This is a genomic window from Roseibium salinum, from assembly GCF_026240905.1.
GTDB lineage: Bacteria > Pseudomonadota > Alphaproteobacteria > Rhizobiales > Stappiaceae > Roseibium > Roseibium salinum.
Genome location: NZ_JAPEVI010000002.1, coordinates 57,672 through 288,357, shown reverse-complemented (window position 1 = coordinate 288,357; position 230,686 = coordinate 57,672). Strand labels below are relative to the sequence as shown.

Sequence of the window (230,686 nt, the reverse complement as noted above, 5' to 3'; positions counted from 1 at the left end):
TCGACCATAGGTCCGGATACATAGTCCAGTTGGAAGAAATAGCGCGCGTCGCGTTCGGCGAGATCGTCGAAGAAGATCATGATCTCGTTCGCGCCGGCTGCCAGCTCGACCTTGAACTCCTGCTTGGCTTCCAGGTTGCGGACATAATCCGCCATCCAGCCGATCTCCCGGCCGTTGATGAAGATGACTGCGCCGCCGCAAGTGCCGAGGCGGAGCACCGCCTCGCCCGCGCTTTTTGCCGAAACCACGGTGCGGGCCCAGGTGTCGATCACCGTCGGGCGGAACCAGAAGCCGGAGAGGTCGACCCGGGGCGAGCCGAAGGGCAGCCAGAAGCGCGATAGAGCGAAGCTCCCCTTGACCTGCGGGCGCTTGCCGCGCCGCTCTTTGGCAAAGGCCGTGCGGCACGGATATTCGTGCGGAATGAAGTTCTTGTGCTTGGTCAGGAAGAAGAAGGGATCCATTTCCCCCTTCATCGGCTGATCCGGCACGTCGTAGCGCTCTTCACCGGTTGTGCCGAGCTGCCAGTAGGTAATCTGCCCGCCGGCTTTGAGCGGACGATGGAGATAATCGCGATCTGATATCGGTGTCACGGTCATGTTCATTTCAGGTCAGCCACGGGAACCGGGTCGACGTCGGTATAGGCCTGGTTCTCGCCGGTCATGCCCCAGACAAAGGCATAAGGTCCGGTGCCTGCGCCCATATGGATGGACCAGGCGGGAGACAGCACCACGTCGCCATTCGCCACGATGAGATTGCGCGTCTCGTCCGGCCGACCCATCAGGTGGATCACCCGATCGTCGTCGGCCAGGTCAAAATAGCAATAGGCCTCCATGCGCCGCTCATGCAGATGAGGAGGCATGGTGTTCCAGATGCTGCCCGGAGCCAGATCGGTGATCCCCATGAGGAGCAGGCACGATGGCGCAACCTCGGGATGGATGTACATCTTCAGCCGCCGCTTGTTGGACCGGCTGTCTTCGCCGAGATCCAGCGGCTTGGCCTCGTCAGAGGTGATCAGGCGGTGCGGGATGTCCCGTCCCGCCGGAACGGAATTCATGTAGAAGCGCGCCGGATTGGAGGCGTCGTCGCTCGTCAGCGACACGCTTTCGGCGCCGCGCCCGACATAGAGGATATCCCGGTTGGCGAGGGCGAATCCCTGGCCGTCCACGGTGATCCTTCCCGCGCCGCCAAGATTGGCGATGCCCATTTCGCGGGCGGTGAAGAAAAGCGGCGTTCCGACATCGGTGCCATCGCCGAAGGTGAGCGGCGTTTTCGCGGGGCAAGCCGCGCCGACGACCATACGGTCGACATGCGTATAGGCAAGTTCCAGGGCTCCCGGTGTGAACAGTCCTTCGACCAGGAACTCCGCCCGAAGGCGCTTTGTGTCAAAGCCCGGAATGTCGTTCGGCGAGACGCCGTAGAGAACGCGCATGGTCATCGTGCCTCCGCTTCCCCGCCGGTGTGATGAAGGCCTTCCGTCAGGCACAGGATTGCAAGCGCCTGGCCGTAGCCGGTCGGCTGGATCGGGATGTCCTTGTAGAATTGCAGGTCGTGCCCCATGCGCGTGCCGTAGGAGACATTCGCGACGGTGCCCGTATCGTCGATATTGTCCAGGACCACTTTCAGCGCGCGCAGGCCCGCCTCGCGGCAGCCTTCCGGGCCCAGGCCCAGTCTTGCCGCCTTGAGCAGACCGTAACCGAACCCGGCGGTCGCGGAGATTTCCTCGTAGGAGGTCGGATCGTCCAGGAGCGTGTGCCAGGCGCCGGACGGCGCCTGCAGCTTCAGGAGCGTGTTGATCTGGGTCTCCAGGACACCGAGCAGGAATGTGCGGACCGGCGCCGGGATCTCGGCCAGTTCGATCAGATCGAGAATGCCGAGCGTGATCCAGGCATTGCCCCGTCCCCAGAGCGCCCGGGCGAAATTGTGCCGTCCGTCGAAGGTCCATCCGTGGAACCACAGGCCGGTCTCCGGATCGGCCAGATAACGGGTATGGAGCAGGAACTGGTGGCAGGCCTCGTCTACCAGTTCGCGGCGGCCGCTCGCCTCACCGTAGGAGGCCAGGAACAGGCCGACCATCACCAGCGTGTCGTCCCAGAGTTCGCGGTCGTTGATCTTGTCGGAGACGATATGCGGCAGACCGCGCTCCTCTGTCCGCGGCATCTCGGTGAGGATCCGGTCCGCCCATTTGTCCATCACCGCCGCCCACCGCGGATCGCGGGTTTCGCGCCACAGCAGCGACAGGGCAAGCATGGGGGCAGTCGTGTTGATGTTGAGAGTCGGCAGTCCTTCGGCGGTGCGGTCTTCGTACCAGGTCTCCAGAAGGGTTTTCAGCGCCTCGTCGCCAGTCTGCTGCCACAGGCGCAAGAGACCGTAGAGGCCGATGCCTTGCGGCCATTCCCAGGACGTGAAGCTGATGTAGTCGCCGGGGGTTCCGTCGAGGTTCGGTTCGTCGAACTGCCCGTCGTGACGCAGGTTGGTCATGCCCGCGACCAGCGATATCAGGCGTTTGCGAACGACACGTCCGTCAGGAACCATGCAGCTTTTCCTCCCGTCATTGCCGCCTCGTTGCAGTGTGAAAGTGAAGGGCGGCTTTCAAAAACGGTGCCACAAGGATTTTTCTTGCGCAATATGAAAATTTTTTGCAGTCTCCCGGCAGAAGAATTCGGAGAGAACGGCAATGCCCACGCGCACCGGCAAGAAAGGCAAGCCGAGCCGCAAGGTTCGCCTGGAGGATATTGCGGAGCGCTGCGGTGTCTCACTGAGCACGGTCTCGCGCGCGCTTGCGGGGGAAAAGGGCGTACGCCCGGACATTCGCTCCCGGATTGCCGAGACGGCGAAATCGCTGAACTATTCCGTTCCTTCGTCCCTTGCCGGCAGACGGGTGATTCTGGTCGCCAGCAGCGTCGCGATGATCGACTATGTCCGCAATCAGTTCACCGCCCAGGTTCTTGAGGGATTGCACAAGCGGGCGGAGTTGCTGGGGGTCGAGATCGTTACCCAGCCTGTCTCCAGTGCGGTTCAGGAAATGCGCGTCCTGCAGGAAGCCGCCGGTGACGACGGAGTGGCCGGGTTCCTGTTTCTGACGCTTGACGACGAAGAGGCGCTGGCAATGACCCGCGATTTCGGCAAGCCCGTCGTGCTGGTCAATGGCGACGATCCGCTGATGCGCCTCTCCAGTGTCACGCCCTGCAACCGTTCCGCCGCCCGGATGGGGGCCGACTACCTGCAGGGGCTCGGTCACGAGCGGATCCTGTTCCTGATGCGGCGCGGCCGCCGCACCATCGAGCGGCGCTTCGAGGGCTGGCGCGATGCCCTGACGCTGAAGGGCAATGCCGACCCCGGCGATCTTTTCCTCGAGGTGGAGGACTGGCTGCCCGAACTGGCGGCAGACGCGATCGAGCGGCGGATATCGGAACGGTCCCTCGATTTCTCCGCGGTGCTGGCGGCAGGAGAAAGCCTGGCCGTCGGCGCCATGATGGGACTTCAGAGGGCCGGGTACCGCGTGCCGGAAGACGTCTCGGTCATGGGCATGGACGACCTGCCGCAGGCCGCCTTCTACAATCCGCCGCTGACATCGGTTCACATCCCGATGCGGGAGATCGGCGCGGCGGCCCTCGATCTTCTGCTCGACAGCGCCGGGCCTCTTGCCGGCCCGGCAAGGCGGATCGAGCTCGCCTGCCATATCGTGGAACGCCAGTCCACCGCGCCCGCGCCGGAAGAACGCGAGACGGCCTAAACACTATTTCTCGAAGACCGGGACAGAGCGCCCGGTCGATGCAAACAGCTCCCGCAGGTCATCGATCTCGGGAAATTCCGGCTGCGGGGGAGGAACCTCGCCCGCTTGCGCCGGCTGCGCCAGGACGGCACAGGCGAGCCGCGTGGTGCCGGCCTCAAGCGTGTCGCGAAGCTGGGGCACCAGCGTTCTTGCCGCCATCACATTGGTGTTGGAAAGCGGGCTGAGCACGCAAGGCGTGCGGCTGTCGTTGCCGATTATGACGCTGATGTCCGCGGCCGTGGCGACTTGCGCGCACGCTCCGGACACCTCTTCCGTCCAGGCCCGGAACTCGGGCTTGGCGATGGCGAACCCTCCCTCGGCCACGTCCAGCCGGTACGGCGTCGTCACCTCATGCAGGCGGATGTGCCAGTCGCCGGCCGGCACCAGCCAGGTTTCGACGCTGACATCCTCGAACACCCGCCATTTCGCGTAGAGCCTGTCGCCGGCGATCAGCACCGCTTCATTGTCTTCGCGCATGCGGAAGTGGAGGCCGTCCCTGGAAAAGACCAGCGCATTGTCGCAAGCCGCGCTCGGGAAGTGCCGGTCATTGGCCTCGATCGAAAAGCCGTAGCGGGTCGAATAGGCGAATTTGCCGTATTTTTCCGCCGTTCCGCGCCAGCGGGCGTAGTGCTGGCCGGACGACAGCGCGACCGTGTGGGCGGGAAGCTTCTGCATCACCATGCCGGCTTCGCGCAGCGGGACCGGTGTCTCGCCGTCGTCCGGTGCCTCCTCCTCGGCGCTCCAGAAGGGGTGATCCTGCGGCAGCGCCAGGGGCAGGAACGCCTTCATCGCCCAGTAGGGCGAGCCGGCGGAATTATAGCCTTCGCTGACGAGAAGATTTGGATAGCAGTAGCCGACCGAAAGCACGCCGTCGCGCTCGAACATCGGCTGCCGGGCCCACCAGCGCAGATTGCGCAGGTAGTACCCCTTGATCTGCCCCCAGGGCAGGGCCTCGACCCCGGCAAAGGCGAGCGCGCCCCAGAAGCCGGCGTGGGCAAAGCGGTAGGTGAGGCTGCGGCCGAAGGGCAGGGCGGAGCCGTCCGCTGCATACCAGTGCCTGATCGCCCCCGCGAACTCGGCCGCGCGCTCGCGGTAGCGCGCGGCCCGGGCGGCATCGCCGGAAAGCGCCGCATGGATCAGCCCGTAATAGTGAAATGCGAAGGGGATATAGTGATCGGCACTGCGGATCGGGCCGTCGCGGTACCAGCCGTTTTCCATGACGAAACCGTCGATGTCGTCGAGATAGATCTCGCGCTTTTCGGCCCCGGGCTCGATGCCGCAATGGATGAGACCTATGTCGACCAGAATGCGGAAGAATTTCCAGTTGCTGTTGACGTAATCCCGCTCACGTCCGGCGAGAAGATAGGCCGCAACCTGCTTCTTCTGCACATCGTCCAGCGGGTCCCAGATATGTTCGCGCGCGATGCGCAACGTGAAGCCGATGGCGGCAAGTTCAACCTGGCGCTGGTCGATATCTGTGATATCGCCCCAATAGTCCGGGTGCTCCGGGTCGGTTCCGCACACGAGCCCCCTGCGGTAAAGATCCCAATGCTCGAACCGGCCGCCTCCGGCGACCAAAGGTGCAATCCCCCACAAGGGCCGGGCGAAGCCTTCAAGCTCGGCCGCCGCCTGATCGAAATGAGCCGCCATGGCACTGAGGCGCACGCGGGCTCCCGAGGGCGAAAAATACGGCAGCAGCGGCTTGAAAAGATCGCCGGCGGCGCGCTGCACATCGGCGCGGGTCTGGAGCGGATTTCCCGACAGGGGATGGGTGCCGATTGTCATTCAAGGCTCCGGATTTCGGGCGTTTTCAGCAGGTTTGTTTGCTTACCGGAAACAAACCCGGATGAACCTGGACACACACCGCAAGGCCTCATCCTGAGTAGGACCGTCAGGTCCGTCTCGAAGGATGAGGCCGTGTGAATTGGCCCGAGCTGTCTGGCATGCACTACCTGCTGGAAGTCAACATCAAAAGGCGGAGCCGGCTGGAACCGGCTCCGCTTTCGCCTACTTTATGTCCGCGACGCCGGCGTTCATTTCGGCAATCGCGTCGTCGATGGAAATGTTGTTGGTCATCAGCTCGTCGTGGACACGGTTGAGAACCAGCTCATACTGGGCGGCCTGCAGGTCCACCGGCATTTCCAGGTAGGCGGCGGACGTCACCAATGCCTGGGCGCTTTCCGGATCGCTCGGAAAGCCTTCCTTGGCGGTGATCGTCTTGATCACGTTTTCATCGCGAAGCGCGGGAATCGTACCCGTTTCGGAGACGATGGCGGCTCCTTCCGGTCCTGAAACCCATTCGATGAAGTCCTTGGCGGCATCGGCCTTCTTCGAATTCACATTGATGCCGAGAGAGGTGACCTGACCTGCCGTTGCTCCGGCCTCGACGCCTTCCGGATGGGGATATTTCACCATGCCCCAGTTGGTCGCCGTGGATTCGCCGGATTTCACCTTGTCGATCTGGGTCCCGATGAACCAGCTTCCCATGGGCAGCATGGCGATCTGGCTGGAGAACCACGGACCGGAATAGTGGGTCTGCGAGGTCTTCAGGGATGCGTAGGAGCGGATGACCCCGTCCTCCTGCAGCTTCAGGGCGCGCTCGTACCAGGGTTTCAGGAAGCTGTAATCCTTGGAGACAAGCGTCGTTTCCCCGCTCTGGATGGCGGGCAGCTGGACCGTCGAGCGCCAGGTATGAAGGTGCGCCCCATAGACCTTGTCCGCACCGAAGCCGGACGTGACCGCACGCGCCTTTTCGTCAAACTCGGCCCAGGTCATGTCGTTGGTCGGATACTCGACCCCGGCGGCGTCGAACAGGTCCTTGTTGTAATAGACGATCCAGAAGTCGGTCCGGAACGGCAGGCCGTAGAGGTTGCCATCGACCGTCAGGGCCTCGATCAGGCCACCATAGCCGGACGTGTCCTCGGGAACCGCGCCGAGTTCGGTCAGGTTCATCAGGCGGCCGGTATTCACCATCTGGGCATAGCCCGGGATGTCCTTGATGGAGATGATGTCGAGGTTGTCCCCGCCGCCGGTCAGCTGTGTCATGACCATCTGGTTGTAGTCGCTGGAGCCCAGGTCCGTGTGCTCGATCTTCACGCCCGGATGGGACGCCTCGTAGGCCTCGATCAGCGGCTTGTAATAGGCCACCTTGTCCCAGTCCCACAGGGCCCAGTTGAGCGTGACGTCTTCTGCGTTGGCCGCCCCTTGCATGAGGGCCAGTCCCGTTGCGGCCAGGGCCGCCGATTTCAAGAACTTCAGTTTGGTCATTTCATCCTCCGTATGGGAAATTCCGCCGACTGTTTTCGGTCTTCTTGTTGTTTTGGGTTAAGGGCCGGCCCTGTTACCGAGAGGCCGTGGCGAACTCCCTCGAGCACTGCGAAACTGGTCACCAGGGCACCGAGGGAGAAGTTGACGAGCACCGGCAGAAGCGCCGAGGCCGGGTAGAAGAGAATGTGCGCGAGCCAGAGCAGGGCCACGAAGCCGAGCGCCGCGATGCCCGGCAGCGGCCGCGCCAGCAGGCCGATGGCGGCTGCCTTTGCGAGCCCCGAAAACGAACGGTCCTCCCCGAGCGCGCGGGCGACGAAGAGATGGGCCGCGTAGAGGGGCAGGAGAACGGCGACGGTCACCGAGACGGCAAGGGGCGCGGAGAAGGCGATCTGGTCCAGGGAGGCTTGCGCATAGGTCCGGGCCGCCAGCAGGGCCAGGGCCTCGCCGCCGGCGAACAGGATCCCGAGAGCGGTCGTCATCCAGAAGCGGGACCGGAAGGCGGACCAGAAATCGCGCCACAGATAGACGTTGCGGTCCTCGATCATCGTCAGGCTGATGCGCACCATGGCGTAATAGGCGGCGGGCAGGGTGACGACGGGCAGGCAGAAGGCCAGGAACAGCAGGTTGAGCTTCAACAGCTCCCACCATTCGCGGCCGAAGGTGCTTGCCAGGAGGCGCAGCCCCTCCGGTCTCGGCGCATCCTTGGGAATGCCCGGGCCTTCGTCGAAATAGTGGTTCAGGAACCAGTTCATATCCTGCCTTTGCGGGTCAATGTGCCAGAGCGGCTTCCGTGTGGTTGTCGAAGAGGTGAGCGGAGGAAAGATCCGCAGTCAGCGTGATTCGCTCGCCGCTGCGCGCCCGGCAGCGCGGGTTCACGCGGGCGATGACCGGATGGCTGGCGAGATGTCCGTTGAGGTGGACTTCCGATCCCATGGGTTCGGCCAGTTCCACATCCATGTCGAGGGACGCGGTCATTGCCGGGTCGACATCGACGGGCGGCTTTTCGTGGAAACTCTCGGGCCGGATCCCCAGCGTGCATTGCCGGTCTTCGTAAGGAGACAGCGTCTCCGGCGCCAGCCGATCCGGCAACGGAAGCGATTGTCCTTCGAAATCGGCAACGTAACCGGTCTCGGCCTTGCGGATCGTGACCGGCAGGAAATTCATCTGCGGGGCGCCGATGAAACCGGCGACGAACATGTTGGCCGGGCGGTCATAGAGAACCTGCGGGGTATCCACCTGCTGGATGTGGCCGTCCTTCATGACGACGATCCGGTCGGCCATGGTCATGGCCTCCACCTGGTCATGCGTCACGTAGATGAAGGTCGCGTCCAGCTTGCGGTGGAGCTTGGTGATTTCCGCGCGCATGGTGGTGCGCAGTTTGGCGTCGAGGTTCGACAGCGGCTCATCGAGCAGAAACACTTCCGGCGAGCGCACCATGGCCCGGCCGAGCGCCACGCGTTGACGCTGACCGCCGGAAAGGGCCTTGGGCTTGCGGTTGAGCAGGTGCCTTATGTCGAGGATTTCGGCGGCTTCGTTTACCTTCCGGTCGATGACGTCGCGCGGCGAACGGCGCAGCTCCAGCCCGAAGGCCATGTTCTTGTATACCGTCATGTGGGGATAGAGCGCGTAGTTCTGGAACACCATGGCGATGTCGCGGTCTTTCGACGGGACGTCATTGACGATCGTATCGCCGATGACCAGGTCGCCGCCGGTGACCTCTTCCAATCCGGCGATCATGCGCAGCGTGGTCGACTTGCCGCAGCCCGACGGACCCACGAGGATGATGAACTCCTTGTCGTCGATCTCCAGATCGATGTCGTGAACCACGGTTATGGCTCCGAAGGTCTTTCTCAGTTTTCTCAGTGAAATACCGGCCATTCTTTTTGTTTCCTTATTGCTCTTTGCGCCCGTGGCCGAGCCTCACCAGTAAGGTGTCCATTTGCGTGAAAGACGGGTCAGTCCCTCGAAATAGTAGTAGTCGCCCCATGCGACGCACTCATCGACACCCTCGCCGCGGCAGGTGTTGTAGGGCGATTTCTTGGAATAGGTGCCGTGAAGCAGGAAGCCGTTGGAGATGGCGGGATCGCGCACCGCGTAGTTCCGCCAGAGGCTGCCGAGCATGCGCCGCGCCAGATCCCGGAACTGTTCCGCGCGGGTTCCTCCGATCAGGTCGGCCATATCCATGAGGCCGCAGGCGACGATGGCGGCAGAGGAGGAATCCCGCGGCTCGTCGCCTTCGGTGAAGGTCAGGTCCCAGTAGGGGATCAGATCCTCCGGCAGCCGGTCGAGATAATAGGCCAGCAGGTTCTCGAAGGTTTGCAGATAGACCTCGCTCGGCTCGTAGCGGTAACAGGCCGCCATCCCGGCGATGCCCCAGACCTGCCCGCGCGTCCAGGCGCTCTCGTCGCGATAGCCCTGCTTGGTCGCACCGCGCACCGGCGCGCCCGTTTCGGGATCCATGTAGAAGGTGTGATAGGTCGAGTGATCGGGCCGGATGGAATGCGCAAGGGTCGTATGCGCGTGGGCAAGAGCCTTGTCCCGGTAGACGGGATTGCCGGTTTCTTCGCTCGCCCAGTAGAGAAGCGGCAGGTTCAGCAGACAGTCGATGATGAACCTGTAGTTCTCCGGCTGGCCCATGGCGCCCCAAGCCTGGATGAACTGACCCTTTTCATGGAACCGGTCAAGGAGCTGGTCCGCCGCAAGCAGGGCCGCCCGCCGTCCGTCTTCGTCCCCCACCAGCTTCCAGGCCGCCACGCAGGTCGGCGAATAGAGAAAACCCATGTCGTGGTGATCGGTGGCGATCCGGTTTTCGATCCGGTGCAGGAAGCTCTGCACGTGGATCTGCGCCGCATAGCGGAAGATCTTGTCCCCGCTTGCCTCGTAGGCCAGCCAGATCGATCCCGGCCAGAATCCGCAAGTCCACTGGTCGTTGGCAATCGGCGGATAGAAGTTGCCGACGCTGGAATGGTTCTGCGCTGAATAAGTGAACTGCGGAAGGTTGCGCCGGACCTGGGCGACGACGGTGTCGATCGCCTCGGTGATTTCGTCGCCGGAAATGGCGGCAGGGGCCTGGCGGGTGAAGGCGTCAAGCATGGCTCACCCCTTCACGCCGGTCGAGGCGATGCCTTCGACGAAGAAGCGCTGCAGCGCCAGGAAGACGAGGAGCACCGGGACAAGGGCGACCACCGATGCAGCCATGATGAGCCCGTACTCCTGCGAGTACTGCGTGATGAACATGCGTATTCCAATCTGAATGGTCTTGAGCTCGGTCTTGGTGAGATAGATCAGCGGACCGAGGAAGTCGTTCCAGGTGGTGACGAAGGTAAAGATGGTCAGCGTCGACAGCGCCGGCATGGACAGCGGCAGCATGATGCGCCACCAGATGCCATACTCGCTCATGCCGTCGATGCGGGCCGCCTCGCACAGCTCGTTCGGGATCGACATGTAGAACTGGCGCATCAGAAAGACGCCGAAGGCGGTGAAGGCCTGCAGGCAGATCAGTGCCAGGTGTGTGTTGCTCAGCCCGAGCTCGCGCATCAATAGGAACTGCGGCACCATATAGACCTGCCAGGGCATGGCGATGGTGGCGATATAGGCCAGGAACAACGTGTTGCGGTAGGGAAAGCGCAGCTTCGCGAAGGCATAGGCCGCAAAGCTCGAGGTCAGCAGCTGCAACACCGTCACGATGATCGTCAGCTTCGCCGTGTTGTAGACGAAAAGCCCCAGCGGGATCTTGGTCCAGATGTCGATGTAGTTCCGCCAGCGGGGCTCGGAGGGGATCCACTCGATCGGAAAGGCAAAGACGTCCCTGTCCAGCTTGAGCGAGGCGGAAAGCATCCACACGAACGGTGCCAGCATGGTGACCGTCACCACGATGGCCGCGACATAGGTGAGGATCAGGCCCCATTTGATGCGGCGCTTCGGGCGTTTGAAGGCTGTTGCGGTCATGCGGTATCCCCGTCTTTGCCCTCGACCCAGCGGAACTGGACGATGGTGATGGTGAGAACGAGGAGGAACAGGACCAGAGCGACCATGCTCGAATAGCCCAGGTCCCAGGAAATGAAGGCTTCGTTGTAGATGTGATAGACCAGCACCAGCGTGGAGGTTCCCGGACCGCCCTGCGTGATCATGTAGATCTGGTCGAAGACCTTGAAGGACTGGATGGTCAGCATGACCGAGACGAAGAACGTCGTCGGGCCGAGCTGGGGCAGGGTGATGCGCCAGAATTTCTGCCAGGCATTCGCCCCATCTATCTCGGCCGCTTCATAGAGCTCGCCGCTGATGCCCTGGAGGCCGGCAAGGTAGATCACCATGAAATAGCCCATCATCTTCCAGACCGAGAACATGATGATCGTGACCATCGCCCAATCGCTGTCCGCCGCCCAGCCGGGCAGGTTCTTGGGATCGATGCCCAGCTCGTAGAGGATCATGTTCACCGGCCCGAATTCGGGGTTGAAGATCATGTTCCAGACCACGGCCACGGCGACGAGCGAGGCGACATAGGGGAAGAAGGCGACGGTGCGGAAGAAATTGCGGCCGAAGATCTTCTGGTTGAGCAGAACGGCCAGCCCAAGGGAGCAGGCCAGCGTCAGCGGCACGGTGAACCCGGTATAGATGATCGTGTTCCAGAAGGCGTCCTTGAAGGCCCTGTCGGAGAAAAGCTTCCAGAAATTGTCCAGCCCGGCGAATTCGATCGGATTGTTGCCGTCCCAATGCATGAAGGCCAGCAGGAAGGCGCAGACGATCGGCAGGAGCGTGAACACCGCAAAGCCGATGAAATTGGGCGCGATGAAGGAATAGGCGATCAGGAGCCGTTGCACCTTCCGCCAGCGCTTGCTGACCGGCGCCCGGGGGCGCGCTTTCATCGTCATGTCCTCGACTATCGTTTCCGTTACCAAAGTTGTACTCCGCAAAGGCCCGTCGCCGTCAGGTGATCCGAAGCCGCAGGACGCGGCCGTTGAAGGGAATGAGGACGCGGTAGATCTGCTCCGGCCACGCCAGCCGCAGCCGAGGGTCGCCGATGGGAATTTCCTCGATGACCGGTTCGTCCATTCCGGTGATGTCGATATCGGCCAGATCGCCGATCCGCAGTCCCGCATCGGTCAGGACCGGTGTTTCCTGGGTCATCAGCGACAGGACGGGTGGCCGCTCGCCGTCGAATTCATCGACGATCTCGACCGCGCTCCCCTTGATCAGGCGCAAGGTTCGCCGATAGGAGACAAGCCGTGCATCGGCAGGATAGGCGCCGGCAATGTCCATGCTGATGACCGATGCGCTCTCGCCCATGTCGACGCTGACATCGCTTGCGGCATGGGCGGCGCCTGCCTGCTGCTGGATGCCGCCGAAGCTCGGCAGGTTGTGATAGGCGGACTGCATCGTCCAGATACCGTAGCGCTCCGGCGAAAACGTCCTGGCGGTATAGGTCTCGACCCCGACATCGATCAGAACCGGCCGGCCGGACTTGTAGACGGTCACGCTTCCGACGTCGTTGTGGTTGTGTCCGTCGTCGTTGTCGCCCGCCTTGGCGGCGACAACGAAACGTTCGTCACGCGCGATGAACAGGCCGCAGCTCGGGTAGTAGATATCGCCCTTCAGAGACCGGCCGGTCGCCGAACGCCCTGATTTCCGGCTGGGTGGAGATCGCCAGCAGCCGTTGGAAAAGGTTGATTTCCTGCGGCAGTTCGGGTTCCGGATCGTGCAGCACATCTCTTGCCGCAAGCGCGCAGAGCGCGTCGGACCCGACCGCCTTGCCGAACAGGAACTCCTGTGCCCCGCATGGATCGAGCACCGCCGACGCGTCAGCGAAATTGATGTAGTAATGGCCGTCCACGTGCATGTTGAGAATGAATTCCGCCATGTTGCGGATTTTCGGCTGGCTCCAGATCGGGGAAAATACGCCAGGCGCGGCCTCTTCCAGAACCTTGAGCGCCCCGAACAGGCAGAGCGCGGCACGGCGGTAGTAGAGCGCACCTTCCTCGCAGGCGCCGTCTTCGCCGTAATCCTTCAGGAAGGCATCCAGGCTATGCGCCGCCCTGGTGATCACCGCGCGGCGCGTTTCCTGATCGGTGGGGCGGGCAAAGGTGCTGATGAGGACGTTCTGGGTGCACCAGGCGGTCCAGTTGTTCATCGGCTCGTCGCCCCTGCCCATCCACCAGAAATGCCGGTCCAGGTAGGGGCGGGTGATGCGCCGGGTGACCTCGCGGTCGATGCGCTCGACGATCAGCGGCGAAACGGATTCGAGCGTGTCGCCCAGGACCGAGGAAATCACCGCCAGTTGAGCGCCGGTTTCGGCGGCAAAGAGGTCTATGACGGGACGGTTCGGGTCGGGCAGGGGCGCGCGCGTCCCGCCGCGCTCATGGGCATTGTGGGCCGGCAGCTGCCAGCCGCTTTCCTCCAGGACGAGAAAGAGCCCGTCGACCAGACCATCGACAAAACGGCCCTTTCCTTCGGCCAGCTCGGCAAGGGCAAGGGCATTGAGACGGCGGCGGCGGGCGAAATAGTCGGTTTCGAAAAGGACGCGGTTTCCGGTTTCGGTATAAGCCCGGTAGGCTTTTGCCGTCAGGACCGGCCAATCGGTCGCCAGCACCGCCTCGCCTCCCGCGATCAGCCGTGCCCTGACCTCTCCCGAAAGGCCATCCCACCACGCACGGTCGGAATGCGGCCGCCCCGGCACGAAGCGAGACAGGATGTCGCCGAGATCCGGAAGACATGCTGCAAACAATGCCCCGTCACTCACGCTGCCGTCCTTTTTCTCCAGGCCGGTCACTTCCCCTCCTCCGGATCGATCTCAGCTTTTTCTTTCCGGTAATCAGACAGAGCGACCTTGCAAAGTCAACACAAATTTCCCTTGCAATGCAATTTTGCATAGTTTGCGCGAAATTTGTGTTGTAAGTTGTCTTGTGAACGGACTATGAGAAAAGAACCGAACGCAATCGGATTGCGGATGTGGCGAGCGGGGGAGTTGATGGCCGGATTAGACGGGCCTTCTGGCAAAAAGGTAAATGCGGCAACGCCCGCCGGGCGGGTAACCTTGCGGGACGTGGCGGAGGCGGTTGGCGTCTCGATCAGCACAGCCTCGCGTGCCCTGGCCGGGGCGCCGGGGATTTCCGGAGATGTGCGGTCGCGGATCCAGTCGGCGGCCGAACGCTTGAATTATCTGGGTGCCGTCCCCGGCATCGCGCAGATCACTCTGCTCTCGGACCTGCATCTGGCCGAGAGCACAACGGGGGAGTTCATGCTTGCGGTTCAACGCGGCATGGAGAAGCGAGCCCGCGAACTGGGCTTGGCCCTGTCCATGAAACTCGTCGCTCCGTCAGCCAGGACCCGGCTGGAACCGGACGACGAGACGTCGGGCTATCTGCTTTTTTCCATGCAGGACGAGGATCTGATCCAGGGTCTTCACGAGCGCGGCATTCCCGCGGTCATCGTGAACGGCCGCGAACCGCTGATGCGCCTCGACGCCGTAGCCCCGGCCAACCGCACGGGAGGGTATCTCGGCGCCCATCATCTGGTGGAACTCGGTCACAGGCGCATTCTGACGCTGAGCCATTCACGGCGCCCGACCATCCGCGACCGGATTGCCGGCAGCCGCAAGGCGATGCGCGAAACCGGTATCGGCGAGGCTGACGACCTGACGATCGACCTGGAGGCCATGCGGTCGAATCTTGCATTCAAGGCTGTCAAGGAGCGCCTGGAGACCAAAGGGCACGACGACTTCACCGCCATCCTGTGCTGCAACGACGACTGCGCGTTCGGCGCAATCGCGGCCCTGACGGAAGCCGGGTTGAGCGTTCCGGGCGATGTCTCCGTAGTCGGCTTTGACGATATTCCGACCGCCGCCCTGAATTCCGTGCCGCTGACGACGATCCGGGTCGAGGCCGAGGATATCGGGGCGCGCAGCATCAACCGCCTTGTCGAGCGGATCAGGGGCCAGGACAAGCTGGCGACCTATACGGAAACGGCCGTCAGTCTGGTCGTTCGAAGTTCCACGGGGCCTGTTCGAACGACCTGACGTTTTCCTTGTCGTCCGCTTCGGCGCTAAACCATTGTGACGGCGGAGGCAAAGGGGCCCTTTTCGCCGTCGTGCTCGGTAAAGCGGACTTCACTTCCCGGTACCAGGGCCTCCCAGAGTTCGGGAGAGGTCAGGCTTTCGCGCCGGAAGAAGTATTCACGCTCGTCCGCGGTCTTGATGAAACCGAAGCCTTCTTCGGGCACAAGCCGGTCTACGGTCCCGTGCAGCTTCATGGGCTCCGGCTTGACCATATGGCCGCTCATCTTGCGGGACGCGTCCTCCAATTGCCGCTCGGCGGCATTGAAACTGTCCCTGATCGCCAGATGAACGTCCTCGTGGGCGTGATTTCTCTTGCGATCGCGGGCGGAATAGATCTCGCCGCCCGGATAGGTGATGTCGACATGAACCTCGTAGATCCGGGCATTTTTGCCGAACTTGTTGGGCATCTCGACCGTGACCCGGCACGAGGTGATCCGGTTGTGGAACTGTTCCAGCCGCTCGATGCGCTTGAGAATGACCTCTTTGATGGCGTCCGAGGAATCCAGGCCCTTGAAGGCGATGACCGGTTCTATCTGCATGACGTTTCGAGCTCCTGAAGAGTTGGGGTTTGCGTTGGGAAGAGCGGATTTCTGCTACTCTTCCGAGCCGGCGCCCGTCGCGGAGCGCGGGACCGGGTGTGTGGCAAGGATACCGATGACTTCATCGTCGCTGAGCTGGTCAAACTGGCGGTAAAACTGTCCGATCGCGCGGAAACCCGCCGGCGCGTGGAGGCAGACGACGTCGTCGACTTCCTGCGCCAGAGCCTCGGCGGCGTCGGGGGCGGCGACGGGCACCGCGAGCACGATCTTTGCCGGCTCTCTTTTCCTGAGGCCACGAATGGCGGCCCGCACCGTCGCTCCGGTGGCAACCCCGTCGTCGACGACAATCGCGGTGCGGCCGGCAACGTCGACGGAGGCGCGGCCACCGATATAGCGCTGTTTGCGCCGTTCGATCTCCTTGAGTTCGCTGCGTGCGGTGGCCTCGAAATCGTCCTCCGATACCCTGGCGATCCGGATGACGTCCTCGTTGCGGACGATCACCGGCTTGCTTCCGTCGATCACCGCGCCCATCGCGAGTTCGGGCTGCCAGGGGACGCCGATCTTGCGCACGAGCAACAGATCGAGCGGCGCTCCGAGCCGGTCGGCAACCTGCTCGGCCACCGGTACGCCGCCGCGCGGAAGCGCGAGGACAACAACATCCTTTCCTTGATATTCGGAGAGTTTCGCCGCCAATTGTCTGCCGGCATCGATCCGGTCGTCGAACAACATGGGAACACCTATCTCGCTGCATGGCTTCAGCCATCGCATGGTTCTTCCGGGTAACCCTGCCGACCGCCGCCTTGTTCCGTGAAATGGGCGCCGCGGCCAGTCCGATTCTCCCTATTTCACCTTCACATAGGTTCCGGGGGCATCGCACAAAGGCGGGTAGCCGCGTTCTGCGCTGCCGATGTCCCGCGCCGGAACGGACCCGGACGAATTCTGCTTAAGCCAGCGGCTCCATTCCGGCCACCAGGACCCCTTCAACTCCGGCTCCTGTTCCTGCCAGTCTGAAGCATTGGGATGCGGATCGCCATAGCTGTAGGCAAGCTTGCGGTAGGTGCGGCGGGGATGGCCCGGCTCCGACACGATGCCGGCGTTGTGGCCACCGGAGGTCAGGACGAATTCGACATCCGTGTCGAAGAGGTTCACGAGTTTGAATACGGATTTCCACGGTGCGACGTGATCGCCGGTCGTGCCCACGGCGAAGACCGGCGCGCGAATGTCCTCAAGGTGGACTTCCCGGCCGTCGATCCTGAACTGCCCCCGGGCGAGTTCATTGTTGAGATAGAGCTGGCGCAGATAGTCCGCGTGCATGCGGTAAGGCATGCGGGTGGCGTCGGTATTCCAGGCCATCAAGTCATTGTCGTCTCTGCGCTGGCCGAGCAGATAGTCGCGCACCAACCGCGACCAGATGAGGTCCTGCGAGCGGAGCATCTGAAATGCACCGGCCATCTGCCATTGATCGAGATAGCCCTTCTGCCACATCACGTCTTCCAGGAAGGCGAGCTGGCTTTCGTCGATAAACAGGCCGAGTTCGCCCGGCTCGTTGAAATCCACCATCGCGGCAAGCATGGACTGCGTCGCGATCCGGTCGTCGCCGTCCCGCGCCATGGCGGCCGCGGCCATCGCCAGCAGCGTGCCGCCGAGGCAATAGCCCGCGGTATGAATGCGTTTGGAGCCGCTGATCGCCTCCACTGCGTCGAGTGCGGCCATCACGCCGAGCTTCACGTAGTCCTCAAGCCCGATGTCCCGATACCGCTCGTCCGGGTTCACCCAGGAAATGCAGAACACCGTGAAGCCTTGAGCGACCAGGTAGCGGACAAGGGAATTCTCTGGCGACAGGTCGAGGATGTAGTATTTCATAATCCAGGCGGGAACGAGCAGCAGCGGTTCGGCATGGACGGAATCCGTCGCGGGGGCATACTGGATGAGTTCCATGAGCTGGTTGCGATAGACCACCTTGCCCGGGCTGACCGCGACGTTCCGGCCGGGCGCGTACGCTGGCGGCTCGTCCGGCGACAGGCGCGCTGCCTTCATCGCGTCGTCGAGCATATAGCTGAAGCCGCGGACGAAGTTGGCGCCGCCTTCCCGGACGGCTGTTTCCAGCACCTCCGGGTTGGTGAGGGCAAAATTACCGGGCGACCAGACGTCCAGGAACTGGCGGGCATAGAATTCGACCAGCCTTTCATGCCGGCCGGTAACGCCGCTCACATCCGTCGTGATGTTGTGCCACCATTGCTGCGAGAGCAGAAAGGACTGGGCATAGAAGTTGAATGGAAATTTCTCCCAGCCCTTCGCGCTGAAACGGCGGTCTTGGGGAAGCGGCTCGATGCAGCATCCCGCAGCCTGGCCGCGACAGGCATAGTCGGCGGTGTATTTGGCCAGCCGGACTTGCTTGCGAAACAGCTTCCTGAGGATCTGCTGCTGTTTGCCGGGTGATATCGACAGATGCAGCGCCCAGTCCTGCCAGGCCTGCAGAAGGCTGATCGGCGAGATCCCCAGCGTTGCGGACGCGATTGCCGAATGGTGGAGCCGGTCCACGACCCGGAAGAGCTGGTCGTCCGGCTCACATCGGTTTTCGGGCGGCATGTCGTGCACCGGCTTTCCTGCGGGGCCCGGCAGTTGTGCCGGCTGCTCGTGGACACGCGGTTTCACATCGATCTCCTGCAGACTTTTCATGACTGCTCCTGGGTATCTAGGGTCCGGATCGAAAGGCAGCTACCGCGCCGCGGTCACAGGCGGGGACGCGCCGTGTCGAGGCCGGCGATGGCGGTGTAGAGTTCAGCTGCCGGAAGGTTTGATAGATCTTTTGCGATCTCCGCGTTGACGACGGATTTGAGTGGCGCCGGCAACGCGTCGCGGAGCAGGCCCAGCATGCGGGGTTCTGCAATGATGACAAGCCTGTCGAAGTCGGCGGCTGCGCGATGCTTTTCAAGTTGTTCGGCCAGCATTTCGGCGAACCGGGTCTTTTGCTCGCGAACGGGGTCGGAGTGATATTCCATTGCCGAGCGCCGTGCGTCACTCGAAGCGAAGCTGCGGCCCGGTCTGTCAGCCATGATCTTGCGAAGCGGCTTGTGTTCGGCATCAAAGACGATGTCATCCAGTCGCGATCCGGTCTCCTGATTACGCTCCAGCTGACGGACGATACGTGCCTGTGCCCCGTCTGCGATCAGAAACCATTGGGTCGGCCTCTTCATGTGCGTTTCTCCTGAATTGGAACGGTGACTTTGCATTCACCACGGTGAATTCTAGACTTTCCGCGCGGAAAGCCATTGATCGGAGTCAATACGGGAGCTGTCATCGCTCTCGCGGGGCGCAGATTCGCCCTTTAGTTGCCGCGCATACACCTTAAAGGCGTCAAATTGGACCCGTAAGGTCCGGTTGGTATTGAAGGATCGCGCCATGAAGACACTTGGTTTGATGACCGTTGCCGGCATGGCCCTCGTATCGGCAACGGGGGGCGTTGCCGCCGATCCGTGGAAGGATGAAAGCGGCCACGGGGGTTGGGGCGGCGGATACGACACGCACAGCCCTTACCAGCCGAAGGTCTATTATCGCGAACGCGGTCGTCGCAGCTACAAGCAGGAATTCCGGCGCGGCGGCTGCAAGATCGAGCGCGAATGGGACGACGGCAAGTACAAGGAAGAGGTCGAATGCGATCGCGCCTACAGGCCCCCCGCCTACGGCTATTTCTACGTCTACCCCAACTAGTTCTCTTCCAGCTGAGCACGCGAGAACCATACGAGAACCGACCGGCGCATCCTGACGTCCGACACAGTTTCGCGCCGGTAACAGGCGATGGACCGTCATGCTGACCGCGAAACCCTCAGGGCATGTCTGCGATGCCAATCCGGCTCGGGATCCGGCCAACGGCCCGGATCGCCCCGACGCGGAGCAACGGCCGCACCGCAGGGCGAAACGCGGCGTTGCCCCCGTCCTTTCCCGGCTGCGCGGCTACTGGAACACACGATCCCTGGCCGTCCAGTTCCTGATGGCCGGAGGCGTCGTTTCAATTGCCGCGATGATCCTCATCGGGGCCTTCGTGACCAGCCTGATCCAGGACAGCGTGATCCGCAATTCCGCCGCCGCGACGGCACGCTATGTGGATAGCGTGATCGCTCCGCTCCTGCCGGACATGCAAAGAAGTGCGGTGATCGGCGATCCGGTGAGACGCGCCCTCGATGAAACGCTCGGGCAGGGAGCCCTCGGGGACCGTCTCGCATCGTTCATCCTGTGGTCCCCCGATGGAAAGGTCCTTTATTCAAACGACCGGCGCCTCATCGGCCAGCGTTACGAACTCAGCAATGAAATCCGGGCGGCGTTCAGGGGCAGACTGGTCGCGGATTTCCGCCGGCCCGCCGGCCTCACGGGAAACGAAGCGCAGGCCGCCGGCAGCAGCCCGACACTGGAGATCTACAATCCGGTGCTGCAGCCATGGTCCGGCGAGGTGGTCGCGGTCTCCGAGTTCCAGGAGATTGCCAGCGATTTCGAGTACGATCTGCGCCAGGCACGCGCCTGGAGCTGGCTCGCCGTCGCTTCCGTCATCGCCGGGTTCTTTCTCGTGCTCTCGGCGATCGTCTTCCGGGGCAGCCGCCTTATCGATCGTCAGAGCCATGCCCTCAGGGAGCGGGTTTCCGAGCTGTTGAACCTGCTGGCCCAGAACAGGGCATTGCGCGTGCGGGTGCAGCGCGCCTCCCAGCGGACAGCGGCACTCAACGAGCGCTATTTGAGGCGCATCGGCGCCGATCTGCATGACGGGCCTGCGCAGCTCCTGGCGCTCGCGGCCCTGAAGCTGGACAGCGCGGCCCTTTCCGAAGCCTCCGCGTCAAGCCAGGCGAGCGAGCGCGAGGTATCGGCGATCAAATCCGCTCTTCAGGACGCGATGCACGAAATCAGAACCATCTGCCAGGGCCTCGTCCTGCCGCAGGTCGAGGCGGCCGAACTGAAGGAGATCCTGCGTCTGGCCGTGCGTACCCACGAGCAGCGCACCGGCAGGACGGTCAGACTTTCCATGTCCGGGACATCCCCCGCCCTGACGCCTTCGGAGAAGATCTGCATCTACCGGTTTCTGCAGGAAACGCTCAACAACAGTTACCGCCACGCCGGCGGCATCGGCCAGGCCGTCACCCAGACGGCGGATGGCGGCCGCATCACCGTTGAGGTTTCCGACCGCGGTCCCGGATTCGATCCGGCCGATATGCGTTCGGACGGGCTCGGCCTTACCGGCCTGCACGAGCGGGTGGAAAGCCTTGGCGGGCGCTTTGAAGTGTCCTCGTCGGACAAGGGCACGACCGTTCGGATGTCTCTCGCAATTGAGGAAATGGAGTCGCTGTGATGAGTGGAATCCGGGTTGCGATCATCGATGACCATCCGCTGTTCAGAGAAGGCGTGGCGCGCAGCCTGTCTGAAAGCGGCGGCTTTGAGATCGTTGGCGTGGGGGCGGCCAAGGAGGACGCCTTGCGCATAACGCAGGCCAAGCAGCCCGATATCGTCCTGCTAGACATTTCGATGCCCGGTGGCGGCCTCAATGCGATCGAGCCGATCCTTGCCCGCCACCCGACGCAGAAAATCCTTGTGCTTACGGTGTCCGAGAGAACCGAGGATGTCACGCAGGCGTTGAACGCCGGAGCCAAGGGATATGTGCTGAAAGGCGTCGGATCGCGGGAGCTGGCCGAGATCCTCCGCTCTGTCGCGGCCGGAGAAAACTACGTTTCGCCCACCTTGTCGGCGCAGCTCCTTTCCAGTCTCTCCGGACGGTCGGGCCTGCCCGCCATGTCCAATCCGCTGGCGACGCTCACCGAAAGGGAAAGGGAGATCCTGACCCTGGTGGCCGGCGGCTTGAGCAACAAGCATGTCGCGTTGCGGCTCGATCTTCAGGAAAAGACGGTAAAACACCACATGACGCGCATTCTGGCAAAGCTCGAGGTCTCCAACCGCACCCAGGCAGCCATGGTGCTGCGCGACGCCATGGAAGACGGCGGCTATCCTGCGGCGTGACAGGGGCCGAAGCAGCGGTCCGCCGATGGGGCGGGACGGGTCCAGATCACCGCCCGACGACCTCCGCTGCGATTGACCCGACACGCGGCGTCACTGCTGACTTATCAGACCATGCAGCCGCTTGCGGTCGGATTCCGTGACCGGACGGCTCACGATGACCCGGCCGTAGGCATCGGTCATCTGGTAGAGCTGCCCGCGGATTTCCTCCCGCATGCCGTTTGAATACTGCACTTCGACATCTTCCTCGACGGCCAGTGCTTCAGGGGCGGTCTCTTCCGGGGTTTCCGGCTCAACGGCGAGGTTGGCTTCCCCCGGGGCAGCCTCGTCGGTCATGTCCGGAACGGCGGTAGGGGCCGCGTTGTCCGCATCCGTTTCGCCAGGGTTGGTAACGTCGCTGGAACCGTCTTCCAAGGGGGCGGCGGTGGGATCCGTCGCCGCATCGACACCGGTGCTCTCCGCGCTCGTATCATCGGAGCCCGCCGAATCTTCGCTGCCGGACGTTTCGCCGCCCTGGTCAGTTCCGCCCAGACCGGTATCTCCCAGATCGGTATCCGCCGGAGCAGTCGCTCCCGCGTTGTCGGAATCGCTGTCCGTCTCGCCGCCTTCCGAGACTTCCTCGGCAGCGGCCGCTTGCGGCTGCAGGGTTATCGACGAGCCGGTGATTGTGAAACGGCAAGGGGCCACGGCGAGCGCGACTGCAAGGGACATCCCGAGAAGCATGGAAATGAATTTTCGAGCTGAGAACATGGATCCATTCTCCTTCAGTCACCTGACCCTCACTCCATTTGAGGCAATTCGAAGACCTGCCGGCGACATGCCCTGGCCCTCGGCCCGGAAGTGGTTCGGATCAGTGAACCAAGATATAGCCTCTCGCTGTTGCGATCCTGCACCCACCCGCATTCAAGCGAACCTGCAGGAAAGCATGGAATCTGAACGACTTTAAGACCAACCGGCATCCCACAGGAACGCCGGCTGGCCTCTGATTGCGGCCTCGTGAGGCCTTGCTTCAGATGGTGGCGTTAGCTGCACCGTGCCATCGGGTTCGCATCGTCACATTCGTTGAGGTAAAGGAACATCTGGTCTCCCTCAGCCCTTGCGCCGACGACCGAGGAGAGGTCCACATTGTTGGCCTCCAGCGTTGCACTAAGCTCCGCATTGTTCGCAATGGCGTTCTGGAGATTGGCGATCTGGTCAGCGTTGACATTGATGGTGTTCTCAATGTTGGTTTCGTTGTTGATGACCGTGCCGATATTCACGACATTGACCGTTGCACCTTCTCCGATGTCACCGATCTGGGTGATGAAGACGTTGCTGTCCTGTATCGAGTCGATGACGACCTCCTGAGAAGTCACGTCTTCTTCGAGTGCCGCAACTTCTTCTTCGACTTCTTCCTCCGTGGCTGCGGTGTCTTCTTCAGCTTCGACGCTTACATCGGCGTTCGCAGCAGCGTCGGCTTCGGCCTCGGCGGATGCGTCGAATTCACCGTCCAGGCCGTCCACGTTGACGTCGGAGTTGGCGCTGGAAGTGGTCGATGAGTCGGTGGTTGCCGAGACGTTGCCATCGTCGACGGAAACGTCGCTGGAAGCGTCGGACGTTGACGAACTGTCGGCGGACGCGTCGAACGAACCCGCATCGCTGTCGCCAGAGACACTGCTCGAGGCGTCAGACGTGGCCGAGCCGTCGGCGGATGCATCGACGGAACCGCCGTCGGTGGATACGCTGGTCGAAGAATCGGATGTGGTGGAGCTGTCACTGGATGCGTCGACCGATCCGCTATCTGCAGATACGCTGCTGGTTGCATCAGAGGTGGAGGAACTGCTGCTCGAAGCTTCAGTCGTACCGTCGTCAGCCAGGGCCGGATATGCGAACATCGAAGTTGCCATCATGGCTGCGGTCGTCAGTGCGAGTATGCGTTTCATCGGTTTCTCCTTCAGTTGAGCGCCAACGGTCGTCGCTGCCGGTTGATGGGGCTGTGCGATCGCCGTTGATGCTGCCACTAGAACGATCTGTTCCTGACGTTATTTCGGGAATAGGACTTCTACGGCCGCCAGATCGGACCTTGGGCCCTATAGGGCCGGACCGAAGTTGTCGGCGGACCTCGACCAAGGCCCCGTTTTCAGGCGGATGAGGCGGGGCGGCAGCGTTTGGCCGCAGAGCGGTCGACGGTCAGATCAGGCCGGTTTCAGGGGGCAGGAGCTGCGAGCGCCGGACGCATGCCCCATTTCAGCGTCACACCCAGGCTCGCAACGATGATGAAGGCGAGGCCCGCGAACTGCCTGGGGCCAAGGATGTGACCATAGGCAACGGCATCCACGATCACCGCGCTGGCCGGATAGAGAAACAGAAGCACTGCAATCAGCGGCGTGGTGAGCTTCGGCAAGGCACCGTAAAGCAGCATATAGACGCCGCCGGTGTGAACCATTCCGATGAGGGCGAGCCAGCCCCACTGGCTTGATGTGAGATCCTGCGGCGCGAGTGGTGTAACACCGGCCAGGAGCAGCGTGCCGCAGAGGCACTGAACGAGGGTGAGTTGGGGCGCGTTGATGCCGCTCAGGCCCTTGGCGATGATCGTGACCAGTGCGTAGAGAAATGCGGCGGCGAGCGTAAACAGGATGCCTGTAAGATAGAAGCCGTCGGCGGTCAGGTCGGCGCCGGTGAGACCCGTGGCGAGCACAAGACCCGCAAGTGCCAGGGCGATCCAGACGAAAGTGGCCGCGTGCAGGCGCTCACGGAAGACCACGGCTCCGAGAACCACGACAAAAAACGGCTGTACGTGAAAGAGGATGGTGGCAACTGCGATGCCGGTGCGGTGGATGCCTTCGAAAAACAGCACCCAGTTGGCGATCATCAGGAACCCGCTGGCCACGGCGTAGGTCAGCGTGCGCGCAGGCAGCCGCAGCAAGCCGGCAAGGTCCCTCCGCCAGAGGCAGTAGAAAGCCAGCATGAGGCCGCCGATGGCGCAGCGATAGAAGGCCGCGGAGACCGAGTCCGCTCCGCTTTCCAGCACGCACAGTCCGATTGATCCGAGAAGGGTCTGCGCGGCGGCTACGCCCAGAATGCCCTGCGTTCGCGTTTTCATGCCACGTCGTCCTGTCCGAGATTGCCGGAAGCAGGATGTGCGGATTGTCATTATCTTATCAAACGATATAATCTGAAGAGACTATTCAGATATATTGAAAGATCATGGAACTCGATCACGTTTTGCTCAAAACCTTTGTCGCCTGCATTGACGCGATGAGCTTCACGCGTGCGGCCTCCCTCGTGCATCGGTCGCCAGCGGCCGTCTCCATGCAGATCGCCCGCCTTGAAGAGCAGATCGGGGCGCGGCTGTTCGTGCGCGACACGCGCAATCTGGCGCTGACGCGGACGGGAGAGGAGCTTGAGGGTTACGCGCGGCGGATCCTGCGGCTGCATGACGAAGCAGTTGAAGCGTTCCGCCGGCCGGACATGGCCGGTTCGGTCACGATCGGTGCTCCCGATGACTATATCTCCTTCGTGCTGCCGCCGGTGCTTCGCCATTTCGGCGCATTGTTTCCGCGTGTGGAAATCGAGTTGGTGTGCGCCCAGTCAACGGCGCTGGTACCTCGGGTCGAGAAAGGCGAAATCGATCTCGCGATCGTCACGCGCTCCGCCGGCATGGAGGGTGAGTTGATCCGGCGCGAGCCGATGGTCTGGATCGCTTCGCGGGACCGCGTGGCACTGGAGCGTACGCCCTTGCCGGTGGCGCTGTTCGAACCCGGCAGCCAGGCCCGGGCCGTGGTTCTGGCGGCGCTCGGCCGCGGCAACGTCAGATACCGTTCCGCCTATGCGAGTTTCAGCTATTCGGCTTTACTGACCATCGTGGAGGCCGGGCTGGCGGTTGCCGCCGTCACCCAAATCTCGGCTCCGTCAAGCGTTGCCTGTCTGACAGAGGAGGACGGCCTGCCGGCCGTCGAGCCGCTCGATGTCATCCTGATACGCCGCCCTGGGTCGGCCAGCATTGCTTCCAACGCACTGGCGGAGGCAATTCTGGACAGGTCCGCATAGGACGGCAGCCTTCGGATCCTCCCAAACTGTCACAAATGGTGCGCAATGCATAAATTCCCGCAGGCGAGTTCACGCAAGATTCAGGTTTAGGTTGTTTGATCCGATGTTCCATGTCTCGGGATCGTCGGGAAATTCGGGGTGTCCAGCAGTATCAATCTTCTTCTTCGGTCTATGCGTCAGTTGGTTCCCAACCCTGAGACAAGCGCTATTCTTGCGTCGGTCGGGGTCTCGTACTGGGCTTACGACCCGATTGCGGAAGAGATTTGCTGGCAGCAGCTCGATGCGGACAGTTTCCGCGGCTACCGCGTGGCGAAGCTGGCAATAAAACGGGCGTTGGATCATTACGCCCCGGCGGATCGCAGACGGTTCCTGCAGGTCATATCCGACGCTGTCGAACACGGATTTTCGACCCCGGCACGCGTGACCATGACGACCGAACTTGGCCAGCGATCCTACGATCTGGCCGCCGCGCGGATCATCGGGAAGACCTCGCCGCTGGTGATCGGCCTGATGAAGGAGTGTCAGCCCGAAGCGTCGGCCAGTAACGAGCTGCCCAACATACTGCAGACCCTGTCCAATGCGTTTGCCGTCACGTCCAGTGCGGTTCTCGTGGCCGACCGCAACGGCGTGGTCCGCTCGGCCAACCGCCAGTTTCTGAAACTGTTCTCCATTTCCGACAGCAAGCAGATCGTCGGCAGGGACGTGCGCACCATTCCCAACCATCTCGGCAAAAAGCTGGTCGCCGCCATTGGGAACCTGCTGGCTGGACATGCCGTCGCGGCCGGGTCGTTGAAACACGTGCGAAAAGACGGAACGACCGCCGAAATCGTCTTTCAGATCAACCCGTTCGCCATCGACCTTCCCTTTGGAGGGGTCATATTCGTCGGAGAACTGAGCAGCGATTCACTGGAGATCGACGCCGCGGAGGTTCTGGATGCGGTTCCAACGCCGATCCTTGTGGCCGATCTGAATTCGCGCCGGATCAAATACGCCAACAAGGTCGGGAGAGGTGAACTCGGGCTGTCCGCAACGCAGATCGGCACCGAGCGCCTGACGGACAAACTGATGAGCGCTGCCGACGTCCGTGACCTGTCGCTCGTGCTCGACAATGTCGGCTGGGATGCCGGCCGGGTCTGGCAGATCGAAAGCTATGTCGGCCTCAAGCGCCATTACAGGATCCGGTCCTGTTTCATCGGCGAGGCGGCCTCGCGGCAGGTCATCCTGGAATTCCTTCCCGCCCGGGCGGGCAAGGACACGCCCGCCAACGAGAAGGCGCAGAATTTCTTTTCCCGCCTGCTTGAAATGAGCTTCAGGTAGAATGCTTCAGGCTCCCGCGATCGCCGGCCGTGTCCCCCATCCAGACTTCGTGTACCGGAGGTCCGCTGGCCGACGCTGACCACTTAACGTGACATCCTGCTTGCCGATCACCTGCCTGATCTCGATTCGAGGGAATCGGTCCCGTCCGCGAGTCGGCCTTTGACCTCCCGAAACCGTGCGGAAACCATACACGCAGGGCCACTTTTCGACACCGGACCGTGCTTTCGGCGGAAGTCCTGAAACGGGGTTTGCGCCTGTTTGGAGAGAAGACCCGGATAGGCGTCAAACGGAACCGGGTGCGTAATGGGAAAGGCCTAATTACTTGAAATCCCTACGGTAATTGGCGCATTCGCAATTCTTTGCAGTGATATTGCCGTTTCGACGATTAACCTTCCCGGTTCGCTTCGCCCCGCGGTTTTGCCAGCTTTTTCCTGCGTTCACAGAGGCTTGTTAAGTACTGGTTAACTTAAAATTCCTTGCGTGCCCGATCGGATTTCGGCATCTATGACGGAGTGTCCGGGTTACTCGGGTGCGAAACCGTCAGAGGGCATCAATGGCCGTAAACGAAATTATTGTCGGCGAACGCGATACAACGGCAAAGATTGAAACCTTTACGCAAAGGCTGTCGGACCGTTTGCAGACGATGCGTGAAATGGCCTATCCCCCGGAAGCGCGCAAGATGTTCGGCCGAACGTTCTCGACAACGGACCTGGTGCGCCTGCTCGGCGTTCCCGAAAGCACTCTGCGTACCCTGACGCTCGAAGGCAAGGGCCCCCAGCCGCACCGGGCGGAAAACAATCGCCGGATCTATACGGTCGACCAGGTTTGGGAATTGCGGTCCTTTCTTGCCGAGATGCGTCCCGACGATGCGCTCCGGCTGACGCCGCATCGGCGGCCCGGTGAAAAGCTGCAGGTGATTGCGGCGGCGAACTTCAAGGGCGGCAGTTCGAAGACCACGACCTCGGTGCACCTGGCGCATTATCTCGCCCTGCAGGGCTACCGGGTGCTGTGCGTCGATCTGGACCCGCAGGCCTCCATGACCACCACTTTCGGCATTCAGCCGGACCGGGATCTTCGCTCGGGCGAGGGGGACGACGAGCGCACCGACACGACCTATGACGCGCTGCGCTACGACAATTTCCGCATTCCCTTCTCCGAAGTCATCCGGGAAACCTATTTCCCCGGCATCCATCTGGCTTGCGGAAACCTGCGGCTGATGGATTTCGAGTATGACACGCCGACGGCGCTTGCCGAGCGCTACAGCGACGAGCTGGGGCTGTTCTTCCAGCGGCTCGACGCGGTGATCCAGTCCGTTGCAGACAATTACGACGTGGTGGTTCTCGATACGCCGCCGTCACTGGGCTACACGACGATGGCTGCGCTTTATGCCGCGACGGGGCTGATCATCACCGTGCATCCGGCCATGCTCGACGTCTCGTCCTGCTCCCAGTTCCTGAAGATGATTTCCGACGTCACCCATACGCTTTCAGAAGGCGGAGCGGTGTTCGAGCATGACTTCACCAAGTTTCTGCTGACCCGTGTGAACCCCAATGACGGTCCGCAAAAGATCATGTCCGGCACCATGCGCGATCTCTTCGGAACCGATGTGCTGGTTGCCGAAGCGATTGAATCGACGGCGATCGCCTCTGCCGGCGTCGCCAAGAAGACCCTTTATGAAATCGAACCCGGGGAGATCGGCCGGGAGACGCTGAAGCGCGCGCTGGAAAGCGCCGACCGCGTCAATGCCGAGATTCTCGACCTGATCAAGAACGTCTGGGGCAGGGAGACACGATGATGAAAAAATCGATCGTAAAAATGATGTCCGATGCCACGGCGGCGGCTGCGGAAAACAAGAGCGCGCAGAAGCCGGCTCCAGAACAGAAGGTGACGGCTCCGGTGGTCAATTCCATGGGCCGGGCCCTGTCGCATATGCGCGAAGACAGCATCGTTTCGCTCGATCCATCGAAGATCGATCCCAGCCCCTATGCCGATCGCTTTGAAACGGATGAGGAGGCTGCCGAGGCTCTGGAAGAGCTGAAGCTGTCGATCCAGGATGAGGGCCAGAAGATCCCGGTGCTGGTACGCCCGCATCCGAGCGAAACCGGCCGCTATCAGCTGGCCTATGGGCATCGGCGGCTGTTTGCCATTCAGGCCCTGATGTCGGCTTCCTCGAAACCGGAAACGGTCAAGGTGAAAGCCTATGTGCGCAAGCTGAGCGACACCGAACTGATCAAGGAGCAGTCGCTCGAGAACGGTGTGCGCGAGAACCTGACCTTCGCCGAAATGGCGCTCTGGGCGGTCCAGCTTCGCCAGGCGGGCCTCAAGCAGCGGGAAATGCAGCCGGTTCTTGGACAAGTGCCGACGGTGATTTCCAACATGCTGAAGGTCGCCGACAGCATTCCGCCGGACATCATTCGCGCGATCGGCCGGGCCAGGAATGTCGGCCGGCCGGCTTGGATGGATTTTGCAAGGCTGTTCGACGATCCGAACGCGGAACACCGCATTCGCGATGCCATGGAAACGCCGGTGTTCAGAGCCGCTTCCGCGCAGGAGCGGATGGCGATGGCCACCAGGGCCGCGCGCGGCACGGACAGAAAGCCGGCGGCGAAAACAAGAACCGCCGAGATCGCCCTGAACGGAAGCACCGTTGCCAAGATGAAGACGACCGCATCGGCAACGACCATTTCCATTCCAACGGCCGAGACGGAGTTCGCAAGCTGGCTGGCGGAAAACCTGGCTGATCTGCACGACGACTTCCAGCGGCAACGGAACACGTCCGCAGGCGGCGATCAACAGGGTTAGGCCGCTGCCAGGCAGGGGCATCAGCCCTGCGGGAAACCGGCGGCATTAAAACCGGAACGTGGAGGGATAAGGGACAAGAAAGCGAAGAGCAGAAATGAAAAGAGACTGAAACGGCGGCAACCGTTCAGCCTCTAGTTCACGGTTCAACTTGGAAAGCCCAAACAGGAACCTCAACACGATCCTGTTTTAAGCTAATTCCGAATCACACGCAAGAACCATCTCGCGTGAACGGTGGATTTCCGCCGAATACCTCCAGTTGGACCTCCCGAAATATATAGCGCCGCGCCTTGTTCTGGCCGGCGAACGGAGGTTTTTATGCCTACTGTTTCGAACGTCTCTTCCTTTCGGAAGGTGACGCCGGGGATGCTTGCATCTCAACGCCTGGCGATGTCCAACGACATCCCGGACCACGGGAAGTCCGAGGTTGCGATCGCGCTCAAGAGAGCCGCACAGCCCATGGGGCTGACGTCCACCGCCTATCATGTTCTCGATATCCTTTTGGGATTGTCGAAGCCTGAGGACTGGAAAGGCACGAACCGTCCTGTCGTCGCCATCAGCAACGAAAAACTGGCATCTTATGTCGGCCGCAGCGAACGGACCGTCATTCGCGCCATCAAACAGCTCGTCGAGGCCCGCATCCTGGCCTATCGCGACAGTTCTACCGGCCGCCGCTGGGTCCACCGCAACGACACGGGCGACATTACCTACGCCTACGGCCTGGATTTCACGCCGGCACGTGTCCGCTACCGCGAGATCAAGCGGCTTGCCGATGAGTGGCAGGCGGAGCTCAACGCGGAGCGCGAAGCCAGGCGGGCCGTGACGAAGCTCTCCAGGGCCATCATCGATATCATCGAGGCAACCACGGATCTGGACCTCTCCGACTTCCACGACCGGATGATGTCCATCATGGCGTGCGGAAAAGGAGCCCAGGAGAAGATGGTGCTCCTACAGGATCTTTATGACCTGTTGATCGAGGCGCTGACCGAAGGCCAGAAACAGGCCCATAATGTGGATAATTATCAATATACGACAGGCGAGCATGACACGAATGTCACCCAATTATTTAATACAAACTCTCAAGACTCTTGCCTAAATAATCGGACATCCGCTCACGCGGATGAAATCAATACTCAACCTGACGACGCCTACGGCGCCGAAATAGCTCCTGAAAGGGAGCAAGCGGCGGGGCAGTGTGGCAAAATCAGCCGCAATACCGGGCGGAAAGGTCAGAGAGAGGCGGATTTCACCCGGTCCGCGGCGCTGGACGCCGTTTCGATATCTCTGCTGGAAAGCGCGTGTACGACCGTCCAGAGCGATTTCGGTCTGTCACTCAAAAGCTGGGCGGAGCTGCTGTCTGCCGCCGAGGTGATAAGGCTGGGGATCGGCCTCAGCCAGAGCGCCTATTCCGAGGCATGCGGACGGCTGGGACGGCAGGCGGCCGCGGCGATCCTTGCGGTCGTTGCCGAAAAGGCGCTGCGGGATCCCGAAAGGATCAGCTCGCCGGGTGGGTACTTCCGCGCTTGCTGCGACCGTGCCGCTGAGGGCAAACTCGCCCTGGCACGATCGCTGTTTGGCCTGGCGGCGGGATGATTTCCGCCGGTGGGGGCTTTCGTTCGGTGCGGAATTAGGACATTATAGCGATGCTTGGTTTTCCAATCGGTACAAAGTGCCGGGAAACGAAGAGGGAATTCGGACAGGGCGGACCCAAGCAGGGCGCTCGGAGCCGAAGCCGCCCCCGCGACTGTATGCGGAGAGCGCACGCCGGATAAACCACTTGCAGATGTTGCAGGGAAGGACAGGCGATGTGCTGAGACCCGCGAGCCAGGAGACCTGCCAGGCATTGCTTAAAACCGGCTGTCGGGTGTGACGGCAAGAGGACAATATGACGACACAAACCAACACTGCATCACTTTCGCTTTCCAGCATTCTGCCGCTTGCTTTTGCGGCCGTCCTGGGCTTCGCAATCATCACGATCACCGGACACGTGCAAGCGCAAGGCCTGCATGACGCAGCGCATGACGTGCGTCACGCGACCGGATTCCCGTGCCACTGAGATGTTTTCCCGTTTATTGATCAGCGGCTTGTTCGCTGGCGCTGCAGCAGGGCTTATTGCGGCCCTGCTGCAGCTTTACTTCGTGCAGCCGGTCCTGCTCCACGCCGAGCTTTATGAAACCGGCGAACTGGTTCATTTCGGTACCGCAGCGGTCAGCGCTCACCAGGATGTCGGTGGTTTCGACCTGATGCGTGACGGCCTCAGCGTCGTTTTCGCGATGCTCACCTACACCGGATATGCCTTCATCCTGCTGGTCGGCATGGCGATTGCGGAAATGCGCGGAGCGAAAATCACCGCGCGCAACGGCTTGATCTGGGGTCTTGCGGGTTTCGTGACCTTCCACTTCGCACCGGGCTTTACGCTGGCACCCGAAGTGCCGGGCGTTGCGGCCGCCGATGTCGGCGCCCGGCAGATCTGGTGGTGGGCGACGGTCGTGGCGGCCGGCGCAGGCCTCTGGTTACTCGCCTTCGGCAGAAACTGGCTGGCATGGGGCGCAGCCGCGGTGCTGCTGCTGGCGCCGCATGTCATCGGGGCACCTGAGCCGGATGCATTCAGCGGCCCGGTGCCGACCGAGATCGGCGCTCTCTTTGCCAGCCGTGCCTTCGGCGTCGGCATGGCGGCCTGGATGCTGCTGGGATGTTTTGCCGGGTTTTTCTGGCAACGCGAGGGCGGCCGGATCGGAGCGGTTCAACCCGCCTGATACGGCTACGACCGGGACAGAACGGTCAAGCGGGCGGAGCATCCTGTTCCGCCTGTTTTTCTTGATACCTGCAGATTTGGTACTTCTATGGAACGTTCCCTCGCGCTCTTTGCGATCGGACTGATCTTTGGCGGCGGCATCGGTTTTGTCGTTGCGGCCGGCAACGGCATTACCCTTGACGGACATGATCACGGCGATCCCGCGGCTCATCATTCGCCAGCGATTTCGGCGAATGCTGTAGCAGGACAGAACACCGGCCATGCCGGGCACGATCATGAAGAACTCTTGTCCGTCGCTGAAGGACCAGGCGCGCCCACGCTGGACATATCCCTCACGCCGGATCCCTCAAGCGGCTGGAACCTCCACATCGAAACCGGAAACTTCCGCTTTGCCCCCGAACACGCCAGTACGGCCCATGTGGCGGGCGAGGGCCACGCGCATGTTTATGTGAATGGCGAGAAGATTGCCCGGCAATACGGCTCGTGGCTTCACCTGCCGTCGCTTCCCGAAGGAGAGGCCGTGGTGGAAGTGATCCTGAACAGCAACGATCACCGGACGCTGGCGGTGGCCGGCAAGCCGCTCAGGGCCAGCGTTACCGTCGATCCCCGGTAACATCGGGTTTGGCGGCCATCAGCGCGGGTACGCGGGCGCGCAGGCAGAACCTGAGACGCCCGCAGGGGCGGGCATCTTCGATCCAGCCGTTTTCCGCATCGAGATATGTACGGCCGGTCGCCACGATATCCTCAATGTCGTCGGGAATGGACAGTCCCGCAAACAGATAGGTAGCCCGGCCTTCTCCCTGCAGGGCGAGCGAGATCGGTTGCTCGCACGCACCCATGCAGTCCGCCGTTTCAATGGAAAACGCGTGGTCAAGGTGATTGTCGCGCAAGGCCTGCGCCAGGTCTGCAACTCTGCTTTCGGCGCCGGACGGGCCATTCTTGCACGTCCGGCAGATCACGATGCGGTTCATCTGACAGGTCATAGCCAATGAGTATCGGTGTTGGCAATCCTCGAGCGACGACCGCGCCACTCTGATTGTCCACCGTCATGTCCGGCCAGCTTCCAGAAACCCTGTGAATTCAAACGCGCGCGACTCGGCGCGACGTTGAATTCGTTGCATTGAGTATCCGTAAATCTATGCACACTCATTCTTGAGTGAAATCTACCGCTTTATCCACCTTACGTATTCACTATCCGGATAACGAATGAAACTAGACTTACCCAGTGCGAGTTAACTACCACTTATACTCAATGCAGCTTAGGTGATGATACAGATAAATTTGGTATCATCAAGTGAGAGCATTGTGATTACTCGCATGGACGATTCAGGCTCCGGCAAACGGAAATCCCACGCAGATCAGGTCATCAGCCGGTTTCGCTCGTTTCGGTCGTCGACTGAAGGGAGCGTCTTGCCATTGTTCGCAATCACGCTCTTGGTGCTGATCGTCGCTGGAGGAGCCGGCGTCGATTACACCAATGCCGTCAGGACAAGACATGTCTTGCAAAATGCACTCGATGCAGCGGTGCTTGCCGGAGCGGCGGCCACCGAGGACCAGATTGCAGTCGCGGAGCAGTATTTTGCCTCTAACGTCGCCGGCCATGAAGGCTTGAAACCCTCTGTGGAATTCACAGTGGGGAACGATGAGGTGACCGGAGTCGCTTCGGCGGCGGTGGGCGCCTGGTTCGTGCACCTGCTGGGTATCGAGGCAATTCCGGTAACGGTGTCGGCGGCTGCCGGGGCGGAAACCTCCGCCGTGGTGTGCATTTACGCCGTGAACCAGCTGGAGAGCGAAGGCTTCAAGGCGAACGGCAGCGGCAAGATCGACATGCCGGACTGTGAAATGCACGTCCATTCGAAGACCTCTTCCGCAACCTGGATCGATTCCCGTCATATAGACACGAAGCGTCTTTGCGTCGCCGGATCGCTCGGCGGCAACGCACGTCCGTGGCCGGATGAGTTCGAGGGCCACTGCGATGTGGAGGACGATCCGATCGCTGGAACTCTGCCGGCGCTGTCTGACGAGCTTGTGGCAGAAGAAAGCTGCGTTCCCTGGTCGGCCATGCCCGACGAGAACGCCACGGATATGGTGTTCAAGCCGGGGACCTACTGCTACTACCCCAACATCAACGGGCACGTTCAAACCGTCACGTTCGAGCCGGGCGACTACGTCTTCAAGAGCGGCCTGACCTTCAGCGGTAAGCATGTCGTTTTCGGCGCCGGTAATTATGTCTTCAAGGGCGCCAATTTCCAGTTCAACGGATCTGTCCAAACGGTGGAAATGGGTGCCGGCGTTTACGTCTTTTCAGGCGGTTCCCAGTTGCGGTTCGATGATCAGAAAATAACCGGGACAGGGATTACGATTTATCTCGCAGATGCGGAGTCCGCTGTGCGCACCGTGCAGGGCAGCTCGAAAGCCACGCTCAGCGCGCCCGAAACGGGCCCCTATGCGGGCATTCTGTACTACGAAGCGCCCGACATTTCCAAAAGCAGTTCCTTCATTCTGGACGGCGAGCTGAACCTTGCGGGCATCGTCCATTTGCCGAGCCGGAACCTGCATCTCAATGGCAGCGGCAAGATAACCGGCAACGACATGATCCTGGTGATCAACAAGCTGAGCCTTGACGGCTGGATTTCCCTCACCAACAGCGCCGCGGGCTCTACACCCGGCTCCGGCAAGACCCGCCTGCTGAACTAGCCGGCCCCACGACTTCCAAAGGAAGCGAGTCTGTAACTGAAGTTTCTGAGTTGAGCCGCGTAAACAAAAACCAGAACGGATTTCTTTGCGCAAAGATGCGCGAAGAAAGCTTCGACTAAAGAAGGCGAAAGAAGTTGACAGCAAACAGCAAAAGAAAACCTAATACGGTGGACGCTCACGTCGGGTCGCGCATTCGGTTGCGCCGGGTATTGATGGATATCAGCCAGGTCAAGCTCGCCGAGGAACTTGGGGTGTCGTTTCAGCAGATCCAGAAATACGAGCGGGGCGTCAATCGCGTGGGTGCCAGCCGGCTGCAGGAAATTGCGGATGTTCTCGGTGCGCCCATCACATTTTTCTTTGACGATATGCCTGGCAGACCGTCGAGCAATGGAACTGCACAGTTTCGCGAGGCCGAGACAGAGCAGATGGCCGAGTTTCTTTCCTCTGCAGATGGTCTGAGATTCGTGCGCACGTTCCTGAGCATAAGCGACGGCAGGGTCCGTCGCCGGATCACGGACCTGGTGAAGTCATTGGCAGACCAGGATGTCGCCGGTGAAACGGATGAAGACGAGCAACCCGCCCCGGTGGCGATGACCGTGGTGAAATAACAGGAGGGGAGGAGGCCGCTATCCGCGCCTCTTTCCTCCCGCATAATGCCCTATCCCCGATTGACGGTGGTGGAGGGCGAGGCGCCGAAGGCTGCTTTGTACTGCGCGGAAAAGCGGCCCATGTGGCTGAATCCCCATTTGAGCGCAACGTCCCTGATGGAGAGGGTGTTTTCCGCCGATGACAGTTCCCGGTGGACCGCTTGCAGCCTGATCTGCTGGAGGTAGATCAACGGTGTCGTTTCGCGGAATTGCTTGAATCCGATCTGCAACGTGCGGGCGCTTACGCCGGCCGCGGAAGCGATATCCGCCAGCCTGATGGGCCGGTGCATGTTCTCATGCATGAAATCGATGGCCTTCTTGACATGCCGCGGCACGACGTGAATGAGACGCTTGCGCAAATCTCCGCTGAAGCGGTGCTGGCCGTGCTCCAGAACAAGCCTTACGACAGCCTCCGCCATGAGCGTCATGGCCTTCGGCGAGTGCTGCAGGACGCGTTCGGCCGCCAATCCCTGCGCCATGGATCTGCATACGGTAATCAGGGTCCGTCCGATCGGCGTGCTCAGATCGATGAGCGGCCTGATCCCGAGCTGACCAAGCGTGGTGAGCTCGAACATGTCGTAGAGACAGGTGTTCACCAGCGCAGCGTTGAAAATGAATGTGGCGGACGTGGCCAGGTTCATCCGCGTGTCGGTACGGACCGTGGTTCGTCCCACTTCCGCGGATGACGTGACGATCGCCGTGCCGGGGACGTGGATAATCTCCTCACCCCTGATGGAGGTCTCTGAGGCTCCGGTCGTGCAAAAGCGCAGACCCAGCATTTCATGGTCTGTCTGCGGCGTGTAGACCCAAGGTGCGTTGTAGCGTGCGCGCAGCAGCGTGACCGAGTCATTCACTGCCAATTCGGCCTTCCATTTGAACGCGCCCTCTTGCTCCCTCCGTTCGGCCCGGAACTGCGGAAAACCCGGCATGATGGCCGCGAGCATGTCCTCAAAGTCGGTTCCGGCGGTTCCCGGTTGCCTGAAGAGCGGGTCTTCAAATTGTGATGTCGACAACATAATTTCCTAAATCCGGCGGCAGATGACGCCAAAAAAGAGGTGCGCACCTCAAAAATACCTGCGAGCAATCCGGCAGCTCTCCGCAAGAGGAAATACCCGGACGTTTTAGGGTCCTTCAGGACAAGGCCTGAGAGCCCGAACGCGAACGTCTGGGCTGCTCCCGGTCAGCCTTGAGCGATCACGTCGTAGAGCCGGCGTTGCGCTTCTTCCGGAGTGATTTCCCGGTTGTTGAAGAAATCGGAGAGTACGCCGATCCAGCCTTCGGACATTTGTGAGGGCATGGCCATGGACTGCGCGCTGATTTCCCTGTTCTCTTCCTGGAGCATTTGCACGCCGAGCTTGCCGCAGCGGTCGAGCTTGTCCATGTCCACATCCAGGCGGACGGGCAACGAGCCCTTGATACGGCTGAACTTTACCTGGTTGTCGCGATCGAGGACCATTCGCGCGAATGCAAGCTGCGCTTCGTCCGATCCTTCCCGGGGAATAACCGGAAAGGCGAAAGCATCTATCACCATGAAATAGGCGATTTCCGTTCCGGGCACGAAGCTGCACTCGAAGTCCTTGCCGATTTCATAGCCGCGGGCGATGAGTTCCCCCTTTGCCCAGTCTCCCATGAACTGCATTCCGGCCGCGCCCCGGCCGACGGTCGCCGTTGCATCCGCCCAGCTCTTTTCCCGCCTTGCGTCGAAAGGTTCCGCATACAGGGAGAGCCTGCGCAGCGTCTGCAGGGCTTCCAGGAAACGCGGATCGTTTACCGCCTCGGCATTGCCTGAGATGGCGCGCGCATAGCCTTCTGCCCCCAGCCTTTCATAGACAATGCCGTTGAAAATAAGCGAGACTTCCCAGGGACCTCCGCCCAGAGCGATGGGCAGGGTGCCGGCAGCCTGAAGTTTTTCCGCCGCATCGAAGATGTCCTGCCACGTTTCAGGGAGCTTGAGGCCGAGTTCGTCGAAGACGGTCTGGCTTGTCCAGAGCCAGTTCTCGGCGTGGATATTGGTCGGCGCGAAATACACCTTGTCATGATAGGTGATGCGGTCGAGGACGGCAGCCGGCAGGATGTCGCGCCAGTTGTCCTCCCGAGCAACGCTGTCGATGTCGCGAACGATCCCCATTTCCGGCAGCTCGCGCGAGCCTTCGTTGGCGTTCCACTGCATGACGGCCGGAGCGTATCCGTTGGCAACCCGTTCACTGACGGCGCGCTGCACTTCCACCTTGTTCTTGGCAGGCAGATCGATCCAGCGGTTTCCATTCTCGGCCCAGGCCTGCCGGAACACGTCAAGTGCCTGTGTTTCGCTCTTTGAAATCCAGAAGTGGACGACGTCGACCGTGTGTGGTTGCTCTGCCAGGGCCTCTCGAACCTGCGCCGTTCCGGTCAGCGCGAGACAGACAATCAAAAGAACCTGCCTGCTGTTTATCATGTTGTTCCCTCTTCTTTTTCTGGAGATTTGATCGTGTTCGGCCAGATCAGCCTGCATTCGCACGCCTCAATGCAGGCAGGATTGCTTAGCTGGTCAGTAGGATCGGTGCGGTTTCTTCGTTTTCCGCCTGGCTGAAATGCAGTCTCCCGCCATTACATGCGCGGCCCGTCAGATAGGCCCGCGCCTGGGTGGCGGGTTGCGGTTTGGAGATGAGGTAGCCCTGGCCGGCGTCACAACCGATGCTCAGGAGGAACCGGCGCTGCTCGTCGGTTTCGATCCCCTCGGCGACACATCGCTTGCCCAGGTTCCGCGACAGATCTATGACCGCGCGAATGATCTGTTCGCATCGGGTGTCGATGCCGAGATTGAGGACGAAGCTCCGGTCGATTTTCAGCTCGTCAAAGGGAAAGTCCCGCAGGTGCACGAGGGACGCGAAACCGGTTCCGAAATCGTCAAGGGATATGCGTGCCCCGGCTTCCCGGAACCTGGTGGCCGAGGCGTGTATCTGTTCTGCCTGCCGGTTCAGGAAAACGTCTTCGGTGACTTCTATGACGAAATCCCGCCAATCGAGGTTGTTCTCCTCGATTGCCTCGCCAAGCAGTTCGTATCCGCTTGGCCCGGCAAGGGATGTCTCCGACAGATTGATCGCCATCGACCCGGGCGACAGACCGGCGTCCTTCCATATTCTCAGATCCCGCGCTGCGATCTGGACAACGGCCCGGGTCATATCCAGGAACTGGCGCGAGTCATTCATGAGGGGCAGGAAACGTCCGGGCATAAGCAGGCCCAGTTCCGGGTGGCGCCAGCGCACCAGCGCTTCGAAACCCAGATGTTGCTGCGTTCGCAGGTCTATCTTCGGCTGGTAATGGACGATGAATTCATCGCGGTCTGCCGCAATGGCCAGGCCGGCCGTCAGCTTGTCCTGCTCGAGATGAAGAGCCAGGGAGGGCTCATCGAAGACGACCGCGGAATTGCGCTGCTTCTTGGCGGTGTAGAGCGCATGATCCGCCACCCTGATGAGTTCTGCTTCGTCTGAACCATGGGTCGGCGCAATGGCGCCGCCGATACTTGCCGTCAGTTGCAAGGGGCGGTTCTCGAAAACCACCGGCCTTGAGATAGCATCGGCGGCACGTCCCGCCAGCGCCGTCAGCGTGCTTGCGTCGCCAAGGCCGGGAAGCAGCACGGCAAACTCGTCACCGCCAAGGCGGGTGACCACGTCGCCGCTGCGGAAACTTGTCTTCAGTGCACCTGCAACGTGACGCAGAATGTAGTCGCCGGCCGGGTGACCATTGCTGTCGTTGATGCTCTTGAAGTGGTCCAGATCCACCAGAAGAATTGCAAACTCGGTGCCGTGCTGATCCGTTCTGTTGAGCATTTCGGCGACGCACAGGTTGAAGAAGGATCGGTTGCCGAGCCCGGTCAGCGTGTCGGTGTGAGCGAGCTTTGCGAGCTGGTCTTCGTATTCCTTCGTGCGTTTATGCTCACCGCGAAGCTTGCGCAGCAACGGGTTGAAGATCAGCAGGTCGGCGAGCACGAAGAGCAGCGTGATCAACGCCAGAAGGATGGTGATGATCAGTTTTGCGTTGTCGATGCTGACATGGCTGCGTGTGTTCGTGCTTTCGATGAGGTCCTTGAACAGCCCGGTCAGCATGCTGTCCGACGACACGGCGAAGTCTATCGCCCCCCAGAAGGAATAGCGCTGGCGGCGTTCTTTCGTGGTTGCACCGACAACGCGTTCGGCACGTTTCAAAAACGCGTTCAGCATTTCGTTCAGCCTGGTGCGTAGCTCCCGTTCCTGCTTGTTTCCCGGACCAACCAGCGCCAGAAGATTTCCATCCATCTGCGCATAGACGCTGTCGATCCGGACGCCGGAGGCCCTGACGTCGTCAATGGCTTCACGAATGTCCGCCACGATCGGCTCGATAATATATTCGTTCAGGTTGGGATCGGCGGAAGCGCGCATCAGCGCGCGGGTCTGGTTGGCCAGTTGCTGAAAGCGAATATACTGATTGCTCGTCTGGAAGCTGATGCTCTGTTGCAGAAAGTGGCGTTCCAGGGCCGCGCTGACGGTAAAATAGGTAGCGGCGATGAGCACGCACATTGCGACCGCGACGTTCCTGCTGTGACGGCCGATTGACGAGATATAGGCTTCGACGGAGCGCCGGGGATTGTCCGGAATCCCGGTTGCCCTCCTACACTTCAGGGGATGTTCCCGGGACAGAGGACAAATGGCGTCGGGACGGCTCAGAAGTGGGCACTTCTGCCTGTGAGTGCCGTCGGCTGCCGGACGGAGCCCGCAATACAGAGCGCTTCCGGCAGGGTGCTGACGGCGCCTCTCGGTCTCCAGTCCTTCCCTGAAAGGTTTCATGGTCCTAAGCGATGATGCAGCACTTGTTGCGGGACGGTTCTTTACGAAGAAGGCCCTGCACTGGTCGGCGGGCCCTTCCGGCATTCCATACTGACTTCAACGGTTTTCTCCCGATTGGACGATCCTGTTTCGACCCGCCTTGGTTGAAACACTAATGTAGGAATATCCCTAATCGGCAAGGTTAATACCGTACAGTGCAAGTACAATTTATGCGCTAACTGGATAAAGCGGCGCAATTCGGATATGCGAAAAGTTTAGGAGACTGGAATTTGAGAGCACTTCCGCCGCCAGGCGTCTTATCTACTTTGAATAATTGCCGGAGGATTGGTCATTTGCCCGAGGATGGGCTGAAAAACGATAAGCGATTTAACCGCGTGGAAGACCCGTTGAGCTTGAATTGGAGGCCGAGCAATGTGGTTCCGGAGTGACGCTTCAGTGAAACTGCAGGGTCTTTATTGTATTCGATGGGGCTTCGCCGTAGGCCGCCTTGTATTGCGCCGCAAAACGGCCCATGTGGTTGAATCCCCATTTGAGGGCGACTTCGTTCACCGGAAGTTTGTTCTCCGGCGAGGAAAGCTCGTCCCGCACCGCCTGCAGCCGGATCTTGCGAAGGTAGAGCAGGGGCGTTGTCTGGCGGAATTCCCTAAAGCCGATCTGCAATGTGCGCGCACTCACCCCCGCCGCGGCGGCTATTTCCGTAAGCGTGATCGGTGTGTGCATGTTTGCCTGCATGTAATCGATGGCCCTTTTGACGTGTCGGGGCACGGCGCACAGGTGTTGTGGGCGGGGCGAGCAGTTTAGCCGATGGGGCGTGTGTTCCAGTATGAGCCGGACGGCGGCTTCAACCAGCAGTGCCATGGCCTTTGGGGATCTTTCCAGAAACCGATCTGCGCTCATGCCCTGGGACAGGCTCCTGCACAGGCAGGCCAGGGTCTGGCCGGTGCTGCTGCCAAGATCCAGGAGAGGTGCGAGCTCAAGCTGGCTCAGAGACATGCCGTCGTAAAGATCCTGCATGCAGCCGCGAACCACCGACGGATCGAAAACCAGGAAGGCCGAGCTTGCGCACGACTCCGCTTCGGGGCCGGCCATTACGGCTGTTCGACCCATGTCGCACCAGGAGGTCACGACGGCGGTTCCCGGCACGTTGGTGACCTCGGCTTTCCTGATGCGGGTTTTCGCAGCGCCTTCGCCGCAGAACCGGAGAATTAGCGACTCGTCCGGCTTTTGCGGTGTGTAGGTGAAAGACGCGCCGTAGCTTGCGTGCAGAATGCTGACACCGCTGCCTTGCAAGAGCCCCATGTTCCATTTGAACGGGCCGCGCTTCGCCGGGCCTTCGACCAGAAAGTCCCTGAATGTCGGTCTGATATGTCCCAGCATTTCATCGAAGCAGGAACCCGCCGCGGTCGCGCTCTCGAAAACCAGGGCGCTGGTTTCATCGGCGGGATCCGGCAAATCGATGTCCTTCTTATTGTCGTTGTTGCCGAGAACTCTTTGCAATTGCTGCATGCTGCGCTGAACCATGGGCTCGCCTCCGGTTAGACTCCGGTTCTTATTTTCGATTGCGCAAGGGGATCGCCATTGCGCCCGTTCGATTGGCTGATTTGTGCTTGTCGTATTTCGGCGGCTTTGCCTGCATCCGCTCACGAGACATATCTGGCGGCGATTTGTTGATGCAGACGGGGGTTCAAGAGAGCCTGGATGGCTTCATCGATCCGTTCGACGATCGTTTTGGCGTCGGGGAAGGTCTTGCGCAGGCCAAAACGCACCTGTGTTTCCTGTGCATCGGTCAGATATTCGCCGGGGATGCTCATCACCTTGCCCAGCAGGCCCAGTTCCTGCAGCTTGAACTGCATGACGATGGGTTCGGCAAGCACGAAATCGGCATGGCCTGTGGCCAGCATTCGGGAAATCGCTCCGGTGTCGGACACCAGCATGCGCTGCGGGTGATGGCGCCAGATAGCATCGTCGCGGCTGTCGCCAATCAGGCCCGCAGTCTTGAACCGGAAGAGATCCTCCTGGATCTTGCGGCGCGGATCGCGTCCGCATTCGGATTGCCCTCGGCAAAGAAGATGCGGGCCGGGGCGAGAGAGCAGATCGGCGTGGGAGCAAAATAGGCAAAGGCCTCCCGCTCAGCGGTGGCCTGACAGCAGAATGCGTCTGCGGAGCCGGCAGCAACCATGCTTTGTGCCCGGGCCCAGGGAAAGCCGTTATGGGTGATCGTGTAAGGCCCTGTACCGTCAAGTACATTCACCAGGTCGACCAGTATGCCGCGCATGGTGCCTGTGGTTTCATCGAAATAGGCGTAGGGAGCAATGTCATGGCGATGTGCACCCCGCAGAACGACACTCTCCGAGATCCCCGCGAAAACGGGACCTGCGGCCAAAGCGGGAATGGCGGATGCGAGTGTGGTCAGGAAAGACCGCCGGGTGAACATATGACTGCTCCTCTTTCTGGAAGAGAAAACCCGGGGAACAGCATCGTCTGGTTTTTTGATCCGTTACCGGCTGCCGGAACGGGTGACGATTACTGCGGCCCCGGGAAGGTGTAATCGATGGGGACACACGTTATTCAACTGGATCACTTTATTCTCACTGTCGACGGAGGGGTTCTTAGGGACCTTTGCCGCCGTCAATCTTTTCTACACACGGAGTGTAACATGGCAGGCGGTGAATTGGAAGAGCTTTTCATACGCTGCGTCAACTCCCTCATCAAACGGTTGTTTCCGCGTGGCAATTCCCGGCAAAATGTGCTACCTAGCACCTTAGAAGCCAGAATTGTTACGCCTTCTCTGTAATTAAGCGCCCAGACAGAACTTATGGACTACACACCGGACTCACTGGTATCGAGCCGTTTCCTGCGCAAGGGAGAAAGCGTCGTCGTATCCTCGAACGAGCGCAGCCTGCTGCGGCTCCTCTGGCAGAACCCCGGCATCCAGCGATCCGCGCTCACTGGTCGTCTCGACCTGACGCAGCAATCCATCTACCGGATTGTCGACACGCTGGTGGATCGCGGCATGATCGTTCTGGGCGCGCCCGTACCCGGGCAAGGCCGCGGTCAGCCGAGCCCGACCCTGCGTCTGAACGGCGAGTATGCCTACACCTGCGGGATCTCGATCAATCCCGATATCATCCATCTCTACTTCATGGACATGGCCGGGAAGATTGTCGGGCATGACTTCGTCGCCCTGACCGGGCAGCCCATGGCCAAGGCCCTGGATCAGATCCGCACCTGCATGTCGAAGCTACGGACGCGGTGCGGCCTTTCGGAGGAGGCGAACCTTGGCATCGGGGTCGGCATGATGGGCTATAATGTCGGCGGCACGCGCTTCAACGGGCCGTTGCCTTTGCACGAGTGGTCCCTGATAGAGCTGGGGCCGCTGCTGATGAGCGAGTTCGGCAAACCCGTCTGGATCTATATCGGCGGCCAAACCGCCGCCGTTGGCGAGGCCATGTTCGGTATCGGTCGCCATATCCGCCATTTCGCCTATCTGTTTATCGGCTACGGCTTCGGGGGAGGCCTGATCAGTGACGGGGAACTGCTGCTCGGCGGCAATGGAAATGCGGGTGAGTTCGCCTGCATTCTCGAACCTTCCGAGATCAACAAGCGGCCAGCGTTGAAATACCTGATCAACAGGCTGCAAACGAACGGTATCGAAATTTCGTCCATCGACCACCTGCGCCGGAGCTTCAGGCCCGACTGGCCCGGTGTTGCGGAATGGGTGGACGACATCACGCCGACCTACAACCGTCTGATCAACGCCATCTGGGCGGTCTTCGGCCCCCAGGCCATCGTGTTCGGAGGACAGGTGCCGCCGGCCCTGGCGCAAATGCTGATCGAGCGTACGGAATCGTTCGAACTGCCGCGGTACGGAGTGCCGCATCCGCCGGCAAAGCTGGTGATCAGCGAACTGGAAGGTGACGCCACCGCGATCGGTGCTGCCGCCCTGCCATTGAAATCATTGATGTTCTAGGGACGCAGACTGGTTGTCCGGCATTTTCTCTTCAAGACGGGTCTACTTGTTGGGGCCATACCTAAGCCGTCTTCACGTCCTTGAGGAACTTGCTGACCGCGGCCTGAAGACGCTGTGACTGCCCGGAGAGCTGCTCGCTTGCGGACACGACGCGGGTGGCCGCTGTGCCGGTCTCGACCGCAGCTTCCCTTACGCCGTCGACATTGCGGTTGGTTTCGATGGTTCCGGCCGAGACATCCTGGATGGAGCGGGAGATTTCCTGGGTCGCCGATCCTTGCTGCTCGACCGCCGTGGAAATCGAAACAGCGATGCCTTCGAGCTCCGTGATGATCTTCGCCACGTCATCCACACCGATGGCGGCGCCGTCGATTTCCGACTGAACATGGGCGATATAGGAGGAGATCTCTTCCGCGGCTTTGGCCGACTGTCCCGCCAGCTCCTTCACCTCGGCCGCCACAACCGCGAAGCCCCTGCCGGCATCTCCGGCGCGCGCCGCTTCGATGGTGGCATTGAGGGCGAGCAGATTGGTCTGTTCGGCAACGTCCTGGATCAGCGAGATGACTTCGCCGATCCGGCTGGCGGCATCCTTGAGGCCGCGCACCTGTTCATTGACCTTGGTCGCCCGCTCACGGCCACTGGTGGTCTGGCCCGACGACCTGACCGCCTGTCCGCCGATATCGGTGATGGACGCGGAGACTTCTTCAATCGCCGAGGCGATGGTCTGGACGCTGGCGGCCGATTGCTCCGAGGCTGCCGAAACCGCCGAGGCCTGGTTGGTGGTTTCTTCGGCGATCGCGCTCATGGAACTCGCGGTCTCATTCAGTTCCCCGCAGGCCTCCCCGACAAAACGCAGAAGCTCGGCCACGTCGGCGTCGAATTCGGAAGTGCTGCGGGCGATTGCATCGGCGCGGCGCAATTGGGCGGCCTGTGCCTCCTTCTCGCGTTCGGCCGCTGCCATGGCTTCGATCGTCCGCTCCCGGAAGACCTCATAGGCCTCGGTGAGCTGTGCGGCTTCGTCGCTTCCGACGCTGTGGAGGCTGACGGTGGTATCGCCGTCGCCCAACCGGTTGAGGGCCGTCACGACCTGTTTGATCGGACCGGAGATGGCCCTGGTCAGAATAAAGGCCATGCCGGCGGCCAGGACGGTGGACAGGACACCTATGATCAGAATTAGCCGGGCCGACTGGCGTTCATGCTGTTCGGCGGTCTGGGCAGCCTTGAGCGTGAAATTCATCAGTTCCCCGGCCAGGGCCGCGAGTTCACCGTTGAGCGCATCTTCCTCCTGCGCGACCTTGTCGATCAGCGCCTGTTCCTCGCTGATATTGTCGCTACCGGTCGCCTGAGCCTCTTTTGCCCTATGGGCGATTGTTTCTATCGCGTTCTCGGCGTCGATTTCGAAAATGCGATGAGCCTGGTCGATGTGACCGAGGGCCTCGATGACATGCTCCCATTCCGCAAGTTCGTCCTCGCCGTTGGTTTCCGCCTTGATTGTCCGGACCTTTTCGAGCGCGCGTGCCAGCTCTTCGTCGGCCGCGTGGGCAAGTTCCACGAACTTTTCGCGGACAGCGGTAAAGGTCTCATAGGCATGCCGGTTGCCGTTTGCCGCTTCCTGGCCGAGCCGTATGGCGCGCTCGAAGAGGATTGCCTGTTCGAGCTGCATCTCGGTCAGGTGAGAAACCGAGTTGGTGAGCACCAGATCGTGTTCGGCAACCCCTGTAAGCTCGTGCCCGATTGTAGACATCGCCCGTATCCCGATGACGGCCGAGACGGCGAGGAGCAGGATCATCAGGAAACTGAACGATCCCAGTTTGACGGCGAGCGGGAAACGGGAGAGGGCACGGACGAGCATGGAGAGCTCCCTTCGTTGTTGTTTCTTGGACATATGTGTCGGCGGCCAGTATGAATGTTAAGAAGAATGCGCCTGTTCTGGATAATCAATAATTAATTTGATAAAAAAACTAAATAATAGTTACAAGTGTCATAGTATAAGAGAAAAATGCATACGTTGAAATGAAGATAATACGCAACTTGAGATAACTTTTATTCTTCAATTTTAATCTTAGGTTCCACATTGTCAGGGCAGCCTATCGCGATAAGGAGTGGGCCGTCGCTGCCGCCGGGTGGCATATTGGATGCCGGGCATACTCCGCGGCGGCACCGTGCTGGAGTGCGTCCATAACGTTTTAAGCCTACCAGATCCAGAACATGACGATCCAGGGGAGGGTCCCGGCGCCGGCTGTCACAGCGCCGCACCCTGAAGCGATCGTGCGTGGCAGTCCGGAACGGTACCGGCCCGATATTCTCCAGAAAAAGTCAAGTGGGGGAGAAATGCCGCAGGCGGCCGCGGCGCCGGTTTTCACTCCGGCGCATCGACGGACTCTGGTGACCTTTCCCGCTGAGATTGCATGGGAATCGGGCCGGGATCTGTCGGGCAGTCGCAAGCAGGGGTTACATTGGCGATCCTGCAGAACGGCACGCGCTGCATTGGCCATTGTGCCGTGCCTCCGTCATCGAAAGGAGGTCTCAAGCCCTCCGTAATTTTACCATAACCGATGGGAATATATACGTAGTTCCCTGAAACTCACGCCGCGTTAACTCGCCGTTATTTCTGGTCGTGCTTTTTTATATTGGACCTACCAAAGGTCATTCGGGTCGAAGTGGGATTTTCAAATTGCCTGTTAGGGTTGTGGTCGGCGGGCGGGGACGGGAACGTGCAGTTCATTCGCGGAAGTTGTAATCCTCTGGACCTGTTGAATTGCCTCGCCTCGTCGGTCCACAAGGGCATTTGCGTTGTCGATGGCGAACTCGATCTGGTCATGATCAACCGGACGGCCCTCGACCTTCTTGACGTACCGGGCGACGTCATCGAGGCGGACCGGAGTCTTGCAGCCATCATCCGCTTCAAGGCCGCGCGAGGGGACTACGGCGCCGGCGATCCCGACAAGCTGGTGCGGGAGCAGCTGGAAACGGCCAGAGCGTTCGTCCCGCATGATTTCGTGCAAACGCGCGCCGACGGCACCGTTCTCCGTGTTCAGGGGTCGCCGACGGACAACGGCAGGTTCGTTACGATCTATACCGATATCACCGCCGAGCAGCGGCAGGAACGGGCTTTGCTCGAGGCGCGCGAGCGTCTGCAGAATTCGCTGGAGGAGCGCACGGGCGAGCTCAAGGCCAATCGCGACATGCTGCTGAATGCAATGAGCGCCATTTCCGACGGACTGGCAATCGCGGCTCCGGACGGGCGAGTGCTGCTCACAAACGAGAAGATGCGCCAGATTTACCCCGAAACGGCGGAGCTCATCGAAAAGGGTGCCCGCGTGAGCGACGTGATCCGCTCCGTCTTTCCCGACGAACCGGTTCGCGATCTCAGCGAATATTGCCAGGATGGCATGTGGAACGAGCGGCAGTTCCCGGATGGCCGCTGGTACAAGGTGACCCGCTCCCGCACGGAAGACGGCGGGATGATGTCCGTCTACACGGATGTAACCTCCTACAAGGAGCAGCATTCGGTCCTTCAGCGGCACACGGACGAACTCGTGCGCCATCTCAGGAAGGAGAAGGAACTGAATGAGATGCAGCGGGAGTTCGTTTCCATGGCCTCCCATGAATTCAGGACGCCGCTGGCCATCATCGACAGCACCGCGCAAAGGCTGAAGCGCAAGGTCGCCGAACTGAAGCCGGACGCGATTGTCGAGCGGGTCGATACCATTCGCGAAGCCGTGGAGCGGATGCAATATCTCATCAATCGCTTCCTGAATTTCTCGCAGACACAGTCGGTTGGCATGGATATCGAGCTGGAGGAGGCGTCCGTCCGCGAACTGGTGATACTGGTATGCGGTCGCCAGCAAGGCGTCTCGAGGCACCACAGGTTCCATGTCGACGTTGAGCGCTTGCCGGAGAAAGCGGAGATCGACCGGCGGCTCGTCGAGCAAAGCGTGACAAATATCATCTCGAATGCGGTGAAATACTCTCCCGAGACGTCGAATATCCACATCACCGGTGAGTCGGATGACGGGTATCTGGTCATCTCGGTGCGGGACGAGGGAGTTGGAATCCCCGACGACGAAATTCCAAAGATCTTCAAGCGATACTACCGCGCCTCCACGTCAAGCGGCATTGCCGGCACCGGGATCGGTCTCAACCTGACCGAAACGATCGCCAAAAAGCATGGCGGTGCGGTCGAGATCGAAAGTGAAGTCGGCACGGGCACCACGGTCAGGCTGCGGTTGCCGATCAGGCAGGAGCAGCGTGGCAAACGGCGGAGCATGCCGCGGCAGGACGCCTTGAAAGCGGGTTGAATTCCGGAGGGAAAGATGAGCGAAAAGGCCAAAATTCTGTGTGTTGAAGATGAACGCATGCTGCTTCAGGATCTCAAGGAGGAACTTGAAGACGCGAATTACGACGTGATTACCGCGGAAAACGGTCACGCGGCCCTCGACCTGCTATTGACGGAAAAGCCAGATCTCATCATTTGCGATATGATGATGCCCAAGATGGACGGTCCGGCTCTACTGGAACATCTGCGGTCCAGCCGGGCGAACTTCGACGATGTACCGTTCATCTTCCTCACGGCAAAGGCGACCCGGGACGACCTGGTGAAGGGCAAGCGGCTCGGTGTTGACGATTACCTGACCAAGCCGGTCGACTACGATCTGCTTCTGGCAACAGTCGAGGCGAGCCTCGGCCAGATCCGCAGAATCCGGCACCAGGGCCAGTTGAAGCTCCGCCAGCTCTACAGGTCCATGCAGAAACAGCGCGCAACCACCGAAGATCTGCGCGTCACCTTTGTCGCCAGCCAGGCCAACGCAATCCAGCCGATTTCCAAGGCACTCACCGAGCTCGGCTGCATCGTGTCGATCGTTACGGACGACCAGCTTGCCAAACGCAGCTTCTCGCTGGAGAAGACGGACATTCTCTTTCTCGTCTACAGCAAGGTCGTCCACTACTATCTCAAATACCTGATGGAAGACCTGCCCAAGGACTGGAAAGGCTTTCCCGTGCTTCTGGCGCCGCCGAAACTGTCGGAAGAGCAACGCGAGATCATCAAGGACGCCGGTATCGGTGAGACGATCGAGTATCCCTATCCACCTGTCGAGGTTTTCAAGCTGCTCATGAAGCGGATCAAGACGCCGGCGTGAACGATCCGCTACAGGGGAACGTACAGCGCCAGCCGCCGACAGGCTCCACGGGCCGGATTATCGCCGGGGCTGCTGCGGATCGCAGGGCCGTGGATTGATCGGCTGTGCGTTGTCCTTTTGCAGGCAACGCCGGATCTTTCAAGGCTTTCGTCCTCCGGATCCGCGTCACCATGCAGAAGATTTCTCAGGACGGCTTCGATCCTGGGGACGAGATGCGCATGTTTTTCGTGCAGGTAGTGATAGTATCGGACCTCGCTCAACGTAGGCTGCAGGGCAAAAATGCCTGCCTGACCGGATTGTTTGATCATCTGCTCGCCGGTCTGCTCGCTGACGATCACGATGTCGACACGGCCGTATTGCAGCATGTCGAACAATTGCTCAGGTGTCCGGGCGGTCCAGACCTCTGAGAATTTCTCCGCCAGCTTGACGGCGTAGCGTGCGCCGTCGACATGACCAACGCGCAGCCGATAAAGCTCCTCCGGCAGTTTGCCGCGCAACTCGGCCTTGTTGGTATAGGCGAAGGTCCGGGAGGTGACGATCGGCACTTCAACGCGCAGCAGTGTGGGAAACCGGTCGCCGACACTTCTGACGCGAACAAGTTCGCCGTCAGTCCTGCCGGACGAGGAGCGGATCAGCGCTCTGCGCGGATGGGCCTCAACGACTTCGATCCTTATTCCAAGCTGGGCATAGGCATTGGACAGGATGTGTGTGGCCATCGGCGTGAGATTGGGGGCGTCGAAAGCCGACAGCCGCAAGACCTGCTGCGCATGGGCGGTGCCTTGCGAGGATATGAGAAGGGCCACAAGTACGACAGCAATATGCTTCATCCCATACCTCCAAGGGTCAAAACGATGGCAATCCAGGGTGACGAAAAGGTACTTGCGCACGCCGAAAATACAGCTTCTGGTGGGCGAGACTATACACGATCACGAATGGCAGAGGAGCAGGTAAAATTACTTATGAGAGAAGTATTGCCTCAATGACGCGAAAGACCGATCTGCGAAGGTGATAGTGTGATTATCCGACTTCGAAACAGGAACACCGGCAAACCCAGCCGGGAACCGGTCAAAAGCAAGCGCAAGACTGAAATATTGGAAAATCATCTGTTCGAGCGGGGCGCTCAGCGGTCCGCGTCGTCCTCCTTCCGCCCGCGGCGATTGATCGGATAGTGGTTGGCGCGGCCGACCAGCGGCTGGACAAGCATTCGGTCAAGCCACAGGTCCCGCCTGGTGCGGAATTCTTCGATGCCGATGGTCATGGTTTCGTGGCCCTCTCGCGGCTGCGGCCGGTAGGTGCCGAGCAGCCGGTCCCACCAGGGCAGATTGAAGCCGAAATTGCTGTTCGTCTCGTTTGGGTGGATCGAGTGATGAACCCGGTGCATGTCCGGCGTCACCACGAAGAGCCGCAGGACGCGGTCGATCGCCGCCGGGATGCGGACATTGGAGTGGTTGAACATGGAGGTGCCGTTCAAAAGCACCTCGAAGACCAGCACGGCAACGGCCGGCGGTCCCAGAGCCATGACCACGCCGAGCTTGATGCCCATCGACAGCAGGATCTCGACGGGATGAAACCTCAGGCCCGTCGTGACGTCGAACTCCAGATCCGCATGATGCATGCGGTGCAGACGCCAGAGAGCCGGCACCGCGTGAAACATCACGTGCTGCAGATAGATCGCAAGGTCGAGCGCCAGCACCGAGATGATGAAGGCGATCCAGGCGGGTATTTCGAAGACGTTGAACAGCCCCCAGCCGCGCTCTTCGGCGATGACGGCAAGGGCGACCGCCACGATGGGAAAGGTGAGGCGCACCAGCAGCGTATCGATGACCACGACGCCAAGATTGTTGCTCCAGCGGATCAGTCGGGGGATCTCCCGCCGCCGGCGCGGCGCCGCAACCTCCCAGATCGCCATGGCCAGCAGAATACCGAGAAACAGTCCCAGGCGGATCAGCGGTTCGTTTGCCAGCAGAAAGTCGTCCATCAGGTTCCTTGCTCCACGCCGCCGAAGTGGCGGCATGATAGCCAGCTGTCGATTGATTGTGAATGCATGGCCCGTGTCAAACCTACGTTACCCGGGAGCAGGGGACAGCGGAACGTTGACGAGGGGCATTGCCTTGGGCGTCGTGATTTTCCTATTCTCAGCCCCTGGGTCGCAGGTGGAGCTGCCGCTCCAGAGGAGGTCTCATGGTCGGGCTGACTGTTCTTGGATCTCGCACTCGTAGCGTTTGTCGGCATCGCCACGCCTGGTCCGACCGTGCTGCTGGCCCTGACGAACGGGTCGCGGTTCGGTGTGCGGCGCGCGTGTTTCGGTATGATCGGCGCCGTGATGTCCGATTTCGTCCTGATCGGTGCCGTTGCGCTTGGGCTGGGCGCGCTGCTGGCGGCATCCGAATTCTGGTTCAGCGTCGTAAAATGGGTCGGCGTCTGCTATCTCGCCTATCTCGGGCTGACGCTGCTGCGCTCCGGCGGGGCGCTTGACGAAACGCTGCACTCGGTAAGCGGGGAGAGATCCGGTTCGGTCCGGTCGATCTTCCTCAAGAGCTTCATGGTGGCGGTGACCAATCCCAAGGGTTACCTGTTCTTCTCGGCCTTTCTGCCGCAATTCATCGATCCGATGGCTCCTCAGGTGCAGCAATATGCCGTCCTTGCCCTGGTCTTTGCCGGCATCGATTTCCTGGTGATGCTCGGTTATGCGCTTCTGGGCTCCCAGGCGGTCCGGATACTGCGCGGCTCCGGAGCGCTCTGGCTTGACCGGATTTGCGGCGGAGCGCTGCTGACGCTTGCCGGGTCTCTGGCATTCTACCGGCGGGCGAGCGTGTAACACCTCGGATCCACCGGTCGCACATTGTAACGTTGCGTCATCAAGTCGACGTGCTGTAATCTGAGGCGATTGCGGACTGTCATACCGGTGAGGGCTCCGGACGGCCGCACGGGGGGAACTGCGATGAAGACCTGGCTCAAGGTGCTGCTCGGTATCGCTGCAGCGATCGTGCTGGCAATCGCTGCGGTCTTCTACCTCACATCAGGTGTCACAAGGGCGGGCGACGACCTGTTCGCCGCAATCGCCGACGGCGACATGGACAAGGCCTATGGCACATTGTCCACGGCTTTCAGGGCAAACACGAGCGAAAGCGAATTCTCGGAATACATTGCCGCCAGCCGCATGGACAAGGTGAGCGAGACCAGTTGGAGCAGCCGGTCCATGAACGGCGGCAGCGGCAACCTGGTCGGCACGCTCACCACCGTGGAAGGGGAGAGCATTCCTGTCGAACTCGACCTGATCAAGGAAGACGGCGAGTGGAAGATCTACGCCATCCGCAAGACCGCCGGCGAGGCGGGTGTTGGCCATGAGACAGCGGGGATCCCGGACGAGGCGGAGCAGGTGACGCTTGTGATCGGGTCGATGAACACTTTCGCTGACGCCGTCGCCGCGCAGGACATGACGGTGTTTCACGAGCACATCTCACGCTTGTGGGCCGGCAACATCGACGCCGCCGAACTGGAGGAGGTATTCAAGCCGTTCTACCGGATCGGCGCTGATCTGCAGGTCATCAAGACGATGTCGCCCGTCTTCGACAGCCCGGGGATGCTCTCTGAAGAGGGAACGATGAAGATCAAGGGCCATTACCCGACCAGCCCCAATTTCCACTTCGCCCTGAACTACAAATACGAAGGAACGCAATGGAAGGTGTGGGGCCTTTCGGTGGAGCTTGAGGACCGGGCTGACGAAGAGTAGGTGCCGGATCCATGATCGCCATCAGCGCTCGACATTGCCACCGCACAAAACGGTCGCGACCGTTTTGCCGGCGAACAGGTCCGGATGCTGAAGCAGGGCGGCAATGCCGGCTGCGCCGGCCGGTTCCACGACCAGTCCATAGTGGTCCCGGCAGAACGCCATGGCCGCATGGATCGCTTCTTCATCTACAGTATGCACCGCGTCTACCGAGTGGCGCATGCATTCGAGTGCATAGGGTACCGGGTCACGAACCGCAATGCCGTCGGCGCAGGTCGCGGCCGCGGCCGTTGTTTCCAGTCGGCCCGTTTCCCACGACAGCTTCATGGCCCGCGCACCGGCAGCCACGACGCCGACAACACGGCAGCCTGGCAAGGCCGCTCTCAACCAGGCGCCCAGCCCGGTCAGCAAGGCGCCATTGCCGAGCGGCGCTATCACCGCGTCCGGCGCAATGCCCCGGCCTTTCAGCGTTTCGGTGATTTCCAGAGCGATCGTTCCGGCACCCTCCGCTATTGCCGGATGGGCCCCGTCTTCGATGAAGGATAGATCTTGGGTGGCAGCGAATTCGCGGGCAGCCGCCTTGGCCATGTCGAAATCATCTCCTTCGAGAATGACTTCGGCGCCGAGCCGGCGCATGGCGTCGATCTTGCGGCGGTTAGCGGACCGGGCGGCGAAAATCACCGTCCTGTGGCCTCTGGAGGCGGCCGCATAAGCAAGGGCCTGACCGAAATTTCCGGCCGAGGCGGCGACAAAGGTTCTGCCGGTGCCTTGCTGAGCGGACATCCAGGCATCGGCGCCGCGGCCCTTGAAGCAGCGGATCGGGTTCAGGGTTTCAACCTTGGCGAACAGGCGCAGGTCAAGGGCATCATCGGCGCTTGTCTGAGAAATCAGAGGTGAACCTGTGAAGACCGGATCGATGCTCTTGGCAGCCGCGGCGATAAGGTCTGCGGAAGGGAGTGGTAACGTCGTCATTCCGCAAGATTACGGCGTCTCGATTGGGAATTTTCCCCATTTTTCTCCGAAAATGATATTTTCACCCGGATTTATACAGAATTTCGGGTGAAAGATGGAACTCTCCAATTCAGATCGCGCCGTGCTTCGCCTCGTCCAGCGAGATGCTGATATCACAATCGCTGAACTTGCCGAACAGATCGGCGTTTCGCCGTCCGCGGCACAGCGCAAATTGCAGCGTCTCAAGGAAACGAGAGTGATCCAGCGCACCGTCGCGCTGGTGGACACCAAACGGGTCGGCGGCTCTGTCACATTGCTGGTGGAACTCGAACTGGAGCGGGACCGACCGGAGCTTCTGCCCGGATTGCACGACTGGATTTCCCGGACACCGGAGGTCCAGCAGGCCTGGTGCCTGACCGGGCGGGGTGACTACACACTGGTCGTCGTCGCCGGGTCCGTCGAGCATTTTGACGAACTGGCATCGGACATGATGACGTCCAATCCCAACATTCGCAAGTTCACCACCAGCGTGGTGCTCAAGCATATCAAACGCAGCCTCGAAATACCCGTGTGAAGCCGCCGGTCTTGCTGCGTATCAGTTGGCGCAGCCTACCACCGGCGGGAAAACCGTGCCTGGAATCGTGACGTGGGGTCCTGTGTTTCCAGTCCCGTTACGGCGGCGCTCAGGCGGATGGCCTTGCCGAGGGGTTGTTCGACGGAGAACCTGGCGCGCCAGTTGTCGGCATGCTTGGAGGTGTTCATGGCAGCCGCGAACCGTGTGCGCGTCCGGGTGGTGGACAGTTCCAGGGATTTGGTCGTATTCCAGCCGACCTCCTGAGCGTCGAAACGTCCGGAGGCGAGCGACCTGGAGTGGAATGTATAGGCGTCGCGGACGGAAAGTTTGAGCGCTTCCGTCAGGCGGATCACCTTTCGGGCCGACATATCCATGGAGGAAAACTCGTGCGCCGGGTCGTAACGCATCGTGACGCCGGTCGTGTCGAGCCCGAGCAGCTTTTCTTCGCCCGAGAATTCCACGCTAGACCAAAACGTTCCGGACGGAATGTAGGTCCTGGGCGGGTTCATCGGATGGTCGGGTAGCGCCGAGGGCAGGTTGAGGTCTGAGCCGAAGGCCGGGCGGCCGAGCACAGGCAGCCGCGCACCGATCTTTGCGCGGTATTTGGCGGGCGACGGCTTGGAAAACGACCAGACATAATAGGGCTTGAAGTCCCCGGCATGTGCCATGCCAGGTTGCAGCAGCCAAACGGCGGCCCACGCCAAAAAAACCTGTCGCATCCGTCCTGTCCGAAAGGGAATCAAACTCTGCTTCACGTACACACGGCCCCAGAATCATGTTTACGATGTTGCCGATGGTCTCTTACAGGAGTTAACAGGATCTGCATATTGTGAGCATCGACAGCAGGGTTACTACGGACCACCCGGCACAACCCTGCGTGGGTCACCCGCCACGGGTTACGAATCCGGTTTGCGGACACTGAAAAATGCCCGACAGATCCGGACGAAACAGGGTTCAGCGGGCTGGTACAGCCACTGTCAGGCTCCAGAAATTAAGTTCCATAAGATAGATTATGCGAATTGTGTGTGCAGCCTCTTCTCGAATTGCCCGGCCAGAGGTTCCCGCCGGTTGGACAGGTACTCGCCCTCATCTGTCTTCTTCCCTAGTCGGCCCACGCCTTGCGGCGGGTTCTGGAGCCTCGCGTTTGATCCGATCGGTGTGACCGGCTGGCGGTGTGGCCAGGCGTTCTTATGCTTGAAGATTTGCCGGGTTTTTTGATCCAAGCCTGAGAAGTCGCTCAGAGAGCAGGAACTTTCTTCTGCGGCCATGGTTCATGGTCCACCTGCAGCTTCAACCGTGAGGGCCCTATGGTTCAAAGAATTCTCATAACCGGAGGCGGCGGCTTCATTGGCCGCTATGTTGCAAGCGAACTTCTTGCCCATGAGTACGACGTGCGAGATCCTGGATTCGCTGATCGACCAGGTGCACAGCGACGGATACGACGCCATTCCGGACGGTGCGGAGTTCATTGAGGGCGATGTGCGCGACGCCGACACGGTCAAGCGCGCGCTTCAGGACGTGGACGGCGTCGTGCACCTGGCCGCGGAGGTCGGCGTCGGCCAATCGATGTACGAGATTGCCCGCTATGTCGGAAGCAACGATCTGGGAACCGCTGTGCTTCTTGAAGCCATGATCGGGCAACCGGTGAAAAAGATCGTCGTCGCGTCCTCGATGAGCATCTACGGCGAAGGGCTTTATGAGAACGAGGCAGGCGAACGCTTCGAAAGAGTTCGCCGAAGCACCGACGACCTGAAGCAAAGAATTTGGGACCCGGCCAGCGCGGAAGGCGCAGCCCTCCGGCCCGTTCCGACCGATGAAGAGAAAACCGTCGACCTGTCGTCCATCTACGCCCTGACAAAATATGCCCAGGAAAAGCAGACGTTGATCTTCGGCAGCGCATATGGCGTTGATGCCGTTGCCCTGCGGCTCTTCAACGTGTTTGGCGCCGGGCAGGCGCTTTCCAATCCCTATACGGGCGTTCTGGCCAACTTCGCCTGCCGTCTGGCCAACCACGAGCCGCCCACGATTTTCGAAGACGGCCGGCAGAAAAGGGATTTCGTCCATGTGAAGGACGTGGCCCGCGCGTTCCGCTCCGCGCTCGAGAGCACGCAGGCGGCGGGACAGGCGATCAATATCGGCAGCGGCCGCTCCTATGACATCGCGACGGTCGCCAGCCTGCTCGCTGAGGCGATGGGCCTTTCCCGGATCGAGCCGGCAATCCTCCAAAAGTACCGGGCCGGAGACATCAGAAACTGCTTCGCCGACATTTCCAAGGCCCGCGAGCTCCTCGGATACGAGCCTCGCCACTGGTTGGAGGATTCCCTGGAAGAATTCGCTGACTGGGTCCGGCAGAACGGTGCCGTCGATCTTGGCGGCGAAATGAAAAAGCAACTTGAGACACGGGGATTGATCACATGAGCCGGGACCTTCTCCAATCAGAGAAATCTCCAGGCGACCAGCAATTTGGTTTTGTCGAGTGGTTCAGACCTGGCGACTACGAACGGACCGAGCAGATCATTTCGGAACTGGAGCGTTCGTCGGCCGCGTATCTGCGCACGCATTTATCCTGGGCGGAGTACTTGGCCCCGGGTGGCGAGGAATGGTTCGACTGGCTGATCCCGAAGTTGTGTCCGCATTTGGATCTCTTGCTTTGCGTTCACTATACGCCGCCTTCCATGTCGCGAACGGGACGCACATCGGGAGCGCCCCACGTTCTCAAGTCCTATGCCGACTTCGTCGACCATGTCCTCACGCGCTACGGGAAGCACTTCAGACATCTGGAACTCTGGAATGAGCCCAACAACCTTCTCGACTGGGACTGGCGCGAAGATCCCGATTTCCAGCTCTTTTCCGAAATGGTCGGCGGCGCAGCCTATTGGGCAAAGCAACGGGGCTACAAGCCGGTGCTCGGCGGCCCTAGCCCGCTCGATCCCTATTGGCTGAACCTTATGGGCGAACGCGGCGTGCTCAACGTCGTGGACGCGGTCGGACTTCATGGCTTTCCCGGAACCTGGGACAGCGAGCAAGGATCGTGGGGTGGCTGGGACATGCATCTCGGCGAGATGCGCAGGATCATCGACAACTACAATCCTGAGGCTGAGATCTGGATAACCGAGACCGGTTACTCAACGTGGCGGAACGACGAGATGGAACAGGTCCGGAAGTTCGCCAAGACGCTGGATCTGCCGGCTGACCGTCTCTACTGGTACTCCTGGCGGGACATTCCACCAGACATCGCGGTTCAGGAAGGGCTGTGGTTCGATCCCCGCCATTACCACCTCGGCGCGGTCCGGCACGAAGGACAGCCGAAGCTGCTGGCCCGGCTGCTGTCAGAAGGTGGGGTCGGCCGCATTCGGGAAATCGCACAATTGGCGGCACCGAAAGTTGCTTCGGCCAACGCTCCGATCGTCATTACCGGCGGCTGCGGGTTCATCGGCTCCAATCTGGCGGAAAGCTTTCTGTTGGAGGGTGAAGACGTCATCGTCGTGGACAATCTGGCCCGGTCCGGCGTGGATGACAACCTGTCCTGGCTCAAGGCGAAACACGGCGACCGGGTCCATCCGGTCTTTGCCGATGTGCGGGACCGGCAGACGGTCGAAGACGCGCTCAAGGATGCCAGGGCGGTCTTCCATCTCGCGGCACAAACCGCCGTTACGACCAGCCTTGACGACCCCGTCGATGACTTCGAAACGAATGCCCGTGGATCGCTCAATATCCTGGAAGCGGTCCGCAGGACAGGCAAGCGAATGCCGGTCATTCTGGCCAGTACCAACAAGGTCTACGGTCAACTCGAAAAGGTCGAATTGTTCGAGGCGGACGGCCGCTATCTTCCCGTCGACGAGGCGATCAGAGACCTGGGCATTGCAGAAGAATACCCGCTTGATTTCTGCACGCCCTATGGCTGCTCGAAAGGCGTGGCCGACCAGTATTTCCTGGACTACGCGAAGTCCTTCCAGATCCCGACGGCCGTCCTGAGAATGAGCTGCATCTACGGTCCCCGGCAGCATGGCACGGAAGACCAGGGATGGGTGGCGCACTTCCTGCTTCGGGCCCTGGCCGGACTTCCGGTCTCTCTTTATGGAGACGGCAAGCAGGTTCGCGACATCCTGTATGTCGACGACGCTGTGCGCGCTTATCGCCGTGTCCATGATGAGATCGGGACCGTGAGTGGACAAGCCTACAACCTGGGAGGCGGTCCCGAGAACGCGGTCAGCTTGCTCACCGTCCTTGACGAGATCGAAGCGATTACCGGCCGCCCGGTCAACGTTACCTTCAACGATTGGCGTGCCGGCGATCAACGGTACTTCGTTGCCGACACGGGCAAGCTCCGTCGACACACAAACTGGGCGGCCAGCGTCCACTGGCGCATGGGACTGAGGAGCCTGACCCGCTGGCTTGCCGACCACAGGTTTGAAGAAGGGGGCCTCGCTGTCGAGCGCCAGCGTGCTTTTGCATGAACCCTGCAAACGGTGAGACGGAAAAAATGCGCGTCCTGATGACGATAGATGCCGTGGGTGGCGTGTGGCGTTACGCCGTCGACCTTGCGCGTGCTTTGAAGGATGTCGGTATCGACTGGGTCTTCCTCGGCCTGGGACCGGCGCCGTCAAAACAGCAACGACAAGAAGCCGAACGGATCGGCAAGCTGGTCTGGCATGAGGCGCCGCTCGACTGGATGGCGGGCAGTGAAGATGGACTGTCGTCGATTGCAGATGTGATCATGCAGCTGGCAGCCCGCGAAGGCATTGATCTGCTGCACCTCAACCTGCCCTCGCAGGCGGCGGCTCTCGATGCAGACCTGCCCGTCGTAGCCGTCTCCCATTCCTGCGTTCCGACCTGGTTTGCCGCCGTGCGCGGCAGTGCTCCGCCTGACGGGTGGGCATGGCACCACGCCGCCAATCGTCGCGGATTTGACCGAGCGAGCGTTGTGGTTGCGCCCAGCAGGAGCCATGCGGCGGCTCTTGAACGGACTTATGGGCCGATTGCAGATCTCAATGTCGTCTATAACGCCAGCGGACAAGCCAAGCGGACACTCGAAAAGAAGCAGATTGCCCTCGCGATCGGACGGTGGTGGGACGAAGGCAAGAACGGCGCGGTTCTCGACGCGGCTGCCGGCCTGACGCGTACCCCGATCACCATGATCGGCCCGGATACGGGGCCGGGCGGAGAAAATCTGCAGATCAGGCACGCCTGGCACCTGGGCTCGCTACAGCACCGGAAAGCGATGATGTGGCTCCACCAGGCGTCCATCCTCGTGTCGCCTTCCATTTACGAGCCCTTCGGCCTGGCCGCGCTTGAAGGCGCCTGCAGAGGAGCCGCCCTGGTGCTGTCCGATATCGACACGTATCGCGAACTCTGGGACGGCGCGGCGCTTTTCGTGCCGCCGACGGATGCTGAAGCCATTGCCCGAGCGATCGAGCAGCTTGCGGCCGATCATGACCAAAGAGCGTTGCTTGCCGCAAACGCGCTGGCCCGCGCCTCTGAGTTCACGTCAGCCAGGCAGGCCGGGGCCATGCAACGGCTATACCGGCATGCGCTCGCCTCGGACGATCAACTGAGTATTGCGGGGTGAGCGATGCGGTTTCTGTTCTACACCCACTCTCTCGTCTCTGACTGGAACCACGGCAACGCCCATTTCCTGCGCGGAGTGCTGCGCAACCTGATCAGGCGCGGGCACGAGGCCGTTGCGCTTGAGCCGGAGGATGCCTGGAGCTGCCGGAACCTGCTGCAGGACCAGGGTCCTGGCGCTCAGCGCAATTTCACGGCCGCCTTCCCGGACCTTCGGTCGGTTAGCTACGATGGCGATTTCGTTCACGACGAACTGCTCAGCGATGCCGACGTCGTTATCGTGCACGAATGGACCGAACCGTCGCTGGTTGCACGGATCGGACGCACCCGCAGGCAGGGCGGCGCCTTCACCCTGCTCTTTCACGACACCCATCACCGCGCCGTTTCCGCCGAAAGCGAGATCTCGAGCCTCGATCTTGATGGCTACGACGGTGTGCTGGCGTTCGGCGAAACGCTCAGGCAGCGCTATCAGGACGCCGGCTGGGGCAAACAGGTCTTCACCTGGCATGAAGCGGCGGATGACAGCGTTTTTTATCCGCGTCCGGAGGTCAGCAAGACCGGAGACCTCATCTGGATCGGCAATTGGGGCGATGACGAACGTTCGGCGGAGATTTTCGAGTTCTTCATGAGGCCGGCGCGCGATCTCGCGCTCAAGGCGACTGTTCGGGGCGTTCGGTATCCGGACTACGCCGTGAATGCGCTCAGTGAGGCGGGAATTTCCTATCAGGGCTGGATTGCGAACTTCGAAGTTCCGCTCGCCTTAGCCGAGAACCGGGCAACGGTCCACATTCCGCGCCGGCCTTACGTCGAAAGCCTGCCCGGGATACCGACAATCAGGGTTTTCGAAGCGCTTGCCTGCGGCATCCCGCTGATCTGCGCGCCCTGGGACGATGCGGAGAACCTGTTCCGGACAGGTGAGGACTATCTGGTTGCGCGCAACGGCAGCGAAATGACGGCCCGCCTGTGCGACGTGCTCAACGACCCCGACTATGCCGCCGCGGTGGCCCGATCCGGCCTCGAGACGATCCGCGCACGACATACCTGCAGCCACCGCGTCGACGAGCTTCTGGAGATCGTAGCCGAGCTGGGCTCGGCCCAAGCATCACAAACAATAAATCCAACGGAGGCTGTGCAATGAAAATCGCCTTTTACGGTTCGAGCATCCTGTCAACCTACTGGAACGGAGCGGCGACCTATTATCGCGGGCTGATCCGTGCCCTTTCGGAACTGGGGCACGACATCACCTTCTTCGAACCTGACGTCTATGACAGGCAGAAGCATCGGGACCTGGAGTCCTTCGACTGGTGCAAGGTCGTGATTTATGACGGAAACGTTCACGCCCTGCGTTCCGTCGCTGCAATGGCGGCACGGGCAGACGTGGTGATCAAGGCAAGCGGTGTCGGCTACGAGGATGATCTGCTGCTTAGTGAGATCATGAAAGCCGCCAGACCTGATGCGCTGAAGATCTTCTGGGACGTCGATGCGCCGGCAACCCTTGCGGAGATGCAATCCGATGCGGATCATCCGTTGCGGCGTACTCTGCCCCGTCTCGACCTGGTCCTGACCTATGGCGGCGGAGATCCTGTCGTCGGGGCCTATCGGGCCCTGGGCGCTTCTGCCTGCATTCCCATCTACAATGCGCTCGATCCCATCGACCACCATCCGGTCCTGCCCGAACCCAGGTTTGAAGCCGACCTTGCATTTCTGGGCAACCGCCTGCCGGACAGGGAAGAGCGGGTCGACCGGTTCTTCCTCTATCCGGCAGCGCAAAACCAGGACTTGAAGTTCCTGCTTGGCGGAGCCGGCTGGGAAGACAAGGCAATGTCATCGAACGTCCGCTATATCGGTCATGTGCCGGCCACTGACCACAACGCGTTCAACGCGACACCGAAGGCGGTCCTCAACATCTCCCGCTCAGATATGGCTCGCACAGGATTTTCTCCGGCAACGCGCGTCTTTGAGGCCGCCGGCGCCCGTGCCTGCCTGATCACGGACTATTGGGAAGGCATCGAACGCTTTCTGAAGCCGGGCGAGGAAGTGCTGGTCGCGCGGGACGGCAAGGATGTCGCCGACCTGATCGGCGAACTGACCCCGGAAAGGGCGGAACAAATCGGTAAACGCGCTCTGGCCCGGGTGATCGCCGAACACACCTATGCGCATCGCGCCGTTCTGGTGGACAGCATTTTCCGCAACTATTTTGATGCTTTCAAGGGAGCGATGGCCTGATGAAACCGCTCAACATCGTCATTGTCGGATTGTCGCTCTCCTCGTCCTGGGGCAACGGGCATGCGACGACGTACCGTGCGCTGATCAAGGGGCTGACCGCGCTCGGCCACTCGGTGCTGTTTCTCGAAAGAGACGTTCCCTGGTACGCCAAGGAACGGGACCTTCCGTCACCCGATTTTTGCGAGCTGGCGTTTTACTCGAATGTGAGCCGACTGGTCACCGATTATGCGAGCCGTATCAGCTCCGCCGACGCGGTGATCATCGGATCCTACGTGCCGGAGGGTAGAAGGGTCATCGAGGAAGTGGCAGGCCTTCGTCCCAGATGCCTGTGCTATTACGACATCGATACGCCCGTCACCGTGGGAATGCTGGATCGCGGCGAGGAGGAGTATCTGGAGCGCACTCAGATACCTCTCTTTGATGCCTACTTTTCGTTTTCAGGCGGTGCGATCCTGAACCGGCTGAAAACCGGCTACGGCGCGCGCGAGGCAATTGCCCTGCATTGTTCGGTGGACGATGATCTTTACCGGAACACCCGTGAAACCTGTTGCTGGGATCTCGGCTATCTCGGCACCTATAGCCCCGACCGGCAGCCGACCCTGGAGAAGCTGCTCATCGAACCGGCACGCCGTTTGCCGGACAAACGTTTCGTCGTCGCCGGCTCTCAATATCCCGATGATCTTGCCTGGCCGCAAAACGTCGAAAGGATCCAGCACCTTCCACCTTCCGCCCATGCGTCGTTCTACAGCCGGCAGCGTTTCACTCTGAATGTGACACGGGCGGACATGATCGCCTTCGGCTGGTCCCCGAGCGTGCGTTTGTTCGAAGCCGCCGCTTGCGCGGTGCCGGTCATCACCGACTACTGGCGCGGACTGGAGGAATTCTTCCCCGACGGTGAGGCGATCATGATCGCTCACAGCAGCGATGATGTCGTGAATACCCTGGTCAACCTGCAAGAGGATCGGCGCCGCGCCATCGGGCTTTCAGCCAGGCAGCGGGTCCTGCAAGGCCATACCGGACTGGCACGCGCCCGGGAACTGACTGCTGCCCTGTCGGCCGTCGCCCCGGGGCGGGAAGAACCTCTCTTCGAGCCCTGGACAGCACCTGCTCAGGAAAGGATTTACCCATGAAGCGTCGCGCAGGAAGTTTTAACGGGAATGGCTCCGGCAAGCGGATCCTGGTAGCGGGAGGTGCGGGTTTCATCGGCTCTCATCTTTGCGACCGGCTGCTTGAATCCGGGCACAAGGTCATCTGCGTCGACAACCTTCTGACAGGTAACGAGCAGAACATCCGCCCGCTCGTCAACCATCCGCACTTTCGTTTCCTCAAGCAGGACGTGTGCGAACTCGGTCCCGTCGACGAGCCGCTCGACCAGGTCTACAACCTTGCCTGTGCCGCATCGCCGAGCAAGTACCAGGCCGATCCCGTCCATACGATGATGACCTGCATCCGCGGCACTTCCAATCTTCTGGCACTGGCCGAAAACAAGAAAGCGGCTTTCGTTCAGGCGTCTACCAGCGAGGTTTATGGAGACCCGACCGAACATCCACAGCGCGAGAGCTACCTGGGCAACGTCAACTGCACGGGACCGCGGGCATGTTACGACGAGGGCAAGAGAGCCGCGGAAACGCTTTGTTTCGACATGCGGCGACTGGGCCGGGTCGACGCCCGCGTCGCAAGGATATTCAACACCTACGGCCCGAGAATGCAGCCGGACGACGGACGCATCGTGTCCAATCTCATCGTCCAGGCACTTACCGGCGAGCCACTGACGATCTACGGCAGCGGCGAGCAGACGCGTTCGTTTTGCCATGTTGCTGATCTGATCAGAGGCCTTACGGCGCTTATGAACGTCTTGTCCGCACCAAGCGGACCGGTCAACCTCGGAAATCCCGGCGAGTTCACCATCAACGAGCTGGCGCAGATGGTTCTGGAGCTGGTCATCACGGACAGCACCATCAAGCATATGCCGCTGCCGATCGATGATCCTCGCCGCCGCCGTCCCGACATCACGCTGGCCAGGAGACTGCTCAACTGGCAACCGCAAAAACCCCTGAAGGAGGGACTTGCCGAAACCGTGGACTGGTTCGCCGCATTTCTTCACCGTTCGGACACCCCGCGTTCCGCCCTTCCCCGCCGGAGGGCGGATCAGAAACTGATCGGACCACCTCAACGACTTTCGGCAGGAGCCTGAACTCATGAGGTCTTTCACGCGTTCATCCAATACCGCGCTCCAGGAGCAGATCGAGGCACTGGGACCGTGGTTTCACAACCTGGACATTCATGGAGTGAGCACGGCTCCTGATCATTTCCTAGGAAATTTCCCCGCGCAAATGTGGGAGGGCTTCAAGCATGTTCTGCCTGACGATCTGGAAGGGCGCAGTGTGCTCGACATCGGCTGCAATGCCGGCTTCTACAGTCTGGAGATGAAGCGCCGCAACGCCGGCCGGGTCGTCGGCATCGACAGCGACGCCCGGTATCTGAGGCAGGCACGGTTCGCAGCCGAACAAGCCGGCGCCGACATCGAATATCGCCAGATGTCGGTCTATGACGTTGCCGGTTTCGGCCAGAAGTTCGACCTCGTGATTTTCATGGGCGTTCTCTACCACCTGCGCCATCCGCTGCTCGCCCTTGATCTGCTTCATGAACACGTCGTGGGCGATCAGATGTTGTTCCAGTGCCTACAACGCGGCGACGAACGCATTCCGGATCTGCAGGAAAACTATGACTTTTCCGAGTGGAATATCTTCGACCGCCCGGACTATCCGAAGCTGTTCTTTGTGGAAGAAAGCTACGCGTCGGATCCCACCAACTGGTTCATTCCGAACAAGGCTGCGGTTGAGGCCATGTTGCGGAGTTCCGGCTTTTCGATTGACGCCAATCCGGAACGGGAAGTCTATTTGTGCACCAGGTCGCAACGAAATCACGCCGCGGAACCGCCGCCGGGGGTTGATCAGTCGGTTCCGGGTGCGCCAGCGCCGGAAAGTTGAACCCGGCGAAAGGCGACGAGCGCGCTTCATGGACGCCATTGGCGTTCCGGCTGCCAAGGCCGAAGTCTTCAAAGCGCCTCGCGTCGGGTGTCAGACAGACCTGACTGCGGCGCGTGTAAAAAAATCGTCGCGCTGGAATTTTGCCGCCGAGGTTTTCAACTTTCGGGATAGAATGTACAAATTGCTCATTGGGTGCTCGAGGGATCGGTTCCGGGCGGATGCTTCTGCTGAGTGTCCTTGTACCCGTGATATCCGGGTGCGAGCGGGAGCAGATTATGGCAAAGGACAACACACACTTTCCGATCGTCGGAATCGGCGCCTCCGCAGGTGGGATCCAGGCGATGGAGGGCTTTTTCAACGGCGTGCCCGAGAATCCGCAGGCCGCGTTTGTCATCGTGACACATCTCAATCCGGAGCGGGAAAGTGTGTTGCACGAAGTGGTTGGCCGTTATACCGAGCTGCCCGTCCTTGTTGCCGACGATGGAATGCAGGTTGAAAACAACCACATCTACGTCATGCCGTCCAATGCGATCCTGACGATCAAGAACCGTGTTCTGCAGATGCGGCGACCAGACGCGACCGAACGGCCGCGCAGGCCGATTGACATTTTCCTGAGTTCACTGGCCGAAGATCAGGGGGCATATGCCGTTGCCGTCATCCTTTCCGGTGGCGACGGCGACGGAACACTTGGTGCCAAGGTTATCAAGCTGCACGGCGGCCTAACCATGGCACAGACAGCTGACGGATCCAGGCCGCAAAACCCCAGCATGCCGGAGAGCGCGATTTCCAGCGGGGTGGTCGATCTCCCAATCCCTGTTGAACAGATGGGCGCGAGAGTCGCCGATTTGTCGTGCAGCTTCGACAGGTTTTCCCAACTGGTCGAGGAAGGCGAGACGGAAGAAACAGACCGTCAAGGGGCGCGGCAGGAAATATGCAGCATTCTGCAAAGCCATACCGGACATGATTTCTCAGGCTACAAGACCAAGACATTCATGCGCCGGTCGGCACGCCGCATGCAGGTCCTGCAGCTTGAGTCCCTGGCGGGCTATGTTGAACTTCTCGGGCGGGACGCAGCGGAAGTCATGAACCTGTTCAGGGACCTCCTTATCAACGTAACCAACTTCTTTCGCGACGACGATGCCTTTGCTGCCCTGGAACAACAGGTAATTCCCCGGCTTTTCGAAGGTCATGACGGCCACAACACAATACGCGTCTGGGTGCCCGGCTGTGCCACCGGGGAAGAGGTCTATTCTCTCGCTATTCTCATTCGCGAACACCTCGATACGCTTTCCATCGATCCGCAAGTTCAAGTGTTTGCAATCGATATCGATGATCAGGCGTTGACGGTTGCGCGCGCCGGCCGCTATCCGGTCCAACTGATGGCGGGGGTGACACCTGAAAGACGAGAGAGGTTTTTCAAACGGGACGGCGAGACGTATGTCATCGGAACCGAGATCCGCGAGTGGTGCGTTTTTTCTCCGCATAATCTCATCGGGGATCCCCCGTTTTCGCGCATGGACCTCGTGTCGTGCCGCAACCTGCTGATCTACTTGGGCTCCGAGGCACAGCACCGCGTCATTCCAACGTTCCACTACGCCTTGAGGCCGGGAGGCTTTCTGTTTCTCGGAACCTCGGAATCGCTCGGCCAGCACGGCGAGTTGTTTTTCACGGTCGACAAGAAGAACCGTATCTTTCAGGCACGGGAGACTGCCAGCAATCGCCGGCTACCGGTGATCATGGGGAACCGCGTCAATGCGTCCGTGTCCGGCAGGGCCCCCTGCCAAGGCGTAAGGCATCCCTGCCTCTGCGCCAGGCCGTGGAAGCACAGGTCCTCGACCGCTTTTCGCCGGCTCATGTTGTTGTTAACGGCGAGGGTGACGTCGTTTATTATTCGGCCAAGACAGGAAAATACCTCGAGCCGCCACAGGGTGTCCCGAACCGTCAGATATTGACGATGGCCAAAAAGGGGTTGCGGCTGGATCTGCGCGCGGCGTTGCGGGATGCCCACGCATCGCGGTCAAGGGTCGTACGAGAAAACGTGGTGGCCGACGAAAATGACGGCCGTCTTCGGCCGGTCACGCTGACGATTGAGCCATTGACCGAGCGTGGCGCCGAAGAGCCGCTTTACCTGGTGGTTTTCAGCCCTGCCCTCCCAGCAGAGAGGCAAGCTGAAGCCGTGAACAGCGATTGGGACACTGATGGCTCGGCTCAGCAGGATCGGGATCTTCGCGACACGCGGGAACGGCTTCAATCCACGATCGAGGAATATGAAACCGTACTGGAGGAGCTCAAATCCTCCAACGAGGAACTCGTCTCCAGCAACGAAGAGGCGCAGTCAACAAATGAGGAACTCGAAGCTTCAAAGGAGGAGATGCAGTCGCTCAACGAGGAGCTGAACACCGTCAACACGGAGCTCAACAGCAAGGTTGAAGAGCTTCATCGCGCCAACAGCGATCTGAAAAACCTGTTCGAGAGCACGCAACTGGCGACTGTCTTTCTCGACCGAAGCCTTGCAATCCGCACCTTCACGCCAGCGGCGTCATCGTTTTTCAATCTTCGCGAGGCAGACATAGGAAGACCTCTGACGGACCTCGCCAGCCGGGTCGACTATCCGGAACTCGAGGATCATATCGCTTCGGTCTTCGACACGGGCCAATTGCTGGAGCATCAGCTGCCGCGGGACGACAACGGCAAACATCACCTGGTGCGCATGGTTCCCTACCGCAGCGAACGTGGAGATACCGATGGGGTCGTGGTCACGCTCGTGGACGTGACCTCGCTGGCGGAGGCCGAAGAGCATCAGCATCTGCTGATCGCCGAGCTCAACCACCGGGTCAAGAACATGCTGTCAGTCGTGATCAGCATCGCCAACAATACCCTGAAAAATTCGGCAAGCCCCGAGGACTTCACCGCTGCATTGTCCGGACGCCTGCATGCCATGTCGCGCGCCTACGGGCTGCTGTCGGCAACCAACTGGAAAGAGACTTCGGTGCGCGACCTGGTGCGGCTGGAAGCAGAAGCGTTTGATCCCCAGCGTTTCGACATGTCGGGACCTGATGTGCGCATCAAACCGCAGCAGGGCCTGTCGCTTGCGATGGTCATCCACGAACTGGCGACCAACGCTTCCAAATATGGCTCTCTCAGCGCACCTGAAGGGAGTGTCACTATCCAGTGGAGCGTCGCCGGCGGGCGGCTTTCGCTCGTCTGGACAGAAAAAGGCGGTCCCAGGGTGGACAAGCCGGACGGCGATGGTTTCGGCATCACACTGGTCAAAGGCGAGATCGTTTACCGACTGAACGGCAACATCGAAACGTTCTTCGACCCGAATGGTTTGAAAGCCGAAATGTCCTTTGAACTGGGTACCTAGACTTGCCCACCGGACGGTGCATGGGAACCATCCGGCCGCACAGGCCGAAGCCTCCTTCATTTAAGCGAATCCGCAGCACAGCTTTGCATCTTCCGGCAGGACAGCAATCCTCTCTGCGTGGCGGAACCAACAGATGAACAAGCAGTTAGCATTGCGTTCCAGCAATGAGATATGAAGGAGGATTGCATGCAACATGTTCAACTCGAGGCGGTCCGGAACATGAAGGCCGCCCGCGTGACGGGACCAGGCAAGATGCGGCTCGATGAGGTTCCTCTGCCCGGCCCGGGAGTTGGCGAAGTTCGCATCCGGCTGCAAGGGTGCGGTGTGTGCGCCTCCAATCTTGGCCCATGGTCTGGTCCGGAATGGATGGAGTTCCCCACCGAAGCAGGCAGTCTGGGACACGAGGGCTGGGGGATTGTCGACGCCGTAGGTGCCGGCGTGGCCGGGGTCGACATCGGCGACCGGGTTGCTGCGGTTTCCTTCAATGCCTATGCCGAATACGACGTCGCACCCGCCGATGCGGTGGTGAAGCTGCCCGCCAGCTTGGAGAACCAGCCCTTTCCCGGCGAACCCCTCGGCTGCGCCATCAACATCTTCAATCGCAGCAACGTCAGGCTCGGGGATACGGTCGCCATCGTCGGCACTGGATTCATCGGCCTCCTCCTCACCCAGTTGTGCAGCCAGGCAGGAGCGCGCGTCATTGCCATTTCCCGGCGTCTCTTTCCTCTTACGCTGGCGCGGCAAGCCGGCGCGGCGCATACGATCCCGATGCACGATCATGGCCAGATCATCGAGCACGTTCGCGAGATCACCGGCGATCGGTTTTGCGACGTGGTTATCGAAGCTACAGGCTATCAGTGGCCGCTCGACCTTGCTGCCGAGATCACGCGCGTGCGCGGCCGGCTCGTGATAGCGGGCTATCACCAGGACGGAGCGCGGCAGGTCAACATGCAGCTCTGGAACTGGAGAGGACTGGACGTCGTCAACGCTCACGAACGCGACCCCGCGCAATATGTCAGCGGGATCAGCCAGGCGGTCGAGGCCTGCGAGAAAGGTTATCTGGACCCCTCCCCTCTCGTGACCCACACCTTTACGCTCGACAAGCTTGGAGACGCACTCGATGCCACGCGCGATCGGCCCGATGGATTTCTGAAAGCGGTCATCGGGTTCGAGTGAGCCCAAGCGTTCCGGGCGAAGGTGTAAGCAGAGCGCCCGCTGCGAATGCGTTCCGCAGCGGGCGCTGATTGTCGTTGCGGCAAGACCCGTTAGAGCGACGCCGCGGTTTCCTCCATCCACTGCTTGTGGCGACGTTCGTCGGCAAGACCTTTCTCGAAAACGGCGGGCTCGCCGCATGGGACGCCGGGCGGCCTGTGAAAAGCCCGGAGGCATGAAGACGGCCGGGAGCGAGATATGCGGTGAACCCTACGCAAGATGCCCCAAATCGTTTGGCTTGGCATCCCGGTTTAAGCGCTCACGCGGTTTCGGCCATTTGGCTGCTCGTCTTCCGACAGCCGGCAAAACACTGCGAACAATTTGGAAATATCACCGGAACAAACGGCTCCTCAACGACGTTTGAAGGCAGATGACAGGAGGCAATCATGCATAGCATTTTCTACACGATAGGGCTCGTTGTGGTGGTTCTGGCCGCCCTCAGCCTTGTGGCCTAAGGAGTAAGTCATGGTGGAAACCCCAAACACTGACAACGACATGAAGGGCCGGGTAAACGAGGCTGCGGAAGCAGCGAAATCGGAAGCGGTGAAGCGGGCGGACGGCGCGAAATCGTCGCTTGCCAGCGAGATCGAAGGCATCGCAGCTGCTTTTGCCGCCGGATCCCGCGAGTTCGAGCGGGACACGGTGGAGGCCAAGGCGTTCAAGCAATTGTCGGACAGCCTCTCCGGTACTTCGCGCTCCTTGCGCGACAAGAGCCTTTCCGAAATGCTGGACGGTCTCAACGCCTTTGCCCGAAACAACCCGGCGGCCTTCATCGGCGGAGCGGTTGCGCTCGGCTTCGCGGCCAGCCGTTTCGCGGTCGCGTCCGGGTCTTCTCCGGCAGATGGCGATGACACGGCGCACGACAAACCTGCGACTGCCCGTCCCACAGCGACTCCTCCGCAACCAGCTGGCGGCGCGCCGGAAGTCAAGACACGGGAGGCTACGTCATGACCGATCACACCACGAAGGAAAGCACCCGGAGCATCTTCGGCGATCTGCTCACCCATGCAACCAATCTCATGCGCGGAGAATTCGACCTCGCGCGCGCAGAAATGAACGACAATCTCAAAAGCGCAGGGGCCGCGGTCGGCATGATCGTCGGTGGCGTGGTGATCGCGCTGACGGCGCTCAATGTGCTCGCCGCTGCGACGGTCAGCGCCCTGACCGAGGCCGGAATCGCGGCTGGTTGGTCAGCTATGATCGTCGGCGTCACCCTGGCCATTATCGCCTTTGTGCTTGCGCAGAAGGGAATGAAGGATCTGAAACTGTCCAACCTTGCACCGACGCGCACCGCGCGCAACGTGCGGCGGGACGCAGCGACCGTAAGGGAGAGCTATCATGAGTCATGAATCCCGCAGCACGGCCGAAATCGAACGAGACATCGAGCGCGAACGCGCGGCGCTTGCTCAGTCGCTTGGCGATTTGCAGGACCGATTCAGTGTCGAGGGAGTAGCCCGTCAGGTCACCGACCAGGTGGTCCGGCACGGCGGCGACCTCAGCCATTCCGTAGGCCGGTCGGTCAAGGACAATCCCATCGCATTGGCGCTCACAGGTGTCGGCCTGGCGTGGCTGATCTACAGCGATTCCCATCGCAACGCAGCCGACGGATCCGGCACGGACGGACCCGCCACAACGGGACTGAACCGGCCGCACACCGGAGTCGGCGTCAGCAGTGGACGCAGCACATCGGCCTCGGCAATGGGTGCGGTCAAGAACGCAGGCGCCGAGGCGTCGCGACGCTGGGACCGCATGAGCAGCGAGATGAACAAGCAGGGGCAGCGCGCCCGCGCCTCCGCAGCAGACCTTTACCAACGCCTCCACGAGGGCACGGAGAACATGTCGGAAGAGGCAAGGGACCGCGTGGTGAAGGCCCGCGAGGCCGCCTATCGTGCGCAGCTCCAGGTCGAGCATGCGGCCAGCCGCGCCGGGCGAGGAGCCTCGGATCTCTTCCACGATCAGCCATTGCTCATCGGTGCGCTCGCGATAGCCGCTGGAGCGGCCTTGGGATCCGTGTTGCCGCGCACCAAAGCCGAAGATTCCGCGTTTGGCGAACAGTCAGACCATGTATTTGAAGAGGCGGAGCGCATCTTCTCAGAGGAGCATGCGAAGGCCCAGAAAGTCGGTTCGGCGGTAGCTTCCGAGGTGAAGACAGTGGCCAAGGAAGAAAAAGCCCTCGCCGATCGCAAGGCCCCCGGCGGCAAGACTGCCGCGCAGGCCGCCGCCAGCGAGGCCAAGGCAGCAACGAAGCGTGTGGCCAACAAGGCAAGGCAAGAAGCCGAGAAGCAGGGTCTCGGCAATCCGAGGACCTGATTGAGCCTCCTGGCGGCACGCCGCCTCGCTAAACAGTGCGTTGTCCCGTTGGGGATCCATGATCCATCAAGCAGGACAACGCCTGTCTCGCGAGGCCTCGTCCTACCGAGGGAGCCGCGCCAAATCGCACCGCCGCGCCCAAATTTTCGCGCCCGCAATTCCAATACAACCGAGAGCACGTATTTCTTGTCTCGAAACGATCGTTTCGCGCGCGCTCGCACGGGCACAATCGCGGCCACCTGCCCGCGGCGCGCCTTAGGACGGGATATCCGTGTTAAGCAATGAAGGCAGCTGTACCAGCCGCAAGCGAAACTACGATGGTGATCGTGAGGAGTATCGACGCCGCGCCCAGCCCAAGGCCCAGGAGGGTCACGAGGCCATCACGTTCAACCACACCGACGCCGCTGATGAAAAGCGCCATTGCCGGAAACCAGCCGCTTAACGGCACAGGCAGAAACAGGACGAAGGCTATCACGAAAAGCAACGCACCCAGCGATCGCTCGTTCCTGGCGGCGAAGATATACTGATACCGCGGGTGCAGTATACGCTCGAGCCTGCGTGTGACAGGTCTCATGCGCAGCACCGTTCGCCGTAGCTTTGCGTGGTCCAGCCGCAGGCGTGCAAGGGGTCCCGGAAGCTTCATGTGAGGGAAGCCGAGCATCATCTGTGCGGTGGTGACGAGGAGCGGCAGACCCGTGACGAGCGACGAACCGGGCGGCAGGGGCAATAGCGTCAATATCGAAAACACCACGATCGCCCATCCGAAGGATGCTTCGCCGAGTGCTGAAAGAAGATTGCCGAGCGTCAGGGATCCAGCGCGATGTTGATCGCGTGATGTGCGCAACAGCGGTAATGACAGCGATGGTCTTCGTCGCCTCTCATCTTGCTTCTGCATCCATCTCCTTACTTGCCGTTCCCGGCAATTGCGTGTCGCACCGCTTACCCGGCTTTTCCCGCAAGGAAATATCCGATTTGACACTCTTCAGCCAGAGGGCCGAACTGCGGCAATTCTGACGTTCCCGGTCCGTTCAGGCTACGCGTCAATTGGGGTGCGGACCCCGCCGGCACAAGTGCGATCTTGGGGAGATGTCTGTACAGCAAGCGGAACGCCGTGGCTGAAAGTGTCGCGCCGCTTGTCAGCTTTGGAACCGTGAAAAGCTGAGCGCTCACCACTCCCGCCGTGTCGCTGCCGTCGACCGGTAGACCATGTCGCGCACCCACATGTGGATGGGGGACCGGTGCGTGAGTGTGGTCCAGACTAAGCGTATGGCTATCGTCGTCTGCACGGGACACGGAAGGATCCGGAGCCCCTGCCCGACCACTTTCGCCAGGCGCTCGGGCACCGTGGCGACCAGATCGGACCCCGAGACCAGAAGCTCCAGCCCTGCCGGGCTCGGAACGCGGATGGCGACCTTCAACTCCCGGCCCTGCCGTTCCAGTTCGATGATGTAGCGGGAGCGCCATTGGCCGCCATAGGTGACGAGCACGTGTTCGAGGCCCAGATAGTCCTCCAGGCTGAGGTCACCTCCGGCTTTCGGATGGGATGGGTCCAGCAGACAGACATAGCGCTCCTTGTAGAGGTCGCGCCGGAAGAAATACGGCTCGTCCCGTTCGAACGGTCCGAGCAGCAGATCGGCCTCGTTGAGCCTCAGCCGCTCGTGCCCGATGCCCGCAGAGTCGATGATTTCAAGGTCGAGCTGCGGCGCCTCTTTCTTGAGCGCATGCACGATGTCGGGAATGATCAGCACGCGTTCGTAGAAATTGCAGGCTATGGTGAATTTCTGCGCTGCCGTGTGCGGGTCGAATTCCGGCGGTGCGGCCAGTTGCCGGAATTCCGTGGTGAGCCGTTCTGCCTCATGCACGATGCCGTCGCAGCGCGCGGTCGCATGCAGGCGCCGGGCCTGGCGCACGAAGAGCGGGTCCTGGAAGACGTTGCGAAGCTTGTCGATCGTGTAGCTCACGGCGGACTGATTGACCCCCAACTCTTCGGCCGCCCTCGTGAAGGAGCGCAACTGGTGAACGCAGATCAGCACCTGCAGCGCGCGAAAATCAACGCCCAAAGGATCGACGGACTTAGACATCTGACTACCCCCTCCCCGGGGTCTTCACCATGAAACGCGCAGCTTAAATCAAAAAATTCGATGGCAAACATAAAATCAGTCGTATTGATTGATTTCAAGACACCGCCTTTACTGTTGCCATTGCCGGATTTGGGAGGAGAAGGCTGATGGCGGTCGCACCAGTCGACGAAGCACTGACATTGGCGGAGCTGACGCGGGACCCCTATCCGATCTATCGGCGGATGCGGTCCGAGACGCCGATTATCCGCGTTCCGGCCGCAAACCGGATCTTCCTGACAAAGGCCAGGCACACCAGGATGGTGAAGGACGATCCCGAGCTGTTCAGCTCGGACGATCCGGTGACCCCGATGCGCCGCGCCTTCCAGGCCCACACGCTGATGCGCAAGGACGGGGAGCTGCACCGGCGCGAGCGGATGGCGATGCAGCCGGCCTTCTCACCCAAGGTCGTCAAGACGGACTGGGCCGGGCTCTACACGAAGATTGCGAGCGAGTATCTCGACCGCCTGCCGCGCGGCGAAACGGTCGATCTGTTCACGGCGCTTTGCGGGCCGGTGGCGGCTCGGATCCTGGCTCATATCCTTGGCCTCGACGAGGTGAGCGACGCGGACATGCAACGCTGGTCGCAGGTGCTGATCGACGGCGCCGGGAATTTCGGCTTCGCCGACGAGCCCTTCGAACGCTCCGATGCGGCCAATGCCGAGATGAATGCCGTGTTCGACAGGATCGTCCCGCGCCACCGGGCAGAGCCCAACAATTCGGCGCTGTCGGTCATGGTGAACGCGAGCAACCCGATCCCGATGAGCCAGATCTATTCAAACATCAAGATTGCCATCGGCGGGGGCATCAACGAGCCGCGGGACGCCCTGGCGACCATCATTTACGGGCTGCTGACCAATCCGGATCAGCTGGAGGAAGTCCGCCGGCAAGAGGCCTGGGGGGACGCCTTCGAGGAAGGGGTCCGATGGGTCGCGCCCATCCAGGCCTCGTCCCGCCGGGCGACACGGGATCTTCAAATCGACGGGATCGACATTCCCGAGGGCGTGACGCTGATGACCATCCAGGCCTCGGCCAATCGCGACGAGGACCTCTACGAGAACGGGGAGGTCTACGACGTCTTCCGCAAGAAAGTGCCGCATCAGGCATTCGGCAATGGGCCGCACCATTGCGCCGGGGCGCAGATTTCGCGCCGGACCGTGGGCGAAATCATGCTGCCGATGCTGTTCGATCGCTTCCCGGCCATGAAGCTGGAGAGGCCAGAAGACGTGGTCTGGAGCGGCTTCGGCTTCCGCGGGCCGCTCAACCTGCCGGTCACGCTGGCCTGAAGCGCCGCGCCGGCGCGAACCAACGCGAATACGCGGCAAGGGCACGGCCCGTCCGCGAGGGAGGAGAAAACCATGGTGCAGATCACCTTCGTCCAGCCAGACGGCAGCCGAACGACGGTCGATGCCGATGTCGGGGCGTCCGTGATGGAAACCGCCGTCAATAACGGTGTGGAGGGCATCTTTGCCGAATGCGGCGGGGCCATGATGTGTGCCACCTGCCATTGCTACGTCGACGATGCGTGGTCCGAGAAGACCGGCTCGCGCAACGACGGGGAAGAGGAAATGCTCGAATGCGCCGCCGGTGAGCTGCGCGGGACCTCGCGATTGTCCTGCCAGCTCAAGGTCAGCGGCGAGCTTGACGGATTGGTGGTGCATCTGCCGGAGGAGCAGGGATAAGTCCACGCAATACCGCACGGCCGATGGGACGGACAGATCAGTCCGTCCCTTCAGCAGCGGAAGTTTTTCGGCCAGAGGGAGGAAACCATGTCCAGATTGTTGAAATTCACGTCGCAGGCGGCAGGTGCCGTTGCGGCGGCAGTGTTGTCGTTGGCGGCAACATCCAGCCTTGCAACGGCGGCGGAGGTGACGCTTCGGCTGCATCAGATGCTGCCTGCCCAGGCGAGCGTACCCAAGAACATCCTCGGGCCGTGGATGGCCCGCATCAACGAGGAGTCCGACGGCCGGATCGAGATCCAGCATTATCCGTCCATGCAGCTTGGCGGCAAGCCGCCGGAACTGATCGACCAGGCCATCGATGGCGTTGCCGATATCGTCTGGACCCTGCCCGGCTATACGCCCGGCCGCTTCCCGCGCACCGAAGTGTTCGAACTGCCCTTCGTCATGACGGATGCCGAGGCCGTCTCGCGCGCCTATTGGCAGCTGGCCGAAGAGACGATGATGGACCAGGATTTCAAGAACATGAAGGTTCTTGGGCTGTGGGTCCATGGCCCGGGCCTGATTCACTCGATCGAGCCCGTCGATTCCCTGGACGACCTGGAGGGCATGAAGCTGCGCGCACCGACCCGGGTGACCAACGAAATGTTCAGTTCGCTCGGGGCGACCCCGATCGGCATGCCGGTCCCGGCGGTTCCCGAAGCGCTCTCCAAGGGCGTCATCGACGCCACCGTGGTGCCCTGGGAAGTGACCGGAGCCTTGAAGATCAACGAGCTGGTCAGCAACCACACCAGTTTCGGCGATGAATCGCTCTATACGGCGACCTTCATCCTGGCGATGAACCGCGACCGCTACGAGGCGCTCCCCGACGACCTGAAGGCGGTAATCGACAACAATTCCGGGCTGAACCTGTCGAGCTTCGCAGGCAAACAGATGCAGCTGGACGATGCCGCCCCGCGGGATCAGGCTATCGCCAACGGCGGAACCCTGATCGAACTGCCGCCCGAAGAGGTCGCCCGCTGGAAGGAAGCCTCGGCGCCGACAATCAAGAAGTGGATTGCCGAGATGGATGAAAAAGGCATGGACGGCAGCAAGCTCTATGAACGCGCCATGCAGCTGATCGAGGAAAACTCTTCCAGGTAATCAACCGGCCGGCGCCGTGTGAGCCCGTTGCGTGATGCAGCGGCATTCATGGCGGCGGAACCCGTGGTGCAATGACAATGAATGGGGTGGTGCCGGTCCCCCCGACAGGCCTCCTGCGTCCTCAAAAACGCGGGAGGCTTTTTGATTGCCGGACCCGGCGGCGATGATTTGTTTCGCCGTGTCGTGGCGATAATGCCGCCATGACGCAATTAAGCTATTTCCCCCGATAATCTGTCGCAATACTGCCGCCCAAGAAACCTGAATCCGGTGCAGCCGCACGGGCAGGCGGAGGCTGTCGAGCAGTTTCTCCGGCACCTGAAACACCGGTCCGATGAGGAAGACGCGTCCCGCTTCCCGAAAGGACCGGCAGGTGACGGAGGTCGGATCGGCAGGTCCCGACCCGGAATGAGAACGCAAGTGGAAGCGTGACGTTGGCACTTTGCTTCCGATTATTGAAAAGGAATGAAAAATGTCAGCATTTCCTGACAGGGCAAGCGTCGTCATTGTTGGTCTGGGCGGCATCGTTGGCGCCTCGGTGGCGCATCACCTGATCGAACGCGGCTGGGACAACATCGTCGGCATCGACAAGTCCGGCATTCCCACCGACATTGGCTCGACGGCGCATGCGTCCGATTTCTGCTACACGACGGCCCACGACTATCTCACCACCTGGACCACCCAGTATTCCATCGACTTCTTCGAGAAGATGGGCCACTACGCGCGTATCGGTGGCCTTGAAGTGGCCCGCACCGGCGACGACGCATGGATGGAAGAAATCAAGCGCAAGGTGAGCTCGGGCAAGGCCTTCGGCACACGCGTCCATCTGGTCAGCCCTGCCGAGATCAAGGAAAAATTCCCGCTGATCGACGAAGACGTGGTTCAGGGCGGCTTGTTCGATCCCGATGCCGGCCTCGTCGTTCCGCGGTCGCAGACGGTTGCCGGCAAGCTCGTGGACGCCGGCGAAAAAAGCGGAAAGCTCAAGGTATTCGCCAACACGCCGGCCCAGTCGCTTGTGGTCGAAGATGGCCGCATCAAGGGTGTTGTCACCCATCGCGGCACGATCATGGCCGATCATGTCATCGTCTGCGCCGGTCTCTGGGGCCGTCTGATCGCCAACATGGTCGGCGAAGACCTGCCCGTCATGCCGGTCGACCATCCGCTCACCTTCTTCGGGCCGTATAACGAGTTTGAAGGCACGGGCAAGGAAATCGGTTTCCCCCTGCTGCGCGACCAGGGCAACTCCGCCTATATGCGCGACACCGGTGACCCGAAGACGACCGAAGGTGGCCAGATCGAATGGGGATACTATGAGACCACCCATCCGCGCATGTGCCACCCGCGCAACCTTCAGGAAAAGGAAGAGGCACGCCTGTCTCCCTCGCAGCGCGACCTGGAGATGGAACAGGTTATCGAGCCGCTCGAACGCGCCATGGAACTGACGCCCATCCTTGGCGAGCTCGGCTACAACGAAGGTCATTCCTTCAACGGCCTGCTGCAGGTATCGGCCGCCGGCGGCCCGTCCTGCGGCGAGAGCCAGAAAGTGCGCGGCCTGTGGTACTGCGTTGCCATCTGGGTCAAGGACGGACCCGGCTACGGCAAGCTGATCGCCGACTGGATCACCGACGGGCGCACCGAAATCGATCACTCCTCGATCGACTATGCGCGCTTTTATCCGCACCAACTGACCGAGGACTACATCGCGGGCCGCTGCTTTGAGTCCGCCCAGAAGATCTACTTCCCGGCGATACATCCGCGCGAACCCTATGTGAACGTCCGGGGCGTCAAGCGCTCCCCCTTCTATGAGCGTGAAGTCGAACTCGGCGGCTATTTCATGGAACTCGGCGGCTGGGAGCGTGCGCACGGCTACGCCGCCAACGAGCACCTTCTGGAGAAATATGCCGACCGCGTGCCGGTCCGCGAGAACGAGTGGGACAGCCGCCACTTCTGGCGCGTGTCGAATGCCGAGCAGCTCGAGCTCAGCGAGAACTGCGGCATCATCAACCTCTCGCATTTCCACATCACGGACATCGAGGGGCCCGATCACGTCGCGCTGCTGGAATGGCTCTGCGCTGCCAAGATCGGCGGCGACAACATGATCGGCAAGGGCATCTATACCCACTTCCTCGATGACGAAGGCATGGTGCGGGCCGACTTCACGGTCCTGCGCATGGAAGACCGTTGCCGCCTGATCAACGGTGCGGATGCCGGACCTCGCGACCTCCACTACATGCGCCGCGTGGCGCAGGACAAGGGGTTCGACGTCACCATCACCGACGTGAACGACAAATACATCACCATCGGTATCTGGGGCCCGAATGCCCGGGAGAACCTGCAGAAGGTCGTTGAGGACCCGGAGGCGCTTTCGCCGGAGAACTACCCCTTCGCGGCCATTCGGCCGGTCACGATTGCGGGAAAGTCCGTTACCGCCTTCCGCATCTCCTATGTCGGCGAACAGGGCTGGGAACTGCATATGGCCTATGAAGACGGCCTCGCCGTCTGGGATGCGCTACGCTCGACAGGCGTGATCGCGGTCGGCGTCGAGACCTATGCCAACTCGCGCCGCCTGGAAAAGTCCCTGCGCCTGCAGAACGCCGATTTGCTGACCCAGTACAACCTCTACGAGGCGGATCTTGCCCGCCCGAAGGTGAAGGAGGCCGACTTCCGCGGCAAGGAAAAGCACCTCGAATACCGCGCGCGGGAGCATCAGCCGGCCATGCTGTGCACTCTGGTGATGAGCGAAAACACCGACAGCAAGGGCGTGGCACGCTATCCCGTCGGCACGCTTCCGGTCATGGATCCTGAAACGGGCGAGACCCTGGTCGACGAGCTCGGCCGGCTGTCCTACACGACCTCCATCGCCTACGGCCCGACGATCGGCAAGAACATCGCCCTGGCTTATCTCCCCTGGGATTATTGCCAGGTCGGCCGCAAGCTGAACGTCTCGTATTTCGACGAGATCTATCCGGTCGAAGTGGCGGGTGTCGGCTATCAGCCGCTCTACGATCCGGAAAATCTCAAGCCGCGCACGTAGGTCATACGATCCTGCAGTGAGATTGCCTCCCGCGTTCATCCGGACGCGGGAGGCTGCGATCTTGAGGTGATCCGGAAGGCTTTCCCGGTTTTCCTGAGCGGCGGCTGGACATCTGCGATGAACGGCGGAACTATGGCAGGCGAGAAAATCGCGCCCTGCGCTGGTATCGGCACGGGCAGCGCAAACCATTGCCACGCCACACCGGGTCTCAAATGAAGCTCTACACCTACTGGCGGTCCACGACCTCCTACCGCGTCCGGATCGCGCTCAACCTGAAAGGGATCGGCTATGAGCTCGTCCCGGTCAATCTGGTCGCGGGCGAACAGTCCGCGCCCGACTACACGTCGCTCAACCCCGGCCAGGGCGTCCCGGCGCTGGTGCTGGACGACGGTTCGGTGCTGACCCAGTCGATGGCCATTCTGGATTGGCTGGAAGAGACGCATCCCTCCCCCGCACTTCTGCCCGAAGACGCATTGGAACGGGCGCAAGTGCGTGCCGCCGCGCTCGTCATCGCCACCGACATTCATCCGGTCAATAATCTGCGGGTCGTCGCGAAGCTGAAATCCATGGGACACAGCCAGGAGGAAGCCGTTGCGTGGATGAATGACTGGATGGCGCGCGGCTTTGCCGCCTTTTCGAAAATGATCCGTGCAGAGACGTCTTTCTGCTTCGGCGAGACGCCGGGGCTTGCCGACCTTTGCCTCGTGCCGCAACTCTACAACGCCCATCGCTGGGGGCTCGACCTGTCATCGTTCGCGCGCCTGACCGAAATCGAGGCCCGCTGCCTTGCGCTTCCGGCGTTCGAGACCGCCCGGCCGGAAAACCAGCCTGACGCGGGCTGACGGCATACGGCCGGCCTTGTTTCGCGTCATGGGTTCGCATCCTAACCTTCCCGCGCCACGGCCTGCACGCATGCCTGACCCGCGTCGCGGATAAGCGTGTGAATTCTGGCCGGTGACAGCCCGAAGCGCGCTGCGATTTCCTTCTGCGGAACGCCTTCAAGCCGGTGAAGGACAAAGGCGTTCCTGGTTCTTTCGGGAAGCGCAGCCAGGGTCCCGGCGAGAACGGCGATGAGCTGGCTGCTTTCCAATTGTGCATGACTGTCGGCCTGGACGGTGTCGACCAGGTTGTCTTTCACAATTCTGCTGCAGGCACGGTTTTCCAGTTCCTTGCGGCGCAAGGTGTCGATCGCAAGATTGCGCACCATCCGGCAGGCAAAACGCTTCGGGCAGTCAGGACAAAGTCCCCGGCGCGCGGCACACGCCTTGAGCATGGCGTCCTGCACCACATCTTCCGCCCGGTCCCTTGCCCCCAGTATCCGGCTGGCAAGCGCGATGAGTTGTTCCCGGTGGTCGATCATGGTTTCCATAAGATCGGAATGACAATCTGTGATTGTAGTGATGGTCATGGGATCACTGTGTCCTGATCGTCGCTCGTTTTCGGGTGTGGATGCTGTTGCAACCGGTGATGAGAGCCGTCGCCATGGCGGAGGCAGGCACAGGTCGCCCCTCCCAGACCCAAGGCAATTTCCCGGTTTCTGGCTTGAAAGTTCCAATGATTTCAGTGCTTGACTATATAAGTTGAGTCTAATAGTCAAGTTATATCATTCGAACTATGAACCTTTAGATTGCACCAGTCTGGACGCCATGAAACGGGGCTCGAGGAACGTTATGCACATGATGGCAAGATCAATTCACCAGTCGGAACCGGCGTCTCGCGGGTTCAGCGGCACTGCCCGGCTCAGCGCCTGGTTGTTGTCGGGAACCATGCTTGCGGTTTCGGGCGCCAGCCCGATATGGGCGCAGGAAGTTACTGAGCTCGGCGAGATTACCGTGACCAACGAAGGCCAGGATCCTTTCGGGCCCGGCGATGGTTATGTGGCGGATGCAACAACGACCGGATCGAAGACAGTAACGCCGATCCGGGAAATTCCGCTCTCGGTTTCCGTCGTCACGCGCCAGCAGATCGACGATCGCCAGCCGGCGCAGCTGGAGGATGCGCTGTCCTATACGCCCGGCGTGACCACCTCCATCTGGGGCGTCGACGACCGCTTCGATCAGTTCCTCCTCCGTGGCTTCGACGTGGGTACGGCGGGTATCTTCCGCGACGGCCTCAGCCAGAAGGTGATCGACTTTTCAGGCTTCAAGATCGAACCCTATGCGGTTGAGCGGGTCGAGGTGCTGAAGGGCCCGGTCGGCGTGCTTTACGGGGAAAACGATGCCGGCGGACTGGTGAACGTCATCACCAAGCGGCCGGTTTTCGATACCTTCTACGAGGGTTTTGCCAGCTACGGCTCGTTCAACACGTTCGAAGGGGGCTTCGATGTCGGAACGGCCAACGAGGACCAGACCGTCGCAGTCCGCCTGACGGGCCTCGCCCGCGACGGGGCAACGGAAATCGACAGTTCCGAAAACGACCGTCTGCTCCTGGCTCCGGCCTTGACCTGGCAGCCGACCAGCGACACAAGCCTGACCGTCCTCACCAATATCCAGGTCGACAAGCTGACGCCGAACAACTTCCTGCCCGTTGCCGGGAAGAATTATCCGGCTTCCGTGGGGAGCTTCCCGAGAGTTTCGTCTACAGTCAGTCGGACTACAACCACTTCAATGCCAATCACGGCGGATTGGGATACGAGTTCGAGCACCGTTTCAACGCTGCCTTCCAGGTCCGGCAGAACCTCAGGTTCTCGGCCCAGGAAACCGACTATCACCATCTGTATTACAACGGCATGGCGAACAACACGACGATGAACTATGTGGCGTTCACCGTCGATGAGAACGCAACCATCTTCAACGTCGACAACCAGCTGCAATATGAAGCGGATTTCGGTCCGGTCGAGAACACTCTGCTCACCGGCGTCGACTACAGCCGGCACCAGGTCGATGGAAACAAGAGGTATGAGCAGGCCTATACCGTGAGCGTGCTCGATCCGAACTTCAATTTCGACGTGACCGAGCCGCCGATCTATCAGGATGGTGTCCAGACGATCGACCGCGTCGGCATCTACGCCCAGAACCAGGCCCGGATCTTCGATCGCTGGCTGCTGACGCTCGGCGGGCGCCAGTCCTGGGTCCGCAACACGTATGATGACCGGCTCGCAAATGACGATACTAGGCAGGACGACCAGATCTTCTCCGGCATGGCCGGTCTCGGCTATGACTTCGACAACGGCATCACGCCCTATGTCAGCTATTCGGAGTCCTTCGTCACCAATGTGGGTTCGACATTCGACGGTTCACTCTTCAAGCCGTCCGAGGCCGGTCAGGTGGAAGCGGGCATCAAATATCAGCCGACCTTCTTCAACGGCTTCTTCTCCGTCGCCGTGTTCGACATCACCAAGACGAACGTGCTCACCACCGATCCGAATAATGCCAATTTCCAGGTCCAGACCGGTGAGGTCAATCACCGGGGCATTGAGCTGGAAGGCAACGTCTCGCTTGGCAACGGTCTGTCGCTAACCACCGGCTACACCTACCTGGATGCCAAAATCACCAAGAGCAATGACGGTGACGAGGGCAATCGCCCGGCACGGGTCCCCGAACACCAGGCCTCCCTCTGGGCCAACTATAAGATCCCTGAGGGCGCGCTCGAAGGACTCAGCCTCGGTGCCGGTGTGCGCTATATCGGCGACAGCTACGCCGACAACGCGAACGCGATCCCGGTCGACGGCTATACTCTTTTCGACAGCGCTGTCCGGTATGAGCGAAACAACTACGAGCTTTCGCTCAATGTCAGCAACGTCTTCGACGAAGACTACTATGCAACCTGCTCCACCTCCGGCTGCATCCGCGGCGAAGGCCGGGTCATCAAGGGCATGTTCACGGCAAAGTTCTGAGTCGCTGGCTTGCAATGCGCGGGAAGCCGGATCTCCGGCTTCCCGCTTTGTTTTCCGAATTGCAGCAACGGGGCCGCCGCCAAAGCGTCGGTTCAGCCGTTTTGGCGGTTCCGGCACCGCCTCTGCTCCCAAAAGCCTATCGGAAACAGGAAGCCCTGGCCTCGCATCGCGAGACCGGGGCATTCAGTGTTCATGATTGCGGGACTGTCTGCCCGGCAATATGGTCATCGGCTACTGAGCGGCCTCGAGCCGCACCGCATTGGAGGCTGAGGGAGCCGTCGGCCAGTCCAGAACCGGATCGGGCAGGCTGAGGTCAAACTGCTGGCGGCCGAGAAGCGCGTTGACGATCCGCGCACTCCGCCAGGCCATCAGGCTCAGTTGCGAGTCCGCGATGCCGTGGCTGTAGCGACCGGCGTTCTGGGCAAATATCCGGGCCTGTGGCGGGCCGTCCCAGTGCAGGGCATAATCGTCATCCGGCACGACGCGGTTCTGCCGGTCGCGATGAAGGCGGCCGGACAGCGGCGCGAGGGCTTCGGGAAGCTCGAACCGGAAACCGGTGGCAAGCACGATCTCATCGGCGTGAATGACCTCGATGCCCCCGTCGAAGGCGTTGCGGACGATCAGCCGGTATTCGTCCTGCTGCCGGTCGACCTGCACCACATTGCGGCCGGGCTGCATCGACACCTCCGTTTCCAGCCGGTCAATGTGACGAATGCGGTAAAGCTTGCGGTAGATGGAATTGATCGTCGAGAGCGACAGGCCGTCGCTCGTCAGGATCGAATTGTCCAGCGCGGCCGCCTTCCTGTCCTCGGAAAGCCGACGATAGGCCTCGACATATTCTGGAGAAAACACCTGGTTGGAGAACGGCGTCTCGTTGATGGGCTCGAAATTGTGCCGCCGGCTCAGCCATTTGAGGTCCACGGGCAACCGGTCCTTCGACAGAAGATGTTCCACGACCTCGCCGCCGCTCTGCCCGCCGCCGACGACGACGATCCGCCTGGCGTCCAGTCCGTCGAGCCGCCAGAGCGCCTCGGAACAGTGAAAACAACGGTTCCCCATGAGCGGACGCGCCCAGTCCGGCACGAAGGGTCGCGATCCGGTGCCGACGGCGATGTTGCGCGCCCTCACGACGCCATTGTCGAAGGCAAGACGGAACATGGTACCGTCGAATTCGACCTCGCGCACATGGGCGTTATGGGTCAGGCCGGGAAGGTTTTCCGCCACCCAGGCAAAATAGTTCGCCATCTCCTGGCGGGGGATGCCTTCATACTGGGCGTTGAGGAAAGTGAACAGACGCCGGTGCGCCACCAGATAGGCGATGAAGGACCACGGGTTCGTCGGCTGGACCGGTGTCACCAGGTCCTTCAGGAACGAGGACTGCAGTTCCACATCGGCAAACATCATTCCCGGATGCCAGGAGAAGGCGGCCTCCTTGTCGAAGAACCGGGCGCGGACGTCCGCGATGCCGTCGAGCAGGGCGGCGACGCTCAGGTTGAACGGGCCGATGCCGATGCCGGCAAGGTCGAGAGGCGTATCGCCGCCGCGGGCAGAAGGGAGCGAAAGGTCGGGCATCACAAATCCTCGTGTCGTGCTGTCGTTGTCGTACGCAGGGATGAAGCTCAGGCCGGAAAGGCCTCATTGAGCCGGGCGGCAAGCCGGCGGTGGAAGGCCGCCGCGCCGATGATGTGCAGGTGGTTGGTTCCGGCGATGATTTCGGCGGGATTGGCGCGCGGCGAATATTGCCGCCAGTCCATCAGGTTGAGCCCCCGGCTCAGGCTGTCCTCTGCCGTCCAGGAATGGATGGGGCAATCGTGGGGCTGCAAACGGTGCCGGCGGAACACCAGCGCGTTGTCGATCAGCACCCAGAAAGTGTGCTCCCTGCTGGAGATTTCCGGCCCGTCGGTGGGCAGCTCGTCCTTTTCGTTGCCGACGAATTTCAGGAACTGGTCGTAGGCCAGCTCGTCCATCACACCCAGCAGGCCGTCCCACTCCCGCCGCATGGCGGTGCGCGACAGCCAGTCGTCGACCATCGCCTGCAGGTGGTCTCGTTCGCCCGGAGCAAACTCCGGAACCGCGCCGAGAGCGAAATCGGTGCCCAGATCGCAGACGTCGACCATGCCGATCAGGCGCAGGTCGACCTTGTTGCCGAGCATGCGCGCCGCCTCATAGGCAAGCAGCCCGCCCCAGGACCAGCCGAGAAACGCGCAAGGCCGTCCCGCGCTTTCCCTGGCGATGTGCGAGACATACTGTTCCACCACATCGTCGACGGAAACGTTGAGCGTCTTTTCCTCCGAGAGCGAATGACACATGAAGCCGGTCGCCGGCTGCTCGGGTCCCAGGAAGTCGACAAGGCGCAGATATTCGCGGGTCGAGACCAGGAGGCCGGGAAAGCAGTAAAGCATGGGCTTGCTGCCCGTTGACCGCAACGTAATCACCTGGCGGCCGGTCGTCTCGCCGCCCTTCTCGATTTCCGCCGCGAGACCCCGGATGGTCGGGTGATTGAAAAGGTCAGCGATCGTCGTGCGGTCCCCTGCCCGCTTCACCTTCAGCTTGTGCAGGATCTTCAGGGCCGCAAGCGAATGGCCGCCGATCTCGAAGAAACTGTCGGTGACACTGACCTCGACAAGATCGAGGACCTCGGCCCAGATCTCCGCGAGCAGCCGCTCCAGGTCGCTCGCCGGCGGCACGATTTCCCGCTTTGTCCTGCCCGGCCTCGGCAGCGCCGCGCGGTCGAGCTTGGCGTTGGGGTTGGTCGGCATCCTGTCGAGAACCACGACTGCGGACGGGATCATGTAGCCCGGCAGCCGCTGCTCAAGCCCGCGCCTGAGCGTTGGCGCGTCAAGCTCGGCCCCCTGTTCAGGCACCGCATAGCCGACGAGATCCTTCCGGCCGTCTTCCTCGAAGAGCAGGACAGTGCATTCGCCGACGCCTTCCAGCGCCAGCAGGGCCGCCTCGATCTCTCCAAGCTCGATCCGGTAGCCGCGCAGCTTGACCTGAAGGTCCACCCGGCCGACGAACTCGACCGTTCCGTCCTCGCGCCAGCGCGTCAGATCGCCCGACCGGTAGAGCCGTCCGCCGTGAGGGCCGAACGGATCCGGCACGAAACGGTCTGCGGTGACATCCGGCTTGCCGACATAGCCGCGCGCCACGCCTTCACCACCCAGGTAAAGCTCGCCCGTCACGCCGATCGGACAGGGGTTCATGTCGGCATCCAGCACATAGACCCTGCGCCGGCCGACCGCCCGCCCGATCGGCGCATAGGCGCCGTCGAAGGTCGCGCCGGGCCGGACCTTCCAGACCATCGGTGTCATGATCGTCTCGGTCGGGCCATAGCCGTTGATCAGAATCCCGGACTTCAGCGAACGCGACAGGAGATCGAACGTGGTCTGCGGCAGTCCTTCGCCGCCGAATGAGTAAAGCCTCATCGGCGGTGCGCCGTCGGTGATATCTGCCCATTCGGCCAGCTGCTGCATGTAAGTGGTCGGGATGCTGGCGTTGTTGACAGCATGTTTGCGCATGGCCGCAAGTGTCTGTTCCGGCGTCCAGAGCGGTGCGTCGGGCAGGAGGATGCTTCCGCCTTCCATGAGCGGCACCATCCAGCGTTCATGCCCGCCGTCGGAGGAAAACGGCAGGAATGGTAATTCGCGGGAATCGGACGACATCTCGTAAACCCGGGAGGTCGCCTGATTGTGGTGGGTCAGCGGTCCGTGTTCGACGGCAACGCCCTTGGGCAGCCCGGTCGAGCCGGAGGTGTACATGACGTAGGCAAGCTGATCGGGATGGATCTCGACATCCGGCGCGGTTTCCGGTTCCCCGGAGAGGTCGACCTCGTCGAGGGCGATAACCGTTGCAGCCACACCGTCCGGCAACCGGTCGCGCCAGCGGGCATGGGTAACCACCACCTCCACATCGGCATCGCGCAGGATGTGGTGATTGCGCGAAGCCGGATGGTCGGGCTCGACCGGGATATAGGCCCCGCCCGCCTTGAGCACCGCCAGGATTGCCATCACCGCTTCGGCGGATTTGGTGATCTGGATGGCGACGGTGGTTTCATGTTTCACGCCAAGAGCGATCAGCCGGTGTGCCAGCCTGTTGGCGCGGTGCTCCAGCTCCCCGTGGGTCCAGATCTCGTCGCCATAGATAATTGCCACCTTGTCCGGCGTTCTGGCCGCATGATCGGCGATGATCAGATGCACGGCTCGGTCGTCGTCGGCCGCATTGTCCGGATAAGGTGCCGAGAGCCAGTCGAGCTCCCGGCGGGTCACCAGCGCGATATCGCGCAGCCGGATATCCGGATCGGCGGTGACGGCCTCGATCATCGTCACGAGGTGCCCGGCAAAGCGATGCACCATTTCCGGCCCATAGTGCCCGTCGGCATGATCGAGAGCAATTCTCAAGGTACCGCCGGCGCGCGGGTAGACTGTGACGGACAGGTCGCCATATGCGGCCGGGGATGGCGTCAGGATGATTTCAGCGGGCAGCTCTTCCTGAAGCTGCGCCCGGGTCCGGAAATCGAACACCGTTCTGGCGAGGCTGGCGTCGTTTTGGCCTGGCATTGTCAGCATGGCCTGCACGATCCGCTCAGAAGCGACGTAGTTCTTCAGGCTCTCGCCGACCGCCTCCTCGTGCTGTGCCAGAAGATCGGAGAAACGCAGGCCCGAATGGATGCTCCAGGCGACGGGCATGATATCTTCGCTGCGCGTGACTTCGCCGGTCTCTTCGCCCTGGATGACAATCCCCGTGCGGAATTCGGTGAGGCCGCTATAGCGGGCAAGCAACGCATTGAGGACACAGAAGAGGACGGCCCGTTCACTGCTGCGGTGCGCAGAGGCGATGGTCCTGACCTTCTCCGCCAGCGCGGCCGGGATCTCCATTTCGCAGCCTGACCGGCCGGTATCGACCGCGGCTTCCGGGCGTCCCTTTGCCGGCAATGCCGCGCATTCGGTCTCTTCGCCGATCACCCTGCGCCAATGGTCAAGCGCGCCGCCGCTACTCGACCCGGCGCGCTGCCGAGGCGCCTCACCGGGAAGGGGCAGTCCGGCGAGCGCCTTTGTGAAATCCTCCGCCAGAACGGTCATTGCCTGCGGATCGGCTATGATCGGGTGGAGGGCGAGGCCAACGGTCACGTCGTCAGAGGACAGGCGCACCAGCACGATTTTTGCAGCCGGTCCCGAAGTGATATCGAAGCCCGATTCGGCCAGGTCCTTCAACGCTGCATCGAGGCGTTGCCGGCGCATATCGACCTGCTCACCGGATAAATCCATTTCCTCGACCGGAACGGGGTCCGTGTCCCGCAGCGTGTATTCGATCTTGCCGCCGGCAAACCGGTGAAACCGGGCGCGCAGCGCGCCATGGCGCGTGATGACGGCATCGAGAGCGGCGCGCAATTCAGCGTCCGCCATCGGCCTTCGGATTCGGACAGCGATGGCCTGGGTGCGGTAGACCTGTTCCCGGCCGACCTGCACATGGGACCAGATCTGCTTCTGGACCGGGCTCAGCGGATGAGTTTCGGCCGCTCCTTCACCAAGGGCAGCGCGTGAGGAATGCAAGGTCATCTGAACCTCTCTGCGAATGAGACCTGAGAAAAACCTGGGAAATGGGACGGGAAACCTGGCTGTGCTACGGCAACGCCGCGAGGAAGCCTGCCAGGGCTGCCGGCCGCTGGTCGGTCCAAACGCGCGTGATTTCCGCAAGGCACTCCTGGCGCGTGCCGGTCCGGCCGGCGATGAGCCAGCCTGCCGGCGGCGTCTTGTCTGCCGGCCACACCGAATACCGGCCTTCGTGATTTTGCACCACGATCCATTGATCATCGGGGACTTGTCGCTTTGCCATGAGTGGCTGCTCCGTTTCGCGGGTTGTCAAAGCCATTGCCCCCCAATGACGAACGGCACGGCGAAGAATTCAGCGCTGCAAAAATCTTTTTGCGATGCGGTGAATTTCGCGTTCGTCCGTTCGTTATCTCCCGTGACAACGCATTCCCCAGCGAGCAAGGCACTGACATGAACGCACGCCAGAAGCCCGATCAGTTTTCCGCTACACCCGACCTGTCACGCGGCAGAACCGCGGCCTGGCGCCTGGAAGATACCGGCGGGGAGGTCCGGATTGGGATTGGCCTCCCCGGCGGCGAAACCGCCGAGGTCACCGGCAGGCGGGAGAACGGCCAGCTGGTACTGACCCCGGCCCCTTCTGTGCAGGGCCTGGAGGCACTCGCCCGGGCGGTCGAGGCGCTGACCGCTTCGGCTCGCGAAGACCGCTCGCTGGTGCTCGCCAGCGGCGGCGGGGCGAATTCTGCGCTGTGCGACCTGCTTGTCCGGCAGGGGATCGCCCTTCCGGCGGAAGACGGCAGGCTCCGGATTTCCGCGCGGCAATTCTGGCAAGTGCCAGATTTCTGGCTCCCCCAGGACGGGGCCGGCACTGCCTATCCGGAACGTCACATCCTGACGGAGGGCCGGCGCCATCCCCGCCGCCGGCCGAAACCGTCAGGTACCGTTTACCGGCGCCATATTCCCTGGCTCGGCGGCGAGCTTTCGTTCCGGACGGTCGACCCGGAGGCGGATCTTGCCACTTTCAGCCGCTGGATGAACGATCCGCGCGTCGACGAGATCTGGGAAGACGCAGGCTCGTTCCACGCGCACCGGGCGATGCTTGAGGAAAAGTCCGGCGATCCGCATATTCTGCCGCTCTTTGCCGAGTTCGACGGAACACCCTTCGGCTATTTCGAGGTTTACTGGGCGAAGGAAAACCGCATCGGCCCGCATTATGACGCCCAGGATTACGACCGCGGCTGGCACGTGGCGATCGGCGAAGACGCCTATCGCGGCCGCGAATGGATCACGGCCTGGCTGCCGTCGCTCATGCATTTCATCTTTCTCGACGACCCGCGCACTGCGCGCATCGTCGGCGAACCGCGCTGGACCCATGTCCAGCAGATCCGCAATCTGGACCGGGCGGGCTTTGCCAAGGTCAAGCACTTCGATTTTCCGCACAAGCGCGCGCTTCTGGTGATGCTTTTGCGGGAGCGTTTCTTTTCTGACCGCCTGTTCGCACCGGAGGCACCCACCGCATGAGGACCGGCCGCCGCGCGCTCGCGCCTGCAGATCTTTCCGATCCGAGGCTCAAGCGCCTAATCGTCCGTCTCGCGGTTCCGGCCGTGATCGGCCTGTCGATCAATGCCGCGCATCACACGGTCAACGCAGTGTTTCTCGGCATGCTGGGGCCGGAGGCGCTTGCCGCGGTCACAATTTCGATCCCGGCGCTGATGTTGATCGCCGCCATCGGTGAGGGGCTCGGCGTCGGCTCGGCTGCCGCCATCGGCAGGCTGCTGGGGGCCGGCAAACGGGCCACGGCCAGCGCGACGGCCAGCACGGTGCTGGCACTCGCTCTGCCCCTGGGGGCGATGCTGACCATCCTGGTTCTGATATTCGGCGACCATCTGCTTGTTGTTCTCGGCGCGACGCCCGCCTCACTGCCTTTTGCCGGCGTCTATCTTCGTCTCATGGCGTTTGGTGCCGTTCTGACGCTGCTGCAGATCCTGTGCGATTTCATTGCCATTTCGGAAGGCAACACCCGTTTCAGCATGTGGACGCTGCTCAGCGGCTTTTCGCTGAACATCGTGCTCGATCCCATCCTGATCCTGTGGACGGGCTTCGGCGTTGCCGGGGCTGCGCTTGCGACGATCATCTCGCGGGTCGCCGTGCTCGTCGTCTATGCCCTTTACTTCCGCCGCCGTGTCGGGCGCTTGCGGGTCGGGCCAGGGCTGGTGCGCCCGATCCGCTCGCTGCTTGTTCCGGTCTTTGCCATCGGCCTGCCGACGACGCTGACAAGCCTGGTCACCGGCGCCGCCTTTGCGCTCGTTTATGCCATGGCCGCCGAGCTCGGCGGCGACGACGCGGTTGCGGCTATCGGCATCGCGATGCGCATTCTGTTGCTTGGCACGCTGCCGCTGATCGGTTTCGTTCTCGGCGCACAGGCGGTGCTGAGCTTTGCCTATGGGCGCCGCGATTTTGCGCGTCTTTCCGAGGCAACGCGTTTCATGGCCGCGGCGACATTCGGCGCAGCGGTTGTCTACGGACTGGGCATTGCCGCCTTTGCAGATCAGGTGGCGGGGTTTTTTACCGCCGATCCGCATGTGCGCGCGCTCGCGGCCGGCGCGCTGGCCGTCATTCATCTGGCGTTTCCGTTCACCGCGCCGCGCCTCGTGCTGCTGGTCTTCCTGCAGGCAACGGCCCGGCCCCGGCTTGCCGCGATGGTCAGCCTTGCGCCGCAGGGGTACCTCCTCATTCCTGCGCTTTTGCTGCTGCCGGTCTGGTTCGGCCCTGAGGGTATCGCCCTTGCCGTCGCGGCCGGGATCGCACTCGCCGGGCTGCTCGCGGGCCTTCTTCTTCCGCAGATGCTGCGTGCGCCAGCCGGCGGAGCCGAGCGTTTCCAACCCTCCGGCATGAGGATCATCCGTGCCTTTTTCTGGTCAAGCCGCTTTGAGAGGCCGTCATGAACAAGCAGATTTCTCCTGAAGACGAAGTGATGATCGATGCGGTCGCAGGGCTCTATGCGGGCACCGAGCCGATGCCCTTTCAGGCCGTCTCGCCGCCGATCTTCCAGACATCGCTCTTCACCTTCAGCTCTTACGAGGAAATGGCGGGAGCTTTTGCCGGACGCTCGAAACGTTACATCTATTCGCGCGGTGACAATCCCACCGTGGAGGAACTGGAGCGGCTGATCGCAGCGCTTGAGGGCACCGAGGCGGCACGCGGCTTTTCCAGCGGCACGGCGGCGATCGCCGCTGCCGTTTTTCCCTTTGTCGAAGCCGGCGACCGCATCGTTTCAGTGCACAATGTCTATAACGACGCCTATCGCCTGTTCGAAAAGATCCTGAGGAAGTTCGGCGTTCAGATCGACTATGTGGACGGCACCGACACCGAAGCTGTTCTTGCGGCCCTGCCGGGCGCAAAGATCGTCTATCTGGAAAGCCCGGCCTCCTTCACCTTCACCGTGCAGGACATTGCCGCGATCGGGGCGGCGGCCCGCCGGCACGGCGTCATTTCGGTCATCGACAATTCGTGGGCAACGCCGCTCTTTCAAAAGCCGGTGGCCCATGGCATCGATCTGGTCGTTCACGCAGCTTCAAAATATCTCGGTGGTCACAGCGATACCGTGGCGGGCCTTATCGCCGGGCCGAAGGATCTGATCGGCCGCATCAATTCCGAGAGCTATCACTATCTTGGTGGCAAGCTCTCGCCGTTCGAGGCCTGGCTGATCCTCAGGGGCATGCGAACCCTGCCGCTGCGGCTGGCCAGGCACATGGAAAACGGCCTCGAACTTGCCGAAAAACTTGACGCGCATCCCCATGTGACGAAGGTGCGCCATCCCGCGTTCCAGCCCCATCCGGGCAATGCGACCTTTACCGGCTATGGCGGGTTGTTTGCCTTCGATGTTGCCGACGACGTCGATGTTCCGGCTTTTGTCAACGCGCTGAACCACATTCGTATCGGGGTGAGCTGGGGCGGGCCGGAATCCCTCGTGGTGCCGGCACTTGCCGCCCTGCAATTGCCGAGGGAGGCGAATTCGTTTCACCGCTTCAATGTCAGCCCGAAAACAATCCGGTTTTCCGCGGGGCTCGAAGATGCCCGCCTGCTCTGGGCTGATCTCGAACAGGCCCTCGGCAAAGCACGGACCGTGTCGAAATCGACGGAGGCTGCTTGACCATGACCCGGATGAAACTCTCCAGCTGCGCGATCCCGGGCACGGCGGCCTACGATCTTGTTTCGGCCCGCAACGGCCAGACTTACCGCGTTTTCGTCCATATTCCGGCCGGCGAGCCTCCCGCGGAGGGCTGGCCCGTGCTCTACCTGACCGACGGCAATGCGGTGATCGGCACGGCCGTCGAAGCCATGAGGGCTCAGGCGGGTTATCCGACAGGAACCAATGTCGCGCCCGGCGTTATTGTCGCCATCGGTTATCCGACCGATGACCCCTACGACCCTCTCCGCAGGTCCTGGGATCTCAGCCCCCTGCCCGGCAAGACCTATCCGCCGTTCTTTGCGGACGGGCCGGATGTGAAGACCGGCGGCGGAGAGGAATTTCTTGGCTTCATCGAAGCGGACGTCAAACCCTTCGTGCATTCCCTCGCCCGGATCGATCCGGCGCGCCAGAGCCTTTTCGGCCACTCCTTTGGCGGGCTATTTGCCCTCTTCGCCTTCTTCACCCGGCCGCATGCGTTCCGGAACTGGATTGCCGCCAGCCCGGCGATCTTCTGGGACGACGGTCTGATCCTCCAGTATCGCGACCGGTTTCTTGCTGCCCTTCCCCAACGCCTCGACACGTTCCTGCATTTCTCCGCCGGCGAATACGAGGGCGACGATCTTGCTCCCTTCCAGCGGCAGGCGGAGGATGCCGGGTCGCGGCTGGAGGAGAAAAAGAAAACCCGCACCATCGGCCATGCCCGCGAACTGTCGGCTGAACTGGCGGCCCTGGAGGAGGTTTCCATCCGCACGCATTACGAGACGTTCGCATATGAAACCCATATGTCCGTGCTTCCGGCCGCGGTCGGCCGTGCCGTTCAGATTGCCTTCGCCGTCAGGCCGCTGGGGTATTTATGTGAAACTTAACTTGACTCTCATATTCAGGATTATACAACTGCGGCGGATGTTTCGAACACATACAATCAGCGGCCACACGTGTTTCCAGCCATGTCCGACCAAGCCTTCCAACTAGACAATGTCAGCCTCGCGATCGACGGCAAGGTCCTGCTCCATCCGCTCGATCTTGGCTTCCGCAAGGGCCGGATCACGGGGCTTCTCGGGCATAACGGTTCGGGCAAATCGACGCTTTTGAAGTTGCTTGCCCGCCAGATGCGGCCGAGCGGCGGGCGTGTCCTGTTCGACGGTGCTCCGCTGGACCGCTTGGCCGACCGTGCTTTCGCGCGCCGGGTCGCCTTCATGCCGCAACAGCCGCCGGATACCGACGAGCTGACGGTGCGCGAACTGGTCGCCCTCGGCCGCTATCCGTGGCACGGGGCGCTCGGCCGATTTACGGATCATGACAGGAAAACGGTCGACCGGGCACTGTCGCGGACCGGCCTTGAGGACTTCTCCAGCCGGGTCGTCAGGACACTCTCCGGCGGTGAGCGCCAGCGGGCCATGGTGGCGATGCTGATCGCGCAGGACAGTGACTTTCTGCTCCTGGACGAACCGATCTCGGCGCTGGACATCGCCAAACAGATCGAGGTGATGACGCTGATCCGCGACTGCGCCGACCAGGACGGCAAGACCGTGATCGTCGTCCTGCATGACGTCAATGTGGCCGCCCGCTTTTGCGACGATGTCGTCGCTCTTGCCGGAGGCCGCCTGATTGCACGCGAACCCTCCGGCGACCTCATGAATCCGGAGCACCTGGAAGCGATCTACGGCATTCCGATGGGCATCTTCAAACATCCGGACACGCAGGCGCCGATCTCCTATGTCGTCTAGGGTGCGGGCTCATAAATGATGACGAAATGGCATGAAAAATGGCGAAACACCGTTAGGAAGGGTGCGCAGAGCGGGCTGTATGCCCGGTCAAGCGCGCTGACGAAGCGGGGTGAAGCCATTTTCATGTCCTTCGGATTTGACCGGATTGCGCCTCCTCTACGTCGCGAAAGGCTTGAAAATGAACCACATTTCCTGCGCTTCCGCTTCTTGAGGACGCGCAATCCGCCTCAAACCATTTCATCCTCATTTATGGGTCCACACCCTAGAGAGCTCAGCCGCCGCGCTTTCACCGCCGGCACCCTGGCGGGAGTGGCCGGTCTCGCGGCGCCGTCGCTGGCGCGCGCCGCTGCCTTCCCGCAGCGCATTGTGTCGCTCGACTACGGCCTGGCGGAAACGCTGATCGAAATCGGCCTGCCGCCGGTCGGTCTCGTCAGTGCCGATGAGTGGGATACCTGGTGCGTTGAGCCGCCGCTGCCTGGTGGTGTGGCCAATATCGGCGCCAATACGGAGGTGAACATGGACCTCCTCGCCCAGTTGAAACCCGATCTCATCGTCTCCACGCCGTTCCTGGAGGGAGTTCGCAGCCAGTTGGAGCGCATAGCGCCGGTGACCAGTTTCGCCATCCACGATGTCGGCGGCTCTCCCTACCCGCACATCCTTGCGGCCACCCGGCGCCTTGGCGAGGTTACCGGCCGGCGGGAGGCGGCGGAGGCGCTGATCGGCCGCTCGAAGGAGATTTTCCGCAAGGCCAGGCGCGACACGGCTTCGCTTCGGGACCATCCGCTGGTCTTCATTTCTTTCCTCGATGCCCGCCATGTCCGCGTGTTTGGCCCCGGCGGAAACTTTCATGACGTGCTCGATCTGCTGGGGCTGCGCAACGGCTGGACGCAGACCACCAACAGCTGGGGCTTTGCCACGATCGGTTATGAAAGACTGCCGTCGGATCCGGGGACGCGGCTCTTTTACGTGGAGCCGGTGCCGCCTGACGTCTTTCCGCGGCTGGAGGGCAGCCCGCTCTGGCAGAGCCTGGCCTTCGTCCGCTCGGGGCGCATCGCGCGCATGGAGACCGTTTTCATGTTCGGTATGCTGCCGGCGATGACCCGATTTGCGCGCCTCCTGGGAGAGATCGGCCACCGTGATGCATGACCGGAAAGGGCTGCCGCCGGCCGCCTGGCTTGTGCTCGGCGCCATGGCCGCAATTCTTGCCATCGCAGTCAACCTCGGTCCCACCGCCGCCGGGCTTGGTTGGGAAGCAGCCTTTACCGCGCCCGATCCCGCCGATCAGACCGCCGTTCTGTTCTATTACAGCCAGCTGCCGCGCCTGGCGATTTCCCTGGTGGCGGGAGCGGCGCTCGGACTTGCCGGCGCTCTTCTGCAACAGGTTCTGCGCAATCCGCTGGCATCGCCGACGACGGTCGGCATTGAGGCGGGCGCCCAGCTTGCCCTTGCCGTTGCGCTTGCCTTCTTTCCGGTTCTGCTTGGCTGGAGCCGGGACGTGGTTACCCTGTCCGGCGGTCTCGCGGCCATGCTTTGCGTCTTTTCGATTGCGTGGCGGTTCGGGTTTTCTCCGCTGGTCGTCATGCTCGCCGGACTGATGATCGGCCTTTATGCAAATGCCTGCGTCACCATCCTTGCGCTGACGCACGACCATTATCTGGAAGGCCTTTTCATCTGGGGCGCCGGATCGCTGGTCCAGCAGGATTGGCGTCCGGTGCTGGCGCTTGTGCCGCGTATTCTCGCCTGTTCGGTTCTTGTCCTATTGCTGATGCGGCCGCTGGAACTTCTGCAGCTTGACGAGGCGGCGAAGGGGCTCGGGGTCCGTATCGCGCTTGTCCGCACGGCCGGTCTCGGCCTTGCCGCCGCCCTGACGGCCTTTGTCGCCAGCACTGTTGGCGTCATCGGGTTTCTGGGGCTGGCAGCCCCGGCAATGGCCCGGCTGCTGGGGGCACGGCGGTTCCACCAGCGGCTCGTGCTGGCACCGGTCACGGGCGCCCTGCTTCTGACCCTCACCGATCAGCTTCTGCAACTTGCGGAAACCTGGACAGGGGTGTTTGTGCCCACCGGAGCCGTCACCGCCGTCCTGGGCGCGCCGCTGCTTCTCGTCCTGGTGCGCCGCCTTCCGGCGGCCGCGTCCTCCCTTGCCGCCAACTCCGTGGCGCCGCTGCACCGGGCAAGATCTCCGGCAAAGCTCCTGGGCGGCATCATCGTCTTGACGGGTGCCGTCGCCGTGTTCTCCGTCCTTCTTGGCCGCAACACCGAGGGCGCTTTGGTGTTCGTACCGCTGCCGGATCTGGAACTGCTGCTTCCCTGGCGCCTGCCGCGCACGCTGGTTGCCATCTCCGGGGGCATCATGCTGGCGATCGCGGGCGTGTTTCTGCAACGCCTCACCGCGAACCCTATCGCAAGCCCGGAAGTGCTCGGCATCAGCTCCGGCGCGGCCTTCGGCGTGCTGGCGGCACTGTTCATCGCCGAAGCGCCCGGCTTTGCCTTCCAGGCGTTCTGCGCGACCGCCGGCGCGCTTGCCGTCTTTGTGGTTCTGATGACGCTGGAACGGCGAAGCGGAGGCAGTGGCGAGCGGCTGCTCTATTCCGGCGTTGCGGTCGGCGCCCTGCTGACAGCGGTTCTCGCCGCCATCATCGCCACCGGTGATCCGCGCGCCCGGCTGCTGCTGCAATGGATGACCGGCTCCACCTATCTGTCGGACTGGCGGACGGCGTGGACGTTAAGCGCGATCGCCGCACTTGCGCTTTGCGCGGCACCGCTCTTCACCCGTTCTCTGACGCTGTTGACCCTCGGTGACGTTTCGGCCCGTGCAACCGGCGTCAACGTCCGCCTGGTACGGCTGTCGATGCTCGTCTTCACCTGCACCCTGACGGCCGTTGCGACCCTGGCCATTGGCCCCCTCAGCTTCGTTGGGTTGATGGCGCCGCATCTGGCCCGCCGCGCCGGGCTCGTCGGCACGCTGCCGCAAATCCTGGGTGCGGCCACGCTCGGCGCGCTGGTCATGACGATTGCCGACTATTTCGGCCGCATCGCCTGGTTCCCGTGGCAACTGCCGGCCGGCATCGTCGCCACCCTGATCGGCGGTCCGGTGCTGGTCATCTTTCTGCTGAAACGGCAGGGCAAGGCGGCTTGAGTATTACTCTGCTACTTGAACGATAACGGAACGGAGAAAGGCCAGCTCGTGCGGCCGGCGCCTGCGGGGATTTGCGGAAAGGGCGCTGCCCGCCGCACGGTGTCGAGGGCCGCCTTGTCGAGTTCGGCATGCCCGGAGCTTTGCACCACGCGAATGCTGCCTACGCTGCCTGAGCTGTTGACGACGAAGGCGACTTCGACGACGCCGGTGATATTCCTGCGCTTGGCACTTGCGGGATAACGCACGGAGCGCCGGAGCTTGCTGGCAACCTTCCCCGGATAATTCGACACGGCTGCGTTCCCGGCTTGCCGGCTGCGGCCCGTGTCCGTGCTTCCGCCTTCCTGCGCGGTTCGCCGGGCGCGACCCTCCTCGCCTTTGCTCGTTTTGGAGTTTTTGACCCGTCTCGGTTCCGGCGCGGTTCGTTTGGGGATGTCTGGCTTCGTGGGCGGAACGCCGACCGCCTCCGCGATGACGGTGTCGACCGGTTTCGCTGCTTCGACCGGCTCGGCCGCCTCTTCGGAGACGAGCGCTTCCGGCGTCAGCGCTTCCACCGTCTCGGCCCTTTGAGGCTCGACGGAAGCGGTCACGGCTTTGGTTTCGGTTGGCGCCGGTTTCACCGGCTCAGCCTGTTCGGCAGGCGCTGCAGCCGTTTCCTGTGATGTCTCCACCGGTATCACCGTCTCCGGCTGAACGGGTTCGGCCGTCTCGGCAACTTCGGTCTCGGCAACAACCTGCCCGGTAGGAGATCCCGCCGTGACGGTGGTGGAGAATGCCTGGCCGAGCGTTGTCGCCGGCGCTGGGCTGCCGCCGGCGATTTCAATGGCGGGCGGTGCCTGGAGCGAAACGGCCGCTCCTCCGTAATGGGCGCCGAGCGACAGAACGCCCGCGATCAGCCAGTGCCGCGTCCGAAAGATCATGACGCCTGCCTCGCGGTGACCACTCTCACGTTCGCTGCCCCGGCCCCATAGAGTCTGTCGACGATCTCGACCAGCTGCCGTGCCGGCAAGGCCCGGTCTGCGGCGACAAGAACCGGCGCGTCGCCACCTTCTTGCGGCCTGCCGGCAAGAAAGACATCCACGCTCACGGGCTTGCCGCGGTAAAGGAGCGAGCCGTCCGCACGAATATACAATGCGTCGGGCGGAGCAACGGGATCGGCGTCGGCCGATGCCGGAAGCGAGACGGCAGGATCGACAGGCGGTGCCAGTTGTCCGGCGACCAGAAAGAAGATCAGCATCAGGAACACGATGTTGATCAGCGAGATCGTGTTCTCGGCCTTTCGCGGCGCGGCGGGGCGTTGAAGCTTCCTCATGGAATTCACCTGGCAATCGAAACTGTGAATCCGTCGATCCGGCGCACGCGCCCGACCGCCTCGACCAGCGTCTGCGTGCTCGCGCCTTCACGGGGAAGGATCAGGGCGCTTGTCGCGCCTTTTTTCGCAAAGCCCGCCAGCACTCGGGCGGCTCCGGCCGGATCGGAGGCGATGCCGTTGATGGTCCAGTTTTCTTCTTCCAGGACAATCAGGACATCGGGCGCGGGCCCTCCGGCGCCGCCCCGTGCCGTGTTGCCGAACTCCACCTCGCCGAACCGGGTGAACGTGGAGCTCAGCATGAAAAACAGCAGCAGCAGGAAGATGATGTCGATCAGCGACGTCATGGACAGGCGCCGCCGCCTGGCCGGACGATAGTCAATGTGCATGGGAGGCTCGTCCGACCACCGGCAGCGGCGACACCGCCGCCATGTCCGTTGTCCCGGAAACATTCGACAATACGGCGACCGTCAGTGTCTCGATCGCAATCCGCTCGTCTTCCGTCCGGGCCTCGAAAAAGGTCAGCACCAGGGAAACCGGCATGGCGACACCAAGTCCGGCCGCCGTGGTCAGAAGGGCCACCCAGATCCCGCCCGCAAGGGCGGACGGGTCGACCGCATTGCCTGCGTTCTGCAGTTCCTGAAAGGCGGTAATCATGCCCAGCACGGTGCCGAACAGACCAAGCAGCGGAGCCACCTGGGAAACGGCGTCGAGCAGACGGAAACCCGATTGCAGCCGGTGGAGCCGCAGCGTTGCGATGCGCTGGACCTCGTCCTCGATCTCGTTCCTGGCGATTTCCTCGCGCGACAGGTGCATGGCCGTCACGGCCGCTTCCTCGGCGGCGCTCACCGGGTGTGCCAGGAAGTGAACGGCATCCTGGCGCCGGCCGGATTTCCACAGCGCCACGGCCCGTTCGGCACTCCCGGTGCGCCCGACCCTTTCCCGCGCGAACTGGTAGAGTTTCAACAGCGTGACGGCAAGCGCGACGATGGACAGAACGGCAATCAATGCGACAACCGGCCCGCCAAGTTCAAGCAGTCCCGTGACCGGTTGAAGCAACTCCAGAAACGGCATGGCAGCCTCCTATTTGCTGAACGGGATCTCTGCCCGGCTCTCGGTTTTCAGCGCGGCGGAACACAGCGCCTCCTGGCGGCTTTCACCGCCGCAACCGGCCGCTCCGTTGACGAGGATCGACCCGAGAGCCTCGCAGTTGATACCGCCGAGGGCGAACTGGCGAACGACCGTCTTTTCCGCCGGCAGGGAGCCGAAGTCGAAGACGGTCATCCTGTCGACCAAGCCGTCCTTGTCGAACAGGACGAACTCGAACGCCGCCTTTGAAAGCGCTTCAGCCGTGCGATTGGCGGCAACGAAGGTCAGGGTACAGCCGTTGTCCGAAGCGGCGGTGCGGTTGAGCTGCAGGTTGACGGCGGGCTCCGGCTCCGCCGCCTGCGGCGATCCACTGCCGAACAAGGCCGTCCCGGCCAGAATGCCGATCCTCCACATGTTCTTTGTCATCGTTCCCACCATCGATTTCTGTTCATCGTCCCAGGGCGAGGTCTCGCGTCCAGGTTGCCGTTTCCCAGATGGTGCGATACGAAAGCTGAGTATAAGAGTCAAGTTATTTTGAGGCGATCGCGTCACGTTCGTGACGCATGGGCGGCACGCCGACATAGGTCTCGGCGCGCGGATCTGTCGGCGGGATTGCAAGGCAAGGAGACTGGCGGGAGCTGTGTTCCCGCCGCGCAGAAGCCCGTCAGGAGACTTCCGGAGCCGTGACGCCGAGACGCCCGGCAAGGGCCTCTTCGCTGATCGGTTTGGAAAACTTGGCGAACCGGTCGCGGAACCGTCCTGCGACCGGATCTTTCGCCGGCAAATGGCCGGAAACGGCGATGACCATGCAGTGCGGATAGGATTCAAAGGCCTCCTGCACCAGCGTCCAGCCGGAATGGCCGTCATCGAGCTGCAGGTCGGTCACAAAGGCATCGAGAGACTGATCGCGCCGGAGGCGGGCCTGGGCTTCGCGGAACGTATGGGCCGTGGCCACTTCAAAGCCGAGTTTTTCCAGCAGGTCGCTGATCGCCTTTGCCGACTTGGGATCGTCATCGACAACAAGTGCGTGTCCCCGCGAGGACACCAGGTGCGAGGTTTCCCGGATCCCGTCGCAGGCCGGGAATGTCAGGGTAACGCGGGTACCCCGGCTCGGTTGGGAGGCGATGTGGATCGTGCCGCCGGACTGGTGCACGAAGCCGTGGACCATCGACAGTCCGAGGCCGGTGCCCTCGCCGTCCGCGCGGGCGGTGAAAAAGGGCTCCGCGGCCTGGCGTAGTGTGTCCGCATCCATGCCGCAGCCATTGTCCTGGACGGAAAGTGCGATCATTCCGTCCTTCTGCCGGCTCACGCTGATCTCGATATGGCCATCGCCCGTGATCGCCTGGCCGGCGTTGACGCACAGGTTCAGGATCGCGCTTTCCAGCTGCCCAGGATCGATGCGGGCATGCATCGGGCCGTCGTCGCACTTGATGGTGAGGCATACGGTTTCCGGCAAAGCCATGGAAAGAAGATCTTCCATTCCCTCCACGATGCCCGCAATATCCGTTTCCTGCGGCGCCAGATGCTGCTTGCGCGCGAAGGCCAGCAGCCTCTCGATGAGCGAGACCCCCAGTTCCACGGCGTCATTGATGCGCGCGCGCATGGCAGAGCCCCGCGGCGACAATTCATCCTCGAGCATGTGCAGGTTGCCGGAGATCGTGGATAGAATGTTGCCGAAGTCGTGCGCGACTTCGCCCGTCACCTTGCCGAGGCTCTCCACGCGCCGGATTTCTTCCAGCCGCTCATCGATGCGCTTGCGTTCCGTCGTTTCGGAGAACAGCCACACCGAGCCGCCGTCCGGCAGGGCCGACTGGCGCACCTCCAGCACGCGGCCGGTCGGATCCATGTATTCGCCGAAGCCGGCCCGGTCGTCCTCGTTTGCCCGGCGCTCGAAAGGCGAGAGCTCGATCAGCTGCGGCAGCGTCAGGCGCCCGTCCCGCCGGGGCGGCTCCAGGCGCAGCAGTTCGCGAACCCGCCCGTTTTCGGCAATGATCTGGCCTGTGGGCGACAGGACGGCGACCCCGTCGCTGATGTTCTGGAAGACGGTTATGAACAGCTCGTTGCGCCGCCAGATCTCCTTGGTCTTGCGGTTGAGGCGCAGCGCATTGGCGCGGAAGGTGCGGAAAGCCTCCGACAGCTGGCCGATTTCGTCGGAAGAGGCAGGTTTTTTCGGCAGGCGCGCCTTCAGGTCTCCGGCGGCAAGACGCCTCATGACCGCGGTGATCCTGTGTAGATTGCCGACGACGTAACGGGAGACGAACAGCGCGGAGCCCGCGGCCACGATCATGCTGATCACCGTGAGGGCGACGATGACGTATTTGGCGAATGTGAGGCTGGTGGCCGTCTTGTCGCGGGAAACCTGCAGTCTGAGCTTGGCGTCGGCCACCTTCGCAACGGCATAGGTGTTTACCCGGCCGACTTCCGTGCGGATGCGGAACAGGGCGTTTTCCGCATCCAGCGTCGAGGCCAGCTCGGAAAACCGCAGCGAAAAGAGATCGCCCCGCTGCCGGACCGCCTGTTCGACGTCCGTGAGCGCCGCGGCCAGGTCTTCCGATGGGCTGGCACCGATCTCCTGCCTGATGCGGCGATACTGGCCCTGATGTTCGCCGATCTTGATCAGCTCCTCGGTGCGCAGCGCTCCGATGGCGGCCATGACCAGCTGCTGCAGGGAAGACCAGCCCTGCCGCATCCCGGGCGGCTGGTCCGGCAACTGCGTCAGCCGGCGGAAGCGCCTTTGCAGGCGTTCCAGGTCCCGATCGATCAACGACAGGGTCGTGGCATATTCCGTCTGAGGGGCCATGACCCGGACCAGATCGGTGATCGCCGCGCGGATGCGGCCAAGCGAGTTCGCCAGGGCGGGATCACCTGCACCAAGGCTTTCGATATATTCAAGGGTTTCGAGAATCTCCTCCGCCTCGCTTTCCAGCTGGAAACTCGGGCTGAGGGTCATCAGGAACGGTGCCGAGGCCGCCAGTTTCGACGCGCCGCGGGACAGCTCGAGCGCGTTGGAGACTTCGCTCAGCGTCTGATCGTGAAAGGTCCCGAGCCGCTCCTCCGCACTGTTCAGCGTATAGAGCGCGATCGCCCCGATCACCATGATGACGATGAGCAGCAGTCCGATCGCCAAAAGCAGCAGGAACCGGATGCTCGGTTGCCGGAATTGCGCGGCTGTCATGATCCGCCCGCCTGCAGCATGAAGATGTAACCCTGAGCCCTGCGGGTCTGCAGATGGACAGGCTTGGACGGCACGTTTTCGATCTTCCGGCGCAGCCTCAGGATCAGAACGTCGATCGTCCGGTCCACGTAGCGCTGCATGTCGCTGCCGATTTCCCGCATCAGCTCCGTGCGGGGTATGATCCGGTCGGGATTCTTCACGAAATATTCCAGGAGAATATATTCGGCGTTGGTCAGCGGGATCTCGTCCCCGTGCCGGTCCAGAAGTTCCCGGCGCTTGAGGTTCACCCTCTTGTCGCCAAACGCGATTTCCTCATCGTTGCCGGACCCCGATGCCGCCGCGAAGCCGTGCCCGTAGCGGCGCAGGACCGCCCGGATACGGGCGACAAGTTCACGCGGGTTGAACGGCTTCATCAGGTAATCGTCGGCGCCTGTTTCCAGCCCGATGATCTTGTCGATCTCATCGCCGACGCCCGTCAGCATGACGATCGGAAGCGCGGAGCGTTCGCGAATGTGGATCGCCAGCGACAGGCCGGACTCGGCTTTCAGGCGCAGATCGATCAGCGCCAGGTCATAGGCTTCCGGAGAGTTGCCCGCCTTGAAGCTCGCGCCATCGGCAAAGGCCACCGGGCTGAAACCGCTGGCCTCCATGAGGGCGGTGAGCGTCGCACGCACATCGGCATCGTCATCGATGATGGCGATTACAGGTCTTGTTGCGCTGGCGTCCATGGCATCGCTCTTCTGCAATTCCTTCAGCTGTCTAGCATGATGCTCCGGGGAAGAGGCCAGAATCTCGTTACAAAAGTTTCACACCCGGATCGGGTGGCTGTAACACTGTTAACAGAAATGGCCCGTCATTGCGGTTCTGTTAACACTTCGCGGCTCGTCTTGCTCCCGCCCGCGCCGCTACTCTGCCGGGGATCTTTAAATGTGCCATTGCTGATTACTGCAAGGTCAGATCGATTCAAATGGGAGGAAAACATGAAAACCCTGTTGGCCCTGCTCGGGTCTGCGGCCCTCGTGGCCGGATTTACAGTCTCCGGTGCAAATGCTCAGGAGTGCCCCAACCAGGGCGCGCTCGACGCCATCTACTGCGATGCTGACGGAGACCTTGTGGCCGACACGCCGTCGGACCCGGCCAAGCTGAGCAATCCCGATACGCTGGTCTTTGCCTATACACCGGTGGAAGATCCGGCCGTATACGCCGATATCTGGGCGCCGTTCATCGAACACCTGGAAAAGGTCACCGGCAAGGACGTCCAGTTCTTTGCCGTGCAGTCGAACTCCGCCGAAGTTGAAGCCATGCGCTCCGGCCGCCTTCATATTGCCGGCTTCTCCACCGGCCCGACACCGTTCGCGGTGAACCTCGCCGGCGCCGTTCCCTTTGCGATCATGGGCAGCGACGACGGCCGCTTCGGGTACCGCCTGCAGCTCTTTGCCCGGGCCGATTCCGACATCAAGGAACCGGCCGATATCGCCGGAAAGCGGGTCGCGCATACATCGCCGACATCGAATTCGGGCAACCAGGCACCGCGCGCATTGTTCCCGGATCTCGGCGTCGTGCCGGGCGAGGACTACGAAGTCATCTATTCCGGCTCGCACGACCAGTCCATGCTCGGTGTTGTGGCCGGTGACTACGATGCCGCTCCGGTGGCGTCCGAAGTGGTTGAACGCATGGCCGAACGCGGCCTCTACGATCCGGCGGACGTGCGCCTGATCTGGGAGAGCGATCCCTTCCCCACCACGTCCTTCAACTATGCTCACGACCTCGACCCGGCGCTGGTCGAGAAAGTCAAGGAAGCTTTCTTCAGCTTTGATTTCGAGGGCAACAAGCTCGGCGAGGAATTCGAAGGAGTGAGCAAGTTCATTCCCATCACCTACAAGGACCAGTGGGCGGTTATCCGGCAGATCCAGGCCAGCAACGGCGTCGAATACACGCCGCAGGGCCTTAACAAGTAAGGCTTCCGGTATCCACGGCCCGCTGTCTCGCACGACGAGCAGCGGGCCGCTCCAATGGAGAAAAGCATGCTTACAATATCGGGTCTCGTAAAAAAATACGGGGCGGGAGATCCTGTGCTCAAGAACCTGGATCTGGAAGTCGAAGGCGAGCAGATCCTGTCGGTCATCGGGTCTTCCGGTGCGGGCAAGAGCACGTTGCTGCGCTGCATAAATCGGCTCGTCGAACCGACATCCGGTACGATCACTCTGAACGGAACGGACTACACCCGCCTCGGCAAACGGGACCTGCGTGTCGCCAGACGCCGCATCGGCATGGTGTTCCAGAGCTTCAATCTGGTGGACCGCCTGACCGTGATGGAAAACATCCAGTGCGGGCGGCTCGGCTATATCTCCACCTGGGCGGCTCTGACCCGCCGCTATCCCAAGGAAGACATCAGGCGCGCATTCGACCTGATGGAACGCGTCGGCATCGCGCATTATGCCGACAAGCGCGCGGACGAGCTTTCGGGCGGGGAACGCCAGCGTGTCGGTGTGATCCGGGCGCTGATGCAGGATCCCGAAATCCTCCTGGCGGACGAACCGACCGCGTCGCTGGATCCCAAGACATCGGAGCAGATCATGATGCTCCTGCGCGATCTGGCAAGTGAACTCAAGCTCCCGGTCATCATCAATATTCACAACGTGAACGAGGCGAAGGAATTCAGCGACAGGATTGTCGGCATGCGCTACGGGCGGATCATTTTCGACGACTTGCCGACGGCCCTGACCGAGGACGCCATGCATGAGATCTACGCAGGCATCCCGCTCGCCGACCGGCAGGCCGAAGGTGCCGCGGCATGAGCGCGGCCCCGGATCATTGGCGCAAGCAGCCGTTCATAGCCAATCCCGTTCTGCGCTACGGCCTTTATGCCGCCGCGCTCGTCTATCTCTTGACGACCGTGGCAACGCTGCCGATCGACTGGGAGCGAATGGCGCAAGGCGTGGTACGGGCGGGCAGGATCTTCGGCGGAGCATTTCCGCCCAGTTTCGAGCGCAGCGGCCTGCTGATCGACGGCTTCATGGAAAGCCTCAAGATCGCGATTCTTTCAACGGTCGGCGGGCTCCTGCTGTCGGTCCCCATCGCCTTCATGGCGGCACGCAACATCGCACCGCTGCCGATCTACTACCTGGGACGCGCGACAATCATCCTGGCGCGCAGCTTCCATCCGGTCATCGTCGCCATCATCTTCGTGAAGGCTGTCGGCTTCGGTCCCTTCGCCGGGGTATTGACCCTGATCGTCTATTCGGTCGGCTTCGTTGCAAAACTTCTGGCCGAGCGCATCGAGGAGATCGATCCGGGACCGGTGGAGGCGATGAAGGCAGCCGGCGCATCCTTTCTTCCCACGCTGTTCTACGCCGTCTTCCCCCAGATCATGCAGCGCCAGATCGGCCTGGGCATATATCAGCTCGACAGCAATCTCAGGGCATCCGCAGTAGTCGGTATCGTGGGAGCCGGCGGCATCGGTTCCACGCTGGCGAATGCGTTCGGCCGGTATGACTATGATTTCGCGCTCGCCATCACGATGGTCATTGTCGGGGTCATCCTGATTTCCGAGGCTATCAGCGGCACCATCAGAAAGCGGATCGCATAATGGAACAGCTACATATGCGGGAATGGTCGCGCTTTACCCCGCAACAGCGCATTCAACGCTATGTCGGTCTTGCGCTCGCCGCCCTCGTCGTGTCCTGGGCTCTGGGCAGCATCAACATCATCTGGGCATGGGTATGGGATGCGCCCAACCAGATGGGCGATCTTTTCAGCCGCATGGTACCGCCCGATCCGGCCAATCTCGAAGCGATCGCCAAGGCCATGTGGGAAACCGTGAACCTTGCGACGATCGCGACGGCGCTCGCCGTCGTGCTGTCGCTTCCGGTGGCCTATATAGCGGCCCAGAACACGACGCCGAACATCGTAACCCTTTGGATCGGCCGGTTCATCCTGGTATCGTCGCGTTCCGTCAACACGATCATCTGGGCCCTGCTTTTCGTGGCCATCTTCGGCCCTGGCGTCATCGCCGGCATCGTCGCGATCATGTTCCGCTCGATCGGCTTTCTCGGCAAGTTGCTCGGCGAGGCGATCGAGGAAATCGATCCCAGGCCGGTCGAGGCTCTGCAGGCCTGCGGAGCGTCTCACTTCAAGGTCGTGCTTTACGCCATCATACCGCAGGTGATGCCGACATTCTTCGCCGTCAGCATCCTGCGGTGGGACATCAACCTTCGGGAATCGACCGTGCTCGGCCTGGTCGGTGCGGGTGGTATCGGCGTTATCCTGCAGGGCGCCATCGACACCTTCAACTGGCAGGAAGTGTCGACGATCCTGATCGCCATCATCGCGCTCGTCATCACCGGTGAAATCATCGCCTCGCGTCTGCGCAGCCGGATAATCTGACGCTTTCCTCCCTCGCGCCCGCGGCGAGGGAACGGCATCCTCATGGTGGACGTTCCGTCACTGCCTGTCCGGAAGTGACTGCCGGACCGGGTTCCAACCACGCGAGGACGATCGGAGGTGCGGGTGAGCAAGTTCGAGATAGACGCTCTGTGGCAACTGGAAGAGACCTTCTGGCTGCAGGGAGAGAAAGCCTTCGCCGAACATATGGCCGACGGATGCATGATGGTGTTCCCCGAGCCGGTCGGGCTCATGGTGGGCAATGCCATCATCGACAGCCTTGCGGGCGCGCCGCGCTGGCTGTCGGTTCAGATGCGTGATCGCGTGATCCGGCAGTTCGTTGGAGACAGCGTGTGTCTGGCATACCGGGCGCGCGGAGAGCGCGGCGGCAACACCGGGCCCTACCACGCGCTGTGTGCGTCGACTTATGTCCTGATCGACGGAAAATGGCGCCTGGCAATGCACCAGCACACACCGGTCTGAGGACGTTCAACGCCTTGAGACCTGAAACGCCATTTTCCAGTTCAGGACGAGGCGACAATGGCCGACCGCGCCTATCCCCGGCCGACAAACGGCATTTGCGTTGCCATGACGGTCATCGTCAGAACATTGGCGTCGAGCGGAAGTCCGGCCATGTAGACGACGGCGCGCGCAATATGCGCCGGATCGATCGTCGGCTCGCTGGCCATCTCGCCGTTCGCCTGCAGCACGCCGCCGCTCATCTTGGCGGTCATGTCGCTCGCCGCGTTGCCGATGTCGATCTGGCCGCAGGCAATGTCGAACGGCCGCCCGTCAAGGGCCGACGATTTCGTCAGGCCGGAGATGGCGTGCTTTGTCGCGGTGTAAGGGGCCGAATTCGGCCGTGGCGTCGTTGCCGAAATCGAACCGTTATTGATGATCCGTCCCCCGCGCGGATCCTGGGCCTTCATCAGCCTGAACGCCTGCTGGGTGCACAGGAACGCGCCGGTCAGGTTCGCCGCGACGACCCTGTTCCATTCCTCGAAGCTGATATCTTCCAGCGGGACCGAGGAATTGGATATACCGGCATTGTTGACGAGAAGGTCGAGGCGGCCGAATGTCCGCTCTATTTCGTCGAACAGCGCGCGCACCGATTGAGGATCGCCGACATCGGCGGCAATCCCGGTCATCTCGCCGCCGGTCTCCGTTGCGAGTTCGGCGGCCGTCGCGGTCAGCACATCCTTGCGGCGGCCGGCAATGACCACACGCCAGCCTTCGGCGCACAGGGCCCGGGACATGGCCTTGCCGACCCCGGTGCCGCCGCCGGTTACCAGCGCGATCCTGCCTTTCACGTCGAAACCGTCATTCGTCATGGGTGTTTGCCTTCCAGTTCGTCTTCAAGGTGGATGCGGATGATGTCGTCAAAGCTGGTTTCGGCCCGGAAGCCGAGTTCGGTCGCCCGCCGCGCGTCGAAATCGGTCGCCCAGCCTGTGACGATCTTCTCGATGGCCGGGTCCGGTTCGCGGCGGATGAGGCTTACCGCCTTGTCTCCGGCCACACGGCGCAGGGCCTCTATCTCCTCACCGACAAGCGCCGACAGGCCCGGCATGGTGAGATTGCGGCGCGGGCCGATGCGCGCCGTGTCGAGGCGCGCCGCATGGACGAAGAAGCCGACGGCGGCCCGCGGGCTTGCGAACCAGTGGCGCACGCTCTCATCGACCGGCAGGACGGCTTCCTGGCCGACGAGCGGTTCGCGCAGGATGTTGGAGAAGAAGCCGGAGGCGGCCTTGTTGGGCTTGCCGGGCCGGATGCAGACCGTCGGCAACCGGATGCCTATCCCGTCGAAAATTCCCTTGCGCGTGTAATCTGCAAGCAGGAGTTCGGTGATCGCCTTCTGCGTGCCGTAGCTGGTCAGCGGCGTGGTGAAGAACTCGTCGCCGATCTTTTCGGGAAAGGGCTGACCGAACACGGCAATGGACGAGGCGAATATGACGCGCGGAAAATACGGCTCGCGCATGTTCTCGTGACGAATGGCCTCGAACAGCGCCCGGCTGCCGTCGAGATTGACGGCGTAGCCCTTGTCGAAATCAACTTCCGCTTCGCCGGAGACGATTGCCGCAAGGTGAAAGATCACATCCGGCCGGCCGGCAATCAGCTTTTCCGGTTCGCCGGGCTCGGCAAGATCCATGGTCAGAACCGTTGCCACATCCTGCAGGGCCGGTGGCACGGGAGATTCAATCGCATCGGCAAGCGTCAGCCGGCTGACCTCGAAGCCGAACACGGCCTGGTCCGCCGCCAGTTGTTCCACCAGCTTCCGGCCCACCATCCCGGCGGCGCCAATCACGAGTACATGCATTTCCGGCGATCCTCCCTTGCGATTTGCTTCGGGCCGACGCGTCGGACCCGGGTCAGGCGTGCTCCTTGCGGATCATGTCCGCCGCCTTTTCCGCAATCATTACCACGGGAGACGCCGTATTGCCCGAAACGATCTTCGGCATGATCGACGCGTCGATCACCCGGAGGCGCTCCAGTCCCCGGACCTTGAGCTGCGGATCAACGACCGCTTCGGCGTCGGCGCCCATGCGGCACGTGCCGACCGGGTGGAAAATAGTGGTAGCGATGTCGCCGACCTTCTGCAGAAGATCCTCGTCGCTGTCGAACCCGGGACCGGGGAGGATTTCCTCCGGCCGGTAGGGCGCGAGGGCTTTCGCGGTCATGATCCGCCGGGCCTGGCGGACGGATTTCAGCGCCACGTCCCTGTCCTTTTCCGCCGAAAGGTAATTCAGGCGGATCTCCGGCTGCAGGGCGTTGTCCCGGCTCTGGACATGCGTCGAGCCGACGCTTTCAGGGCGCAGGTTGCAGACCGAGACCGTGATCGCCGGGAAGGAATGCAGGGGATCGCCGAGCTTGTCGGTGGACAGCGGCTGGACGTGGTATTCCAGATCCGGTGTCTCCAGGGACGGATCGGACCGGGTGAACATGCCGAACTGGCTCGGCGCCATGGACATCGGCCCGGACCGTGTCAGGGCGTATTGAAGCCCGATCATGGCCTTGCCGATCGGGCTGTTGGCCATGGTGTTGAGGGTCCTGGTGTTGTGGACCTTGTAGACCGTGCGGATCTGCAGGTGATCCTGCAGGTTTTCCCCGACACCGGCGCTTTCATGGCGAACCGCGATGCCGCGGTCGGCCAGGACCGCGCCATCGCCGATGCCCGATAGCTCCAGCACCTTGGGGGAATTGATCGCACCAGCGGCCAGCAGCACCTCTCGTTGCGCGCGGGCGGTCATCTCCTGCCCCTTGTGCGTGAACGCAACCCCGGCGGCACGCTTGCCGTCCAGGAGGATGCTCTTCGTTTCCGCCTGCGTGATCAGCCGCAGGTTCGCCCGTTTCAGCGCCGGCCGCAGGAAGCCCTTGGCCGTGTTCCAGCGCACGCCGCCGGACTGATTGACCTCGAAGAAGCCGCTGCCTTCATTGTTGCCGTCATTGAAATCATCGCGCGGCTCGATGCCGAACTCCCGGGCACCTTCCTGGACGGCACGCAGGATATCCCACTTGAGCCGCTGCCTGGACACCTTCCATTCGCCGCCGCTGCCGTGAAGCGGCGTGCTGCCGGCGTGGTGGTCTTCAGACTTCAGGAAATAGGGAAGCACATCCTCCCAGGACCAGCCGACATTGCCGAGCTGGCGCCAGTGATCGTAATCGGCCGCCTGCCCGCGCATGTAGATCATGCCGTTGACCGAGCTGCAGCCGCCCAGAAGCTTGCCGCGCGGATAGACGAGGCTGCGGCCGTTGAGCCCCGGCTCGTTCGCGGTCTTCATCATCCAGTCGGTGCGCGGATTGCCGATGCAATAGAGATAGCCGACGGGAATATGGACCCAGCGATAATTGTCCGAGCCACCGGCTTCCAGCAGCAGCACGCGGACGGACGGATCTTCCGACAGACGGTTGGCAAGCACGCAGCCAGCCGTTCCCGCGCCGATGATGATGTAGTCGTAAGTCCCATCCAGAGAGTTCGGCCGGCCCATCCTGTACCCTACCCCGTTCATTGGCCACGTCTTTGCCGTGCGTGGCTCGTTGTCTTATTATCATTCGCCCCGGAGGTTCAATCGATTCCGGCCGAACCTCAACCGCTTTGACTAGAAGCCGCTTCGTTCGTCTCCGCCCAGAAGGACTTCATGGCGTCGGCAAGCTTGAGGTATGTGCGGTAGCGGCGGTCGTAGTGCTCCTTCATCGACGCATCCGGCAGGTATTCGTGCCGGGCTCTGGTCATCGCTGTCACGCCGTCCTCGTAAACTGCGAATAGTCCGGCCCCGACGGCTGCTCCGATCGCGGCTCCAAGCGCACCGGTTTCACGGGCCTCCGCAACGCGGATCGGAACACCCAGGCAGTCTGCGAACATCTGCGGCCAAACCGGGCTGCGGGAGCCTCCTCCGGCGAGAACCGCGTGTTCGAAGGATACGCCCGAGTTCATCAGGACGTCGATGTGGCGGCGATGCTCGAAGAGAACGCCTTCGAAAAGCGCCCGCAACAGATGCCCCTCCGAATGCCATCCCGCCAGGCCATAAAAGCCTGCGCGGAAGCCCGCGCCCTGTCCGGACCCGTAAAGAAAGGGATGAAAGAACGGATCGTCCGCCGCCGGTGTGATTTCGGCGATACGGACATTGCAATAGCCGAACGGATCATCGTGATGCGACCCGCGCTCGACCAGTTCGCGCACGTACCATTCCAGGTTCGCGGCGGAGGTTGCGCTGGATTCGATGTTGACGAAGCGGCCCGGCGCGAAACCGGATGCCATGAAGACCTTGCGGTTGTTGACGGGTTCGGTGGAGAAGACCTGATTGATGCTCCAGGTTCCCGCGATGATCGATGCCTCCCCGGAGCGGACCACCCCCGAGCCGAGGGCGCTGGCGATCACGTCGAAATAACCGCCGATGACGGGCGTGCCCTGCACGAGGCCGGTCAAAGCCGCCGCTTCGGCCGAAACGTGTCCGGCGATGTTCGAGGGGTGGATCAGGCGGGGAAGAAGGCCCTTGGCATCACCGAGACCGTAGAGCGACAGCAGGTCGTCGTCATAGACGCATTCCGGCATGCGGGTGAAGCCGCAGCCGGACATGTCGGAGATCTCGCTGACCCTCTCGCCTGTCAGTTTGAAGGTGATGAAGTCCTTGCAGAGCAGGACCGTCCCGGCCCGTTCGTAAAGATCGGGGCGGTGCCGTTTGATCCAGGCAAGCAGGACCGGCGTCTGCGACGGCCAGGGTTCCTGGCGGCAGAGCCGGTAAAATGCCTCGCCATTGGCTTCCTTCAGTTCTTCGGCCAGGGCGGCGGCGCGCGTGTCGAGCGACTGAATGCCGATCAGCGGAGCGTCTTCACGGTCGAGCAGATAGAGCCCGTTGCCGTGGCCGGCGCAGCCGATGGCGGCGATCCGCGAGGGGTCGATGGCGGCCTCTTCGACGCACCGGCGGATGGCCAGCTTGGCGTTTTCCCAGAGTTCGGAGAGATCCCGTTCCACGCAGCCCGGGCGGGGCGTCGAAGACTGGCCGTCCAGCGCATGCATGGCGACCTGCCGTCCTTCCAGATCGAAAAGCACCGCCTTGATCACGGTGTTGCCGGCATCCAGCCCCAGAAGATAGGTCATTCCGTCAGCCACGATTGTAGATGTCCCAGGCTTCATCTCCGTCGGCGCCGTTGTGGATCATGGCCATGAGCGCCGCGACGACCGCTTTCGGATTGTCATGCTGATAGATGTTGCGGCCATAGACCATCCCCCTGGCACCTTGCGCCATGAGCGCTGCAGACTTCTTCAGGACGGTTTTCAGGTCTTCCTTGCCGCCGCCGCGTACGAGAACCGGGACGCGTGCCGCTTCCACCACCCGGTGGAAATCGTCGGCATTTTCGGTCGGATCCGCCTTGATGATATCCGCCCCCATCTCGCTTGCAAGCCGGACGAGCGTCACGATCTTTTCCGCGTTGCCGTCGACCTGATAGCCGCCGCGCACTTCGTTCGGCAGCATGACCAGCGGTTCGATCATCAGCGGCATGCCGTATTTGTGACAGGCAGCCCGGACGCGGGAGATGTTTTCGACGCACTGGCGGAACAGTTCCGGTTCGTCCGGCAGCATGAATAGGTTCACGACGACACAGGCCGCATCCATTTCCAGCGCGCCGATGATCGGCTCGTCCGCATTCTGCAACAAGGACCACATGACCTTGTGGCGCTGGTCATTATAAGGGTTGCCCATGTCGATGCGCATGACCAGCGCCGGCTTGTCCTTTTCCGGCCGCGACTGCAGAAGGTCCGCCTGGCCGTAGGCCATCTGGATCGCGTCCGGTTTCGCACCGATCAGGGTGTCGACGACGCCGGCCATGTCTTCCAGCCCGACCATGAAGCTGGGCTCGTTGCACACGCCATGATCGATCGCGACGTCGAGACAGCCGCCATTGGTGAACATGCGGTTCATGCGGGCTTTCGTGCTCACACGCATAGTTTGCTCCTGTTGAGGTTGCGGCTTTCCAGCATCTGGCCGGTCACACCGTGATAGGCTTCAAGTTCGTCGATGAGCGCGCTGCGCTGCCTGTCGGCGTCCTGCGCGGACAGGCCAAGTTCCTTGCACAGCAGCGCGGTCAGGCCGTCGATGAGGTCCCGCGAAAGCCGCCCGTCGATGGCAAAGGAGGTTCGCCGCAGGACGAGATCGGAGAGCGTTTCGACGAATTCATGCCGGATGAGATAGGCCGCTTCGGCAAAGGTGAGCGGCAGGGCCTCGTCGATCAGCTGGTCGTCGTCGCGCAGCTGGCAAAACCGGAGAACGTTCCGTGCGTTCGTGCCGTAGACGGCCGCGAGATAGGCAGACCGCTCCGCAGTGGCGCCGAACGTGGAAACGAGCTCTTTCTCCAGAGCGCCCTTCTCCCGCGGATAGTCCTTGCCGCCACCGATGGGTAAGGCCAGCGTCGCCGTCTTCCGCCGGACGTTCAGCTCCTTGAGAATTTCATCGGCCGCCTGCTCGGCGAAGGCGCGGAAGGTGGTCCATTTGCCGCCGATCATGCAGAGCTGCGGGACAGTGCCTTCGATGCGTCTGGTGAAATGTCCGCGCGAGATGCGGCCGGTAAAGTCATGGTCGCTCTTGGGCAGAGGCCGGATTCCGGCGTAACTGAAGACCACATCCGAGGAAGCTATTTCGATCCCGGGGAAGACCAGCTGCAGGGATCCCAGAATGTAGTCCTGCTCTTCCGGCGTGCAACTCACCCTCTTTGCCGATTTCACGCGGATATCGGTCGACCCGGCCAATACCTTGCCGAGATAGGGAAAGACGATGCAGACTCGGCCATCGGAATTCTCGAAATAGACCATATGCCCGGCGAGCTCGGCTTGCAGCTCCGGATTGTCGATGATGAGGTGCGAGCCCTTCGTGCCGGACACCAGCGGTTCCTGCCCCGTCTTGCCGCTGATCTGGGAGATGGTGTCGTCCAGCCAGGCCCCGGTCGCGTTGACGATCATCCGGGCGCTGACGGGCAAGGTCTCGTTGGTGAGTGCGTTCCTCACGGTGAACCCGTCTCCGGCCGGGCGAATTTCCGCGTAGTTGAGCGCGACGCACTGCGCTGCCTCCCGCGCGACATCTGTCAGAAGTTCGATCCCGAGCCGTTCCGGATGGCTAATCCAGGCATCGTGATAGGTTGCCGAGAATTTCAGGCCCGGCATCAGTTCGGGCCATTTGGCCCGCGTCGCCGATTTGCTGCGGAAGGTGTGCACCGGAAGAAGCCGGCTCGTGCGGGTGACCCAGTCGTAGAGCGAAAGGCCGATCTTGATCGGGATTGCACCCCGGCTCGACGGTTTTCCCGAAATACCAAAGAAGCTTGCCGCGGAATTCATGAGGCCGGAGAAGATCGAATTGATCGGGATGACCGTCGGCAGGGGATGCACGAGATGGGATGCATTTTTCAGCAGGGCATCGCGTTCCCGCAAGGATTCCCGGACCAGGTTGAACTCGCCGTTTTCAAGGTAACGCAGTCCCCCATGGATCATGCGCGAGGGCGCCGCGCTGCAGCCGGAACAGAAATCGCCGCGTTCGACAATCAGGACGCGAAGCTCCTGAAGCGCCAATTCCCGGTAGACGCCGACCCCGTTGATGCCGCCGCCGACCACGATGACGTCGAAAGCGCCGTCGCCGCGGATGCTGTCCCAGTTTTTCTGCCGTTGATCGGACATGGCTTTCCCGTTCGCCGAACTGGAGTCCGGCGTCCTTTCAATCAAGATTTGGCCGCGGATTAAGCGGCGAGCTGGGTCAGATGGGTTTCGGCGGCTTTGCTGATGGTTTGCAGGTCGGATGATGACAGGCGGATACGGCCGGCCTGGGCATTCTCAACGCCCTGTTCGGGCGTGCGGGCGCCGCACAAGGAGAAGGTGATCCCCGGCTGCTGGAGCGTCCAGGCAATGACCACCTGGGCCTTCGTCGCGCCGTGTGTTTCGGCAACGGGCGCGATCGCCTCCATGAGGCGCGCCACCTTCTGCCGGTTCTCCTGCGAAAATCGTGGATTGTCCTTGCGCTGGTCATCGCCGCTGAAAACACGCTCCGGCCCGATCTTGCCCGTCAGCAGGCCGAGCGCCAGCGAGGAGTAGCTGAGGATCGATACGTCGTTCTTCAGGCAGAGCGGTACGAGGCTGGTTTCAATGTCCCGCTTCACCATGCTGTATTCTTCCTGGATCGCATCCAGCTGCCCGGCGGCGACGTAGGCCGCAACGTCTTCCGGCGACGTGTTGCTGGCGCCGACGGAGCGGATCTTGCCCTGGGATTTCAGCAGCTCGAGCGCTTCCATCGTTTCCTCGATCGGCGTGGTCGGGTCCTGCCAGTGCGTGATGTAGTGGTCGATATAGTCGGTGCCGAGGCGCTTCAGGCTTTGCTCGATCTCGTAGACGATCGCGTCCTTGCCGAGATACCGGTGCACCGGCTTGCCGTCATAGTCGAAGAAGTGGTTGCCCTTTTGGGTGTGCCACACCAGCCCGCATTTGGTCGCCAGGACCACCTCGTCGCGGCGGCCCTGTATCGCCTTGCCGACGATTTCCTCCGCAAGGCCCTGGCCGTAGGCCGGGGCCGTGTCGATCAGGGTAACGCCTGCGTCGATGGAGGCCTGGATCGCCTCGATGGAACGGGTTTCGTCCGTGCCGCCCCACATCCAGCCGCCGATCGCCCAGGTGCCGAGGCCGATGGCCGAGGCCTGGATGCCGGAGCGGCCGATTTCACGGGTCAACATATCATGCAACATTTTGTGCGCCTTCCATGGTGGCCAAAACCGCGCTTGCGGTTTCTTCGTCTACAATCAGAGAATGCAAATGGTTGCCGTTGAGAACGGCCTGGATCGGCAGAACCTTCTCCTCGCCCGAGGCAACGCCGATCACACGGCTGCATTGCCTCAGCTCGTCGGGCCGGAGCGCGACGAGGCGGGAGTTCAGGGCAAAGTCGGCGACCGTGCCGTTCTGCCGGATAAGGTGCGCCAGGAATTCCGCGTCCACGCCGGAGCCGGCCAGCATCTTCCGGTCGGCCTCCGGCATCGGGTGCAGATCGTAATAGCTGGATCCCGGCGTCCGTATGGAGCCGACGCCCACCAGGGCAACCGTCGCCTTGCGGGCGATATCGAATACCTGCTTGATCGAGGCGACTTCCATCAGCATGTCGCGCTGTTCGCGGCTTTCGGCAAACAGCGGCGCATGGACCAGCATCGTCTTGCCGCCGAGCCGTTCGGCGAGCTGCGTCGCCAGGTGATTGACGTCGGTATAGTACTTGCCCTGCACGCCGCCGGTCAGCGGCACGACGGTCACGTCGAATGTGCGGTCCGTTTCGATGTTCTGAACCACCGCCCCGATGGCCTTGCCGCCGGTAATGGCAATCACGTCGCCGTCGCGGATCGTTTCGACCAGGTGGTTGGCGGCGGAACGTCCGACCTGCTTGAGCGTCGTTGCGGAACTTCCGGGCACGCAGGAGGTGACCAGTGCGCGCGACAGCGAGGCTGCGCTCTCCAAGAGCTTTTCCAGGTCGGTGAGGCGCTGGAACGGGTTCTCGATATCGATCTTCACCATTCCCATCTTGCGGCCCTGGGTGATCAGCCGGTTCACCTTTGACGTGGAAAGGTTCAGGAGCTCGGCGATGTCAGATTGCTTCTTGCCCTCCAGGAAATGAAGCACGAGGACCGTATGCATCTGGCGCATCAGCTCGATATCGTTCTTCTTGTCCGTCATCAGGTCAGCCTCCTTCTTGATCGCCCGGTCAGCCGCGCTTCTTGACGAGATAGTGGTCGATGGAGACCGCCGCGAGCAGGATCGAGCCGCGAATGATGTCCTGCCAGTAGACCGAGACATCCAGGAGCGCCAGGGAGCTTGAGACAACCGACAGGAGGACCGCCCCCAGTATCGCCCCGAAGATCGTGCCGGATCCGCCCTTGAGGCTCGCCCCGCCGATCACCGCCGCCGCGATCACGTTCAGTTCCATGCCGATGCCGAAAGTCGGCTGCGCCGACCCGAAGCGGGCCATGTAGATGATCCCGGCGACGCCGCACAGAGCCGAACACAGCGTTGTGGTGAAAAAGACGACTTTTTTCGTCTGGATGCCCGAATAGGCGGCCGCCTTCTCGTTGCTGCCGGTATAGAAAACCTTCCGGAACATCGTCGTCCGGCGGAGCATGAAATCGAAGCCGATCACGATGAACAGGAACAGGAGGATCACGACCGGGATCGGACCGATAGAGCCCTGCCCGATGAACTTGAATTCCGGCGGCAGGGTGTAAAGGCCGAGCGGACGCCCCCCGGTGCCCAGGAGACAGGCCCCGCGGGCGATCACCATGACGGCAAGCGAGACGATGAAGTGGTGCAGGCCGACACGGGTCACGAAGAAGCCCATGAATGCGCCGATGCCGGTGCAGGCCGCGATCGATATCGCGGACGCGACCCACGGGTCGACACCATTGAGGAACAGCCAGCCGGCAATCACCATGGCCAGAGCGGTGACCGAGCCGACGGACAGGTCGATGCCGCCGGAAATGAGCAGGATGGTCATGCCGACCACCACGATGCCTTCCACCGCAAAGGCCATCACCATCGCGCGCATGTTGACCCAGGTCAGGAAGTAGGGCGAGGCGAAGGACATCACGATGAACAGGGCCAGAATGATCGCGATCAAGCCGGTTTCGCGCATCCTCAGCAGTCTTCTTATCCATGAGGCGTTCCCGGTCTTTTCCGCCGGAACTTCCGCCAGGGAGACAGCGTCTTCCATGATTTCCCCCACAATCAGTGTCTTGCCGCCGAAGCGCCGCCGAACGACGCCAGGTGCATTATGTTTTCTTCCGTCATCTGTGCGCCGCTCACCTCGCCGGCGATCGTGCCTTCGCGGATCACGAGAACCCGGTCGCAGACGCCGATCAGTTCCGGCAGTTCCGAGGAGATAACCACGATGCCGACACCGGTTCGCACGAGGTTGCGCAGGATCCGGTGGATCTCCGCCTTGGCCCCCACGTCCACTCCCCGCGTCGGCTCATCCAGGAAGATCAGCTTCGGATTGATGGAGAGCATCTTGGCAATGGCGACCTTCTGCTGGTTGCCGCCGGAAAGCGACGAAACGGGATCGGCAAGCGACCCGCATTTCAGGTTGAGCCGCTCGCCCAGCTCCTTCGCCTGTCTTTCCTCCCTGCTCCGCTGGATCAGGCCGAGCCCGTTGGCGACCTGTTCCAGCTTGAGTGCCGAGATGTTCGCCGCGATCGGCATTTCCAGGAACACGCCGTCCCCCTTGCGGTCTTCGGACAGATAAACGACGCCCTCGGCAATGCTGTCCTTGTAGGACTTGAGGTTCAGCGGGCGGCCGTTCAGCCGGACGTCGCCGGTCACCTCGCCCTCCAGGCGGCAGATGCCCTTGACGATCTCGCTGCGTCCCGCCCCGATCAGGCCGGCAATGCCGAGAATCTCGCCTTTCTTCAGGTCGAAGGAGATGTCTTCGAACCCGGTCCGTTCACACAGGTTGCGTACCTCCAGAATGACGTCGTCCGACTTTTCCGCTTCGGCCTGCTTCTTGGGATACAGCTCGTCGATGACCCTGCCGACCATGGCGTTGACCACATCGGAAGGTTGAATGTCGGCGACGTTGCGGGTCGTGATGTAGCGGCCGTCCCTGAAAACGGAAACGCGGTCGCAATTGTCGAAGATTTCGACCATGCGGTGGGAGATGTAGATGATCGAAATGCCTTTGGCGGCCAGGCGCCGCATGATGCCGAAAAGGGTCTGCGCCTCCTTCTCGGTCAGGGCGGCCGTGGGCTCGTCCAGGATCAACACCCGGCAGTCGAGCGTCAGCGCCTTGGCGATCTCGACCAGTTGCTGCTGGGAGATCGACAGGGTTCGGACGAGCGCAGCCGGCGGGATCGAGCCGAGCTCGCTCAGAATGCTCGCGGCCTTTCTCTCCAGCGCGGCGTAGTCCATCAGAAAGGAACGGCTGGAATTGGTTGCCGCCATGAAAATGTTCTCGGCGACCGATATGTCAGGACACAGAGCGATTTCCTGATGAACGAAACAGATCCCCAGTTTCTGCGCCATTGCCGGAGAACTGATGCGGACCGGTTTGCCGTCAAACAGGATTTCGCCGCTGTCGGGCTGCAGAATGCCGTCGATGACATTCATGAGTGTCGACTTGCCAGCGCCGTTTTCACCCGCAACTGCATGGATCTCGCCCTTGCGAAGCTCGAAATCGATTTCCCTGAGCGCGTGGATAGGCCCGAAGGACTTGCTCAGCCTGGAAATCGTGAGGATCGGGTCGTCGGTCATGACGGAGCTACTTTGCACATTGAATTCCGGAATTTGCGGGCTGCCTGCACGCAGGCCGTTCAGGCAGCCCGTTCGTCGGCGCGATCACATCGCTCCAACTTCAGATCAGCTGGGATCGCGGCCTTCCATGTAGGCGTTCAGATCGAAGCTGTCGGCATTCTCCTTGGTGATCACCGCGAAGCCGTTGTCGACGTAAGGGATCTGGACCGGGTTGTAGCCGGACACCTTGTAGTCGTTGAACGGATCGAAGACGTCCGAATGCGCGGCGAGGAAGGTCGCCATGAAGCCCATGAAACCCTGCATGCCCTGGTTCGGGTTCAGCGCCATGTGGATGTTGCCGGCCTTGATGTGTTCCAGCGTGGTCGGGGTGATGTCCGCATGCATGATGAGGACGTCGGCCTCCGCCTCCAGAACAGCGGCGACGGCACCTTCCGCGGAGCCTGCTTCCGGGATCCAGAGCGCACCGAGGTTCGGGTTGGCCTGGAGGATGGAGGCGGTTGCGCGATAGGCGGCGTTGCTGTCCTGGTTGGTTGCCTGGCGGCCCACCAGCTTCATGTCCGGATAATTGTCTTCCATATAGGAGATCAGCGAAGTCACGCGCAGGTCGTGGTTGGACTGACCCGGGTTCTCCAGAACCGCGTACTCGCCGCTTTCGCCGATTTGTTTGACGATTTCCTCAGCCGCGAACTTTGCCTCGGCCAGGTTGTCGGACGTGATGTAGGCGGTGCGATTGGATTTCGGGGAATCGGCCGCAAAGGTCACGATCTGCGTGCCGCTTTCGATTGCCCGGTTGATCGGTTCGATGAACGGATCGGACTGCATCGGGTGCAAGAGGACACCGGCCGGCTGTTTTACCATGTCCTGCTCGAAGGACGCGATCTGCTTGGAGATGTCGTAGTCCGGCGTACCGGAGAAAACCGTCTCGCAGCCGAAAGCCTCGGCGGCCTGTTTGAAGCCCTGGTAGACCGGAACCCAGTAAGGGTGGCCCGACACCATGACATTCATGATATAGGTTTCGCCCGGCTCGCATTTCAGCCCTTCCGCCTTGGACGGCAGAGCTGACAGCGAAGCGGCGGACACGACGGCGCACAGCAGTGCGCCCTTCAACTTAGAAACGCCCATAGTTTCCTCCCTTGAGCACCCTGCTCCCAGATGGCCTCACCTGAACGCAGCTATACGGCTCGATTTCAATAAACCAGAGCAACCAGATCTCATTCTCCCGAGTGCCGGGTGCCCTCTCCTCCTCCGGTCCTGCGATCCAGCCTTTCAGAAACAAGGCTGGCCTGCAAGATATTCCATGCGCTGGTATTTATCCCAGGCAGGTCAGTCTTAAACGGCGCCCGACAGGAGCGTCAAACAGATTTGGTATTTATTTCTTTTTCTGAAATTTATTTCAATCTCTCCATTGCGGGGGATGTGAAGCGGCGTGTCCGACCGCATCCGTACGGTCGGCGGACACAGGCAGAGGGACGCGTTCGTGCGGGCACGAGGCAGCGGCGGTTCCGGGAATTTTTCGGAACCCATCAAGCGCGTCGTGGTTGGCCCCAAGGGAGCCGACGCTCCCTACCGACAACCAGACAAGGGAGACGAACAATGAAATATCTTCGTCGAACCACCGCGATTGCCGCGGCCTTGAGCTGCTTCGCTTTCGCCGCCAATGCACAGAACAACGATCAGTCGGGAGAGACGGCGTCCAACACGCAGGCCGGCGCGCAGGCGAGCTATTGCGACAAACCGTGGTCGAAAGTCGATGGCAACAGCGACGGTACCGTATCCAAGCAAGAGGCCAGCACTGCAATTGAGAACCAGTTCGGGCAGATCGACTCGGACGGAAACGGCGAAATCACCAAGGTCGAATGGATTACCTGCATGGGCAGCATTGACCAGCAGGCGGCAGCCGAAGCCGACCGCGACAAGCAGAACTTCGCCGAAGCCGATACCGATAAGGATACAAAGATCAACCGCGAAGAGTTCCGGAAAAGCGCCGAGCAGGCTTTCCAGGACACTGAAGCCGGCAGTGCCGGCGAAGATGCGTTTGTGGTGTTGCGCCGCTACGTTTTCCTGACGCCCGAAGAGGGGCAGGATCAGTCGACGCTCAAGAACATGTCCGAAGACGAGGCGGCCGGCCGTTCTGCTCTGACCTTCAGCGCTCTTGATCAGAACAATGACGATACCATCACCACGCAGGAGTGGTCCGAGCGGTCGCCGAAAATCAAGCGGGACGAGGATTGGGCGAATGCGCAGTTCAAAGAGATCGACGGCGATGGCACCGGCTCGATTACTCAGGAAGAATACCGGACGGCTCGCCAGCAGATGCTGGACGACCAGTTGACGACCGGATCGACCAAGAGCCAGGGCGAAGCGGGCGCTGAAGGCACCGCGTCGACGAGCGAAACCGCCTCGGATTCGGGTGACGGCATTCCGGTCTACATCTACCGTTTCGGCACCATGTAACACCCCCTCGGGGCTAGCAAGGAACCCGGTCCCGTGACCGGGTTCCACACTCCGATGGGAGCGCCAGTTCACGTGAGTATCGCCGATCTCGCCCGTTTTTCGGGAGCAGGTCATCAGCACTCACGGAGCTGGTTTGCGAAAGACAAAAGACGGGCGCGCCGGGCAATTCACGGTGCGCCGGAAAGGAAAACCCCATGAGACGTATACTTGCAGTAGGCACAAGCGTCTTGCTGCTGAGCGCGACGGCATCGCTCGGCCAGGAGCGAGACATCGGCGAGCTGGACGACGGACGCACGGGCGGGCAGGCCCAAGCGCAGTCTGGAACCAATCAGCAGAACCAGGGCGATGCGATCGTCGAGCGACCCGTGCCGCCGTCCATGGTCGACAATTCGTCATGGCCGGCCGAAATCCCCTTCCCGGCTCAGGACGTCTCGGACGACGACCTGGGGCCGGGCAATACTCCATATCCTTCCGGTTATCCCGAGAGCGCCGTCCATGGCGTCGGAGAGCCCGGACTGAACGGGGCGTACCAGGACAGTGCACAGGATACACGTTCCGATAACGGTGCCTCGGGCATGGCGGAGGAGCGCCAGACCCGAAGCCAGGAGGGCGAGGATTCGCGTGAATTCTCGGCAGACCAAGGACCTGCCGCAGCCTGGGACGGTCCGGAAGAGGGTGCTCCCTTCCACCGCGGCACACTGGTGCCGGACCGTTCGAAGAGCGCCGATGCAATCGAAACCCAGGAGAGGCAATCCGACGCGGCCGAGGCCCGTGCCCGGCGTCATGCCATGGACCGCGATGCGCTCGGCGAACGCCGCTTGCGGCAGGCGCGCATTGCCTTGCGCTCGGCCCGTTACGCGGTTCCGGAGGCGAACTTCCGCACCTATAACTTTGAAATCGAAAATGGTCAGCGGGTCATTGAGATCGCGGGTATCAGCCGCGACAGCGGCCGGCGTGTTGAGGTCGATGTCCGGCCCAACGGACACATTGAATCGATCTCCCATGCGATCTCCATGGACCAGGTGCCCGTTGCCGTTCGTGGGCTCTTGCGCGAGGAACTGGAAGGCTTCCGTGCCGCACAGGTGTTGCGCAGCCTGATGCAGGATTTCGATGTCTATTACGAATTCGCCGGCTTCTCTGCCAGCGGCCGTCCGGTGACGGCAAGCGCCCGCGCCGATGGCGGCGAGTTCAGCGTGCGGTACTGGCCCAAAGGCTGATCCCGACTTCCATTCCGGAGGGACGCAAGGCTCGCCGCCCGCCTCCGGTGCGTCGGCCTGCAGGGGCCTGATGTCCCCCTTACGTCCCCGCAATCCGGCTGAGGATGTCCGAGAGGGCATCCGGGGCGGAATAGAACGGCGAATGGCTCGCGTTCAGCGTGTGGACGATCGTTTTTCCGCCGAGCGCTGCGTCCATGTCGGCGATCATCTTGTCCTGGCCGGCCAGCGTGATCGCCCGGTCCTGTGTACAGCGGACATAGTGGCGCGGCACGGTCGCGAAGCGCTCGGGAGTGACCGGCGAGGGCACGATTGCCACCTGGACCGGCTCGTCCGGATGTAGCCCGGCCAGCGCCGCCTCGAACTGGCTCTCCGTCAGGTCGCCATAGAAGGCTTCTTTCAGCTTTTGCCTGTACTCGGGATCCGTTGATGCCACATCGATGCGCAAGGCGCCGACGGTTTGCGGGTCGGCAAGAAAAAGCTGCGGCACGATTGCGTCGGCCATCGTGGCATCCTGGATCATGGCGATGGCCGGCAGTCCCGGCGCGAGCATGAACGCGGTTACGTAGACGACTGCATGAATAAGCTCTGGGACGGCTTCCACGACCGGTGAGACCGTGATGCCACCGAGGGAATGCCCGGCCAGGACGACCTTTTTGCCGGTGCGCTCGCTCGACGCACGCACGGCGTCGATGAAGGCCTGGGTGCGCTCCTCCTGCCCGACGCCGGCATTGGGTGAAGGTTCCGTCGCGAACACCGCAGACTCCAGCGGCCGCTTCGAGAAGGAAGCGGGACGGCTGGCATTCGGTCCAGCCCCGGGAAGATCGACGGCGACCACGTCGAAGCCCTTGTCTCTCAACAGCGGCGCAACTTCGGACCAGGTGCTGCCTGAATGCCAGGCACCATGAACCAGAACGATTCCGGTCTGTTCGGACATGACGTCTCCCCCTCCTGCAAGAAAGACACTATGAGGTGCAATCGAAAGGCGTAACAAATGAATTCGGGCGCGCAATACTTGTCAAAACGGTTATGAAACCGCGATATGCACTCTTGCCCGTTTCCTTGCGTGGAAGCACCAGGTCCTTTGGAACGCGTCGCGTTGTGAGGCCTTTTACGCCTACAGTCGGGTGACACCGGCCCGGATGTCATGACGAGGGTACCGAGCCCACCCGTCTTTCCTTGCCTTCGGAGGTCAGCATGAGCAGGAAGTACCAGAAACCGGCAGAGACCAGGGCGGCCACTCCCGCCGATCGCAAGAACCGGACGACGGGCGTGGCGCCATGACGGACGCGCTTCTCGTCATAAATGCCGGTTCGTCGAGCCTGAAGTTTCAGATCTTCACGCTCGACGGTCGGTCACTTGCCCGAAAGTTCCGTGGCCAGATCGACGGCATCAGCGTGCGCCCGCGCCTGCGCGTCTTCGACGCCGAGGGGATCGCGACAGTCGATCGGACCTATGAGCCCGCGGAGATTCCGGATCTACCCGCCGCCATTAGCGAAACGGAAGCATGGTTGCGGTCGGTCGGGGAGTCTGACCTTTACGCGATAGGCCACCGGGTCGTACACGGCGGGCCGGATTATGCCGCGCCGGTGCGTATTGACGAGGACGTGCTGGCAAGGCTCGCCAGCTTCCAGGACCTTGCGCCGCTCCACCAGCCGAACAACCTTGCGCCGATCCGCATGGCGATGGAGATCGATCCCGCCGTACCGCAGGTCGCCTGCTTCGACACGGCCTTCCATCGTGATCATGCCCCGCACACGGACTGCTACGCCCTGCCCTTTGCGTTCTACGACGAGGGCGTGCGCCGCTACGGCTTTCACGGCCTCTCGTACGAATATATTGCCGAACGCCTGCGCGATGTTGCACCCGACATTGTCGGCGGCCGCGTCATCGTCGCCCACCTGGGCAGCGGCGCCTCCATGTGCGCGATGAAAAACGGCCAGAGCGTGGAGAGCACCATGGGCCTCACGGCGCTTGACGGCCTGCCCATGGGCACCCGCTCCGGTCAGCTTGATCCCGGTGTCGTGCTCTACCTGATCGAGCAGCGCGGCATGAGCACGCAGGAGGTCTCGGACCTGCTTTATCGGCAGTCGGGACTGAAGGGTCTTTCCGGCATTTCCAACGACATGCGGGACCTGCTGGAAAGCGACGATCCGCGCGCCTCGTTCGCGATAGACCATTTCGTTCACCGCTGCGCGCTTCATGCGGGGCAACTCGCCGCCGCGCTCGGCGGGCTCGACGCCTTCGTCTTCACGGCAGGCGTGGGGGAGAATTCAGCGGTGATACGCGCCCGGATTGCCGAACGGCTCGCGTGGCTCGGCGCGGAGTTCGACGGCGCAGCCAATACCGCTGGCGAGACCTGTATTTCAACGCCGGCGAGCCGGGTCGCCCTCTACGTTGTTCCAACCGACGAGGAGCTGATGATCGCCCGCCACACGCTCGCCCTTCTTCAGAAGAGGGCGCCGTCGTAGCGCTCCGCATATCCCGATGATCCCCGAGGAGGCTGGTACGAACATTAAAGGCCGGAACAGTCCGGTTGGATCGCCGGGGAAATTTCCGGTCCGATGCCGGTGGATGGCGCAAGCAAGTGGTTGCGCAAAGTTGCATCGCATCTATAACTCAGTACACTCAAGCCCGACATGGGTTGGTGTCGAGGCCGCGCAGGTGCGTGCGGTGCAGGAAGGAGTGGATGATGTCGTTTCCGCGGTTCGCTTTGCCGGCGTTGCTGTCCGCAATTCTTCCGGTCCTGCTGTTGCTGTCCCCGCCCGTAAAGGCTCAGGATTCCATCTTCGGCGACGGATGGACGCTTCAGCGCGAGGCGTCTTCACTCCGCTTTCAATCGGTCAAGAACCTCACCAAGGTGGAATCGAGCGGTTTCGCCGAGTTCGAGGGCGCGATCGACGAGACGGGTGCCGCGACGGTCCGTGTCTTTCTCGACTCCGTCGACACGAAAATAGACCTCCGCAATGTGCGCATGCGGTTCCTGTTCTTCGAAACGTTCCAGTATCCCGAAGCGGTCATCAGCACGAAGATCGATCAGTCGCAGCTGGCGGATCTGCCGTCCCTCAGGCGCAAGATCATTCCGCTCACTTTCGATCTGGACCTGCATGGCGTTTCCAAGACGGTTGAAACGGAAATCGCCGTTACGCTCATGAGCGACGACCTTGTCGCCGTTTCGACGACGGCGCCGATTTCCGTGGCCGCGTCCGACTTCGGGCTCGACGGCGGGATCAAGAAACTCGAGGAAGCGGCGAATGTGGTGATCGTGCCATCGGCGACCGTTTCCTTCGACTTCGTTTTTGCCCGCAACGGCGAAGACAAGGACGGAATTGAAGTCGCATCCGCTGCGCCGCAGGTGGCCGCGGCCAAGGCGCTGGAGCCGGAAGGAAACTTCGATGTTGACGCCTGCAAGGGCCGGTTCGAGATCCTGTCGCGGACCGACAACATCTATTTCCCGAGCGGCAGCGCAAGCCTTGACGCACGCAGCGAACCGCTCCTGAACAGTCTTGTCGACATCATCTCCCGCTGCCCGGGTCTCGTCATCGAGGTCGGTGGCCATACCGACAGCGACGGCAGCGCAGAAGGCAATATGCGCCTGTCGGAGCTTCGCGCGGCCGCGGTCACGAACTTCCTGACCTCGAAGCAGGTGCCTGGAGACCGGGTCAAGAGCGTCGGCTATGGCGAAACGCGCCCCGTCGCCCCCAACACAACCAACGACGGCAAACGCCGCAACCGCCGGATCGAGTTCATCGTTGTCGACTAAACCTCCCATGAGCCTCTTGCGCGTCTTCTTCGCAGCAGCATGTCTTCTCGCCACGGCATTCGCGCCCGCCGGTGCGGCGTCCGGAGCAAGGCTGGCGCTGATCATCGGTAACGGCGCCTACAGCAACGTCACGCCGCTGGACAATCCGGTCAACGACGCGGAGCTGATGGCAAAGTCACTGGCCGAGGTGGGGTTCGACGTCACCCTCATCACCGAAGCCACGCAGGACGAGCTGATCCAGGCGATTTCGGCATTCGGTCGGAAGCTTCGCGAGGCAGGAGAGGACGCGACGGGCCTCTTTTACTATGCCGGGCACGGGGTTCAGTCATTTGGCACGAACTATCTTCTTCCGGTCGATATCGCGCTTCAGGATGCTGCCGACCTGAGCCTCGTCGGTGTGCCGGCGCAGGCCGTCCTCCGGCAGATGTTCTCCGCCCGGAACCGGACGAACATCGTCATTCTCGACGCATGCCGGAACAATCCCTTCGCGTCGGTGCCGGACCTCAGTGACAACGGCCTGGCCGAAATGAAGGCGCCGCGCGGGACCTTTCTCGCCTATTCGACCGCTCCCGGAGATATCGCCGTCGACGGCGACGGATCGAACAGCCCCTTCACCGAGGCGCTCGCTCGACACCTTCCGACACCCGGGCAGCCGATCGAGGCGCTGTTCAAGGACGTCCGCGTCGAGGTCCTGAAGTCGACCGGCGGAAACCAGACGCCGTGGGACACGTCCTCGCTGACCGTCGATTTTCAGTTCATGCCCGCCGCGCCTGTGTCTCCGGAATTCATTGAGCAGCAGCAGCTCTGGCATTCCGTGCGTCTGAGCCAGGACCCGGTGCAGGTGCTTCTTTTCCTGCGGGCGAACCCAGAAGGACCCTACACGGAGGAGGCGCGTGCGCTCCTGACGGAACTGATGTCGAAGGAAGCCCAGACAACCCCGCCGCCAGTCGCCAAGAGCCCGGTCCCCGTCGATCCCGACAAGCAGGAAAGGGAACTGATCGAGCAGGCGCGGGAAGCGGGAACGGCCGAGGCCTATCAGGCCTATCTCGAGGCATTCCCCGACGGCGCCTTTTCGGAACTCGCACGCCTGGAGCTTCAGACGATCGTCGAGAAACTGCCGCGTACCGACCCGATCTCCGATCCCCCGATCGTGGCAGCGCCCGAGCCCGAAGCCCCCAGCTCCGATCTTCCGGAGGCGGTAGCCTTCAATGCGCCGATCGGCGGAAACGACCCGCAGATCGCAACCCGGAGTATCGAGGAGCTCATCACCGGTTCCCCGCTTTTCCCGCCGATCGAGGGTCTTCCGGAAGCCGTCTGGAAAGACAAGACCTGCTCTTCGTGCCATCAGTGGAACCAGACGAACCTTTGCGACCAGGCAAAGACCTACGTCGCGGACAATGCGCGGGCGGTTTCCAAACAGCACCCCTATGGCAGTTCGTTCAAGCAAGCCTTGCGGGTCTGGGCACATGGCGGCTGCAACTAGGGTATGGGTGACGGATGAGGCCCCGCGCCTCCCGGTTGCCTGTTTTCCGGTCTTCGACATGCGGCTCCATTCCGGCCAGTGCGCGGTCAGACGCTTCAGGCGCCATCGTGGAAGATCACACCAAGCGTGTGCCGCCTGCCTGTTCTGACCTCACTGACGCCATGCCTCAGGTTGACGCGGTAGTCCCCGCGCGTGCCGCGAACCGGCCGATGGCTGACCGCGAAGGCAATGCCGTCTCCCTTGGCCAGGGGAGCCACTATCGCCCGCGACTGGGCGCGGGGCCGCTGCTCCGTCAGCACGAATTCTCCGCCCTCGAACTCCTTTCCGGGGTCGGACAGGAGGATCGCGACCTGTATGGGAAACACGTTCTCCCCGTAAAGATCCTGGTGGAGACAGTTGTAGTCACCGGGCCCATAGCGCAGCAGCAGTGGCGTCGGTCGCGTCTGGCCGGCCGCGTGGCAACGCGCCAGGAAGTCCTCATGGTTGGGCGGATAGCGCACGGGGCTTTTCAGTCTTGCGTTCCAGGCATTGGCGACCGGCTGCAGATGCCTGTAGAGCTCGGACCGCAGGCTCTGGACCATTGCCGGCAGCGGATAGCAGAAATACTTGTACTCCCCGCTTCCGAAGCCATGCCGTCTCATGACGATCCTGTTTCGGAAGAGGTCCTCCCGATCATAGCCTGCAGCGATGTCATCGCTGGCCTGCCCGGGGACGAGCCCCCGGATCAGCGCCCATCCGGTGCTGTCGAGGCGTTCGGTGATCGCCGGCCAGTCCTGATCCGTCACACGCATTGCCGTCATGCCGCCTTCTCCCGCTCAAGAAGCTCCCACTTGCGCTCCACACCCCACCGGTAGCCGGAAAGGTCGCCGTCCGTCCGCACGACGCGATGGCAGGGGATGGCGACCGCGATCGGGTTCGCGGCACAGGCCTGCGCGACCGCCCTTGCCGCCTTCGGCCGGCCTATGCGGGCAGCGATCTGCGAATAGCTGGCGGTGCGTCCGACACCGATCTCGCGCAGCGCCTGCCAGACCCGCTGCTGGAACGCGGTCCCCTGGATGTCGAGCGGAAGGTCGAGGCCGACCTTCGGTTGCTCCACGAGGCCCACGACGTTGGCAATGACGACTTCAAAGTCCCCGTCGCCGCCGACGAGCTCCGCGTGCGGGAACTGGTCCTGAAGATCCCGTGCGAGTTGATCGGGGTCGTCTCCCAGAAGGATCGCGCAGATGCCCTTGCCGGTGGCGCCGACGATGATCGACCCGAGCGAGCACTCCCCTGCGGCGAAATGAATGCGCGTACGCGTGCCGCCCTTGCGGAAATCTGCCGGCACCATGCCCAGGACCCCCGAGGCGGCCGCATAGAAACGGCCGCTGGAGTTGAAGCCCGCATCGTACATGGCGGATGTCACCGTCTCGGCATCGGGGAGCGTCTCGCGCAGGCGTCTTGCGCGGTGGGCGGCGGCATAAGCCTTGGGCGTGAGCCCCGTGACCGTCTTGAAGACACGGTGAAAGTGATAGCGGCTCAGCCCTGCGGCTTTGGCCAGGTCGGCAAGCGCGGGCGGGCTCTCGGCCGCTTCGATCAGGCGGCAGGCGGCAATGACCGCTTCCGTTTCCTTTTCCTGCCGCGACGGTCCGTTCGGCCGGCAGCGCAGGCAGGGACGGAAGCCGTCATCCTCCGCCGCCTCGCACGTGGCATAGAACGCGACGTTCTCGGGGCGCGGCCGCCGCGCCGCGCAGGACGGGCGGCAATAGATCCCTGTGGTGTGGACGGCATAGACGAAGGTTCCGTCCGCGGAGCGGTCCCGCATCTCGAGAGCCGCCCACCGTGCCTCGTCGTTGGGCATCACTGTCAACATGGCAAATCCTCCGTTTCGTTGAGCTTCCCCGTCTACCACCGGCCGACTGGCCCGACACTCCGCCGCTTGCTTTCAAATTCAACCTGAAAAGGCGCGCGGCCGACACCCGAATTGCGAGGCAAGATCCGGAGTGCGGAAGGGCGGGCGATGCCTTCATGAAGACGCTGTTCGTGCAACAACAGCGAGATTGAAAATCATGAATATGCTTGAAGGAAAAACCGCCATCGTCACCGGTGCCAGCTCCGGTATCGGCCACGCCACAGCCAGATTGTTCGCCAGCGAAGGGGCCAGCGTCGTCGTGACGGGCCGACGCGAGGAGGCGCTGAACGAACTCGTCGAGGACATCACGTCGGCCGGAGGCACGGCCGTCGCCGTTGCCGGCGACATCCGGGACGAGACCCTTGCCCGGACCCTCGTCGAGACCGCGGTCGGCCGCTTCGGCGGGCTGGACATCGCGTTCAACAACGCCGGCGGGGTGGGTGAAATGGGGCCTGTCGCCGGACTGTCGCTGGATGGCTGGCGTCAGGCCATCGACACGAACCTGACGAGCGCCTTCCTCGGGGCAAAGCATCAGGCGCAGGTGATGTCGGACCGCGGCGGCGGCTCGATAATCTTCACCTCGACCTTCGTGGGCACCACCGCCGGCATGCCCGGCATGGCCGCCTATGCCGCGAGCAAGGCGGGCCTTGCAGGGCTCGCCCAGGTTCTCGCCGCCGAGTATGGTTCCCACAACGTCCGCGTGAATACCCTCATCCCGGGCGGGACCGATACGCCGGCCAATGTGGCCAACAGCCCTGATGCCACGCCGGAACTCGTCGACTTCGTCAAGGGCCTCCATGCGTTGAAGCGCCTTGCCCGGCCGGAGGAGATCGCACGGGCAGCGCTCTTCCTGGCCTCCGACGCATCAAGCTTCGTCACGGGGGCAGCGCTGGTCGCGGATGGAGGGCAGGCAATCACCAGAACCTGAGAAACCTCATCTACCTGGGCGGCCTCCGCGAGGCCGCCCAGGCTGGCGAAAGCTGCGGTGGCAGCAAGTAACGTTGGTTGTGAGAGCAGAGGAAGCCAAGTGATGTACGGTTACGGTAGACCGTTCTCAGAGACGTGCTCCGGTGGACGCATCGAAAAGGTGGATATCTTCCGGGTTCACTTTCAGGTCGAGCGGATTGCCGGGCCGAAGCGCCGGATCGGGCGCCAGGCGCGCGGTGATTTCCTGCCTGTCCAGCATGCAGATGGCCATTGTGTCAGAACCCAAAGGCTCCAGCACATCGATCGTCGTGCGGAACATCGCTTCCTCCGGCGTACACGGAACAAGGTGTTCGGGCCTCACACCCAGCAGAATATCCATCCCGTGCGGAAACAGTTTGCGGCTGAAGGGTATTGTGGTTTCTCCAACGACCAGGGCCTGCGCGCCACACTTCGCTTCCAGGACATTCATTTTCGGTGAGCCGATGAATTCACCGACAAACCTAGTTTCCGGCGCATTGTAGACGTCGACCGGCGCCCCTTGCTGGATCAGTTCGCCATCCTTGAGGATGACCACCCGGTCCGCGAGGGTCATGGCTTCCACCTGATCGTGGGTCACATAGATGGTCGTTGTCTTCAACAGGGCATGCAGCCGTTTGATCTGTGTGCGCATGTCGACCCGAAGCTTGGCGTCGAGGTTCGACAGCGGTTCGTCGAACAGGAATACCTTGGGCCTGCGGACGATGGCCCGTCCCATCGCGACACGCTGGCGCTGCCCGCCCGAGAGCTGCCCCGGCTTCCTGTCCAGAAGTTGCGTGATCTGAAGAATTTCCGCAGCCTCCTCTACTTGCTGCCGTCGTTCAGCAGCAGACAGGCCGCGCATCTTGAGCCCGAAGCCGATGTTGTCTGCGACGGACATGTGCGGATAGAGCGCATAGTCCTGAAACACCATGGCGATATCCCGATCCCGGGGCTCCAAATCGTTGACCACGGTGCCGTCAATTTTCAGCCGGCCGCCGGTAATTTCCTCAAGGCCCGCAATCATCCTCAGCAGCGTGCTCTTGCCGCAGCCCGACGGGCCGACGAAGGCGACAAACTCGCCGTCCTGAACGTCGAGATCAATCCCCTTCACCGCCTGGACGGGACCATAGTTCTTGACGATTTTCTCCAGCTGGACACCGGCCAAGGTTTTCCTCCCGAATTCGTGCAAGCCTGCCACTGCCGTCCGCCTCGGGCGAAGGGCCGAGCATATCGCGTCCGGCACTCCGATCGCAGGGACCGTTCAACTCATTCACGGGTGCGCGCTTGCATTGTCGCATCATTATCGGTACATTATCGATAACGTTATCGATAATCAAGCGGCAGATGACCATGGCGGCTGAAAGTTTCGACAATCAGAAAAGCGGCAAGACCGGCAGAACCCGGCCGCAAATGCGGCGCGCCGTCAAGCGAAGCCATCTGATATTCGAAGAGATCCAGAAAGACATCATGCTGGGACATCTTCCTCCCGGGGGCGCCATTCTGGAGCTGGAGCTGGCTGACCGCTTCGAATGCAGCCAGAGCACCATCCGCGAGGCTCTGATGTTCCTGCAGACAGATGGTCTGGTGGAGCGACTGTCGCATCGCGGCACCTTCGTTGCCGACAGCCGGATTGAAGATGCGCGAGAGCTGATCCTGATCCGTCACGACATTGAGTGCCGGGGCGTGGTGCGGGTTCTCAACCGTTTCGGCCCCCTCCTGCGCAAGGAACTGGAGACGGATCTGAACGGCATGCGCGCTGCGGCAAGGGATGGCGACGAATACCAGCTGTCGCTGCATGACCGCAGCTTTCATCTCAATCTCTACAACGCGGCCGATATGCCGACCGTTCGGCCGATCCTCCGTCGATGCCTCATTCACAACCACCGCTACAAGATCCTCAATTCCGAGCCGAGCCGTGGCCTTCTGGACACGGCGGAGCGGCATGTGGCGATCCTCGACGCGCTTGCGGCGGGCGATGAGGAAAGGGCCGTCGCAGCGCTTTCGCACCACATCACCACCATCGTCGATTTCGGCCCGAGCATTCTCGCCTCCGACACGGAGAAGGGGGAGGCAAAGCGATGACTCTCCCCCTGCCGACACCTGCGGATCTTGTTCCGACCGACCGCATGCAGTGGATACTCGAGCGCCTGGCTGAAGAAGATGGCGGCCTGGGCGATCCGACGCTCTTGCCTGCGCCGGAAGGGCGCAAATTGGCAGAGCAGACCAACCGTCGCTGGAACACCGACCTTCCCGAGATGGCCGCGAAAGACTTCTCCGTCAGGTCGGCGGAAGGCCGCGAGATTGCCTGCCGTTTGTTGACCCCGGAAGGCGCAAGCGGGCTGATCGTCTTTATTCACGGCGGTGGATGGGCCTTTTGCAGCATGGCGACCCATGAGAGGGCGGCGCGGCTACTGGCTCTGGAGGCCGGCGCCCATGTGTTGATCTTCGACTATCGCCTTGCGCCTGAAGCGCCCTTTCCCGGTGGCCTCAACGATTGCCAGGCCGTCTGGAACGCCGTCGTGACCGGGCATCCGGACTTGACATCCTGTTCGCATCTGCGCGCGCTCGCCGGAGACAGTGCCGGTGCCAACCTGGCGCTTGCGCTGTTGCTGGCCTTGCAGGCAGACGGAGAGCCGACCCCGGATGCGGCACTGCTGTTCTACGGTGTTTACGACGCGAATTTCGAGACCGACTCGTACATCAACCAGAAAGATGGTCCCGGTCTGACACGGGCGAAAATGATGCGCTACTGGAACTGGTATGCCGCCGCCCCGGGCGACAGGCTGAACCCGCTCGTTGCGCCGCTGCAGGCGAGCGATGCGCAACTGAAAGCGTTGCCGCCGCTGTTCCTGAACGCAGCGGCCATCGATCCCCTTCGCTCGGATACGGAAAACCTGGTTCGCCGGCTGCGCAGCCTTGGCCGGACAGACAGCTACAGCCTCTATCCGGGCGTCGTCCATGGCTTCATGCAGATGAGCCGTGAATTACCCGAGGCACGCATGGCTGCGGCGGAAGCCGGGAGGGCATTCCGCGAATTTGCCGAGTCCTGACCAAAGAACGAAATCAAGTGGAGGAAACAATGTCGAAACTCATGTCGGCCGCACTGGCCTTGGGACTTCTCGCCGGAACCGCCGCCGCGCAGGCGGATGAAACGGTTCGCTTCTGGTACCATTTCGACAATGCCGACAATCCGATGTCGGAACTCGTTGCGAAATTCGAGGAGGAAAACCCCGGCATCACGATCGAGGCCGAAAACATTCCCTGGAACAGCTATTACGACAATCTCTACACCTCGATCGTCGCAGGCAATGCGCCCGACGCCGCCATGGTGAAAATGTTCGCCCAGCCACGCCTGGTGGAGATGGGTGCTCTTGAACCCATCGGCGAGCGGATCGATGCCTGGGAAGGCAAGGCCGACCTGCAGGACAATCTCCTGGACCTCACCAAGGCCGCTGACGGCGGAACGTATTATCTGCCGATCCAGTACGTGGTGCTCTACCTTTATTATCGGCAGGACATGTTCGACGAACTCGGCCTGAAGGCACCCGGGACCTGTGAGGAATTCCGCGATGCGGCCATGAAGCTGACGCGGGACACGGATGGCGATGGTCAGCCGGATGTCTACGGGTTCGGCTTCAGGGGCGGCAAGGGCGGCCACGATCACTGGGGCAGCTTCGTGCTGTCCCGCGGTGTCGACTTCTCCGAGGGAAGCCTGACCAGCGAAGCCGGCGTTGCCGGTACGCAGTGGGTGGTGGACCTCTTCCAGAAGGACAAGGTCTTCCCGCCGTCGGCACCGAATGACGGCTTCAAGGAGGTCACCGGAGCATTCAAAGCCGGCAAGACCGCGATGACGATCCACCATATCGGCTCTTCCAACGGCATGATCGAGGCGCTTGGCAACGCGGTGTCGGCGGTGCCGGTGCCTGAATGCGGCGGTGGTCGCTGGACGGCCTTCGGCGATGAATCCACGGCCATCTTCTCCTCTGCCGAAAACAAGGATGCGGCCTGGAAATGGATTTCCTTCCTGTCGAGTGCCGGCAACAACACCGAGTTCAACAAGGCAACGGGCCAGCTGCCGGTGACCAGGACCGATTCGGAGAACTGGACACTGCACGAGGAGCGTTTTGTGCACGCGACCGTTCAGTCCCTGCCCTTCGCCAGTCTGTTGCCGAACACACCGGAAACCTCGGACTTCGTGAACACGGTCTGGCCGGTGAACATGCAGCGTGCTCTGACAGGAGAAATCACCGCGGAGCAGATGAACGCCGAAATCGAAAACCTCTATAATCCCTGAGTCCTGCCGCGTTGGGGGTGTCCGGCAGACGGCCGGGCACCCTCGATCCCGCAGAGTGGCCCCATCGACAGGGACCCCGAGCAACCTTCCGCCTTAAACCAGGCGGTCCGGAACTTGAACTGAGTGCAGGAGAGCCCTCCTGCACAGGGTGGATATTTGACCATGCTCACCGCGAACCAACCGGCAGGCCGGGCAGCCCTGGCGCGAAAGGTCCTTCCCTACGCGCTGTTGTCGCCTGCCGTCCTCGTGACACTGGCGATCGTGTTCTTTCCGATGATCCAGGCGGCCTGGATGAGCCTGCACGACTATGTCCTCTGGAAACCGAAGGACTTTTCCTTCGTCGGGCTGAAAAACTTCGCGACCGCCCTTCAGGATGAGGTGTTCTGGATTTCTCTCCGGCACACGATCATCTGGATCGCCCTGACGATTCCCGCGCAGCTCCTGCTCGGGCTGGCCACCGCGCTCCTGCTCAACCAGCAATTTCCGTGGCGGCCTCTGGCCCGCGCCCTGATCATCATTCCCTGGGCCCTGCCGAGCGTGGTCATTGCCCTCATGTGGGTGTGGATCTATGACGCCAATTACGGGATCCTGAACGAATTCCTGCTCCGCCTTGGGCTGATCAAGGCATCCGTACCCTGGCTCGCCGATCCCGACACCGCGCTTTACGCCATCATCCTGACACTCACCTGGCAGGGTTTCCCGTTCTTCGCGGTGATGATCCTGGCCGGCTTGCAGTCTATCCCGAAGAGCTACTACGAGGCGGCCTCGCTGGACGGCGCCAGCAACTTGCGCCAGTTCTGGCACATTACGCTGCCGGGTATTTCCGGCGTTCTGGTGACGGCAGTGCTGCTTCGCACCATCTGGGTTGCCAATTCCATTGACGTCATCTTCGTCATGACCGGCGGCGGGCCCGGCTACGCCACCTACACCCTGCCGCTCTATGCTTTCATCAAGGCCCGCACAAACCTGGATTTCGGCTATGGCTCGTCGCTTGCCGTGCTGTTCACGCTGATGCTTCTCGGGCTTGTGATCGTCTATCTCCGTCGTGCCGGGAGGGCCGTAGACTGATGGTTGGACGCAAATCACTGCTTCGGCGGGTCCTTACCGTCGACCTGCCCATGGTGCTCATTCTGGTGTTCACGCTCGGACCCTATCTGTGGATGCTGCTTACGTCGCTGACCGCGGAAGAGCGGCTGTTCACCGAAGGTCCCGGCCTGGTCGGCGCAACGCTCGAAAACTACGTCCGCCTGTTTTCGACGGTCGGCTTCCTCACCAATCTGATCCACTCATTCATCATCGCGGCTGGAACCGTCGTCGTCGGGCTGAGCCTGAGCGTGACGGCCGCTTATTCCTTCTCCCGCTTCTCGTTCCGCGGCAAACGATACCTGCTGCTGCAATTCCTCGTCATCAACATGTTCCCGGTCGTCCTGCTGATCCTGCCGCTTTTCGTGCTCATGCGCGTGCTTGGAATTCTCGATACGCATCTGGCGCTTGTCATCGCCAATGCGACCGTCGCAATTCCCTTCTCCGTCTGGATGATGACCAGTTACATGAACGGCATTCCGAAAAGCCTCGACGAAGCTGCAATGACCGATGGCTGCAGCCGCCTTGGCGCGCTCTGGCGCGTCGTGCTGCCCTTGTGCACGCCCGGCATCATTGCGACCGGCATCTACATCTTCATCACCGCCTGGAACGAGTATCTTTACGCCCTCACCCTTGGCGGCCGGAACGTCCGCCCGATCACCGTCGCAATCCAGACCCTTATCGGCGAATACGAGGTCGAGTGGGGTCTGCTGACCTCCGGCGGCATCATCGGCGCCATGCCCGCAACCATCCTTTTCCTGATCGTCCAGAAACGCCTGATCAGTGGCCTGACACAGGGAGCAGTCAAGGGATGACGAGACACAGGACCACAGACGTGACAAACCCCATCGGCATCATTTCAATGCAATTCGTCCGGCCGTTTACCCGGGCCGACCTCGGGCTCTTCCAGCACATCCGGGACCTCGGCTTCGATTTCGTCGAACTGCTGGTGCCCGAACGCGAGGACGACCTGGATCTCGAGGAAACCGCGAAAGCCCTCGGTGACGCAAATCTCGATGTGGTCCTGGCCGCGCGAGTCAACCTGAAGCGCTCCATCGCCAGCGAGGATGCCGGATGCCGGCAGGGCGGCCTTGATTACCTGAACTATTGCGTGGATGTGGCCTCGGCCCTGGGTGCGCGCATCATTGGCGGGCCGCTCTACGGCGAACCGCTGGTGTTTGCCGGCCGTGCGCCGACACCCTGGACGGACGAAGAAATCCGCAGGCGGGCCGAGCGAACCATCGAGGGTCTTGCGGACGCCGCACCGGCCGCCGCGCGAGCCGGATGCGTCTTCGCGCTGGAAGCGCTGAACCGCTTCGAGACGGACATTGTCTCGACCACGGCTCAGGCCATCAATGTGGCCGATGCAGTGAACAATCCGGGGCTCGGGCTTGTGCTCGATACGTTCCACATGAACATGGAGGAACGCTCGATTGCCGATGCGATCCGGACGGCGGGACCGCGTGTCGTGCATTTTCAGGCCAACGAAAACCATCGCGGCTTCCCGGGAACCGGTCACCTGGACTGGCCCGTGATCATGAAGGCGCTGGCCGACATCGGCTATCGCGGTCCGATCTCCCTGGAACCGTTCCGGCGCAACGACGACCGCGTCGGTCTGCCCATTGCCCATTGGCGGGCGCCGCGGGAGGACGAGACGGGTAAACTGACGGCAGGGCTTGCCCTGATAAGATCCTGCCTTGCCATGGCGGAGGCTGCACAATGACCCTGAAGATCGGTTGGATCGGCTGCGGTCGTCATGCGACGCAGATGCTCATGCCCCAACTGGGCCGGAACGATATCCGTGTCGCGGCCGTTTGCGACGTTGACGAAAGCGCGGCGGCAAGAGCCGCCTGGCAATATGGCGCGGCGGCCGTCTATTCCGACTACCGGGAGCTGATTGCCCACGAGGGCCTTGACGCCATTGGAATGGCCGTCGGCCCGGAGTTGCACCACATCGCATCCCTCGCGGCTCTTGAACGCGGGCTGCCGGTCTTTCTGGAAAAGCCACCGGCAAAAAACAGAGCGGCGGCGGAGGAAATCGCAGCAGCCTCGGAGCGCGCGGGAAAGCCGGTGCTGGTCGGCTTCATGAAACGCTATTCAACCGGCAACAGGATTGCAGGCAATATTGTGCGCAAAGGGGATTTCGGGCAGGTGCTGGGCATCTCCGGCACATATATGACCGCGCCCACCTATTTCTCAGGAGAGGTGGACTATACCGGGTTCTATCTCCACCATTGCGTCCATTACATGGACCTGATCCCGTGGTTCGCGGGCGACGGCTTTGCCGATATGGCCCTCAGGAAGATCGAACCGGTGTCCGGTCATCTGCTTCTTCATGTCAATTTCGAGTGCCGGAACGGGGTCATCGGCACGATCGTCATGGGGACGGTCCAGTCCCGCGGCACGCCAATGGAATCCATCCAGATCATGGGCGATCAGGCCCGCGTGGAAGTGGACAATGTCATTAACGTCGCATACCACCGCAACCCGCCGTTCAAGGCGGACGACCCGGAGGCGACCCTGTCGGACGGATCCGATACGTTGTCCTGGACACCGAATTTCACCGCCGCGGCGAACGAGGATCACAAGGGCTACAACGCCCTGATCGCCGATGTCGCATCGGCGCTGAAAGGAGAAACATCGGCTGCGCCGGATATCGCCGACGGTGTCCGCGCAATGGCGAACCTTGAACGGGTCATCAGCCTCGTGTGATCAGGGCCTCAGCCGGGATTCGCTTGAGCATCATCAGCGGCGTCGGTGCCCTCACATGCACCATGGCGCTGGCCCGGTGAATTGAGCCGGCGGGGGAAGACTTCCCGGCTCAGCTTTTCCTTTTGGGTTTCAGCGGCACGACGGTGGCCGGTTGATCGCCGCTTGTGAGTATCCTGTCTACCGTGTCGATCAGCCGGTCCGTTTCGAAGGGCTTCGGGACGATTTCAACGTGGCGGAACCCTGCCGGCAGGGCCTCGCGGCCAAAACCGGTGCCAAAGGCGAAGGGGACACCCTTCTCCGCCAGAGCCTCCGCCACGTCGGTAACCGGTTTCCCGCCCAGATTTGCGTCCAGGAGGGCCGCGTCGAGGCGCTCCTGTCCGATTAACCGGATCGCGCTTTCAACATGTGAGGCAGGGCCGACCACCTCGAAGCCGTGCGACGCCAGAGTGGATTCCAGCTCCATTGCGATAAGCGGCTCGTCTTCCACGATCAGAATTCGCTTGCCGTGACGGGCGGATCCCGCCCCCTTCCGCACCAAATTCTCGTTGTTCGCTCCGATTGCTGCTTCCGTGAACGAATAGCGTTCCTCTTCGGGAAGCGGCAGTTCGATGTCGCAGACAATGCCGTCCGCCCCGAAATCCAGGTGCACCTCACCGCGGTTGGCTTCAAGGCTCCGGTCTATCAGGGTGGTTCCGAACCCGCGTTTCCGGGGGGCCTGCAGATTGGCAACGCCGCTCTCACGCCAGTGGAGATGCAGCACGCGGCCGTGGCGCACGTCCACTTTCCAGGTGATCGACAATGCCCCTTCGGGAATCGAGAGCGCACCGTATTTGCGGGCGTTGGTGGCAAGTTCGTGGAGGACGAGGGCCAAGTGGACCGCGGTGCGGGATTCAAGCAGGAGGCCCGGGCCGGAATACGTCACCCGGCGTTCATTCGCCGCTCCAAGCGAGACCTGGTCGCGCACGAGATCGTGGATCCCTGCACCCTTCATCTCATGCTGAACGAGAAGGTCGTGCGCACGGGCCAGGGCATTGACGCGACCATTGAAGCTGTCGACGAACTGGGCCGGCTTCGATGCCGTTCGCAACGACTGGCTCGCAATCGCCTGGATCATCGCGAGCGTGTTCTTGACGCGATGGTTCAGTTCGTTGAACAGCAGGTGCTGCAATTCCTCGCTGCGCTTTCTCTCGGTGATGTCGCGCGCGATTTTCGACGCACCGATCACGTTTCCCGAGCCGTCAAGGACTGGTGAAATGGTCAGTGATAGATGCACCCGCTGCCCGTCCTTGGCAAGTCGCACGGTGTCGAAGTGCCCGATGCGCTCCCCGCGGCAAAGCCGGGCAAGGATGTCGTCCTCTTCCGCCTGCAACTCGGGCGGAATGATTTTTCTGATGGACCGGCCGATCATCTCCTCGGGCTGATAACCGAAGATCCGGGCGGCGCCGTCATTCCATGAGGTGACGGTCCCGTCGAGCCGTTTGCTGACGATCGCATCGTCGGAGGAGGACACGATTGCCGCCAGGCGCGCCGAGGCAATTTCGGCATCCCTTCGGTCCGTTACATCGGTCAGCAGGTGGATGTACCCGGTAGAGCCGTCATGGTCGGTGGGCGTGGTGGACACCGTCAACGCCTTGCGCGTCCCGTCCGGCCTCTCTGCCAGGATTGCGTCGCCGAAAGCCGACGCGTCTTTGCCTGGCTTCATCGCGAACGGAGACTCGTCAAAGTCCATGCGACGTCCGTCCGGCCAGAACAGCGTGCACCTGTCGTGCCAGCTTTGCGAACCAGGTTTCGGTTGATATCCCAACAACTCGGCGGCTGCATGATTGCAATAAGTGAGCCGGCCTTCGGCGTCAGTGACGCAGGCCGCTATCGGCAACGCGTCGAGGAGACCCTGGTGCGTTGGCACACCCTCCATGGCTAAATCCTCTGTTCCGCTTCGTCCCTGCTCACAAGATATGCAGCTTGTGATCTCAATTTGGCAAAGATAGGGCGCAATCATGATGCGCGGTTAAGGTGAGTTTTCTCCTGCGGCGGTTCCAGTCGGTCCGAGGCCATACCCTAACTCATCAGATTGCGGCCCATCGTGCGATGCGTCTGTTCCAGGACGTGGCTGAGCCAGTCCTCGAGACTTGCATAGCTGCTCCTGGTGTCGACGGCGCCGAGCGCCCGCTCCAGGGTCAGCTCCACGAGGCGGTCGGCGGAGCTGGCATCTTCGAGAAGCAGCAGGGCCGTCAGCCTGAGCTTGGGCAGAACCGCGAAGGCATCATCAGATGTGGAATCCATCGGCTTGCGGCCGGCCTCCGGCGGGAAGAGAGCATCAAACAGGCCGTCGGTGTTCACGGGTTTGTACAGACGGCCGACGAGTTGAAATCGTAACGGGATCGAGACATCGCCGGCGCCGGTGAAGAAGACAAACGGGACGTGCCGGCGCATCAGTGCGTCAGCGACAGGAAAGACCTTGCGACCGTTCAGGTTGACATCGAGCACGGCCGCCTCGGCAAGGTCGACATACCTGACAGCCGCGTCCAGATTGGATGCCGGCCCCAGAACAATGGCACCCATCTTCCGGAAGTATCGGCTCAGATCCTCGGCAAGAAGTGGTTCGTCTTCGACAATCAGGACACGGCGTCCGCGGATACTTGCCACAGCTATGCTCCTTTCTCCTGGTCGTCGCGTTCCAAGGGGGTCGCAACGGGCGCGGCCTGGCGGCGGCGCATGGGAACAAGCAATCGAGCAGGAACCTGACCGCCGATGTTTTCAACTTGCGGCATTCGATCCGCGAATTGCTGGTTGGGCGACCCGGGAAGAGCGTTCGGGCACATACTCCTGTTAAGTGTCGTCATACCCGTGATAACGCGCGGAAGAGCGGCAGGTTTCAATCCGGGCAGACACTGTGGCCCTCTCTCGCCGCGAGTTGCGGGTTTGGCGGGGCCGAGACGTATGCGCGCGCGTGGGCGGGAGACGTGCGCAACCGCACAGCGTTCGCCTTGCACGGGTGCCGTCGGCCGAGTTAACGGTGAGGTTGGAACGTTCTTCTCGCCAATGGGTTTGTTAGGATAACGGCCCTTCGATCCGGACGTCTTGAGAATCCTGCCAGCACGAGGATGCCCAAGATCCTAGAGGGCTTTGATGGCAAACACCTTTTCTGCGTTCTCGGAAGCCGGACGGAATGCAGATTGACCTTGGATAAGACCGATGTCGCCTCAAATTCTGATCGTGGAAGACGAATGGCTGATTGCGGAGGATTATGCTGTCGCTCTGCGTGACGCCGACTATGGTGTTGTCGGACCATGTGCCACGGTGAAAGCCGCGATTGCTGCGATCGACGAGGAAACGGTGGACGCGGCGCTTCTCGACGTCGAGCTCTCCGGCGAAGCAAGTCTGCCGGTGGCCGAGTACTTGTCGGCGCGCGGGATACCCTTCGTATTTGTCAGCGGCCACAATGCGCGGGAGGTGCCGCCCGATATGCGCGCACTGGCGCATTCCAAGCCGCTGAGCCACTCAATGTTGCTGGCCGCCGTCGAAAAGATGTGCACGCGCGGTCAGACACCTACCGAAGAATAAAGGCCTTTGCCCGGCGATCGTGTTCCCGAAGTCGGGAACGAAAGGCATCGTTCATGGTTTGGCTGGCTAGCACGTATACAGGAGGAAACTATGCTTCCGGCCACGACAGAACGAGTATCTTCGAATACTTCCGATGCGATCAACCGCCGGCTGCGGCGGGAAACCGAAGATCGGGTTGCCTATTTCGCTCGGCATCCCGACGAAATCGATGCCCGTCTCGATGAACTCGACGGGGAATGGGATATTGAGCGGACCCTTGAGGCAAATGCATCGGTCCTTGGATTTGCGGGTGTGGCGCTTGGTGCGGGCGTGGACCGCCGCTGGCTCGCTCTGCCTGCTCTCGTCACGGGTTTCCTTTTTCAGCACGCGGTGCAGGGCTGGTGTCCGCCGGTTCCTGTAATGCGGCGCCTGGGGATCCGTACCGCTTCGGAGATCGGGGAGGAACGCTATGCGCTCAAGGCGCTCAGAGGCGACTTCACGGACATTCCGTCGCAGCACGGTTCATCACTGCTGGAGAGAACACGCAAGGTTCTGGCGGCGGTAAGAGGATAGGTGCGGCTACGGCTGGATGAAGTTCCGGCATGCGGCCTACTTCGTACCGGCGCCGGCCGGTCTTGGTTTTCGAAAGCGCTTCGGGAACTTCGAGGGCGGTGTCCGGTTGACGTGCAAGGCTGTCTCAGCGCGGCCATTGGCCTGCGCATGCGAAATGCTTCGATGAACGCGGGAGATCGATCATGAAAAAGCACCCTGCCCTATTTGGCGCTGCGGGTGGGATCGTCGCCACGATCCTGATCGCCATCGCTGTCTGGCTTACGATCACCTACACGGGCGCCTACAATGTCGCCGCCTCGGATCAGCATTTCGATGCGGTCCGTTGGACCCTGGACACCACGATGCATCGTTCGGTGGAGACCCGGGCCGGCAAGGTGGAGCTGCCGGAAAGTCGTTCCGACGAAGTGCTCGCCGAGGGTGCGCGTCACTATGCGGAGAGCTGCGCCCACTGCCACGGCGGGCCGGGCCGGAAGCCGAGCGAATGGTCTCGGGGAATGCGGCCCGAGCCGCCACACCTGACCGAAGCGGCCACCGAATGGACGGGTGAGGAGATCCACTGGATCGTCTCCAACGGCATCAAGATGACGGGTATGCCGGCCTTTGGCGAGCACCATTCCGCCGAAGAAATCTCCAGGATCACCGCGTTCGTGACGACCCTTCTCGGGCTCTCGGCCGACGATTATTCGAGGATGACGGCGAACGCGCAGGATCGTTCCCGCGAGACACAATCATCGGCGGATGGTGATGCGCACCGTGAGCCGCCGGCCGGCACTTCACCTCCCGACGGCAACTAACGCACCCGAACAGGAAAGCACTCATGTCCTATATTCGCTTCGGCCTGATGATCCTCACCTCCACGGTGGTGATGTTCGTGCTGATGTACCTGAACACTTACGCCTGGGAACACGTCTTCTTCAGCGAGACCCGCGTCTACATGGCCATTCTTATGGGCGCCACCATGGCGGTTATCATGCTCGCCTACATGCTGGGCATGTACAGCAACAAGGCGCTGAACATAGCGATCTTCATCGGCGCGATCATCGTATTTGCCCTTTCGCTGTGGCTGGTCCGCAGCCAGAGCACGGTTTCGGGACCGAGCTATATGCGCGCGATGATACCGCACCACTCGATCGCCGTCATGACGTCCGAGCGTTCACAGATCCGCGACCCCCGCGTGCGCAAGCTCGCCGACGAGATCATCAGGGCGCAGCGCCAGGAGATTGCCGAGATGCGCTTTCTCATCTCCCAGGTCTCCTCCGGAAAGGTGGTGGAGAGCATCTACGAGGACCCGCCTGCCGAGCCCGGCAGCATCGCGGACGCGCTTTCCAATACGCTTATCAGCGAGCTTGACCTCTCGCCCATGCCGGAGGCGGAGGCGGAGCGCATACTGGAGGCGGATTCGCGCTGCACGTTCAACCGCAGTCCCGAAACCGATCCGGTCCTGTGGGCAGCTCAGGACGGCGGACGGGCGGCGATGAAACTGAACGGGGTCCTGGTCGGCCTCGATACATCCGGCGATCCGCAAAGCGGCACGGCGGAATTCTCGGCACCCGGCACCTCCGTTACCGTCAGGTCGCTCGGTGAAGATGCGGACTGGCGCGCGGATTCCGAACTGGTCTTCCAGCTCGACGAAGGCCTGACCGCCGGATACCGCGGCTTTTATAACTGCGGGAAATAACCGTCGACCGGACGGCGCCGCATTTCCTGCGTTGTCCGGAGCTAACCGGCGTTGCTCTGGCGCTGCTGACCGCCAGGCATCGCCGAGGGTTTCCTTCGGTCCGGGCCTTACCTGTAGACCAGGGTCGGCAGCCACATGGAGAATTCCGGCACGAAGGTCAACAGAAGAAGCACCGTGATCAGCGGAATGAGAAACGGTGCGGTTGCGGTCACGCAGCGCTCGAAGGGCACCTGGGCAACCCTCGACAGGACATAGAGCACCATTCCGACAGGCGGGGTCAGCAGGCCGATCATCAGGTTCAGGATCATGATGATCCCGAAGTGAACGGGATCGATGCCGAGGCCGACGGCGACCGGAAGGAGCACCGGCGTCAGGATCGTGATTGCGGCAATCGTCTCCATGAAGAGGCCGATCACCAGGACGATCAGCGTGATGATCAGCAGGAGCAACACCTTGTTGTCGGTCAGGGTCACCATCAGCTGGGAGAAGTGCTGCGCGGTCTGGTTGGCGGTCAGGATCCAGGCGAAGATGGTCGAGGCTGCCACGATGAGCATGATGGCCGCCGTGGTTTCGACCGTGTCGAAGGACACCTTCAGGATCCTTCTCCAGTCCAGGGTCCGGTAGACGCCGACGCCGAGAAAGATGCACCAGGCAACCGCCGCGATGGCGGCCTCGGTCGGCGTGAAGATGCCGAACATGATGCCGCCGATGATGATCATGGGGGTCATCAGGGGCAGGAAGGCGTCGACGAACGTCCGCCCCAGCCGGCCGAACTGAAAGTTCAGATCGCGCGGATAGTTCCGGCGGCGCGAATACCAGGCAACCATTGCCATCAGTGCCAGTGCCATCATCAGCCCCGGAACGATCCCCGCCATGAAGAGCTGGCCGATGGAGGCATCCGCGATCACGCCGTAGATGACCAGCGGCAGGGACGGGGGAATGATCGGCCCGATGGTGGAGGACGCCGCCGTGACGCCGACGGCGAAATCCGTATCGTAGCCGGCGTCGCGCATCGCCTTGATCTCGATATTGCCGAGACCGCCCGCGTCGGCGACCGCCGCGCCGGACATGCCGGCAAAGATGACGCTCGCCCCCACATTCACGTGACCCAGTCCGCCATGCATCCAGCCGACGGCCGCGCGGGCGAAGGCGAAGATGCGGGTCGTGATGCCCGCCGAGTTCATCAGGTTGCCGGCAAGGATGAAGAACGGAACCGCGATGAGGGGAAAGGAATTGATGCCGTTGACCATGTTGGCCAGCACGATCATCGGCGGCAGGCCGTCCACCACAACGAAGGCCAGCGATGCCAGGGCGAGCGCCGCGGCGACCGGAACGCCGATGATCATCAGGGCAAACAGGAACAGGATCATGAACATGATGGCCATGCGGGGATCGTCCTTCAGTCGGTAGGCAGGTGTTCGTCGAGGGATCGGACGACTTCGTCAGGTGTCTGGCGCACACGGCGCCACAGCCAGAAGGCCGAATAGAACGCCATGATGGCGAGCGCGACGACGCAGACGGTGTAGATCCAGGCTTTGGGGATCGGCATCGCCACCATCTTCTGGCGGGTCTTCTGAGTGAGTTCGATGCCGATCCAGGTCATCGTGGCGAAAAAGCCGAGAGTGATGGTCTGCGATAGCACCGCCAGTCCCTTTGCAACGCGGGGCGGGACCATGCGCATCAGGAATTCCAGCGTGATGTGGGATCCCCGGCGCGTCGCGGTGATCGATCCCAGGAAACACACCAGGATCAGAAGATAGCGCGCGGCTTCCTCGGTCCAGGCAAGGGAGTCATTCAACACGTAGCGGGTGAAAAACTGCAGGAAGACGACCACGGCCAGAACCCAGAAGATCAGGATGGCGGGCGCATCGATCCATCTCAATGCACTCAGGTCCGTCTTCCCGTCTTCGAACCGCAGCAGGTCGGGCGCGCCGTCGGCACGCCCTTCCTTAGATTGAGCAGTGTCCGGCCCGGTCCCGTCCGTCACCGCATCGCTGCGTCGGTTCATTGCGCGAGAGCCTGCATCCGCTCGTAATGTTCCTGGGTGTAAGGCACCTTGGACTCGTCGGTCAGAACAGGCTCGACCGCTGCCCGGAAGGCTGCCTTGTCGACCTCGTTCACCTGGATGCCCTGATCGCGGAACCACTGCACCAGATCCTGCTCAGACTGGTGGATCTCGTCCGCGTTCCGTGCCGCAGCCTCCTTGAGGACCTCATCGACGATCTGTGTATCGTCGCCGAGCTGCCCCATGGCGTTCTCTGAAACGATGATGATCAGCGAATTGCCGATATGACCGGTCAGGTTGATGTTGGACTGAACTTCATAGAATTTCTTGAACTTGATCGTCGGCAACGGGTTTTCCTGTGCATCCACCACGCCCTGCTGCAAGGCGAGATAGACCTCGGAGAAGGCGATGGGCGTCGGGTTGGCGCCGACCGCATTCGGGAAAAGCACCATCAGCGGCGAGTCCGGGACGCGGATCTTCAGCCCCGTCATGTCGTCCGGTTTGGTGATCGGGAAGTTGGAGGTCACGTGGCGATAGCCGTACCAGGTGATCGCCGTCACCGTGTGGCCGGTCGCTTCCTTGTAGCCTTTGGAGAGCTCCGCGAAGAGATCGCTGTCGCGGTAGGCCTTCCAGTGATCGTAGTTCTTCAGCATGAAGGGATAGTCGGAAATGGCGATTGGTCCGTAGTCGCGCTCGGCGAAGTTCGGGCCGGTATAGATCATGTCGACGGAGCCGATGGTCAGGCCTTCGTTGATCTCGGCTTCCTTGCCGAGCGACGAGGCGGGATAGACCGAAATATTCACGCGGCCGTCGGTTTTTTCCTTGATCTGCTCTGCCGCCCAAAGCGCCCACTTGTGGTAGCTCGAGCCCTCTTCATAGACATGTGCCCATTTGAGGTCCCCAGCCCAGGCCTGACCTGCAACGGCAATTGTCATGGCAGCGGCCAGCAGGCCGCGCTTGATCGTTCTTCCAAACATTTTGTCCTCCCATCGGCGCGGCCGAACTCCTCCAGTCAGCCGGCCAATTCTAATATAACTAGTATACAAGATATTTTACATATATGATGTGTGAAAGGAAGGCAACCGTATTCGACTGGCCAACCCGAAGCGAGACTGCTAGAGCATCCTGTTGAAGTAGGTTCATCTTCGCAGCGTTCTTGCGACCGCAGGATGCTCTGGTGGACCGGACAAGAGGGATGAAACCGTCGATACTCCGAGGCAGATGAAACGCTGTCTCCACAAGAGCCAAGGACGCACGGTTTCAGGGGATGTGATGGCCGTATCGTTGGACGAAACGCGCAGCGCGAATGTCAAGACGCGCAAGCCGAGGGCCCGGAACTCGCCGCCGCGCAGCTCGGCAACCGGATCTGCACGCAAAGGGGCGCGTAACTCGGAGATCGTCTACAGGGATCTCCGGGATGCGATCGTCAACGTCACCCTGCCGCCGGGAGCCGCTCTGGCGGAAAAGGAAATCACCGAGAAATATGGCATCAGCCGGACGCCGGTGCGGGAAGCGATCCTGCGCCTTGCGGAGGAGCATCTCGTCGACGTGTTCCCGAAATCCGGTACCTTTGTCGCCAGGATACCGGTTGCGGAATTGCGGGAAGCGATCGTCGCCAGAAAGGCGCTGGAGGAGGTCTGCGTCCGCGAGGCGACGTCCAGGGCGACGAAGAGCCAGCTGATGGAGCTCAGGGCCATCATCCAGCGGGAACAGGAACTTGCAGACAGTGGCGACGAACAGGCTTTCCATGCTGCGGACAACGCCTTTCACGCAGGCATCGCTTCGGCAAGCGGCTATCCCGGCATCTGGCAGATGATTGAGAAGATCAGGCTCCAGGTGGAGCGCTACAGACGCCTCACGCTGCCGCAAAAGGGACGGATGCAGTTGATCGTGTCCGAACACACTGCCGTGCTCGACGCGATGGAAAACGGCGACGCGGAACAGGCAGTCGCGAACATGAACAGCCATCTCAACAAACTGCAGATCGATATCGGCACCTTCCAGGATCTCTGGCCGGACTATTTCCACTTTGATGTGAAATAGGGAGCGCGGCGCGAGACTGGCCGAATCCGCTGCCAAGGTGATCCCGAAACCGTCCCGGCCTTGTTGACCCCGATTCGATTTCATTCCGGGGGCGGCAATCGTCCGGTCGACCGTTTCCCATCCAGCGAGAACTGATCGCTTCCCCGGAAATCCCGGCTTTCTCGGCCTTTGCAAGTGCTGAGGCAGCTGGATCGGCCCTCTGCGACCGCATCTACCATGTGCCGTCAAAGGTGTGCAGTCGTCGATTCTTGTCTCACGCCATGATTTGTTCCAGTTTGCGTCGTATCCACCAATGCCCTTTCAGTTGGAAAGGTAGTTTGCGACAGCGTATGTCGCTGCACTGTTGCAGGTGAGACCAGGGTAGACTTTTAGACAATGCAAAAGAACGGTGAAAGAATGACCGATACTCAGATGGACGCAAACCTCATTGACCTGACGGCAGATATTGTTGCGGCCTATGTCGGCAACAATTCTGTTTCTTCGACGGAACTGCCGGCGCTGATCCACGAAGTTCACGGAGCCCTGCAGAAGACTGCAACGGAAGCTCCGGAGCCCGAGCCGTTGAAGCCCGCCGTGCCGATCAAGAAATCAGTCACTCCCGATTACATCTTCTGTCTCGAAGACGGCAAGAAATTCAAGTCGCTCAAGCGCCACCTGCGCAGTCACTATGACTTGTCGCCGGAAGAATACCGCGAAAAGTGGAACCTCGAACCGGACTATCCCATGGTGGCGCCAAACTATGCCGCGGCGCGTTCCAACCTTGCCAAGAAAATGGGTCTCGGCCGGCAGCCCCAGCTGCGCAGGGGAAGGTAATCCGGGTCTCAGACCGCCGTCGGCCGAACGGCAAGCCGCGGCACACTGCGCATTTCGCTCCGAGCCCGGGCCGGCGACGGCCCTGGCGGGCGACCTGCTGCAAAGGTTCGATCGGCTCCGCGCTTTCGGCTGCGTTCGGCTGCGAAGCGGGAGACTGGGGCACACGGCCCTGGACCGGACGTCAATTGACCGGGCAACGCCCTGGATCAGCCTGTTCCGGTCTGGCCGATGTGATCGCCGCCAGGGCATTGGCCTGGCGGCGCGAATTGCGGTGTTTGGCAATCTGATTGTCCGCGATGACGCCGATGAGGATCACGCTGCCCATGACGGCGAAATTCAGCGAGGATGGGATGCCGAGAAGGTTCACCAGATTCTGGAGAACCTGCAGCAGCACGACGCCGAGAACCACGCCGACGATCGACCCCTCCCCGCCCCGCAGGGAAAAGCCGCCGAGCACGGCGGCCGCGATCGCATAAAGTTCATAGAAGTTGCCGTGAGAGGCCGGGTGGATCGAACGCGTATACATGGCGAAGAATATCGCCGACAGACCGGTCAGCACCATGCAGATGACATAGGCGAGCACGATGACGCGCCGGGTATTGATACCGGTATAGCGGGCCGCTTCCTCGTTTTTTCCCACGGCAAACAGATGGCGGCCGAAGACGGTCCGGTGCAGGACGAACCAGGCGACGACCGCGACCACCGCGAAGGCGAGGATCGAATGCGGTACGCCGCCGGTCCGTCCGGAAACGAGCCATTCCAGGATGGGAAAATTATCGCCGAAGGAAAAACCGGCCGTGCCGTCCTTCGTGTAGAAACGTGCAATTCCGCGATAGATCAAAAGGCCGCACAGGGTCACGATAAAGGGCTGCAGCTTCAGCCGCGTGACCAGCCAGCCGTGTATCAGGCCGAACACGGCTCCGAGCACCAGGACAATCAGCGCGGCGAGCGGCCAGGGAACGCCCTGCTGGACGATCAGGTCGACAAAGATGACCCCCAGGAGCGCGATGACTGAGCCGACCGACAGCTCGATGCCGGCGGTGACGATCACAAAGGCTTCGGCAAGAGAGAACAGTCCGAACAGACCGATCAGGTTGGCGGTGTTGGCGAGGTTTATTGGCGACAGGAACCTGGGATTGATCAGTGCCACGACGGTTCCGACCACGAGCACGAGCACGGCGAGCCCGATATCCTTTTTCTGCATTCTTGTTCCCCATCCTTCTTATCCGACAGCCAGCCGGAGAATGTTTTCTTCTGTCAGTTCGTCCGAATTCAATATTCCGGAAACATGGCCTCTGCGCATGACCGCCACCCGGTGGGAGACGCCGATGACTTCCTCCATGTCACTCGAAATCATCAGGATACCGACGCCCTCTTCGGTCAGCGCCTGCATGAGGTGATAGACCTCCGCCTTCGCGCCGACATCGATGCCTCTGGTCGGCTCGTCGAAAATGATGACCTTGGGGTTCATGGCGAGCCACTTTGCCAGCACCACCTTCTGCTGGTTTCCGCCGGAGAGTTCGGCGGCGGCACTCGACAGCGAGCCGGCCTTGATGGAAAGGCGTCTGCGAGAGGATTCCGCAAGCTCGTTCTCGCGGGCCCTGTCGACGACCCCGAAGCGCGAAAGGGTGTTCAGGCAAGGCAGCGTCAGGTTCTCGTAGATCGGAAAGTCGAGCAGCAGCCCCTGTTCCTTGCGGTCTTCGGGAACCAGCGACAGGCCTGCCGCGATCGCCGCGGGAACCGAGTGGGGCTGCAATGCCTTGCCGTCCAGGCGAATGGATCCGCCGAGAAGCTTGTCGATGCCGAAAATGGCGCGCGCCAGTTCGGTCCGTCCGGCGCCGACCAGCCCGGCGATACCGAGGATCTCGCCGCCATGCAGGCTCAGGTTGACTGCGGCGCCGGGGAAAGTTGACGTCCGCACGCCGGTCATTTCGAGAACGGGCCGGGCGATCCGGTGGCGGGATTTTTCATAGAACTGGCTCACGTCCCGGCCGATCATCATCCGCACCATCGTTTCCTTGCGGATTTCGGCCCCTGTGAGCTCGCCGGCATTGTTGCCGTCGCGCAGACAGACGACCCGGTCGGCAATGTCTTCCACTTCCGTCAGGCGGTGACTGATGAACAGGACCGCGACGCCGCGCTCGCGCAATTGCCGCATGACCTCGAGCAGCCGTTCGGTTTCCGACAGAGTCAGGCTGGAAGTGGGCTCGTCCAGAATGACGAGCCGTGCATTCATGGACAGGGCCCTGGCGATTTCGAGCAGCTGCTGGTCTGCCAGCGAAAGGTCCGATACCGGATCGCCGGGGCCGAAGCGCGCGCCGAGCAACTGCAGGATCGGCCTGACCTTGTCGACCATCGCCTGACGGTCGAGAAGTCTCAACGGACCGGATGTCATTTCCCGTCCGAGAAGCACATTCGCTGTTACGTCGAGATTGGTGAACGGATTGAGTTCCTGGTGCACGAACGCGATGCCGAGTGCGGCCGCCTCGGAAGGGGTCAGCTTCCCGACCTCCACGCCATCAATGGTATAGCGCCCGCCATCGGGCGATACCGTGCCGCCGAGCACCTTCATCAGCGTCGATTTCCCGGCGCCGTTCTCGCCTATCAGACCGACGATCTCTCCGCCCTGGATGCTCAGGTCCACGTCCTGCAGGGCAACAACGCCCGGGTAGACTTTCGTCACCCGGCTAAGCTCAAGGGATATCTTCTGAAATCCGGGATGCAAAATTCTGGCTCCACCTCAAAAGATTGGCTTTGGCCGTGCGGGCCGGAAGTCCGGTCCGCACGGCCAAGGGTCCGCCTGGGAGGGCGTCGACCTAACCTTTGATCCGTTCCGTCAGTTCTTTTTCGAACGCATCGACATTCGAGGCATCGATGATCTTCGTCGGAACGATGATCAGTCCGTCAGCGGGAATGCCCGACCTGTCGCCCTCCAGGAAATCGGCCATGAGATGCATGCCCTGATATCCCCACTGGTAGGGGTCCTGCACCACGGTTCCGGCGAAACTGCCTTCCCGGACGGCACCCAGCGTGATCGGGTCCTCGTCGAATGCGATGACGGTGATTTCGCCAAGCTTTCCGGCGGCTTGCAGCGCTTCATAGATTTTCGGCGGATTGTAGGAATAGAATCCGACCATGCAGTCGATTTCCGGATTGGCCGCCAGCACGTCGTCGACGTTGGAGCGTGCCTTGGCGAAGTCCACGTCGTCGCCGCGCACGTCGACGAGTTCAATGCCCTTGCCTTCCACGGTTTCACGGAAACCGGCAATGCGCTCCTTCGCATTGTCCGCGCCCAGGAAGCCGACAAAGCCCATGCATTTGCCGCCGTCCGGCAAGGCCTTGATCGCAATCTCACCGGCCTGGTTGCCGGCCAGGGTGTTCGACGAGCCGAGATAGGCGATACGGTCGCTTTCCGGGGCGTCGCTGTCCGTGGTGAACAGAGGCACCTGCGCCGCGATACGGTTGAAGGCACCGATCGATGTCTTCGGATCGACCGAGGAAATCATGATTGCATCCGTACCGGCGGCAACGAGGTCGTCCATGAGGGCGTTCTGCAGCGCCGCGGTCCCCTGTGCGGGATAGCGGAACTGCAAATCGTAGCCGGGCAGTTCGGACTTGGCTGCATTCACGCCGGCTTCTGCCAGCTTCCAGAAGTCGGAAGCCGCATTCACGACGAATGCCAGCTGTGGTTTGTCCTGAGAATATGCCGAAGTGGCGGTGAACGTGACGACTGCGGCCACGCAAAGAGTTTTCCGAATGTTCAATTTTTCCTCCCTGTCTTCGAGTAACGAAGCGTCACTCTGAACAGTATCATTAATAATATTATTAATAAATATTAGCAAGCATTAATTCCCGATCCGACGGGAACGGGTGCGAAGATAGGGTTGCCCGGCTCTGCCTGGGCGGCTGCTTCAGGGGTGCTTGCGTTAAGCGTGCTTGACACGCCCGACCGCGGAGACTTTCGAACTGCGGACCAGCGGCGTCCGGCTGAATGGGCAGGCATAATCGCGTGCCGCCCGTTGCCAATTCGTCAAAAAAGGAGCCGTCGAACCAATGCGTCAGTTCGACGGCCCAGGAGAGGCTGCTTAATTGTCTGCGCAGAAACCCGGATCTTCCTGGTTACAAACGTCCAGTCCCGTATAGAGCGGGTCGTCCACGCTTTCGCCGTTGATGAGCTGAATCATCACGTCAGGTGCGCGATAGCCCATTTCGAAGGGTCGTTGTCCAACCTGCGCATGGCTTCTGCCTTCGCGAAACGCCTTCGTTTGAGGCGGCAGAGTGTCGCCCGCGACGATGATCAGTTCACTGGATTTCAGTTTGTCCATGACCTGATCGGTCACCTGGGTATAGGCCTGCGGCGCGAACTGGGCCCAGCCACCGACCAGAATGAATGCGTCCAGGTCAGGATTGGCGATGAACGTATCGGCCATCTGCTGGTTCGCCAGGTCCGCCTGGTCGTTGGTGAAGACGGGGCATCCGTCGATTTCGGTCCATCCGCCCTGCCCGGCCAGACGATCGATCCCCTTTTCACCGCCGGCGGTGTCACGGAAACCCTGCGCCCGTGCATTGATGTTGTCGGCCGCCACATTGCCCAGTTGCAGGCAGACGCTACCGCCGTCCGGCTTCAATTTGGCCGCCTCCTCGGCCATCTTGACACCCATGAGATAGTTGTCCGTCCCCAGATAGGTGGCACGAAGGTCGCGGTCTTCTTCCAGGAAATCCGCGTCGATCGTCATGACCGGTACGCTCGGAGAAATCTGCCGGATGCGGTTGGCCATGGCCGGAGCATTGGAGGGCGAGATCGCGATGGCGGCAACGCCGCGGGTGAGAAGATCATCGACGATCTGGACTTCGCCGGCCTCGTCGGCAGAAGACGCCGGACCGGTGTAAAGGCACTCATATTCACTGTCCGCGTTCTCGGACATCCATTTCTTGCAGCCCAGATTGATCTGTTCAAAGAATGGGTTATCGAGTCCTTTGACGACAATGGCGAGGGTCTTCTTGTCTTGAGCCTGGCCGGAACCGATCTGCAAAGCCATTACGACCGCGGTTCCCAGCATCAGTAATTTGTGTCTCATGCGTGTCACTCCCTTCTGTTCCAGGTCCCGGAGCGACCTACCCCGGGTACCAGATTTTGCGGGGATCTTTTGCATCCCTTCTGTAATTCCAGGCGCCTTCGATCAGGGCCTCGAGGTCTACCGACGGGTCCCAGTCGAGCATCAGGCGCGCCTTGGTGTTGTCGAGCCAGTTGCTATGGAGCGGCGTCGGGATTTCTGCGATCTCGTAAGATCGGGTGTCTGCCAGGTATTGGGCTGCCTGCCGGTAGTCGACCGGCTCGTTCATTGAGATGTTGAAGAGCTCGCCGGTGGCCTTCGGATTGTCGAGCGCCGCCAGGGCCGCCGCCACGAGATCGCTGACGTGTACGAAGTTCCGCTTGAGCGGGCCTCCCTGCCGATCGAGCAACAGGGGCACGTATTTGCCGCTGGCATATGTATGGACATCATCCGGCGTCAGAAAGTCCGTCCACAAGGGTCCGCCGAACTGCTCGCGGCCGAAGGCCAGCGCGTACCTGAAGTCGTCCTTTTCCATGATCCAGGGCGCGCGCAGAGTGCATCCGTTCAGCCCGTACTGAAACCGGTACTGTTCCAGCATCACTTCTTCCAGAACCTTGGTCAGCGCGTAGCACCCCGGATAGGCCTTGCGTTCGGAGTTTTCCGTCACCGGCCCGGGATACGGCTGAAATGCGTGTCCTACCGAACAATCGCCACTGATCAAGACGAACTGCTTTGCGCCTTGAAGCTGCCGAAACTGCTCGAGGAGAAGGAACATCCCCTTGATCGACACATCGATGGCAAGATCCGGAGATTCCTTTACGGCCGCCATGTGGAGAACATGCGTAACACCGGCCATGGCGCGAGCAACGGTGGACGGGTCGGCTATCGATCCCTGGATGATCTCCACACGCTCACGAGGCTCGATCACCCGGTTGTTGCAGAGGGCCACGACGCACCAGTCCCGGAACGTCTCCGAGGAGAGAAACTCCGGCAGAAAATTCTGTCCCACCTTCCCCGTGGCACCGGTTATCAGAAGCTTCATCATTCCTCCCTTGCTTTTATTAAATAATATTTACTAATATTAATTAGTCAAGCGTTGAAAAACAGCGCGCGAGCATGTCTCATGCGCAGTGGGTCAGCGTCGAAACACGTGTGGCGCGGCTCGGGAAGCGCAAACCGGCGCATCGGGCCGGCGGGGAGGAAACGATCGAATGTCGAGACTTAGGCTAACCGGAATCTCAAAGAACTTTGGGGCCATCCAGGCACTGAACGAGGTGTCGCTTGAAGTTGCCCCAGGTGAAGTGCTGGGGCTCATGGGCGATAACGGTGCGGGGAAATCCACGCTGGTGAAAATCGTTGCCGGGAATTTCGGGCCGTCGCGGGGCTCGATCTCCATAGATGACGTGACGGTGAATTTCCACAAACCGCTCGATGCGCAGCAGGCGGGCATCGAGGTCGTCTATCAGGATCTTGCGCTGTGCGATAACCTGTCGGCGGCATCCAACGTGTTTCTCGGCCGCGAACCGCAACGGTCCTACGGCGGCCTTCGCCTGCTGGACTATGCAACCATGCATCGGCGTTCCGCGGAGCTGTTTGCCACGCTGAAGTCCGAAACCCGGCCCCGCGATCTCGTCAGGCGGATGTCCGGCGGACAGCGCCAGGCGGTGGCGATCGCCAGGACGCTGCTGTCCAACGCCAAGATCGTCCTGATGGATGAACCGACCGCCGCCATTTCGGTGCGCCAGGTCGCAGAGGTTCTCGATCTGATCCACCGTCTGAGCGATCAGGGGATCAGCGTCGTGCTCATCAGTCACCGTATGCCGGATGTCTTTGCCGTCAGCAGCCGGATTGCGGTATTGCGCAGAGGCAGGCTTGTTGCCTGCAAGGCGGCGAACGAGAGTTCGCCGGAAGAAGTCACCGGTCTGATAACCGGCGCCATAGAAACGGCTTGAGGGAGGAACAGCCAATGACAACCCTTGAACAAGCCATCGGTCACAGCCAGCACCATTCATCTTTGAACAGGCTGCTCAATGCCCAGGTGTTCTGGGTGTTCCTTGCGGCCGTCCTGGCCTGCGTGGCCCTGTCCCTGATGACGGATTCCTTTGCGACCCAGCGGAATCTGTTCAACGTGACACGCAACTTTGCCTTTGTCGGACTGATTGCCATCGGCATGACGACCGTCATAGCCTCCGGCGGAATAGACCTGTCCGTGGGGTCGACGGTGGTGCTCGCGGCAATGGTCATCAGCGTTCTGATGGCGGCGGGAAATCCATTCTGGTTGTCCGCGCTGCTCGCACTGGCCGCGGCGGCCGCGGTCGGGCTGCTCAACGGCGCCTTGATCGCCTATGTGGGGATGCCGCCTTTTGTCGTGACGCTCGGTATGCTGTCGGCGGCCAGGTCGCTGGCCATGGTGCTGTCGGACAACAAGATGATCTGGGAGTTCGGTCCCGATCATGACGTTCTGCTTTGGCTTGGAGGCGGTTCGACCCTTGGGCTGCCCCATCCCATCTATGCGCTCGGTCTTCTGACGATCGTCATGAGCGTCGTTTTCCGTTGGACCAGGTGGGGCCAGTACGTGTTCGCGATCGGCGGCAACGAGCAGGCGGCGACGCTGACCGGTATTCCCGTAAAGCGAATCAAAGTGTCGATCTACATGTTTTCAGCACTGACCGCAGGCGTCGCGGGCATTCTCATGGCCGGCTGGCTTGGCAGTGTGACGACAAATCTTGGTCAGGCGATGGAGCTCACGGTGATTGCCGCCGCCGTTATCGGCGGAGCCAACCTTGCGGGCGGCGAAGGAACGGCACTTGGCGCCGTCATCGGTGCTCTCCTGATAGAAGTGATACGGAACTCGCTAATTCTGCTCGGTATTTCCACGTTCTGGCAGGGCATGTTCATCGGCTCCTTCATCATCATCGCGGTCGCTTTCGACCGCATCCGCAATCTGCGCACGCTCGACTAAAGTATGAGGAGAAACAAATGCCTGCCTGGTACCCGGCGCGCAGAACGTTGATTTTACCTTTCGTTCCCGATAGTCATTCGCCGGTTCAGGTGGCGCCGGTTCAAAAGGCGAATGTGCCAATGATGAGGAAATCAGAAAGAAGATGACGAAAAAACGCCGGCTCAGCATAGATAGACGTCCAACCATGATGGATGTTGCGGCCATGGCCGGCGTTTCGCAGGCAACGGTTTCTCTCGTCCTGAACGGCAGCCCCGGTGCCAAGCTGAGCGACGCGACGAAGAAGCGGGTCCATGATGCGGCCCGGGAGCTCGGGTACACGCTCGTTCGCCGCGGATCCAGGGCAGTGCCCGAAGACCGATCGAACGTCGTGTTCATCGCCGACGAGATCACCACCGATCCCTGGATGGCGCTCGCGTTCGAGGGCGCCAGGGATAAAGCCTATGAATTCGGCATTCACGTCAGTCTCGCGGTCAGCCATGGAGACCGGGACACCGAGCAGATGATCGTCAGCCAGATGAGCCGCCTGCCCCTGCTGGGTTTTATCTACGGAACGATCCTGACGCGGCGCGTTGACCTCGTGCCCGCATTGGAAGACCGGCACACCATCCTTCTGAACTGCTATGACGGTGACCGGGCCTTGCCCTCGGTCCTGCCCGGCGACGTTCTGGGCGGGCGCACTGCGACGGACCACCTGATCCAGGCCGGCTACCGCCGCATCGGACTTATCAACGGCCAGCAGGGCGTGGATGCCTCACGCGACCGGCTCAAGGGGTACCGGCAGGCGCTTTCGAGCAATGACATCCCTTTCGACAGTGCCCTTGTGAAGCCCGGCAACTGGGAACCGTTGTCGGGATACCAACACACCCACGCCCTTCTGGATCTCGACAATCCCCCCGATGCAATCTTCTGTGCCAACGATCTGATGGCGCTCGGGTGCTATGATGCGCTGAAAGAGCGGGGGCTGCGGGTTCCCGAAGACATCGCGGTCATCGGCTTCGACAACCGCGAAATTTCCGAAAGCATGCATCCTCCCCTCTCGACACTGGTTCTGCCGCATTACGAAATGGGTGAAATCGCTTTCGAATTGCTGCTCGACAACGCCAACGGACGTCAGGCAGGTCCCGGACATATCAAGGTGGAGTGCCCTCTGGTGGAGCGCAACTCCGTGACAGCGCCGGCGATTCTGGACCGGAAAGCCCTGTGATGCTGCCCTCTGGGTTGCATCGCCGCATCAATGCGGGTTCATTGTCCCGGTGAATCGTGACAAAGGAAGCCTTTCCCGATCTTTCGAATACAGGAGATGATCTGAGCCCCTCCATGCAAGCGAGTCGACGCCTGCAATAGCTCGCTGCCGCAACGAATCCACCGTGTCTTAGCCCGTTTGCGTAAGCAGCCGCGCGACCCAAAAGCCGGCTGCGGCGGAGATGCCGGTCAGGAAAGTTCCCCAGGCGATATCGGCGACTGACACCACAAGCGGCCAGTTTTTCAACGTCGCGTAGTTCGTCAGGTCGTAGGTGGCATAGGCGAAGAAGCCGAACAGGGCGCCGTGGAGGAGTGCGATGACGATCGAATCCGAGCGTAGCGCGGGTGCGACAGCGAAAAAGACGATGCCTGCAATGTAAACGACGTAAAAGGCAATGGCAGCCGGGACCCGCGGTGATTCCAGCAGTATGTCGCCCAGCTGGTCCTGGTAGAATTGCTTGGCCACCTTGGACAACCAGATCAAATCGATCACCAGGAACACGAACGCCGTGGTGCCGTATGCAATCAGGTACTTCGCCATGATCACTCCTGCCGTGTTTATCGACTTCAAATACGCCTGCCACAGGGCTTCGGATCACTGCTGTGTTTCGACCGGACTGGCCGAGGAACGTTGCCGGGAGTGATCCGCTAACCCGCCGCCTGCGTAATTCGGATCAAACGCAACGCGGGTTATACAATGAATCCTTTGAAAATCGCGGTTATCGGCTCCGGTATTGCGGGCTTGTCGGCTGCCTGGATGCTGTCGAAAAACCACAAGGTGACCTTATACGAAGCCGGCGCTCATCTGGGCGGCCACGCCAACACGATCGATGTGGCCACGCCGGAAGGCAATGTCGGGGTGGATACGGGCTTCATCGTCTACAACGAGCGCAACTATCCCAATCTCGTTGCCCTGTTCGCCCATCTCGGCGTCGAAACCGACAAAACGGAAATGAGCTTCGCGTTGTCGTCCAACGGCGGTGCCTACGAATATGCCGGGTCCGGGCTCGGTGGATTTTTCGGACAGCGCCGGAACGTCGCCCGAACAAGCCATTGGAAACTGCTGAACGATATCTCCCGGTTTTTCAGGACGGCGCAGCAGCGGGCGGCGGCCACGTCTCCGGAAATCGCTCTCGGCACGTTCCTCGACCGCGAAGGCTTTTCTCCCGCCTTCATCGAAAACCATATTCTGCCCATGGGGGCCGCGATCTGGTCGACCACCATGTCGGAAATGCTGGAATTTCCCGCGCGCAGCTTCATCGATTTCTATGCCAATCATGGCATGCTGCAGTTCCAGAACAGGCCGCAATGGCGGTCCGTTCGCGGCGGCAGCCGAAGCTATGTAAACCGGTTGGTTGAAGACGGCGGGTTCGAAATCCTGCTTGAAACCGGCGCGAGCCGCATCGTTCGCCATCCCGGCTATGTCCATGTGGCGGACAACCGCGGCGCTTTGCGGCCTTTTGATCATGTCGTCGTCGCAACACATGCCGATCAGGCGCTCGGGCTGCTCGAAGGGCCGGACGCGGCTGAGACCAATCTCCTCGGCAGCTTCTCCTATCAGCGCAACCGCGCCGTTCTTCACCGCGATTCCCGCTGGATGCCGCGGCGCAAGCGGCTCTGGTCGAGCTGGAACTACATCAAGAAGAACAAGGGCGCCGACACCGGGCTCTGCGTCACATACTGGATGAACCGGTTGCAAAACCTGCAGACGCGAACCGATCTTTTCGTGACGCTCAATCCTTACGACGCAATTCACCCCAAGGCGGTCGAAGGCGAGTTTCTCTACGATCATCCCGTATTCGATGCCGCGGCGATGGCAGCGCAAAATGACCTGTGGACCCTGCAGGGCGCGCGACGAACCTGGTTCTGCGGCAGCTACTTCGGCTACGGCTTTCACGAGGATGCCTTTCAAAGCGGGCTCGCGGTTGGGGAGCAGCTTGGCGGTGCCTGCCGTCCATGGCAGGTCGACAACCAGTCCGGACGGATCGCAGCCCTGAACCGGCCGAGAATAGAAGCAGCGGAATGACCACACATCCTGCAGCAATATATGACGGCACCGTCATGCACACACGGATGCGCCCGTGCGTGCATAAGCTCCGCTACCGGGTGTTCGCCGTTCTGATCGATTGCGGCGATCTGGAAAAGCTAGGTCAAAGGCTGAAACTTTTTTCCTATAACCGCTTCAACCTGTTCAGCATTCATGATCGCGACCACGGCGATGGAACGCCCCTGCCCGACTATCTCGCCCGCCTCGCGGCCGTCACGCCGGCAGGCCGCGAGGTCTGCCGGTTCGCGATGCTCTGCTATCCCCGGATCCTGGGTTACGCATTCAATCCGCTGACGGTCTATTTCGGGTTCGACGAGGGCGGTCATCCCCGCCTGATGGTTTATGAAGTGAACAACACCTTCGGCGAGCGCAAGACCTATGTCATTCCCGTGAGCCCTGCCAACGGCAGCAACCTGATTGTCCAGAGCTGCCGCAAGGAGCTCTACGTCTCCCCCTTCAACACGGCAGAGGGGACCTACGGTTTCCGCGTGACCCCGCCCGGCGAGGAACTGACGGTCGGTATCACGCTGAAAGACGTCCACGGTCCCTTGCTCAAGGCGTTGTTTCACGGCAAGCGAAAGGAACTGTCGGACAGCAGTCTGCTTCGCGCCCTGGCCCGCACCGGATGGATGACCGTCAAGGTAACCGCAGGCATATATCTGGAAGCCGCCCGTCTCTGGCGGAAAGGCTTGCGCCTCAAGCCGCGCCCGCCTGCACCGGAGGCGCCCGTCACCTATGTCAGCGATCCCGGTCGCCGTTCGCGGACGGATCGAGCGGCCGGGAACGGGTAGGTTCAGAGCCGACAGCCTGTCTGCCTCCAACTGGCACCGGGTCGGTCCGGTGCTTTACCGGGATTTCCACACCAGCATCTTGATCATGCGGAAATATGCCCAGTTGGGCAGGTGCCCAAGCATCTTCATCACACATGCGAAGCCGAACGGAAACGCGATTTCGAATTTCCCGCGCTCCAGGCCGGCAACAATGCGTTCGGCCGCGTCCCGGGCGCTCATGAGGCCGGGCATCGGGAAGGGGTTGCCCCGCGTCATCGGCGTGTCGACGAAGCCGGGATTGATGATGGACATTGTAATCCCACGCGGCTCGAGCTCCGTACGAAGGGTTTCGGCGAGGTTGATCAGGGCCGCCTTCGTCGGACCATAGGCCAGGGATCTCGGCAGACCGCGATAGCCTGCCAGTGAGGCGACAATGGCGATGTGCCCGCTACCACGGGCAAGCATGGGCGGCAGCAAAGCATTGAGAGCGTTCATCACGCCCATGAGGTTGACTTCGACGCCTTCGCGCACCCGGTTGAGGTCGAATTCATCGACACTCATGATGGACCAGGCGCCGGCATTGAGGATGGCAAGATCAATGGCCCCGCAATCGCTTTCTATGCTCGCGGCACACGCGGCAACGGCGCCGGCATCGGTCACGTCGAGTGGATAGGCCGCCGCCGTCGGCGTTTGCGCCGCGAGAGCCGACAGCTTGTCTTCCGAACGTGCCGATATGGCAATGTGCCTGGCCTTGCCGGCCATGAGGCGGGCGAGTTCATGGCCGATGCCCGAACTCGCACCGGTTATCCAGACCGTGTTCCAGCGTGCTTGTCCCGATGTCACGGGTCATATCCCGATGACGCGCTGCATCAGCCGGCTGAGCAGACCCTTGAACCGGGTCGGCGCCTCCGTCGCAACGATGCAGATGCAGGGTGCGCCCGGCTCCACCCGGGGCTGATGCTCCACGTGCTCATCTAGGTCGGCAATGTCGCCAGGGCCGAAGCGGCCGAGCGCATCGCGATAGGCACCGGAGAGGATCAGGGTCATCTCCGCGCCGCCATGGCCGTGTTCCGGCATGGCCATGCCCGACGCGATCTTGAGCATGTAGAATGACGAACCTGACGGCTTCTCAAGCCGGATCCGGTGCCGGTGCACACCGGGCGCCACAAACTTCCAGGGAATTTCCGAAAGGGACGAACCGATATAGCGCTGCAGGGGAAGAGGTACCTCCTGGTGGGCCGCCGGCGCCGGGGGACGCTTCGGGCGAATGCTTCCACCGGACGCTTCCGCCGCATCGATCCGCGCCATGATCCGCGAAAGGGCATCGCCGGAAAGGTCTGCGGCATCGCCGTGTTCCAGAAAATGCCCACCGAGCTCCTCCACGGCGCGCAGGTCCCGGCGGCAGTCTTCGCACAGGGCCAGATGCGCGGCGGCGATGGCGGCAAAGGCTTCGTCGAGATCGCCGCTCGCGTAACGCAGCAGCGTGTTGCGGTCGAGATGATGCAGGACGGTCATTGCACGCCCTCCAGCTTTGCTTTCAGTTTCGTATAGGCAAGGCGCATGCGCGACTTGACGGTGCCAAGGGGCAAGGACAGCTTTTCCGCTATTTCTGTTTGACTCATGTCGCGAACAAAGGCGGATTCGATTATTTCGCGCTGTTCTGCGGGCAACTCTTCCAGCGCCAGGGCAACCAGGCCGGCACGCTGGCTCGCAAACAGCGCGTCCTCGCCGTTGCACTCCTCAGAGGCCACTTCGATTGTGTCCAGGTCCTGATAGGGTCGGGACGACCGCCGGCGAAAGCGGTCGATACGCGCGTTGCGCGCAATGGTGTAGATCCAGGTGCTGACCGTGCCGCGCTCGGCTGCATAGAGATGCACCTTGCTCCAGACCGTCAGCATCACATCCTGCACGAGATCTTCCGCAAGTGCCGGATCCGCGCCCGATTGCTGCATTATAGCCTTCACACGCGGGCCGAAATGAAGGAACAACGCCTGGAATGCGTCCCGATCACGTTTCTCGGCGATACGCTTGATCAGCACCAGGTGATCTTCAGGCGTCAATTCGGTCTCCGCACAGTCCGGGTTGTGAATTGCTCTCATGACCGTCTGCATATCCGCACCTGTTTGCATCCGGCACCGATACGCTAGCATGCGATGAATGGATCACTCCCGGAAAAGTTAGTTTGCCGTCCGCCTGTTACAGGCGGTGTATGCACAATCTTCCACAGCCACTGCAGTTTCCTGGGGGCATACCGCAATCAGACGCTCTGGTTGATTGTGCGTGTCCGCCGCCGCGGGTTAGGAGTCAGCCCGAAAATTCATCGCGGGCTCCAGATACACATGACCAGAGCAAGACAGCGCAGCGCAAGATCGACCAGCGGCCGGGACAACCAGGTCGCCATGGCCTTCCGTCCCATCCGGACGGCCTGCTGGGGCGTCGCGGCCGTCAGTTTCGTCATCAACATCCTGATGCTGACCGGACCGGTCTTCATGCTCCAGGTCTATGACCGGGTGCTGGCGAGCGGCTCCGTGCCGACGCTGGTGGCCATCGGTTCACTGGCCATGGTGCTCTATGTCTTTTACGGATTCCTGGAAGCGCGCGCGCGCGCATCCTGTCCAGGCTGGGCCAGCGGGTCGATGCCCGTCTTTCCGGCATCGTCTACAAGGTCTCCAACAGTCTGCCCGTGCGGCTCGGACGCAGGGCCGCGAGCCTGCGTCCGGTGCAGGACCTGGATACGATCCGCACATTCCTGTCCGGGCCCGGTCCGGCCGCGATCTTCGACATTCCCTGGCTGCCGCTCTATCTCGGCATCGTGTTCCTGTTCCACCCGCTTCTCGGCCTCGTCGGCCTCGGCGGTGCCGTCATCATCTCGGTGCTGATCGGACTGAACGAGATGATGTCCCGCGAACCCGCAGAGGAAGCGGCCGGACAGGCCGGCAGGCGGGCTGCCGACGTCGAAATGGGTCAGCGCAATTCCGAGGTCGTGACGGCCATGGGGATGCAGGCGGCCCTGAGCTCCAGGTGGGATGCCCGCAACGGCGACTATCTCGCCACCCAGCGGAGCGCGTCCGACGTGACCGGCCTGTTCGGAACCGCCATCAAGACCATCCGCTTCGTGCTCCAGTCCGCCATCCTTGGCGTCGGAGCGTGGCTCGCCATTCAGCAGGAAATCAGCCCCGGCGTGATGATTGCAGCTTCCATCATGACCTCCCGGGCGCTGGCGCCGATCGAACAGGCGGTCGCGCAGTGGCGCGGCTTCGTGGCAAGCAGACAGGCGCTGAGCCGCTTGCGCGACGTGACTGCGGCCGCCGAAGCCGAGCCGGAAAAGATGGACCTGCCGCTTCCGGTCGGCAGGATCACCCTGGAGCAGGTGTTCTGCGGGCCGTTCGGCGAGGCCGCGCCTTACGTTCACAACGTCTCCATGGAGCTCCAGGCGGGAGACGGCCTGGGGATCATCGGCCCGTCCGGTTCGGGGAAATCGACCCTTGCCCGGGCGATCGTCGGCGCCGCCCCCGCCCTGAGGGGCGTGATCCGCTATGACGGCGCGGAGCTCGGACAATGGACGAGCGCAAGGCGGGGAGAGTTCATCGGCTATCTTCCCCAGGACCTGCAGCTTTTCGACGGGACGATCGCGGAAAACATCGCCAGGTTCCGTGCCGACGCCTCGTCCGAGATGATCATCGAAGCCGCCCGGCTGGCGGATGTGCATGACCTGATCGTCGGTTTGCCGGAAGGATACAATACGGTGATCGGCCGGAGCGGCCGCGCGCTTTCGGCCGGCCAGCGCCAGCGCGTCGCCCTTGCCAGGGCCCTGTTCGGCAATCCGTTCCTCGTCGTGCTGGACGAGCCCAACTCGAACCTCGACGCGGAAGGCGAAGGCGCGCTTGCCAATGCCGTGCGCGCGATGCGGGAACGGGGCTCCGTCGTGATCGTGATCGCCCATCGCCCCAGCGCGATCGGCACAGTCGACAAGATCCTCTGCCTGAGGGACGGCAAGATGGTCGGCTTCGGGCCCAAGGACGAAGTTCTCAAACAGGTGGTGCAGGCGGTGCCGCGCCGGAGCGTCGGGGCATGAGCGGGAAGATGAAGATGCCAGGCAAGACTTCCAATCCCCAGGATCCCCTGCAGGCAAGACCGTCAGCGGATAGCGCGGATGACGGCCTGCGCAAGACCGTGCGCAACCATCTTCTGTTCGCGCTGTTTCTGGCGGTCCTCGTGGTCGGCGGCGTCGGCGGCTGGGCGACGTTCACGGAAATCTCCGGCGCGGTCGTCTCCGCCGGCACGGTGGTCGTGGAGAGCAACGTCAAGCAGGTCCAGCACCGGGAGGGCGGCATCGTCCATGAAATCCGGGTGAAGAACGGCGACACGGTCAAGGCCGGGGAGCTCCTGATCAGCCTGGACGACACGGTCACGCGCGCCAACCTCGCCGTTGTCACCAAGCAGCTGACCGACCTGACGGCGCAGCAATTGCGCCTGGAAGCGGAGCGCGACGATCTTCGCCGCATCGAATGGCCGGAAGAGCGGCGCGGCCAACTGGGCGATATCGAACGCAGCCAGCAGCTTCTTCTGGAGGCCCGCCTGAATTCCAAGGAAGGGCGCAAGAACCAGCTGGAAGAGCAGATCCGCCAGTTCAACAAGCAGACGGAGGGTCTGGAGGCGCAGGTTCGGGCCAAGGAGACCGAAATCGAACTGATCAAAGAGGAATTGGCCGATCTCGGCGGGCTTCTCGACAAGCAGCTGGTGTCCAAGAGCCGGGTCACGGCGCTGCGCCGCGAGATGGCGCGGCTGGAGGGCGAATACGGCGATCTGATCGCCCAGATCGCCCGGACGCTGGAGGCGATCAGCGAACGCAAGATCCAGATCCTGCAGATCGAGGAAACCTACCGCGCGGAAGTTCTGGAGCGGCTTCAGGAAGTGCGCTCGCGCATCGCACAGCTGGAAGAACAGAAGATTGCCGCCGAGGACGAGTTGACGCGGGTCGATATTCTCGCGCCCCGCGACGGATACGTGCACCAGCTTTCCGTCCACACGATCGGCGGCGTGATCGCGCCGGGCGAAACGGTCATGGCCATCGTGCCGCGCGAAGACCAGCTGATCGTCGAAGCCCAGGTCCGGCCGGTGGATATCGACCAGATGGCCCCCGGCCAGGGAGCCCGGGTGCGGTTCCCGAGTTTCGATCAGCGCACGACGCCGGAGCTCAACGCGAAACTGCTGACGCTTTCACCGGACCTCAGCCAGGACGAGCGCACCGGCACCAGCTATTATGTCGCCCGGCTTGCCATCGACGATGCGGAACTCGGCAAGCTCGGAGATCACGTCCTGGTTCCGGGCATGCCGGTGGAGACATTCATGAGGACGGGTGACCGCACGGTCCTGAGCTATCTGGTCAAGCCAATCACCGACCAGATCGCGCATGCGCTGCGCGAGCGGTAGGCGGGTTCTGCTCAGATGCCTCCCGACCTGTCGGGGCATCTGAATCCGCGAGACCGTTCCGACATGCCTCGCAATGAGAACATAGGTGACGCAGGGGCTCCATTGTTTATCTGACGCTGGATCATCCGAACAGGAAATCTGGCCGGTTCCATACACAGCCAATTGAACCAACGCACTCTGTCGGCCCCACCGTAGAAGGGACACCTCAGGTTCCCGGGGGCAGTGCCCGGGCGATCGCGGATGCCTCGACACGCGCACAATTGGCGCAATCGACGGGCCTGAAGCCGTGGCGCGGTTAATTCCTTCCGTAATCGGTTCTTCCCCCCGCCCGATCGGTCCCGGGTCGTCATTCTGCCGGAAACATCCGGGTCTCGTCACCTCTCTGCCATCATTGTGTCGGGCTTCTTCCCGACGCCTGTCGGGACGTGCGGAAACCACGTCGGGATCATTCATTCAAATCGGCTCCGCCTTCCCGACTGCACGAGCCCCTTCCCGCTCTCTAGGTTATCTGAGTGTCGGGTCGGTTTGGCCTGCAGCACAAAAAATAATAGAGCGTCCTGCGTCCTGAAGAACGCAGGCATCCTGTGCGAAGATATTGCAATCAAACATCTTTTCTGCATTTCGCCGAAGGCGGCCCGTGTGCAGGTTCATAAGGTTTTACCGCCTCGCCGGTCTTCGGCGTTTCGCGGTCAATCGGTAAAAGGGACATACTCAATGGCAAAGATAAGCGTTTTCGGAATAGGCTATGTCGGTGTGGTTTCGGCGGCCTGTCTCGCACGTGACGGACATGAGGTCGTTGCCGTCGACATAGATCCCGGAAAAGTCGAGGCGTTGAATGCCGGCCGCTCGACCGTCGTCGAGGACGGCATCGATGAACTGGTGGCCGACGGCGTCGCCTCCGGCCGCCTCTCTGCCACGACCGACGCCGTCGGGGCGGTTGCTTCGACCGAAGCCTCGTTCGTCTGCGTCGGCACCCCGAGCGATCCGGATGGCTCCGTCGGACTGGCGCATGTCATTGCCGCTTGCGAACACATCGGCCGGGCGATCGCCGACAAGCGCGATCGCCATGGTGTAATCGTGCGCTCGACCATCGTCCCCGGCACGATGAAAGAGGTCTGTGTGCCGACCCTGGAGGTTGCCTCCGGGCTGAGGGCCGGATCTGAATTCGGCGTCGGCTATTTCCCTGAATTTTTGCGCGAAGGCACGGCTATCGCCGATTACGACGACCCGGGCCTCGTCGTCTTCGGGGCCCTCGACGAGGCGACGGGAGACTTTCTTGGCGAGCTCAACGCCGGATTTCCCTGCCAGGTGAACAGGGTCGATATCGGCACGGCGGAGATGATCAAATACACCTCCAACGCCTGGCGTGCGCTCAAGATCACGTTTGCCAACGAAATCGGCAACATAGCCAAGGCTTCCGGCCTTGATGGCCAGGAGGTGATGCGCGTCCTGTGCAGCGACGGCAAAGTCGCGATGTCTCCGGCTTTCCTGCGTCCGGGTTTCGCTTTCGGCGGCTCTTGCCTGCCCAAGGATGTGCGCGCCCTGCGCTGCCTGGCCAGCGAGCTCGGCGTCGGTTCGCCGGTGCTGGATGCGGTTCTTCAGGCCAACGCGGCGCAGATCGAGCGGGCCGAGCAGATGGTTCGCGATTCAGGCAAGCAGCGCATCGGCTTCGTCGGTGTCAGCTTCAAGGCGGGAACGGACGATCTGCGCGAGAGCCCGCTCGCCGCGCTTGCCGCGCGCCTGATCGAGGCCGGCGGCGAAGTGCGGGTCTACGATCCGTTCGTTGCCAAGGCTCTCAGCAACGGCAATGGCGGGATCGGGCGCGGCAACGGCGACGGACCTGACCTGAGGGGGTGCATGATCCCCAGCATCGACGAGTTGATCGATCAATCGGACGTGCTCCTCATCGGCAATCGCTATGCCGAAGCAACCGAGGCCCTGAAGGCGGCGGCGGCTGAACGTCCGGTCATCGACCTTGCCCGCCTTGACGCCAATCTTGTCTCGAACGGCACCTATCAGGGCATTTGCTGGTGAGCCAGACCATGCTGGGACATCTCATCTATCTTGCCGCGCTTGCGGTGTTGGCGGTCGGGATCAATGCCAAAGGACTGGGAGAGATCGGCAGCTTCCTCCTGGTGCTCGGTGCGATCGGCATGTGGCGCTACAGCTGGGCGATGCTCAACTTCCTGCGGGCGCTGTACTATACGCGCTGGCGCTTCCCGCGCCTGCGCCGTTCGGCGGAACGCGACTATGCGCGCCGCCCGGTCCCCGCCCATGCGTTCTTCATGGTCACCACCTATAAGATCGAAGCCAGCACGACTGCGCGGGTATACCGCTCGATCATCGAGGCGGCAGCTCGCTCCCCCGGCGGTGCCACGGTTGTCGCCTCGGTCGTCGACGGCGCCGACGTGCGGGCCATCGGCTCGCTTTTCGCCCGGGCCCGCCGCAGACATCCGCACCTGAGGCTTTTGATCGACCAGATCCCCGGGACGGGCAAGCGCGACGCCATGGCACGTGCCCTCCGGCTGATCGCGCGAGAAGCGCCGAGCGCCCGCGACGTTTTGGTCTTTGTCGATGGCGACAGTTGCGTGCCCCCGGATCTGATTACCCGCACGGCACCCTTTTTCACCGACCGGCGCGTCGGCGCGCTGACGACGGACGAAGCGGCCGAGATTCCGAGAGGCTGGCTCTTCCGTTCCTGGTTCGCGCTGCGTTTCATGCAGCGACAGATGATGATGTCGTCCATGGCGCTCGGCGGCCGGGTTCTCACGTTGACCGGCCGTCTGAGCGTCTTCCGGGCGGACCTTGCAACCAATCCGGACTTCGTGCGTCAGGTCCAGCACGACTACATCGAGCATTGGCGGCTGGGCCATGTGAACTTTCTGACCGGCGACGACAAGTCCACCTGGTTCTGGCTGCTCGCGCGCGGTTATCGGATGAGTTATGTGCCGGACGTGCGTTCCCTCTCGATGGAAACGCAGCCGCGGCCCGGCTTTGTCGACAGCGCCGTGGCGCTCATGCGCCGCTGGTTCGGAAACATGCTGCGGACCAATGGCCGTGCACTGTCACTGGGACCTGCGCGGATCGGGATGTTTACCTGGTGGTCGATCCTCGACCAGCGTCTGTCGATCTGGACGACGCTTGCCGGGCCGATCGCGGTGCTGATTGCCACGCTGTTCATCGACCCGATTGCGTTGCCGGCGTATCTGGCTTGGGTGATGTTCACCCGCTACCTGTTCTGCGCTGCGCTCTCGGCGTTTCGCGGCGGCGGATTTCCGATTGTCTACGTCCCGCTTCTCTACTTCAGCCAGATCGTTGGCGCTGCTGTCAAAAGCTACGTTCTTTTCCGCCAGGACCGGCAGAAATGGACCCGGCAGAGCGCGGATACCGGAACGGCGCCTCTTGCAGTCGGCCAGCGGCTGCGCGCAGCCACTTCAACCTTCATTCACGTCCTGGCCCTCGGCTGGCTCACGCTCGGCGTGACGCTGGCAACGGGCGTCCTATGACCGGAGGAATTATTGCATGACAGGATCTCAGCACGCGAACAGCAGCGCCGAGTCAAAGCAGAAGGCGACGGTCCAACCCGAGGATTCCGGCCTCTACGCTGATCAGCATCCGCTCGTCGATATACCGTTCTCGGTGTTCATCGACGGTCGGCGATACCAGGGTGCCGGCCTTTCCGTCGTGGAGGCGCGTGCGGTCGGCCTTGCCGATCCGGGGCTCGGGGAGCAGGTTCGACCGGTGCGCCTGGCCTTTGCCTTCCAGGGGTTCGAAGTCACGCTGCATCCCGTCGCGCGTATCCTGCGCGTCTCCGAGCGCGAGCTGACACTGCGCTTCGTCGAGCCCGCCGGCGAACACCTGCCCCAGCTGCGCCACCTGATCAATGCGTGGATAGCCGGCGACCTGGCGTCGGTGGGTTCCGTGATCCGCACAGGTGCCCTGACCGGGCCAGGTGCCAAGGGAGAGACCAGCAAACGCCGGGGAATTGGCGCCCGGATGCGCAGCTTCGTCGGTGGTCTGATGGTTGTCGCTCTGGCGGTCGCGCTGGTCGCGACGGCCGGCATGCTCGTCCAGCAACGGCTGTATGTGACAGACCTGGACAGCCCGGGCCTCGTCGGGCCTGCCGGGCAAACTCTGCGAGCCATTGCCGACGGCCAGGTTACCTATATCGATTCTGATGCCGCCGTTGGCGAGGTGGCCTACTCGATCGCCTCCGTCAGCGGGGAAACCCTTTCCGTCGGAATGCCCTGTGACTGCGCCGCGCAGCCCACGGTTCCCGAGGGTGCCACGGTTCTCGCCGGCGAGCCCCTGCTGCGGCTCGCCGAGGCGGATGCACCACTGGTCATCGAAGCCTCCGTGCCTTCTGAAACCCTGCTCGATCTACAGGTCAGCGGCGGCGCACAGGTGCAGCTTCCCGGCGGTGAGACCGTGTTTGCCCGCCTCGCCGATCAGCAGCCTGCAGCATCGGCACCGCGGCAATACGACACCCAGGTTCCGGTGACGCTGATCCCCGAGGTTTCCTTACCGAGCGAGCTGAGCGGCCGTTATGTCGATCTTCGCATCGTTCGCGAACCGCTGGTAACGCTCGACGATCTGTTTGGCCAGGTCGAGAGCGCCCGCACTGCCTTGCTCGAATAGCAACAGCGTTCGGAAATCGACCGCTTGTTCTGCGATACCCAGGAGTGAATACGATGCAACGCATTTATCCAGTTATCTTGTCAGGAGGAATGGGCTCGCGCCTCTGGCCGATGTCGCGACGTCTTCAACCCAAGCAGTTTCAGCCGGCAAACGGGGTCGACGGCCCCAGCTTTCTGCAGGCGACGGTCGAACGCCACCGCTCGGAGATATTTCACGAACCGACCATCGTCGGGGCTGAGGCCCAGCTCCCGCTGCTGAAACAACAGACGGAGGATATCGGCTGCGCGGCACGATTGATCGGTGAGCCCGTCGGCCGCAATACCGGTCCGGCCGTTCTGGCCGCGGCGCTCGATCTCCTGCGCAACGACCCCGACGCGGTCATGCTCGTACTGCCCTCCGATCACGTCATCTCGGGCAGTCTCAACCAGACCACCGAGCAGATGCTGCGTGGTGCGCTTGAAGGCTGGATCGTCACCCTGGGCGTCACCGCCCGTTATCCGGAAACCGGCTTCGGCTACATCACCAGGGGTACGCTGATCGATAGCTGTCCCGGTCTGAACCGGGTGGCCGCCTTCGTCGAAAAGCCGGACCGGGAGCGCGCGGCGCAGCTTCTGGTCGACGGACTTTCGTGCTGGGCTTCGGGCATCTCGATGATGCGGGCCGAGCGGATCATCGAGGAGTTCGAACGCTATCAACCCGACACGCTGGCGACGGTCCGCCGGGCGCTTGACGGCGGGAGCGAAGGTCCCGACCGTGTGCTTCTGGAAGAAAGTGCATTCTCGGGGGCGCTGAACGCACCAACGGAAAGCGCGATCTTCGAGCGAAGCAGCGCAATGGCCGCTGCCGAGGCCGACATTTCCTGGAACGATGTCGGCGCCTGGACGGCCGTGCACAGCATTGGCGAGAAGACGGCAGACGGCAATGTGCAGTCCGGTGAAGTTCTGGCGGTCGACACGCACAACTCGCTGATCCGCGCACAGGACAGGCTGGTGGCCGTGGTGGGAATGGACGACGTCATCGTCGTCGATACGCCCGACGCGGTGCTGGTCACCAGCCACAAGAGCGCACAGCAGGTCAAACAGGCGGTTGCCTGGCTCCAGAAGCACGCCCGCAGCGAAGCTGAAACCCATGCACATTCCGCGGGCCACGACACCGGGATCCGACGCCTCTGCCTGCCTCCGGGCCGCGTCGGCGAAGTCGACGGCCGTGAAGGCGGCACCGTGGTCACCGTCGCCTCCGGGGTGGCTCGGGCGAAGGTTGGGGAGACACTCACGACGGCAAGACCGGGTGAGATTTTCCTTGTGCAACCGCGTCAGCTTGCGCGCCTGGCCAGCGTCGGGGACGAGGATCTCGTGCTCGTCGCCGTCGCAATAACCGAGAACCGGAAGAAACCTGCCCGGCGAAAGACGGCGCAGCCGCTTCGCAAGACAGGTTCCGAACCGGAAGTGGCTCGGGCCGCAAGACATCAGACAACCTCGGCTGCATGACATGATGGTTTCTAGCGCAAGGATTCAGTCGCGGCCGGGTCTGGCGCACCGTCTGACCCGGTGGTCACTCGCGGGGCTGCTTTTTGCGGTTCCGCTGGCCGCCGAGGCCGGCGACGCCGGCAAAGTCGCCCCGCTCATGCGGGAACGTGCCGAGATCCTGTCAAGCTACGGTCTCGGTACGCCGGCGCCGCTGGTCCGTTCCGAAGAAGCGGAACCGGCCTCCGCTGCTGCTGCGGGCACGCCCGCGCGCAGTGCCGATCCTGTGCTGCAGGCCTCCGACGTCCGGCTTGCCCTTACCCAGCTCACCTTGAGCAGCGGACCGGCTGGCCACGAAACCGTCCTTTCCGCGCAGCCCGCGGAGGGTGTGGGGGCGATCTACGTGAGGTCCGGCAAGGTGACGCCGGAAACGCTGTTCGACCTCACGCGCGATACCGTGATGGAAGAGGTCGTCACCCGCTCTGAAGAGGGGGTCGAGGTGCGTTCGCCGGTCATCGTACTGCGCGGCGCGACCCTGAGCCTCGGGCCAGGTGATGAACTGTTGCTCGATGGCCGTCACGGCGCGTTCGTGCTGTCATTCGGGGACCTGGTCGCCGAAGGAGCGGCGATCACCGCCACCGGAAGCGGGCCGGACGTTTTCCGTCCGTTCGTCGCCATCGCGGCTTCCGGGCGCGTCGTCATGCGCGGCAGCCGGCTCACCGGCCTCGGCTTTGAAGGGGCCACGGCGATGGCCGGACTGTCGATCGCGACCGGCGGAATATTCCAGCCTCGCGGCGCTTCGGAACTGACAGGCAACACCTTCACCGACCTGCACGGCGTTACCGTTCGCGGCGCCGATGGTCTGCACATCGACGAAAACAGCTTCGTGGATTCACGCGGGGTGGCGCTGAGCCTCAAGACCACCAACCGGGTTCGCGTCGTGCGCAATCTGTTCGACGGTGGCAGGGGCAGCCACGCGCTACGTCTCGCCGGTCCCTCGCGTGACGTGACGATCCGTTCGAATGCCATCGTGTCCGCCCGTGAACACGGCGTCCGGATCGACGACAGCGCGATGGCGGTCGTATTGAGGGACAACGTCATATCCGCATCGTCAGGCAAAGGGCTCGAGCTGGCACAAGGGGCAGCATGTGTTGCCGTGGCCGGCAATCTCATTCGCGACAACGGCGGCGACGGGATCGCAGCGTCGGAGGTCGGCAGCCTGATCATCGCCGGCAATGCCGTCACCGGCAACGGCGGCGCCGGCATTTCCCTCGCCCGTCAGCTCGACGGCACCACGGCGCTGATCGCCGACAATGCGCTTGCCCGCAACCGCTCCGGGATCCGCACTGCCTCGACAACGAGGCTGCATCTGGCCGGCAACGATCTGAGCGCGCAATTGCCGCGCATCGTCGCCGGCGAGCTGGCTCCGCACACGCCGCGCCTCCTGCGTCAGGCACGCAAGGAGGCCGGCGCCCACCTGATGGTCGAAAACGTGGCGATCCGGTCCGTTCCGACGCTGCCGAGCGATGGTGTCCTGCGTGCGGTCGCCGCATGCAAGGAAAGCGGGAGTGACTGATGGTCTTTTCCTCCGAAGCCTTCCTGTTCCTGTTTCTGCCGGCCTTCCTGGCGCTTTACTATCTGACGCCGGAGCGCTGGCGTTCGCTCATATTGCTGCTCGGATCCTATGCCTTCTATGCTTGGTGGCGGGTCGATTTTCTTGCACTGCTCGTCCTCACGACGCTCTGGACGTGGCTGACGGGCCGCCTTATCCGTGCCGGCCGCCGCCCTCGTCTGTGGACCGGGATCGGGGTGGCGGGCTGCCTGTCGGTACTGGGCGCCTTCAAGTATCTCGACTTTTTCGTCGACAGCTTCGCTGCGGTGCTGGGCACCGATGCCGCAGGTCTTGGCGTCCACTGGCGCATACTGCTGCCGATCGGCATCTCGTTCTATATCTTTCAGTCGATCAGCTATCTCGTCGACACCTATCGGGGCGACGCGCCGGGTGATGTCCGCCTGATCGACTTCGCCGCTTTCATCGCGCTGTTCCCGCAGCTCATCGCCGGTCCGATCCTGCGCTACAAGGATCTTGCGCCGCAGTTCCAGCATCGCACCCATTCCGCGGACATGTTTACGGCCGGCACGATGCGGTTCTTCGTCGGCCTTGCCAAAAAGGTGCTGCTGGCCGACGCGGTCGCGCCGATCGCCGACCTCGCCTTTACGTCGCCCGATCCGTCGATGGCGCTTGCCTGGCTCGGCGCCGTCGCCTATGCGCTGCAGCTCTATTTCGACTTCTCCGGCTATTCGGACATGGCAATCGGGCTCGGAATGATGCTCGGCTTCCGATTCCAGGAGAATTTCGACGCACCTTATATTTCGCGCTCGATCACCGAGTTCTGGCGGCGCTGGCATATCAGCTTGTCGGTCTGGCTGCGCGACTATCTCTATATCCCGCTTGGCGGCAACCGGGTCAGCCGGCGCCGGACCTACGTGAACCTGATGGCGGTCATGGTGCTCGGCGGCCTCTGGCACGGCGCAGCCTGGACGTTCGTCATCTGGGGCTTCTGGCATGGCCTGTGGCTCGCTTACGAGCGGGCGACGGGATTTGCGGCAAGGGACCTGGGGATCGGCGCGCTCGTTCGCACGCTGCTGATCGTCCTCGCCGGCTGGGTGGTCTTCCGGGCGCCGGACGTTGCAACCGCCGTCGGCGTGTTTGCCGGCATGGCAGGGCTGAACGACGTTGCCCTGGCGCCGCAGACGGCGCTCGCGTTGCCGGCGGAGAGCCTGATGGCCCTGGTGCTGGCGATTGCGGTTGCCGCCCTCACGCCGACGATCAGGCGCTTCGCCGGTACCCGGCTGACGCCCGCGCCCGATGGTCCTGTGGGCGTGCTCGACACCGTCGTTCCCACCGTGCTGGTCGGCGGCCTCGCCCTTCTCGCGGCGCTCCGCCTCGCCGAGCAGAGCTTTTCTCCGTTTCTCTATTTCCAGTTCTAGGGGACCGTAAGATGCAGAGATTTCTGAGATATTTCCGCTTTTTGCTTCCGGTCGGGTTCCTCGCCTATGCGCTCTACCTGAACCTTGCGGTCTTCGGTGGCAATCTCGACCGGCTGAAGGATGTTTCCGGCGACCTGATTACCGGTGAAGCCGCCGCAAGCTTCAGCGACCTGTACAGCCGCGCCATCCCGCACCGGAAGCCCGCCATCGCCTGGCTGGGTGCCGGACGCTATCTGGCGCTGGGTGAAGGCAGGGCCGGCGTCACGGTCGGTGACGACGGCTGGCTGTTCACGGACGAGGAGATGGTGGCGGCCGAGCAGGCCGAGATCGACCGGGTCGCATCCTGGGCCGCCGCGGCACGTGCGGAGCTTGCCTCAGACGGCACCGACCTTGTCGTCATACCGGTTCCCGCCAAGGCGGACATTTACCGCGACCGCGGCGCGCCCGCCTATGCCGGGCCGGCCATGGAGGAGCAGTATCAGCGCTTCCGCGAAGCGCTTGCCCGCGCCGGGGTGGCGAGCGTCGACACGCGCCCGGCGCTGCGCAAAGAAGCGCGCAACGGCCAGATCTTTCTGGCGCGCGATACCCACTGGACGCCCGCCGGCGCCTCCGCCGTTGCTGCGGCCGTCGCCGCTTCGGGCCTTATCGAAGAGGGAACCGACAGGTTCGTCGCGCGGCCGGCCGTTCCCGAGGAGCGCCTGGGAGACCTCGTCACCTTTGTCACCTCCGAAAGCCTTGCGCCGACGATCGGGCTGGGACCGGAGCGTGTAGCGCCCTTCGTCGCCGAACTTGCCGACGGACCGAAGGGCGGGATTTTCGCGGCGGACACCACGAACTTCGATACGGTTCTTGTCGGAACCAGCTATAGCGCCGACGACCGGTGGAGCTTCGTGCCGGCGCTCAAGCTCAGTCTGGAGCGCGACGTCCTCAATCTCGCCCAGGAAGGTCAGGGCCCCCTGCGCCCGATGGCGGACTTCCTGGAGGAACTTGCTGCCGGGGGAGCGGCACCGGACCGCATCCTGTGGGAATTTCCGGTCCGCTATCTCGCCGACCCCAATATCTGGCCCGATCCAGACCCCCTCACCTCTCCAGATCCCGGAGGCATCGATGCCTGAATTCCGTGTATTCACCGTTGCGTTAGCGCTCATCGCCGCCGGTTGGACGGTGCCGGGCCTCGCCGGCCCGAACCGGTTCGCCGAACTTCCATTGCCACAGCAGAGCCTCATCGTGCCGGTTCTCGACAAGCGCATCACCAGAACGCGTGATCTGCCCACCTGGGAGTTGCAGCGTGCCCGCAAGCGCATGCTGGCGGGACAGCGGATCAGTTATGACCAAATGCGCGCCCTGGCCGATCATGGCGACGGCCTGGCCGCCTTCCGCTACGCAAACAGACTGGTCGAACTCGGCGATCCGGACGTTCTTTCGGCCGCTGCGCTCTACTATGCCTCCGCGGCCTATACGGGCCGTGACTATGCCGTGGGACCGCTCCTGAAGATCCTCGAACGCCGGGACGTGGAGTTCTCCGAACGGCGCCTGACGCATCTTGAGAACTCTTTGCGGGCGCTGGCGATGTCCGGCGATCGGGACGCAGCCGACGGTCTGCTGAAGTTGTATTCCACCGGGCACCCGTTCGGATTCCAGCCCGACCGGGTCCGGCAGTTCCGTGTCGATCTCGCGGCTGCCGGCGATCCCAACGCGGCCATGCAACTGGCGCTGAACGCGCTGTCAGGCAACGCGGGCGAGGAGGTCGACAAGGCCCGCGTCGCCGCGCTGCTGGCGACGGTCATGGAAGCGGACGACCTGGGTTTGCGCACGGCTGCCAGCAATCTGCAGCGCATGCTCGACCAGCGTCCCGGTCTGTTTGCGCTGGGCGAGGCCGTCGAGCCGACCGAAGAGGAGAAGAACGCCATTGCCGAGGCAACCAACCAACAAACGGAGGCAGAGCAATGAGGTTATCGATCGGGCTTGCGGCGTCGGTCTTGCTCGCAGCAATACCGGCAACGACGGTTGCGGCGCAGGAAGGATCCGGCCCTTCCGACGCCGGTTCCGCTTATGACTGCCACAATCTTCATCTCGCCGAGCCGGCGGTCGTGGAGGGCCGGGACGGCGTGTTCTTCCGGCTCGAGCACGACATGCGCATGAACCATCCGCTCTCGGAGCAAACCGCCGACCTCGTGGGCCAGCTGTCACGTGCGCTGGAGGCGCGCGGGGTTACCCTGATCTACGTTCCGGTTCCGACCAAGAGCCAGGCGATGCCCGAACACCTGCCGGAATCCGCGGCCGCATGGGGTCACGATCCGGAAATTGCGCGCAGGACCTATGTCGACTTCGTCGAGCGCCTCCGGGAGGCCGGCGTGACGACGGTGGACGCGCAGACAGTGCTGCAGGAGGTTGAAGGCGAGGAGCCGGCATTCATTCCCACCGACTTCCATTGGACTTCGACAGGAGCCCGGGCTGTTGCCGACGCGGTTGGCGACCTGATCCGGAAGCACCCCGATTTCGGCGATTTCCCGTCCCTGGAATATGTGACCGAGCGCGTCGGCTGGAAAACGCTGCCTTCGCAGTTGCGCCGCATTATCCAGGGCTATTGCCGGAAGTCGGTTCCGGAAGCCCGAACCGTCATGTTCACGACCTCACCGGAAAAACGCAGCGCCTCCGGCGGGATTTTCGCCAAGGAGTCCGGCGGTCCGGTCATAGCGATTACCGGGACTTCGATGTCGGACCTGAAGGAACCCAACTTTGCCGGTTTCATTGGCCAGGCGACCGGTCTGGATTACGCCAATTACTCGATTGCCGGCGGCAACCAGTACGGCGCCATCAGCGCCTACCTGCTGTCGGAAGAGTTTCACGAAAACCCGCCGGCTTTTCTGGTTTGGGAGAACCCGATCTACAACAATCTCGGTGAATTCGGCGGACAGCCGCTCGAGGAACTGATTGCCTCGGCGTGGGACGACTGCCGGCCGCTGCCGACCAGCCGTGACGGTGACGTGCGTTTCACTGCTTCGCTCTCGGGGAACGTTCCCGGCGCACGCGACTTCATACGGGTGACGACCGGCGGCGCGCGCGCGCGAAGCGTCGAGATTACCTTCGTCGACGAGGCCGGGTTGTCCCATGGGACTTCGATCAATCGCCCGGTTCGCGCGGATCCCACCGAACGATTCTACCAGTCGGTCCGCCCCTTCTGGCAGGAGGACCTGAGCGAAATCCGCATCCGCTTCGACCGCAGCGTCGCCGACGCCGCCGCCGTGGCCGTATGCTCGACAGAGGAGACTGAAGGATGACCGCACCGTTGAATAGACTGCTCGCAACTTTGGCCGTAGTCGCGGCCCTGGGCGGAACCGCCATGGCGCAGGACGACGCGCTCTATCCCGAACCGTCGGCTCCAGACGCATCGTACCTGCGGATCCTGACCGATGCCGGAACGGAGACGGAGATCGACGGCAACGCGGCCGAGGCCGGCGAAGCCGGTCTCACGCGCTATTACGAAGTCTCGCCCGGCGAGGTCGAGCTGCGCATCGCGGGGCGCACGATTTCAGTGCAACCGGGCGCTAACGCGCACTACACGTATGTTGCTGCCGGTGACCAGGGTGAGCTCATGAGCGACGAGATCACCGACTCGCCCGCCAATGCCGATCTTGTCTTTTACAATCTGACAGACCTTGACGGGGTTGAGGTTTACGTGCCCGAGGCGGAAGCCGTCGCTCTCGAAGGCGTCGGTCCCTTGAAAACCGCTTCGGTGGCACTTCAGGCTCCGATGACGCTCGACTTCGTCATTCGCAACGGCGAGGGCGAACTCGGCAGTACGGAGGCTGTCGAATTGCGCCGCGGAACTGCGACAAGCCTGGTACTTCGCTCCGATGGCGATGCCTATCGGGCAAGCGCCGTCACAAGCACCTATGCCCAGTGACGGCCACTGAATTGGGAAGGAGCGCGCGGATTATGAGACTACCCCTTGCATACCGTTCCGCCGTGGTTTCGGCGGTATTGGCTCTCGCGGTGTCGCTGCCGGCTCCGGCGCGCGCCGCACCACTCGAGGTGACATTCGAACCGCCCGATATTCCAAGGCGCGCCATTTGCGAGCCGCGACCCCCGCGGCATGAACTGATCGCACGCTGGCAGGACTGGAGCGGCAAACAGCTCGACGACCGCTCCACCGCGCTGATTCGGCGGGACCTGCGGCTCTTGCGGTCGATCGATGCCGAACGGTGGTTCGACACGGTCTCAACGGCGTATGACCTGCTGCAGCAGCGTGATCCGTCCTACGGTCCCGAGGACCGTTTGCTCGACCGCATCGAGCTGCTGATCGCAGCAGGACAGACCAAAACGGTGCGCGAAGAGGCTCTGGTCGAACGCCTGGTTGGCGCCGGCGGATCGCGCCGTGCCCAACACACCGCCGCCGAACTGCTGCTCGACGGCATTGCCGCCGAACGCGACGAGGCACAGGGGCTCGAACTGCTCGCCGCCGCCGCCTATGCCGGGCACGCGGAGGCACTCTTGCGGCTCGCCGAAATGACTGCTGAAGGTGAAAAGGTGCCGAACTGGCAGATCGAGCCCGAACTGGCCGTGACGCTCGCCTTCGGTAGCCTGGTGGGCCAGCTGGATGAGCGGATCTGCGACCGCATGAGCCGGATCGCCCACGAGTTCGCCCGAGGTGGGCTGGTTGCCCGCAACCCGCAGCTGGCCGCGCGCTGGTACCGTCTGGCCGCAGATCTCGGCGACTTCAATGCTGCGTGGGATCTGGCGAAACTGCATCTGGAGGCGGATGGCTTCGAAAAGGACAACTCCGTTCTCGTCGAATATCTCAGGCAGGCGGCCGAAGGCGGTCTGGCATATGCCCAGGTCGAACTCGGCAAGCTGTATGAGCATGGTGCGCTGCTGCCGCGGGATTTTTCGCGCGCCGAAGAGCTCTATGCGAAGGCGGCTGACAATGGCGAGCGTGCCGGTCTGGTCAGACTGGCAAGCCTTATCGAAAGGCAGGCGGATGACGACCCGGAAGCCCGAGCGAGGCTGATGGATACGCTTGGGCGCCTGACCGAAGAATTCGGTCCGGAAGCCTGGGCGCTGGCCAAACTGGCGGATCTGACGCTGGCCTCGGAGGGACGATGGGCCGGCGAGGAAAAGGCCGTGGAGCTGCTCCAGCGTGCACTCGAAGTCGAACCCGACCATCTGTCGGCGGCATTGCGGCTCGCCGAGATCGGATTTCGCCACGCCGACGACCCGCAGGCCTTTCTCGACCTCATCAGTCGTCTGCAGCGGCTTGCATCAATCCACGGCAACAGTGGTGTGATGGAAAAGCTTGAGCATGCCTGGATGTGCCGTGCCCCGGAAGGGCCTTACCCGCAGCGTGCCGCCTACTGGAAGGGACTGCAGGAGAACGTCGGCAATCTCACGTTCGAGGCGGAGCCTGAACAGTTGCGCGAAGTGCTTGCCGAAGCCGACCCGCAACTTGCCGCCGAGCTGCAGTCGCAGGCGATTGTGGGCCGGTCCCGTGCGGTTGCGCTTTATGCGCGCATGGCGCGGAAAAGCGATGCCGTGCAGGGGCGCCTCGATCTCCTGATCGACCGGGCGACGAGGTTGGACGGCGAGCCGCTGACCCGGATCGCCCGCAACACGCTGAAGCTTGCCGCCACGCCCGAGGAGCGCGAGAAAGGATTTGAGCAGCTGCGCCAGGCGATGGAGGCAGGCGAACCGAACGCCGCGTTCCACCTTCTGCGGGCGCTGGAGAGAGCGGATGCCGATCCGGAAACGCGCCGGAAATTGGCCGAACGTCTCGCCGCTCAGGGCAAGGGGATCGGACTTCGGTCGCTTGTCCGGCTCGAGGACGGCGGACCGGAGGTACGCCGTGCGATCTGGGAGCGCTATCGCGAGGTTATCGAGAAGAACGGCGATGCCGATGCAATCACCTTTGCGCTGCCGTTCGTCGATGAGGCAGCCCGTGAGGACTACCTCAACCGGTTCCGGGCCGCGCTCAACTGTCATGTGGATGAGTCGGTCACCATGGCCGAAGCGCTTAACGCGCTCGGCCAGCACGAGGAAGCCGTGCACTGGCTCGGCGTGGCAGAGGCGCTGGCAGAGGAAGGCTGGACCTATGTGCTGGTCGCCGACACCTATCTGGAGGTTGGCGGCGAAGCCGCGGTGGAACAGGCGCTCGAACTGCTTGATCGCGGCCGCACGGCCGGGCATGGCCCCGCCGCGATGCGCCTGCTGTCTCTCCACCGAACCGAGGACAACGGCATCAGCTTCGACGACCGGACCCTGGCAACCTTCTATGTGGATCTGATCGAGGGAAAACGGAACGACATGGTCTCGGCTGCGTTGAATCAGCTTAGATTTGCCAAACCCGAAGTACAGAGTCTTGTGGAACAACAAACCGACACCACGGCCGCGCTGCGCAGGGCCGCAGAAGCCGGCGAGCCCAAAGCCCAGTTTGCCCTGGCGCAACGAGTGCGCGACGCGGCAACGGGGACGGAGGACTTGCAGGAATACGCGGACTTGCTGCAGGCGGCTGCCGAGCAGGGGCATTCACACGCCATGCTGCAACTTTCCCAGGCCTACGCCCTGGGGGCGGCAGTGGAGCCGTCGGTCGAAGAGTCCCGACATTGGTTGCGCCGCGCCGCGGAAGCAGGCAATCCCGAAGCGCAGGCCAGCCTGCGCCTTCTCCAGATGAACACGGAGACTGGTCAATGAGATTTGCGCGGACAATTCTTGCAATCGCGGCCGTCGCCGGCTTCGGGCTCACCCCGGATCGGGCGGCGGCGGAGACAAGCGCGGCCTGCTTCGAGGTACCTGAACCGATTGTTTCGCTGTCCTACGGCAGCCGCTACACGGATGACAGCAAGGATCGATCCGACATCGACAAGGAAGCCGACGCCGCCGTCGATGCGGCACTCGAACCGATCGATGACCTGATCGTCGACCTTGCCAAGGGTGCCAATACCGCGGTCGAGGAAAACGACGCCGACGCCGCCAATTGCGTGGTCGATGCGATCGCCCAATGGGCCGACGCCAACGCCATGAGCGAACTTGAGACGATGAACGCACAACTTTCATCGCCCGCCCGCGTTGGCGGCTTCGCGCTTGCCTATCTGCAGGCCGCCCCCGTGGCGACCAACCTGGACGAGGACCGGCGGCAAACGATCGAAGACTGGCTGAGCGAGCGGATGGAGGAATCGGCCCAATGGTTCGATTCCTCCGATGCGCCTCCAAAAGCCAGCCGCAACAATTTGCGTGCGTGGGCCGGGTTGGCGGCAGCGGCAGTGTCGGAAATCACGGGCGACGAGGAGCTTCGCACCTGGGCAGCCGACACGGTTCGTCTCGTTGCCTGTCAGGCTGACGAAGATGGAGCGCTGCCACTGGAGATGGGTCGGGGCCCCCGCGCACTGCACTACCAGTTGCATGCCACGGCACCGCTGGTGACAGCCGCAGCGCTGCTCATGGAGGAGGGCGAGAACGTGTTCGAGAACTGCGACGGGGCTATCCACAGAATCGTGAAGTTTGTCCCACGAGCCTTTGACGAGCCGGAATTGGCCAACGAAAAGGCCGGCGAGCCACAGCTCTACTTCACGAGTGACGACGAGTTGAAGTCCTACGAACTTGCTTGGGCGGAGGTCTATCTGTCCCGTTTCGACGCGCCTGCGCTGGAAAAGTTTGTCAGCGAGTTCCGCCCCTTAGCAAACTCGAAGCTGGGCGGTTCCCAGTCTACGCTGTGGCAGCGCACGGAAGACGGCAAGCTCGCCTGGCAGGATGCCGACGGGCGTTCTTCACCGTCGGAAACAGGCGACGAGTCTGGCGGCGATCGGTAATCCGGTCGCTTTCGAACCCGCCCTGCTGCCTCTTTTCAGACAACTTCTACCCGCAGACCGGCTCGTGGGACGTCGCACGGACCATCCAAGTGCCACGCCGACCCTCGGGGTCCGGCCGGCCGGGAAACAATCGTCATGTGGATAAATGGGGGTTCCGGTTGCCCACCGGAAGACAACAGCTATGCAGGACAACAACCTTGTCTATTTACACTCTCTCGTCTTCTGTAGTGGAAGCGTGGGGCGATCGTTACAAGATGGAGATAACCGTCAGCAACGATGGCACCACCCGCCTCGATAACATCCAATTCGACATGGCGCTCGACGGTCTTATCGACAAACTTTGGAGCGCCGACTGGACCACTGACGGCCAGGGCAGCTATCGGGTATCGGCCGATGTCGGGCTTCAACCCGGCGACACATACAAAATCGGCGTCATTGTTGAGGGCGACCCGTCGGACCCTGCCGTGGTTTCACCCGTGGGAAGCGCCGAAGCACTCGAGCCCGATCCGGAAACCAGCATCGACTCCCCCTCCGGCGGAGAGACGCTGGTTCTCGAAACGACCAGAGGCAACACCTGGTCCGATGGCTTTACCAGCTACATTACGGCTACCAACGGCGGCGATGCTCCGCTGCAGAATCTAGAATTTTACCTTTCGTTCGAAGGCACTATTGAAAACCTGTGGCGGGGCACCTATGAACAGGTCGCCACCGGCCTGTGGCGTGTCAGCGTCGAAAACGCCAACCTGGCACCGGGGGAAAGTTATGAGCTCGGCTTTACGGCTGAAGCCGCGCCCGATGCAGAAGTTTTCCTGAGCAATTCGCAGCCGGGGTCTGAACCGACAGCTGAACCAGAGCCCGCACCCGAGCCGGAACCCGCGCCCGAACCTGCGCCTGAGACTAGTGATCCATCGCAACCCGAAGCCGACCTATTTGCAATGGACGCGACCATTCGAAACTCCTGGTCCAGCGGCTTCACATGCGATGTGACGGTTACCAACAATGGTGACGTCGAAGTGCAGGACCTCGTTTTCGAGATCGCCTTTGACGGAGAGATCAAGAAACTGTGGAACGGCACGCATGAAGAGATCGCCGACGGCCACTGGCGGGTAACTGTCAGCGATGCCGGCCTGGCACCCGGCGAAAGCTACAAAGTCGGGTTTACGGCCGATGGCGATCCGAATGCTCCGATCACGCTGACGTCGTCCGGCGACTCGACGTTGCAGCCGGCGCCTGCTCCCGAACCCGAGCCGACTCCGGAGCCCGAGCCCACGCCGAGCCCAGAGCCGGAGCCCACGCCTGCTCCCGAGCCGACTCCGGAGCCCGCGCCGGCCGATGGCCCGGTGATCGAACTGGGACCGGACACGACAGCCGCGCGGCTGCAGTCGATCATCGATACCGCAGAGGCCGGCACGACCATCCGGCTTGCCGCCGGCACCTATGATTTCGACAGCACGGTCCGTCTCGACCGCGACGGAATTGCGCTCGAGGGTGCCGGTTCGGGCGAGACCATCATCCGCGTCGACGGCCTTGGCCAGGAAGCATTTGCTGTCGGTGACGGATCGCGCTCGGGCAGCTATCTCCTGAACGCCGACGCCATGGAGGGGGATACCCTCCTCACTCTCGACGGCGGCCACGGATTCCAGGCTGGCGACTTCATCTACCTGGCGCGCGAAAGCACCGAGGAGTTCTACGACGAGATCGGCGACTATAGCTGGCGCAACACGGATGTCCCGCTGCGGACGTCGATCATCGAAGTCGCAAGTGTCGACGGCAATACCATTCATCTGGCGTCAGGCCTCCATTTCGATTTTACCCGCTCTGAGACCAAGGTGCAGGAAATCGACCTCGTCCGGGACGTCAAGCTGGGCGGGTTCAGCGTCGACTATGGACTGGGCACGGCCGATCCCTCGGAATTCGAGAATACGCTGAGCGAGTACAATCGCGACGCGGTCGTGCAGGTCGAGGGCACTTCGGGACTGTATCTGCATGACATCCGTGCCGACGACGTGCCGTCGCTCGGTGTCAACGTTGCGCTGAGCCGCGAGATGACGGCGGACGGACTGACGATGACGGGTGCACACAACAAGGGGTCCGGCGGCAACGGCTACGCCTTGCAGATCCGCGACGTCTACGACAGCACCTTCGCCAACCTGTCGGACCTCGACATGCGCCACTCGGTCGTCTTCGCCTCGTGGCGTTCGGCCGCGGGCAACGAGGTGCATGTTCTCAGCACCGACCGTGACATCAACTTCCACGGCGGGCGAGATCATTCCAACACTGTGGTGGTCGACAGCTCCATCCGCGATGCAAACTCGGACATCATCAGCCCGACGCTCTTCGTGAACACCGAAGGCACACATTACGGATCGGTCACCGATGCCGACGCCAACCACGTCCGTTTTGGCACGGTTGTCGGCACGCGGCTGGCTGACACTGTCGAGGGCTATGATAGCGGTGCCTGGCTGGATGGGGCCGGTGGCCACGACCATCTGACCGGTGGTCTGGGCAATGACGTGCTGATCGGCGGCACGGGCTACGACACCCTGATAGGTGGCGACGGCATCGACCAGGCACACTACGCCGGAAATCGGGCCGACTTCCGCATCGGGAGCTCTGGCGACGGGATCGAGGTCGACGATCGGATCGGCAGCGATGGCAAGGATTTCCTGCAGGAGATCGAGTGGCTGGTCTTCAACGATGCGGCCTTGCGCGTGTCGGACATGTCCTGGCACGGAACAGATGCCGTCGACGGGATCTTCGCCGGCGTCGAACCCTTCGATCCGCAGCTGTTCCTTGACAACGACGACCTCCTCGATGCAGCCGTAATGTCGGGAGATTCACTGGTGGCACTCGCCGACGACGCGGATGCGGACAGCCTTTCGCTGGAAAGCAGCACGGAGTTTGAACAAGCGCCGGTTGACGACCTGTCGTTCTGACCTGATGCCGGGCGGCCGCCAGCCGGCCGCCCGGTTTCTCCACTGCGTGTGAGCTGGCGACCCGGTTCGTGAGGTTCCGTCAGCGGAGCCCTGTACGATGGCTGCCGCAGAGCCGCCGGACCCCGCGGTCGCCAGAAAACTTCCCTTAAGTAAGACATGAAAAACGCTGGCTGATCCGCTGTAGGCCATACGCCTTCACGGCATATCGCCAATCCCCACAGGCCTTGCCCTCTCCTACATTCCAAACGTGAAAAGAAATTGGAACTATCCTCCCCGTTTACCATTAAGGGAGCAGGGACTTTTCGAAGGAGAGGCGGATGAGTTCTTTTGTTAAACTTCCCGTTGTGGTGATTGTCAGTTCCAACTCGGTAATATCCAACGCGGTCATCAGCCTGTTCGAAAGCGAGCGCGCAGGGCTTTGTCGAGCCGACGACAGTCACCCGCGCCAGGTCATGCGCTCCATTGAGCGTGAGCAGCCCGACATTGTCATTGTCGATCCCGACACGGTGGGGCTCCGCCCGGCAGCCTTCATGGCTGAATTGCGCAAATCCAATGCGCACACGGAGGTTATCGGCTATGTCGCCTGTTATGCCGGCGGCCTTGCACGTGAGTGCCTGAAGGCAGGATTTGCCGGTATCGTTTCTCAATCCGGCGCAATGATCGACATTGTCGAGGCAGTCCGGACGGTTGCGATGGGCGGCGTATTCATCGGCGAAGGTTTTGAGAACCTGTGTCAGGCCACTGGCGAAGAACCGCTGCAGCAGGATCCGACGGATCTTCTCAGCCCGCGGGAACGCCATGTGCTCCAGCAGGTCGCGCGCGGCCTCAGCCTGAAGGAAATCGCCAACGAACTCGGCATCAGCACCAAGACGGTGGAGACCTACAAGGCCCGCGCCTCCGAGAAGATCGGCCTGACAAAGCGCTCTTCGATCGTCGAATTCGCTTTGGAGCGATCCTGGCTTTGACGGGCACGCGTAAGGCTGTGCCCTTCATGTTCTTCGCTTCGGCCCGACTTTTCTTGATGCAGGCCGAAATGCTTCAATATCCAGATCAGTAATTCGCAAAGATGATCCCGATAGCAAGCTTCCATAGGAGTGGCGAGTTAGGTCGGAGCGTTGTGCCTGACGTTAATAATGATCGTTCGAGAAGGATGGTTCTCCTTGCTCTCGACAATCCGGTGCTCGCGGGTGCGATTGCCGGAATGATGCGCGACGCTCACCCGTTGCGCGACTTCGAGGCGCTCACGATATCCCCGTCCGAACCCGCCAAGCTCGCCGCCGCCGGTGCCGAAATCATAGTGCTCGATCCCGACCAGTTCGACGCGGATTGCGCTGAACTGGTCGCTGCCTTCGGCAATGGGCATGTTCAGACCCGCCTCGTCGCCTATGTCGCCAAGCCGTCGCTCGAAGGCGCGAGGCAGTGTCTCCAGGCCGGTTTCCGGGCCTATCTGACAATGTCGGCGGAGAGCACGCAGATCCTGCGCGCCCTGAACGTCGTCGCCCATGGTGGCGTCTATGTCGATCGGCGCTATGCCGCGGCGACAGTCGGCCGCGCCGATAGCGCCTGCGAAAATCATGATGACGAGGGCCTCAGTGAGCGGGAGCGGGCGGTGCTGAAACGCATCGCGCTCGGGATGAGCCACAAGCAGATCGCCCTGGACCTCCACATCAGTCACAAGACCGTGGACACCTATCGCGCCCGCGCCATGCGAAAACTCGCGATCGACGATCGCGGCAAGCTGGTACGTTTCGCGATCTCCAAAGGCTGGCTGGAGTAAGCCGGGGCGCAATTGATCGAGCAGAAGCTCGGATACGGTCTCATTGCATGGAACGCTCTGGCGTCAAACGGCCGCGTCGTCGTGCTGAGCGGCGTCACCGATGCCGCCTCGCGCCGGGAAACAGTGCCGGTCCCTGTCCCGACAAAACCGGCCGCCAGCTGCCTTGGCGGTGGATCCTATTCGATCCTGTCGATGCGGTTCCCGTCCCCGTCGAACAGATGCCATTTTCCGGACCTGGGATGCACGCGGACATGATCTCCCGACTTGAGGCTGCTTTGTCCTTGTTGCTGCACCAGAAGCGGGGTGTCACCATCCAGGGAGGCATGAAGGAAACTGTTGGCCCCGTGATGCTCGGCGGCGGACAGGGTCAACGGCCAGCCGGTTTCGGTCTGGGTAACTTCAATGTCTTCCGGGCGAATTCCCAAGGTTACCTTGTCGCCCAAGGAAACCGGATAACTTCCGCCGAGGGGAAGCGAAAGACCGCCTCCGGTTGAGAATACGGTCTCGCCCCCGCTGCCTGGACCGATGGTGCCGTTGATGAAATTCATGCGGGGTGAGCCGATGAAGCCCGCAACGAAGGTATTGCGCGGACGGTTGTAGAGGTCCAGCGGCGGACCGGCCTGCTCGATCACGCCCTTGCGCAGGACGACGATCTTGTCGGCCATCGTCATGGCCTCGATCTGGTCGTGGGTGACGTAGATCATGGTGTTGCCGAGCCGCTCGTGTAGTTTGGTGATCTCGACCCGCATGAGGACACGCAGTTCGGCATCCAGATTGGAAAGCGGCTCGTCGAAGAGGAAAATCTCCGGATCGCGGCAAATTGCGCGGCCGATCGCGACGCGCTGGCGCTGGCCGCCCGAAAGCTGGCGCGGCTGGCGCTCGAGCAACTGATCGATTTGCAGCAACTCGGCCGCCCGGCCCACGCGGCTCGCGATTTCGGCCTTGGGCATGCCTATGTTTTCCAGGCCGAAGGACAGGTTCTTGCGCACGCTCATGTGAGGATAAAGCGCATAGGACTGGAAGACCATGGCCACGCCCCTGTCGGCGGCGGCGGTGCGCACGACGCTCCTTCCGGCAATCCTGATGTCGCCTCCGCTTGCCTCTTCAAGTCCTGCGATCATGCGCAGAAGCGTGGATTTGCCGCATCCGGAGGGCCCGACGAAAACGACAAACTCTCCATCCTGAATTTCAAGATCGACACCGGGGATCACCGTGACGGCCCCGAACGACTTCTTCAGGTCTTTGAGAACGAGACTGGACATGCTTGCGGGACCCTATTTGACACCGGTCGAGGCGATGCCCGACGTGATGTAGCGTTGCAGAAAGATGAAGGAGAAGGCGAGCGGCAGTGCCGTCAGCGTCGTCATCGCCAGAAGCTGGTCGTACTGGATTTCGTACTGGTTCTGATAGGACGCGAGCGCCAGTTGCAGGGTGAACGACTCTCGGTCGTTCAAGACGATCAGCGGCAGCAGGAAATCGTTCCAGCGCGACAGGATCGAGAAAACGGCGACCACGGCCAGAGCCGGCGATGACAGCGGCAGGATGATCCGCCAGAAGATGCGCCACTCGCTGGCGTGATCCATGCGCGCGGCCTCGATCAGTTCGTCGGGGATCGTCAGCATGTATTGGCGCAGCAAGAAGACGCCCGTGGGGGTGGCGACGGTCGGGAGGATGACGCCCCACAAGTTCCCCACGAGGCCAAGTTGGGCAACGATGAGATAGGTCGGAACCAACACCACCGTTGCCGGAATCATCAAGGTCGCCAGAATGGCCACCAGAGCCGCATTGCTGCCGCGGAAGCGATATTTCGACAGAGCAAAGGCGGCCATGGAATTCATGATCAGAGTGATGACCGTGGCCACGATAGTGATGAACATCGAATTGTAGACAAAGCGCCAGATTTCGGTGCCCGAAGTCGCCAGGAGCCGGGAATAGTTCTCGACGGCGAGATGGAATTGCCTCACCGGCACGGCATCCACGCTCTTGACGACCATGCGGCCGGCCTCCGGGTTCTCCGGATCGATCATCCGGGCGTTGAGCCCGATCCGGCCGATCTGGGCGAGGCGCCTGGTGCTGCCGTCCTCCATGCGCACGTCGAAGAGCGGCAGCGGATCGCCGAACCCCTCGACCACCGCCGTTTCGATCTTCGCCGGCAAGAGCGTTGGAGGAAACTCAGACAGGTTTCCGGGGGTCTTGAACGAGGAAAGGACCACCCAGGCAACCGGCACGAACATGATCAGCAGCCCAAGGAGCAGATATCCGTAGGTGAGGACATCGGTGAAATCGAATCGGTCCCGGCCGCGCCGCGCGGTGAGCAGAGTTCCGATCCGGCTAGGATTGCGGTTTGCCGCTACGTCAGTCATTCCGGTTACTCCTCGACAAGCGCATCTGGATGCCGGTGAAGATCAGCAGCAGGAGGCCGAGCAGAAGCGAGGCTGCCGCTGCCATGCCGAAATTGCGCGGCTGCGACGCAAATCCGACCTCGTAGATGTATTGAACCATGAGCATCGTCGCCGAACCGGGGCCGCCGCCCGTCAACACGTAGAGTTCGTCGAAGGTCTGGACGGAGCGGATGACGCAAAGGACGAACACCACCAGCATGACCGGGCGCAGAAGCGGCAGGGTGATGTGGGTGAAGGCCCGCCAGTTGCTGGCCGAATCCATCTTGGCGGCCTCGTAGACGTCGCGCGGGATCGACTGGAGCCCGGCCAGCAGGATGATGGTGTAGAACCCCATATGCGCCCACACCGTCACGAATACGGACCAGAAGAAGGCGGTGTCGGGAAATGCGAGCCAGTTGTGGGTCGGCAGCTGAAGCGCCTGCAGCAGCGCATTCAGAATTCCGTCTCGTTGCAGGATCCATTGCCACGTCAGGGCCACAACCACCGGTGACAGCATGACGGGAAAAAAGAAGACCCCGCGAAAGAAACCGCGCCCGCGAATGTTGCGGTTCAGACAGATCGCCGTGATCAGCGCGATGGTGATCATGCAGACGACCTGGATCGGCACAAAGACCATGCTGTTGTGCAGGGCCCGCCAGAACAGATCACGCGAGCAGGAGGAAGGGTCGAGGTAGTTCCCACAGTCGAGCAACGTGTCGTAGTTGAACGTGCCGACGAAGTTGCGGTCGCGGGGATAGAGACGATCGCTGCCGGTGAAGGAGTAAAAGACGTTGATGAGCACCGGCAGGAGTGCGAACAGCAGCACTGCCGTCAGATTGGGTATCAGGAAGACCCACGGCATGCGCCTGATGCCGAGGGCACGCTGCAGGCCGCTCATCAAGGGCTCCGCCAGGCGCGCCGGCAGCATGGCCAGATCGGCCAGCAGGCTTGAAACCCGCCGTGTAGCAATCATGGAACTGGTCTCCTCACAAGATCAGGGCCGCAGCCGGACGGTGTCACCGGCAGTTGGCAGCGGCGGCACCGTCCGTACAAATGGAAGAAATCCGGAGAGCGGTGACCGCCCTCCGGTGGGTGGATCACTGGGTCCCAGCGGCGGTGATGGCGAGGTTGACGTCGTCTTCGATCCGTTCCAGGGCGGCATCTACCGTCAGCTCGTTGTTGAGCACCTGACTGATACGGGTCGTCAGCGCATTCATCATCGCGCGCTGAAAGCGCCAGCCCTGGAAGTTGAAGGCGGCTTCGTCCATCTTCGGCACCTGCGCGCTGAAGGTTGCCAGGGCCTTCTGGGTGCGGGCGGATACGCCGGGATACTCGACCCCGTTTTCGACCACTGTGGTTTCCGCGGGAATTTCAACCGCCGCGGCAATGATCTGCGCATAGTTTTCCGGTTGCGCGATGTAGTTGATGAACTTGCCCATCACCTCGGGATGCTTTGTCGAGTTGAAGGCGACGAGCGCCGGGCCGCCGGGCATGGCGGTGCAGGATGAGGGGCCGCACGGTGTCGGGACAACGCTCCAGTCGAACAGGTCGCCGACCTCCGAGTCCATCCGCGACAGGGTCCACGATCCGCCGAAGTAGAGAACCACGTTGCCATTGAGGAAATCGGAGAACAGCTCGCGATGGGTGGTGCCGCCCACGGCTCCCCACAGATCCATCGGCATGACGCCCGACTTGTGCCATTCGACGAATTGGGTGATCGCGTTCCTGAGCCCCTCGTCCACCACGGGCCTGCCCTCATCATCGACGAGCCTGGCGCCATAGCTGATCGCGAGGCTGGCGAAGCGATGCCCGGACCGGTCCATTTCCATGGCGAAGTCGGTCCCAGTTGCCTCCGCTACCTTCCTGGTCGCCTCGGCCCATTCCTCCCAGGTGGCCCCCTCACCCGGCACCGGAACGCCGGCCTGCTCGAACAGTGTCAGGTTGACATAGGCACCGTTTACCGTGAGCGAGGCCGGCATGCCGTTGATTGCCGATCCGGTCGGATCGCTGCCGCGCAGCCACTGCAGGGTCTGCGGAAACTCGTGGTTGAACAAGTCGACATCCACATAAGGCGTGAGGTCGACATAGAAGCGGCTGAGGCCGCCAAGGTCGGTGATCATGCCACCGTCTGGGCCTTCGCCCGATTCCAGCTGCACGGGCAGGCTGTCCAGGACGGTGGCGTAGTTGACGAGTTCCAGCGTCACCTTCATCCCGGAATTTTCAGCGTTGAACTTGTCGGTGACCGGCTGCAACTGGGCGCAGCCGATGCCGGTGTCGCCGCAGAAGATCTTGACTTCCTGGGCGTGGGCCATTCCCATCGCACCGCCGATCATGATCGCGGCCATGCTGACCGCTTGTGATACGCGCATCAGGGGTTCCTCCTCTTTTGGAGCCGACGTTTCGCCGTGTCGGCACTTTTGATTGTTGGTCTTACCATATAACCTTGAATTGGTATTACCAATATGTCAAGAGGGGTTATTCTGCTCAAGAATGCAAGTTTTTTCCGGTAACTTGATTGACAAAGCCAATAATTGGTCTTACCAAACTTTAAAGCGCATAACCAACCTGTGACAATCGATTGCAGGATGACGGGATCGCACCGGCACAGCCGGAGGGCGGGCCAGGAAGGATGGAGCGATGAACAAGTCGGATAAGGGAGCGGCCTTCCGGGGCGAACAGCGCCTGTATCAGATCGTTGCCCGGCGGATTGCCGGAATGATCGAGGAACATCGCGACCTCCCCGAATGGCGGATGCCCACCGAGCGCGATCTTGCCGAAAAGCTCAAGGTCAGCCGACCCGTTATCCGCGAAGCCATCATCGCGCTCGAAGTGACGGGGCAGGTTGCGGTGAAGGGACGGGCGGGCATCGTGGTGTTGCCGCGCACTTCAGCCGCATCGGCGGATTTTCATCCGCAGGCAGTGCCGAGTGGCAGCCTGAACGACCTTCTCGGCGCCCGGCAGGCACTGGAACCCGGCCTGGCGTCGCTCGCCGCCCAGTGCTCCGCCGGCAGCACGGCAAACAAGCTTACACACCGCCTCACCGCACCAGCGGCCGGCGACAGCGCGCGCTTTGCGGATGCGCTTCGCGGGTTTCACCTTGAACTCGCTCAGCAGACCGGCAACAGCGTTCTGTTGACCATGGCGCAGACCCTGCACGACGCGTGGACAAGCGCTGCCCGGCCCATTGAGGATGAGTTGTATGGTGCCGAACTGAGGCCATTGTGGATCGGCGATTTTCATGCGATTGCCGCCGCGATCGAGGCAGGGCAGTCCACGACAGCCCATCGGGCCATGGCGCGCCACATCGACAACCTGCGTGCCGAGATGAACCAAATCCTTCAGGGGCGAACGTCAGACGAGCCGGTCGCCGGCGCCACGTCGACGTCCTCCGGACCAGCACACCCCAAGCGCGACAAAGTGACTGCGGGCGACGGCGTGTAAGCTTTCGGCCCCGTCCCTTCCCCTTCAGCAACCAACGACCATCGGGCCGCGGCGTGGCGTATGGCACACCTGTGTCCGGTTCGCCTTGATCCAGCAGCACTCGAAAAGGGCATGAGATTATGGATATTTCCCATTTCATCCTGAACAGCGAGACAACACTCTGTCCGCCGGGCAATCCATCGCTGCCCGTTCAAAACGCGCTGGATATTTTCGCGCGCGATTTCGGCAAGGTCTTTCGGACAAGCCTCACATTCGGCGGGCCGGAACGGGCACAGATTCAGGTTGGCTATGACACCGGGGATGAGCTCGACGACCCGGAATCCTTTGCCGTTCGCTTTGACCGGCATGCCGGACGCACGGTGCTGAAGCTGATCGGGAAAGACGATCTGGGTCTCGTCTATGGGATTCTCCACCTGTCGGGGACGTTGCTTGGCGTTGATCCATTCTGGTTTTGGGCGGATCGTGAACCGGTTCCCCGGACGGAAATCAGGGTGCCGGCAAGCGACTACGCATCGCGGCCGCACCGGGTCCGCTTTCGCGGTTGGTTCATCAATGACGAAGTGTGCCTGATCGGCTGGACGGATCACTATCCTCCCCCTCGGAACGTCTGGGCACAGGTTTTCGAGACACTGCTCAGGCTGGGCGGCAATCTGGTTATTCCAGGCACCGACCTGCCGCGCAACGGCGGCCAGGCCGAGGTCGCCTCGCAGATGGGGCTTTATCTCACCCATCATCACGCCGAGCCCCTGGGCGCGGAAATGTTCTTTCGGGCCTTTCCCGAGTCCGCTGCCAGCTTCGAACGCAACGGCGGGCTTTTCGAGCAGCTATGGCAGGAAGCCATCGAGCGGCAGAAAGACCGGAACGTGGTCTGGACGCTCGGGTTTCGCGGTCAGGGTGATTGTCCCTTCTGGGAGCAGGATCCCGAATACGACACGCCTGAGAGACGCGGCGCACTGATCAGCCGCGCCATCCGCCGTCAGTACGACATGCTCCAGGCCGTCATTCCCGGTGCGCCGTGCCTGACCTATCTCTATGGAGAGATCACGGAACTCTACCGGCAGGGCCATATCACGTTTCCGCCCGGCGTCGCGAAGATCTGGTCGGATAATGGCTATGGCCGCATGGTCTCGCGCCGGCAGGGCAATCACAGCATGCGCATACCGTCCCTGCCGCAGCCGGACGAGGACGGACCGCACGGCATATATTATCACGCGACCTTCCACGACCTGCAGGCCTCCAGCCACCTGACGATGCTGCCTGTTTCCACCGTACTGCTTGTCGATGAGCTGGAGACGGCGTTCGAAGCCGGCGCGGACGACGTCTTGCTCATCAATTGCGGAAATGTGCGGCCGCATGTGTTCACGCTGGATGTTTTTGCCAGCCTGTGGCGGGACGGAAAAATCGATGCCGCCCTCGCCCCGCTCACGTTTTCCAGACGCTATTTCGCCGGGTCGCCGGAACGGGCAGCCGCCTGTCTCGAAGGCTTCATCGATGCCGCCATCAGCTACGGGCCTCATGAAGACGACCGGGCAGGAGACGAATTCTACCACCATCCGGCCCGCTCTCTGGTCGGCCATGTCATGCGCGGCGAAACACGTGAACCTGCCGAGGACCTGCTGTGGGCGACGGACAGGTTGCCATTCGAGGGGCAAGTGGCCTGGTTCGAAGCGCTAAGTGCACCTGCGATCGAGCGGTTTGCGGCGCTGGAGAGCAATTGCCTGGAAACCGCTGCCGAGCTGACGGGATGTGAGGCGACGTTTTTCCGCGACCTGATGCTGTTTCAGGTCAGGTTCCACAGGTCGGGGGCGACCGGCCTTGCCCTCTTGTGCCGCAGCATCGACGCCTTCCTGCGCAAATGCTATCCGCAGGCCTTTGTACTGGCCTCGCAATCTCTGTGGGCATTCGAGGAAGCACTGTCGGCAATGACGGCGGCCGAGCACGGTAAATGGCGGAACTTTTTCCGTGCGGACTGGCTGACCAACGTCCGGATTACCGTCTATTCGGTCAATGCCCTGCGAATGTTCTACCGCTCTTTCGGCGACAATCCAGACTACTTCCTCTGGCATAAGCAGTTTCTTATGCCGGAAAGTGAAAAGAAGATCTATCTGGAGAACACCCATCGCAACCCGCCCTCGGATGATGATCTGGCCCGGCGACTGCAGGAGTGTTTCGGAATGTAAAAGGGCCGCCGGTCCGGGCGCTGCCGTCAGGCGGAAGGGGCAGTGCCCGCAATGATGGCACGCGCTTCCTCGTAGATGCGATCGATCAGTCCTGCGAGCCGTTTGTCGGAGCGCCTTTCCGGTAGCACGTGAATGCCGACCGGCTGATACGCGGGCTCCTGGTCCGGCTTCATTTTCACCTGCGCGATGCCTTTGCGGGCAAACTCCCCTGCCATCAGATCGGTATGACGCATGACGGCGTCACTCGCGCGCAGGTATTCCAGGCATGCTTCCAGAGAATTGGAGGTGAAGGCGTGCCCGAGATATTCCGGTTGCTGCCCGCCGGGCTGACCATATCCCTGGCCGAGCAACAGCCGCTGCTGGCGGGCCTCGGGCGGAAAGGCAAGCGTCGTCGGGAAGGCAGCCACCTCGGCTTCTGTCCGCACACGGCCAAGCAGCGGATGGTCTTCCCTTACGAAATAGCCGTCATGGACCAGCCCGATTTCGATGAAGTCGGCCTGAACACCAGGGGCCAATGCGTCGATCCGGTGACCGATGAACAGTGAAATGTCACCGGCGAGGAGCTGGTCCATGCACCTCAGCTTGTTGCCGAGCGATACGTTGACCGGCGCTCCCAGAGTGCGATTGCCATATTCGAACACAAGTCGTTTCAGGAACAGGGCCCACCACGAGTAGCCGGTTCCGATGCTCAATCCTTCTTCGCTCTGAACACGCTGGCGTTCGATCGCGTTCAGGGCGTTCTTATAGAGGCGGCTCATGATGATGACGTTTTCATAAAGCGTTTCACCATAGGGCGTCAGCTTCACACCGCGCGAGGAACGTTCGAAAAGGCGCACGCCCAACGTTTCCTCTAGCTTGCGCATGTTGAAGGTCAGCGTTGGCTGGGTGACCAGAAGCGATGCTGCCGCGCCGCTGATCGTGCCCTCTTCAGCAACCGCCAGGAACTGAACCAGACTCTTGTCCATCTTTCCTCATAGATTACATCTATAGTAATGAGGATATTTCGTATTTTTCCGATAGAAGCGCAATTGGTAATGTCGTGTCAACAAGAACGGATCAGGGACGATGCGGAGGGTCGGTAGGCTTTGCCCGCGCCGGTTCCAGACGGGGTGAGGAGACGGACCATGACCGCGCCGCGGCTACGGATACTCGAGGCAGGCACTGCAACCTACACGCCCGGGCCGGAGGGGTGGTCAGGGGCTGCCGCCGCCTACGTCTACACTTTCGTCAATATCGAAGTGAACGGCCGGGGGGTATCCACCGGCAGGGCCTGCGCGCCGCTCGGCGGATCGGGCGCGACACTGGCAGAGACCGGCACCCCGGAGGACCTCCTGCAATCGGCCATCGAAGCCTGTGAGGCCTATGTTTCGTTCCGTCGCTGGGACACGGCCTTCGGCCATCATCTGCACCGGTTGCCGCAATGCGGACGCGCCGGGCCGGCAGGACAGGCCGACGTGCCATGCAGGTTTGGTTACCCGCTGATGGATGCGGCCATACTCGACGGCCTTCTGCGTGCCGTTGGGCGCAATTTCGAAGAAGCGATGGCCTGCAACCTTCCAGGTGTCACCGCCTGTATGAGCCCAGGGCTGACGAACGAGCACATCGAACAGTGCCTGGCCGCAAGCCCCACGCCGGGAGGCGCAATGGCAAGCCGCAGCAATTTGCAGGCCCGGACGATGGCCGGCTCACTTGAAACAGTTTCCGGTGAGGTCGGCCTGGCGCGCAATGCGGACACGGGTCTGGGCCGGGACGCCGCGCAGGCTCCCTGCCACGTGGCGGCCGGTAGGGAGCCTGCGCCAGCACAGCTTACCGGCTTGTCCGGCAACGGCGCGCCGCTCTGGGAAACGGGGATCTACGGTGCTGTTTTGCAAGCGCTGGAAGGACCGCCCTTCCCGAGCGAACCGTCCTGTGGCGACTTGCCGGTTTTGCTCGATGCCGTTGCGTGTCTGCAGAACAGAGCCGTGCGTGCCCTGATTGACGGAATCCGTTGCCACCGTGCCCGGGCCGTCAAATCGCTCCAGGAGGATGCCCTTTTCACCTATTGTGAAACCGATACAGCCTCGCTGGCTCCTCTCCTGGGTCCCGGCTTTGCAACCCATGGCCTCAAGGTTCCGGAGAGTCTTGAATGGCTTTAGGCACCGGCGGGGTGACCCGCGGCTTGCGGTGAAATCTCTTGTGTACAATCGCGGTTGAGACTCATGTCCGTGGCGCGATCATTGCGGCGAACAGGTTCGCTTTTCGGCAGGCGAGCATCGCTGGCCGTCAAGGTCCCTCCCCTCACAGCACCCCCCAGGCCCTGTAGCGGTTGCGGCCGGTGAGTTCGCGGGGCATGGCGGGGCCGAGCTGACGGATCATGTGGTCGACGGCGGCGGCGGTGACGCCGAGATCCTGGCGGGCCATGGGTATGGTCACCAGCGGGCGGGTGAGAAACAGGCTTATGAATTCCGGCAGCCGGGAGTGACGGCGGCTGTTGGCGCAGCAGCGCATCAGCCGGTCGCGGGCAAGCTGCAGCCGGTCGAGATCCCTGGAGCTTTCGGCACCGGCCTGCTCGAAGCCGGTCAGCAAGGCCGACAGGCGGGTTCCCAAAGCATCCTGGCGGCGCCAGCGGAACGGCGATTTCCGTAAACCTGCGCACAGCATCGGCGTGTGGTTCGGCGTCATCTCGCCTTTCAGGAAGGCACCCGTGAGAAACCGGCCGAGTTCGGGCCAGCTTTCGATCGGCCGGAGAATGTGCCAGGCGTCGAGCAGAAGGGCGGCGGCAAGCACCGGAGGGAGTTTTTCGGCTTTCACGTCCGTCACGACCGCCAGCCAGTCTTCCAGCCGGGTTTCCGGTTTGGGCGTGTGGTCCGATCCCGGTTCGGGTTGTACAGCAAAATGCGCCGCGCGGTTTGTTCTGGGCGGGATCATTCCCAGGGCCAGGTGCTCGGAGCGTTGAAGGACCTCGTCCAGTTCGGCGAGCAGGTCTGTTTCATCCTGGTCTCGGTCCGGCGTCTCTCCCCCGGGCTCCAAACGGCCCCCTCCCCCCGCAGATCCTGCGTGTTCCTCTGATCGTGCCTGGTCGGCTTCTTCTTGGTGCTGTCCGATCAGGGAAAAAATCCCGGTGCGGCTCAAAAGTCCGGAGAACTCCAGGCGGTCCATGCGGCGGCGCAGGCCGAGAAGCCTGGCGGCGCGGGTGAGCTCGTGGGTCGGGGCCCTCTTGTCGGTGCCGGCGTCGTGCAGCACCAGATCTTCGAGGTGGACCAACTCGCCGTCGAGGGCCATGGCGGCGCAGGTGTCGAAGAAGTGCGCACGCGCGCAAAACCCTTCGGCAAGCTCGGGGCTGCGCCGGAGGCGTTCGTCAGCGCGGGTGAGCGCGCGGCCGGCGCCGTCAAGGGGGCCGGCGAGCCGGGCCCAGGGCATTTGGCTGAGGTGTTTCCGGAGATCGTAAGCCGCTGACATGGCGTGATAATACCTTGTTAACCATAACAAGCAAGACAAAAACTATCATTACATAGATAGATGCCAACTTGGTTGATTGATCAATGATAACATTCATTTATCGATGATAAAGGCTCTTGCGGCGCGCAATCGCGGATCGCCGTAAACGGGGCCTGCAGTGGGGACGCGCTGTCCGGATCTCGGTGCGGCATTCGATATCCGCACGCGGCGGCTCCGCATGTCGCAATCGGAGAGAATATTTTAGGGTGCAGGAGCTATTATCGGCACGCCGGAAGGTGCAAACGCTCTCTGGCCCGCCGATTTCGTCTCCGTTACTTTCGGACAGGCGCGGGTCGATATCCTGGGTTTTGGTGACGGTTTTATTCCGCGCGCAGGGAAGTCAGGGTCGTCGTGAAATTAAAAGCTCAACAAATGGAACAGGTTTGTCCGTGAAAAGTTGTGGTGGGAAAGGAGCATGGGGAATGGGCAATCGAATCTCGTGCCGGGGATCAGCGGATGGCAGCTAAAATCATCCCCGAGAAGGAAGCCGATGCCGAAAGATATGTGGTGCTTTTGGCGGAGGACGAGTTTTTTATCCGGTTCGACATCGCCGAAGAATTTCGGCGCCTGGGATGGCGGGTCATTGAGGCCGGCAACGCTGAACAGGCAATCGATGTCCTGAGATCGACAGCGCGCATAGACCTGGTGGTGACGGACGTGCGAATGCCCGGCGACCGTAGTGGCCTCGACGTGGCACGCGCCGTGAGAGAAGAGCGGCCGGGTGTGAAGATCGTAGTCATGTCGGGACACCTCGTGCCGATGGAAAAGCACAAACATCTCATCGATCTCTTTGTTCCGAAACCGACTCCGAGTGATCAGCTCGCCAAGCAGATCAAGGAGTTCATGCACGCGAGCGGTTAAAAGCGAGGCTGGTGATGGAAAAAGAAGCTGCAGAAGACACGATCCTCGTCGTCGACGGCGATGTGATAACCCGGACCGTGATTGCCGAGTATCTCCGCCACTGCGGTTTTCGCGTCCTTGAATCGGGCTCCGGTACGGAAGCCATACAGGCGCTGGAGCATCCGGAGTTCCGTATCGATATAGTCCTGTCCGACGTCGAACTTCCCGGGGAAATCAGCGGTTTTGATCTTTCTCGCTGGGTCAGAGATAACATGCCCGAGGTGAAGGTCTTGCTGGCCGGTGCCGTCGAACGCATTGCCGATACCGCCGGGGACCTTTGCGAAGAAGGCCCGCATCTCGCAAAGCCTTATGATCACAGGATGATCGTCGACCACATCAAGCGGTTGCGCGCGCGTTGAACACCGGGTTGGAGAGATGTTCCGCTACTCTGACAAGAGCCGTGCCAGCATGTGGCGGATGTGGTCCTGAGGACCGAAAAATATCGCCGCGACGAGGATCCGCTTGCGGTTCTCGACCGGCAGAAACCACACTGCCGCCTGGTCCCGCCGCACGAAACGCAATCCGGGATGGATGTCGTCCCGAAGGGTGCCGATAAAAGGCGCCTCCCCCAGTCGGTCAATGGATGAACGAATCCCCCTCACCCGCTCCGCAGCGCGCTCGATAGCGTCCGCGGGATCGTCGCCGAGGTCGCAATAGGTGGCGAAGAGGTGATCGAAGACCAGCTCGATATCGCGCTCGGCCGCGGCTGAATAGTCAACGGCCCACACGCAGACCACGCCGCTTCCGCTCAATCATGGTCTCGATGCTGCTTTCCATCTCGGCCGCCGATACGAATGGCCCTTCCAGGCGCTGCTTGATCAGTTCGCGCAGAGCCTGTGTCTCGAGGGTTTCCGTCTCGGTTTTCTGACGCAGCAGTTCAAGGCCCTGCTGCAGCACGGAGCTGAGGCTCGAATATTTGCCGGAGTCGACCAGCGCGCGCGCAAAGGCGTCCTGCTGATCGGTCAGGGAAATCGAAGACTTGACGCTCATGACTGTTCTCCTTGACACCTAAGGTGCTACTCAGTCGCATCAATGTCAAGTCGTCAACCCTGACAGGCCGGCAGTTGCCGCCATGGGCGCTGCCGGATCCTGTCCCTCCAGCCGCCGCCGGCCTGATAATCCCATGCCTGGCGCCACAGGGCATCAGACGGATGGATATCCGTCAATAACGTTGCGGTAGAACGCCGCGATGTCCTTGGACGCTTCCAGTTCCGGATGCAACTCGTCGGTCCAGCGGCCCCGGACGATGTTGCGAATATCCACCACCGTCACGTTGGTGTGCCGGTCCGAGACGTCCTCCAGCATCGCGTAGAAACGGTCGACAAGATACGCGAGAATGTCGGCAATCAGAGCCTTGTCCGTCCTCATGTCAAAGCCGCGCCTGAGGAATGGCCGGCCCAGCCAGGGGCCGTCGGAACGCGCAACCGGATAATCATAGCCGTGTACCAGCATCTGGGTACGCGGCGAGCGGTTCATCACGTATTCGGCAATGTCCAGATAACAGGTTTGGAGCTTCTGCAAGGTGGCATCGAGCCGCTCCGGCAGAATATAGTCCTCGGGCTTTTCGGACCCCTGTCCGGCTCTCCGGTCTTTCAGAAGTTTCGTTAGGGCTCCCCGCCCAGAATGTCGTTTCCACCACCGGAAAAGACGAAATAGTCGAAGATTCCGGACTCTATGTGAACCTTGAAGGGTCTCTTCTCGATCGTCTGATCGAACGTATCTCCCGGCCAGGCTGTGCTTGCCGTGTGATAGTATGCATCCAGGACATCGAAAAACGTCTTGTTGTAGCCCAGGAAGCGGGAGACTTCGATCAGCACGTTGAGCCAGGCGTCACCAGCTGCGCAAACCCGCACCGGCGAACGGCGGGTCCGCAGAGGCGTCACGTCCTCTCCCTTCCCCAATGCCGACCATTCCACCGCCATCTGCTCGGGCGTCAGCGGCTGTCGTTGGTCGTCAAGGATATGATAGACGAGGCATTTGTTCGGATTTTTCTCGAACCTGGTGTTGTTCAGAACCGTTGCTTCCAGCACGTCGCCATACATGGCTTCCTCCATTGCTGAGTTCGATGTCGCAGACTTCCGTCGATGGGTGCTTCTCGTTCCCCGGTCCGTCGATTGACCGGTGTTTCTGGTTACGTCAGGCACAGCTGGACCGTCCGCCGGGATGAGGCACCGGCGCCGGATCGGCTGTGCGATTGGTTCATCGCTTTTGAGCGGAAATCGGTATTTCCGGCCCGGCGCCACGGCGGCGCGATCGCCTTCGCAGCGAAAGCTCCCGCCTCGAAGTCGTCGTGGTGCCCGGGTCCAGGTCTCCCGTATCTCTAAGTGCAGGTATTATAAGGCTTCGCTGCAATCAATGGCGTGAGAAAAGCGTGATTTTGGTGCGAAGAATGCACCAGAAAACAAGGCATCTACAGGACGAGACAACGACCGAGTCGCGCCCGGTCCTCTTCGCTGTCAGTCTGCAAGAGAATGGTGTCCAGAAGAGACAGGTAATTGTCCTTCTCGGCGGCCCTGACCTTGTCATCCGGAGATGTGGCGAAGGCCTCGGCAATCCGTCGTGCCACCAGCGGCGCTGCGACGCTGGTTCCCTGTACCATGGCATAGGAGCCGCTGCGGGTTCCCGCTGCGATCCGACCGGGCAGGATGTTGGACCGGTCCGCCCGCGCGGTGCAGTCGACCGTGCCGACCGCATTGCCGAAACCGACCTTTCCGGCGGAGCTATAGCCCGACGGCACCGGTCTGGTGATCTCCCACGCTGTTTCGGCCGATGGCCTGCATCCTGAGACAATCAGCGTGGTTGCGCCGGTCGCGAGGCCATTGATGGTGCCGAAACGCCGGACAGGGCCGCCTGCTTCGTCACTCTGGGCTTCCCGTCCACGATCGTCATATTTCCGATAGGCCGGATCGTGGAGATAGCTCTGGCGGCTGCCGGACCGAAAGGCTTCCGGATCAGCGTCGCGCTGAATCCAGAGAAATATCGGCGGGTGCCCGAGTGAAATGTCGTGGTTACGGGAGAGTCTGATGCGCCAGTCTCCGGCGGGAGCGGCGGGCAAGTCCGGATCGTCCGGTTCGCTCGGCGCAAGCGCGACGAGAACACGCCGGCGATGCGTCCTGCGATGATTGTCCAGGCTTAGCTGGCCGATGGGACCGGCAGCAGATGTTCTGTTAAGTCGTATGATTTCAAAGTTTCTGGGGTCGCCAAACGTATATTGCGAAGCCGGTTTCAGCTCCAGCGCTGCCGTGGCTTTTCCAAAAGGCGCTTCGACATGGACCGTGAAATCTGCCGGATCGAAGTTCTCGGGGAACCAGATCTCCAGATAACTTGATGTCCGGTCATTGGGCTGAATTCTCCAAGTGAATTCAAAGGAATTCTCCACAAAATCCTGGTCGGTGATTTCCCCATGCAGACGATCCATGAAGGTGTTGCCGGAAGGCAGAACGATTGCTGTCGGCCTGCCGAGTTTGCGCCGTTCGATTACGATCTCGTTGATAGCTGCCTCCAACTCGGAAGCGCCATCGTGGCGGCCTGCGGAAAACCCGTAACTGAAGTTGATCACGACCCGGATATCGGTCACGCCATATCCGGCGCCGATCCGCTCGGCTCGTTCCAGGATGTAGTGTACGGCCGACAGCATATACATGTCCTTGCCGAAGCCCGACGTGTCCCAGGCAATGGTGTTGGGAAGCTGAACGGCGATGAGCCGGGTTTCCTCCGGTGGAACGTCTGGCTTTCTTGCATCGTAACCTGCGGCAACGTCCATGATATGCGCACCGTGGGTCACGTGCCGGTTGATCGCCGATCCAAGTTCAAACAGGTCTGACGCCGCGCCGGCGGCGCGGTACAGCGCGTCCTCATCGTCTCCATAGTCACGAATGAGGTTTTCCATGGTCTCACGCGTGTACTCACGCCCGAACAGGACACTCGGATCGGCGGCATTCGGATCCTTGTCGGCAGATTGCAGCCAGCAGAACTCTATCCGCGACCGTTCGCCGTCAGCAGCCCGGAAATTCTGATGCGCAAAGGGAATGCCGTCGTCGATAACCGCCAGCACGTTAATGGTTCTTTCCGCCGGGCAGTTTTCGATGACCTTCGGGTCCGGGGACCAGTCTGGATCGCCCGGCCACCGGCTGATCTCCTCATGCATCGCGGTGGAAGCGACTGGAAATGCCAGACGGAATCGGGGCTCGTCGACGGAAGTTGTTTGTACGGCGTTACACAGACATTGGTCCAATTGCCTCAAGGTAACGCCCTGCCCTGCCTCGTTCTCGATCACAATCGGCCAGAACGTCAGCGGGATCTTGGCGTCTTTCCCCCAGATCGTCGGCAATCGCGTCCGGCGTTCCGTCGACGGCAAGGTGTCTGGTTCCTCGTCTATCCAGGCCGGCGACGGGTATTCCACCAGGGCCGTCAGATGGGAGATGTCATCCCGGCGCAAAGCAGGGAACGCATAGGGTTTGCCTATACCGAAGTTCCACGCTTCGTAGGGCCCCAGGTAGTTTGCCGGCGTGAGGGTGTCATTTGCGCCGAGGATGCCGGTATCAGTCATGGTTCGCTGTCTTTCCCTAGAGCGTCCTACATTTCAAAAAACGCAGTTTAGACGCTCTAAAACTTTGGAATTATTCAGTTTTTTGATTTCAATCAGATCAAACTGAATACAGGATGAATCAAAGGCCGAACTCATTAACGGCCTTGGCCCAAAGCCAATGGAACAGGGAACTTTCACCGACCTCGCAGTTCGGGAGTTCGCTTACGCCATGATCCTTCCAGTCCGGGTCACGGAAACACGCAAGCATGAAGTCAGATTCAGCCTTTGCCTCATATTTCAGACCGGTCAGAATGTGCGAGACACCACATTTGTTGAGGATGATTTCACCGATCATTTGGCCGAGCAATGCGCCGGCCCAGCTGTCGACCGGATAATGGACACCGGCTACTGTTCGGCTGACGGCGACCCGTTCCGCCTGCTTCCGGACAAGTTTCTTGCGTTTGTCCGGGTCCGGGTAATGCGACGGTGCCGCGTCGATGAGACCTTCCAAAACGCGAGCAACGGCAAAGGCTTCCGTTGCATGAGCGCTCGGAAAGCTGCCATGGCCCGGTGTCGGAATTATCGGCAGAACCATGGCATCGATCCGATCGGGACGGCGCACCGCCAAGTGATGCTTTGCGATCATGGCGACATGAGCCGCAAGCACTTGCGTAATCGAGATGAGTTCGAATGTGCTTCCATTGCGCGCCGGGTGCAGGCCAAGAATCATTGCGAAATAGGGTGTCGGAAATCCAAGTTGCGTGATGATTTCCGGCGTTCGTTCAGGGCGCTGATCCATGTACGACCGGACGAGCTTCAGTTGCTCCTCGAAAATGGACATCTGCGGGCGCGTCAGCTCGAAGAATGGCTGTGCGGTGCCGCTTCTGGCGCGATGGGACAAGACGACGGTCCCATCGGGTTCGTCCTTTATGTCCCAATGCAGCTCGCTCAGGAAGTCGGAGAGATATAGCGATGCTCTGACCCAGTCAGCCCAGCTTTCCAGGTTCTGCGCAGAGGAAAACTCAAGTTCGATTGCGGAATGGGGGCTGGTATTTCCGGCAGCGTGACTGATCGCCTGGGCACTTGTCTGCAGCCCCTGAACAGTGAGCGGATCGAGAACTCCAACTGCGCCAGCTCCAAGAAAGCTTCCGAGCCCCGTCGTATTTAGATTTCCAATTCCACCAATGCCGCCGATACCGCCAATACCACCTATGCCGCCAATACCACCTATGCCGCCGAAATAAGCCATGTCGCCCTTCCCCTTTTTGAAAAATTTTACTGAAAACCTGCCGCGCGCAATGCTCGAGCGGCGTTTTGCCCGAGCTGATAGTCCGCAGCCGGATGCGCACGCATATAACCTTCAACAGAAAAGTCAGGCTGCCGGCGGCGAAGTTCATCTCCCACATCGCGCGCTTCATCGTCCCTTCCAAGGAAATGAAGCGCCGTAATCTTCGCGCGAAGGGTAGACAAGTGCCGCTGATTGCGGGCGAGAGAATTGTCCGCGAATTTCAGCGCCGTTTCGTAGTCTTCGGCCGCCAGATGGGCGGTCGCGCTCAGCGAATCGAAATAGTACTTAAAGGGATCGACCGGGGACAGCTGACGCGCCTTTTCAGCGGCATGGACCGCTTGCGCGCCGGCATCCTGAAAGGCGAACAAGGTTCCGCGCAACAGCCAGGACAGAGCCTCGTTCGGGTTGTGGTCCAGAGCCGATTCGTACCGCTGGGAAGCAACGTCCAACCGCCTCAGTAGATTGTTGTGCGCGAAACCGTCAATCGTCAGGCAAAAGGCGTTTTCCGGTTCAATATCAAGGGCCTTGGCAGTGCAATTGACCGCGCTCTTGGTGTCCTTTGCAGCATCCGTGCTCCACCCGTTAAACACACTCAACACGTGCCATTTCCCGCGCCAGGCGAGCACTTCGGCCGATCGCGGCGACCGGTCGATGGCTTCGTCCAGCAATTCGCGGGATTTTGCGAAATCCCGCAAGGTGGTTCTGTGCATCAGGCTGACACCGGCCATGAGCAGCCTGTGGTCCGCGATTTCGCTGATGGGGCGGCCGCGGACGTAGCTCAGCGTGTCGGAGGCAATGGCGCTGCCGACGGATTCCACGATGCTCCTGAGCCCGTGGCCGGCATCGCTGATAAAATCCCGGACCTTGCCGCTGAAGCGCCGCGTCCACAGAATCCGCCCGGATACTGCATCCAGAAAATCGACGTCGGTGATCACCTGATCATCGAACATGCGGATGCTGCCGCTGACGCAGTAATCGACGCCGAGCCTGGTGCGAATATGCTCAATATCGACCTGGCGTCCCGCCAGCGCCCGGCTCGACAGGTGTGAAATGACGGCCAAAAGATTGCTTCGGGAAAGGGATCGGCAGATCTCTTCGGCGAACCAGTCTCCGAGGACGGACAATTCGTGATTGTTTTCGATGCTGAGCAGGGGCAGCACCGTAACGGTGGGTACGGGCGGGCGCGGGAGCGGCGAAGAAGCCGGCCGGAACAGGGAATGGATCTGGTCCGGATTGGCTCTGATGGAGTCGCGCCAGTCGTGGAAATCCGGTGACGGCACGTCGAGACCTTCCAGAAATGTCCCCTGCCCCGGCCGTCCGCTGAAGGTCACGCGGTTCAGATCCAGGGTGACGTCGGAATTGTTGGTGGTGATCAGCTGGGAGAAATAGGGGCCCATGGTCGACTTGATGTCGGACAGGGCACGGCGCAGGCTCTGGCGGCCGGTGTCATAGCAGGAGACGCCCCACAGCGTTTCCTGCAGAAACGTCCGGCTTCTGCAGCCATGCGGTGCCGTCGCCAGCAAAGCGAAAATTGCACGATGCTTCTTGCCCGTGATTTCGAACGCGCCGGGTTCATGGGAGCGGACGATACAGCTCCCGAACAGGTTTATTTCCAATATTTTTGCGCGCATTCCCCGTAGCCTCGACAAAAATCCGGACTTTTATAGAATAGCACTTTCGAGGCGCATCCAACAGGTTCACGATTTTTTCACGCTCGGTGATTGCAAAGAGCTTCTAAACTCTCATCGGAATGAATGAGGGGAGCAAGCAATCAGTTGGCCGAAAGAAACACTTCCATCGATGACGTGAATGACATCGTTGATTTCTTCCTTGCCTGGCACACCCACCGAGAAACCGTGCTGCAGATTTCCCGAATGGATCAGTTGAACGACGTGCAGAAAAGGACGTTGTTCTGGCTGGTGCAGATGGCCGACCGGGTGAGCCTTGCCGACCTGGAGAAGGATGGCCGCGTTTAGGAACTGTTAACGCTGTTGAACTTCGCGTGGCTCGGTGTCGCGGGCTCCCTGGTAAGCGCGCGCGTTGCCCGATCGACGTGCGCTCCCCTGTTGGTAAGCCGGCTGAGGGCAAGTCATTTGCCGCGGAGGCCTTTCTGGTCGGCAATCGGAAGCTGCTGCCGGGACGAGAGCGGCTTTGGAAAGTGCGCTGTTTCGCTGCCTGCGCCACTCGACCATGCACAGCGACAAGCTGGATCAGGAACGCATCTCGCTTGAGTTGAGGCTTCCCAGCCGCGCTCCCCTCCCCGGCTCTCGATGGCGGAGCCTGGATCGACACCCAGGCCCCGGATCAAAGCAGAGGTCTTAGCGGCGTCGGCGCGAGCCAGGGTGCATCCGTATGGCCGAGTTCAGGCGTTCTTGGCCGGCGCAGCTCACCGGGCCGAGGAATAGGGACGCACCGGCTTGCCGCACGTTGTAGGTGGCGGCCGGAGTGTCACCGGTAGGAAACCGCCACGGCCTCTCGTGCCGACGGATACATCGCTGGAGCACCAGATGCAGCGGCTCTTTAGAGCAGAGCGCCCCGCCGCTGACATCGTGAGAAATCGTGGCAGCCAGTTCAGGCGGGTCGGCGTCTTGACGAATTCGTGCAAGCAACAGAGCCGTGCCCTCCAGATCAGTGCCGACTCCTGCAATGCCAGCCCCGAAAGGTGCCGTCGGTTTGTAGCGCGTATGGACGGACGCAAAGTCATCCCCAGCATGTGCGAGGAAGCCGTCCTGCCTTGAGGTCTCGCAAGGGTGAACTTAGCAGTTGCTAACTTTTCAGGAGAATATCCAAGCCTGCTCTGGCGACGGCCTGTTGGTTTGTCGGGTCTGAGGACTCGTGCGAAGTTAGCAGTTTGCTAAGTCCGCCCGTTCGGTGGATGCGCCTCTTGCGAAGAGTAGGCCTCAGTTTATTGCCTGAGATCTGAGGCATTGGACCAAACGCACCTGTGTATTGCGCTCGCAGCTCTGGCTGTGCCGCTTGGTGCCCCGACACTCCGCGCCTGGTGGTGTCGCGATGTCGATCCTGATGCTTCGGATAAGGGCTTTGGGCGACCTGGTCGCGACGGCTCTGGTTCCAGTGTGTGCAATCTGATTGGGCCGTCACTTAGTGCCCGCTGCCGGTCGCTGACAGCCAGATCCGATCTGTTTGCCGTTATCCAAGTGCCCTCAGTTTCGGTTCGCAGGTTTTGTGGGTTCGTGCCGAGCGCTCTGCCGACCGCCGCAGTCACGCCCGTCTGGCGCCTTGCAGCCGGGCGAAGAAAAGTTGGTCCGCGTGGCGCCTGCCGGCCGCGCGCCAGTCAGGGGAACGTCGCAACAGGTGATGTGGTGTGCCGGGCACGGTCGACAACGTTTCGATCTGGTGCTGCGTCCGTGTTCAAAGGAGAGTGCAATCGGGATGGTGAGAGGGCTGAGTGGTCGCGCTCTGCCGGAAGAGGGTGCAGACAGCGCCTTTGGAAGGTGGTTCGCCTTGGTGATGATCTCCTCCGGCCGGCACTGCCACGGTGTGCATATTCGTCTTGGCAAAGGAGGTGGTGCGTTCGTTTGCCGTTGGGCTGAAGCATGGCGGCTGCGTCGTTCGGCGAACTTGTGGTTCAAATGGAAGGGTAGGGGTCTCCGGAAATCGTGGCACGTCATGTCCGGAAGTCCCGGCGCGTGATGGTCAAACGGAAATCTGAAACTTTCTGACGGATAGGTTCAAAATCACGCCGGGTTCTCTCAGATTTCGCGCGAGATTTAGTGCAATCGGCGAGGAAAGCAACCCAAGTAGTTGATATTAAATACAAAAGCAGGAAAATTAGCAGTTGCTAACATTGGTGAGGCTAAAGGGCGGCCGAATCGACGCTTCAGCTGCCGCTCCTGGCTGCCTGCGTGTCGGTAGAGCATCCACGCGGCCGCTCTCGACACTTTTTATCTGGTGCCTGCCCGGATCCAAAGAAGGTCGTTGCGGACCGGCATGAATTGAAACGTGTTTCGAATAGGTGCGCAGCAGAAGGGAGAGGGGAGGGCGCTCAGTTGGCCAACCCGCCGGGAGTTCGCGGCGCCGGCACGCGTTGGTTAATGATGGGTAAAAGGCCCTGCGGCCGGTTGGGCTCGACTAAGGCGTCCGGCTTGGGTTGGGCCCGGACGAATTGAAGATTTCATCGAATTGGAACCAATTTGCCCGGAGCGACGTTACCCTCTTCGCCGTTGATATGTGCTGCGAAATGAAAGGGTTAGCCTGCCCTTTTGGCGCCACAAAAATTCCCGGATTGGTGCTCAAGGCGACATAAATTGCCGCGTTTTCGCTAAAGAGTGATCATCGTATCCCCAATATTTGCGCCCAGCATCTTCCAGGTGGCCTTACGAAACACAAGCCGGGAAATGCAGATGGACGCCGACAGCTCTCCTGTGAGGTACTTTCGCCTTGGCAGCAAAATCCTGCCACTGGGAATTGTTGCGGCGGTTCTGTGCCTCCCGCTTCTGTTTCCGACCGAAATTCGGGAAACCCTCCGCGCGATTGCCATGGTGGACACCGGCACAGTCGTTGTTGTGCTGTTGCTGTCTCTGGTGAACTACGCGTTGCGTTGCTGGCGCTGGCTGCTTCTCCTTGGTGAGAGGTCGGCCGCCGTGCCGCCGCTGCGGCATTGCGCCATCTACATGGCGGGGTTTGCCCTCACGGCAACGCCGGGCAAGGCAGGGGAGGCGATGCGCAGCCTGTATCTGCAGCCATTCGGCGTCAGTCCCCGTCAGAGCCTGGCCGCGCTTTACGCTGAGCGTCTTCTGGATCTCGTCGTGATCAGCATGCTGGCCGCACTCGTCCTCACGAATGCCGGCGCCGGTGCATACATGATCGCCTTTGCCGGCCTCCTCGTGGTCATGGCGCTGACAGCGCTCCAGCATCCGGTGGTGATCGGGCGTCTGGATCGCATGGCGCTGAGCCTCCGCCAGCCGCGCGCCGCCGCCCTGCTTGGCACTGCAAGAGACTTTCTGGGTGCGGTACGCTCCATGCTGAACACCCGCCTCGCCGTCATCGGAACGGTTCTCGGGCTGGTCGCCTGGGGCGGCGAAGGTGTCGGAACATATCTCATCGCACAGTCCCTTGGTCTCGAGATCGGGCTGGCGCTCGCCATCGGCATTTATGCCGTGGCCATGCTCGCGGGAGCATTTTCGTTCCTGCCGGGCGGGTTGGGCGGCGCGGAGGTCGCGATGACGACTTTGCTGGTTTACGCCGGGGCAAGTGTCCCGGTCGCTATCGCCGTAACCATGATCGTGCGGCTCGCAACGCTCTGGTTTGCGGTGGCAATCGGTTTGGGCGCCTGGTTCGGGCTTGAGGTCTTTCGCGGGCCGAAGCAGCCGGGGTCGGTGGGCGTTGCACAGGGAGAGAGCAGTCATGCTTCAACTTGATACTCCTGTAAGTGCCGGGACCGCGGATGCGGAAGCGGCTCAGGAACCGTCGATACCTCTCGTCGTCGATCTCGACGGGACCCTCATCAACAGCAACCTGCTCGTGGAATCGGTCATCGTGCTGTTGAAACGGTCGTTTCTTTGCGTGTTCCTCCTGCCCCTGTGGCTGATGAAGGGGAAGGCCTTCTTCAAGGCGGAGGTAACCCGCCGGACATCGCTCGACCTGACCGCGCTGCCGGTAAACCTGCCGCTGGTCGAATATCTGACGCGCGAGAAGGCGCAGGGCCGGCGGCTCATTCTGGCGACAGGCGCCTATGAGACGCTTGCCCGGCGTATTGCCGACCGTCTCGGGCTGTTTGAGGAGGTGCTGGCCACGAACGGCACGATCAACCTGACATGCCACAACAAGCTCAAGGTCCTTCGCCAGCGATACGGCAGCACGGGCTTCGATTATGCCGGCAACTCCTCGGACGATTGCCCGATCTGGTCCGCTGCCCGTCATGCGACCGTGGTCAATGCCTCACCTCGGCTGCTCAACTGGGCGAAAAAGAATGCGAATGTCGATGGCGTTTTCCCGCGTGAGACACCGACCCTCGGTCTCTACGTCCGCGCGCTGCGTCTGCATCAATGGATGAAGAACCTCCTGCTGTTTGCACCGCTGATCGCTGCACTGAAGTTCACCGACGGCACCGCCATGACCCAGCTTGTGATCGCGTTTTTCGCCTTCGGCTGCTGTGCGTCGAGCGTCTACCTGCTCAACGACATCATCGACCTGGAAGATGACCGGCTCCATCCCAACAAGCGGCACCGGCCGTTTGCATCCGGACGGCTTCCGATCTCTCACGGCCTGGCGCTCATTCCGGTTCTGCTGAGCATCTCCGCGGCACTCTGTTTGCTGCTGCCCTTGAAATTCGCGCTCATCCTTGCGGGCTATTACGCCATGACGCTCGCCTACACGTTCTTCCTGAAACGCATCGAGTCGGTCGATGTGGTGACGCTGGCACTGCTCTATACGACGCGGATCTTTGCCGGCGCAGCGGCCGCGGGGATCGTCCTGTCGAACTGGCTGCTCACCTTCTCGGTGTTCATCTTCCTCAGCCTTGCGCTGGCCAAGCGCTGCGCCGAACTGTTGCTGATGCGCAAGAACGGCAAGCAGTCGAGTGCGGGCAGGGGATATGTTCTTGACGACTTGCCCATGCTGCGCAGCATGGGGGTTGGATCGGGTTACGTCGCCGGCGTCGTGCTCGCCTTTTACCTGAGCACGCCGCAGGTCTCGATCGCCTATGCCAGGCCGGACATGCTATGGGTTTGTGTTCCCATTCTCGTCTACTGGGTGACACGGGTCTGGCTCAAGACCGGCCGCGGCGAGATGCATGACGATCCGCTGGTGTTCGCCGCGCGCGATCGGACCAGCCTCGCCCTGGCCGGCCTGGGAGCCGGCACGATTATCGCGGCATTGTGATGGCATCAAACGGACAGTACCGATCCTGGGGTCTCCCACCGAAAGCCGGCCCGCAGCGCATCCTGCAGATGCAATGGCAGGGCGACAGCCTGCCCGAAAGCGGCCGGCCGTATCTGGCGTTCGGCAACGGCCGCAGTTATGGCGACAGCTGTCTCAACGGGCAGGGGACGCTCGTCAACCTTCGCGGCCTCGACCGGTTCATCTCCTTCGACGGCGATACCGGCGTGCTGCGGTGTGAGGCGGGTGTCCTGCTTTCCGACATCCTGACCCATTTCGTGCCCAGGGGCTGGTTCCTGCCGGTGACGCCCGGAACCCGCTACGTCACGGTCGGGGGTGCCATTGCCAACGACGTTCACGGCAAGAACCATCATCGGGCCGGCAGTTTCGGACACCATGTGCGCAGCCTGGAACTGCTGCGCTCGGATGGCTCGCGCCTTGTGTGCTCGCCGCAGGAAAACCCGGAGTGGCTCTCGGCGACGATTGGCGGCTGCGGATTGACCGGAGTCATTCTGTGGGCCGAGATCGGCCTGAAACGGATCCCGGGTCATGCCGTGGAAGTCGAGAGCGTGCGGTTTTCGGGGATCGACGAGTTCCTCGATCTGAGCCGGACATCGCATAACAGCCATGAGTATACGGTCGCGTGGATCGATTCCCTCAATCCCGGCCCCGGTGGTCTGCGGGGGGTCTTCCACCGCGGCAACCACGTGGAGGCAGGACGCCGGGTGACGCCGCCGCGCACCAAGCCGGGTCTGCCGTTCACGCCGCCGGTGTCGCTACTGCCGCGTGCGGCAGTTGCGGCTTTCAACGCGGCCATCTATCACCTGCCGCGTCCGAGCAAGCGGGTGGTGCACCATGAACCGTTCTTCTATCCGCTGGATGCCGTGCCGAACTGGAACCGCCTGTTCGGCCGGAAGGGGTTCTTCCAGTACCAGTGCGTCATTCCTTACGAAGCGGCTCCGGAGGCCGTCGGTGAGTTGATCGCTCGGGCGGCGGCGGCCCGGCAGGGATCGTTCCTGTCCGTGCTCAAGGTGTTCGGCGATCACCAGCCGAGCGGACTGCTGTCGTTCCCGCGGCCCGGGGTCACGCTGGCCCTGGATTTTCCGAACCGGGGCAAACCGACCCTGGACCTCCTGGACACTCTGGACGAGATCACCCTGGCGGCCGGCGGGGCGGTCTACCCGGCCAAGGACGCCCGCATGCCGGCGGAAACCTTCACGCGCGGCTTTCCGGCGTGGCGCCAGTTCGAAAAATATCTTGATGGGGGTATCATGTCTGATTTCTGGCGGCGTGTTGCCGCCTCCTCGGCAGGGGCGGTGCATGCGTAAGGTTCTCATCATCGGTGCGACCTCGGCGATTGCCGCGGCGACCGCGCGCCTGTTTGCCCGGGACGGCGACCGGATGTTTCTTGTCGGACGGCGTGAAGAGCGGCTTCGCGCGACCGGCGACGATCTTGCCGTGCGCGGCGCGGAACTGGCAGGCTGGCACGTGCTCGACGTCAACGATCTCGATGAGCAGGACGCCGCCTTGAAGGAAGCGGAAGAGGCGCTCGGCGGATTTGATATCGTGTTTATCGCCCATGGCACGCTGCCGGATCAGTCGCTCTGCCAGTCCTCGGTCGATGTCATGATCGAGGAGTTCCAGACAAACGCCCTCAGTACCATGGCCTTGCTCACCCGGGTCGCCGGAATGATGGAGCAGGCCGGGAAGGGCGGACAGATTGCGGTGATCACCTCGGTCGCGGCCGAGCGCGGGCGGCAGAGCAACTACGTCTATGGAGCCGCCAAGGCGGCCGTCGACACCTTCCTGGAAGGGCTCCGCCAGCGGCTTCACAAATCCGGCATCGGCGTGACCACGATCAGGCCCGGGTTCATCGACACGCCGATGACCGCCGAGTTCAAGAAAGGCGTTCTGTGGGCTCAGCCCGAAGATGCCGCGAAGCGGATCCATTCGGCCATTTCCAGAGGTGCGGACCTCGTCTATGTGCCGTCGTTCTGGCGCTGGATCATGCTGGTCATCCGCCTGATACCCCGGCGGATTTTCAAGAGAATCGAACTGTAGTCTCCCGCAACTGATCAGGTCCTGCCCGACCGCATCGCGTGCCGGAATTACGCTATGTATGAGGCCGCAACGCGCCCGGGCGGGGCTCCCCGCGTCAGGATGCGGGTTGCCCGAGCGTTTCCCGAAACTCCGGCGTGAAGATGGCCGGATCGATCCGCTGAGCGCCGTTCAGGATCGGAATGAGCTGGTCTCTGTCCCCGCGCCGCAGCGGATTGACATACTCCCAGGCAATGTCTCCGTTCCGGGTCACCTCCAGCAACCGTCCGCCGTCGGACTCCGTGATCAGGGTGTTGCCGTTGGGCAGGCGCTGTGCGTTCGAGCGGATGACGCTGTGAAGCGGTTCCTCCTTGGTGCCGGTATAGTCCCACGCCACATCCAGCGTCCGAGGATCGATCTCGAGAACCCGGGAGCTGTTGCCGCGCCGGAGCACACCCAGATTGTCGAACAGCAGAATATTGCCGTTTGCCAGGATGGAGGGATTGTGTTGGCGCAGCCAGACGCCGCGTGCCGCCCAGGTGATCTCTCCGGTCTCCGGGGACAGGACGGCGATGAGGTTCGGCTCCCGGAAGGACAGCACCACATCGCCCTCCTGTCCGTAGGGGAAGTTCTTCGCCTTTTCGGCATCGATGTATTCGACGGTGTTGGGATGAAGCGGATCGTTCAGCGTGAAATAGGGCAGGATCTCGAACAGCGCACCGTAGCGCGAATGCAGCATGGCCTGTGTCAGGGAGATTTTCTTCTGCTCCTTGCCGTCGGGCGACAGGACCACGAGAAAATCCTCCAGATAGGGCCGGTCGAGCTGCTGCGCGCCGGGCGGACGTTCGAAGTTGAATGCATGGGTCAGCGCGTAAATGCGGCCGTCAGGTGCGACGGACATGTCGTGATGGGTGTGTTCAAGATAGCTCCAGATCGGGCGTGAATCCTTGTCCATCTTGACCATTCCGTAGCCCCAGGGCGTATCGGCCGAGGATATGTACATCGCCAGAAGGTCGCCGTTCGGGAATACCCTCGCCCGGTCCATATAGATAATGGAGTCGGCTTGCGGTTGCTTGACGGCCGCCTGTTCGTTCCAGACCTGGCTGAAGGGCAGCCGCCATTCATGGACGACGTTGCCATCCATGTCGACGAGTCGGGCGACCTGATCGTCTCCGGACGTGAAAAGCGTGTAGCCGGGAAAGGCCTTGGCTTCATCGTACCGGGTGACGCCGCGGCCGTCGGTGCGGGCCGGCTGGTAGAGATTGGCCCGGACGGGGTCGCTGGTGATCTCGTCCTGGAGTTTGACAGCTTCCCACGCCCGATAGGCGTCTCGAAACAGATCGTGCGGGAAGGTCTTTTCAAGCATCACCATGGCTCCTGCCACAAACGCAAGAAACATGACCATAAGGACGAAGACGGCCGAGCCGATTTTCTCCATCATCGTAGTACCTTTTCTAAAATTGGACTGAGTTCAACAGACCCTAGCGTGAAGGTTCGCAATACGTGTTCACAGGACTTCGGGATGACCGGCTTCGCGCCGGCGGTTCCAGGAGGGAGGGGTGTCATCTTGCACAGGGTGCCGTTCGTGCCCGTCCCCGGAAACACGCTCGTGCGCGGCGGAAATGCGCAGCCAGTCGGCGTCCGTGCGAACGACCGCCACGCCATCGTCCCCGATAGGATCCGGCCGCTGGGGAAGGTCTTGCGGATAACGCACCGGGATCGCTTCCGCCGCGCGCGCCTGTGCACGGCTGTAAGCCCACACGGCCTGCATTGCGCAGAGCCACAGCAGCGGTACGACCTCCACGACCACCCGCTGCTCGACAAGCCGCCCGAAATAGGCCGCCGAGGCCAGGAACGGGACAGCGAAACAGATCAGCATCCGTCCGAGCGCGGGGTCGAGGTAGCGGTACAACAGCAGGACCGGCAGATAGAACCCGGCGCTGAAACGGGCGAAATAGGTTATGGCGTAGAGCGGACTGGAAAAGTGTCCGAGATTGTGGACGAGATGGTTCTCGTATTGGGTCGCGCCCACATTGGCATGCGGATTTGGAATCCCCGGGAACACCCATTTGACGCCGCCATGCACGGCGGCGAAGACAACCAGTTGCGCGATCAGCGCCAGCACCAGCGTCCGGCGGTCGAGCACGCCCCAGCAGGCGGCAATGGAGGCCGGGATCATGAACACGGCGGTTTCACGGTTCATGGCGGCAAGCGCAAGCACGCCGAGATACGCGGCGAAACGATGCGGGGCCGGATTCTGGATGAAGCGGATGAGAAAAAGCGCCAGCGCCAGCGTCAGAAGGGCGGCAGGCACGTCGTAAACATAACGGAACAGCGCGACCAGCCGCCATTCTCCCAAGAGATGAACTCCGGAATCAACGAGATAAGTCGATTGAAAGCGCAGGTCCGGCACGATCACGTGGAGCGCCACCGGCACAACGATGGTGATGGCTAGAAGCCGGCGCACGAAATCCGAGCCGCCGATGTCGAGTGCCGCCAGCACGCGATGGGCGGCAACGATCAGGAGAATCCAGGTCGCGACTTCGAGGAATGTGAACACGACATTCACGCCCAGCCAGGGGGCGACGTCCGTTATGCCCGCGACGATCGCCGGAAGCAGCACCCGGTACTGGAAAGGGGCTCCGGCGACGAAGTCGGCCATCCTCACCGGATCGGCCAGCCACCAGACCCCGGTCGCCAGACGATGGAACACGGTCAGCAGTATCGCAAGGCAGGGCAGGGCGATGTACCAGCCCAACCGGGGTACGTCGATATAGCTTCGGGTGCCCGTTTCGCTCGGCCCGGTTGCCGAAGGCGTTATCGCTCGCACGTGAGCCTCCACGTCAAAGAAATAGACTTCCGCCGGGAGTTCGGCAGACTACGCCGTGCCACGGGAAGCAACCCGGACCGCAACGCTATCCTTCAGCGTACGGATACGTCATGGCGAAAAGAAGTTCTGGACGAGGTCTGCTGAAGGAATATTCGCCCCCTCCAAGGGGAGAAGGTGCTCAGCATGATCAGGGAAAGTAAAATGCGAGAAAAATAAGCCGAATTCTGTGCAATTTTGTGATTAGTTCTGGTGGTGAAACCTTTACAAGTTCGTCCGTCGCCCGCGCTGCAGCTGCGGAGCGGGCGACGGACAAGCTGTCAGTTCTGCTTTACGACCCGGGCACTGTCCGCGGCGACTTCGCTCGCCGGAGCGTCAGGCGCGGCGGCGGTGGCGATGACGTCCCGCTCCAGCGACGTGCGCATGAGGAACACGTTGTACGGATCCCACTGTGACAGCGTGTAATAGAGTTCGCCGTCGATTTCGCTGCCGGGAACGATATAGGGACCGTAGAGACCCGGATAATCGTCTCGCTTTGCCACGATCAGTTCCTCGCCCCAGGGGCCCGTCAGTTGCCGGGCTGTTCGCAGGACCACGGCGCGCTTGTCCGGATCTCCATACATCATGATCCAGCAGCCATGTGCCTCGCTCCAGGCCACGGAAAGTTCGCCGACCGGGCCGGGGACGATGGTCTTGGCCGCCGCGGCGTCCCGGACCCATTGGGTACCGTTCCAGTATTCATAGGCATTGCGCGCCAGAATGTGCCTGGGGGCGACCCGGCGCAGTTTCACGCCGCCGAAACGGCCTTCCGGAATGCCGAACGTGTAGAGCGTGCCGTTCTTGCGTACGAAGGCGACCTGCTCGAACCCGATCGCGTTTTTCTCGACAGCCTCGGCGGGAACCACCCAGTTCTGCCCGTTGTCGTCGGAATAGGCGATGCCGGAATGACGGACGTCCCAATGCCCCGGTTTGCCCCAGTGGCGCACCGACATGTAGTGAAGATACATCCTGCCGTCGATCGAGATCCCCTGTGTCGGGATGACCGTCATCTCCACGCCGTCGATCTTGCGGGAGGCCAGCAGTTCCTTCGCCTTGCCATCTGCTCCGGTGACCATCGTTTCGATCGGCAGCCCGCTGTGCGGGTTGGGATCGGCGATGCGGGCCATGGTGTTGCTTCGCCAGTTTTTCCGCCCGAACGGTCCCTTGGCGCCGAACGTGTCGCCGAAGACCATGTACAGAGCGCCCTCGTGCCAGAACATGTGACCCAGATCGGTACCGTGGATGTCCCACTTGGCTGCCGTGTCATTCGGAGAAGCCTCGCCGGTAATCTGGCCGAGCTTTTCCGTGCCGACGATGCGCAACGGCACCGGAGTTTGCGGCACCCCGTTCAGCTTCGTGTTTGCCGTGCTCAATCCGTGAGCATTGTCCAGTTTTCCGCCGGCTGGATCTCCCATGACTGGGTCCCCATAGGCAAGGTTGGTGAAGATGAAAAACGCAGCACAAGCGTAGGCATACGGCCGTCTCCGTGCCATTCAGGTCTCCTTGATCGAATGTATGTAGTTGAAAGCCCCGAAGCGGATCAATACGACCCGCACCCCAGCGGAGGCGTTTTCTTTGCGCTAATAGCGATGGTCATTTGTTGACGTGCCTATACGGAAGACCTGCCTAATTTGCAACACAAACAATACACGAAATTGACAAATAAGGATCACTACCTAGAGTATACCCTAAGTAATATTATCACTGTAATATGGGGCGTTAGTTCGATTAATCCTTACGAATACAAGGACTTCATCCCGGTAACGCCTTGAGCGCAGCTTGGGGATATCAACAACGCGTTCTGGTTGTTCTGAGGGTTGAGGGGCCGCTGCCCGCAGAATTCCTGTGACCGCTACTGCGAATCATCACAGGTAAAGGCGTAGGCTGGCCAGCGTGTGCCTGCGGGCAGGTCTATCTTCCGGGTCTGGCATTTCAGTTCGGGACGCTTGTGTTCGATCCAGTTGACGAACTGATAGCCGTCCGTCGGGACGACGATACCGCCCACCTCCCTGCGCGTGTCGAGTTCGGGCACGGCGCGCCACCAGACCCGGTACATCGGTTCGCTGGGAAGATCGCCCATCAGCTCGTGATAGAGCGTTGCCATGCGCAGCGGGTAGGCCATCGCAAACAGGGGCTGTTCGACCGGGGCTTCCTCGATCATCCTGACAATGGCCGGTTCGAGACCCTCAAACAGAGGTTGGCGGTCCCACAGGGCCATGGCCACATGGCCGGCCCGGAACACCCCGATGGTCACGAAAAGGACGGCCACGGCGTTGCGCAGACGCCGATAGCGGGCGAGATACCAGAAATGGGCTGCGACCGTGGCGACCAGCAGTGGTCCGAGGACCGGCAGGTGGAAGGCGCGGATGTCGTAGGCGCCGTACCAGAGCATGAACGGCGTGAATGCCAGGGCGCCGCCATAGAGGACGGCCAGCCCGTACCAGGCGCGATCCCGGTGCGACCAGCCCAATGCGAACAGCACAAGGCCGATAGCGATGAGCGGCGCGGAAAACCAGGGATGGGCGGAGCGAAGCGTTACGACCAGCGACTGCAGCGTCCGCGTTGACGCTAGTCCGGACCCGTAAAGGTCGGCGAAATAGGTGCCCCTGACATAGTCGACCAGTTCCATCGGCTCCGGGGGCAGGGGCATGTATTCCGAATAGGCGGTGTCCGGGCTGTAGGCGACGAGAGCCAGATAGAGATACTGTGATGCGCCGAGCAGAACGAAGGCCGCGACGATGGCCACGTTGCGGGGCTGCACGATGAGCCGGAAATTCAGCGCGGTGACGCAGACAAACAGCGGCACCAGCATGATCATCATCAGATGGTTGCCGAAGGACAGCGAATAGACCGCGCAGGCGGCCAGAAAATAGCCCAGCTTCCTGGTTTCCACGAACAGGGCCAGCAGGAACAGCGTGGTGAGGATGAAGGCGAGCGCCAGCGGATAGACTTCCGCCTCGGTGGCCTGAACGGCCATGAGTTCCGCACTGCCCAGGAGAAGGGCGGCCGCAATGGCCGCAATCGTGTTCTTCGTCAGGTGGCGGACGAACAGGAATGCGACCGCATTGGCGATCGACGCCGGAATGACCGCCATGACCACAGTCATGGTCTGCCACGGCGGCAGCGGCAGGTCCATGAAGCGCACCAGCGCTCCGAGCAACTGCACGAACGGGTATCCGGGGCCATGCAGCAGGATCTGTGTGTGGCCGAGAATCTGGAATTTCGCCGAGTCGCCGGAATTCATTTCACCGCCGAGGCCCGGAAACAGGCACAGGGTGTAGAAAGAGAAAGACACGGCGAAAACGAAGAGTGGAGCGAGGCTCGCCAGCGACACGCGAATCCCTCCTGCAAGGCCGTGTGGTCTGTCTATCTGATCACTGATTGTCATAGAGAGCCGCATTTCGATCTGGGGAAGTGCCCGCGCCTTCGGCGTCGGGATCGGTTGCAGGGGAGGGTGTCGCCGGCGTGCCGCCGATCCCGGGTATGCCGGGGGCGAACATCGGTTCGCGCATCGTACCGCCTATCCCGAAGGGGAGCTCGATCAGCGTCTCCCAATCCTGCCCGGAGCTGGCGGCAAACAGCGACGCGCTTCCTGCCGCTTCGATTTCGCCCTGGGCCAGGTCGACGTCGGCGGAGAAGTCGATCTTGAAATTCTCGCCCCTGAAATGGATATGAGGAGCCCGCACCACGCCGTCCGCCACCGCCGCGGAGGCGACGAGGGCGGAGAAATAGGTTCGCCCTGCCACCGGGATGAGCGGTTTGCCTTCGTCGACGAGTGTGGAATTGTCGGCCACCCGTTCCAGCGTCGCCACGATATCCGCCCCGGCCAGGCTGCCGTCGCGCACGACGCTGGCGCCCCACCCCCGGAGCGAACGCGTCACCGCCTTGAGGGTGGATCCCTTGCCTGACAGATCGATGGATCCCGTGACGTAGCCTTCCGGCGGCCGGTCCTGCCCGACGGGAATTCTGCCTGCGCCGTGCCGGAGAGCCTCGCCGATATCCGCCAGCGACACATCCGCGAGGCTGCCGGACAGTTGGACGAGCGCCTCCTGCCCGGCCGGTTGGACCGTCACCAGACCCTGGATACGGCCGGAGGCGACTTCGGTCCTCTCCAGCGTGAGCGTTATCCCGCGCCTGTTCCCCACCAGCCGGACCGATGGACCGGCGAATATGATGTCGCCAAGTGCTGCTTCCGCGACAACGGCCGACAGATCAAGATCTGCGTTCGCGAAGACGTCCGCGCGGACCGGCCACGCCAAAACCTCATCGAGGCTGGTCGGCAGAAACGCATGCAGGTGCCGGCCTAGGTCGAGTTCCTGAAAGGCCATTTCCGCCGATATGCTCGGGACCTCGCCGGCCAGGTCGACGCCCAGGGAACCGGCCGCCGCGATGTCGCCCAGTTCCAGGGCGACGTCCTCCAACCGCACGTGTTGCGTTCCTGCCTTGAATGCACCGCTTAGCCTGAGGGGAGCTGCGGCCGTGGCCTGTGTCAGCAATTCGCTGAGGGAATAGGGCTCGTCGCGGGGGGCATCCGGATCGGTCTGCGTTCCGCTGTCCCACAGGACCGGCACTTCGAATGAGCCGGGCTCCGTTTCCGCAGGGGCGATCTCAACCGTCACGTCGCCTTCACAGCACAGGCCGGGCCGGGTGCCGTCACGCGTATCGAGATCGGCGTCTATCCCGATCTGGAATCCGTGCCACTCGACCTTCCCGGCCAGATGGAGCGCATCCTGCCGGTCAGCCCGGGCCAAATGCATCCGGGGCATCGCAATTTCTTCTCTGCGGCCGCCGTTCCCGTCTTCCAGTTCGATGCGCCCGTCCTGGACGTCGATCACCTTGGCTTTCTTTGCGGCGCTGTCGGCCGCCAGAACGGCTTGCAGGATGCTGTTCAGGCCCGACTTGATATCGCCGCGATCAGCACCGGGAGTGCGGACAAGCTGAACCACCGGCTGATCGAGCTTGATACCGTCGACGACAAGCTCGCCGCTCATCAAAAGAGGAAGGAACTGAAAGCTGACTTCCATGGACGGAATGTCGATGCGCGCCGCCTGCCTGGCCTCGCCGATGCCCTCGATCTCAACGCTTTTCACGGTAACGACCGGCAGGGGAAGCAGACGCAGTGCGCTTTCGCCGGTTATCCGGCTCTTGCCGCCCGAGGCGTGCGCGACATATTCGGCGACCCTCGCTTCCACGTGTTGCGTGGACACACGCGGGCGCGCGACAGCAATGACAAGTACCACGGCGGCGGTAACCGCCAAGAATACGATGAAAGCTCTCATCGTGCCCTCACTTTTGCCGCCCACCCAGCAGCTGGCGCGCAGTCTAATGCACGGAACGGAACGAAATTACGGCAAGTCCGGGGCCAGACAGGGTCGAAGATAAAAGACGCGGCGTAATGCCGTCTGCAACCTGGAAGACTTTTTCCTCCGGAAGTAACCCTGGATACGTCCGGATCATGGACCCGTTGCCACGGGATGAGCCTTTGTCAAAATTGGATAGAAGTGCGAAAATTTAAGTTGTTTCCATGGAACTATACTCGAGAATATGTATTCGACACTGCTTTCGCCATATTTGACCCATTTCGATCAAATTTGCAGGCTGCTTGACCAAAAAGAGCCCAAAGTCCGTCATATTGCAGACTGACTCTGCGTCCATCGTATCCGAAGAATACCAGTTCTTCCAATCATATGGCACGGCTCGACCCGGCCATATGAAGACTTGCCGCTTATTCACCAGACCTGAAACTACAAAAGATCTTTCGACTCATGACAACTTCGATGATCAGAAAATCAGGACTTGCCGGGAGGGAGCGAACCGTGAGGGAGCGAGCCTTCACGCTGGACAATCTGCTGCGCGCGCTGTTCATGCTCGCCATTGTCGCCCTGATATTCGTCGCGGGCGCGGCGGTTACGGCCGCGAACATTTTTCCCGGTCCCCAGATCAGCAAGGCGATCGAGGCCGGCACGGCGCTGTATGGCAAGCTGAATGCGCAGCACAATGTCTACCAGAGCGATCTCTGGGTTCCCCAGCGCAACGATGTGCAAGGCGTTTCGGTCAACCGCGGCGCCGCGGTCCAGGAGGGACTGACGCTCTATACGACCGGCGACAAGCCGTCTGCCTATCTGATCGACGCCGAAGGCAATGTCGTGCACGAATGGTCGCGCCCCTTCAGCACCGTCTGGTCGCCGGGCAAGGGCGACCTGCAACAGCCACAGCCGGATTCGCATGTCTATTTCAGGCACGCGCACGCGTTCCCCAACGGCGATCTTCTGGCCATCTATGAAGGTGTCGGCGACACGCCCTACGGATACGGCATGGTCAAGCTCAACCGCGATTCGGAAGTCCTGTGGAGCTATTTCGGCCGCACGCACCATCAGTTCAGCGTCGCGCCCGACGGCAAGATCTATGCGCTGACGCACGCCTTCATGGACGATCAGACCGATCGCCTGGGACACTTGCACAATCCGCGGCTGGAGGATTTCCTCGTTGTTCTGTCGCCGGAGGGCGAAGAGCTGGAAAAGTTCCGGCTCGTGACGGCGCTGATGGATTCCCGGTACCGCCACATGCTCTACACCGTATCGGGTTTTGCCCTCGGCGATCCGCTGCACGCCAATTCCGTGAAATACATCGACGCCGACCTGGCACGCAATTTCGCGCCCGGCAAGGAAGGACAGATCCTGATGTCGTTCCGCGAGGCTACCGGCCTTGCCATTCTCGACCCGGCCACCGGTGAAATCACCTGGGCCACACGGGGGCCGTGGCTCGGCCAGCACGACCCGGACATCCTGCCGAACGGCAATATCCTGCTGTTCGACAATTACGGCAATTTCAGCGACACCGCCGGTGTCTCGCGCGTGCTGGAATTCGACCCGGTAACGATGAACATCGTGTGGCGCTACCAGGGCAGCGACGAGACTCCGCTGGAAAGCCGGATCCGCTCCGACCAGCAAAGGCTGCCCAACGGCAACACACTGATCACCGAATCCAATGGTGGCCGCATCATCGAGGTCAACCGCGCCGGAGAGACCGTATGGGAATACGTCAATCCTGTGCGAGGCGGCCCGAATGGCGACCTCATTCCGATCATCTCATGGTCCGAGCGATTGCCTGACACCTATTTCGACCCGGCCATCGCAGACAGTGCCTCAACAGCCGAAACCACCCCGAACCGGAGGAAATCACTATGAATGCGAAGTTCTTTGTTCCCGCTCTCGTAGCCCTGCCTGTCGTCCTGGCGCCAGAACTGGCCCATGCCTATGTGGGGCCGGGCGCCGGCCTTAGTCTTCTGGGTGCCTTGTGGGCACTGGTTGCCGCCGTTGGTCTCGCGCTCTTCTTCGTTGTCGCCTGGCCGATCCGCAAGCTGCTCCGGCGCAAGCGCGTGGCGGCGGTCGAGCGGCAGGCCACAGAGCAGAGCGCACAGACGCTTTCCGGAGATTCAAACAGCTGAGGGCGATGACTGCCATGGGCATTCTCGATCTTCCAGGGCCGGTCTTCACCTGGCTCGACCAGTGGCTGTCCCTGCTGCTGCCCCCGGTCGCCAGTATTGCGTTCTGGGGCTTCCTCTGCGCGATGGCGAGCATGGAACTCTATCGCTTGCTGTCGCCACAGGCGGTGATTGCAAAGCTCAAGGTCGCTCTCAAGCAGAGCCAGACGCAGCTCAACAGCTTCGACGGCGAGTTTGCCGACGCCTGGCCGCTGATCCGGCGCATGCTGTCACTGGCCCTGCGCCGCATCGCACTGGTGTTCCCCGCCACCATTGCCGCTTCGCTGCCGATCCTGCTCATCGTGGTGTGGCTGGATAGCCGTCACGGCGCTGCCTACCCTCCACAGGGCACCCCCGTTCAGATCGAAGTTGCCGGCGGCTTCAACGGCTACTGGACGGACAACGCCGGTGATCGGACGCCGGGCGCCCAGATCATCGATCAGGGCGGGCAGGAAATCGCAACAATTCCTTTGGCCAGGCCGGTTCCCGAAGTGCACAAGCGCTACTGGTGGGACATGCTGATCGGCAACCCCGCCGGCTATCTCGCCGACGAACTTCCCTTTGATCGTGTCCAGTTCAACCTTCCGCGTCCCGAGGTCGTTCCGGTCGGTCCGTCATGGATGCGTGGCTGGGATCTGATCTTCTTCGTCGTGCTGCTCCTGTCGGCAATCATCCTGAAATTCGTGAGACGGATCGAATGACACAATCCCTGTCTTCCGGCGCTTCTAGCAATGCAGGTGCCATTGCCGAGGTCGACGGATGGTCGAACGCCCTCGGCCGCCAGATCGAACGCCATCCCCGGTTCTTCCGCTGGCTTGGAAATGTGGAAAGCGCATTCGCGCGCGATACCGTCGGCAGCCTCAGTATCGAGCGTCCGATCTATGTCTCCGGCCTCGCCCGTTCCGGCAGCACAATCCTCCTGGAGCTGCTGGCACGCCATCCGGCCACCGCAACACACAGATATCGCGATTTTCCGCTGCTGCATGCTCCCCTGGCGTGGAACTGGTTCATCGACCGTGCCGGTTCGGAACCGGAGCAGCCGCGCGAACGCGCCCACCGCGACCGCATCCTGGTTACCCGAGAGAGCCCGGAGGCCTTCGAGGAAGTTCTGTGGATGGCCTTCTTCCCCGGTCTCCATGACGGGGCAACCTCGATGGTACTGGACAGGCAGGCGGACAATCCGGCCTTCGATGCCTTCTACGCCGATCACATCCGCAAGATGCTGAAGCTGCGTGGCGGAAGGCGGTATCTCAGCAAGGCGAACTACAATCTGACCCGGCTGGGCTATATCCAGCGCCTGCTGCCGGATGCGTGTTTCGTCGTGCCCATCCGCGATCCGGTCTGGCACATCGCATCTCTCATGAAGCAGCACCGGATCCTGTGTTCGCTGAGCGGCGGGGACGATAAGGTCCGCGATCACCTGCGCCGGGCCGGGCACTTCGAGTTCGGGCCCGACCGTCGTGCGATGAACATGGGTGACGGTCAGGTCGGCGAGGTCGAGCGATGCTGGCGGGAGGGCCGGGACGTCGAAGGCTGGGCGCGAAGCTGGGCTTCGGCCTACAATCTGCTTGCCAGCGCGCTGGACGACCCGGATCTGCGCAAAGCGATCCTGGTGGTTAATTACGAGACGTTGTGCCGAGAGCCAGCCGAGACGGTCAGGACCATCCTCACCCATTGCGGTCTCGACGACGAGGGTCTGGCGGACCATGCAGAAGCCACGATCAGCCCTCCAGGATATTATTCGCCGCCTTTCGACGATCGCGAGCTTGAAATCATCAAGGAACACACTGACGGTGTCGCCGGAAAATTCGGTTACGGATCATCCGCTTAAAGCTTCTCCGGGAACAG

The 230,686-nt window shown here is 61.8% G+C and carries 199 protein-coding genes, 3 pseudogenes and 1 riboswitch (1 of these 203 running past the window's edge); of the genes and pseudogenes, 110 read left to right on the top strand and 92 right to left on the bottom strand.

Annotation, left to right across the window (positions count from 1 at the left end):
* The 3 genes in view from ON753_RS03645 to bglB are tightly spaced (at most 2 nt apart) and all read right to left on the bottom strand, a layout consistent with a single transcriptional unit that may run on beyond the window.
* A protein-coding gene (locus ON753_RS03645) for a hypothetical protein (RefSeq protein WP_265961198.1) crosses the window boundary here: on the bottom strand, positions 1-596 show its 5' portion. Its footprint begins 1,930 nt before the window's first position; 596 of the gene's 2,526 nt are visible here — the first part of the coding sequence; its start codon is at positions 594-596; the stop codon falls past the left edge of the window.
* Positions 597-598: 2 nt separating this feature from the next.
* Entirely contained in the window at positions 599-1,435 is an 837-nt protein-coding gene (gene kduI / locus ON753_RS03640) for a 5-dehydro-4-deoxy-D-glucuronate isomerase (RefSeq protein WP_265961197.1), read from the bottom strand.
* Complete coding sequence (gene bglB, locus ON753_RS03635; protein WP_265961196.1) at positions 1,432-2,532, bottom strand: beta-galactosidase BglB; 1,101 nt, start codon at positions 2,530-2,532, stop codon at positions 1,432-1,434. The genes kduI and bglB overlap by 4 nt, the downstream gene beginning before the upstream one ends.
* Before the next feature lie 142 nt (positions 2,533-2,674).
* On the opposite strand from bglB, the gene ON753_RS03630 reads away from it, so the two are divergent.
* Positions 2,675-3,733, top strand: coding sequence for a LacI family DNA-binding transcriptional regulator (locus tag ON753_RS03630; protein ID WP_265961195.1), 1,059 nt, complete (start codon positions 2,675-2,677; stop codon positions 3,731-3,733).
* Between the two features lie 3 nt (positions 3,734-3,736).
* Here the strand turns inward: ON753_RS03630 and ON753_RS03625 are convergent, their stop codons facing one another.
* The 8 genes and pseudogenes from ON753_RS03625 to ON753_RS03590 form a co-directional block, all read right to left on the bottom strand.
* The gene (locus ON753_RS03625; protein WP_265961194.1) at positions 3,737-5,557 is read right to left on the bottom strand and encodes a DUF2264 domain-containing protein; all 1,821 of its coding nucleotides are present in this window, start codon (positions 5,555-5,557) and stop codon (positions 3,737-3,739) included.
* Between the two features lie 222 nt (positions 5,558-5,779).
* Positions 5,780-7,039 (bottom strand): ABC transporter substrate-binding protein, encoded by a 1,260-nt coding sequence (locus tag ON753_RS03620; protein WP_377046871.1) that lies wholly within the window; start codon positions 7,037-7,039, stop codon positions 5,780-5,782.
* A complete protein-coding gene (locus ON753_RS03615; RefSeq protein ID WP_265961193.1) occupies positions 7,036-7,791 on the bottom strand; it encodes a YesL family protein in 756 nt (251 codons plus the stop codon). Before ON753_RS03615 ends, ON753_RS03620 begins: the two co-directional genes overlap by 4 nt.
* A gap of 16 nt (positions 7,792-7,807) precedes the next feature.
* Positions 7,808-8,917 (bottom strand): ABC transporter ATP-binding protein, encoded by a 1,110-nt coding sequence (locus ON753_RS03610; protein ID WP_265961192.1) that lies wholly within the window; start codon positions 8,915-8,917, stop codon positions 7,808-7,810.
* 42 nt (positions 8,918-8,959) lie between these two features.
* A complete protein-coding gene (locus tag ON753_RS03605) occupies positions 8,960-10,132 on the bottom strand; it encodes a glycoside hydrolase family 88 protein (protein WP_265961191.1) in 1,173 nt (390 codons plus the stop codon).
* Between the two features lie 3 nt (positions 10,133-10,135).
* Entirely contained in the window at positions 10,136-10,987 is an 852-nt protein-coding gene (locus tag ON753_RS03600; protein ID WP_265961190.1) for a carbohydrate ABC transporter permease, read from the bottom strand.
* Entirely contained in the window at positions 10,984-11,904 is a 921-nt protein-coding gene (locus ON753_RS03595) for a carbohydrate ABC transporter permease (RefSeq protein WP_265961189.1), read from the bottom strand. The genes ON753_RS03600 and ON753_RS03595 overlap by 4 nt, the downstream gene beginning before the upstream one ends.
* A gap of 61 nt (positions 11,905-11,965) precedes the next feature.
* Positions 11,966-13,760 (bottom strand): annotated as a pseudogene (locus ON753_RS03590) (heparinase II/III domain-containing protein).
* A gap of 243 nt (positions 13,761-14,003) precedes the next feature.
* On the opposite strand from ON753_RS03590, the gene ON753_RS03585 reads away from it, so the two are divergent.
* Positions 14,004-15,050 carry a LacI family DNA-binding transcriptional regulator gene (locus ON753_RS03585; protein ID WP_265961188.1) on the top strand — a complete coding sequence of 349 codons (1,047 nt, stop codon included), beginning with the start codon at positions 14,004-14,006 and terminating at the stop codon, positions 15,048-15,050.
* Positions 15,051-15,076: 26 nt separating this feature from the next.
* Here ON753_RS03585 and ON753_RS03580 read toward each other — a convergent pair whose 3' ends face one another.
* The 4 genes from ON753_RS03580 to ON753_RS03565 all read right to left on the bottom strand — a co-directional run bounded on the left by ON753_RS03580 (position 15,077) and on the right by ON753_RS03565 (position 18,825).
* Positions 15,077-15,628, bottom strand: coding sequence for an HPF/RaiA family ribosome-associated protein (locus ON753_RS03580; protein WP_265961187.1), 552 nt, complete (start codon positions 15,626-15,628; stop codon positions 15,077-15,079).
* 54 nt (positions 15,629-15,682) lie between these two features.
* On the bottom strand, positions 15,683-16,357 hold the full coding sequence (locus tag ON753_RS03575) for a phosphoribosyltransferase (RefSeq protein ID WP_265961186.1): 675 nt from the start codon (positions 16,355-16,357) through the stop codon (positions 15,683-15,685).
* Positions 16,358-16,468: 111 nt separating this feature from the next.
* Complete coding sequence (locus tag ON753_RS03570) at positions 16,469-18,307, bottom strand: PHA/PHB synthase family protein (RefSeq protein ID WP_265961185.1); 1,839 nt, start codon at positions 18,305-18,307, stop codon at positions 16,469-16,471.
* Positions 18,308-18,360: 53 nt separating this feature from the next.
* The gene (locus ON753_RS03565) at positions 18,361-18,825 is read right to left on the bottom strand and encodes a host attachment protein (protein ID WP_265961184.1); all 465 of its coding nucleotides are present in this window, start codon (positions 18,823-18,825) and stop codon (positions 18,361-18,363) included.
* Positions 18,826-19,030: 205 nt separating this feature from the next.
* Here ON753_RS03565 and ON753_RS03560 point away from each other — a divergent pair, with 205 nt between their 5' ends.
* The 3 genes from ON753_RS03560 to ON753_RS03550 all read left to right on the top strand — a co-directional run bounded on the left by ON753_RS03560 (position 19,031) and on the right by ON753_RS03550 (position 21,625).
* Positions 19,031-19,339: a hypothetical protein gene (locus ON753_RS03560; protein ID WP_265961183.1), complete on the top strand. Its 309-nt coding sequence runs from the start codon at positions 19,031-19,033 to the stop codon at positions 19,337-19,339.
* Positions 19,340-19,619: 280 nt separating this feature from the next.
* Positions 19,620-20,963, top strand: a complete 1,344-nt coding sequence (locus ON753_RS03555; RefSeq protein ID WP_265961345.1) for a sensor histidine kinase — start codon at positions 19,620-19,622, stop codon at positions 20,961-20,963.
* Entirely contained in the window at positions 20,963-21,625 is a 663-nt protein-coding gene (locus tag ON753_RS03550) for a response regulator (protein WP_377046870.1), read from the top strand. The genes ON753_RS03555 and ON753_RS03550 overlap by 1 nt, the downstream gene beginning before the upstream one ends.
* 90 nt (positions 21,626-21,715) lie before the next feature.
* On the opposite strand, the gene ON753_RS03545 is transcribed toward ON753_RS03550, so the two are convergent.
* Positions 21,716-22,372 carry a hypothetical protein gene (locus ON753_RS03545; RefSeq protein WP_265961181.1) on the bottom strand — a complete coding sequence of 219 codons (657 nt, stop codon included), beginning with the start codon at positions 22,370-22,372 and terminating at the stop codon, positions 21,716-21,718.
* A gap of 272 nt (positions 22,373-22,644) precedes the next feature.
* Positions 22,645-23,124, bottom strand: a complete 480-nt coding sequence (locus ON753_RS03540; RefSeq protein ID WP_265961180.1) for a hypothetical protein — start codon at positions 23,122-23,124, stop codon at positions 22,645-22,647.
* A 13-nt stretch (positions 23,125-23,137) separates the two neighbouring features.
* Here ON753_RS03540 and ON753_RS03535 point away from each other — a divergent pair, with 13 nt between their 5' ends.
* The gene (locus ON753_RS03535; protein WP_265961179.1) at positions 23,138-23,563 is read left to right on the top strand and encodes a hypothetical protein; all 426 of its coding nucleotides are present in this window, start codon (positions 23,138-23,140) and stop codon (positions 23,561-23,563) included.
* A 244-nt stretch (positions 23,564-23,807) separates the two neighbouring features.
* Here the strand turns inward: ON753_RS03535 and ON753_RS03530 are convergent, their stop codons facing one another.
* Positions 23,808-24,704, bottom strand: coding sequence for a DMT family transporter (locus ON753_RS03530; RefSeq protein WP_265961178.1), 897 nt, complete (start codon positions 24,702-24,704; stop codon positions 23,808-23,810).
* 104 nt (positions 24,705-24,808) lie between these two features.
* Between ON753_RS03530 and ON753_RS03525 the strand changes: the two genes are divergently transcribed.
* From ON753_RS03525 to ON753_RS03490, 8 genes are all read left to right on the top strand, one after another.
* Positions 24,809-25,651, top strand: coding sequence for a LysR substrate-binding domain-containing protein (locus tag ON753_RS03525; protein ID WP_265961177.1), 843 nt, complete (start codon positions 24,809-24,811; stop codon positions 25,649-25,651).
* Between the two features lie 138 nt (positions 25,652-25,789).
* Positions 25,790-26,968 (top strand): PAS domain-containing protein, encoded by a 1,179-nt coding sequence (locus ON753_RS03520; RefSeq protein WP_265961176.1) that lies wholly within the window; start codon positions 25,790-25,792, stop codon positions 26,966-26,968.
* Between the two features lie 553 nt (positions 26,969-27,521).
* Entirely contained in the window at positions 27,522-28,763 is a 1,242-nt protein-coding gene (repA, locus tag ON753_RS03515) for a plasmid partitioning protein RepA (RefSeq protein WP_265961175.1), read from the top strand.
* Positions 28,763-29,770: a plasmid partitioning protein RepB gene (gene repB / locus ON753_RS03510; protein WP_265961174.1), complete on the top strand. Its 1,008-nt coding sequence runs from the start codon at positions 28,763-28,765 to the stop codon at positions 29,768-29,770. Before repA ends, repB begins: the two co-directional genes overlap by 1 nt.
* 231 nt (positions 29,771-30,001) lie before the next feature.
* Positions 30,002-31,360 carry a plasmid replication protein RepC gene (gene repC, locus ON753_RS03505; RefSeq protein ID WP_265961173.1) on the top strand — a complete coding sequence of 453 codons (1,359 nt, stop codon included), beginning with the start codon at positions 30,002-30,004 and terminating at the stop codon, positions 31,358-31,360.
* 38 nt (positions 31,361-31,398) lie between these two features.
* A riboswitch (cobalamin riboswitch) is annotated at positions 31,399-31,622 on the top strand.
* Between the two features lie 30 nt (positions 31,623-31,652).
* The gene (locus tag ON753_RS03500; protein ID WP_265961172.1) at positions 31,653-31,823 is read left to right on the top strand and encodes a CbtB domain-containing protein; all 171 of its coding nucleotides are present in this window, start codon (positions 31,653-31,655) and stop codon (positions 31,821-31,823) included.
* A complete protein-coding gene (locus ON753_RS03495; RefSeq protein WP_323054671.1) occupies positions 31,774-32,523 on the top strand; it encodes a CbtA family protein in 750 nt (249 codons plus the stop codon). The genes ON753_RS03500 and ON753_RS03495 overlap by 50 nt, the downstream gene beginning before the upstream one ends.
* A gap of 87 nt (positions 32,524-32,610) precedes the next feature.
* Positions 32,611-33,135, top strand: coding sequence for a hypothetical protein (locus ON753_RS03490; protein ID WP_265961170.1), 525 nt, complete (start codon positions 32,611-32,613; stop codon positions 33,133-33,135).
* On the opposite strand, the gene ON753_RS03485 is transcribed toward ON753_RS03490, so the two are convergent.
* Positions 33,116-33,493, bottom strand: coding sequence for a DUF1636 domain-containing protein (locus tag ON753_RS03485; protein ID WP_265961169.1), 378 nt, complete (start codon positions 33,491-33,493; stop codon positions 33,116-33,118). The two genes, ON753_RS03490 and ON753_RS03485, sit on opposite strands and share 20 nt — an antisense overlap.
* Before the next feature lie 295 nt (positions 33,494-33,788).
* Here ON753_RS03485 and ON753_RS03480 point away from each other — a divergent pair, with 295 nt between their 5' ends.
* Together ON753_RS03480 and ON753_RS03475 are read left to right on the top strand one after the other, a co-directional pair.
* Complete coding sequence (locus ON753_RS03480) at positions 33,789-35,219, top strand: TadE/TadG family type IV pilus assembly protein (protein ID WP_323054670.1); 1,431 nt, start codon at positions 33,789-33,791, stop codon at positions 35,217-35,219.
* A 134-nt stretch (positions 35,220-35,353) separates the two neighbouring features.
* Complete coding sequence (locus tag ON753_RS03475; RefSeq protein ID WP_265961167.1) at positions 35,354-35,827, top strand: helix-turn-helix domain-containing protein; 474 nt, start codon at positions 35,354-35,356, stop codon at positions 35,825-35,827.
* A gap of 50 nt (positions 35,828-35,877) precedes the next feature.
* On the opposite strand, the gene ON753_RS03470 is transcribed toward ON753_RS03475, so the two are convergent.
* The 6 genes from ON753_RS03470 to ON753_RS03445 form a co-directional block, all read right to left on the bottom strand.
* Complete coding sequence (locus tag ON753_RS03470) at positions 35,878-36,879, bottom strand: helix-turn-helix transcriptional regulator (protein WP_265961166.1); 1,002 nt, start codon at positions 36,877-36,879, stop codon at positions 35,878-35,880.
* A gap of 167 nt (positions 36,880-37,046) precedes the next feature.
* A complete protein-coding gene (locus ON753_RS03465) occupies positions 37,047-38,300 on the bottom strand; it encodes an ABC transporter substrate-binding protein (RefSeq protein ID WP_265961165.1) in 1,254 nt (417 codons plus the stop codon).
* An 85-nt stretch (positions 38,301-38,385) separates the two neighbouring features.
* Positions 38,386-40,401 (bottom strand): putative bifunctional diguanylate cyclase/phosphodiesterase, encoded by a 2,016-nt coding sequence (locus tag ON753_RS03460; RefSeq protein ID WP_265961164.1) that lies wholly within the window; start codon positions 40,399-40,401, stop codon positions 38,386-38,388.
* A gap of 699 nt (positions 40,402-41,100) precedes the next feature.
* On the bottom strand, positions 41,101-42,189 hold the full coding sequence (locus ON753_RS03455; RefSeq protein WP_265961163.1) for an AraC family transcriptional regulator: 1,089 nt from the start codon (positions 42,187-42,189) through the stop codon (positions 41,101-41,103).
* A 119-nt stretch (positions 42,190-42,308) separates the two neighbouring features.
* Complete coding sequence (locus ON753_RS03450) at positions 42,309-42,569, bottom strand: type 2 periplasmic-binding domain-containing protein (RefSeq protein WP_265961162.1); 261 nt, start codon at positions 42,567-42,569, stop codon at positions 42,309-42,311.
* A gap of 80 nt (positions 42,570-42,649) precedes the next feature.
* Positions 42,650-43,102, bottom strand: coding sequence for a type 2 periplasmic-binding domain-containing protein (locus tag ON753_RS03445; RefSeq protein WP_265961161.1), 453 nt, complete (start codon positions 43,100-43,102; stop codon positions 42,650-42,652).
* Positions 43,103-43,483: 381 nt separating this feature from the next.
* Between ON753_RS03445 and ON753_RS03440 the strand changes: the two genes are divergently transcribed.
* Complete coding sequence (locus ON753_RS03440; protein WP_265961160.1) at positions 43,484-44,638, top strand: ROK family transcriptional regulator; 1,155 nt, start codon at positions 43,484-43,486, stop codon at positions 44,636-44,638.
* 61 nt (positions 44,639-44,699) lie between these two features.
* Here ON753_RS03440 and ON753_RS03435 read toward each other — a convergent pair whose 3' ends face one another.
* Positions 44,700-46,487, bottom strand: a complete 1,788-nt coding sequence (locus ON753_RS03435; protein WP_265961159.1) for a methyl-accepting chemotaxis protein — start codon at positions 46,485-46,487, stop codon at positions 44,700-44,702.
* A gap of 862 nt (positions 46,488-47,349) precedes the next feature.
* Here ON753_RS03435 and ON753_RS03430 point away from each other — a divergent pair.
* Positions 47,350-48,936 (top strand): sensor histidine kinase, encoded by a 1,587-nt coding sequence (locus ON753_RS03430; RefSeq protein ID WP_265961158.1) that lies wholly within the window; start codon positions 47,350-47,352, stop codon positions 48,934-48,936.
* Between the two features lie 15 nt (positions 48,937-48,951).
* The gene (locus tag ON753_RS03425; RefSeq protein ID WP_265961157.1) at positions 48,952-49,776 is read left to right on the top strand and encodes a response regulator transcription factor; all 825 of its coding nucleotides are present in this window, start codon (positions 48,952-48,954) and stop codon (positions 49,774-49,776) included.
* 8 nt (positions 49,777-49,784) lie between these two features.
* Here the strand turns inward: ON753_RS03425 and ON753_RS03420 are convergent, their stop codons facing one another.
* Positions 49,785-50,603, bottom strand: coding sequence for a type 2 periplasmic-binding domain-containing protein (locus ON753_RS03420; protein ID WP_265961156.1), 819 nt, complete (start codon positions 50,601-50,603; stop codon positions 49,785-49,787).
* Between the two features lie 293 nt (positions 50,604-50,896).
* Positions 50,897-51,754 carry a sterol desaturase family protein gene (locus ON753_RS03415; protein WP_265961155.1) on the bottom strand — a complete coding sequence of 286 codons (858 nt, stop codon included), beginning with the start codon at positions 51,752-51,754 and terminating at the stop codon, positions 50,897-50,899.
* A gap of 222 nt (positions 51,755-51,976) precedes the next feature.
* Here ON753_RS03415 and ON753_RS03410 point away from each other — a divergent pair, with 222 nt between their 5' ends.
* Both ON753_RS03410 and ON753_RS03405 read left to right on the top strand, forming a co-directional pair.
* Entirely contained in the window at positions 51,977-52,594 is a 618-nt protein-coding gene (locus ON753_RS03410) for a LysE family translocator (protein WP_265961154.1), read from the top strand.
* A 123-nt stretch (positions 52,595-52,717) separates the two neighbouring features.
* Positions 52,718-53,509, top strand: a complete 792-nt coding sequence (locus ON753_RS03405; protein ID WP_265961153.1) for a nuclear transport factor 2 family protein — start codon at positions 52,718-52,720, stop codon at positions 53,507-53,509.
* Positions 53,510-53,530: 21 nt separating this feature from the next.
* Here the strand turns inward: ON753_RS03405 and ON753_RS03400 are convergent, their stop codons facing one another.
* Positions 53,531-54,478, bottom strand: a complete 948-nt coding sequence (locus tag ON753_RS03400) for a threonine ammonia-lyase (protein ID WP_265961152.1) — start codon at positions 54,476-54,478, stop codon at positions 53,531-53,533.
* 94 nt (positions 54,479-54,572) lie between these two features.
* Between ON753_RS03400 and ON753_RS03395 the strand changes: the two genes are divergently transcribed.
* Positions 54,573-55,031, top strand: a complete 459-nt coding sequence (locus tag ON753_RS03395; protein WP_265961151.1) for an Lrp/AsnC family transcriptional regulator — start codon at positions 54,573-54,575, stop codon at positions 55,029-55,031.
* Between the two features lie 35 nt (positions 55,032-55,066).
* Here ON753_RS03395 and ON753_RS03390 read toward each other — a convergent pair whose 3' ends face one another.
* A complete protein-coding gene (locus ON753_RS03390) occupies positions 55,067-55,699 on the bottom strand; it encodes a hypothetical protein (protein WP_265961150.1) in 633 nt (210 codons plus the stop codon).
* Positions 55,700-56,338: 639 nt separating this feature from the next.
* Here ON753_RS03390 and ON753_RS03385 point away from each other — a divergent pair.
* The 14 genes and pseudogenes from ON753_RS03385 (at position 56,339) to ON753_RS03320 (ending at position 72,701) form a co-directional block, all read left to right on the top strand.
* Positions 56,339-57,449 (top strand): annotated as a pseudogene (locus ON753_RS03385) (NAD-dependent epimerase/dehydratase family protein).
* Positions 57,446-59,488 carry an NAD-dependent epimerase/dehydratase family protein gene (locus ON753_RS03380; protein ID WP_265961149.1) on the top strand — a complete coding sequence of 681 codons (2,043 nt, stop codon included), beginning with the start codon at positions 57,446-57,448 and terminating at the stop codon, positions 59,486-59,488. The pseudogene ON753_RS03385 and the gene ON753_RS03380 overlap by 4 nt, the downstream one beginning before the upstream one ends.
* A gap of 26 nt (positions 59,489-59,514) precedes the next feature.
* Entirely contained in the window at positions 59,515-60,600 is a 1,086-nt protein-coding gene (locus ON753_RS03375) for a glycosyltransferase family 4 protein (RefSeq protein ID WP_265961148.1), read from the top strand.
* A gap of 3 nt (positions 60,601-60,603) precedes the next feature.
* The gene (locus tag ON753_RS03370) at positions 60,604-61,734 is read left to right on the top strand and encodes a CgeB family protein (RefSeq protein WP_265961147.1); all 1,131 of its coding nucleotides are present in this window, start codon (positions 60,604-60,606) and stop codon (positions 61,732-61,734) included.
* Positions 61,731-62,822 (top strand): CgeB family protein, encoded by a 1,092-nt coding sequence (locus ON753_RS03365; RefSeq protein WP_265961146.1) that lies wholly within the window; start codon positions 61,731-61,733, stop codon positions 62,820-62,822. Before ON753_RS03370 ends, ON753_RS03365 begins: the two co-directional genes overlap by 4 nt.
* Positions 62,819-63,952, top strand: a complete 1,134-nt coding sequence (locus ON753_RS03360; protein ID WP_265961344.1) for a CgeB family protein — start codon at positions 62,819-62,821, stop codon at positions 63,950-63,952. The genes ON753_RS03365 and ON753_RS03360 overlap by 4 nt, the downstream gene beginning before the upstream one ends.
* Positions 63,949-65,016 (top strand): UDP-glucuronic acid decarboxylase family protein, encoded by a 1,068-nt coding sequence (locus ON753_RS03355; RefSeq protein ID WP_265961145.1) that lies wholly within the window; start codon positions 63,949-63,951, stop codon positions 65,014-65,016. The genes ON753_RS03360 and ON753_RS03355 overlap by 4 nt, the downstream gene beginning before the upstream one ends.
* A gap of 4 nt (positions 65,017-65,020) precedes the next feature.
* Positions 65,021-65,812, top strand: a complete 792-nt coding sequence (locus ON753_RS03350) for a TIGR04290 family methyltransferase (RefSeq protein ID WP_265961144.1) — start codon at positions 65,021-65,023, stop codon at positions 65,810-65,812.
* Between the two features lie 341 nt (positions 65,813-66,153).
* Positions 66,154-67,764, top strand: coding sequence for a CheR family methyltransferase (locus ON753_RS03345; protein ID WP_265961143.1), 1,611 nt, complete (start codon positions 66,154-66,156; stop codon positions 67,762-67,764).
* A gap of 2 nt (positions 67,765-67,766) precedes the next feature.
* Positions 67,767-69,179, top strand: a complete 1,413-nt coding sequence (locus ON753_RS03340) for a sensor histidine kinase (protein ID WP_265961142.1) — start codon at positions 67,767-67,769, stop codon at positions 69,177-69,179.
* Between the two features lie 186 nt (positions 69,180-69,365).
* The gene (locus tag ON753_RS03335; RefSeq protein ID WP_265961141.1) at positions 69,366-70,355 is read left to right on the top strand and encodes an MDR/zinc-dependent alcohol dehydrogenase-like family protein; all 990 of its coding nucleotides are present in this window, start codon (positions 69,366-69,368) and stop codon (positions 70,353-70,355) included.
* Positions 70,356-70,856: 501 nt separating this feature from the next.
* The gene (locus ON753_RS03330) at positions 70,857-71,342 is read left to right on the top strand and encodes a hypothetical protein (RefSeq protein ID WP_265961140.1); all 486 of its coding nucleotides are present in this window, start codon (positions 70,857-70,859) and stop codon (positions 71,340-71,342) included.
* Entirely contained in the window at positions 71,339-71,740 is a 402-nt protein-coding gene (locus tag ON753_RS03325; RefSeq protein WP_265961139.1) for a phage holin family protein, read from the top strand. The genes ON753_RS03330 and ON753_RS03325 overlap by 4 nt, the downstream gene beginning before the upstream one ends.
* A complete protein-coding gene (locus ON753_RS03320) occupies positions 71,730-72,701 on the top strand; it encodes a DUF3618 domain-containing protein (protein ID WP_265961138.1) in 972 nt (323 codons plus the stop codon). The genes ON753_RS03325 and ON753_RS03320 overlap by 11 nt, the downstream gene beginning before the upstream one ends.
* Before the next feature lie 274 nt (positions 72,702-72,975).
* Here the strand turns inward: ON753_RS03320 and ON753_RS03315 are convergent, their stop codons facing one another.
* Together ON753_RS03315 and ON753_RS03310 are read right to left on the bottom strand one after the other, a co-directional pair.
* Complete coding sequence (locus ON753_RS03315) at positions 72,976-73,596, bottom strand: exopolysaccharide biosynthesis protein (protein ID WP_265961137.1); 621 nt, start codon at positions 73,594-73,596, stop codon at positions 72,976-72,978.
* Positions 73,597-73,867: 271 nt separating this feature from the next.
* Positions 73,868-74,782 carry a LysR family transcriptional regulator gene (locus ON753_RS03310; RefSeq protein ID WP_265961136.1) on the bottom strand — a complete coding sequence of 305 codons (915 nt, stop codon included), beginning with the start codon at positions 74,780-74,782 and terminating at the stop codon, positions 73,868-73,870.
* Between the two features lie 146 nt (positions 74,783-74,928).
* On the opposite strand from ON753_RS03310, the gene ON753_RS03305 reads away from it, so the two are divergent.
* The 3 genes from ON753_RS03305 to ON753_RS03295 all read left to right on the top strand — a co-directional run bounded on the left by ON753_RS03305 (position 74,929) and on the right by ON753_RS03295 (position 77,640).
* Positions 74,929-76,104 (top strand): cytochrome P450, encoded by a 1,176-nt coding sequence (locus ON753_RS03305; RefSeq protein WP_265961135.1) that lies wholly within the window; start codon positions 74,929-74,931, stop codon positions 76,102-76,104.
* Between the two features lie 72 nt (positions 76,105-76,176).
* Complete coding sequence (locus ON753_RS03300; protein WP_265961134.1) at positions 76,177-76,500, top strand: 2Fe-2S iron-sulfur cluster-binding protein; 324 nt, start codon at positions 76,177-76,179, stop codon at positions 76,498-76,500.
* An 87-nt stretch (positions 76,501-76,587) separates the two neighbouring features.
* Positions 76,588-77,640 (top strand): TRAP transporter substrate-binding protein, encoded by a 1,053-nt coding sequence (locus tag ON753_RS03295; protein ID WP_265961133.1) that lies wholly within the window; start codon positions 76,588-76,590, stop codon positions 77,638-77,640.
* On the opposite strand, the gene ON753_RS03290 is transcribed toward ON753_RS03295, so the two are convergent.
* On the bottom strand, positions 77,641-78,144 hold the full coding sequence (locus tag ON753_RS03290) for a hypothetical protein (RefSeq protein WP_265961132.1): 504 nt from the start codon (positions 78,142-78,144) through the stop codon (positions 77,641-77,643).
* Between ON753_RS03290 and ON753_RS03285 the strand changes: the two genes are divergently transcribed.
* Both ON753_RS03285 and maiA read left to right on the top strand, forming a co-directional pair.
* Positions 78,110-80,671 (top strand): GcvT family protein, encoded by a 2,562-nt coding sequence (locus ON753_RS03285; RefSeq protein ID WP_265961131.1) that lies wholly within the window; start codon positions 78,110-78,112, stop codon positions 80,669-80,671. The genes ON753_RS03290 and ON753_RS03285 overlap by 35 nt on opposite strands.
* A gap of 212 nt (positions 80,672-80,883) precedes the next feature.
* Entirely contained in the window at positions 80,884-81,513 is a 630-nt protein-coding gene (maiA, locus tag ON753_RS03280) for a maleylacetoacetate isomerase (RefSeq protein WP_265961130.1), read from the top strand.
* A 41-nt stretch (positions 81,514-81,554) separates the two neighbouring features.
* Here maiA and ON753_RS03275 read toward each other — a convergent pair whose 3' ends face one another.
* Positions 81,555-82,079: a sigma-70 family RNA polymerase sigma factor gene (locus tag ON753_RS03275; RefSeq protein ID WP_265961129.1), complete on the bottom strand. Its 525-nt coding sequence runs from the start codon at positions 82,077-82,079 to the stop codon at positions 81,555-81,557.
* 238 nt (positions 82,080-82,317) lie between these two features.
* Between ON753_RS03275 and ON753_RS03270 the strand changes: the two are divergent.
* Positions 82,318-82,887 (top strand): annotated as a pseudogene (locus ON753_RS03270) (TonB-dependent receptor plug domain-containing protein); the annotation flags it as partial.
* Between the two features lie 227 nt (positions 82,888-83,114).
* Positions 83,115-84,506: a TonB-dependent siderophore receptor gene (locus tag ON753_RS03265; RefSeq protein ID WP_265961343.1), complete on the top strand. Its 1,392-nt coding sequence runs from the start codon at positions 83,115-83,117 to the stop codon at positions 84,504-84,506.
* Positions 84,507-84,737: 231 nt separating this feature from the next.
* Here the strand turns inward: ON753_RS03265 and ON753_RS03260 are convergent, their stop codons facing one another.
* The 3 genes from ON753_RS03260 to ON753_RS03250 all read right to left on the bottom strand — a co-directional run bounded on the left by ON753_RS03260 (position 84,738) and on the right by ON753_RS03250 (position 90,338).
* Positions 84,738-86,078: a lysine N(6)-hydroxylase/L-ornithine N(5)-oxygenase family protein gene (locus tag ON753_RS03260; RefSeq protein ID WP_265961128.1), complete on the bottom strand. Its 1,341-nt coding sequence runs from the start codon at positions 86,076-86,078 to the stop codon at positions 84,738-84,740.
* A gap of 47 nt (positions 86,079-86,125) precedes the next feature.
* Positions 86,126-90,061 carry an amino acid adenylation domain-containing protein gene (locus ON753_RS03255; protein WP_265961127.1) on the bottom strand — a complete coding sequence of 1,312 codons (3,936 nt, stop codon included), beginning with the start codon at positions 90,059-90,061 and terminating at the stop codon, positions 86,126-86,128.
* A 64-nt stretch (positions 90,062-90,125) separates the two neighbouring features.
* Positions 90,126-90,338, bottom strand: coding sequence for an MbtH family protein (locus ON753_RS03250; RefSeq protein WP_265961126.1), 213 nt, complete (start codon positions 90,336-90,338; stop codon positions 90,126-90,128).
* A 167-nt stretch (positions 90,339-90,505) separates the two neighbouring features.
* Here ON753_RS03250 and ON753_RS03245 point away from each other — a divergent pair, with 167 nt between their 5' ends.
* The 7 genes from ON753_RS03245 (at position 90,506) to fhuB (ending at position 99,107) form a co-directional block, all read left to right on the top strand.
* Positions 90,506-91,573: a GNAT family N-acetyltransferase gene (locus ON753_RS03245; protein WP_265961125.1), complete on the top strand. Its 1,068-nt coding sequence runs from the start codon at positions 90,506-90,508 to the stop codon at positions 91,571-91,573.
* A complete protein-coding gene (locus tag ON753_RS03240; RefSeq protein WP_265961124.1) occupies positions 91,570-92,997 on the top strand; it encodes an MATE family efflux transporter in 1,428 nt (475 codons plus the stop codon). The genes ON753_RS03245 and ON753_RS03240 overlap by 4 nt, the downstream gene beginning before the upstream one ends.
* Positions 92,994-94,205 (top strand): aminotransferase class I/II-fold pyridoxal phosphate-dependent enzyme, encoded by a 1,212-nt coding sequence (locus tag ON753_RS03235; protein WP_377046863.1) that lies wholly within the window; start codon positions 92,994-92,996, stop codon positions 94,203-94,205. The genes ON753_RS03240 and ON753_RS03235 overlap by 4 nt, the downstream gene beginning before the upstream one ends.
* Positions 94,206-94,207: 2 nt before the next feature.
* The gene (locus ON753_RS03230; RefSeq protein ID WP_265961123.1) at positions 94,208-95,110 is read left to right on the top strand and encodes an alpha/beta hydrolase; all 903 of its coding nucleotides are present in this window, start codon (positions 94,208-94,210) and stop codon (positions 95,108-95,110) included.
* An 81-nt stretch (positions 95,111-95,191) separates the two neighbouring features.
* Positions 95,192-95,971 (top strand): ATP-binding cassette domain-containing protein, encoded by a 780-nt coding sequence (locus ON753_RS03225; protein WP_265961122.1) that lies wholly within the window; start codon positions 95,192-95,194, stop codon positions 95,969-95,971.
* A gap of 309 nt (positions 95,972-96,280) precedes the next feature.
* Positions 96,281-97,117 carry an iron-siderophore ABC transporter substrate-binding protein gene (locus ON753_RS03220; RefSeq protein WP_265961121.1) on the top strand — a complete coding sequence of 279 codons (837 nt, stop codon included), beginning with the start codon at positions 96,281-96,283 and terminating at the stop codon, positions 97,115-97,117.
* Positions 97,110-99,107: a Fe(3+)-hydroxamate ABC transporter permease FhuB gene (gene fhuB / locus ON753_RS03215; RefSeq protein WP_265961120.1), complete on the top strand. Its 1,998-nt coding sequence runs from the start codon at positions 97,110-97,112 to the stop codon at positions 99,105-99,107. Before ON753_RS03220 ends, fhuB begins: the two co-directional genes overlap by 8 nt.
* An 11-nt stretch (positions 99,108-99,118) precedes the next feature.
* Here fhuB and ON753_RS03210 read toward each other — a convergent pair whose 3' ends face one another.
* The 7 genes from ON753_RS03210 to ON753_RS03180 all read right to left on the bottom strand — a co-directional run bounded on the left by ON753_RS03210 (position 99,119) and on the right by ON753_RS03180 (position 105,405).
* Positions 99,119-100,024 (bottom strand): energy transducer TonB, encoded by a 906-nt coding sequence (locus ON753_RS03210; RefSeq protein ID WP_265961119.1) that lies wholly within the window; start codon positions 100,022-100,024, stop codon positions 99,119-99,121.
* Positions 100,021-100,416: an ExbD/TolR family protein gene (locus ON753_RS03205; RefSeq protein ID WP_265961118.1), complete on the bottom strand. Its 396-nt coding sequence runs from the start codon at positions 100,414-100,416 to the stop codon at positions 100,021-100,023. Before ON753_RS03205 ends, ON753_RS03210 begins: the two co-directional genes overlap by 4 nt.
* 5 nt (positions 100,417-100,421) lie before the next feature.
* Positions 100,422-100,802, bottom strand: a complete 381-nt coding sequence (locus tag ON753_RS03200; protein ID WP_265961117.1) for a biopolymer transporter ExbD — start codon at positions 100,800-100,802, stop codon at positions 100,422-100,424.
* A complete protein-coding gene (locus ON753_RS03195; RefSeq protein ID WP_265961116.1) occupies positions 100,792-101,487 on the bottom strand; it encodes a MotA/TolQ/ExbB proton channel family protein in 696 nt (231 codons plus the stop codon). Before ON753_RS03195 ends, ON753_RS03200 begins: the two co-directional genes overlap by 11 nt.
* Positions 101,488-101,496: 9 nt before the next feature.
* Complete coding sequence (locus ON753_RS03190; RefSeq protein WP_265961115.1) at positions 101,497-101,928, bottom strand: hypothetical protein; 432 nt, start codon at positions 101,926-101,928, stop codon at positions 101,497-101,499.
* Between the two features lie 238 nt (positions 101,929-102,166).
* Positions 102,167-104,677 (bottom strand): ATP-binding protein, encoded by a 2,511-nt coding sequence (locus ON753_RS03185; RefSeq protein WP_265961114.1) that lies wholly within the window; start codon positions 104,675-104,677, stop codon positions 102,167-102,169.
* Positions 104,674-105,405 (bottom strand): response regulator, encoded by a 732-nt coding sequence (locus tag ON753_RS03180; protein WP_265961112.1) that lies wholly within the window; start codon positions 105,403-105,405, stop codon positions 104,674-104,676. Before ON753_RS03180 ends, ON753_RS03185 begins: the two co-directional genes overlap by 4 nt.
* A gap of 252 nt (positions 105,406-105,657) precedes the next feature.
* On the opposite strand from ON753_RS03180, the gene phnD reads away from it, so the two are divergent.
* From phnD to ON753_RS03155, 5 genes are all read left to right on the top strand, one after another.
* On the top strand, positions 105,658-106,635 hold the full coding sequence (gene phnD / locus ON753_RS03175) for a phosphate/phosphite/phosphonate ABC transporter substrate-binding protein (protein WP_265961111.1): 978 nt from the start codon (positions 105,658-105,660) through the stop codon (positions 106,633-106,635).
* A gap of 66 nt (positions 106,636-106,701) precedes the next feature.
* The gene (phnC, locus tag ON753_RS03170) at positions 106,702-107,475 is read left to right on the top strand and encodes a phosphonate ABC transporter ATP-binding protein (protein ID WP_265961109.1); all 774 of its coding nucleotides are present in this window, start codon (positions 106,702-106,704) and stop codon (positions 107,473-107,475) included.
* A complete protein-coding gene (gene phnE, locus ON753_RS03165; RefSeq protein ID WP_265961108.1) occupies positions 107,472-108,266 on the top strand; it encodes a phosphonate ABC transporter, permease protein PhnE in 795 nt (264 codons plus the stop codon). The genes phnC and phnE (ON753_RS03165) overlap by 4 nt, the downstream gene beginning before the upstream one ends.
* Entirely contained in the window at positions 108,266-109,063 is a 798-nt protein-coding gene (phnE, locus tag ON753_RS03160; RefSeq protein WP_265961107.1) for a phosphonate ABC transporter, permease protein PhnE, read from the top strand. The genes phnE (ON753_RS03165) and phnE (ON753_RS03160) overlap by 1 nt, the downstream gene beginning before the upstream one ends.
* A 123-nt stretch (positions 109,064-109,186) precedes the next feature.
* On the top strand, positions 109,187-109,543 hold the full coding sequence (locus ON753_RS03155; protein ID WP_265961106.1) for a nuclear transport factor 2 family protein: 357 nt from the start codon (positions 109,187-109,189) through the stop codon (positions 109,541-109,543).
* A gap of 71 nt (positions 109,544-109,614) precedes the next feature.
* On the opposite strand, the gene ON753_RS03150 is transcribed toward ON753_RS03155, so the two are convergent.
* The 11 genes from ON753_RS03150 to ON753_RS03100 all read right to left on the bottom strand — a co-directional run bounded on the left by ON753_RS03150 (position 109,615) and on the right by ON753_RS03100 (position 122,930).
* The gene (locus ON753_RS03150; protein WP_265961105.1) at positions 109,615-110,391 is read right to left on the bottom strand and encodes an SDR family oxidoreductase; all 777 of its coding nucleotides are present in this window, start codon (positions 110,389-110,391) and stop codon (positions 109,615-109,617) included.
* Positions 110,388-111,374: a D-erythronate dehydrogenase gene (gene denD / locus ON753_RS03145; RefSeq protein WP_265961104.1), complete on the bottom strand. Its 987-nt coding sequence runs from the start codon at positions 111,372-111,374 to the stop codon at positions 110,388-110,390. Before denD ends, ON753_RS03150 begins: the two co-directional genes overlap by 4 nt.
* Before the next feature lie 52 nt (positions 111,375-111,426).
* Positions 111,427-113,043: a GMC family oxidoreductase gene (locus tag ON753_RS03140; protein WP_446692682.1), complete on the bottom strand. Its 1,617-nt coding sequence runs from the start codon at positions 113,041-113,043 to the stop codon at positions 111,427-111,429.
* Positions 113,044-113,141: 98 nt separating this feature from the next.
* Complete coding sequence (locus ON753_RS03135; RefSeq protein WP_265961102.1) at positions 113,142-114,665, bottom strand: FGGY-family carbohydrate kinase; 1,524 nt, start codon at positions 114,663-114,665, stop codon at positions 113,142-113,144.
* The gene (locus ON753_RS03130; protein WP_265961101.1) at positions 114,658-115,500 is read right to left on the bottom strand and encodes a class I fructose-bisphosphate aldolase; all 843 of its coding nucleotides are present in this window, start codon (positions 115,498-115,500) and stop codon (positions 114,658-114,660) included. Before ON753_RS03130 ends, ON753_RS03135 begins: the two co-directional genes overlap by 8 nt.
* Positions 115,491-117,218 (bottom strand): glycerol-3-phosphate dehydrogenase/oxidase, encoded by a 1,728-nt coding sequence (locus tag ON753_RS03125; protein ID WP_265961100.1) that lies wholly within the window; start codon positions 117,216-117,218, stop codon positions 115,491-115,493. The genes ON753_RS03130 and ON753_RS03125 overlap by 10 nt, the downstream gene beginning before the upstream one ends.
* A 59-nt stretch (positions 117,219-117,277) precedes the next feature.
* Positions 117,278-118,273 carry an aldo/keto reductase gene (locus ON753_RS03120; RefSeq protein WP_265961099.1) on the bottom strand — a complete coding sequence of 332 codons (996 nt, stop codon included), beginning with the start codon at positions 118,271-118,273 and terminating at the stop codon, positions 117,278-117,280.
* Positions 118,263-119,243, bottom strand: coding sequence for a sugar-binding transcriptional regulator (locus tag ON753_RS03115; RefSeq protein WP_265961098.1), 981 nt, complete (start codon positions 119,241-119,243; stop codon positions 118,263-118,265). Before ON753_RS03115 ends, ON753_RS03120 begins: the two co-directional genes overlap by 11 nt.
* A 28-nt stretch (positions 119,244-119,271) precedes the next feature.
* Positions 119,272-120,273 (bottom strand): ABC transporter permease, encoded by a 1,002-nt coding sequence (locus ON753_RS03110; protein ID WP_377046861.1) that lies wholly within the window; start codon positions 120,271-120,273, stop codon positions 119,272-119,274.
* A gap of 14 nt (positions 120,274-120,287) precedes the next feature.
* Complete coding sequence (locus ON753_RS03105; RefSeq protein ID WP_265961340.1) at positions 120,288-121,808, bottom strand: sugar ABC transporter ATP-binding protein; 1,521 nt, start codon at positions 121,806-121,808, stop codon at positions 120,288-120,290.
* A gap of 105 nt (positions 121,809-121,913) precedes the next feature.
* The gene (locus ON753_RS03100) at positions 121,914-122,930 is read right to left on the bottom strand and encodes a substrate-binding domain-containing protein (RefSeq protein ID WP_265961097.1); all 1,017 of its coding nucleotides are present in this window, start codon (positions 122,928-122,930) and stop codon (positions 121,914-121,916) included.
* A 471-nt stretch (positions 122,931-123,401) separates the two neighbouring features.
* Between ON753_RS03100 and ON753_RS03095 the strand changes: the two genes are divergently transcribed.
* Positions 123,402-124,262: an EF-hand domain-containing protein gene (locus ON753_RS03095; RefSeq protein WP_265961096.1), complete on the top strand. Its 861-nt coding sequence runs from the start codon at positions 123,402-123,404 to the stop codon at positions 124,260-124,262.
* A 194-nt stretch (positions 124,263-124,456) separates the two neighbouring features.
* Complete coding sequence (locus ON753_RS03090) at positions 124,457-125,479, top strand: hypothetical protein (RefSeq protein WP_265961095.1); 1,023 nt, start codon at positions 124,457-124,459, stop codon at positions 125,477-125,479.
* A gap of 79 nt (positions 125,480-125,558) precedes the next feature.
* Here the strand turns inward: ON753_RS03090 and ON753_RS03085 are convergent, their stop codons facing one another.
* On the bottom strand, positions 125,559-126,413 hold the full coding sequence (locus ON753_RS03085; RefSeq protein ID WP_265961094.1) for an alpha/beta fold hydrolase: 855 nt from the start codon (positions 126,411-126,413) through the stop codon (positions 125,559-125,561).
* 343 nt (positions 126,414-126,756) lie between these two features.
* On the opposite strand from ON753_RS03085, the gene ON753_RS03080 reads away from it, so the two are divergent.
* From ON753_RS03080 to ON753_RS03070, 3 genes are all read left to right on the top strand, one after another.
* Positions 126,757-127,947 (top strand): acetate/propionate family kinase, encoded by a 1,191-nt coding sequence (locus ON753_RS03080; RefSeq protein ID WP_265961093.1) that lies wholly within the window; start codon positions 126,757-126,759, stop codon positions 127,945-127,947.
* Between the two features lie 221 nt (positions 127,948-128,168).
* The gene (locus ON753_RS03075; RefSeq protein ID WP_265961092.1) at positions 128,169-129,239 is read left to right on the top strand and encodes an OmpA family protein; all 1,071 of its coding nucleotides are present in this window, start codon (positions 128,169-128,171) and stop codon (positions 129,237-129,239) included.
* Positions 129,240-129,246: 7 nt separating this feature from the next.
* Positions 129,247-130,722 carry a caspase family protein gene (locus tag ON753_RS03070; RefSeq protein ID WP_265961091.1) on the top strand — a complete coding sequence of 492 codons (1,476 nt, stop codon included), beginning with the start codon at positions 129,247-129,249 and terminating at the stop codon, positions 130,720-130,722.
* 95 nt (positions 130,723-130,817) lie between these two features.
* On the opposite strand, the gene ON753_RS03065 is transcribed toward ON753_RS03070, so the two are convergent.
* Positions 130,818-131,522, bottom strand: a complete 705-nt coding sequence (locus ON753_RS03065) for a 2OG-Fe(II) oxygenase (protein WP_265961090.1) — start codon at positions 131,520-131,522, stop codon at positions 130,818-130,820.
* Complete coding sequence (ada, locus tag ON753_RS03060) at positions 131,519-132,574, bottom strand: bifunctional DNA-binding transcriptional regulator/O6-methylguanine-DNA methyltransferase Ada (protein WP_265961089.1); 1,056 nt, start codon at positions 132,572-132,574, stop codon at positions 131,519-131,521. The genes ON753_RS03065 and ada overlap by 4 nt, the downstream gene beginning before the upstream one ends.
* A gap of 196 nt (positions 132,575-132,770) precedes the next feature.
* On the opposite strand from ada, the gene ON753_RS03055 reads away from it, so the two are divergent.
* Complete coding sequence (locus ON753_RS03055; protein ID WP_265961088.1) at positions 132,771-133,541, top strand: SDR family oxidoreductase; 771 nt, start codon at positions 132,771-132,773, stop codon at positions 133,539-133,541.
* A gap of 126 nt (positions 133,542-133,667) precedes the next feature.
* On the opposite strand, the gene ON753_RS03050 is transcribed toward ON753_RS03055, so the two are convergent.
* Positions 133,668-134,723: an ABC transporter ATP-binding protein gene (locus tag ON753_RS03050; protein ID WP_265961087.1), complete on the bottom strand. Its 1,056-nt coding sequence runs from the start codon at positions 134,721-134,723 to the stop codon at positions 133,668-133,670.
* 185 nt (positions 134,724-134,908) lie between these two features.
* Between ON753_RS03050 and ON753_RS03045 the strand changes: the two genes are divergently transcribed.
* The 7 genes from ON753_RS03045 (at position 134,909) to ON753_RS03015 (ending at position 141,647) form a co-directional block, all read left to right on the top strand.
* Complete coding sequence (locus ON753_RS03045) at positions 134,909-135,640, top strand: GntR family transcriptional regulator (protein WP_265961086.1); 732 nt, start codon at positions 134,909-134,911, stop codon at positions 135,638-135,640.
* Entirely contained in the window at positions 135,637-136,608 is a 972-nt protein-coding gene (locus tag ON753_RS03040) for an alpha/beta hydrolase (protein WP_265961085.1), read from the top strand. Before ON753_RS03045 ends, ON753_RS03040 begins: the two co-directional genes overlap by 4 nt.
* 29 nt (positions 136,609-136,637) lie before the next feature.
* Positions 136,638-137,852, top strand: coding sequence for an ABC transporter substrate-binding protein (locus ON753_RS03035; RefSeq protein ID WP_265961084.1), 1,215 nt, complete (start codon positions 136,638-136,640; stop codon positions 137,850-137,852).
* A gap of 162 nt (positions 137,853-138,014) precedes the next feature.
* A complete protein-coding gene (locus tag ON753_RS03030) occupies positions 138,015-138,920 on the top strand; it encodes a carbohydrate ABC transporter permease (RefSeq protein WP_265961083.1) in 906 nt (301 codons plus the stop codon).
* Positions 138,917-139,750 carry a carbohydrate ABC transporter permease gene (locus tag ON753_RS03025; protein WP_323054676.1) on the top strand — a complete coding sequence of 278 codons (834 nt, stop codon included), beginning with the start codon at positions 138,917-138,919 and terminating at the stop codon, positions 139,748-139,750. Before ON753_RS03030 ends, ON753_RS03025 begins: the two co-directional genes overlap by 4 nt.
* 20 nt (positions 139,751-139,770) lie before the next feature.
* The gene (locus tag ON753_RS03020) at positions 139,771-140,658 is read left to right on the top strand and encodes a sugar phosphate isomerase/epimerase family protein (RefSeq protein WP_265961081.1); all 888 of its coding nucleotides are present in this window, start codon (positions 139,771-139,773) and stop codon (positions 140,656-140,658) included.
* Positions 140,655-141,647, top strand: coding sequence for a Gfo/Idh/MocA family protein (locus ON753_RS03015; protein ID WP_265961080.1), 993 nt, complete (start codon positions 140,655-140,657; stop codon positions 141,645-141,647). Before ON753_RS03020 ends, ON753_RS03015 begins: the two co-directional genes overlap by 4 nt.
* 109 nt (positions 141,648-141,756) lie before the next feature.
* Here ON753_RS03015 and ON753_RS03010 read toward each other — a convergent pair whose 3' ends face one another.
* Together ON753_RS03010 and ON753_RS03005 are read right to left on the bottom strand one after the other, a co-directional pair.
* Positions 141,757-143,562, bottom strand: coding sequence for a PAS domain S-box protein (locus tag ON753_RS03010; protein WP_265961079.1), 1,806 nt, complete (start codon positions 143,560-143,562; stop codon positions 141,757-141,759).
* A gap of 143 nt (positions 143,563-143,705) precedes the next feature.
* Positions 143,706-144,293 (bottom strand): response regulator, encoded by a 588-nt coding sequence (locus ON753_RS03005; protein ID WP_265961078.1) that lies wholly within the window; start codon positions 144,291-144,293, stop codon positions 143,706-143,708.
* 549 nt (positions 144,294-144,842) lie between these two features.
* On the opposite strand from ON753_RS03005, the gene ON753_RS03000 reads away from it, so the two are divergent.
* The 4 genes from ON753_RS03000 (at position 144,843) to ON753_RS02985 (ending at position 147,441) form a co-directional block, all read left to right on the top strand.
* Entirely contained in the window at positions 144,843-145,211 is a 369-nt protein-coding gene (locus tag ON753_RS03000; protein ID WP_265961077.1) for a response regulator, read from the top strand.
* A gap of 90 nt (positions 145,212-145,301) precedes the next feature.
* The gene (locus tag ON753_RS02995) at positions 145,302-145,763 is read left to right on the top strand and encodes a hypothetical protein (protein ID WP_265961076.1); all 462 of its coding nucleotides are present in this window, start codon (positions 145,302-145,304) and stop codon (positions 145,761-145,763) included.
* Between the two features lie 182 nt (positions 145,764-145,945).
* A complete protein-coding gene (locus tag ON753_RS02990) occupies positions 145,946-146,557 on the top strand; it encodes a c-type cytochrome (RefSeq protein ID WP_265961075.1) in 612 nt (203 codons plus the stop codon).
* Between the two features lie 23 nt (positions 146,558-146,580).
* A complete protein-coding gene (locus tag ON753_RS02985) occupies positions 146,581-147,441 on the top strand; it encodes a DUF305 domain-containing protein (RefSeq protein ID WP_265961074.1) in 861 nt (286 codons plus the stop codon).
* A 107-nt stretch (positions 147,442-147,548) separates the two neighbouring features.
* On the opposite strand, the gene ON753_RS02980 is transcribed toward ON753_RS02985, so the two are convergent.
* Genes ON753_RS02980 through ON753_RS02970 form a run of 3 tightly spaced genes read right to left on the bottom strand, consistent with a single transcriptional unit; the run spans position 147,549 to position 150,423 of the window.
* Positions 147,549-148,826, bottom strand: coding sequence for a TRAP transporter large permease (locus ON753_RS02980; protein ID WP_265961073.1), 1,278 nt, complete (start codon positions 148,824-148,826; stop codon positions 147,549-147,551).
* A 14-nt stretch (positions 148,827-148,840) separates the two neighbouring features.
* On the bottom strand, positions 148,841-149,449 hold the full coding sequence (locus ON753_RS02975) for a TRAP transporter small permease (protein WP_265961071.1): 609 nt from the start codon (positions 149,447-149,449) through the stop codon (positions 148,841-148,843).
* Positions 149,446-150,423, bottom strand: coding sequence for a sialic acid TRAP transporter substrate-binding protein SiaP (locus tag ON753_RS02970; protein ID WP_265961070.1), 978 nt, complete (start codon positions 150,421-150,423; stop codon positions 149,446-149,448). Before ON753_RS02970 ends, ON753_RS02975 begins: the two co-directional genes overlap by 4 nt.
* A gap of 295 nt (positions 150,424-150,718) precedes the next feature.
* Between ON753_RS02970 and ON753_RS02965 the strand changes: the two genes are divergently transcribed.
* A complete protein-coding gene (locus ON753_RS02965) occupies positions 150,719-151,489 on the top strand; it encodes a GntR family transcriptional regulator (protein WP_265961069.1) in 771 nt (256 codons plus the stop codon).
* A gap of 396 nt (positions 151,490-151,885) precedes the next feature.
* Positions 151,886-152,302, top strand: coding sequence for a Ros/MucR family transcriptional regulator (locus tag ON753_RS02960; RefSeq protein WP_265961068.1), 417 nt, complete (start codon positions 151,886-151,888; stop codon positions 152,300-152,302).
* Positions 152,303-152,483: 181 nt separating this feature from the next.
* Here the strand turns inward: ON753_RS02960 and ON753_RS02955 are convergent, their stop codons facing one another.
* The 5 genes from ON753_RS02955 to ON753_RS02935 all read right to left on the bottom strand — a co-directional run bounded on the left by ON753_RS02955 (position 152,484) and on the right by ON753_RS02935 (position 158,398).
* Positions 152,484-153,506, bottom strand: coding sequence for an ABC transporter permease (locus tag ON753_RS02955; RefSeq protein ID WP_265961067.1), 1,023 nt, complete (start codon positions 153,504-153,506; stop codon positions 152,484-152,486).
* A gap of 18 nt (positions 153,507-153,524) precedes the next feature.
* Positions 153,525-155,027 (bottom strand): sugar ABC transporter ATP-binding protein, encoded by a 1,503-nt coding sequence (locus tag ON753_RS02950; RefSeq protein ID WP_265961066.1) that lies wholly within the window; start codon positions 155,025-155,027, stop codon positions 153,525-153,527.
* Positions 155,028-155,118: 91 nt separating this feature from the next.
* Positions 155,119-156,066: a sugar-binding protein gene (locus ON753_RS02945; RefSeq protein WP_265961065.1), complete on the bottom strand. Its 948-nt coding sequence runs from the start codon at positions 156,064-156,066 to the stop codon at positions 155,119-155,121.
* A 321-nt stretch (positions 156,067-156,387) separates the two neighbouring features.
* Positions 156,388-157,380 (bottom strand): substrate-binding domain-containing protein, encoded by a 993-nt coding sequence (locus ON753_RS02940; RefSeq protein WP_265961064.1) that lies wholly within the window; start codon positions 157,378-157,380, stop codon positions 156,388-156,390.
* Between the two features lie 37 nt (positions 157,381-157,417).
* On the bottom strand, positions 157,418-158,398 hold the full coding sequence (locus ON753_RS02935; protein WP_265961063.1) for an NAD-dependent epimerase/dehydratase family protein: 981 nt from the start codon (positions 158,396-158,398) through the stop codon (positions 157,418-157,420).
* 169 nt (positions 158,399-158,567) lie between these two features.
* Between ON753_RS02935 and ON753_RS02930 the strand changes: the two genes are divergently transcribed.
* The 3 genes from ON753_RS02930 to ON753_RS02920 all read left to right on the top strand — a co-directional run bounded on the left by ON753_RS02930 (position 158,568) and on the right by ON753_RS02920 (position 161,522).
* Positions 158,568-159,308, top strand: coding sequence for an ATP-binding cassette domain-containing protein (locus ON753_RS02930; protein WP_265961062.1), 741 nt, complete (start codon positions 158,568-158,570; stop codon positions 159,306-159,308).
* A gap of 14 nt (positions 159,309-159,322) precedes the next feature.
* Positions 159,323-160,318 carry an ABC transporter permease gene (locus ON753_RS02925; RefSeq protein WP_265961061.1) on the top strand — a complete coding sequence of 332 codons (996 nt, stop codon included), beginning with the start codon at positions 159,323-159,325 and terminating at the stop codon, positions 160,316-160,318.
* 184 nt (positions 160,319-160,502) lie between these two features.
* Positions 160,503-161,522: a LacI family DNA-binding transcriptional regulator gene (locus ON753_RS02920; protein WP_265961060.1), complete on the top strand. Its 1,020-nt coding sequence runs from the start codon at positions 160,503-160,505 to the stop codon at positions 161,520-161,522.
* 168 nt (positions 161,523-161,690) lie between these two features.
* On the opposite strand, the gene ON753_RS02915 is transcribed toward ON753_RS02920, so the two are convergent.
* Positions 161,691-162,101: a DUF2177 family protein gene (locus ON753_RS02915; RefSeq protein ID WP_265961059.1), complete on the bottom strand. Its 411-nt coding sequence runs from the start codon at positions 162,099-162,101 to the stop codon at positions 161,691-161,693.
* 156 nt (positions 162,102-162,257) lie between these two features.
* On the opposite strand from ON753_RS02915, the gene ON753_RS02910 reads away from it, so the two are divergent.
* Together ON753_RS02910 and ON753_RS02905 are read left to right on the top strand one after the other, a co-directional pair.
* On the top strand, positions 162,258-163,586 hold the full coding sequence (locus ON753_RS02910; protein WP_265961058.1) for an NAD(P)/FAD-dependent oxidoreductase: 1,329 nt from the start codon (positions 162,258-162,260) through the stop codon (positions 163,584-163,586).
* Complete coding sequence (locus ON753_RS02905) at positions 163,583-164,398, top strand: DUF1365 domain-containing protein (protein WP_265961057.1); 816 nt, start codon at positions 163,583-163,585, stop codon at positions 164,396-164,398. Before ON753_RS02910 ends, ON753_RS02905 begins: the two co-directional genes overlap by 4 nt.
* 54 nt (positions 164,399-164,452) lie before the next feature.
* Here the strand turns inward: ON753_RS02905 and ON753_RS02900 are convergent, their stop codons facing one another.
* The 4 genes from ON753_RS02900 to ON753_RS02885 all read right to left on the bottom strand — a co-directional run bounded on the left by ON753_RS02900 (position 164,453) and on the right by ON753_RS02885 (position 166,835).
* Positions 164,453-165,220 (bottom strand): SDR family NAD(P)-dependent oxidoreductase, encoded by a 768-nt coding sequence (locus ON753_RS02900; protein WP_265961056.1) that lies wholly within the window; start codon positions 165,218-165,220, stop codon positions 164,453-164,455.
* A gap of 3 nt (positions 165,221-165,223) precedes the next feature.
* Positions 165,224-165,892 (bottom strand): ChrR family anti-sigma-E factor, encoded by a 669-nt coding sequence (locus ON753_RS02895; protein ID WP_265961055.1) that lies wholly within the window; start codon positions 165,890-165,892, stop codon positions 165,224-165,226.
* Positions 165,889-166,476, bottom strand: coding sequence for a sigma-70 family RNA polymerase sigma factor (locus ON753_RS02890; RefSeq protein WP_265961054.1), 588 nt, complete (start codon positions 166,474-166,476; stop codon positions 165,889-165,891). The genes ON753_RS02895 and ON753_RS02890 overlap by 4 nt, the downstream gene beginning before the upstream one ends.
* A 218-nt stretch (positions 166,477-166,694) precedes the next feature.
* Entirely contained in the window at positions 166,695-166,835 is a 141-nt protein-coding gene (locus ON753_RS02885) for a hypothetical protein (protein ID WP_265961053.1), read from the bottom strand.
* A 126-nt stretch (positions 166,836-166,961) separates the two neighbouring features.
* Here ON753_RS02885 and ON753_RS02880 point away from each other — a divergent pair, with 126 nt between their 5' ends.
* The 17 genes from ON753_RS02880 to ON753_RS02800 all read left to right on the top strand — a co-directional run bounded on the left by ON753_RS02880 (position 166,962) and on the right by ON753_RS02800 (position 191,417).
* Entirely contained in the window at positions 166,962-168,452 is a 1,491-nt protein-coding gene (locus ON753_RS02880) for a type I secretion system permease/ATPase (RefSeq protein ID WP_323054675.1), read from the top strand.
* On the top strand, positions 168,449-169,810 hold the full coding sequence (locus ON753_RS02875; protein ID WP_265961052.1) for an HlyD family type I secretion periplasmic adaptor subunit: 1,362 nt from the start codon (positions 168,449-168,451) through the stop codon (positions 169,808-169,810). Before ON753_RS02880 ends, ON753_RS02875 begins: the two co-directional genes overlap by 4 nt.
* A 714-nt stretch (positions 169,811-170,524) precedes the next feature.
* Positions 170,525-171,844: a nucleotide sugar dehydrogenase gene (locus ON753_RS02870; protein WP_265961051.1), complete on the top strand. Its 1,320-nt coding sequence runs from the start codon at positions 170,525-170,527 to the stop codon at positions 171,842-171,844.
* Between the two features lie 8 nt (positions 171,845-171,852).
* On the top strand, positions 171,853-173,316 hold the full coding sequence (locus tag ON753_RS02865) for a glycosyltransferase (RefSeq protein ID WP_265961050.1): 1,464 nt from the start codon (positions 171,853-171,855) through the stop codon (positions 173,314-173,316).
* 16 nt (positions 173,317-173,332) lie between these two features.
* On the top strand, positions 173,333-174,448 hold the full coding sequence (locus ON753_RS02860; RefSeq protein WP_265961049.1) for a hypothetical protein: 1,116 nt from the start codon (positions 173,333-173,335) through the stop codon (positions 174,446-174,448).
* Between the two features lie 53 nt (positions 174,449-174,501).
* Positions 174,502-175,935: a mannose-1-phosphate guanylyltransferase gene (locus tag ON753_RS02855; RefSeq protein WP_265961048.1), complete on the top strand. Its 1,434-nt coding sequence runs from the start codon at positions 174,502-174,504 to the stop codon at positions 175,933-175,935.
* A gap of 1 nt (position 175,936) precedes the next feature.
* The gene (locus ON753_RS02850) at positions 175,937-177,487 is read left to right on the top strand and encodes a right-handed parallel beta-helix repeat-containing protein (protein WP_265961047.1); all 1,551 of its coding nucleotides are present in this window, start codon (positions 175,937-175,939) and stop codon (positions 177,485-177,487) included.
* Positions 177,487-178,902: an MBOAT family O-acyltransferase gene (locus tag ON753_RS02845; RefSeq protein WP_265961046.1), complete on the top strand. Its 1,416-nt coding sequence runs from the start codon at positions 177,487-177,489 to the stop codon at positions 178,900-178,902. The genes ON753_RS02850 and ON753_RS02845 overlap by 1 nt, the downstream gene beginning before the upstream one ends.
* 11 nt (positions 178,903-178,913) lie before the next feature.
* Positions 178,914-180,017 (top strand): alginate O-acetyltransferase AlgX-related protein, encoded by a 1,104-nt coding sequence (locus ON753_RS02840; RefSeq protein WP_265961045.1) that lies wholly within the window; start codon positions 178,914-178,916, stop codon positions 180,015-180,017.
* Entirely contained in the window at positions 180,010-180,852 is an 843-nt protein-coding gene (locus tag ON753_RS02835; protein ID WP_265961044.1) for a hypothetical protein, read from the top strand. Before ON753_RS02840 ends, ON753_RS02835 begins: the two co-directional genes overlap by 8 nt.
* Positions 180,849-182,183: an alginate O-acetyltransferase AlgX-related protein gene (locus tag ON753_RS02830; protein ID WP_265961043.1), complete on the top strand. Its 1,335-nt coding sequence runs from the start codon at positions 180,849-180,851 to the stop codon at positions 182,181-182,183. The genes ON753_RS02835 and ON753_RS02830 overlap by 4 nt, the downstream gene beginning before the upstream one ends.
* Positions 182,180-182,809 (top strand): alginate O-acetyltransferase AlgF, encoded by a 630-nt coding sequence (locus ON753_RS02825; RefSeq protein ID WP_265961042.1) that lies wholly within the window; start codon positions 182,180-182,182, stop codon positions 182,807-182,809. Before ON753_RS02830 ends, ON753_RS02825 begins: the two co-directional genes overlap by 4 nt.
* A gap of 32 nt (positions 182,810-182,841) precedes the next feature.
* Positions 182,842-185,589: a tetratricopeptide repeat protein gene (locus ON753_RS02820; protein ID WP_265961041.1), complete on the top strand. Its 2,748-nt coding sequence runs from the start codon at positions 182,842-182,844 to the stop codon at positions 185,587-185,589.
* Complete coding sequence (locus ON753_RS02815; protein ID WP_265961040.1) at positions 185,586-186,704, top strand: alginate lyase family protein; 1,119 nt, start codon at positions 185,586-185,588, stop codon at positions 186,702-186,704. Before ON753_RS02820 ends, ON753_RS02815 begins: the two co-directional genes overlap by 4 nt.
* Positions 186,705-186,901: 197 nt before the next feature.
* Entirely contained in the window at positions 186,902-189,640 is a 2,739-nt protein-coding gene (locus ON753_RS02810) for a cellulose binding domain-containing protein (protein WP_265961039.1), read from the top strand.
* Between the two features lie 317 nt (positions 189,641-189,957).
* Positions 189,958-190,605, top strand: coding sequence for a response regulator transcription factor (locus ON753_RS02805; RefSeq protein WP_265961038.1), 648 nt, complete (start codon positions 189,958-189,960; stop codon positions 190,603-190,605).
* Positions 190,606-190,790: 185 nt separating this feature from the next.
* On the top strand, positions 190,791-191,417 hold the full coding sequence (locus ON753_RS02800; RefSeq protein WP_265961037.1) for a response regulator transcription factor: 627 nt from the start codon (positions 190,791-190,793) through the stop codon (positions 191,415-191,417).
* Between the two features lie 176 nt (positions 191,418-191,593).
* Here the strand turns inward: ON753_RS02800 and ON753_RS02795 are convergent, their stop codons facing one another.
* The 4 genes from ON753_RS02795 to ON753_RS02780 all read right to left on the bottom strand — a co-directional run bounded on the left by ON753_RS02795 (position 191,594) and on the right by ON753_RS02780 (position 196,167).
* On the bottom strand, positions 191,594-192,679 hold the full coding sequence (locus tag ON753_RS02795) for an ABC transporter ATP-binding protein (protein WP_265961036.1): 1,086 nt from the start codon (positions 192,677-192,679) through the stop codon (positions 191,594-191,596).
* A 12-nt stretch (positions 192,680-192,691) separates the two neighbouring features.
* On the bottom strand, positions 192,692-193,780 hold the full coding sequence (locus ON753_RS02790; RefSeq protein ID WP_265961035.1) for a carbohydrate ABC transporter permease: 1,089 nt from the start codon (positions 193,778-193,780) through the stop codon (positions 192,692-192,694).
* Entirely contained in the window at positions 193,773-194,726 is a 954-nt protein-coding gene (locus ON753_RS02785) for a carbohydrate ABC transporter permease (RefSeq protein ID WP_377046876.1), read from the bottom strand. The genes ON753_RS02790 and ON753_RS02785 overlap by 8 nt, the downstream gene beginning before the upstream one ends.
* 169 nt (positions 194,727-194,895) lie before the next feature.
* On the bottom strand, positions 194,896-196,167 hold the full coding sequence (locus ON753_RS02780; protein ID WP_265961034.1) for an ABC transporter substrate-binding protein: 1,272 nt from the start codon (positions 196,165-196,167) through the stop codon (positions 194,896-194,898).
* 268 nt (positions 196,168-196,435) lie between these two features.
* Here ON753_RS02780 and ON753_RS02775 point away from each other — a divergent pair, with 268 nt between their 5' ends.
* Positions 196,436-197,239 carry a FadR/GntR family transcriptional regulator gene (locus ON753_RS02775; protein ID WP_265961033.1) on the top strand — a complete coding sequence of 268 codons (804 nt, stop codon included), beginning with the start codon at positions 196,436-196,438 and terminating at the stop codon, positions 197,237-197,239.
* Positions 197,240-197,358: 119 nt separating this feature from the next.
* Positions 197,359-199,419 (top strand): glycosyl hydrolase 115 family protein, encoded by a 2,061-nt coding sequence (locus tag ON753_RS02770; RefSeq protein WP_265961032.1) that lies wholly within the window; start codon positions 197,359-197,361, stop codon positions 199,417-199,419.
* A 26-nt stretch (positions 199,420-199,445) separates the two neighbouring features.
* Here the strand turns inward: ON753_RS02770 and ON753_RS02765 are convergent, their stop codons facing one another.
* Complete coding sequence (locus tag ON753_RS02765) at positions 199,446-200,384, bottom strand: LysR family transcriptional regulator (protein ID WP_265961031.1); 939 nt, start codon at positions 200,382-200,384, stop codon at positions 199,446-199,448.
* Positions 200,385-200,543: 159 nt separating this feature from the next.
* On the opposite strand from ON753_RS02765, the gene ON753_RS02760 reads away from it, so the two are divergent.
* Entirely contained in the window at positions 200,544-201,554 is a 1,011-nt protein-coding gene (locus ON753_RS02760; RefSeq protein ID WP_265961030.1) for a hypothetical protein, read from the top strand.
* 142 nt (positions 201,555-201,696) lie between these two features.
* Here the strand turns inward: ON753_RS02760 and ON753_RS02755 are convergent, their stop codons facing one another.
* Positions 201,697-202,818: an RHE_PE00001 family protein gene (locus tag ON753_RS02755; protein WP_265961029.1), complete on the bottom strand. Its 1,122-nt coding sequence runs from the start codon at positions 202,816-202,818 to the stop codon at positions 201,697-201,699.
* 534 nt (positions 202,819-203,352) lie between these two features.
* Between ON753_RS02755 and ON753_RS02750 the strand changes: the two genes are divergently transcribed.
* Both ON753_RS02750 and ON753_RS02745 read left to right on the top strand, forming a co-directional pair.
* On the top strand, positions 203,353-203,757 hold the full coding sequence (locus ON753_RS02750; RefSeq protein WP_265961028.1) for a response regulator: 405 nt from the start codon (positions 203,353-203,355) through the stop codon (positions 203,755-203,757).
* A 14-nt stretch (positions 203,758-203,771) separates the two neighbouring features.
* On the top strand, positions 203,772-204,155 hold the full coding sequence (locus ON753_RS02745) for a response regulator (protein WP_265961027.1): 384 nt from the start codon (positions 203,772-203,774) through the stop codon (positions 204,153-204,155).
* A gap of 24 nt (positions 204,156-204,179) precedes the next feature.
* Here ON753_RS02745 and ON753_RS02740 read toward each other — a convergent pair whose 3' ends face one another.
* From ON753_RS02740 to ON753_RS02710, 7 genes are all read right to left on the bottom strand, one after another.
* Positions 204,180-204,524 (bottom strand): type II toxin-antitoxin system RelE/ParE family toxin, encoded by a 345-nt coding sequence (locus ON753_RS02740; protein ID WP_265961337.1) that lies wholly within the window; start codon positions 204,522-204,524, stop codon positions 204,180-204,182.
* Positions 204,511-204,786: a ribbon-helix-helix domain-containing protein gene (locus ON753_RS02735; protein ID WP_265961026.1), complete on the bottom strand. Its 276-nt coding sequence runs from the start codon at positions 204,784-204,786 to the stop codon at positions 204,511-204,513. The genes ON753_RS02740 and ON753_RS02735 overlap by 14 nt, the downstream gene beginning before the upstream one ends.
* A 153-nt stretch (positions 204,787-204,939) precedes the next feature.
* Positions 204,940-205,317, bottom strand: a complete 378-nt coding sequence (locus tag ON753_RS02730; protein ID WP_265961025.1) for a hypothetical protein — start codon at positions 205,315-205,317, stop codon at positions 204,940-204,942.
* 83 nt (positions 205,318-205,400) lie between these two features.
* Complete coding sequence (locus tag ON753_RS02725; RefSeq protein WP_265961024.1) at positions 205,401-205,838, bottom strand: hypothetical protein; 438 nt, start codon at positions 205,836-205,838, stop codon at positions 205,401-205,403.
* Positions 205,839-206,206: 368 nt separating this feature from the next.
* Positions 206,207-208,345, bottom strand: coding sequence for a S8/S53 family peptidase (locus ON753_RS02720; RefSeq protein ID WP_265961023.1), 2,139 nt, complete (start codon positions 208,343-208,345; stop codon positions 206,207-206,209).
* Positions 208,346-208,463: 118 nt separating this feature from the next.
* A complete protein-coding gene (locus ON753_RS02715; RefSeq protein WP_265961022.1) occupies positions 208,464-209,573 on the bottom strand; it encodes a phosphatase PAP2 family protein in 1,110 nt (369 codons plus the stop codon).
* 26 nt (positions 209,574-209,599) lie between these two features.
* Positions 209,600-211,243: a hypothetical protein gene (locus ON753_RS02710; protein WP_265961021.1), complete on the bottom strand. Its 1,644-nt coding sequence runs from the start codon at positions 211,241-211,243 to the stop codon at positions 209,600-209,602.
* A gap of 144 nt (positions 211,244-211,387) precedes the next feature.
* On the opposite strand from ON753_RS02710, the gene ON753_RS02705 reads away from it, so the two are divergent.
* The 5 genes from ON753_RS02705 to ON753_RS02685 all read left to right on the top strand — a co-directional run bounded on the left by ON753_RS02705 (position 211,388) and on the right by ON753_RS02685 (position 218,513).
* The gene (locus ON753_RS02705; protein WP_265961020.1) at positions 211,388-211,588 is read left to right on the top strand and encodes a hypothetical protein; all 201 of its coding nucleotides are present in this window, start codon (positions 211,388-211,390) and stop codon (positions 211,586-211,588) included.
* Positions 211,589-213,976: 2,388 nt separating this feature from the next.
* Positions 213,977-214,993, top strand: coding sequence for a lysylphosphatidylglycerol synthase transmembrane domain-containing protein (locus ON753_RS02700; protein WP_265961019.1), 1,017 nt, complete (start codon positions 213,977-213,979; stop codon positions 214,991-214,993).
* The gene (locus tag ON753_RS02695; protein ID WP_265961018.1) at positions 214,980-216,455 is read left to right on the top strand and encodes a UbiA family prenyltransferase; all 1,476 of its coding nucleotides are present in this window, start codon (positions 214,980-214,982) and stop codon (positions 216,453-216,455) included. The genes ON753_RS02700 and ON753_RS02695 overlap by 14 nt, the downstream gene beginning before the upstream one ends.
* Entirely contained in the window at positions 216,455-217,780 is a 1,326-nt protein-coding gene (locus ON753_RS02690; RefSeq protein WP_265961017.1) for an FAD-binding oxidoreductase, read from the top strand. The genes ON753_RS02695 and ON753_RS02690 overlap by 1 nt, the downstream gene beginning before the upstream one ends.
* Entirely contained in the window at positions 217,773-218,513 is a 741-nt protein-coding gene (locus ON753_RS02685) for an SDR family oxidoreductase (protein ID WP_265961016.1), read from the top strand. Before ON753_RS02690 ends, ON753_RS02685 begins: the two co-directional genes overlap by 8 nt.
* 94 nt (positions 218,514-218,607) lie before the next feature.
* Here the strand turns inward: ON753_RS02685 and ON753_RS02680 are convergent, their stop codons facing one another.
* The 5 genes from ON753_RS02680 to ON753_RS02660 all read right to left on the bottom strand — a co-directional run bounded on the left by ON753_RS02680 (position 218,608) and on the right by ON753_RS02660 (position 226,634).
* Complete coding sequence (locus ON753_RS02680; protein ID WP_265961015.1) at positions 218,608-219,930, bottom strand: arylsulfotransferase family protein; 1,323 nt, start codon at positions 219,928-219,930, stop codon at positions 218,608-218,610.
* 66 nt (positions 219,931-219,996) lie between these two features.
* Positions 219,997-221,319 (bottom strand): hypothetical protein, encoded by a 1,323-nt coding sequence (locus tag ON753_RS02675; protein WP_265961014.1) that lies wholly within the window; start codon positions 221,317-221,319, stop codon positions 219,997-219,999.
* A gap of 317 nt (positions 221,320-221,636) precedes the next feature.
* A complete protein-coding gene (locus ON753_RS02670; RefSeq protein WP_265961013.1) occupies positions 221,637-222,848 on the bottom strand; it encodes a DUF4185 domain-containing protein in 1,212 nt (403 codons plus the stop codon).
* 359 nt (positions 222,849-223,207) lie between these two features.
* Complete coding sequence (locus ON753_RS02665) at positions 223,208-224,689, bottom strand: protein O-mannosyl-transferase family (protein ID WP_265961012.1); 1,482 nt, start codon at positions 224,687-224,689, stop codon at positions 223,208-223,210.
* A gap of 40 nt (positions 224,690-224,729) precedes the next feature.
* Positions 224,730-226,634, bottom strand: coding sequence for an AsmA family protein (locus ON753_RS02660; RefSeq protein WP_265961011.1), 1,905 nt, complete (start codon positions 226,632-226,634; stop codon positions 224,730-224,732).
* Between the two features lie 537 nt (positions 226,635-227,171).
* On the opposite strand from ON753_RS02660, the gene ON753_RS02655 reads away from it, so the two are divergent.
* The 4 genes from ON753_RS02655 to ON753_RS02640 are packed head-to-tail and all read left to right on the top strand — an operon-like array spanning position 227,172 to position 230,669.
* On the top strand, positions 227,172-228,542 hold the full coding sequence (locus ON753_RS02655; protein ID WP_265961010.1) for an arylsulfotransferase family protein: 1,371 nt from the start codon (positions 227,172-227,174) through the stop codon (positions 228,540-228,542).
* Positions 228,539-228,802: a hypothetical protein gene (locus tag ON753_RS02650; RefSeq protein ID WP_265961009.1), complete on the top strand. Its 264-nt coding sequence runs from the start codon at positions 228,539-228,541 to the stop codon at positions 228,800-228,802. The genes ON753_RS02655 and ON753_RS02650 overlap by 4 nt, the downstream gene beginning before the upstream one ends.
* 5 nt (positions 228,803-228,807) lie before the next feature.
* Positions 228,808-229,539 (top strand): hypothetical protein, encoded by a 732-nt coding sequence (locus tag ON753_RS02645; protein ID WP_265961008.1) that lies wholly within the window; start codon positions 228,808-228,810, stop codon positions 229,537-229,539.
* Complete coding sequence (locus ON753_RS02640) at positions 229,536-230,669, top strand: sulfotransferase family protein (protein WP_265961007.1); 1,134 nt, start codon at positions 229,536-229,538, stop codon at positions 230,667-230,669. Before ON753_RS02645 ends, ON753_RS02640 begins: the two co-directional genes overlap by 4 nt.
* Positions 230,670-230,686: the final 17 nt, after the last annotated feature.

Coding starts and splice junctions, on each gene's coding strand:
- kduI (WP_265961197.1), bottom strand. CDS start 1,435: ATGACCATGCGCGTTCTCTACGGCGTCTCGCCGAACGACATTCCGGGC.
- bglB (WP_265961196.1), bottom strand. CDS start 2,532: ATGGTTCCTGACGGACGTGTCGTTCGCAAACGCCTGATATCGCTGGTC.
- ON753_RS03630 (WP_265961195.1), top strand. CDS start 2,675: ATGCCCACGCGCACCGGCAAGAAAGGCAAGCCGAGCCGCAAGGTTCGC.
- ON753_RS03625 (WP_265961194.1), bottom strand. CDS start 5,557: ATGACAATCGGCACCCATCCCCTGTCGGGAAATCCGCTCCAGACCCGC.
- ON753_RS03620 (WP_377046871.1), bottom strand. CDS start 7,039: ATGACCAAACTGAAGTTCTTGAAATCGGCGGCCCTGGCCGCAACGGGA.
- ON753_RS03615 (WP_265961193.1), bottom strand. CDS start 7,791: ATGAACTGGTTCCTGAACCACTATTTCGACGAAGGCCCGGGCATTCCC.
- ON753_RS03610 (WP_265961192.1), bottom strand. CDS start 8,917: ATGGCCGGTATTTCACTGAGAAAACTGAGAAAGACCTTCGGAGCCATA.
- ON753_RS03605 (WP_265961191.1), bottom strand. CDS start 10,132: ATGCTTGACGCCTTCACCCGCCAGGCCCCTGCCGCCATTTCCGGCGAC.
- ON753_RS03600 (WP_265961190.1), bottom strand. CDS start 10,987: ATGACCGCAACAGCCTTCAAACGCCCGAAGCGCCGCATCAAATGGGGC.
- ON753_RS03595 (WP_265961189.1), bottom strand. CDS start 11,904: ATGAAAGCGCGCCCCCGGGCGCCGGTCAGCAAGCGCTGGCGGAAGGTG.
- ON753_RS03585 (WP_265961188.1), top strand. CDS start 14,004: ATGGCCGGATTAGACGGGCCTTCTGGCAAAAAGGTAAATGCGGCAACG.
- ON753_RS03580 (WP_265961187.1), bottom strand. CDS start 15,628: ATGCAGATAGAACCGGTCATCGCCTTCAAGGGCCTGGATTCCTCGGAC.
- ON753_RS03575 (WP_265961186.1), bottom strand. CDS start 16,357: ATGTTGTTCGACGACCGGATCGATGCCGGCAGACAATTGGCGGCGAAA.
- ON753_RS03570 (WP_265961185.1), bottom strand. CDS start 18,307: ATGAAAAGTCTGCAGGAGATCGATGTGAAACCGCGTGTCCACGAGCAG.
- ON753_RS03565 (WP_265961184.1), bottom strand. CDS start 18,825: ATGAAGAGGCCGACCCAATGGTTTCTGATCGCAGACGGGGCACAGGCA.
- ON753_RS03560 (WP_265961183.1), top strand. CDS start 19,031: ATGAAGACACTTGGTTTGATGACCGTTGCCGGCATGGCCCTCGTATCG.
- ON753_RS03555 (WP_265961345.1), top strand. CDS start 19,620: ATGGCCGGAGGCGTCGTTTCAATTGCCGCGATGATCCTCATCGGGGCC.
- ON753_RS03550 (WP_377046870.1), top strand. CDS start 20,963: ATGAGTGGAATCCGGGTTGCGATCATCGATGACCATCCGCTGTTCAGA.
- ON753_RS03545 (WP_265961181.1), bottom strand. CDS start 22,372: ATGTTCTCAGCTCGAAAATTCATTTCCATGCTTCTCGGGATGTCCCTT.
- ON753_RS03530 (WP_265961178.1), bottom strand. CDS start 24,704: ATGAAAACGCGAACGCAGGGCATTCTGGGCGTAGCCGCCGCGCAGACC.
- ON753_RS03525 (WP_265961177.1), top strand. CDS start 24,809: ATGGAACTCGATCACGTTTTGCTCAAAACCTTTGTCGCCTGCATTGAC.
- repA (WP_265961175.1), top strand. CDS start 27,522: ATGGCCGTAAACGAAATTATTGTCGGCGAACGCGATACAACGGCAAAG.
- repB (WP_265961174.1), top strand. CDS start 28,763: ATGAAAAAATCGATCGTAAAAATGATGTCCGATGCCACGGCGGCGGCT.
- ON753_RS03500 (WP_265961172.1), top strand. CDS start 31,653: ATGACGACACAAACCAACACTGCATCACTTTCGCTTTCCAGCATTCTG.
- ON753_RS03495 (WP_323054671.1), top strand. CDS start 31,774: ATGACGCAGCGCATGACGTGCGTCACGCGACCGGATTCCCGTGCCACT.
- ON753_RS03490 (WP_265961170.1), top strand. CDS start 32,611: ATGGAACGTTCCCTCGCGCTCTTTGCGATCGGACTGATCTTTGGCGGC.
- ON753_RS03485 (WP_265961169.1), bottom strand. CDS start 33,493: ATGAACCGCATCGTGATCTGCCGGACGTGCAAGAATGGCCCGTCCGGC.
- ON753_RS03480 (WP_323054670.1), top strand. CDS start 33,789: ATGATACAGATAAATTTGGTATCATCAAGTGAGAGCATTGTGATTACT.
- ON753_RS03465 (WP_265961165.1), bottom strand. CDS start 38,300: ATGATAAACAGCAGGCAGGTTCTTTTGATTGTCTGTCTCGCGCTGACC.
- ON753_RS03460 (WP_265961164.1), bottom strand. CDS start 40,401: ATGTGCGTGCTCATCGCCGCTACCTATTTTACCGTCAGCGCGGCCCTG.
- ON753_RS03455 (WP_265961163.1), bottom strand. CDS start 42,189: ATGGTTCAGCGCAGCATGCAGCAATTGCAAAGAGTTCTCGGCAACAAC.
- ON753_RS03450 (WP_265961162.1), bottom strand. CDS start 42,569: ATGCTGGCCACAGGCCATGCCGATTTCGTGCTTGCCGAACCCATCGTC.
- ON753_RS03445 (WP_265961161.1), bottom strand. CDS start 43,102: ATGTTCACCCGGCGGTCTTTCCTGACCACACTCGCATCCGCCATTCCC.
- ON753_RS03440 (WP_265961160.1), top strand. CDS start 43,484: ATGGACTACACACCGGACTCACTGGTATCGAGCCGTTTCCTGCGCAAG.
- ON753_RS03435 (WP_265961159.1), bottom strand. CDS start 46,487: ATGCTCGTCCGTGCCCTCTCCCGTTTCCCGCTCGCCGTCAAACTGGGA.
- ON753_RS03425 (WP_265961157.1), top strand. CDS start 48,952: ATGAGCGAAAAGGCCAAAATTCTGTGTGTTGAAGATGAACGCATGCTG.
- ON753_RS03420 (WP_265961156.1), bottom strand. CDS start 50,603: ATGAAGCATATTGCTGTCGTACTTGTGGCCCTTCTCATATCCTCGCAA.
- ON753_RS03415 (WP_265961155.1), bottom strand. CDS start 51,754: ATGGACGACTTTCTGCTGGCAAACGAACCGCTGATCCGCCTGGGACTG.
- ON753_RS03405 (WP_265961153.1), top strand. CDS start 52,718: ATGAAGACCTGGCTCAAGGTGCTGCTCGGTATCGCTGCAGCGATCGTG.
- ON753_RS03400 (WP_265961152.1), bottom strand. CDS start 54,478: ATGACGACGTTACCACTCCCTTCCGCAGACCTTATCGCCGCGGCTGCC.
- ON753_RS03395 (WP_265961151.1), top strand. CDS start 54,573: ATGGAACTCTCCAATTCAGATCGCGCCGTGCTTCGCCTCGTCCAGCGA.
- ON753_RS03390 (WP_265961150.1), bottom strand. CDS start 55,699: ATGGCACATGCCGGGGACTTCAAGCCCTATTATGTCTGGTCGTTTTCC.
- ON753_RS03380 (WP_265961149.1), top strand. CDS start 57,446: ATGAGCCGGGACCTTCTCCAATCAGAGAAATCTCCAGGCGACCAGCAA.
- ON753_RS03375 (WP_265961148.1), top strand. CDS start 59,515: ATGCGCGTCCTGATGACGATAGATGCCGTGGGTGGCGTGTGGCGTTAC.
- ON753_RS03370 (WP_265961147.1), top strand. CDS start 60,604: ATGCGGTTTCTGTTCTACACCCACTCTCTCGTCTCTGACTGGAACCAC.
- ON753_RS03365 (WP_265961146.1), top strand. CDS start 61,731: ATGAAAATCGCCTTTTACGGTTCGAGCATCCTGTCAACCTACTGGAAC.
- ON753_RS03355 (WP_265961145.1), top strand. CDS start 63,949: ATGAAGCGTCGCGCAGGAAGTTTTAACGGGAATGGCTCCGGCAAGCGG.
- ON753_RS03350 (WP_265961144.1), top strand. CDS start 65,021: ATGAGGTCTTTCACGCGTTCATCCAATACCGCGCTCCAGGAGCAGATC.
- ON753_RS03345 (WP_265961143.1), top strand. CDS start 66,154: ATGGAGGGCTTTTTCAACGGCGTGCCCGAGAATCCGCAGGCCGCGTTT.
- ON753_RS03340 (WP_265961142.1), top strand. CDS start 67,767: ATGGCCAAAAAGGGGTTGCGGCTGGATCTGCGCGCGGCGTTGCGGGAT.
- ON753_RS03335 (WP_265961141.1), top strand. CDS start 69,366: ATGCAACATGTTCAACTCGAGGCGGTCCGGAACATGAAGGCCGCCCGC.
- ON753_RS03330 (WP_265961140.1), top strand. CDS start 70,857: ATGGTGGAAACCCCAAACACTGACAACGACATGAAGGGCCGGGTAAAC.
- ON753_RS03325 (WP_265961139.1), top strand. CDS start 71,339: ATGACCGATCACACCACGAAGGAAAGCACCCGGAGCATCTTCGGCGAT.
- ON753_RS03320 (WP_265961138.1), top strand. CDS start 71,730: ATGAGTCATGAATCCCGCAGCACGGCCGAAATCGAACGAGACATCGAG.
- ON753_RS03315 (WP_265961137.1), bottom strand. CDS start 73,596: ATGCAGAAGCAAGATGAGAGGCGACGAAGACCATCGCTGTCATTACCG.
- ON753_RS03310 (WP_265961136.1), bottom strand. CDS start 74,782: ATGTCTAAGTCCGTCGATCCTTTGGGCGTTGATTTTCGCGCGCTGCAG.
- ON753_RS03305 (WP_265961135.1), top strand. CDS start 74,929: ATGGCGGTCGCACCAGTCGACGAAGCACTGACATTGGCGGAGCTGACG.
- ON753_RS03300 (WP_265961134.1), top strand. CDS start 76,177: ATGGTGCAGATCACCTTCGTCCAGCCAGACGGCAGCCGAACGACGGTC.
- ON753_RS03295 (WP_265961133.1), top strand. CDS start 76,588: ATGTCCAGATTGTTGAAATTCACGTCGCAGGCGGCAGGTGCCGTTGCG.
- ON753_RS03285 (WP_265961131.1), top strand. CDS start 78,110: ATGTCAGCATTTCCTGACAGGGCAAGCGTCGTCATTGTTGGTCTGGGC.
- ON753_RS03290 (WP_265961132.1), bottom strand. CDS start 78,144: ATGACGACGCTTGCCCTGTCAGGAAATGCTGACATTTTTCATTCCTTT.
- maiA (WP_265961130.1), top strand. CDS start 80,884: ATGAAGCTCTACACCTACTGGCGGTCCACGACCTCCTACCGCGTCCGG.
- ON753_RS03275 (WP_265961129.1), bottom strand. CDS start 82,079: ATGACCATCACTACAATCACAGATTGTCATTCCGATCTTATGGAAACC.
- ON753_RS03260 (WP_265961128.1), bottom strand. CDS start 86,078: ATGCCCGACCTTTCGCTCCCTTCTGCCCGCGGCGGCGATACGCCTCTC.
- ON753_RS03255 (WP_265961127.1), bottom strand. CDS start 90,061: ATGACCTTGCATTCCTCACGCGCTGCCCTTGGTGAAGGAGCGGCCGAA.
- ON753_RS03250 (WP_265961126.1), bottom strand. CDS start 90,338: ATGGCAAAGCGACAAGTCCCCGATGATCAATGGATCGTGGTGCAAAAT.
- ON753_RS03245 (WP_265961125.1), top strand. CDS start 90,506: ATGAACGCACGCCAGAAGCCCGATCAGTTTTCCGCTACACCCGACCTG.
- ON753_RS03240 (WP_265961124.1), top strand. CDS start 91,570: ATGAGGACCGGCCGCCGCGCGCTCGCGCCTGCAGATCTTTCCGATCCG.
- ON753_RS03235 (WP_377046863.1), top strand. CDS start 92,994: ATGAACAAGCAGATTTCTCCTGAAGACGAAGTGATGATCGATGCGGTC.
- ON753_RS03230 (WP_265961123.1), top strand. CDS start 94,208: ATGACCCGGATGAAACTCTCCAGCTGCGCGATCCCGGGCACGGCGGCC.
- ON753_RS03225 (WP_265961122.1), top strand. CDS start 95,192: ATGTCCGACCAAGCCTTCCAACTAGACAATGTCAGCCTCGCGATCGAC.
- fhuB (WP_265961120.1), top strand. CDS start 97,110: ATGCATGACCGGAAAGGGCTGCCGCCGGCCGCCTGGCTTGTGCTCGGC.
- ON753_RS03210 (WP_265961119.1), bottom strand. CDS start 100,024: ATGATCTTTCGGACGCGGCACTGGCTGATCGCGGGCGTTCTGTCGCTC.
- ON753_RS03205 (WP_265961118.1), bottom strand. CDS start 100,416: ATGAGGAAGCTTCAACGCCCCGCCGCGCCGCGAAAGGCCGAGAACACG.
- ON753_RS03200 (WP_265961117.1), bottom strand. CDS start 100,802: ATGCACATTGACTATCGTCCGGCCAGGCGGCGGCGCCTGTCCATGACG.
- ON753_RS03195 (WP_265961116.1), bottom strand. CDS start 101,487: ATGCCGTTTCTGGAGTTGCTTCAACCGGTCACGGGACTGCTTGAACTT.
- ON753_RS03190 (WP_265961115.1), bottom strand. CDS start 101,928: ATGACAAAGAACATGTGGAGGATCGGCATTCTGGCCGGGACGGCCTTG.
- ON753_RS03185 (WP_265961114.1), bottom strand. CDS start 104,677: ATGACAGCCGCGCAATTCCGGCAACCGAGCATCCGGTTCCTGCTGCTT.
- ON753_RS03180 (WP_265961112.1), bottom strand. CDS start 105,405: ATGGACGCCAGCGCAACAAGACCTGTAATCGCCATCATCGATGACGAT.
- phnD (WP_265961111.1), top strand. CDS start 105,658: ATGAAAACCCTGTTGGCCCTGCTCGGGTCTGCGGCCCTCGTGGCCGGA.
- phnC (WP_265961109.1), top strand. CDS start 106,702: ATGCTTACAATATCGGGTCTCGTAAAAAAATACGGGGCGGGAGATCCT.
- phnE (WP_265961108.1), top strand. CDS start 107,472: ATGAGCGCGGCCCCGGATCATTGGCGCAAGCAGCCGTTCATAGCCAAT.
- phnE (WP_265961107.1), top strand. CDS start 108,266: ATGGAACAGCTACATATGCGGGAATGGTCGCGCTTTACCCCGCAACAG.
- ON753_RS03150 (WP_265961105.1), bottom strand. CDS start 110,391: ATGACGAATGACGGTTTCGACGTGAAAGGCAGGATCGCGCTGGTAACC.
- denD (WP_265961104.1), bottom strand. CDS start 111,374: ATGCATGTACTCGTGATTGGCGCCGCCGGGATGGTGGGCCGGAAGCTG.
- ON753_RS03140 (WP_446692682.1), bottom strand. CDS start 113,043: ATGGGCCGGCCGAACTCTCTGGATGGGACTTACGACTACATCATCATC.
- ON753_RS03130 (WP_265961101.1), bottom strand. CDS start 115,500: ATGCGTGTGAGCACGAAAGCCCGCATGAACCGCATGTTCACCAATGGC.
- ON753_RS03125 (WP_265961100.1), bottom strand. CDS start 117,218: ATGTCCGATCAACGGCAGAAAAACTGGGACAGCATCCGCGGCGACGGC.
- ON753_RS03120 (WP_265961099.1), bottom strand. CDS start 118,273: ATGTTGCATGATATGTTGACCCGTGAAATCGGCCGCTCCGGCATCCAG.
- ON753_RS03115 (WP_265961098.1), bottom strand. CDS start 119,243: ATGACGGACAAGAAGAACGATATCGAGCTGATGCGCCAGATGCATACG.
- ON753_RS03110 (WP_377046861.1), bottom strand. CDS start 120,273: ATGGAAGACGCTGTCTCCCTGGCGGAAGTTCCGGCGGAAAAGACCGGG.
- ON753_RS03105 (WP_265961340.1), bottom strand. CDS start 121,808: ATGACCGACGACCCGATCCTCACGATTTCCAGGCTGAGCAAGTCCTTC.
- ON753_RS03100 (WP_265961097.1), bottom strand. CDS start 122,930: ATGGGCGTTTCTAAGTTGAAGGGCGCACTGCTGTGCGCCGTCGTGTCC.
- ON753_RS03095 (WP_265961096.1), top strand. CDS start 123,402: ATGAAATATCTTCGTCGAACCACCGCGATTGCCGCGGCCTTGAGCTGC.
- ON753_RS03090 (WP_265961095.1), top strand. CDS start 124,457: ATGAGACGTATACTTGCAGTAGGCACAAGCGTCTTGCTGCTGAGCGCG.
- ON753_RS03085 (WP_265961094.1), bottom strand. CDS start 126,413: ATGTCCGAACAGACCGGAATCGTTCTGGTTCATGGTGCCTGGCATTCA.
- ON753_RS03080 (WP_265961093.1), top strand. CDS start 126,757: ATGACGGACGCGCTTCTCGTCATAAATGCCGGTTCGTCGAGCCTGAAG.
- ON753_RS03075 (WP_265961092.1), top strand. CDS start 128,169: ATGTCGTTTCCGCGGTTCGCTTTGCCGGCGTTGCTGTCCGCAATTCTT.
- ON753_RS03070 (WP_265961091.1), top strand. CDS start 129,247: ATGAGCCTCTTGCGCGTCTTCTTCGCAGCAGCATGTCTTCTCGCCACG.
- ON753_RS03065 (WP_265961090.1), bottom strand. CDS start 131,522: ATGACGGCAATGCGTGTGACGGATCAGGACTGGCCGGCGATCACCGAA.
- ada (WP_265961089.1), bottom strand. CDS start 132,574: ATGTTGACAGTGATGCCCAACGACGAGGCACGGTGGGCGGCTCTCGAG.
- ON753_RS03055 (WP_265961088.1), top strand. CDS start 132,771: ATGAATATGCTTGAAGGAAAAACCGCCATCGTCACCGGTGCCAGCTCC.
- ON753_RS03045 (WP_265961086.1), top strand. CDS start 134,909: ATGGCGGCTGAAAGTTTCGACAATCAGAAAAGCGGCAAGACCGGCAGA.
- ON753_RS03040 (WP_265961085.1), top strand. CDS start 135,637: ATGACTCTCCCCCTGCCGACACCTGCGGATCTTGTTCCGACCGACCGC.
- ON753_RS03035 (WP_265961084.1), top strand. CDS start 136,638: ATGTCGAAACTCATGTCGGCCGCACTGGCCTTGGGACTTCTCGCCGGA.
- ON753_RS03030 (WP_265961083.1), top strand. CDS start 138,015: ATGCTCACCGCGAACCAACCGGCAGGCCGGGCAGCCCTGGCGCGAAAG.
- ON753_RS03015 (WP_265961080.1), top strand. CDS start 140,655: ATGACCCTGAAGATCGGTTGGATCGGCTGCGGTCGTCATGCGACGCAG.
- ON753_RS03010 (WP_265961079.1), bottom strand. CDS start 143,562: ATGGAGGGTGTGCCAACGCACCAGGGTCTCCTCGACGCGTTGCCGATA.
- ON753_RS03000 (WP_265961077.1), top strand. CDS start 144,843: ATGTCGCCTCAAATTCTGATCGTGGAAGACGAATGGCTGATTGCGGAG.
- ON753_RS02995 (WP_265961076.1), top strand. CDS start 145,302: ATGCTTCCGGCCACGACAGAACGAGTATCTTCGAATACTTCCGATGCG.
- ON753_RS02990 (WP_265961075.1), top strand. CDS start 145,946: ATGAAAAAGCACCCTGCCCTATTTGGCGCTGCGGGTGGGATCGTCGCC.
- ON753_RS02985 (WP_265961074.1), top strand. CDS start 146,581: ATGTCCTATATTCGCTTCGGCCTGATGATCCTCACCTCCACGGTGGTG.
- ON753_RS02980 (WP_265961073.1), bottom strand. CDS start 148,826: ATGGCCATCATGTTCATGATCCTGTTCCTGTTTGCCCTGATGATCATC.
- ON753_RS02975 (WP_265961071.1), bottom strand. CDS start 149,449: ATGAACCGACGCAGCGATGCGGTGACGGACGGGACCGGGCCGGACACT.
- ON753_RS02970 (WP_265961070.1), bottom strand. CDS start 150,423: ATGTTTGGAAGAACGATCAAGCGCGGCCTGCTGGCCGCTGCCATGACA.
- ON753_RS02965 (WP_265961069.1), top strand. CDS start 150,719: ATGGCCGTATCGTTGGACGAAACGCGCAGCGCGAATGTCAAGACGCGC.
- ON753_RS02960 (WP_265961068.1), top strand. CDS start 151,886: ATGACCGATACTCAGATGGACGCAAACCTCATTGACCTGACGGCAGAT.
- ON753_RS02955 (WP_265961067.1), bottom strand. CDS start 153,506: ATGCAGAAAAAGGATATCGGGCTCGCCGTGCTCGTGCTCGTGGTCGGA.
- ON753_RS02940 (WP_265961064.1), bottom strand. CDS start 157,380: ATGAGACACAAATTACTGATGCTGGGAACCGCGGTCGTAATGGCTTTG.
- ON753_RS02935 (WP_265961063.1), bottom strand. CDS start 158,398: ATGAAGCTTCTGATAACCGGTGCCACGGGGAAGGTGGGACAGAATTTT.
- ON753_RS02930 (WP_265961062.1), top strand. CDS start 158,568: ATGTCGAGACTTAGGCTAACCGGAATCTCAAAGAACTTTGGGGCCATC.
- ON753_RS02925 (WP_265961061.1), top strand. CDS start 159,323: ATGACAACCCTTGAACAAGCCATCGGTCACAGCCAGCACCATTCATCT.
- ON753_RS02920 (WP_265961060.1), top strand. CDS start 160,503: ATGATGGATGTTGCGGCCATGGCCGGCGTTTCGCAGGCAACGGTTTCT.
- ON753_RS02915 (WP_265961059.1), bottom strand. CDS start 162,101: ATGGCGAAGTACCTGATTGCATACGGCACCACGGCGTTCGTGTTCCTG.
- ON753_RS02910 (WP_265961058.1), top strand. CDS start 162,258: ATGAATCCTTTGAAAATCGCGGTTATCGGCTCCGGTATTGCGGGCTTG.
- ON753_RS02905 (WP_265961057.1), top strand. CDS start 163,583: ATGACCACACATCCTGCAGCAATATATGACGGCACCGTCATGCACACA.
- ON753_RS02895 (WP_265961055.1), bottom strand. CDS start 165,892: ATGACCGTCCTGCATCATCTCGACCGCAACACGCTGCTGCGTTACGCG.
- ON753_RS02890 (WP_265961054.1), bottom strand. CDS start 166,476: ATGAGAGCAATTCACAACCCGGACTGTGCGGAGACCGAATTGACGCCT.
- ON753_RS02885 (WP_265961053.1), bottom strand. CDS start 166,835: ATGACGAAACTGACGGCCGCGACGCCCCAGCAGGCCGTCCGGATGGGA.
- ON753_RS02875 (WP_265961052.1), top strand. CDS start 168,449: ATGAGCGGGAAGATGAAGATGCCAGGCAAGACTTCCAATCCCCAGGAT.
- ON753_RS02870 (WP_265961051.1), top strand. CDS start 170,525: ATGGCAAAGATAAGCGTTTTCGGAATAGGCTATGTCGGTGTGGTTTCG.
- ON753_RS02865 (WP_265961050.1), top strand. CDS start 171,853: ATGCTGGGACATCTCATCTATCTTGCCGCGCTTGCGGTGTTGGCGGTC.
- ON753_RS02860 (WP_265961049.1), top strand. CDS start 173,333: ATGACAGGATCTCAGCACGCGAACAGCAGCGCCGAGTCAAAGCAGAAG.
- ON753_RS02855 (WP_265961048.1), top strand. CDS start 174,502: ATGCAACGCATTTATCCAGTTATCTTGTCAGGAGGAATGGGCTCGCGC.
- ON753_RS02850 (WP_265961047.1), top strand. CDS start 175,937: ATGATGGTTTCTAGCGCAAGGATTCAGTCGCGGCCGGGTCTGGCGCAC.
- ON753_RS02845 (WP_265961046.1), top strand. CDS start 177,487: ATGGTCTTTTCCTCCGAAGCCTTCCTGTTCCTGTTTCTGCCGGCCTTC.
- ON753_RS02840 (WP_265961045.1), top strand. CDS start 178,914: ATGCAGAGATTTCTGAGATATTTCCGCTTTTTGCTTCCGGTCGGGTTC.
- ON753_RS02835 (WP_265961044.1), top strand. CDS start 180,010: ATGCCTGAATTCCGTGTATTCACCGTTGCGTTAGCGCTCATCGCCGCC.
- ON753_RS02830 (WP_265961043.1), top strand. CDS start 180,849: ATGAGGTTATCGATCGGGCTTGCGGCGTCGGTCTTGCTCGCAGCAATA.
- ON753_RS02825 (WP_265961042.1), top strand. CDS start 182,180: ATGACCGCACCGTTGAATAGACTGCTCGCAACTTTGGCCGTAGTCGCG.
- ON753_RS02820 (WP_265961041.1), top strand. CDS start 182,842: ATGAGACTACCCCTTGCATACCGTTCCGCCGTGGTTTCGGCGGTATTG.
- ON753_RS02815 (WP_265961040.1), top strand. CDS start 185,586: ATGAGATTTGCGCGGACAATTCTTGCAATCGCGGCCGTCGCCGGCTTC.
- ON753_RS02805 (WP_265961038.1), top strand. CDS start 189,958: ATGAGTTCTTTTGTTAAACTTCCCGTTGTGGTGATTGTCAGTTCCAAC.
- ON753_RS02800 (WP_265961037.1), top strand. CDS start 190,791: ATGGTTCTCCTTGCTCTCGACAATCCGGTGCTCGCGGGTGCGATTGCC.
- ON753_RS02795 (WP_265961036.1), bottom strand. CDS start 192,679: ATGTCCAGTCTCGTTCTCAAAGACCTGAAGAAGTCGTTCGGGGCCGTC.
- ON753_RS02790 (WP_265961035.1), bottom strand. CDS start 193,780: ATGACTGACGTAGCGGCAAACCGCAATCCTAGCCGGATCGGAACTCTG.
- ON753_RS02785 (WP_377046876.1), bottom strand. CDS start 194,726: ATGCTGCCGGCGCGCCTGGCGGAGCCCTTGATGAGCGGCCTGCAGCGT.
- ON753_RS02780 (WP_265961034.1), bottom strand. CDS start 196,167: ATGCGCGTATCACAAGCGGTCAGCATGGCCGCGATCATGATCGGCGGT.
- ON753_RS02775 (WP_265961033.1), top strand. CDS start 196,436: ATGAACAAGTCGGATAAGGGAGCGGCCTTCCGGGGCGAACAGCGCCTG.
- ON753_RS02770 (WP_265961032.1), top strand. CDS start 197,359: ATGGATATTTCCCATTTCATCCTGAACAGCGAGACAACACTCTGTCCG.
- ON753_RS02765 (WP_265961031.1), bottom strand. CDS start 200,384: ATGGACAAGAGTCTGGTTCAGTTCCTGGCGGTTGCTGAAGAGGGCACG.
- ON753_RS02760 (WP_265961030.1), top strand. CDS start 200,544: ATGACCGCGCCGCGGCTACGGATACTCGAGGCAGGCACTGCAACCTAC.
- ON753_RS02755 (WP_265961029.1), bottom strand. CDS start 202,818: ATGCCCTGGGCCCGGCTCGCCGGCCCCCTTGACGGCGCCGGCCGCGCG.
- ON753_RS02750 (WP_265961028.1), top strand. CDS start 203,353: ATGGCAGCTAAAATCATCCCCGAGAAGGAAGCCGATGCCGAAAGATAT.
- ON753_RS02745 (WP_265961027.1), top strand. CDS start 203,772: ATGGAAAAAGAAGCTGCAGAAGACACGATCCTCGTCGTCGACGGCGAT.
- ON753_RS02735 (WP_265961026.1), bottom strand. CDS start 204,786: ATGAGCGTCAAGTCTTCGATTTCCCTGACCGATCAGCAGGACGCCTTT.
- ON753_RS02725 (WP_265961024.1), bottom strand. CDS start 205,838: ATGTATGGCGACGTGCTGGAAGCAACGGTTCTGAACAACACCAGGTTC.
- ON753_RS02720 (WP_265961023.1), bottom strand. CDS start 208,345: ATGACTGATACCGGCATCCTCGGCGCAAATGACACCCTCACGCCGGCA.
- ON753_RS02715 (WP_265961022.1), bottom strand. CDS start 209,573: ATGGCTTATTTCGGCGGCATAGGTGGTATTGGCGGCATAGGTGGTATT.
- ON753_RS02710 (WP_265961021.1), bottom strand. CDS start 211,243: ATGCGCGCAAAAATATTGGAAATAAACCTGTTCGGGAGCTGTATCGTC.
- ON753_RS02700 (WP_265961019.1), top strand. CDS start 213,977: ATGGACGCCGACAGCTCTCCTGTGAGGTACTTTCGCCTTGGCAGCAAA.
- ON753_RS02695 (WP_265961018.1), top strand. CDS start 214,980: ATGCTTCAACTTGATACTCCTGTAAGTGCCGGGACCGCGGATGCGGAA.
- ON753_RS02690 (WP_265961017.1), top strand. CDS start 216,455: ATGGCATCAAACGGACAGTACCGATCCTGGGGTCTCCCACCGAAAGCC.
- ON753_RS02685 (WP_265961016.1), top strand. CDS start 217,773: ATGCGTAAGGTTCTCATCATCGGTGCGACCTCGGCGATTGCCGCGGCG.
- ON753_RS02680 (WP_265961015.1), bottom strand. CDS start 219,930: ATGATGGAGAAAATCGGCTCGGCCGTCTTCGTCCTTATGGTCATGTTT.
- ON753_RS02670 (WP_265961013.1), bottom strand. CDS start 222,848: ATGGCACGGAGACGGCCGTATGCCTACGCTTGTGCTGCGTTTTTCATC.
- ON753_RS02660 (WP_265961011.1), bottom strand. CDS start 226,634: ATGAGAGCTTTCATCGTATTCTTGGCGGTTACCGCCGCCGTGGTACTT.
- ON753_RS02650 (WP_265961009.1), top strand. CDS start 228,539: ATGAATGCGAAGTTCTTTGTTCCCGCTCTCGTAGCCCTGCCTGTCGTC.
- ON753_RS02645 (WP_265961008.1), top strand. CDS start 228,808: ATGACTGCCATGGGCATTCTCGATCTTCCAGGGCCGGTCTTCACCTGG.
- ON753_RS02640 (WP_265961007.1), top strand. CDS start 229,536: ATGACACAATCCCTGTCTTCCGGCGCTTCTAGCAATGCAGGTGCCATT.